We start from the raw sequence: 230686 nt of genomic DNA on the forward strand, positions 1-230686 counted from the left end.
CGGTGTTGCAGAAAGGGAGAATCAGGCTGAAACTGCATATCAGCCAGAATGTTCCCGGACAGGTTCTACAGCAGGCAGATGGCGAAGTGCTGGCTATCGACAAGCAGGAGATTGAAACGCAGGTCGAGGTAAAAAGCGGCGAGACGATTGCGCTTGGCGGGATTTTTTCACATAAGAATAAATCCGCAGCCGACAGCGTGCCGCTATTAGGCGACATTCCCTGGCTTGGCTCTCTTTTTCGCCATGATGGTAAAGAAGACGAACGGCGCGAATTAGTGGTCTTTATTACGCCCAGACTGGTTTCAACGGAATAACTTATGCATGAAAAGCCGTTGTTTTTGCACTGAACACGTTTCAGGGATTTGACGTGAGGGTGTATTTAGCATACAAGGAGTACCGATTTGAGCGTCGGTACTTTTCTTTACTTATGCGGCAGTGAATACGCTTTGCCTTTCCGGTGGTGAGCCATAGGCTTATTGGGTGTCATTTGACTGCGCGATACGTCGCCAGGTCTGATGTTTGCAGGGTAGCATGCCTGCCACGACCAGAAATGCGTTAGGTTTGGTGATTTATTCAGTTGCCAAACCCGCTTGAGTATTGAGATAATTTTCAGTCTGACTCTCGCAATATCTTATGAGGTTTCAGTTCATGTCCTGCTGCGCTGGGTGTCTGCGAAGCGGGTTTACCATTAACGAATAGTCTTAGTAGTACCGAAAAAATGGCAGAGAAACGCAATATCTTTCTGGTTGGGCCTATGGGTGCCGGAAAAAGCACTATTGGGCGCCAGTTAGCTCAACAACTCAATATGGAATTTTACGATTCTGATCAAGAGATTGAGAAACGAACCGGAGCTGATGTGGGCTGGGTCTTCGATGTAGAAGGTGAAGACGGCTTCCGTGATCGCGAAGAAAAAGTCATCAACGAGTTGACGGAAAAACAGGGTATTGTGCTGGCAACTGGCGGTGGCTCTGTAAAATCACGTGAAACACGTAACCGTCTTTCCGCGCGTGGCGTCGTGGTCTATCTTGAAACGACAATTGAAAAACAACTTGCACGTACTCAACGTGACAAGAAACGCCCGCTGCTGCAGGTAGAATCACCGCCTCGTGAAGTTCTGGAAGCGTTGGCTGACGAACGCAATCCTCTGTACGAAGAGATTGCTGACGTGACCATTCGCACCGACGATCAGAGCGCAAAAGTCGTAGCAAACCAGATTATTCATATGTTGGAAAGCAACTAATTCTGGCTGAATACACACTCGTCTGCGGGTACAAGTAACTAAGGTGGATGTCGCGTAATGGAGAGGATCACAGTCACTCTCGGGGAACGTAGTTACCCTATCACCATCGCGGCTGGTTTGTTCAATGAGCCAGCTTCATTCTTACCGCTGAAATCGGGCGATCAGGTTATGTTGGTGACCAACGAAACCCTGGCTCCCCTTTATCTCGATAAGGTTCGCGGCGTACTTGAACAGGCGGGTGTTAACGTTGATAGCGTTATCCTTCCCGATGGCGAGCAGTATAAAAGCCTGACGGTTCTGGATACGGTTTTCACCGCGTTACTGCAAAAACCGCACGGTCGTGATACCACGTTAGTTGCCCTTGGCGGCGGCGTGATTGGCGATCTGACCGGTTTTGCGGCAGCCAGCTATCAACGTGGTGTTCGTTTTATTCAAGTCCCGACAACTCTGTTGTCGCAGGTCGACTCCTCCGTTGGCGGCAAAACCGCCGTAAACCATCCCCTCGGTAAAAACATGATTGGCGCGTTTTACCAACCGGCATCCGTGGTGGTGGATCTCGATTGTCTGAAAACGCTTCCTGCGCGTGAGCTGGCATCGGGGCTGGCAGAAGTGATCAAATACGGCATCATTCTTGACGGTGAATTTTTCAGCTGGCTGGAAGACAATCTGGATGCGTTACTGCGTCTGGATGGTCCGGCAATGGCGTACTGTATCCGTCGTTGTTGTGAGCTGAAAGCAGAAGTTGTCGCAGCAGACGAGCGTGAAATGGGCTTACGTGCTTTACTGAATCTGGGACACACGTTTGGCCATGCGATCGAAGCTGAAATGGGTTATGGCAATTGGTTACATGGTGAAGCAGTCGCAGCAGGTATGGTAATGGCTGCCCGTACGTCAGAACGTTTGGGTCAGTTCACCTCCGCTGATACGCAGCGCATCATTACGCTGTTACAGCGAGCTGGCTTACCGGTGAATGGGCCGCGTGAAATGTCCACCGAGGCTTATCTGCCGCACATGCTGCGAGATAAAAAAGTGTTAGCGGGAGAGATTCGTTTGGTGCTTCCGCGAGCGATAGGGAAGAGTGAAGTGCGCGGCGGAGTGTCGCACGAGGTGGTTCTTAACGCTATTGCTGATTGCCAGCAGGCGTAACAACAAGAAAGGTCAGGCTTACGTTGCGAAACGTAGGTCTTTTAGCTTCAGGTTATGTGCAAAGTCGTAAGCATTAACCTTTGAGTGGGGTGTTAAATGGATGAATTCAAACCAGAAGACGAGCTGAAACCCGATCCCAGCGATCGTCGTACTGGTCGTTCTCGTCAATCGTCTGAACGCGATAATGAGCCGCAAATCAATTTTGATGATGTTGATCTGGATGCTGACGATCGCCGTCCTGCACGTGCACGCAAAGAGCGTGAAGAAGAGCAGGACATTGAAGAAGAGTATGAATCTGATGACGATGCCGTGGATGAAGAGCGTGTAGAACGTCGTCCGCGCAAGCGTAAGAAAGCCGCCAGCAAACCTGCCTCCCGCCAATACATGATGATGGGCGTGGGTGTTCTGGTACTGCTGCTGCTGATTATCGGCATTGGTTCTGCGCTGAAAGCCCCCTCATCTTCTTCCAATGAGCAGGCAGCATCTGGCGAGAAGAGCATCGATCTCTCTGGCAGCAATGCAACGGATCAGGCGAGTGCAACGACACCTGCAACGGGCGCTGAGCAGACCGCTGGCAATACCCAGCAGGATGTTTCCCTGCCACCGATTTCCTCTACCCCGACTCAAGGTCAGGCACCTGCGGCAACTGAAGGGCAGCAGCGTGTTGAAGTGCAGGGCGATTTGAACAACGCTCTGACGCAACCACAGGGTCAGGAACAGGTTAACAACGTTGTGGTTAACTCTACGCTGCCGACCGAACCTGCGACCGTTGCGCCGATGCGTAATGGTAATGCTGCGCGCCAGACTGCGAAAACGGAAACGACTGAGCGTCCTGCTGCTACGCGCCAGGAACGTAAACAGGCCGTAATTGAGCCGAAGAGCAAACCGCAAACTACGGTGAAAGCGACGCCGACAGAGCCGAAACCTGTTACCCAGGCAAAACCAACCGTAACTGCTACCGCGCCGACCACCACAACTAAAGCACCTGTGGTAACCGCTACGCCGAAAGCGACCGCTGAGCCGAAAGCAACTGCGACGCCAACGCAGACCGCAACGCCTGCGCCAACGGCGACAGCAACAACGACAACGCCTGTTGCTGGCGGAGCGAAAAGTGCAGGTAATGTTGGAGCGTTAAAATCTGCGCCGTCCAGCCATTACACGTTGCAGCTCAGCAGTTCTTCTAACTACGACAACCTGAACGGTTGGGCGAAGAAAGAAAACCTGAAGAACTACGTGGTGTACCAGACGACGCGTAACGGTCAACCGTGGTATGTTCTGGTGACAGGCGTGTATGCGTCTAAAGAAGATGCGAAACGTGCAGTGTCTACGTTACCCGCTGATATTCAGGCGAAAAACCCGTGGGCAAAACCGCTGCATCAGGTTCAGGCCGATTTGAAGTAAGATAGGATATGTTCTGCAATGGTTTGATGTTTCGCCCAATTGCGGGACAAAGACTAAAGCGCAGGATGCTGTCGGAGCTTTCTCCACAGCCGGAGAAGGTGTAATTAGTTAGTCAGCATGAAAAAAAATCGCGCTTTTTTGAAATGGGCAGGGGGGAAATACCCCCTGCTTGATGATATCAAACGGCATTTACCTCAGGGTGAGTGCCTGATTGAACCTTTCGTGGGTGCCGGGTCGGTGTTTCTCAACACCGACTTTTCTCGTTATATTCTTGCCGATATCAACAGCGACCTTATCAGTCTCTATAACATCGTGAAGACGCGTACCGATGAGTATGTGCAGGCTTCGCGTGAGCTGTTTATGCCTGAAACCAATCAGGCTGAGGTGTACTATCGGTTCCGAGAAGAATTTAATGCCAGCGAGGATCCGTTCCGCAGAGCAGTGCTGTTCTTGTATCTGAACCGCTTTGGTTACAACGGATTGTGCCGTTATAACCTGCGCGGCGAGTTTAACGTCCCGTTTGGGCGTTATAAAAAACCTTACTTCCCGGAAGCCGAGTTGTACCATTTTGCTGAGAAAGCGCAGAATGCGGAGTTCCATTGCCTTTCCTATGAAGAGTGCATGGACCGTGCGGATAGCAACTCTGTGGTCTATTGTGACCCGCCTTATGCACCACTTTCGGCGACGGCAAATTTCACTGCGTATCACACCAACAGCTTTAGCCCGAAAGAGCAAGCGCATTTGGCCGAGATGGCAGAAAAGCTGGTCAGTAAGCAGATCCCGGTGTTAATTTCGAACCACGATACGCCCGATACCCGTGAATGGTACCGAGCGGCGAAACATTTTCAGGTCAAAGTGCGGCGCAGCATAAGCAGCAATGGCGGCACGCGTAAAAAGGTGAACGAACTGCTGGCACTGTATAAACCAGGAGTTGTAACGCCTGCGAAGAAATAAATCTCAAGGAGAAGCGGATGAAACAGTATTTGATCGCCCCCTCAATTCTGTCGGCTGATTTTGCCCGCCTGGGTGAGGACACCGCGAGAGCGCTGACTGCCGGTGCCGATGTCGTGCACTTCGACGTCATGGACAATCACTACGTACCGAACCTGACCATCGGACCGATGGTACTGAAATCGCTGCGTAAATATGGCATCACCGCCCCGATTGATGTTCACCTGATGGTGAAACCGGTCGATCGGATTGTCCCGGACTTCGCCGCCGCTGGCGCCAGCATCATTACTTTTCATCCGGAAGCCTCCGAGCATGTCGATCGCACTTTACAGCTGATCAAAGAGCATGGCTGTAAAGCGGGCCTGGTATTCAACCCGGCAACACCACTGAGTTATCTGGACTACGTCATGGATAAGCTCGATGTGATCCTGCTAATGTCCGTTAACCCAGGCTTTGGCGGACAGTCCTTCATCCCACAAACGCTGGATAAGCTGCGCGAAGTGCGTCGTCGTATTGATGAATCTGGCTACGATATCCGCCTCGAAGTGGACGGTGGCGTCAAAGTGAATAACATTGGTGAAATTGCCGCAGCAGGCGCAGATATGTTTGTCGCAGGCTCCGCCATTTTCGACCAACCAGACTACAAAAAAGTCATTGATGAAATGCGCAATGAACTGGCGAAGGTAAGTCATGGATAAGTTTCAGGATATTCGGGGCGCTGCATTTGACCTCGACGGCACGCTGGTCGACAGCGCGCCGGGATTAGCCGCAGCGGTGGACATGGCGCTGTATGCGCTGGAACTGCCGGTTGCCGGAGAAGAACGCGTTATCACCTGGATTGGTAACGGTGCAGATGTACTGATGGAGCGCGCGCTGGCGTGGTCCCGTCAGGAGCGCGCAACATTACGTAAAACGATGGGTAAACCGCCCGTTGATGATGATATTCCCGCCGAGGAGCAGGTACGTATTTTGCGTAAGCTGTTCGACAGATACTACGGCGATGTCGCAGAAGAGGGGACATTCCTGTTCCCTGATGTTGCCGACACGCTGGGCGCACTACATGCGAAAGGATTGCCGCTGGGTCTGGTGACCAACAAACCGACCCCGTTTGTCGCGCCATTGCTCGAAGCATTAGATATCGCCAAGTACTTTAGCGTGGTCATCGGTGGTGACGACGTGCAGAATAAAAAACCGCATCCGGATCCGCTGCTGCTGGTGGCAAGTAAGCTTGGTATCAAGCCTGAGCAAATGCTCTTCGTAGGGGATTCACGCAATGATATTCAGGCGGCAAAAGCTGCTGGCTGTCCGTCCGTTGGCCTGACCTATGGCTACAACTACGGCGAGTCGATCGCGCTGAGCCAGCCCGACGTTATTTACGACCGTATTAATGAACTACTGCCCGCTCTCGGGCTTCCGCATAGCGAAAATCAGGAATCAAAAAATGACTAAGCCCATCGTTTTTAGTGGCGCACAGCCCTCAGGTGAATTGACCATTGGCAACTATATGGGTGCGCTGCGTCAGTGGGTGAGCATGCAGGATGACTACCATTGCATCTACTGCATCGTTGACCAACATGCCATCACCGTTCGTCAGGATGCTCAGCAGCTGCGTAAAGCAACGCTCGATACGCTGGCGCTGTATCTGGCATGCGGTATCGATCCTGAAAAAAGCACCATTTTCGTGCAGTCTCACGTACCGGAGCATGCACAGTTAGGTTGGGCGCTGAACTGCTACACCTACTTCGGCGAACTGAGCCGTATGACCCAGTTCAAAGACAAATCCGCGCGCTATGCGGAGAACATCAACGCCGGTCTGTTTGATTATCCGGTACTGATGGCGGCAGACATCCTGTTGTATCAGACCAACCAGGTACCGGTTGGCGAAGATCAGAAACAGCATCTGGAACTGAGCCGCGATATCGCCCAGCGCTTTAATGCCCTGTATGGCGACATCTTCAAAGTGCCTGAGCCGTTCATTCCTAAATCCGGCGCGCGCGTGATGTCGCTGCTGGAGCCGACGAAGAAAATGTCCAAGTCGGATGACAACCGTAACAACGTGATCGGTCTGCTGGAAGATCCGAAATCTGTGGTTAAGAAAATCAAACGTGCGATGACCGACTCTGAAGAGCCGCCAGTTGTACGCTACGACGTGCAGAACAAAGCGGGTGTTTCCAACCTGTTGGATATTCTCTCCGCCGTCACCGGTAAGAGCATTCCGGAGCTGGAACAGCACTTCGAAGGCAAAATGTATGGTCATCTGAAAGGTGAAGTCGCAGAGGCCGTTTCCGGTATGCTGACCGAGCTTCAGGAACGTTATCACCGTTTCCGTAACGATGAAGCTTTCCTGCAGAAAGTGATGAAAGACGGTGCAGAAAAAGCCAGCGCCCGCGCGTCTGTTACGCTGAAAGCCGTTTACGAAGCGATTGGTTTTGTCGCCAAGCCGTAATGCTCCCTGCGATACTGAAGAAACCGGGTTACGCCCGGTTTTTTTTCGCCTGCTCGTTTGTGAACCTCAAAAAATGTGAAGCGCCTCGCCGTTTGCATATTTCCTCATTGCGTTATATCTTCACTTTAATGAAGATATAAATATTCAATTTACTGAAAATATAAAATGCGTCGGACATTTATCAAGAAAGAGGGGGTTGTGCTGACAACCCTGGCCCGTTACCTGCTCGGTGAGAAGTGTGGTAACAGACTGAAAACTATTGATGAACTGGCAGCCGAGTGTCACTCATCGGTAGGGTTAACCCAGGCCGCGTTGAAAACGCTGGAATCCTCAGGGGCGATCCGTATTGAGCGTCGCGGACGTAACGGTAGCTATCTGGTGGAGATGGATAACCGTACGCTGCTAAAGCATGTAGATATTAATAACGTAGTTTGTGCGATGCCGCTGCCCTACACCCGTTTATATGAAGGGCTGGCGAGTGGGCTGAAGGCGCAGTTCGACGGGATCCCGTTTTATTACGCACACATGCGTGGGGCTGATATTCGCGTGGAATGCCTGCTAAACGGCGTCTACGACATGGCGGTGGTTTCTCGTCTGGCGGCGGAAAGTTACCTTGCCCAGGACAGATTGCGTATCACGTTGGCGCTGGGGCCGCATACCTACGTTGGCGAGCACCAGCTGATTTGTCGCAAGGGCGAATCTGCAACAGTAAAACGTGTCGGTCTGGATAACCGTTCGGCGGATCAGAAAATCATGACCGAGGCCTGTTTTGGCGACCGTGACGTTGAATTGATCGATATGCCCTATCACGAGAGTTTGCAGCGCATCGCGAAAGGGGATGTGGACGCGGTTATCTGGAACGTAGTTGCGGAGGCCGAGCTGGCAGTTTTGGGATTAGAAGCCACGCCGCTCACCAACGATCCGCGGTTTCTTCAGGCCACGGAGGCCGTGGTACTGACCCGGGCAGAGGATTATCCGATGCAACAGCTACTGCGGGCCGTTGTTAATAAAGAGGCGCTGCTTGCCCACCAGCAACGTGTGGCGAACGGTGAACAGGAACCCAGTTATTAAGTGAAGGCGAACGACATGGAAAACAGGCTTAACCTGCTGTGCGAAGCAGGCGTTATCGACAAGGATATTTGCAGCGGCATGCTGCAAGTAGTCAGGCGGTTGGATGAAGAGTGGTGTTTGCCGATTCAAAATGAGCAAGGAATCATGGCGATGACCCATATGGCGAGCGCGTTAATGCGTAGCCGCAAGGGCGAAGTGATTGAAGCACTGGATGGTGAGTTGTTAGAGGAGCTGACGCAATCTCATCTCTGGCCAACTATTTTGCTGGTACATCAGGCGTTGCTGAAAGAGTTCACGGTGACGCTGCACGCGAATGAAGAAGGCTACATGCTGGCGAACTTGTATGGATTGTGGATGGCTGCGAACGAAGGCGTCTAAAATCCATGGAGAATTAGCCTATTGCACCCTAAATATTCAAAAAAATGAATATTTAGCTGAAGGATTAGAAACGAGGCAGAGAAATGTTTATAGAGGCATTGAAACGCCAGAACCCCAAGCTTATCTCGGCAGCTATCGCGTTGTGGCAGCAGGGAAAGATCGCACCTGACAGTTGGGTTATTGATGTTGACCAGGTTATTGAGAATGGCAAACGTCTGCTGGATGTCGCGAGGCAACATGGCATCTCGCTATATCTGATGACCAAACAGGTAGGACGTAACCCGTGGCTGGCGGACAAGCTGTTGCAGCTTGGCTATGAAGGCATCGTGGTTGTCGATTACAAGGAGAGTCGTGTGATGCGTCGTGCCGGGTTACCGGTTGCGCACCAGGGACATCTGGTGCAGATCCCGTCGCGACTGGTCAATGATGCTGTGGCGCAGGGCACCGAGGTCATCACGTTGTTCTCGCTGGAGAAAGCGCGTGAAGTTTCAGCTGCAGCGGTGAAGGCCAGCTGTGAACAGAACGTGATGCTGAAAGTGTACGACAAGGATGATTTTCTCTATCCGGGGCAGGAAAGCGGATTTCCGCTGATGTATCTGACGGATGTGGTCAATGAAATTCGCAGGCTGCCGGGCTTACGCCTGAGCGGGTTGACCCATTTCCCCTGCCTGTTATGGGATGAAAACTCAGCGCAGACGATGCCGACGCCTAATCTGCACACGCTGGTGAATGCACGACGTCAGTTGGCGGAAGCCGGGATTGCCATTGAGCAACTTAACGCGCCGTCAGCCAGTAGCTGTTCGTCACTCCCTCTGCTGGCGGAATATGGCGTCACCCACGCCGAGCCGGGTCATGCACTGACAGGCACTATTCCTTCCAATCAAAAAGGCGACCAGCCGGAACGAATCGCGATGCTCTGGCTGAGCGAGGTATCGCACAATTTTCGCGGGGACAGTTATTGCTACGGTGGGGGTTATTACCGTCGCGGCCATGCGCAAAATGCGCTGGTCTTTACGCCAGAAAGTGACTCGCCGATCGCAGCGAAGCTAAAACCCGTAGATGACAGCAGTATTGACTACTACCTGCCTGTTGCCGGGGAGTTTCCGGTGAGCAGCGCGGTGATCTTCTGTTTTCGCACCCAGATCTTCGTGACGCGTAGCGACGTGGTGCTGGTGTCGGGTATTCAGCACGGTGCAGCTGAAATCGTCGCGCGTTACGACAGTCTCGGCAATATTCTGGAGGACTAATGGCCCGATTCGTGGTGTTAGTAATCGACAGTTTTGGCGTTGGTGCAATGAAAGACGTCACGCGGGTCAGGCCGCAGGATGCCGGAGCGAATACCTGTGGTCATATCCTGGGCGAACTCCCGCAGTTACGGCTGCCAACGCTTGAGAAGTTGGGGCTGATTAACGCTCTGGGCTTTGCGCCGGGCGTGATGAAACCTTCAGCATCTGCAGTCTGGGGCGTTGCAGAACTACAGCATGAAGGGGGAGATACCTTTATGGGCCATCAGGAGATTTTAGGCACGCGGCCTCAGGCTCCTCTGCGGATGCCATTTAGCGACGTCATCGATGGAGTTGAACAGGCGCTGAAAGCCGCGGGCTGGCATGTGGAACGCCGCGGCGACGACCTGGCGTTTCTTTGGGTCAACGATGCGGTTGCGGTGGGCGATAACCTCGAAGCGGATTTAGGTCAGGTCTACAACATTACCGCCAATCTTGCCGTTATCCCGTTTGATGAGGTGCTAAAGATAGGCCAGGTGGTGCGTGAGCAGGTTCAGGTTGGGCGCGTGATCGCGTTTGGCGGTCAGCTTGCAGACAGCCAGCGCATTCTGGATGCAGCCGAGACCAAAGAGGGACGCTTTATCGGTATTAACGCCCCACGCTCCGGCGCCTATGAAAATGGCTTCCAGGTCAGGCATATGGGTTTTGGTGTAGATGAGCAGGTACAGGTACCGCAAAAACTGCATGACGCCGGAATCCCTACCGTGCTGGTCGGTAAAGTGGCGGACATCGTTGGCAATCCGCACGGGCGCAGCTGGCAAAACCTGGTGGATAGCCAGCAGATCATGGATATCACGCTTAACGAATTTAACGCTGAGTCGACGGTATTTATCTGTACCAACATTCAGGAGACCGACCTCGCCGGACACGCGGAAGACGTGGCACGTTATGCGGAGCGGTTGCAGCTTGTCGATCTTAATCTTTCGCGCCTTCTGGCCGCTATGGATCCAAATGACTGCCTGGTGGTTATGGCCGATCACGGTAACGATCCGACCATTGGTCACAGCCATCATACCCGGGAAGTTGTGCCGGTATTGGTATATCAACAGGGGCTGGAGCCTGCGCAATTAGGCATCCGGGCGACGTTATCTGACGTTGGCGCTACGGTGTGTGAATTTTTCGGCGCGGCGGCACCACAAAATGGCTGTTCTTTTCTCTCGGCATTGCGCCTTACAGGAGACACTTTATGAACTTTGATCCGACGGGCTACACCTGGGTCCACGAACATCTGCATATCGATCTCTCCGGGTTCAAGAATAACCTCGACTGCCGGTTAGATCAGTACGATCTCATTTGTCAGGAAATGAAGGATCTCCGGGCGTTAGGCGTCAGCAACATTATTGAGATGACCAACCGCTATATGGGGCGTAGTCCGCAATTCATGCTCGACCTGATGTGCGAGACCGGAATCAACGTCGTGGCCTGCACAGGCTATTACCAGGATGCGTTCTTCCCTGAACATGTTGCGGCCCGCAGCGTGGAACAGCTCGCGCAGGAGATGGTCGATGAGATAGTCATCGGTATTGATGGTACTGAATTAAAGGCCGGAATTATCGCGGAAATCGGCTCCAGTGAAGGCGTGATTACGCCGCTTGAAGAGAAGGTGTTTATCGCCGCGGCGCGGGCACACATCGAAACCGGACGCCCCATCTCAACCCATACCTCTTTTAGCACGATGGGGGTGGAACAGCTGGTGTTGCTACAGGCGCACGGCGTTGACCTTTCCCGCGTAACCGTTGGTCACTGCGACCTGAAAGATAACCTCGACAATATCTTACGCATGATTGATCTCGGCGCGTATGTGCAATTCGATACCATCGGTAAAAACAACTATTACCCGGACGAGAAGCGCATTGGCATGCTGCATGAGCTACGTAATCGCGGGCTGCTTAATCGCGTGATGCTCTCCATGGATATTACCCGCCGCTCGCATTTAAAAGCCAATGGCGGCAATGGCTATGACTATCTGTTAACCACTTTTATCCCACAGTTGCGCCAGTCAGGATTCAGCCAGGCCGATGTGGACACGATGTTGCGTGATAACCCCTCACAATTTTTCCAATAAGGACAGAATCATGAAAAAGATTGGCGTTGCTGGCTTACAGCGTGAGCAGATTAAAAAGACCATCGAAACCGCAGCACCGGGCTGCTTTGAAGTCTCCATTCATAACGATATGGAAGCGGCGATGAAGGTGAAATCCGGACAACTGGATTACTACATCGGCGCTTGTAACACCGGCGCGGGTGCAGCGCTGTCGATTGCCATCGCGGTGATTGGCTACAACAAAAGCTGCACTATCGCCAAGCCGGGTATTAAGGCGAAAGACGAACATATCGCAAAAATGGTTGCGGAAGGGAAAGTGGCTTTTGGTCTCTCCGTCGAACATGTTGAACATGCGATTCCGATGCTGGTTAACCACCTGAAATAAAAGGCATGACTATGGATCTGTATATTCAGATTGTGGTGGTGGCCTGCCTGACCGGCATGACGTCACTTCTGGCACACCGCTCGGCGGCCGTCTTTCATGACGGCATCCGCCCGATTCTGCCGCAGCTGATCGAGGGGTACATGAATCGCCGTGAGGCGGGAAGTATCGCGTTTGGTCTCAGTATCGGCTTTGTGGCGTCGGTGGGGATCTCCTTTACCCTGAAAACCGGCTTGCTCAACGCCTGGTTGCTGTTCCTGCCGACGGATATTCTCGGCGTGCTGGCGATGAACAGCCTGCTGGCGTTCGGTCTGGGCGCTATCTGGGGCGTATTGATTCTGACCTGCCTGCTGCCGGTGAACCATTTGCTCACGGCGCTGCCGGTTGATGTTCTGGGTAGCCTCGGTGAACTGAGTTCTCCAGTGGTTTCCGCATTCGCACTCTTCCCGCTGGTGGCGATTTTCTACCAGTTTGGCTGGAAGCACAGCATTATCGCGGCGGTGGTAGTACTGATGACTCGCGTGGTGGTGGTGCGTTACTTCCCGCATCTGAACCCAGAATCGATTGAGATTTTTGTGGGGATGATGATGCTGCTGGCGATCGCCATTACGCATGATATTCGCCACCGCGGTGATGAGGAGATGGATGCCAGCGGGCTATCGGTCTTTGAAGAACGAACTTCGCGGATTATTAAAAACCTGCCGTATATTGCCATCGTCGGCGCGCTGATTGCCGCCGTTGCCAGTATGAAAATTTTTGCTGGCAGTGAGGTCTCAATTTTTACGCTGGAAAAAGCCTATTCGGCAGGGATTACGCCGGAGCAGTCGCAGACGCTGGTTAACCAGGCGGCGTTGGCGGAGTTTATGCGCGGGCTGGGCTTTGTACCGATGATTGCGACAACCGCACTGGCGACGGGCGTTTACGCGGTAGCGGGTTTCACCTTCGTTTATTCCGTTGGCTACCTGGCACCGAATCCGTGGATTGCGGCAATCCTTGGCGCTATCGTGATTTCAGCGGAAGTGCTGCTGCTGCGCTCTATTGGCAAATGGCTGGGGCGTTATCCATCAGTACGTAACGCATCGGACAATATTCGTAATGCGATGAATATGCTGATGGAAATGGCACTGTTGATCGGTTCGATTTTTGCCGCCATCAAGATGGCAGGCTACACCGGTTTCTCAATTGCGGTAGCGATCTACTTCCTCAATGAATCGATTGGACGTCCGGTACAGAAGATGGCTGCGCCGGTGGTGGCGGTGATGATCACCGGTATTGTACTGAATATTCTCTACTGGTTTGGTCTGTTTGTTCCGGCCTGAGGAGGCGTAAAACATGAAGACGTTTCCTCTGCAAAGCCTGACGCTCACGCAAGCACAGCAAAAGCAGTTTGCGCTGGTGGATACGATTTGCCGTCACTTTCCTGGCGCTGATTTTCTGGCCGGAGGTGATTTGGGATTGGCTCCGGGGCTAAATCAGCCTCGGGTGACGCAACGTGTGGAAAAGGTGCTGGCCGAGGCATTTCATGCTGAGGCCGCAGCGCTGGTTCAGGGGGCGGGCACCGGGGCTATTCGCGCCGGGCTGGCTGCGCTGCTCAAACCCGGCCAGCGTCTGCTGGTTCATGATGCGCCTGTGTATCCCACAACGCAGGTACTTATTGAGCAGATGGGTATTACCCTGGTCAGGGCGGATTTCAACTGCCTCCCGACAATCACGCAGGCGATTACGCAGCATCGTCCTGACGCCGCACTGGTGCAGCATACGCGTCAGCAACCGCAGGATCGTTACGTGTTAGCCGAGGTGTTGGTGGAAATAACAAAGTGCGGCGTGCCGACGTTAACCGACGATAACTACGCGGTGATGAAAGTTGACGGCATCGGCTGTGAATGTGGGGCGACGCTGTCTACCTTTTCCTGCTTCAAGCTCTTTGGTCCGGAGGGAGTAGGGGCGGTGGTCGGCAAGGCGGAGGCTATCGCTAAAATCCGTGCGACGCTTTATTCCGGTGGCAGCCAGATTCAGGGCGCGCAGGCGCTGGAGGTGCTCCGCGGCCTGGTTTTCGCTCCGGTGATGCATGCGGTACAGGCTGGCGTTTCCGAACGGTTGCTGACAATGCTCAATAGCGGAGTGCTGCCCGAGGTGAAAAAAGCCGTCATTGCCAATGCTCAGTCGAAGGTGCTGATCGTGGAGTTTCACCAGCCGATTGCCGCTCGTGTGCTGAAAGCGGCACAAGAGAGAGGTGCGCTGCCATACCCGGTGGGAGCAGAGTCGAAGTATGAGATCCCTCCACTGTTATATCGTCTTTCGGGGACGTTTCGCGAAGCAAATCCGTCGCTGGGCGATTATGCGATTCGAATCAATCCAAACCGAAGTGGAGAAGAAACGGTGCTGCGTATTTTACGCGAGAGTGTGAGTGCGATAACATGTGAATGAGCATCGAATCTATAAATGCAAAAAACCGGGATATTCCCGGTTTTTTGTATCTGCGCAATCGCTTTTATTACTGATTTGCAGCCGGACCACAGCCACCAATAATTTTAGAAATCGAAATTGCTGGATGCAGGAAGTAATCGTAGCTGCAGTTATTTTTTGTGTTTTCGATATGACCAGTACACGCGGTCAGCGTAGCCAGAACACCAGCAACTAAGGTGATTTTTGCAAATTTCAGCATGTCAAAATCCTTGTTAGATATCTATTTCTAAATGGATGAAGTCCATTTTTCGCCGGATAAGATATCAACTAACATAAACTTTAAGTAGTCCAGAAAAGGACATGTCGCTTTATATATAAAACATACGATTAGTGAATTTAATTTAAATAAAAAAGCCTGGTATTAATAAATAATACCAGGCTGCTAGGTTTAATTAATTAACGAAATGTTTTTCTGAAATTCAACATAAAGCCTTTATCGTTGATGTTGTCCTCTTTCCACTGGTAAGCGTCCAGATTCAGACTGGCGTCTTTGGCGCTGTATTTCACACCGACCGTCGCCAGACCGTTGATGCCTCCGCCTTTTTGGTCGTCGTCTACGCCAAAGGACTGGCCTGCGGCACCTTGCAGTGACGCAGTACGCTGGCTTTTGCTGTAGCTCAGGTTCGGACCGCCTTCCAGTGTGGCGCTGGCGCTCCAGCCATTTTCACCGGTATAGTCGAACTTCATTCCGACAATGGAATCTACGGCGGTTTCGCTGCCAGCGTTCATCGACAGGTTAAAGTCCCCCGCGCTACGCTCTTTGTAGCCGCCTTCCAGCGTATGACGGAATTTCACCCCGGCGTACGGCGTGACTTTCAACGTATCGTTGAGCATGGTGAAGGTTTTCGCCCCTTCGCTGCGGAACTCAAGATACTGCTGACGTGCGTTGGAATCCGCCACCTTGTTGGTGTCGCCATAAGAGACAGAACGGCTGCTGTCGAGATTGTGCACGTCATAACGCAGGTTGTTGTTCCACGCCAGACCTTCATTAAACGCCATGCTGTGCTTCAGACCAAAGAACTGGCTGTAGCCACCGGTCAGACCGTTATCGCCCGCGGTCTTCGAACCGTCACCGTCCAGACGTGCGATACCGTACTCCAGCGTCAGATTCTGGCTGGCGGTGAGATCCAACGACTGACGTAATGCCAGCATGTCGTACTGGGTATCGTTGCCCAATTCAGCGCGTGGGTCGCCTTTCGCTACGACGTTGAACGCCAGGCCATCTTTAATTTGCGGCGCGGCATCGGCCAGCATGGTAAAGCGGTTGCTTAGCACGCGGGCTTCACGGAACGCGGTGATAGCCTGACTGCCGCTTACCTGTTTCAGAGCGCTGTTCAGCTCAGCGGTGGTGCTTACGTTAAGGCTGGTGTACAGCTCGTTGTTGGTGTAACCGGCGTCGAGCGCCTGCGCCACGTCACTGACAGAACCATCGGTCGCCACATCGGCATAGGCGTTTTTGGTCATGGTGACGTCAACGTTGCCGTCGCTGTCCTGGCTACCCTGTGCGTTCCACACTACGCTGGTGGATGTGATGTTGTCCGCACCCTGGATATTGCTGCCGGTGAAGGCGTTATCCACCACCACGGTGGTCTCCGCCGTGCCGCTGGTAAAACCGGTATCCACCTTCACGTTGTCGCCAATCACCAGATTATTGGCTTTCAGCGTACCGGAACTGCCATCGACGTTGGTGCCGACAATATAGTTGGAGAGCTGCTGCGGCGCGTTTGGATCCGCTGGCGGCGTGGGGATGCTGCCCTCGGTTGGGGCGGTAGCCGCATCTGGGATAACGATGTCTGCCGTACCGTTGTGGTCATTCAGCGTACCGGTGGTGCCCGGAGCGTAGATGTCGCAGCCGCTGTCGCACAGCAGGTTGATTTCACCGTTGTTAATGATGGCTTTGGTCTGGCCGCCAAACGCATACGAGTCATCCGCGTAAACGTTGATCACGCCGTCTGCGGTGTTGTTAATGGTGGTGGCATTACCGTTGCCTTTGATGCCGATAAGCCCGGTGCCGTTGGTGCCGTCCTCCTTGCCCTGCTCGGTACCGACGTTGATGGTGCCGCTGTTGACCAGGTTGATTACATAGCTGCTGGTGCCGCCGCTAATCGCTACGGCGTTATCGCCCTGCACGTTGATAGTGCCCTGGTTGCCGAAGTTATAGCCGCGGCCCAGATTGATTAGCGGCGCATCCGGGTTAATACCGTTAATCACGCCGGTTTCGGTGTTCCAGATCCATTTGGGACTGTTGCTGCCGTTGACCGTGGTGATGGCGCTGTAACCGTTGGTGGCGGTAATGGTGCCGCTGTTCACCTGAGTCAGCGAATCGTTGGCGCGCGTCAGGTTGATGATAGTGTTCTCGCCGCCTTCCACCGCGCTGCCGCTGTTGGTAAGTGTTGCGCCCTCTTCGTTATAGAAATAGAAGCTGCCGCTGACCAACGATTTGCCATCTTCCGACACCGTCATATCGCCAGTATTGACGATTTCCTGCTGGTAGCTGGTGCCCGCGATGGAGCCGGTGAAATCGCCGTCATTATAAAAAGTGACGTCGCCGTTAAGGGTTAACAGATCGGTGGTGATGCTGCCGCCCGCTTCATTGAAGAGGCTGTGCCAGGTGGAAATAGCGTTCGCGTCCAGCGTCCCGTAGTTGGCCAGCGCGTTAGCCCCGCCGTTAATCGTCAGGGTACCGTTGACGGTGAGCGAGGCCCCCGTCTCGTTGTACAGCCAGCCCCCGTTAACGTCCACATCGCCGTTCAGCGTTTCATTGCCGTAGTTCGCCAGCGTGCCGTTGGTGAAGAAACCCGCATCAGAGGTCTGGGTGTCGCTGTCGCCGCTGCCGGGCAGGGACTGGATCCAGATTTTGTCCGTTGGCGTACTGCCCATATGGGAATCGGCGTCATCCATCGGGCTGCCGTTGAGATTGATGGCGCCGTTGTTGATGATGTAACTGGTACTGTCGCTCAGGAACGCCTGGCCGTAATCAGCATCAATATTGATGGTGCCAGTCGTGTCGTTAATCACGACGCCACCGTTGAGCGCCGCCATCCCGACCAGCTCGTTTGCCTGGCCGGTCACGCCCTCATCGGCGGTCAGGGTGATCACACCCTGGTTAATCGCGGTGCCGCCATTAAGCGCCATCATGCCGAACCCGGCGTTATTAACGGTAATGGTGCCGGTGTTGGTAGCGGTAGCGTCGCCATCGCCACCGTCGGTGGCGCCAGCCACCATTCCTGAGCTGGTGAGATAGAGCGATGATGGCTGCCAGTAACTGGTGCCAGTGATGTTGTTTTCATCGTCCAGCGTCGGGATAAAACCATCCAGGTAAATATCGCCCTCGTTTATCGCTGTTCCTCTGCTGGCGCTAACGCCATACACACCTGCGCCCTGCAAATGGATAGTTGCGCCTTCATCATTGATAACGCTGCCGTATCCAGAGGACAGCATGGCGTAAAAGGTGTGGGTGTACCATTTCAGTGGGTATACGCCTATACCGGAGATGTACGCTGGCGTTTGGTCAGAAATAACGGTGATATCCCCGCCAGCCTTGTTATGAACAACAGAGCCGTTACCGTTAGCCTGAGTAATACCTGTACGGTTATCGCTGCCGCTGACGTTATTGCCCGTTGCATAAATAAGGATATTGCCGTTGTTGCTGATTTCTGCGCCATCGTCAGCGCGCATGATGGTATATACGCCCTGACTGGTGATGCTGCCGTTGTTTTCAATCGATGAACTTTCCCCGTCGGCCATTAGCAAGGCATTTGAGGTGAAATTGATCGAATCCACATATTTGGCATTAATATCAATAACTGAGCTGTCATCCAGAACCAGTGTGCCGCCATTTTTGACCTGAGCCAGCACGACATCGCCACCGCTAAGAGTTGCTGTATCTACAGTGGAGTGACCGCTTAGCGTGGCTTCACTGTTCCCATTGATATCAATACCATGAATAAGCACAGTGTCAAAATCGCCATATTCGCTGTGAGTAACATTAATACCGCCATCGATCGCGACACTGTTCCCGTCACCCGTCACGTTTAAGCCAACAACGTTCAGATATTGTCCGCTGACAGCGGACTGATCGCTAACATCAATGTTAAGCCCGCCATCAAGCGAAATATTATTGTTGTCACCGCCGACAGTGACGCCGGTTAGTGTTGTATCGCTGGCTATCAGAGAGTCCTGTATATAGTCAGCACTCATATTGACATTACCAGTGATATTAACGGTGTTGCTATCGCCACTGATGTTTACACCCGTTGCGCCACGAAATACGCCATCGCTGTCCTGCGCTGAGGTAACGTTAATATCACCATCAAGCGTTGCCTGTGACGAATCGCTGCTCACCTGGGCGCCAGTACCATTCAGGCTGACGTCGATATTCCCTTTGTTGTAAAAGGTGTTTTGTTCGCCCGCGATGATAAATCCGACGGAGCTTTCATCACGCACGGTCGCGTGACCGGTGTTTTTGATTTCGTTACCCGTCCCGTCTGTGACGATGCCCGTCGCACCGTTGGTGACCAGCATGTCACCTGCCTGGGTCAGATTATTATCATTACCATCAATGACTGCGGCAGTAGAGCCCGCACCATCCACGGTGATATCACCCGTATTCGCGATTCGGGAATTATCGCCCGCAATGACGGTACCCGTTGCGCCCTGCGCAATGGTTTGATCTCCTTCGCCAATAACCAGCGCCTTATTACCTGCGATGTACAGTCCGGTAGACCCCGCGCCGGTGACCGCGGAGTCGCCGGTGTTATCAATCACCGCACCGTCACCGGTCATTTTGGCTCCGGTCGCGCCGTCGGTAACGTTTAGCTCACCATCGTTAGTAATACGCGTTTTGTCGCCGGTGATGCTGATACCGATAGAGCCTGCGCCGTTGACATCGGTGGTGCCGATATTATCGAAGGTGGCGCTGTTGCCGTTAATCAGGATGCCCGTTGCGCCGCCGGAAATATCCTGCTTCCCTTCGCTGTTAATGGTTGCGTTGTCGCCGTCAATATATAGCCCGGTAGAACCTGCACCGCTGGCGGTGGTATCGCCTTTGTTGTCGATGAGGACATCATCACCGGTAATCTTTGCCCCGGTAGCGCCGTCGGCCACATAGAGTTCGCCATCGTTAATAACGTGCGAGTTGTCGCCATTGACGATGGAGCCGGTTGAACCTTGACCGCTGATGTTAGAGGTGCCGGTATTCGCCACCGTGGTTTCGTTGCCATCGATCACCATGCCGGTGCCGCCACCTGTGACGTCAATGCCACCTGAAATCCGGGTGGTGGTGCCGTTACCTGAAATCAGCGCGCCGGTTGCGCCGTCGACGGTGCTTTGTCCTGAAATCGTATTGGTGGTGTTGTCACCGGTAATGACGATGCCGACCGCACCATCGCTGACGGAGGAATCACCGCTTAACGCGTTGTTTGTCCTATCGCCGGAGATGATGACCCCGGTTTTACCTTCACCACGGGTATCAACCCCGCGATCGGCAACGTGTGACTCGTCGTCGCCCGTTGCAACGGTGGTTTGATCATCGGCAACGATCAGGTATCCCTGGCTGTCATATTTCCAGTACAGATCGCTTCCTTGCACCGTACCTTCAATGACGGCGGCATTCTCGTCGGTTACTTTCCAGTCGGATACCAGCAGCGTTTTACCGTCTTGTAACGTGATCTGCCACCGATCGTCCTGTTCGACGTAATTCCACACGGCGCCGCCGAGGTCCGTGCCGCTATCCAGCTTGATGCCGTCAAATGTCAGTGTGTTCAGGCCTTTATCGATGGTGACGCCGTTACTGAAGGTAATAACAGAGGTATCATCAGGTGGTGTAGGTGTTACATCGCCGCCATCGTCGTCGGGAGGTGTGGGCGTTACATCGCCGCCATCGTCGTCGGGAGGTGTGGGAGTTACATCGCCGCCATCGTCGTCGGGAGGTGTGGGCGTTACATCGCCGCCATCGTCGTCAGGAGGTGTGGGCGTTACATCGCCGCCATCGTCGTCAGGAGGTGTGGGCGTTACATCGCCATTATCTGATGGGGTTGCCGGAGTATCATTATGGTGGGAATGGCCGCCGCCATTGTTATCGATACCTATCGCTACACCAGCTGTTAGCGCAGCGACACCACCCGCGACCCATCCCCAGTGATTGTCTTGTTCTGTATAATCTGCCAGGCAGCGTGCGGAGAGTTTGTCACGTTCGGCTTTTGATAATACGGATATATCAGTAGGGCAATCATTGTCATCGTCGCTGCTATCTGCGGCTATCGCCGGGAGATAGTAAGTTTGCAACGCAAGAGCAATACCCACAGCAATGAGTTTTTTCCTTTGCATAATCGACATCCTTAAATAAATACGCACAAAACATGCCATTGAAGGCATGAATTTATTTCGAGGTAATTTATTATTTTGCCACTGAATGACAGTGTTTCGTCAAATTACTCAATGGTCAGGTATTATTTAGGATGTGAATTTAATTTATGGGTTGTTCGGATATAAACAGGGTTTTTTACGTGTTTTTTATAAATAAGAGCGTAAATATATTTTGTTTATGAATGAATTTAGTCTTTCTTAATTCAGCTTTGAGAATAAATCATGAATAACAAACGAGAAAATAAATGCCCTGAGAGTCAGGGCATTTATTAGCATTCAATTAATGATTCGAGAACCAGTTCAACTTATCGCGAAGGCCTACCACACGACCAACAATAATTAGCGCTGGGCTTTCAACCTGTTGCGCCAACTCACCTAGCTGGGTCAGTCCCCCGTTGACGACACGCTGTTTCACGGAGGTACCGTTTTCTACCAGGGCGACGGGCATATCGGGCTGCATGCCAAATTCGATCAATTTTTCCTGGATCGTGGCCGCCTGGTTTAGCCCCATGTAGAACACCAGCGTTTGTTTCTCTGCTGCCAGGTTTTCCCAGTCCAGCTCTCCGCCGGTTTTCAGGTGTCCGGTAACCAGACGCACGCTCTGAGCGTAATCACGATGGGTCAGTGGAATGCCGGAATAGGCAGAACAACCGGAGGCTGCGGTAATACCCGGCACTACAGAGAATGGAATACCGGCATGGCACAGCGTTTCCAGCTCTTCGCCACCGCGGCCAAAGATGAACGGGTCGCCACCTTTCAGTCGTACCACGCGCTTGCCCTGTTGTGCTTCACGCAGCAGGATCTGGTTGATCTCTTCCTGCGGTACGCAGTGATAGCCTGCACGTTTACCAACGAATACCCGGTCTGCGTCGCGGCGTACAAGGTTCATGATATCGTCGGAAACCAGACGGTCATAGACCACAACATCCGCTTGCTGGATCTGCTGTAGCCCTTTCAGCGTCAGCAGGCCGGCATCGCCAGGACCGGCGCCAACCAGCACCACTTCACCACGGTGATCCAGCGGTTCGCTGAGCATTTGCTCAGTGGTTTCCTCGACGGCTTTCAGGTCATTGTTCGCCAACGACTGCGCCAGGCGGTCATTCACGAACAATTTTTCCCAGAAGCGGCGACGTTCACCCATGCTGGCAAACTGTTGCTTCACTCGGGAACGCAACTTGCCGGCATACTGCGCGACCTGGCCCAGATGCTGAGGCAGTACGGATTCAAGCCTTTCACGCAGCAGACGGGCAAGGACTGGCGATGTCCCGCCGGAGGAGACCGCCACCATCAGCGGTGAGCGGTCGATAATGGAGGGCATGATAAAACTGGCTGCTTTTGGCGCATCGACCACATTGCAGAAGATACGACGTGATTCTGCGGCGGTGCTGACGCTTTGGTTGACGGCATCGTCATCGGTGGCGGCAATAGCCAGCCAGCAGGTGTCGAGCAGGGACTCATCGAACGGTCCCTCCACCAGCGTCAGCATGCCTTCATCTGCCCATACGGTGAACTGTGGAATAAACGCCAGCGCATTAACCGTTAAACGGGCGCCCGCTTCCAGCAGTAACCGCGCTTTGCGTTCTGCGACATCACCACCGCCGACGATCAAGCAGTCGCGGTCACGTAGTTGACAAAATATAGGCAAATGATCCACGACATTACCCCTTAATTATTGGCAGCAGCCTCTGGCTGATTGATTTTTGCCGGAGCCGGACGCTCCGATTTTGGCGTAGCATACCAATAACCTAATCCCATGAATACGACACCGGACAAAGTATTACCGAGTGTCACCCACAGCAGGTTATGACCAATTCCTGACAGGGTATAGGCTTCGCTGTGATGGCCGAACCAGGAGAGGGCAAACAGCGTCATGTTGGCAACGGAGTGCTCGTAGCCGGAAGCGATAAACGCCAGCAGACACCACCAGATAGCGAGGAATTTTGCCGCGCCTTCGGTACGGATTGCCATCCAGATTGCCAGACAAACCAACCAGTTACACAGTGCGCCTTTAAAGAACAAAACCATCGCAGGCGCGGTCGTTTTCGCCAGAGCAACCGAATGGACGATGCTGGTATCGACCGGCAGCAGGCTACCGCCACCCCAACTGTAAAGCAGAGCGACAAACACGGAACCGACCAGGTTACCCAGCCAGGTTTTTGGCAGGATTGCCCACATCTGACCGTGGCTGATGGTGCCTGCTTTGACGCCGAGCGTCAGAAACATGGTGTGACCGGTAAACAGTTCCGAACCGGCAATAATGACCAGCGTTAAGGCGATACCAAAGGTTGCACCCATCACAAGAGGACGAACGGACGGGTCGAGCAGATTACCGAGGGTGAAAATAAGAATGATGCCGAGACCCACATAGGCTCCCGCCATTGCCGAACTGATCCAGAATCCGAGCGGGTTATTAGCCGACAGGCGTGCGATGCGCGCAGCGTTAGCCGCACACTTATTGATAGTGTCTGTGAACATGTGTTGATTATCCTTGAAGTACAAACAATAAAAAGAAATCGTAACCGTAGGCCGGATAAGGCATTTATGCCGCCATCCGGCAATGTGCTTGTGCAATTGCCTGATGGCGCTACGCTTATCAGGCCTACTAATAAAAGACCTACAAATACGTCAAAAAAGGGGAGGCGTTGCGCCTCCCAAAATTAATTAACCGCGCAGTTGCACCGTGCCGTCTTTCACTCGCGCTTCGTAATGTTTCACGGAGAACTGTTCGTCTTCCATGCACAGACCGTCGCTTAAGCGAAAACGCTGTTTTTTCAGCGGGCTGGCAACCCACAATTCGCCCTGATGTTCAGCAATCAGCCCACGAGAAAGCACGCTGGACTCAAAGAACGGGTCGATGTTGCTGATCGCAAACACCTGGTCGCTGTGATACGGGCGGAAAATCGCAACCTGCTCGTTACCTAACAGGGCGCAGACGCCTGTTGCAGGCAGAATGTCATCGATTTTGCAGATGTTTTTCCACTGGCTCATGCGTTTTCCTCCACTAGAGTCACCGGGATACGCTCATAAGGCGTGGCCGGACGATGTTGTTCACGTTCAGGCACAACCTGGACATTCGGATCGCGTTTTTCGCTGTTGATAAAGTGTTTGAAGCGAACCTGCGCGGATGGGGTGTTAACGGTTTCTGTCCACTCACACACCACTGCTTCACGCAGACGGGCCATCTCTTCTTCAAGATGCTGGTTCAGACCCAACTTGTCGTCGATGATGACGGACTTCAGATACTCAATACCGCCTTCCAGATTGTCTAACCACGGTGCGGTACGGGTCAGTTTGTCGGCAGTACGGATGTAGAACATCATGAAACGGTCAAGGTACTTGAGCAGCGTTTCGCGATCGATATCCGCTGCCAGCAGGTCTGCATGACGAGGTTTCATCCCGCCGTTACCGCAAACGTACAGGTTCCAGCCTTTCTCAGTGGCGATGATACCCACGTCTTTACCCTGAGCTTCCGCACATTCACGGGTACAGCCGGAGACGCCGAACTTCATTTTGTGCGGGGTACGAATGCCTTTGTAGCGATTTTCCAGCTCCACGCCGAAGCCCACGCTATCGCCGACGCCGTAACGGCACCAGGTGCTGCCTACGCAGGTTTTCGCCATACGCAGTGCTTTGGCATACGCGTGACCGGTTTCAAAACCGGCTTCAATCAACTGACGCCAGATTTCCGGCAGGTCATCTTTCTGCGCGCCGAACAAGCCGATACGCTGAGAACCGGTAATTTTGGTGTACAGGTTAAATTCACGCGCGATACGGCCCACAGCCACCAGGCCTTCAGGGGTAATTTCGCCACCCGCAGAGCGCGGGATCACGGAATAAGTACCGTCTTTCTGGATGTTCGCCAGGAAATTGTCGTTGGTGTCCTGCAACGGCGTGTGCTGCGGTTTGAGGATGTACTCATTCCAGCAGGAAGCCAGCAGGGAACCTACGGTAGGTTTACATACTTCACAGCCGTAACCTTTCCCGTGTTTTGCCAGCAGCTCTTCGAAGGTTTTGATGCCTTCTACGCGGATGAGATGGAACAGTTCCTGACGTGAGTACGGGAAGTGTTCACACAGGTTGTTGTTAACTTCGATACCCTGTTTCGCCAGTTCGGCGTTCAGAACCTGCGTTACCAGCGGGATACACCCGCCGCAGCCGGTCCCGGCTTTGGTTTCTGCTTTCAGCGCCGCAACGGTATGGCAGCCCTTGTTGATAGCGGCAACCAGCATGCCTTTGGTGACGTCAAAACAGGAGCAAATCTGCGCGCTGTCCGGCAGTTTATCGACACCGATAGACGGCTTACCGCTGCCCGCGTGTGCTGGCAGAATCAGTGAATCCGGATTTTCCGGCAGTTCGATGGCGTTCAGCACCAGTTGCAGCAGATTGCCGTAATCGCTGGTGTCGCCTACCAGAACCGCGCCGAGCAGGGTTTTGTTATCTTCGCTAACGATCAGGCGTTTGTAGACTTCTTTGCTTTCGTCGAGATAGACGTAGCTACGTGCGCCCGCCGTGCGCGCATGCGCGTCGCCAATACCGCCGACGTCAACGCCGAGCAGCTTCAGCTTGGCGCTCAGGTCCGCGCCTTCAAAGGCGTTTTCAGTTTCGAGAATATGGTCAACGGCAACCTGCGCCATTTTATAGCCTGGAGCGACCAGACCATACACGCGGTTGTTCCAGCTGGCGCATTCGCCGATGGCATAGATGTCCGGGTCAGATGTCTGGCAAGTGTCGTTAATGACGATCCCGCCGCGTGGCGCGACGTCCAGACCGCACTGGGTGGCCAGTTTGTCGCGTGGACGAATACCGGTAGAGAAGACGATGAAATCGACTTCCAGTTCGCTACCGTCGGCAAAACGCATGGTTTTGCGCGCTTCGGTGCCTTCCTGAACGATCTCTTTGGTGTTTTTGCTGGTGTGCACACGCACGCCCATGCTTTCAATTTTGCGACGTAACTGCTCGCCACCCATATGATCCAGCTGTTCAGCCATCAGCATTGGGGCGAATTCAATCACGTGGGTTTCAACGCCGAGGCTTTTCAGCGCACCGGCGGCTTCCAGGCCCAGCAGGCCACCGCCGACCACGGCACCGCGTTTGCTGCGGCGTGCGCAAGACTCAATGGCGTTGAGGTCTTCGATGGTACGGTAAACGAAGCAGTCCTGGGTTTCCGAACCTTTAATCGGTGGGATCCACGGGTAAGAGCCCGTCGCCATGATCAGCTTATCGTAGTAAACCGTACGACCTGCGCTGGAGTGGATCACCTTCTCCTGGCGGTTAATGGTAATTGCGCGCTCGCCCACTAACACCTTAACACCGTGCTTCTCGTAGAATCCTTCACGCACCAGAGAAAGCTCTTCGGCGGTGTGGTGGGAGAAGTAGGAAGACAGGTGTACGCGGTCGTACGCTTTGCGGGGTTCTTCACAGAAGACGGTAATATCAAAATTGGCAGCGTCGGATTTATCAAGAAGATCCTCAATAAAGCGATGGCCGACCATACCATTACCGATAATAGCGAGTCTGACTTTGCTCATTTTTGCCTCGATTTCTTTTCTATTACTGCCTACCTTAACGATTCAGCTACCGCGCTTATTGATACAAATCAAATTCGCCCTTATATACTCCTTAAGAGGTATATAACTGATTTGTCAGCATTTTTATAAGTGACGGAATTATTTGGGTTTTCGTGTTTGTATAAATAGCGTACAAATTAAGGGGTTTTTGTAAGAATTGGCCTACATGACCAATGAAAGAAGAGGAGGGTGAGAATGTGCCGGATGATGTGGATACCATCCGGCAGTGAGATTAATGCGCTGCTGGGGCGTTATGCTGGCGATGGCGCGTGACAAACCCAAGAATAAAGCACATCACGAATACAACCGCATACAAGCCGTTAGCTGTTTGCAATGCCGCCTGCGGGCCGCTGTGTGCCACGATAGGGCCGGTGACGACGAAAGTGAGCATGGTGCCGATGGTGCCGCAGGTCAGAACGAAGTTAACCAGTTTGGGTGAGGCGACCTTCGTCTGCTGGGATCCAAGGGTAATGATGGTGGTATAAATCGCACTGGAGAAGAAGCCCAGCGTCATAATAAACCACGGCATATGCTCTGGCGTACCGGTGATAAACAGATACATCAGGACGGTAGCCAGACCCGCCAGTACGGTCAAAATACGCTGCAAATCGAAGAAACGCAGAATAAAGCTAAATGCCCACATGCCAACCATGTAAGACATCCAGAAGTCGCTGACCAGTTTACCCGCATCGTTCAGGCTCATGCCCAGACTTTTGGCGTACTCCGGGACCCAGGAGATAAAACCCAGCTGACCAAGGATGTAGCACAGTGCAGCGATCGCCAGAAACAGCACGCCAATCCCCCATTTTTCTTTTACTACCGGCGCGTCTGACTGCTGAGCGTGTTTACCCAGTGCCGGGAATTCACAACCGAAGGTCAGCAGGAAAATGGCGACGTATACGAGGCCGATGCAGGCATAGACCCAATACCATTCGATGCTGCGCGCTAACAGGAACGCGGCAACCATTGGGAAAATCATACCGGCCATGCTGAAGAAGGAGTCAGTAAACAGCAGGCGGGAACCGCGCTGACGACCTTCATACATTTGAGTTACCAGGAACGTACCAATCGACATGGTGATACCGCTTACCAGGCCCAATACAAACATGGCGGCGGAGAACAAGGCCAGGCTATGGCTGAACATCAGTCCGGCAACGGCCAGTGCCATCAGGATAAAGCCGAAGCGCAACTGGGTTTTCAGTGGCACGATTTCCATTAACCATGCATTCAGAAAGATAGAGATCAGAATGCCGGCATTCAGGAAGGTGAAGGTGTTACTCATGCTGGAAACGGGCAAATGGAAGTAATCTGCGATGTTTCCCATCACCATCCCGGTGACAATTACCAACGCACCTGTCAGGGCGTAGGAGAGAAAGCTAATCCATGTGAGCTTGATGCGATTGCTGTTAGTCATGACTGGCCTGTATAGAAGTGTAAGGCGCATTGACTGCGCCGTGAGCGGGCAGATTTTAGGCGCTTTAGTGATGTATTTAAATATTTATCGGTAATAACTTGGTGCGTTACATTTTTCTATGTGATCTTGATCACATTGATACTTGCAGCCATGAGGTTACATTTGTTTCAGGTACGTAAAATTAAGTAAAGGGATGGCCTTGTCCTTGAAGGCTCTTTAGAATCAATTCACTTGCTTCATTTCTGCTCTTGTTAAGGAATTCTCATGCTCAAATCGACTCTGGCGGCTGTTGCAGCTGTTCTCGCTCTTTCTGCTCTCTCTCCCGCAGCACTGGCAGCAAAAGGTGATCCACATGTTCTGCTGACAACCTCTGCTGGTAACATTGAGCTGGAGCTGAACAGTCAGAAAGCCCCGGTTTCAGTGCAAAACTTTGTCGATTATGTCAACAGTGGTTTCTATAACAACACCACGTTCCACCGTGTGATCCCAGGCTTCATGGTGCAGGGCGGCGGTTTTACCGAGCAGATGCAGCAGAAGAAACCTAACCCGCCAATCAAGAATGAAGCCGATAACGGACTGCGTAACACTCGCGGCACGATTGCTATGGCGCGTACAGCGGATAAAGACAGCGCGACCAGCCAGTTCTTTATCAACATTGCAGATAACGCTTTCCTCGATCACGGCCAGCGCGACTTTGGCTACGCTGTTTTCGGTAAAGTTGTGAAAGGTATGGATGTCGCGGATAAGATCTCTCAGGTACAGACCCATGATGTCGGTCCATACCAGAATGTCCCGTCAAAACCGATTGTTATCCTTTCTGCTAAAGTCCTGCCGTAATCGTATCTTGCGCGGGTAGTTCTTGCCCGCGTTCACCCCTCTCTCTGCGTAACCCGAAATTGCTGCTTATACTTGTGGCAAGTGTCGGCTCATTCAGGGAGGTCACGTGAAAAAACTCACCGATAAACAAAAGTCCAGGCTGTGGGAACAACGGCGAAACGCCAATTTCCAGGCCAGCCGACGGCTGGAAGGCGTAGATATTCCACGGGTTACTCTGAGTGCTGAAGACGCCCTGGCGCGTCTTGAAGAGCTGAGGAGGCACTATGAGCGATAAATTCGGTGATGGTCGCGACCCGTATTTATATCCGGGCCTGAATGTCATGCGTAACCGTCTGGGGATTCATCAGGCGCAGCGTTTGGCGCAGGCTGCTTATGAACTGACAGCGCTGCGTGCGGCGACTATCGAATTGGGGCCGCTTAAACGGGGCTTACCGCACCTGTGCGCCATTCATCGCCAGCTGTATCGGGATATTTTTGACTGGGCGGGACACCTGCGTGAAGTCGATATTTACCAGGGCGATACTCGCTTTTGCCACTTCGCCTATATCGAGAAAGAGGGCAATGCGCTGATGCAGGACCTGGAAGAGGAGTCCTGGCTGGTGGGATTGCCGGAAGACAAGTTTGTCGATCGTCTTGCCCACTATTATTGCGAAATCAATGTGCTGCATCCGTTTCGCATTGGCAGTGGCCTGGCGCAGCGTATTTTCTTCGAACAGTTAGCGATTCATGCCGGGTATATGCTGAGCTGGGATGGCATTCCGGTTGAGGAGTGGAATCAGGCTAATCAGAGCGGGGCGATGGGTGACCTGTCTGCACTGCGGGCGATATTTCGTAAAGTGGTAAGCGAAGCCCCGGAAACTGAGTAGAATAGCGCGGTTCTTATGTACCGGAGCCGCCATGATCCTGCTTATTGATAACTATGATTCTTTTACCTGGAACCTGTACCAATACTTCTGCGAACTGGGCGCTGATGTCCTTGTCCGGCGCAACGACGAGCTGACGCTGGCGCAAATCGACGCGCTGAACCCGCAAAAAATCGTGATTTCCCCTGGGCCATGCACGCCGGATGACGCCGGTATCTCACTGGATGTTATTCGTCATTTCGCCGGTAAGCTCCCCTTGTTGGGTGTTTGTCTTGGCCACCAGGCGATGGCGCAGGCCTTTGGCGCGAGCGTAGTTCGGGCGGCTAAAGTGATGCACGGTAAAACCTCGCCGATTACCCATACCGGGCAGGGTGTTTTTCAGGGACTCGCTAACCCATTAACGGTGACGCGCTACCACTCTCTGGTGGTTGCCCCTGAGACGCTTCCCGAGTGCTTTGAGGTGACGGCCTGGAGTGAAACGCAGGAGATTATGGGCATTCGTCACCGCGAGTGGGATATGGAAGGGGTACAGTTTCACCCGGAGAGTATTCTCAGCGAACAGGGGCATCAGCTGCTGGCTAATTTTCTCAATCGCTGATTTGTAGTTGCTATTCAGTGATTTTTTATTCATATTTTGTGATTATAATTTCACTGGCGTTTCTGCTTAACAGGGTGGTAATGACATGGCAACTGAACAAACTGCAATTACGCGCGCGACATTCGATGAAGTGATTCTGCCGATTTATGCACCGGCTGAGTTTATCCCGGTAAAAGGAAAAGGGAGTCGAGTGTGGGATCAACAGGGCAAAGAGTATGTTGATTTCGCGGGCGGCATTGCAGTGACCGCGTTAGGGCATTGCCATCCGGCATTGGTTGAGGCGTTAAAAACCCAGGGCGAAACCCTGTGGCATACCAGCAACGTATTTACCAACGAACCGGCGTTGCGCTTAGGCCGTAAAATCATTGATGCGACCTTTGCCGAGCGCGTGCTGTTCATGAACTCCGGTACTGAAGCCAACGAAACCGCCTTTAAGCTGGCGCGCCATTATGCCTGCGTGCGTCATAGTCCGTTCAAAACCAAAATCATTGCCTTCCATAATGCGTTTCACGGCCGTTCGCTGTTTACCGTGTCCGTTGGTGGGCAGCCGAAATACTCCGACGGCTTTGGGCCAAAACCGGCGGATATCATCCATGTCCCGTTTAACGATCTGCATGCGGTCAAAGCGGTGATGGACGATCACACCTGCGCGGTGGTCGTTGAGCCTATTCAGGGAGAGGGTGGCGTCACTGCGGCTACGCCGGAATTCCTGCAAGGTTTGCGTGAACTTTGTGACCAGCACCAGGCGCTGTTGGTATTTGATGAAGTGCAGAGTGGAATGGGGCGTACCGGCGATTTGTTTGCCTATATGCACTACGGCGTGACGCCGGATATCCTCACCAGCGCGAAGGCGCTCGGTGGCGGCTTCCCGGTAAGCGCGGTGTTGACCACTCAGGAGATTGCCTCCGCGTTCCACGTGGGTTCGCACGGCTCCACTTACGGCGGTAACCCGCTGGCCTGCGCGGTAGCGGGGGCAGCGTTTGATATCATCAACACGCCGGACGTGCTGGGAGGGATTCAGGCCAGGCGTCAGGCGTTTGTCCAGCATTTGCACAAGATTGATCAACAGTTCGATATTTTCAGCGATATTCGCGGGATGGGGCTGCTGATTGGCGCTGAGCTGAAGCCGCAGTTTAAAGGCCGGGCGCGCGATTTCCTCTATGCCGCCGCGCACGAAGGGGTGATGGTGCTGAACGCCGGGCCGGACGTGATGCGTTTCGCACCGTCGCTGGTGGTGGAGCAGGCGGATATCGATGAAGGAATGCAACGTTTCGCGCAGGCGGTAGCGAAGGTGGTGGGCTGATTGCCGGATAGCGGCGCGAGCGCCTTATCCGGCCTACAGGGTAAGGTGTGATTCGTAGGCAGGATAAGCGTAGCGCATCCGGCAAATCTCTTAACCTTTCATGTCCCGTAGTCGGCGGCTCAGCCAGATCCCGTGGTGCGGTCGCTGACGCCATGCTACCGACGAAATGGTATGCATGGTGTTCAGATGCCCAAGAACCCGCTGCAGATGCTGCTCAAGGGTGCTTAACGGACCATGGGACAGCATCTCTGGCGCTTCGAGAATATTCACATCTCCCGAGCTTCCCGGCCCATCATATTCCAGCCGCTGCTGACAGCGCTGGAGCGCAATTTCACAGGACTCCAGATACCGCTGCGCCAAATCCGGCGTCAGCATCGTATGTTCCCTTGCCAGCGTGGTCATCGCGTTGATGTGTTCAACGATGAACTGGCTGTGCGTGACCCACAGTTTCATGTCTGCAAGGTAGTGCGAGTTAAATCCCGGCTCCTGCATTGCCTGGTTCAGCGAGTTGAACAGCGTGTTTTGCGTCTGGTTGACGCGCATGCGTTGATACGCCAGCGGCGTGGCCTGTGGATCGTTGCTGAGGATCAGACGAATTGCCTCCTGGTCGGCTTCTAACGCATCGTGGGCGTTCTTACGCAGCAGACCGCTCTGCCACTGTGGCCACAGCCAGAGCGTGCCGCCAAAGGCGATTAAGCAGCCAATGACCGTATCGACAAACCGCGGCACGATAAACTCTTCCCCGTTCAGCGTCAGCAGTTGCAGGGTGTATACCGCCGTTACCGTAAAACCGACGGTAGCCCAGCCGTAGTTTTTACGGATGATCAGATAGCTCACCAGGGTGATCAGCAGCATGGCCGCCAGCGTGAAACCTTCGGGAATATGAAAGTGCAACGTGACGCCGGCAATAACCAGTCCAACGAGCGTACCTACGGAACGGTGTAAGATGCGCACCCGGGTCGCCCCGTAGCCATTTTGCGTAACAAACAGGACTGTCATCAAAATCCAGTAAGGCTTTGGCAGGTGTAAAGCGCTGCCCATCAGGCTGGCGATACTCAACATAACGCTGATGCGTCCGGCATTGCGCAGCGCTGGGGATTTCAACGACAGGTAGTTTTTCAGGGCAGGGATCAGCGGCAACCGACGCTGCTTGTCAGCCATTAAGTCACGGGCATACAGCGGGCGCTGGGTCCGTAGCACGCGGGCAATACGGCTGAAGTGCCAGTAGCAAAATTGCCCCACCGGATTGTCCGGATGCTGCCTGGCGATTTTCTCCAGCGTGCCAATCTGCTTTTCCATCGAGAAACGGGTCGGCAAGCGGTGATACAAAATATCATCGGCCAGTACCCGAAGGCGTTCGGCGACGGTTCGCGCGTTCCAGCGAATTACCTGCTCCGCGTGGCTACGCTCAACCAGTTTTTGCACTTCTTCTGGCTGGTGGAGGCTAACGGAAATATGCTCCTGTAAATCCAGCGCCTCCTGAAAGGCACGCAGCAGGCGTTTGTATTCGTTGTTGTGATGTGCCGACAGCATATGCATTTGCTGATAGCACTGGGTAATCAGATCCACCGCCTTTTGTTGGCGAACCAGCAGGGGAGGCAGCGCTTTTTCTGGGTCGGCATGCTGGGTCAGCATGCTGTACTTGGCTTCACAGTAATCGGCTAATTCACGGTACAGCAAGCTGAGCGATTCGCGGAGCGGTTGCTCGCGCCACATCCAGAACCAGAACCAGTTGAACAGGCCATACCATAACGTGCCCAGCGCGTAGATCAGCAGCGGCTCCCAGACGGGCATATTCCCGGCCAGGCTGAGCGTGAAAATCGCCGCGATAAGCGAGGCTGGCAGTAATCGCGCATGCAAGGGGCTTAGCTCGGCGGTTACGCCAAGAATCAGCGTCAGGCCGGTGAGGATCAATGGTAGCGGTATAGTTTGCGCAAGCAGTAGCTGCATGATCAAGCTGCACCCGGCAAACAGCGATGCACCAATGACTAAGCGTTTGAAAAAGCGCTTGTGCGGGGTATCAAGACCGGCAATGTTGCAGCAGGCAGGGACGAGGGAAAAGAGAAGCCCCAAATGAAGCTGACCGATGATCAGACCAACAGCCACAGGTAAACATAGCACCAGCGTTTGTCGTAGTGCGTAGTTGATCTCTGGGTGGTATATCAGTCTTCGCCACATCGGAGTAAACAAAAGTGGCGCATTACTGGGTAACGCGCCACTTCGATGGGGTTAACGCGTGCCGTAGACGACGATGGTCTTACCGTGTGCGGAGATCAGGTTCTGATCTTCCAGCATCTTCAGAATACGACCGACGGTCTCACGGGAGCAGCCAACGATCTGGCCGATTTCCTGACGGGTGATTTTAATCTGCATGCCGTCCGGGTGGGTCATCGCATCAGGCTGTTTCGCCAGATTCAGCAGAGTCTGCGCGATACGACCGGTTACGTCGAGGAAGGCAAGGTTGCCCACTTTTTCAGACGTGACCTGCAGACGACGAGCCATCTGAGAAGACAGGCGCATCAGAATATCCGGGTTGACCTGGATTAATTGGCGAAATTTTTTGTAGGAAATTTCAGCGACTTCACATGCGGTTTTGGCACGTACCCAGGCGCTACGTTCCTGACCTTCTTCGAAGAGGCCTAATTCACCAATAAAATCGCCCTGATTCAGATAAGAAAGGATCATTTCTTTCCCTTCTTCATCTTTGATCAGCACTGCCACGGAGCCTTTAACGATGTAATACAACGTTTCCGCTTTTTCACCCTGGTGAATCAGCGTGCTCTTCGATGGGTACTTATGAATATGGCAATGAGACAAGAACCATTCGAGAGTCGGGTCTGTTTGCGGTTTGCCAAGCACCATGCGCGGTTATCCTCTGTTATAAGCTGTCTCCAGAGCCAGAAAACGACGCTGCCTCTGGGTTTGCAAAAATATGCTTCCCGCTACCTGGGAAAGGGGCTGTCAAAAATATACTGCAGCCTGTAATGTGATGTCCTCTGCATACATGCAGTACGTCAATGTATTACTGTAGCATCCCGTCTGTTTTAGCATAGCTTTCGCCGTGTGTCTCCTGGTGTCTCGCTTCAGCATGACGCAGGTCGCCTTCCGTTGCGAGAATTGTTATGTGCGCGTAATCTGTCAGGAAAATTGAAACATTGGAGTTACGAAATATGCAAGCGCGTGTAAAGTGGGTTGAGGGGTTAACCTTCCTCGGTGAGTCCGCCTCTGGCCACCAAATTTTGATGGACGGTAACTCCGGTGATAAAGCGCCGAGCCCGATGGAAATGGTATTAATGGCTGCCGGCGGTTGTAGCGCAATTGATGTGGTATCGATCCTGCAAAAGGGTCGTCAGGATGTGACCAACTGCGAAGTGAAACTGACTTCAGAGCGTCGTGATGAAGCGCCGCGCCTGTTTACCCACATCAACCTGCATTTCATCGTAACGGGTAACGATCTGAAAGATGCGTCAGTCTCCCGCGCCGTCGATCTTTCAGCGGAAAAATACTGCTCCGTGGCGTTGATGCTGGAAAAGGCAGTGAATATTACCCATTCCTATGAAGTGGTTGCTGCTGCGTGATGTCATGCCTGATGGCGTTTCACTTATCAGGCCTACAGGATATAAACACGTAGGCCGGATAAGGCATCAGCCGCCATCCGGCAAAAGACCACATCACTCTATCTTCTTACCTTCCATCAGTCGCTGTACCAGCGGCAGCATAATCAATTCCATCGCCAGACCCATCTTGCCGCCAGGTACGACTAACGTATTGATATGGGAAATGAATGATCCCTGCAACATGGCCAGTAACCACGGGAAGTCGATCCCTTCCAGGTTACGAAAATGAATCACGACAAAGCTTTCATCCAGTGATGGAATGCTCTTAGCGGCAAAGGGGTTGGAGGTATCGACGGTCGGTACGCGCTGGAAGTTAATATGTGTCCGGGAAAACTGCGGCGTGATGTAATTGATGTAATCGTCCATTGAACGCACCACCGAGTCCATCACCGCTTCACGCGAATGTCCACGCTCGCTGGTATCGCGGGTCAGCTTCTGGATCCATTCCAGGTTTACGATAGGTACCACGCCAACCAGCAGATCGACATGCCGGGCCACGTTTTGCTGCGGGGTGACAACACCGCCGTGCAGCCCTTCGTAGAACAGTACATCCGTCGGTTCAGGCAGCGGCTGCCAGGGCGTGAATGTCCCCGGAACCTGGTTCCATGGTACGGCCTCATCGTAAGTGTGCAGATATTTTCGCGACTGGCCTTTGCCCGTCTGACCGTATTCGATGAAGGTTTGTTCCAGCAAGCCGAAGTCATTAGCTTCGGGGCCAAAATAGCTGATATGCCGCCCGGCATCGCGCGCTTTGCGAATCGCCATGTCCATTTCTGGACGGGTATAGCGATGAAAACTGTCACCTTCCACCTCGGCGGCGCGCAGATTTAACTGCGCGAAAATTTTACGAAACGCGAGGCTGGTGGTGGTGGTCCCCGCGCCGCTGGATCCTGTTACCGCAATCACCGGATGTTTGGCAGACATAACAACTCCATGAAATGGTTGTAATTATAGTAAAGTCGGCCGGCGGCTACGGATTACTCGTGAATCTGCTTCCTCGGCATAATGTTGACCGTTTCATGCAGTTCAGACCACACCAGCACGGCTTCACCTGATTGTAGTTGGCGTTTGACGTCGGCGACTTTTTGTTCGAGCGAGCGTTCATGTTCACCATAATCGGTGCCTTCGCGCAAGACAAAGCTTTCAATCAAATTGTCCAGCGCGTCCGGGGAGATATCTTGCCAGGGGATAATCATGATGATGCCTCCAGATACGTTGTCAGCCAGTCCGGGATTCTTGATTCCAGCCACATCTCAGGACGGCGCACCGTGCCACCTATAAATCCGACGTGGCCGCCGTGTTCAGTAAGCTGGTACTCCACCTGTGAGGGCAGATTTTCCGGTTTCGGGATCACATGATGATCCATAAACGGATCGTCTTTCGCATGGATAATCAGCGTTGGTTTGGCGATCCGATTGAGCAACGGCATGGCGCTGCACTGGCGGTAATAGTCTATAGCATCGGCGAAACCGTGGATTTTGGCGGTGATTAGATCGTCAAAATCGCGAATGCGGCGCAAAGATTTCAACTGGGCCAGACTCACCGGCAACGAACCTGGATAAGCTTCAAGCTTCCGTGAGGCATTGGCTTTCAACAGATTGAGCAGGTAGCGCTGGTAGACCCGGGAGAAGCCCTTGTTCATATGGTAGCTACAGGCTTCCAGCACGAAAGGTGCAGAAACGATAACCGCCGCATCTATCGGAATATCGTTGCCTTCTTTTGCCAGCAGGCAAGCCAGCATGTTTCCACCGAGTGAATAACCTACCGCCGCGGTCGGTACGCGACCGAACTCACGCTCCAGCCAGTGTAAAAACCAGGTGCCATCTTCTGTTTCACCGGAGTGATAAATGCGGTTCAGACGATTGGGTTCGCCGCTGCAACCGCGAAAATGCATTACCACGCCCAGCCAGCCGCGCTTTTGCGCTGCTTCAATCAGGCCATGTGCGTAGGGGCTGTTCAGACTGCCTTCCAGACCGTGAAAAACCACCAGGCGCGGTTTGTGTTTCGCCTGTTGCGGATCTTCACTCCACGCCAGATCGACGAAATCACCGTCGGGCAATTCCAGACGCTGCCAGTGGGCGTCGAACTTCACCTTGCGGCGAATTAAACGCGGCAGCATCGTCTGCAGATGGCGGTTACTGATACCGCGCATCGGGCGGAATTCTCGCGAATCGTCGGTAGGTGGGGTCATTTCTGTGGACGTGATTTCAACCATAACACCGGAGCAATTAATAATCGGAAAGAATAACTATACCGCGCACAGCGCGTGCGGGTTAGCCAATATGTGATTTTGTCGCTAGTCAGTCAGCAGGTTACGCGAGAAAAGATGAAAATCGACGTTGGGTTTACGTCGCCACAGGCGGGCTTTACGCGTCCCTGTCGCCACGCTTTCTCCGGTATCTTCAAACATTCCTGACGCTTCAAAGCGACGAATCAGACTTTTACGCTGGATCGACTGACCGAGGATCACCTCGGTGGCTTCGAGCAGTTGCCCATGGGTAAATGTTTCCGGCAAGCAGTATACGGGCAGGAGCGAGTACATCGTTTTTTGCCGTAAGCGGTGTAGCGCCGCGGTAATGATTTTCTCGTGATCAAACGCGAGTGAATAGTTTTTCAGTTCATCAACCGGCACCCAACGGGCATTGCTGACGCTGGCGATATGGGGCGCGCAGTCTACCCAGGCGATTAGTGCAAACCAGGTGACCGTCAGGCTCCAGCCGCGCGGGTCACGATCAGGGCCAGAAAAGGTATCCAGTTGTTCCAGCCACGAAGGCGAAACGCCTGTTTTTTCGGTGAGTTTGCGCAGCGCGGTGGCGCGGGTTGAATCATCGTTTTCGATATCAATAAAGCCGCCGGGTAATCCCCAACGCCCTTTTTGCGGCTGGTTTGCCCGCTCGACCAGTAATACGCACAGCGCCTGCTGATGCAGGGTAAATAACACGCTATCTACCGTCACCAGAGGTGAAGGGAAGCGGCTGGCGTCGTACTGATTCAGGTAGTCGGCTTCGGTGGTCATAAGGTACTCACGATGATTTGTAACGCTGACAAGTGTACCAGCCCGACACCGGGGGGCAAGGTTCGTTTTTTCTCATTGCTTATCAGTGGATTAGCTCACGGCTTAAAAATAATTCATTTTATGCTTGCTTAATATGTGTCACAGGGACATTATTAATTGTGTCGAAGGGACACAATTAAGAGGTGAGCGCGATGAACATAAAATTGACACTAACTTTGGACGACCAGACCTATGCCGTTGCCAGCGGTGTTTTTCCTGATGGTGCTGTCTGGTTAAAAGTCACCGATGCGTTGCCAACCTTTGCTCGCCTGATGCGCATCCGTGCCACGGCTATGCGCGATATGAACGATTTTATGCTGCTGGCGCAACTGGTTGAGGCGGTACGTCATCAGACCGATGTACTGGTCAGCCATCTCGACCTTCCCTGGCTGCCGTGGGCGCGTCAGGACAGACATATGGTATCGGGTGACAGCTTTGCGCTGAAAGTCTTCGCCAGTCAGCTCAATACGTTGAAATTTGACAAGGTCAACGTGCTCGACCCGCACAGCGATGCGGCGGCGGCTGCAATCGACAACTTTGTGGCGATCCCCCAGGAGGTCTGCCTGATGCAAAGCGCGTCATTATCGCGGCTGTTTCAGCAAAACGCGCTGATGCTGGTTGCTCCCGATGCGGGATCGCTGAAGAAGATTGATGCCGTAGCCAGAGTGGCCGGTGTGGAGCAGTACGCCATCCTGAGCAAAAAACGTGATGTGGCAAGCGGCAGCCTGACGGGATTTGCGTTATTGGCCGGAGACGTCAGGGGTAGGGATCTGCTGATTGTTGACGATCTGTGTGACGCAGGCGGTACGTTTATAGGCTCTGCACAGGTGTTACGTGATGCTGGCGCCCGCAGTGTCAGTCTGTATGTCACCCACGGTATCTTTTCTAAGGGCGTTGATCACCTGTTTGCAAACGGTATTGACGCGATCTACACCACCACCTCTTTAGCTGCCCCAGCGTTGGTACATCCGCAGCTTGAGCTTATCGACATTGACGCGATTTACCGCGCCTGAGGGAGAGACTGATTATGAAAATGAACCCGATTCTGGCTATCGACGGCTACAAAGTTTCTCATCGCGTACAGTATCCGCAGGGTACCCATCGCGTGTATTCCAACTTTACCCCGCGCAGCGATCGCTTTTTCTCCTCGCCGTTGGCGGATGGCAAACTGGTATTCTTCGGCCTGCAGGGTTTTATGCAGTGGTTTTTAGTCGACCTGTTTAATGAGGCGTTCTTTGCCCGCCCGGAAGACGAGGTGGTCAGCGAATACAAACAGGTCATGGACAGCTATCTGGGCAAAGATGTGGTGGCGGTGGACCATATTCGTGCACTGCATCAGTTGGGCTATCTGCCGCTGCACATTAAGGCGCTGGATGAAGGCAGCAAAGTCCCGATGGCGGTACCGGTTTTAACTATCATCAACACCCAACCTGAGTTTTTCTGGCTGGTGAATTACCTGGAGACCGTGCTGTCGGCGGAGCTGTGGAAGGCGTCAACAAATGCCACGATAGCTCACCACTACCGCAAAATCTGCGCTCGCTGGGCAGAGCAAACCTGTAGCGACCTGACGCACCTTGACTTCCAGTGCCATGACTTTTCCTTTCGCGGTATGTCCGGATTACAGGACACCATGCAGGCGGGCAGTGGGCATTTGTTGAGCTTTAAAGGGACCGACAGTATTCCATCTCTGCTGTACGCCCGCGATTACTACACCGACGGCGAGCCCTATTTTATCGGCGCCAGCATTCCGGCTACCGAACACAGCGTGATGTGTATGGGTGAGCGCGAGCATGAGATTGAAACCTTCCGCCGCCTGATTGCCGATCTCTACCCGCAAGGATTTGTATCGATAGTCTCTGATACCTGGGACTACTGGCAGGTGCTGACGGAATATACCCGAGAACTGAAGAACATCATTCTGGCGCGTGAAGGTCGGGTGGTATTCCGTCCGGATAGCGGCAACCCGGTTGAGATCCTGTGTGGTACTGGTGCAGATGAGGATACCCGCAGCGATCGTACCGCTCAGGAGAAAGGGTCCGTGGAAGTGCTGTGGGAGATTTTTGGCGGCACGATTAACGCCAAAGGTTACAAGGTGCTCGACCCGCATGTCGGACTGATTTATGGCGACTCCATCACCCTTGAGCGAGCGAATGAGATCCTGCGTCGTCTGGAAGCGAAAGGATTTGCCAGTTCAAACGTCGTGTTTGGCGTTGGTTCTTTTACTTATCAATACAACACACGTGACACCTTTGGTTTTGCGATGAAAGCGACGTGGGGAGAAGTCGACGGCAAAGGCCGGACGATTTTTAAAGAACCGAAAACTGATAATGGTCTGAAACGTTCAGCCCGTGGTCTGCTTCGCGTCACACGTGATGAGCAAGGGGAACTGCGTCTGCATGACGAACAGACCTGGGAGCAAGAGCAGGAAGGGGAGCTGAAAACTCGTTTTCTCAACGGCAAGCTGTGTAACCGCGAGCATTTCGAAGAAATCCGCCAGCGTCTGGCGACACAGGGATAATTCAACAAAAATGCCGGATGAGACGTGTTGGCGTCGGATCCGGCAATGATGACTACTCGGCCAGCATCTGCTCAAGCTGTTCCTGAGCCTCCAGCCAGGCCATTTCACACTCTTCCAGCCCGGATTTCGCACTGGCCTGCTGCTGCAAACAGGCGGTAAGTTCGGCTTTGCGACTTTGGTCGTACAGTTCGCTGTCGCCGAGTTTTTCTTCCGCCTGCGCCAGCTGTGCGTGCAGTTTCTCCATCTCTTTTTCCAGACGGGTAATCTCTTTACGCAGCGGCTGCGTCAGGGAGCGCAGTTCCGCTTCGCGGCGCTTCTGGTCTTTACGCGCCTGGGCGCTGTTAACGCTCTCTTTCGCCGGTTCGTCGCCCTGGTTTTCCTGTTTCTGGACATCGCTCAGCCACTGCTGATAATCCTCCAGATCGCCATCAAACGGCTCGACTTTCTTGTCGTGTACCAGATAGAGGTCGTCGGTGGTGGAGCGGATCAGGTGACGGTCGTGCGAGACGACAACCAGCGCGCCTTCAAAATCGATCAGCGCCTCGGTCAGAGCCTGACGCATATCCAGGTCCAGGTGGTTGGTTGGTTCATCGAGCAGCAGCAGGTTAGGGCGCTGCCAGACGATCAACGCCAGTACCAGACGCGCTTTTTCGCCACCGGAGAAGCGGCGTGTCTCTTCGCTGACTTTATCGCCCTGGAAGCCGAATCCACCCAGGTAGTCACGCAGTTTCTGCTCCAGTTCCTGCGGTGCCATGCGTGCCAGATGCTGAATTGGTGATTCATCGGCGCGTAAAAACTCCAACTGGTGCTGCGCGAAGTAGCCCAGTTTGATGCCTTTCGCCAGGCCAATCTCACCGCTGATTGGGGCCAGTTCGCCGGCCAGCAGCTTAATCAGCGTCGATTTACCCGCGCCGTTGCGACCGAGCAGGCCGATGCGGGAACCCGGCACCAGATTCAGTTTGATCGAATCGAGAATGACTCGATCGCCGTAGCCAGCGCTAACCTTTTCCATCTTCAAGAGCGGGTTTGGCAAGCTTTCCGGCTCACGGAAGCTGAAGTGGAACGGGTTGTCCACGTGCGCTGGGGCAATCAGCTCCATACGTTCCAGCATTTTGATACGGCTCTGTGCCTGCTTCGCTTTCGTTGCTTTAGCGCGGAAACGATCGATATAGCTTTGCAGATGCGCCACGCGCTCCTGCTGGCTTTCGTACATTGCCTGTTGCTGTGCGAGGCGGGTTGCACGCTGGATTTCAAACGCGCTGTAGTTGCCGGTGTACTCGAACATGGTTTGCTGTTCGATATGAATAATTTTATCTACCACCGGATCGAGGAAGTCGCGATCGTGGGAGATCAAAATCAGCGTGCCCTGATAGCTTTTCAGCCATCTTTCCAGCCAGATCACCGCGTCGAGATCGAGGTGGTTGGTGGGTTCATCGAGCAGCAGTAGGTCTGAACGGCAAATCAGCGCCTGGGCCAGGTTGAGACGCATACGCCAGCCACCGGAGAAGTCGCTGACCGGGCGCTCAAGCTGTTCGTTGGAGAAGCCGAGGCCATGCAGCAGGCTGGCGGCGCGTGAGCGCACGGTCCAGGCGTCGATGGCATCCAGCTTGCCATGGACGGTGGCAATGGCATGTCCATCGTTACGTTCGTTGGCGTCGTTCAACTGCGCTTCCAGTTGACGATACTCGCGGTCGCCGTCAATGACGTACTCCAGCGCGGGCTGTGGCAACGCAGGCGTTTCCTGATTCACCCACGCGAGCTGCCAGTTTCCCGGATAGGTAAATCCTCCAGCGTCGGCGCTGAGTTCATTTTTCAGCAATGCCAGCAGGGTAGATTTACCGCAGCCATTTTTACCCACCAGGCCAACCTTCTGCCCTGGATTAATGGTGGCCGTGGCATTGTCCAGCAAGACGCGCACGCCGCGACGAATTTGTAACGATGAGAAAACAATCATAAGGCGCCGTATGTTCAGACTATGTTAATTTATCATTATGATAATGTAATGTGCGGGCCGTTTGCCGCACCGAGGCGCAATGGTAGCCCAAAACGTCGAAAATAGACAAAAGACAAAACCGGGAGGGGGATGATGTTCCAGCCAGCGAAAGTCTTGCTGCTGTATGCCCATCCGGAATCTCAGGACTCGGTCGCGAACCGTGTTCTGCTTAAACCGGCCATGCAGCTCAGCAATGTTACCGTGCACGACCTTTACGCGCACTATCCTGATTTTTTTATCGATATTCCGCATGAACAGGCGCTGCTGCGTGAGCATGATGTGATTGTTTTTCAGCACCCACTCTATACCTATAGCTGTCCGGCGCTGTTAAAGGAATGGCTTGACCGCGTACTGAGCCGCGGATTTGCCAGCGGTCCCGGAGGGAATCAACTGGCGGGAAAGTACTGGCGTAGCGTTATCACTACCGGAGAACCGGAAAGTGCCTACCGCTATGACGCGCTAAACCGTTATCCAATGAGCGATGTGCTGCGTCCTTTCGAGCTAACGGCCGGTATGTGCCGCATGCACTGGATGAGCCCAATTATCGTTTACTGGGCCAGACGGCAAACGAAGCAGGAGCTGGACAGCCATGCGAAAGCGTATGGTGACTGGCTGGCGAATCCGATCCCTGTGGGAGGCCGCTGATGGAAGGTTCTGATTTATTGACAGCGGGAGTGTTGTTCCTCTTCGCGGCGGTGGCTGCAGTTCCCCTGGCCTCAAAGCTGGGTATCGGTCCGGTGCTGGGTTACTTGCTGGCGGGTATTGCTATCGGCCCGTGGGGATTAGGGTTCATCAGCGATGTGGATGAAATCCTGCATTTTTCCGAGCTGGGCGTAGTCTTTCTAATGTTCATCATTGGGCTGGAACTTAATCCCGCCAAACTGTGGCAACTGCGGCGTTCAATTTTTGGCGTCGGTGCCGCGCAGGTGATGCTGAGCGCGGTGGTGCTGGCCGGATTATTGATGCTCACTGCGTTCTCCTGGCAGGCGGCAGTGGTTGGCGGCATTGGTCTGGCGATGTCATCTACCGCTATGGCGCTACAGTTGATGCGCGAAAAAGGCATGAACCGCAGTGAATCCGGACAACTGGGTTTTTCGGTACTGCTGTTTCAGGATCTGGCGGTGATCCCCGCGCTGGCGCTGGTTCCGCTGCTGGCGGGCTCTGCTGACGAACATTTTGACTGGATCAAAGTGGGAATGAAGGTGCTGGCCTTTGCCGGCATGCTGATTGGCGGTCGCTATTTGCTGCGTCCGGTTTTCCGCTTTATTGCGGATTCTGGCGTGCGGGAAGTGTTCACCGCTGCCACGCTGCTGTTGGTGCTGGGGTCTGCTCTATTTATGGATGCGCTGGGGCTGTCAATGGCGCTGGGAACGTTTATCGCGGGCGTGCTGCTGGCGGAAAGCGAATACCGACATGAGCTGGAAACGGCAATCGATCCGTTTAAAGGCCTGTTGCTCGGGCTGTTTTTTATCTCCGTTGGCATGTCGCTCAACCTCGGCGTGCTCTACACCCATATTCTGTGGGTGGCAGCGAGCGTGATCGTGCTGGTGGTCGTAAAAATGCTGGTGCTATATGTGCTGGCGCGTCTTAACGGCATGAGAAGCTCTGAACGGATGCAATTTGCCGGGGTTTTAAGTCAGGGTGGTGAATTCGCTTTCGTGCTGTTTTCAACGGCATCCTCGCAACGGCTGTTTCAGGGCGACCAAATGGCGTTGCTGCTGGTGACCGTCACACTGTCGATGATGACCACGCCGCTGGTGATGAAGTTGATTGATAAATGGCTCTCCCGCCAGTTTAACGGCACGGATGAGGAAGACGAAAAACCCTGGGTGGAAGATGATAAACCGCAGGTGATTGTGGTGGGGTTTGGGCGTTTTGGTCAGGTTATTGGTCGTCTGTTGATGGCCAATAAAATGCGCATTACCGTTTTGGAGCGGGATATCAGCGCGGTGAATCTGATGCGTAAATATGGCTATAAGGTTTATTACGGTGATGCCACGCAGGTGGAATTGTTGCGCTCCGCAGGGGCAGAGGCGGCGCAATCTATTGTTATTACCTGTAATGAGCCTGAAGACACCATGAAACTGGTGGAACTGTGCCAACAGTATTTTCCGCATTTGCATATTCTTGCGCGAGCGCGCGGACGTGTAGAGGCGCATGAGTTATTACAGGCTGGTGTGACGCAGTTTTCCCGCGAAACGTTCTCCAGTGCGCTGGAGTTGGGGCGTAAAACGCTGGTTACACTGGGAATGCATCCGCACCAGGCTCAGCGCGCTCAGCTACATTTTCGGCGGCTGGATATGCGCATGCTGCGGGAACTGATCCCCATGCATACAGATACGGTACAAATCTCTCGAGCCAGGGAAGCCCGGCGCGAGCTGGAGGAAATTTTCCAACGAGAGATGCAGCAAGAGCGACGTCAGCTGGATGGCTGGGATGAATTTGAGTAGAGGATAACCATGGCAATTCGTAAACGTTTTATCGCAGGTGCAAAATGTCCGTCCTGCCAGTCGCAGGATACGCTGGCGATGTGGCGCGAAAATAATATCGATATTGTTGAGTGTGTTAAGTGCGGTCATCAGATGCGGGAAGCCGATAAAGAGGCGCGCGAGCACGTTCGCAAAGAAGAGCAAGTGATCGGGATTTTTCATCCGGACTAGCGATATGGCGCAGCTTTTTTTAAGCTAGAGGGTACACGGGTGCAGAATTCCGCTACAATCTGCGCCACTATTCTTTCCATGCTCAGGAGATATCATGAAAGTAGCAAAGGACCTGGTGGTCAGCCTGGCCTATCAGGTACGTACAGAAGACGGTGTGTTGGTTGATGAGTCTCCGGTGAGTGCACCGCTGGACTACCTGCATGGTCACGGTTCCCTGATTTCTGGCCTGGAAACAGCGCTGGATGGTCACGAAGTTGGCGACAAATTCGATGTTGCTGTTGGCGCAAACGACGCATACGGTCAGTACGACGAAAACCTGGTGCAGCGCGTTCCTAAAGACGTCTTCATGGGCGTTGACGAACTGCAGGTTGGCATGCGTTTCCTGGCTGAAACTGACCAGGGTCCAGTACCGGTAGAAATTACCGAAGTGGAAGACGACCACGTTGTGGTTGACGGTAACCACATGCTGGCTGGCCAGAATCTGAAATTCAACGTAGAAGTTGTTGCTATCCGCGAAGCGACCGAAGAAGAACTGGCTCACGGCCACGTTCACGGTGCGCACGGTCACGACCACGATCATGACCACGGTCATGACGGTTGCTGCGGTGGTCACGGCCACGGTCACGACCATGGTCACGAGCACGGCGGCGAAGGCTGCTGCGGCGGTGGCGGTAAAGGTAACGGCGGCGGCTGCGGTTGCCACTGATCGGTATGATTGCCTGATGGCGCTACGCTTATCAGGCCTACCGTAGGCCGGATAAGACGTTTACGTCGTCATCCGGCACAAAAAAGCGGGGATATCCCCGCTTTTTTTACGTCTCAATAATGTGGCGGCGGGGTCTCTTCAGACTGCGACGCAATGTGGGACGGCTGCGTTGCTTTGAGCTTTTCCGTCAGCAGACGCAGATGGTCGCGCAGTTTGGCCATTTCCAGTTCATGCGCGGTCACCGTCAAGTTGAGCTCTTCAATGGTGATCTCCTGAAATGCCAGGCGACTTTCCAGTTCAGCCAGGCGAGTTTCCATTGTTGTATCCTGCATGATTCACCTCTTTCTTTTTTCTCCGGCAGATCGCGGACTGCGGCGAATTCTACTTAACTTTGCCTGTTTGCACAGCACTCAATCTTCGGTAACGAAACTAATTTAAACAAAAAGAGTCTGAAAAGTGGTGATAATAGGGCGTGCCTGTATGTTGATTTGTTCTGCAACGCTTTATAGTACATTTTTATGTTAGCTAACCCTGGGGTGAGATGCCCCGGCCCTGGAGATATGGATGAAATCACTGTTTAAAGTAACGCTGCTGGCGACCACAATGGCTGTTGCTCTGCATGCCCCGATCACCTTCGCTGCTGATGCTGCGAAACCAGCCGCTACTGCTGACAGCAAAGCAGCATTCAAGAATGACGACCAAAAAGCCGCTTACGCGCTGGGCGCGTCCCTGGGTCGTTATATGGAAAACTCTCTGAAAGAGCAGGAAAAACTGGGCATCAAACTGGATAAAGATCAGCTGATCGCTGGTGTTCAGGATGCGTTTGCAGACAAGAGCAAACTGTCTGACCAGGAAATCGAACAAACTCTGCAGGCGTTTGAAGCGCGCGTGAAGAGCTCCGCTCAGGCGAAAATGGAAAAAGACGCGGCTGACAACGAAGCCAAAGGTAAAGTTTACCGCGAGAAATTTGCTAAAGAGAAAGGCGTTAAAACCTCTTCTACTGGCCTGGTCTACAAAGTAGAGAAAGAAGGTACTGGCGCTGCACCGAAAGACAGCGATACCGTGGTAGTCAACTACAAAGGTACGCTGATCGATGGTAAAGAGTTTGATAACTCCTACACCCGTGGTGAGCCGCTGTCTTTCCGTCTTGACGGTGTCATCCCTGGCTGGACTGAAGGCCTGAAAAACATCAAGAAAGGCGGCAAAATCCAGCTGGTTATCCCACCGGATCTGGCTTACGGCAAAACCGGCGTCCCGGGTATTCCGGCCAACTCTACGCTGGTCTTTGATGTTGAACTGTTAGACATCAAACCGGCACCGAAAGCTGACGCGCAGCCAGATGCTGCACCGGCAGATAAAGCTGCAGACAGCAGCAAAAAATAAGCTAACAGAAACCAGCCGCCCACAGGGCGGCGGTTTTTTATTATCGACAGGATATAATTAATACTGGAAAGCGCCTTGTGCGCTGTATTACTTTAGATGCCCCTATAATAGTGATGAGCCTGCCCTGACAACATAACGACAGGCTCCTGAAAAGGAGTGCTTTTTTTCATGTCCAGGTCGCTTTTAACCAACGAAACCAGTGAGCTAGATTTGCTGGATCAACGTCCTTTCGATCAAACCGACTTCGATATCCTCAAATCCTACGAAGCGGTAGTGGACGGGTTGGCGATGCTCATTGGTTCCCATTGTGAAATCGTATTGCACTCTTTGCAGGATTTGAAATGCTCGGCCATCCGCATTGCTAACGGTGAACACACGGGCCGTAAAATTGGCTCACCGATTACCGACCTTGCGTTGCGTATGCTGCATGATATGACGGGTGCGGATAGCAGCGTGTCGAAGTGTTACTTCACACGTGCGAAAAGCGGTGTCTTGATGAAGTCGGTGACGATTGCCATTCGCAACCGTGAGCATCGCGTGATTGGTCTGCTGTGCATCAACATGAACCTTGATGTTCCTTTCTCGCAGATAATGAATACCTTTATACCACCGGAAACCCCGGAAGTGGGCTCTGCCGTCAACTTCGCTTCTTCGGTGGAAGATCTGGTTACCCAGACGCTGGAATTCACGATCGAAGAAGTGAATGCCGATCGCAATGTTTCCAACAACGCGAAGAACCGCCAGATCGTCCTGAATTTATATGAGAAAGGCATCTTCGATATTAAAGATGCCATCAACCAGGTCGCCGATCGGCTGAACATCTCCAAACATACGGTCTACCTCTATATTCGTCAGTTCAAAAGCGGCGATTTCCAGGGGCAAGACAAGTAATGCGTTTTGCCATCATGGTGACAGGGCCTGCTTATGGCACGCAGCAGGCGAGTAGCGCGTTGCAATTTGCACATGCGCTTCTCGAAGAAGGGCATGAGTTATGCAGCGTCTTTTTCTATCGAGAAGGTGTATATAACGCCAACTTACTGACTTCACCCGCCAGTGATGAATATGATCTGGTGCGGGCCTGGCAACAGCTGAACCAACAGCATGGTGTTACGCTGAATATCTGCGTGGCGGCGGCGTTGCGTCGCGGCGTTGTTGATGAAACTGAGGCAAAGCGTCTGGGACTGGCAGGGGCTAATTTACAATCAGGTTTTAACCTCAGCGGGCTTGGATCGCTGGCTGAGGCATCCCTGACCTGCGATCGCGTGGTGCAGTTCTGATGAAACGTGTTGCTTTTGTCTTTTCTACCGTGCCGCATGGCAGCGCATCTGGCCGTGAAGGATTAGATGCATTGCTAGCGACATCTGCATTAACGGAAGACCTCGGCGTGTTTTTTATCGGCGATGGCGTCTTTCAAATCCTCCAGGGACAACAACCGGATGCCGTGCTGGCGCGAGACTATATCGCAACCTTCAAGCTGTTAGGGTTGTACGATATCGATCAATGTTGGCTCTGCGCCGCTTCATTACGCGAGCGAGGCCTTCAGCAGGGTGTTAATTTTGTGGTCGATGCGACAGCGCTTGAACCGGAAGATTTACGCCGTGAGTTAGGCAACTTTGACGTCATTTTAAGGTTTTGAGACCCTCATGCTGCACACACTACATCGCTCCGCGTGGCTTACCGATTTCTCCTCTCTTCTTCGCCTGGTAGATAAAGACGATGAGCTTTTATTGCTCCAGGATGGCGTGACGGCGGCAATAGAAGGCAGCCGTTTCCTTGAAAGTCTGCAAAATGCCTCCATTAAGGTCTATGTACTGGAAGAAGACATTAAGGCTCGCGGTTTGAGTGGTCAAATTTCAGACAGTGTCGTCAGGGTTAGCTATACTGACTTCGTCAGACTTACGGTGAAGCATCCCAGCCAGATGTCCTGGTAATTGTGGGATCGTTGTATATTTCTTGACACCTTTTCGACACCGACCTAAAATTCTGCGTCCTCATATTGTATGAGGTCGTTTTATTACGTGTTTACGAAGCAAAAGCTAAAACCAGGAGCTATTTAATGGCAACAGTTAACCAGCTGGTACGCAAACCACGTGCACGCAAAGTTGCAAAAAGCAACGTGCCTGCGCTGGAAGCATGCCCGCAGAAACGTGGCGTATGTACTCGTGTATATACTACCACTCCTAAAAAACCGAACTCCGCACTGCGTAAAGTTTGCCGTGTTCGTCTGACTAACGGTTTTGAAGTGACTTCCTACATCGGTGGTGAAGGTCACAACCTGCAGGAGCACTCCGTGATCCTGATCCGTGGCGGTCGTGTAAAAGACCTCCCGGGTGTTCGTTACCACACCGTTCGTGGTGCGCTTGACTGCTCCGGCGTTAAAGACCGTAAGCAATCACGCTCCAAGTATGGCGTGAAACGTCCTAAGGCTTAATGGTTCTCCGTTAAGTAAGGCCAAACGTTTTATATTAATGTCAAACTAAACTCTTAGAGTTTTGGACAATCCTGAATTAACAACGGAGTATTTCCATGCCACGTCGTCGCGTCATTGGTCAGCGTAAAATTCTGCCGGATCCGAAGTTCGGATCAGAACTGCTGGCTAAATTTGTAAATATCCTGATGGTAGATGGTAAAAAATCTACTGCCGAAACTATCGTATACAGCGCGCTGGAGACCCTGGCTCAGCGTTCTGGTAAAAACGAACTGGAAGCTTTCGAAGTAGCTCTCGAAAACGTGCGCCCGACTGTCGAAGTTAAGTCTCGCCGCGTTGGTGGTTCTACTTATCAGGTACCAGTTGAAGTCCGTCCGGTCCGTCGTAATGCTCTGGCAATGCGTTGGATCGTTGAAGCTGCTCGTAAACGCGGTGATAAATCCATGGCTCTGCGCCTGGCGAACGAACTTTCTGATGCTGCAGAAAATAAAGGTACTGCAGTTAAGAAACGTGAAGACGTTCACCGTATGGCAGAAGCCAACAAGGCGTTCGCACACTACCGTTGGTAATCCCTTCGGAGTTTTAGTCACCAGGCGGGCGCTTCTAGTAAGCAGCCCGCTTTGGGCTACTTAAATTGAACGCCTAAAAGATAAACGAGGAATCAAATGGCTCGTACAACACCCATCGCGCGCTACCGTAACATCGGTATCAGTGCGCACATCGACGCCGGTAAAACCACTACTACCGAACGTATTCTGTTCTACACCGGTGTAAACCATAAAATCGGTGAAGTTCATGACGGCGCAGCCACCATGGACTGGATGGAGCAGGAGCAGGAACGTGGTATTACTATCACCTCCGCAGCGACTACTGCATTCTGGTCTGGTATGGCTAAGCAGTATGAACCGCATCGCGTAAACATCATCGACACCCCGGGGCACGTTGACTTCACTATCGAAGTAGAACGTTCCATGCGTGTGCTTGATGGTGCAGTAATGGTTTACTGCGCAGTTGGTGGTGTTCAGCCTCAGTCTGAAACCGTATGGCGTCAGGCAAACAAATATAAAGTTCCGCGCATTGCGTTCGTTAACAAAATGGACCGTATGGGTGCGAACTTCCTGAAAGTTGTTGGTCAGATCAAAACCCGTCTGGGCGCGAACCCTGTTCCGCTGCAGCTGGCAATTGGCGCTGAAGAAGCGTTCACCGGTGTTGTTGACCTGGTGAAAATGAAAGCCATCAACTGGAACGAAGAAGATGCAGGCGTAACCTTCACTTATGAAGATATCCCGGCTGACATGCAGGAACTGGCTGAAGAATGGCACCAGAACCTGATCGAGTCCGCTGCAGAAGCTTCAGAAGAGCTGATGGAGAAATACCTGGGTGGTGAAGAACTGACTGAAGAAGAGATCAAAAAAGCTCTGCGTCAGCGTGTTCTGAACAACGAAATCATCCTGGTAACCTGTGGTTCTGCGTTCAAGAACAAAGGTGTTCAGGCGATGCTGGATGCGGTAATTGATTACCTGCCATCCCCAGTAGACGTACCTGCGATCAACGGTATTCTGGACGACGGTAAAGATACTCCTGCTGAGCGTCATGCTAGCGATGACGAGCCGTTTGCTGCTCTGGCATTCAAAATCGCTACTGACCCGTTCGTGGGTAACCTGACCTTCTTCCGCGTGTACTCTGGTGTGGTTAACTCCGGTGACACCATCCTGAACTCCGTGAAAACTGCACGTGAACGTTTCGGCCGTATCGTACAGATGCACGCTAACAAACGTGAAGAGATCAAAGAAGTTCGCGCGGGCGATATCGCTGCTGCAATCGGTCTGAAAGACGTGACCACTGGTGACACTCTGTGTGACCCGGATCACCCGATCATTCTGGAACGTATGGAATTCCCTGAGCCGGTAATTTCCATCGCGGTAGAACCGAAAACCAAAGCTGACCAGGAAAAAATGGGTCTGGCTCTGGGCCGTCTGGCTAAAGAAGACCCGTCATTCCGCGTATGGACTGACGAAGAATCTAACCAGACCATTATCGCTGGTATGGGTGAGTTGCACCTCGACATCATCGTTGACCGTATGAAGCGTGAATTCAACGTTGAAGCGAACGTCGGTAAACCTCAGGTTGCTTACCGCGAAGCGATTCGCGCGAAAGTTACCGATATCGAAGGTAAACACGCTAAGCAGTCTGGTGGTCGCGGTCAGTACGGTCATGTTGTTATCGACATGTACCCGCTGGAGCCGGGTTCAAACCCGAAAGGCTACGAGTTCATCAACGACATCAAAGGTGGTGTAATTCCTGGCGAATACATCCCGGCCGTTGATAAAGGCATCCAGGAACAGCTGAAATCTGGCCCGCTGGCTGGTTACCCGGTTGTTGATCTGGGCGTGCGTCTGCACTTCGGTTCTTACCATGACGTTGACTCCTCTGAGCTGGCGTTTAAACTGGCCGCTTCTATCGCCTTCAAAGATGGCTTTAAGAAAGCGAAACCAGTTCTGCTTGAGCCTATCATGAAGGTTGAAGTAGAGACTCCGGAAGAGAACACCGGTGACGTAATCGGTGACTTGAGCCGCCGTCGTGGTATGCTTCGTGGTCAGGAATCCAACGTCACTGGCGTTGTTATCCATGCTGAAGTTCCGCTGTCTGAAATGTTCGGATATGCAACCCAGCTGCGTTCTCTGACCAAAGGCCGTGCTTCTTACTCCATGGAGTTCCTGAAGTACGACGATGCGCCGAACAACGTTGCTCAGGCCGTTATTGAAGCCCGTGGTAAATAATCCACAGGATTAAAACCTAAGTCCCGTGCTCTCTCCATAGGGGAGAGCACTATAGTAAGGAATATAGCCGTGTCTAAAGAAAAATTTGAACGTACAAAACCGCACGTTAACGTCGGCACCATCGGCCACGTTGACCACGGTAAAACTACCCTGACCGCTGCAATCACTACCGTACTGGCTAAAACCTACGGCGGTGCTGCTCGTGCATTCGACCAGATCGATAACGCGCCGGAAGAAAAAGCTCGTGGTATCACCATCAACACTTCTCACGTTGAATATGACACCCCGACTCGCCACTACGCACACGTAGACTGCCCGGGCCACGCCGACTATGTTAAAAACATGATCACCGGTGCTGCGCAGATGGACGGCGCGATCCTGGTTGTTGCTGCGACTGACGGCCCGATGCCGCAGACTCGTGAGCACATCCTGCTGGGTCGTCAGGTAGGCGTTCCGTACATCATCGTGTTCCTGAACAAATGCGACATGGTTGATGACGAAGAGCTGCTGGAACTGGTAGAAATGGAAGTTCGTGAACTTCTGTCTCAGTACGATTTCCCGGGCGACGACACTCCGATCGTTCGTGGTTCTGCTCTGAAAGCGCTGGAAGGCGAAGCAGAGTGGGAAGCGAAAATCATCGAACTGGCTGGCTTCCTGGATTCTTACATCCCAGAACCAGAGCGTGCGATTGACAAGCCGTTCCTGCTGCCTATCGAAGACGTATTCTCCATCTCCGGTCGTGGTACCGTTGTTACCGGTCGTGTAGAGCGCGGTATCATCAAAGTTGGTGAAGAAGTTGAAATCGTTGGTATCAAAGAGACTGCTAAGTCTACCTGTACTGGCGTTGAAATGTTCCGCAAACTGCTGGACGAAGGCCGTGCTGGTGAGAACGTTGGTGTTCTGCTGCGTGGTATCAAACGTGAAGAAATCGAACGTGGTCAGGTACTGGCTAAGCCGGGCTCTATCAAGCCGCACACCAAGTTCGAATCTGAAGTGTACATTCTGTCCAAAGACGAAGGCGGCCGTCATACTCCGTTCTTCAAAGGCTACCGTCCGCAGTTCTACTTCCGTACTACTGACGTGACTGGTACCATCGAACTGCCAGAAGGCGTAGAGATGGTAATGCCGGGCGACAACATCAAAATGGTTGTTACCCTGATCCACCCAATCGCGATGGACGACGGTCTGCGTTTCGCAATCCGTGAAGGCGGCCGTACTGTTGGTGCGGGCGTTGTTGCCAAAGTAATGAGCTAATTATTGATTAATTAGCTTTGAGCTTAAAAAGGGCGCTTCGGCGCCCTTTTTGCTATCTGCAATTTAGTCGTTGTCATATTTATTCGCATTTTTTATTCATTCTCCCGCCGCGTAAATCGCGTTGTGCTATTGTAATCATAACTATTCTCATTTACACTTTGCGCAGAAATTGAACGGGAGCGATCATGTACGTTTGTTTGTGTAATGCGATAAGTGATAAAAAAATACGTCAGGCTGTTCGCCAGTTTCATCCTCAGTCCTTTCAGCAATTACGTAAATTTATTCCTGTTGGAAATCAATGCGGTAAGTGCATTCGTGCTGCCCGCGAAGTCATGCAGGATGAATTAACGCAAATGCCAGAATTTAAAGAGATCGCCTAAGTCACACTCTTTTTTTTGACATCCCTGTAGCCCCATCTACGCTCTAAGAGTGGAAGCGGAGGGACTATAAATGAAAGGTGATGTTAAAATCATAAATTATCTCAATAAACTATTGGGAAATGAGCTTGTCGCGATCAACCAGTATTTTCTCCATGCTCGTATGTTTAAAAACTGGGGACTGACTCGCCTCAATGATGTTGAGTACCATGAATCTATCGATGAGATGAAACACGCTGATAAATATATCGAGCGTATTTTATTCTTAGAAGGGATCCCGAACTTGCAGGATCTTGGCAAGTTGGGTATTGGCGAAGACGTTGAAGAGATGCTGCAATCCGATCTTCGACTCGAACTCGATGGTGCTAAAGACTTACGTGAAGCCATTGCCTATGCCGATAGCGTTCATGATTATGTCAGCCGGGATATGATGATTGAGATCCTGACTGAAGAAGAAGGGCATATTGACTGGCTCGAAACCGAGCTGGACTTGATTGCAAAACTTGGCTTACAAAATTATCTGCAATCGCAAATTAAAGTCAGTGACTAACCGCCCTGTATCATACTTACCAGGCCAATAACAAAACCCGCAGCCGCCAGATATGGCCCAAATGGCAGCGGGTTTTTTAGTACCTGTTTCCCGTAACGGACGCAGTAAATCCCGGTGAGGCAACATGCCATACCCGCGGCAAGTAAAACCAAAAGTGGTAATGATTCCCAGCGATGCCATGCGCCTAGCGCGGCAAGAAATTTGACGTCGCCAAAGCCTAATCCTTCCTGTCGGCATATCAAACGATACCCCCAGTAGAACAAAGCAAATACCCCATAGCCCGCTACGGCCCCCCAAAGCGCGTCGGATAACTGTGCAGGTCTGCAGCATTGATGATAAATAAGACCGCCCCACAAAAGAGGGCAGGTAAATTTGTCGGGCAGCAACCCGGTACGTAGGTCATGGACTAAGAGCAACCCTGATAGCGAAACATAAATCAACAGAAAGGGGAGGTCGATGTACATGGGCAAGCCTTATCTGGTAAAGAGTTTACCTTCAGGTAAACCCGGCAGCCCTACAAGCTCGGGATGTGGGTTATGGATACTCTCTTCCACGGAAAACGCGTTGCACCGCAGGACATACAATCAGAGTGGAAGGAGCGCCGCATTTGTGAACGAGTGATTAATTTCTACGCGGCACTTGCTTAAGACTGAGATTTACGTATAATGCGCGGGCTTGTCTAATATTGACAGCGGTTCGATATGAGCCACCGGTACTGCGAAAGCAATACCAGACAATGTTCCCAATCGGGGAACTCTGTAAGAACGGTTACACTCTCCCATCAATCGTAATGGGTTTGAGGAGTAACTATTTCGTCTATAAAATAATTGGAGCTCTGGTCTCATGCAGAACCAAAGAATCCGTATCCGTTTGAAAGCGTTTGATCATCGTCTGATCGATCAATCAACCGCGGAAATCGTCGAGACTGCCAAGCGCACTGGTGCGCAGGTTCGTGGTCCGATCCCGCTGCCGACCCGCAAAGAGCGTTTCACCGTTCTGATCTCCCCGCACGTCAACAAAGACGCGCGTGATCAGTACGAGATCCGTACTCACAAGCGTCTGGTTGACATCGTTGAGCCAACTGAAAAAACCGTTGATGCTCTGATGCGTCTGGACCTGGCTGCCGGTGTAGACGTGCAGATCAGCCTGGGTTAATCAGGTCATCGAGCGATTGAGAGGTTGATACAATGATTGGTTTAGTCGGTAAAAAAGTGGGTATGACCCGCATCTTCACTGAAGATGGCGTATCTATCCCAGTAACCGTTATCGAAGTTGAAGCAAACCGCGTTACTCAGGTTAAAGATCTGGCTAACGATGGCTATCGCGCTGTTCAGGTTACCACCGGTGCTAAAAAAGCTAACCGCGTAACTAAGCCGGAAGCTGGCCACTTTGCTAAAGCTGGCGTAGAAGCTGGCCGCGGCCTGTGGGAATTCCGTCTGGCAGATGGTGAAGAATACACCGTTGGTCAGAACATTAGCGTTGAACTGTTTGCTGACGTTAAAAAAGTTGACGTAACCGGTACCTCTAAAGGTAAAGGTTTCGCTGGTACCGTTAAGCGCTGGAACTTCCGTACCCAGGACGCTACTCACGGTAACTCCTTGTCTCACCGCGTTCCGGGTTCTATCGGTCAAAACCAGACTCCGGGCAAAGTGTTCAAAGGCAAGAAAATGGCAGGTCAGCTGGGCAACGAACGTGTAACCGTTCAGAGCCTGGACGTAGTACGTGTTGACGCTGAGCGCAACCTGCTGCTGGTTAAAGGTGGTGTTCCGGGTGCGACCGGTTGCGACCTGATCGTTAAACCAGCTGTGAAGGCGTAAGGGGATAGCAATGGAATTAGTATTGAAAGACGCGCAGAGCGCGCTGACTGTTTCCGAAACTACCTTCGGTCGTGATTTCAACGAAGCGCTGGTTCACCAGGTTGTTGTTGCTTATGCAGCTGGTGCTCGTCAGGGTACTCGTGCTCAGAAGACTCGTGCTGAAGTAACTGGTTCAGGCAAAAAGCCGTGGCGCCAGAAAGGTACCGGCCGTGCGCGTTCAGGTTCTATCAAGAGCCCGATCTGGCGTTCAGGTGGCGTGACCTTCGCTGCTCGTCCACAGGACCACAGTCAAAAAGTTAACAAAAAGATGTACCGCGGCGCGCTGAAAAGCATTCTGTCCGAACTGGTACGTCAGGATCGTCTGATCGTTGTCGAATCATTCTCTGTAGAAGCGCCTAAAACTAAGCTGCTGGCACAGAAACTGAAAGACATGGCTCTGGAAGATGTGCTGATCATCACCGGTGAGCTGGACGAAAACCTGTTCCTGGCTGCGCGCAACCTGCACAAGGTTGACGTACGCGATGCAACTGGTATCGACCCGGTTAGCCTGATCGCCTTCGACAAAGTCGTAATGACTGCTGATGCTGTTAAGCAAGTTGAGGAGATGCTGGCATGATTCGTGAAGAACGTCTGCTGAAAGTGCTGCGCGCACCGCACGTTTCTGAAAAAGCGTCTACTGCGATGGAAAAAACTAACACCATCGTTCTCAAAGTTGCTAAAGACGCGACCAAAGCAGAAATCAAAGCTGCTGTGCAGAAACTGTTTGAAGTCGAAGTCGAAGTCGTTAACACCCTGGTAGTTAAAGGGAAAGTTAAACGTCACGGACAGCGTATCGGTCGTCGTAGCGACTGGAAAAAAGCTTACGTCACCCTGAAGGAAGGCCAGAATCTGGACTTCGTCGGCGGCGCTGAGTAAGTCGGAGGAGTAATACAATGGCAGTTGTTAAATGTAAACCGACATCTCCGGGTCGTCGCCACGTTGTTAAAGTGGTCAACCCAGAGCTGCACAAGGGCAAACCTTTTGCTCCGCTGGTTGAAAAAAACAGCAAATCCGGTGGTCGTAACAACAATGGCCGCATCACCACTCGTCACATCGGTGGTGGTCACAAGCAGGCTTATCGTATTGTTGACTTCAAACGCAACAAAGACGGTATCCCGGCAGTTGTTGAACGTCTTGAGTACGATCCGAACCGCTCCGCGAACATCGCGCTGGTTCTGTACAAAGACGGTGAACGCCGTTACATCCTGGCCCCTAAAGGCCTGAAAGCTGGCGACCAGATTCAGTCTGGCGTTGATGCTGCAATCAAAGCAGGTAACACCCTGCCGATGCGCAATATCCCGGTTGGTTCTACCGTTCATAACGTAGAAATGAAACCAGGTAAAGGCGGTCAGCTGGCACGTTCCGCTGGTACTTACGTTCAGATCGTTGCTCGTGATGGTGCTTATGTCACCCTGCGTCTGCGTTCTGGTGAAATGCGTAAAGTCGAAGCAGACTGCCGTGCAACTCTGGGCGAAGTTGGCAATGCTGAGCATATGCTGCGCGTTCTGGGTAAAGCAGGTGCTGCACGCTGGCGTGGTGTTCGTCCTACCGTTCGCGGTACTGCGATGAACCCAGTCGACCACCCACATGGTGGTGGTGAAGGTCGTAACTTTGGTAAGCACCCGGTAACTCCGTGGGGCGTTCAGACCAAAGGTAAGAAGACCCGCAGCAACAAGCGTACTGATAAATTCATCGTACGTCGCCGTAGCAAATAATTTTAGAGGATAAGCCATGCCACGTTCTCTCAAGAAAGGTCCTTTTATTGACCTGCACTTGCTGAAGAAGGTAGAGAAAGCGGTGGAAAGCGGAGACAAGAAGCCCCTGCGCACTTGGTCCCGTCGTTCAACGATCTTTCCTAACATGATCGGTTTGACCATCGCTGTCCATAATGGTCGTCAGCACGTTCCGGTATTTGTTTCCGACGAAATGGTCGGTCACAAACTGGGTGAATTCGCACCGACTCGTACTTATCGCGGCCACGCTGCTGATAAAAAAGCGAAGAAGAAATAAGGTAGGAGGAAGAGATGGAAACTTTAGCTCAACATCGCCATGCTCGTTCTTCTGCTCAGAAGGTTCGCCTTGTTGCAGACCTGATTCGCGGTAAGAAAGTGTCGCAGGCTCTGGATATTCTGACCTACACCAATAAGAAAGCGGCTGTACTGGTTAAGAAAGTCCTGGAATCTGCCATTGCTAACGCTGAACACAACGATGGCGCTGACATTGACGATCTGAAAGTTACGAAAATTTTCGTAGACGAAGGCCCGAGCATGAAGCGCATTATGCCGCGTGCAAAAGGTCGTGCAGATCGCATCCTGAAGCGCACCAGCCACATTACTGTGGTTGTGTCCGATCGCTGAGACTCTGGAGACTAGCAATGGGTCAGAAAGTACATCCTAATGGTATTCGCCTGGGTATTGTAAAACCATGGAACTCAACCTGGTTTGCGAACACCAAAGAATTCGCTGACAACCTGGACAGCGATTTTAAAGTACGTCAGTACCTGACTAAGGAACTGGCGAAAGCGTCTGTATCTCGTATCGTTATCGAGCGTCCGGCTAAGAGCATCCGTGTGACCATTCACACCGCTCGCCCGGGTATCGTTATCGGTAAGAAAGGCGAAGACGTAGAAAAACTGCGCAAAGTCGTAGCGGATATTGCTGGCGTTCCTGCTCAGATCAATATCGCCGAAGTGCGTAAGCCTGAACTGGACGCAAAATTGGTTGCTGACAGCATCACTTCTCAGCTGGAACGTCGTGTTATGTTCCGTCGTGCTATGAAGCGTGCTGTACAGAACGCAATGCGTCTGGGCGCTAAAGGTATCAAAGTTGAAGTTAGCGGCCGTCTGGGCGGCGCGGAAATCGCACGTACCGAATGGTACCGCGAAGGTCGCGTACCTCTGCACACTCTGCGTGCTGACATCGACTACAACACCTCTGAAGCGCACACCACTTACGGTGTAATCGGCGTTAAAGTGTGGATCTTCAAAGGCGAGATCCTGGGTGGTATGGCTGCTGTTGAACAACCGGAAAAACCGGCTGCGCAACCTAAAAAGCAGCAGCGTAAAGGCCGTAAATAAGGAGCGTCGCTGATGTTACAACCAAAGCGTACAAAATTCCGTAAAATGCACAAAGGCCGTAACCGCGGTCTGGCTGCTGGCGCGGATGTTAGCTTCGGCAGCTTCGGTCTGAAAGCTGTTGGCCGTGGTCGTCTGACTGCCCGTCAGATCGAAGCAGCACGTCGTGCTATGACCCGTGCAGTTAAGCGTCAAGGTAAGATCTGGATCCGTGTATTCCCGGACAAACCGATCACTGAAAAGCCGCTGGCAGTGCGTATGGGTAAAGGTAAAGGTAACGTGGAGTATTGGGTTGCCTTGATTCAGCCGGGTAAAGTCCTGTATGAAATGGACGGCGTACCGGAAGAGCTGGCCCGTGAAGCATTCAAGCTGGCAGCAGCGAAACTGCCGATTAAAACCACCTTTGTAACTAAGACGGTGATGTAATGAAAGCAAAAGAGCTGCGTGAGAAGAGTGTTGAAGAGCTGAACACCGAGCTGCTGAATCTGCTGCGTGAGCAGTTCAACCTGCGTATGCAGGCTGCAAGTGGCCAGCTGCAACAGTCTCACCTGTTGAAGCAAGTGCGTCGTGACGTCGCACGCGTTAAGACTTTACTGACTGAGAAGGCGGGTGCGTAATGACCGATAAAATCCGTACTCTGCAAGGTCGCGTTGTTAGCGATAAAATGGAGAAATCCATCGTTGTTGCTATCGAACGTTTTGTGAAACACCCGATCTACGGTAAATTCATTAAGCGTACGACCAAACTGCACGTACATGACGAGAACAACGAATGCGGTACTGGTGACGTGGTTGAAATCCGCGAATGCCGTCCGCTGTCCAAGACTAAGTCCTGGACGCTGGTTCGCGTTGTAGAGAAAGCCGTTCTGTAATACAGTAGGCATTCTCAACGAATAAACGGCTCAGCGATGAGCCGTTTATTTTTTCTACCCATATCGTTGAAGCGGTGTTATAATGCCGCGCCCCCGATATGGGGCTTTTTTAACGACCTGATTTTCGGGTCTCAGTAGTAGTTGACATTAGCGGAGCACTAAAATGATCCAAGAACAGACTATGCTGAACGTCGCCGACAACTCCGGTGCACGTCGCGTAATGTGTATCAAGGTTCTGGGTGGCTCGCACCGTCGCTACGCAGGCGTCGGCGATATCATCAAGATCACCATCAAGGAAGCAATTCCGCGTGGTAAGGTCAAAAAAGGTGATGTGCTGAAGGCGGTAGTGGTGCGCACCAAGAAGGGTGTTCGTCGCCCGGACGGTTCTGTCATTCGCTTCGATGGTAATGCATGCGTTATTTTAAACAATAACAGCGAGCAACCTATCGGTACGCGTATTTTTGGGCCGGTAACTCGTGAACTTCGTAACGAGAAGTTCATGAAAATTATCTCTCTGGCACCAGAAGTACTCTAAGGAGCGAATCATGGCAGCGAAGATCCGTCGTGATGACGAAGTTATCGTGTTAACCGGTAAAGATAAAGGTAAACGCGGTAAAGTTAAGAATGTCCTGTCTTCCGGCAAGGTCATTGTTGAAGGTATCAACCTGGTTAAGAAACATCAGAAGCCGGTTCCGGCCCTGAACCAACCAGGCGGCATCGTAGAGAAAGAAGCAGCTATTCAGATCTCTAACCTTGCTATCTTCAACGCGGCAACCGGCAAGGCTGACCGTGTAGGCTTTAGATTCGAAGACGGCAAAAAAGTCCGTTTCTTCAAATCTAACAGCGAAACTATCAAGTAATTTGGAGTAGTACGATGGCGAAACTGCATGATTACTACAAAGACGAAGTAGTCGCTAAACTCATGACTGAGTTTAACTACAATTCTGTCATGCAAGTCCCTCGGGTCGAGAAGATCACCCTGAACATGGGTGTTGGTGAAGCGATCGCTGACAAGAAACTGCTGGATAACGCAGCAGCTGACCTGACAGCAATCTCCGGTCAAAAACCGCTGATCACCAAAGCACGCAAATCAGTTGCAGGCTTCAAAATCCGTCAGGGCTATCCGATCGGCTGTAAAGTAACTCTGCGTGGCGAACGCATGTGGGAGTTCTTTGAGCGCCTGATCACTATTGCTGTTCCACGTATCCGTGACTTCCGTGGCTTGTCCGCTAAGTCTTTCGACGGTCGTGGTAACTACAGCATGGGTGTCCGTGAGCAGATCATCTTCCCAGAAATCGACTACGATAAAGTCGACCGCGTGCGTGGTTTGGATATTACCATTACCACTACTGCGAAATCTGATGAAGAAGGCCGTGCTCTGCTGGCTGCCTTTGACTTCCCGTTCCGCAAGTAAGGTAGGGTTACTGAATGGCTAAGCAATCAATGAAAGCACGCGAAGTAAAGCGCGTAGCTTTAGCTGATAAGTACTTCGCAAAACGCGCTGAACTGAAAGCTATTATCTCTGATGTGAACGCGACCGACGAAGATCGTTGGAACGCAGTTCTCAAGCTGCAGTCTCTGCCGCGTGATTCCAGCCCGTCCCGTCAGCGTAACCGCTGCCGTCAAACAGGTCGTCCGCATGGCTATGTGGGCAAGTTCGGGTTGAGCCGTATCAAACTGCGTGAAGCCGCCATGCGCGGTGAAGTACCAGGCTTGAAAAAGGCTAGCTGGTAATTACCAATTGAATCACGGGAGTAAAGACAGATGAGCATGCAAGATCCGATCGCGGATATGCTGACCCGTATCCGTAACGGTCAGGCCGCGAATAAAGCTGCGGTCACCATGCCTTCCTCCAAGCTGAAAGTGGCAATTGCCAACGTGCTGAAGGAAGAAGGTTTTATTGAAGATTTTAAAGTTGAAGGCGACACCAAGCCGGAACTGGAACTTACTCTCAAGTATTTCCAGGGTAAAGCTGTTGTAGAAAGCATTCAGCGTGTCAGTCGCCCAGGTCTGCGCATTTATAAGCGTAAAGACGAGCTGCCGAAAGTTATGGCTGGCATGGGTATCGCAGTTGTTTCTACCTCTAAAGGTGTTATGACTGATCGTGCAGCGCGCCAGGCTGGTCTTGGTGGCGAAATTATCTGCTACGTAGCCTAATCGGAGGAAAAAATGTCTCGTGTTGCTAAAGCACCGGTCGTTATTCCTGCCGGCGTTGATGTAAAAATCAACGGTCAGGTTATTACGATCAAAGGTAAAAACGGCGAGCTGACTCGTACTCTCAACGATGCTGTTGCAGTAAATCATGCAGATAATGCACTGACCTTCGGTCCGCGTGATGGTTACGCAGATGGATGGGCTCAGGCTGGTACCGCGCGTGCCCTGCTGAATGCAATGGTTGTCGGTGTTACCGAAGGCTTCACTAAGAAGCTTCAGCTGGTTGGTGTAGGTTATCGTGCAGCGGTTAAAGGGAATGTAGTAAACCTGGCTTTAGGTTTCTCTCACCCAGTTGACCATCAGCTGCCTGCGGGAATCACTGCAGAATGTCCGTCTCAGACTGAAATCGTGCTGAAAGGCGCTGATAAACAGCTGATCGGTCAGGTTGCAGCAGATCTGCGCGCCTACCGTCGTCCTGAGCCTTATAAAGGCAAGGGTGTTCGTTACGCCGACGAAGTCGTGCGTACCAAAGAGGCTAAGAAGAAGTAAGGTAACACTATGGATAAGAAATCTGCTCGTATCCGTCGTGCGACCCGCGCACGCCGCAAGCTCCAGGAGCTGGGTGCAACTCGCCTGGTGGTACATCGTACCCCGCGTCATATTTACGCACAGGTAATTGCACCGAACGGTTCTGAAGTTCTGGTAGCTGCTTCTACTGTAGAAAAAGCTATCGCTGAACAATTGAAGTACACCGGTAACAAAGACGCTGCTGCAGCTGTAGGTAAAGCTGTTGCTGAACGCGCTCTGGAAAAAGGCATCAAAGATGTTTCTTTTGACCGTTCCGGGTTCCAATATCATGGTCGTGTCCAGGCACTGGCAGATGCTGCCCGTGAAGCTGGCCTTCAGTTCTAAGGTAGAGGTGTAAGATGGCTCACATCGAAAAACAAGCTGGCGAACTGCAGGAAAAGCTGATCGCGGTTAACCGCGTATCTAAAACCGTTAAAGGTGGTCGTATTTTCTCCTTCACAGCTCTGACTGTAGTTGGTGATGGTAACGGTCGCGTTGGTTTTGGTTACGGTAAAGCGCGTGAAGTTCCAGCAGCGATCCAGAAAGCGATGGAAAAAGCCCGTCGCAATATGATTAACGTCGCGCTGAACCACGGCACCCTGCAGCACCCGGTTAAGGGTACTCACACGGGTTCTCGTGTATTCATGCAGCCGGCTTCCGAAGGTACCGGTATCATCGCCGGTGGTGCAATGCGCGCCGTTCTGGAAGTCGCTGGAGTTCGTAACGTTCTGGCTAAAGCGTATGGTTCCACTAACCCGATTAACGTGGTTCGTGCAACTATCGATGGCCTGGAAAATATGAAATCTCCGGAAATGGTCGCTGCCAAGCGTGGTAAATCCGTTGAAGAAATTCTGGGGAAATAAACCATGGCAAAGACTATTAAAATTACTCAAACCCGCAGTGCAATCGGTCGTCTGCCGAAACACAAGGCAACGCTGCTTGGCCTGGGTCTGCGTCGTATTGGTCACACCGTAGAGCGCGAGGATACTCCTGCTGTTCGTGGTATGGTCAACGCGGTTTCCTTCATGGTTAAAGTTGAGGAGTAAGAGATGCGTTTAAATACTCTGTCTCCGGCCGAAGGCTCTAAAAAAGCGGCTCGCCGCCTGGGTCGTGGTATCGGTTCTGGCCTCGGTAAAACCGGTGGTCGTGGTCACAAAGGTCAGAAGTCTCGTTCTGGCGGTGGCGTACGTCGCGGTTTCGAGGGTGGTCAGATGCCTCTGTACCGTCGTCTGCCGAAATTCGGCTTCACTTCACGTAAAGCAGCGATTACAGCCGAAGTTCGTCTGTCTGACCTGGCTAAAGTTGAAGGCGGTGTTGTAGACCTGAACACGCTGAAAGCAGCTAACATTATCGGTATCCAGATCGAGTTCGCGAAAGTGATCCTGGCTGGTGAAGTCACTACTCCGGTAACTGTTCGTGGCCTGCGTGTTACTAAAGGCGCTCGTGCTGCTATCGAAGCTGCTGGCGGTAAAATCGAGGAATAAGTAGCAGATGGCTAAACAACCGGGATTAGATTTTCAAAGTGCCAAAGGTGGCTTAGGCGAGCTGAAACGCAGACTGCTGTTTGTAATCGGCGCGCTGATTGTGTTCCGTATTGGCTCTTTCATTCCGATCCCTGGTATTGATGCCGCTGTACTTGCCAAACTGCTTGAGCAACAGCGAGGCACCATCATTGAAATGTTTAACATGTTCTCTGGTGGTGCTCTCAGCCGTGCTTCTATCTTTGCTCTGGGGATCATGCCGTATATTTCGGCGTCGATCATTATCCAGCTGCTGACGGTGGTTCATCCAACGCTGGCAGAAATTAAGAAAGAAGGGGAGTCTGGTCGTCGTAAGATCAGCCAGTACACCCGCTACGGTACTCTGGTGCTGGCAATATTCCAGTCGATCGGTATTGCTACCGGTCTGCCGAATATGCCTGGTATGCAGGGCCTGGTGATGAACCCAGGCTTTGCATTCTATTTCACCGCTGTTGTAAGTCTGGTTACAGGGACGATGTTCCTGATGTGGTTGGGCGAACAGATTACTGAACGTGGTATCGGCAACGGTATCTCAATCATTATCTTCGCCGGTATTGTCGCGGGACTCCCGCCAGCCATTGCCCATACTATCGAGCAAGCGCGTCAAGGCGACCTGCACTTCCTCGTGTTGCTGTTGGTTGCAGTATTAGTATTCGCAGTGACGTTCTTTGTTGTATTTGTTGAGCGTGGTCAACGCCGTATTGTGGTAAACTACGCGAAACGTCAGCAAGGTCGTCGTGTCTATGCTGCACAGAGCACACATTTACCGCTGAAAGTGAATATGGCGGGGGTAATCCCGGCAATCTTCGCTTCCAGTATTATTCTGTTCCCGGCGACCATCGCGTCATGGTTCGGGGGCGGGACTGGTTGGAACTGGCTGACAACAATTTCGCTGTATTTGCAGCCTGGGCAACCGCTTTATGTGTTACTCTATGCGTCTGCAATCATATTCTTCTGTTTCTTCTACACGGCGTTGGTTTTCAACCCGCGTGAAACAGCAGATAACCTGAAGAAGTCCGGTGCATTTGTACCAGGAATTCGTCCGGGAGAGCAAACGGCGAAGTATATCGATAAAGTAATGACCCGCCTGACTTTGGTTGGTGCGCTCTACATTACCTTTATCTGCCTGATCCCGGAGTTCATGCGTGATGCAATGAAAGTACCGTTCTACTTCGGTGGGACCTCACTGCTTATCGTTGTTGTCGTGATTATGGACTTTATGGCTCAAGTGCAAACTCTGATGATGTCAAGTCAGTACGAGTCTGCATTGAAGAAGGCGAATCTGAAAGGCTACGGCCGTTAACAGTCGCCCGAGAAGTTACGGAGAGTAAAAATGAAAGTTCGTGCTTCCGTCAAGAAATTATGCCGTAACTGCAAAATCGTTAAGCGTGATGGTGTCATCCGTGTGATTTGCAGTGCCGAGCCGAAGCATAAACAGCGCCAAGGCTGATTTATTCGCATATTTTTCTTGCAAAGTTGGGTTGAGCTGGCTAGATTAGCCAGCCAATCTTTTGTATGTCTGTGCGTTTCCATTTGAGTATCCTGAAAACGGGCTTTTCAGCATGGTGCGTACATATTAAATAGTAGGAGTGCATAGTGGCCCGTATAGCAGGCATTAACATTCCTGATCAGAAACATGCTGTGATCGCATTAACTTCGATCTACGGCGTCGGCAAGACCCGTTCTAAAGCCATTCTGGCTGCCGCGGGTATCGCTGAAGATGTTAAGATCAGTGAGCTGTCTGAAGAACAAATCGACACGCTGCGTGACGAAGTTGCCAAATTTGTCGTTGAAGGTGATCTGCGCCGTGAAGTTAGCATGAGCATCAAGCGCCTTATGGACCTTGGTTGCTATCGCGGTTTGCGTCATCGTCGTGGTCTCCCGGTTCGCGGTCAGCGTACCAAGACCAACGCACGTACCCGTAAGGGTCCGCGCAAACCGATCAAGAAATAATCGGGGTGATTGAATAATGGCAAAGGCACCAATTCGTGCACGTAAACGTGTAAGAAAACAAGTCTCTGACGGCGTGGCTCATATCCATGCTTCTTTTAACAACACCATCGTTACCATTACTGATCGTCAGGGTAACGCACTGGGTTGGGCAACAGCCGGTGGTTCCGGTTTCCGTGGTTCTCGCAAATCCACTCCGTTTGCAGCTCAGGTTGCAGCAGAGCGTTGCGCTGAAGCCGTAAAAGAATACGGTATCAAGAATCTGGAAGTTATGGTCAAAGGACCGGGTCCAGGTCGCGAATCTACTGTTCGTGCTCTGAACGCCGCTGGTTTCCGCATCACTAATATTACTGATGTGACTCCGATCCCTCATAACGGTTGTCGTCCGCCGAAAAAACGTCGCGTATAACGCTGTCGTTTCTAGGATTGTTGGAGAAAGAAAATGGCAAGATATTTGGGTCCTAAGCTCAAGCTGAGCCGTCGTGAGGGCACTGACTTATTCCTTAAGTCTGGCGTTCGCGCGATCGATACCAAGTGTAAAATTGAACAAGCTCCTGGCCAGCACGGTGCGCGTAAACCGCGTCTGTCTGACTATGGTGTGCAGTTGCGTGAAAAGCAAAAAGTTCGCCGTATCTACGGTGTGCTGGAGCGTCAGTTCCGTAACTACTACAAAGAAGCAGCACGTCTGAAAGGCAACACCGGTGAAAACCTGTTGGGTCTGCTGGAAGGTCGTCTGGACAACGTTGTATACCGTATGGGCTTCGGTGCCACTCGTGCAGAAGCACGTCAGCTGGTCAGCCATAAAGCAATTATGGTAAACGGTCGTGTTGTTAACATCGCTTCTTATCAGGTTAGTCCGAATGACGTTGTTAGCATTCGTGAGAAAGCGAAGAAGCAGTCTCGCGTGAAAGCCGCTCTGGAGCTGGCTGAGCAGCGTGAAAAGCCAACCTGGCTGGAAGTTGATGCTGGCAAGATGGAAGGTACGTTCAAGCGTAAGCCGGAGCGTTCTGATCTGTCTGCGGACATTAACGAACACCTGATCGTCGAGCTTTACTCCAAGTAAAGCTTAGTACCAAAGAGAGGACACAATGCAGGGTTCTGTGACAGAGTTTCTAAAACCGCGCCTGGTAGATATCGAGCAAGTGAGTTCGACGCACGCCAAGGTGACCCTTGAGCCTTTAGAGCGTGGCTTTGGCCATACTTTGGGTAACGCACTGCGCCGTATTCTGCTCTCATCGATGCCGGGTTGCGCGGTGACCGAGGTTGAGATTGATGGTGTACTACATGAGTACAGCACCAAAGAAGGCGTTCAGGAAGATATCCTGGAAATCCTGCTCAACCTGAAAGGGCTGGCGGTGAGAGTTCAGGGTAAAGATGACGTTATTCTTACCTTGAATAAATCTGGCATTGGCCCTGTGACTGCAGCCGACATTACCCATGATGGTGATGTCGAAATCGTCAAGCCACAGCACGTGATCTGCCACCTGACCGATGAGAATGCATCTATTAGCATGCGTATCAAAGTTCAGCGCGGTCGTGGTTATGTGCCGGCTTCTACCCGAATTCATTCGGAAGAAGATGAGCGCCCAATCGGCCGTCTGCTGGTCGACGCATGCTACAGCCCTGTAGAGCGTATTGCCTACAATGTTGAAGCAGCGCGTGTAGAACAGCGTACCGACCTGGACAAGCTGGTCATCGAAATGGAAACCAACGGCACAATCGATCCTGAAGAGGCGATTCGTCGTGCGGCAACCATTCTGGCTGAACAACTGGAAGCTTTCGTTGATTTACGTGATGTACGTCAGCCGGAAGTTAAAGAAGAGAAACCAGAATTCGATCCGATCCTGCTGCGCCCTGTTGACGATCTGGAATTGACTGTCCGCTCTGCTAACTGCCTCAAAGCAGAAGCTATCCACTATATCGGTGATCTGGTACAGCGTACTGAGGTTGAGCTTCTTAAGACGCCTAACCTTGGTAAAAAATCTCTTACCGAGATTAAAGACGTGCTGGCTTCCCGTGGACTGTCTCTGGGCATGCGCCTGGAAAACTGGCCACCGGCAAGCATCGCTGACGAGTAACCGGATCACAGGTTAAGGTTTTACTGAGAAGGATAAGGTCATGCGCCATCGTAAGAGTGGTCGTCAACTGAACCGCAACAGCAGCCATCGCCAGGCTATGTTCCGCAATATGGCAGGTTCACTGGTTCGTCATGAAATCATCAAGACGACTCTGCCGAAAGCGAAAGAGCTGCGTCGCGTAGTTGAGCCGCTGATTACTCTTGCCAAGACTGATAGCGTAGCTAATCGTCGTCTGGCATTCGCCCGTACTCGTGATAACGAGATCGTGGCAAAACTGTTTAACGAACTGGGCCCGCGTTTTGCGAGCCGCGCCGGTGGTTACACTCGCATTCTGAAGTGTGGTTTCCGTGCAGGCGACAACGCGCCGATGGCATACATCGAGCTGGTTGATCGTTCAGAGAAAACAGAAGCTGCTGCAGAGTAATCTGTAGTAACGTAAAAAAACCCGCCTCGGCGGGTTTTTTTATATCCGTCATATCCCCACTTATCTACAATATCTGTACTCTTTTTGTTCATCCCCTGGAGTGTTGTATGTGGTTACTTGACCAGTGGGCAGAGCGCCATATTATTGATGCACAGTCTAAAGGCGAGTTTGATGATTTACCGGGAACAGGCGAACCGCTGACTCTTGACGATGACTCCCATGTCCCGCCTGAACTCAGAGCCGGATACCGTTTATTAAAAAATGCAGGTTGCCTTCCTCCTGAGCTCGAGCAACGCAGAGAGGCAATACAGCTGCTTGAAATACTCGCGGGGATCCGCAAAGATGATCCTAGTTATCCGGAGGTGAGCCGAAGACTGTCGCTACTGGAACTTAAACTTCGGCAGGCTGGACTCAGCACCGAGTTTTTACGCGGTGACTACGCAGATAAGCTGCTAAAAAAGATCAACGACGAATAGCGGAGAGAGCATGTACCGAATTGGTGAAATAGCGAAACTGGCTGACGTTACGCCAGATACTATCCGCTACTATGAAAAGCAGCAGATGATGGAGCATGAAGTGCGTACTGAAGGCGGATTTCGCCTCTATACAGAAAGCGATCTTCAGCGCTTGAAGTTTATTCGTTATGCCCGGCAGCTTGGTTTCACTCTGGAGTCGATCCGTGAATTGCTTTCGATCCGGGTTGATCCCGAACACCATACCTGTCAGGAATCAAAAGGGATCGTCCAGGAAAGACTGCAAGAAGTCGAAGCCCGCATTGCTGAACTTCAGACGATGCAGCGGTCACTGCAGCGATTGAATGATGCATGCTGCGGCAAGGCACACAGCAGCGTGTACTGCTCTATTCTTGAAGCTCTTGAGCAAGGCGCCAGTGGAACAACATCAGGCTGTTGATTTCTTGAACTGCCAGGTCTACACTCGCGGCGTAAATTACTACAAACTGGAGATATTATGAGTCGTTATCAGCACACCAAAGGGCAGATAAAGGACAACGCCATTGAGGCGCTTCTGCATGACCCACTGTTCAGACAGCGCGTTGAGAAAAATAAGAAAGGGAAAGGAAGTTATCTGCGTAAAGGCAAACATGGCAATCGGGGTAATTGGGAGGCCAGTGGCAAGAAAGTAATTAACTTTTTTACCACTGGCCTTCTTGTTTCAGTGAGTGCTTAAGAGCGGTTATTCTGTTCTTTCAGCAGGTCACGAATTTCACTTAGCAATACTTCTTCTTTCGATGGAGCTGGCGGTGCTGCCGGCTCTTCCGCTTTTTTACGGTTCAGTTTGTTGATCAGTTTGATTGCCATAAAGATAGCAAACGCAACAATAATGAAATCGAATACATTCTGAATAAATACACCGTAATGCATGACCACGGCAGGGATGTCTCCCTGTGCATCACGTAGCGTTAAAGCAAACTGTTTAAAATCAATTCCACCAATTAACAGCCCCAGCGGCGGCATAATGATATCGGCAACCAGTGATGAAACAATCTTACCGAATGCCGCACCAATAATGACACCCACTGCCAAATCGACAACATTCCCGCGCATCGCGAATTCGCGAAACTCTTTAATAATGCTCATTTTATTCTCCCTATGCAGCTGACGTTTATAAGTTTAACAAATGTTTAGGCAATTTCCATTTATGTATTGCCGAAAGGAAAATTTATTAGACCATGAAAAATAAAGGGAAATAAAAAAGGCGCTGTATTAGCGCCCAAATTATTACAGGAAGAAAGGACTTGGCTGGAATAGTCGCTCGACGTCGGTAATAAACTTTTTATCTGTCAGGAACATAATTACGTGATCGCCCTGCTCAATGCGCAGGTTATCGTTGGCAATCATGACATCGTTACCACGTACAACGGCGCCAATAATGGTTCCGGGCGGAAGTTTAATTTCATCAATTGAACGCCCTACAACTCTCGACGTCGTTTCATCCCCGTGTGCGACGGCTTCAATGGCTTCCGCGACGCCACGGCGAAGTGAAGAAACGCCAACAATATCAGCTTTACGCACGTGGCTCAGCAGCGCGGAGATGGTCGCCTGCTGCGGTGAAATCGCAATATCGATCACGCTGCCTTGCACCAGATCGACGTATGCTCTGCGCTGGATCAACACCATTACTTTCTTGGCACCCATCCGTTTGGCAAGCATCGCCGACATGATATTTGCTTCATCATCGTTGGTCACTGCGATGAACAGATCGACCTGATCGATATGTTCTTCGGCCAGTAACTCTTGATCCGAAGCATCACCAAAAAAGACGATCGTATTTTGTAGTTTCTCTGCAAGTTCGGATGCGCGTTGTTGATTACGTTCGATCAGTTTGACGCTGTAATCTTTTTCCAGACGACGTGCCAGACCCGCACCGATATTACCACCACCCACTAACATAATGCGTTTGTACGGCTTTTCCAGACGCTGCAGTTCACTCATTACGGCGCGTATATGCTGTGATGCCGCAATAAAGAAGACTTCATCACCCGCTTCAACGATCGTAGAACCTTGCGGACGGATCGGTCGGTCATGACGGAAAATCGCCGCAACGCGGGTATCGATGTGCGGCATATGCTCGCGCATTGTTGACAGCGCATTACCGATAAGCGGCCCGCCGTAATAGGCTTTTACTACTGCCAGACTGACTTTACCTTCGGCAAAATTCACCACCTGCAATGCGCCCGGATATTCAATCAGGCGATAAATGCTATCGATAACCAGTTGCTCAGGCGCAATCAGGTGATCGATTGGCACCGCATCGGATTGGAACAGCTTGTCGGCATCGCGAACGTAATCTGGTGAACGAATACGGGCGATGCGATTAGGCGTATTAAACAGTGAATAAGCTACCTGGCAGGCAACCATATTTGTTTCATCTGAGCTGGTTACGGCAACCAGCATATCGGCATCGTCGGCACCGGCTTCACGTAATACGCGGGGATGCGAACCATGCCCTTGCACGACACGGAGATCAAACTTGTCCTGCAGGCTGCGCAGGCGTTCACCATTGGTATCGACTACCGTGATATCGTTGTTCTCTCCGACCAGGTTTTCAGCCAGCGTACCGCCAACTTGCCCTGCGCCCAGAATGATAATTTTCATCAGTCGCGACCCGTTATCTCATCACTTTTTGATTAGCTTAGCGTAAAAGAAGCCATCGCCATCTTCCGCACCCGGTAAATTCTGACGTCCGGGTTTTTCCGGCGTACCGGTTTCGCTTAATACCGCATCCGGTGTGCGTGCCAGGAAGGCGGCAATTTGCTGCTGGTTCTCTTCTGGCAGGATAGAACATGTTGCATACACTAGCGTGCCGCCAGATTTAAGATGTGACCAGGTCGCATTCAGGATCTCAGCCTGTAATTGGGCAAGTTCGGCAATATCCCGGTCGCGGCGCAGCCATTTGATATCCGGATGGCGACGGATCACCCCGGTAGCAGAACATGGAGCGTCCAGCAAAATACGGTCAAACTGTTGTTCACCGCACCACTGCTGTGGATAGCGGCCATCCCCCTGTTTTACGGTTGCCTTCATGCCCAGACGTTTCAGATTGTCGTAAACGCGCGATAAGCGTTTTTCATCCACATCGACGGCCATGACGTTAGCTAGCGGAGCAACTTCCAGAATGTGAGTGGTTTTACCGCCCGGCGCACAGCACAGGTCGAGGATCTGCTCACCGTCCTCCGGCAACAGATAATTTACGCATCCTTGAGCGGAAGCATCCTGAACGGTGACCCAACCTTCGTCAAAACCAGGGAGGGCGTGAACTGGAGCCGGTGTTTCCAGACGCACTGCATCCGGGTAGTCTGGATGCGGGAAACCTGTCAAACCCGCTTCGGTAAGCAGGTCTAGCCAGGCGTCGCGAGTATGGTGATTACGATTGACTCGTAGCCACATCGGCGGTCGCTGGTTATTGGCTTCAAGAATGGCTTCCCACTGCTGCGGATACGCACTCTTAATACGTTTCACCAGCCAGGAGGGGTGTAAGAAGCGCAAATCGCTTTGCGCAAACTCGGCCAGCAGTTCATCCTGACGGCGTTGAAACTGGCGCAGTACGCCGTTGATCAGCCCTTTCAGCTGTGGACGCTTAATAACGACCGCGCCTTCTACGGTCTCAGCCAACGCAGCGTGCGCTGGAATACGAGTATGCAACAGTTGATAGAAGCCCACCATGATCAGGTAGTGAACGGTGCGCTGTTTGCCCGTCATTGGACGTTCCATCAGTTGCTGGATCATCCACTCCAGTTGAGAGAGTGTACGCAATACGCCGAAGCAAAGTTCTTGTAACAGCGCTTTGTCTTTATCGGCAACTTTTTGCTGCATGGCGGGCAGCACGTTACTTAGTGATTGTCCTTTCTCGACAACCTGTTCGACGGCCTGGGCCGCCATACTGCGTAAATTAAGATGTTTTTTCATAAGCGCAAAAATAAAAATGCCCGGAGACACCGGGCTTAAAGAGATGAACCGTCAGGCCAGACGGTTTCCGGGCACGAACCACTCCCGGCGCGAATTAAGCAGATCCTGCGCGCTCATGGCTTTTTTACCGGCAGGCTGCAAAGAGATAAGATTCAGAATGCCGTCGCCTGTTGCGACCTGGATACCCTGCTTTGTCGCCTCTAAAATGGTGCCTGGCTCGGCCTGGGTGTTTACAGCAATAACCGAAGCTTGCCAGACTTTCACTGGCTGACCATCGATTTCAAGCCAGCTCATTGGCCATGGGTTAAAGGCGCGGATGCAGCGTTCCAATTGAACAGCCGAAAGCGACCAGTCGATACGGGCCTCTTCTTTGCTGAGTTTTTCTGCATGCGTAACCAGTGATTCGTCTTGTACCACCGGTTTTATTGTGCCGGCAGCCAGCTGTTTTAGCGTTTCAATCAGCCCCTGAGGCCCCAGTTCTGCCAGCTTGTCATATAACGAACCGCTGGTATCTTCTGCCGTAATTGGGCAGGACAGCTTCAGCAGCATATCACCGGTGTCGAGGCCAACATCCATCTGCATGATGGTAACACCGGTTTCGGCGTCGCCTGCCCACAGTGAGCGCTGGATCGGTGCTGCACCCCGCCAGCGCGGAAGCAGGGAACCGTGAACGTTGATACAACCCAGGCGCGGCATTTCCAGTACGGCTTTTGGCAGGATCAGGCCATATGCCACCACCACCATCACGTCTGCGTGTAAATCAGCAACCAGTTGCTGGTTTTCCTGAGGGCGAAGAGAGACGGGTTGAAAGACCGGTATCCCTTTTTCTTCTGCCAGCACTTTTACCGGGCTGGGCATCAGCTTTTTACCGCGTCCCGCCGGGCGGTCCGGTTGGGTAAACACGCCAACGACGTTATGTCCAGAAGACAGCAGCGCGTCGAGATGACGCGCTGCAAAGTCAGGTGTACCCGCAAAAATAATACGTAGTGAGTCTGACACGTTGATCCTTGTCCTTAAGCTCGGGCGTTCAGGCGGTCGAGTTTTTCAACTTTCTGACGAATGCGTTGTTGCTTCAACGGAGACAGATAATCGATAAATAGTTTACCGACCAGGTGATCCATTTCATGTTGAATGCAGATAGCGAGCAGGCCATCGGCTTCCAGTTCAAAAGATTTGCCGTCGCGATCGAGCGCACGAATTTTTACTTTCTCTGCACGCGGTACTAACGCACGCTGTTCAGGAATAGACAGACAGCCTTCTTCAATGCCGGTTTCGCCGTCTTTTTCCAGCAGTTCTGGGTTAATGAGTACCAACTGCTCATCGCGATTTTCAGAGACATCAATAACAATGATGCGCTGATGAATATCGACCTGTGTTGCTGCCAGACCGATACCTTCTTCGGCGTACATCGTTTCGAACATATCATCAACGATACGCTGAATTTCTGCATTCACTTCTTCAACCGGTTTTGCGACTTTGCGAAGGCGCTCGTCCGGAATATGTAACACTTGCAAAACTGACATAGTTATCCAGAGTTGAGTTCAGGAGTTGAAAAGATTATTACCTCTATTCTAGACAAAACCCCCTCTGATTGACAGCATCAGTGACCAATCGCAAAGATTGCCAGGACTGCTTGTGGCAGGGGAACAGGGATGACCCAAATCGAAATTTGGCTACGTTTAGCGCAAGTGAATGAACTGTATGGTGATGAGATAGTGCGCGTTGCTCACTGGCTCAATACTCAACCGTGCATTAACAACGCGGTACTCTTGCAGGCAGGATTCTCTCCACGCCAGGCAAGACGCTTTTTAACCTTTTCAGATCTGACGCTGGAAAAAACGCTGCGCTGGCTTGAACAGCCTAACCACCATTTTGTGGTTGCCGACAGCGAGCATTATCCGCCACAGCTCCGTGCGATTGAGGATTATCCTGGGGTGCTTTTTGTTGCAGGAGCTCCCGCATGCCTCCACTCATTTCAAGTTGCCGTTGTCGGTAGTCGACAACATTCATGGTATGGCGAACGCTGGGGACGGTTGTTTTGTGAAAAGCTTGCTGCATGTGGGGTGACGATCACCAGCGGTCTGGCCCGGGGGATTGATGGCGTGGCGCACAATGCTGCGATAAACCGACAAGGCTCAAGTATTGCGGTGCTGGGAAATGGACTTGAGACCATTCATCCACGACAGCATATCCGTCTTGCGGAGCGACTTATTGAGGCTGGGGGCGCACTGGTGTCTGAGTTCCCATTAGATATGCTCCCTTTGCCGCGCAATTTTCCCCGACGAAATCGTATTATCAGTGGTCTAAGTAAAGGTGTACTGGTTGTCGAAGCTGCACAGCGTAGCGGGTCGCTGGTTACTGCTCGCTGTGCAATTGAACAAGGGCGGGAGGTGTTTGCTTTACCTGGGCCGATTGGGAGCCCGGGAAGTGAAGGCCCGCATTGGCTTATTCAGCAGGGAGCCATGCTTGTGACGACACCAGAGGAAATTCTTGAAAATTTGCAATATGGGCTGCAATGGTTGCCAGATGAACCTGAAAAATCAATTTATTCGCCAGATCACGAAGAGGTGGCATTGCCATTTCCGGAGCTCCTGGCTAACGTAGGAGATGAGGTAACACCTGTTGACGTCGTCGCTGAACGTGCCGGCCAACCTGTGCCAGAGGTAGTGGCTCAACTGCTCGAACTGGAGTTAGCAGGGTGGATCGCAGCTGTACCCGGCGGCTATGTCCGATTGAGGAGGGCATGCCATGTTCGACGTACTAATGTATTTGTTTGAGACATATATCCATAACGAAGCTGAGCTGCGTGTGGATCAGGACAAACTGGAACGGGATCTTACCGACGCTGGTTTTGATCGTGAAGACATTTACAACGCGTTACTTTGGCTGGAGAAGCTTGCTGACTATCAGGATGGTCTTGCTGAACCTATGCAGCTGGCATCGGACCCTCTTTCTATACGTATTTATACTGCGGAAGAGTGCGATCGACTGGATGCAAGCTGTAGAGGATTCCTGCTATTCCTGGAGCAGATTCAGGTGCTAAACCTCGAAACGCGAGAAATGGTTATTGAGCGCGTACTCGCGCTAGATACGGCAGAGTTCGATCTGGAAGACCTGAAGTGGGTGATTCTGATGGTGCTATTCAACATTCCAGGTTGTGAAAATGCCTATCAGCAAATGGAAGAATTACTCTTTGAAGTGAATGAAGGTATGCTGCATTAATCAATCTTCATTCAGTATGAGTTGTTATGGCTAAATCAGCACTGTTCACGGTGCGTAAAAACGAGCCCTGCCCACAATGCGGGGCTGAACTGGTTATTCGTTCCGGGAAACACGGTCCGTTTCTCGGTTGTTCACACTATCCAGAATGCGATTACATCCGTCCGCTGAAATCTTCCGCGGACGGACATGTAGTCAAAGTTCTGGAGGGTAAGCTTTGTCCTGCATGTGGCGCTGAGCTGGTGCTGAGACAGGGACGATTCGGTATGTTTATTGGATGCAGTGACTATCCTGCGTGCGATCACACCGAGCTCATCGACAAGCCTGATGAAACAGCAATAGTCTGTCCTCAATGCCAGACTGGTCATCTTGTCCAGCGGCGTTCCCGTTATGGCAAAACCTTTTACTCCTGCGATCGCTATCCGGAGTGCCAGTTTGTCATTAACTTCAAACCGTTAGCCGGAGAATGTCCTGAGTGTCATTATCCGCTTCTCATCGAAAAGAAAACCGCGCAGGGTGTGAAGCATTTCTGTGCCAGTAAACAATGTGGAAAGCCGATTTCGGCGGAATAAAAAAGTGAATAATAGCCTGCCCACAGACGCTATCGCTGCGGCGATAGCGGTTCTGAAACAAGAAAAAGTCATCGCCTATCCAACTGAAGCTGTATTTGGTGTCGGCTGCGACCCCGATAGCGAAACGGCTGTAACCCGTTTGTTGGCGCTAAAACAACGTCCGGTCGATAAAGGGTTAATTTTAATCGCGTCAAACTTTGAACAACTTAAACCATATATCGACGATAGCATGCTCACCGATGCTCAACGTGACGCTGTTTTCGCCCGTTGGCCTGGTCCTGTTACCTTCGTTTTCCCAGCGCTTGCGACAACGCCACGCTGGTTGACCGGGCGCTTTGATTCTCTGGCTGTTCGCGTCACCGATCACCCGCTGGTGGTTGCGTTGTGCCAGGCTTATGGCAAACCGTTAGTTTCTACCAGTGCTAATTTGAGTGGCTTACCGCCTTGCAGAACGGTAGAGGAAGTTCGCGCACAGTTCGGTACAGACTTTCCCGTGGTTGAAGGGGAGACCGGGGGGCGTTTGAATCCTTCGGAGATCCGTGATGCTCTGACAGGTGAACAGTTTCGACAGGGGTAATATGAAAGAAGCCTATGCTGTTTTTGGTAATCCGATAGCGCACAGTAAATCGCCCTTTATTCATCAGCAATTTGCAGAGCAGCTGAAGATTGATCACTCCTATGGGCGTGTACTGGCGCCTATCAATGATTTTGTGAATACGCTGAACGCTTTTTTTGCTGAGGGCGGGAAGGGGGCAAATGTCACCGTGCCTTTTAAAGAAGAGGCATTTGCACGTGCCGATGAACTAACGGAGCGGGCATCGCTTGCTGGAGCCGTCAATACCCTTAAACGGCTGGAGGATGGACGTTTACTGGGAGACAACACGGATGGTATCGGCTTGTTGAGCGATCTTGAGCGTTTATCTTTTATTCGTCCCGGATCGCGAGTTCTGTTGATTGGTGCGGGTGGTGCATCCCGTGGAGTTTTATTACCTCTTCTTTCTATGGATTGTGCGGTGACTATTGTTAACCGTACCGCTTCGCGCGCTGAAGAACTGGCACAAATCTTCTCCCATACCGGCAGCGTACAGGCGGTAGGAATGGACGAGCTTGATAATTACAGTTTTGATCTAATTATTAACGCGACATCCAGCGGAATTAGCGGTGAGATACCGGCTATTCCGACATCTCTTATTCACCCATCTGTCTATTGTTATGACATGTTTTATCAGAAAGGAGATACACCGTTCCTCTCCTGGTGTGCCGAACATGGGGCGAAACAATATGCTGATGGCCTGGGTATGCTGGTGGGGCAAGCAGCGCACGCCGTTTTACTCTGGCATGGGGTTTTGCCGCAGATTGAACCCGTCATTAAAAGCATGCAGCAGGAATTGTCGGCATGAATCAGGCGATCCAGTTTCCCGATCGAGAAGAATGGCGCACGGATGTTAACGCCGTTGTGTTTCCGGCGATGGTTCATGGTATGCAGTTAACATGTGCCATCTCTGGAGAGATGCTGGCGTCCCGCTTTGGCGGCGACACGCCTGAACAGTGGTTGGAAATCTTTCAACAGCATCGCTGGGATCTGGAAGAAGAAGCTGAAGGATTGATCCAGGCCCAGCAGGAAGATGCTCAAGGTTGGGTTTGGTTACTCTGACTTAAATATTCATCTTTCCACTTAACATAGTTGTTAGCTGAATATTGTAAGCCTGCTTTCTCTTCATCGCTTAATGGACGGATTTGTTTAACCGGGCTTCCCAGGTACAGATACCCGCTTTCCAGGCGTTTGTTTTGGGGAACCAGGCTCCCAGCCCCAATCATAACGTCGTCTTCTACGACTACGCCATCCAGCAGAATCGAACCCATGCCGACTAATACTCGGTTGCCAATGATGCAGCCGTGTAGCATGACCTTGTGACCGACCGTCACATCCTCACCCACGATCAATGGATTACCCTGCGGATTAGAAGTGGACTTATGTGTGACATGGAGAACGCTGCCGTCCTGAATGTTTGTACGGGCACCAATTTGTACATAGTTAACGTCGCCACGAATGGCAACCAGTGGCCAAATTCCGACATCATCAGCCAAACGGGCATCACCAATGACGACACTGCTGGTGTCGATCATTACGCGATTTCCGATCTGTGGGAAAAGATCCTTATAAGGACGCAGTACATCAGACATGTTTACCTCAACGAAAATAGAGCAGTAATGAAGACTTTGGTTGGATTATTGAGACTGTGCAAGTGGTTTAGCTATCAAAAATCAGCCAAATTGCGCAGGAATGTAGCGAAAGGAGTGAAAAACAAGCATTCGGAAAAAAAGATCCAAAAAATACTTGTGCTAAAAAATGGGATCCCTATAATGCGCCTCCATCGACACGGCGGATGTGAATCACTTCACGCAAACAGCCGGTTCGGTTGAAGAGAAAAACCTGAAAATGAGGGTTGACTCTGAAAGAGGAAAGCGTAATATACGCCACCTCGCGACAGAGCGCTAAAGCGCGTCGCAACTGCTCTTTAACAATTTATCAGACAATCTGTGTGGGCACTCGAAGATACGGATTCTTAACGTCGCAAGACGAAAAATGAATACCAAGTCTCAACGAGTGAACACGTAATTCATTACGAAGTTTAATTCATTGAGCATCAAACTTTTAAATTGAAGAGTTTGATCATGGCTCAGATTGAACGCTGGCGGCAGGCCTAACACATGCAAGTCGAACGGTAGCACAGAGGAGCTTGCTCCTTGGGTGACGAGTGGCGGACGGGTGAGTAATGTCTGGGAAACTGCCCGATGGAGGGGGATAACTACTGGAAACGGTAGCTAATACCGCATAACGTCGCAAGACCAAAGAGGGGGACCTTCGGGCCTCTTGCCATCGGATGTGCCCAGATGGGATTAGCTAGTAGGTGGGGTAACGGCTCACCTAGGCGACGATCCCTAGCTGGTCTGAGAGGATGACCAGCCACACTGGAACTGAGACACGGTCCAGACTCCTACGGGAGGCAGCAGTGGGGAATATTGCACAATGGGCGCAAGCCTGATGCAGCCATGCCGCGTGTATGAAGAAGGCCTTCGGGTTGTAAAGTACTTTCAGCGAGGAGGAAGGCGTTGTGGTTAATAACCGCAGCGATTGACGTTACTCGCAGAAGAAGCACCGGCTAACTCCGTGCCAGCAGCCGCGGTAATACGGAGGGTGCAAGCGTTAATCGGAATTACTGGGCGTAAAGCGCACGCAGGCGGTCTGTCAAGTCGGATGTGAAATCCCCGGGCTCAACCTGGGAACTGCATCCGAAACTGGCAGGCTAGAGTCTTGTAGAGGGGGGTAGAATTCCAGGTGTAGCGGTGAAATGCGTAGAGATCTGGAGGAATACCGGTGGCGAAGGCGGCCCCCTGGACAAAGACTGACGCTCAGGTGCGAAAGCGTGGGGAGCAAACAGGATTAGATACCCTGGTAGTCCACGCCGTAAACGATGTCGACTTGGAGGTTGTGCCCTTGAGGCGTGGCTTCCGGAGCTAACGCGTTAAGTCGACCGCCTGGGGAGTACGGCCGCAAGGTTAAAACTCAAATGAATTGACGGGGGCCCGCACAAGCGGTGGAGCATGTGGTTTAATTCGATGCAACGCGAAGAACCTTACCTACTCTTGACATCCAGAGAACTTAGCAGAGATGCTTTGGTGCCTTCGGGAACTCTGAGACAGGTGCTGCATGGCTGTCGTCAGCTCGTGTTGTGAAATGTTGGGTTAAGTCCCGCAACGAGCGCAACCCTTATCCTTTGTTGCCAGCGGTTAGGCCGGGAACTCAAAGGAGACTGCCAGTGATAAACTGGAGGAAGGTGGGGATGACGTCAAGTCATCATGGCCCTTACGAGTAGGGCTACACACGTGCTACAATGGCATATACAAAGAGAAGCGACCTCGCGAGAGCAAGCGGACCTCATAAAGTATGTCGTAGTCCGGATTGGAGTCTGCAACTCGACTCCATGAAGTCGGAATCGCTAGTAATCGTGGATCAGAATGCCACGGTGAATACGTTCCCGGGCCTTGTACACACCGCCCGTCACACCATGGGAGTGGGTTGCAAAAGAAGTAGGTAGCTTAACCTTCGGGAGGGCGCTTACCACTTTGTGATTCATGACTGGGGTGAAGTCGTAACAAGGTAACCGTAGGGGAACCTGCGGTTGGATCACCTCCTTACCTTAAAGAACCGACCTTTGCAGTGCTCACACAGATTGTCTGATGAAAATTAGCAGTAAGAAAATCTCTGCAGGCTTGTAGCTCAGGTGGTTAGAGCGCACCCCTGATAAGGGTGAGGTCGGTGGTTCAAGTCCACTCAGGCCTACCAAATTCGCCTCCGTGCTGTGTTACGGCGATGCTCGCATACTTCAGTATGCTTCGCACCACCGCGCCTTGCCCGGAAACGAATTAGGGTACAGAGATTAGCATTCTACGATGGGGTTATAGCTCAGCTGGGAGAGCGCCTGCCTTGCACGCAGGAGGTCTGCGGTTCGATCCCGCATAGCTCCACCATCTCTTACTGCAAAAACACAAGAAAACTTCAGAGTGTACCTGAAAAGGTTCACTGCGAAGTTTTGCTCTTTAAAAATCTGGATCAAGCTGAAAATTGAAACGACACACTGTTTCATTTCTCCGTAATAAGAAATGAAAAATGGTGTGTTCGAGTCTCTCAAATTTTTGCAAGTCGATGATGAATCGAAAGAAACATCTTCGGGTTGTGAGGTTAAGCGACTAAGCGTACACGGTGGATGCCCTGGCAGTCAGAGGCGATGAAGGACGTGCTAATCTGCGATAAGCGTCGGTAAGGTGATATGAACCGTTATAACCGGCGATTTCCGAATGGGGAAACCCAGTGTGTTTCGACACACTATCATTACGTGAATACATAGCGTAATGAAGCGAACCGGGGGAACTGAAACATCTAAGTACCCCGAGGAAAAGAAATCAACCGAGATTCCCCCAGTAGCGGCGAGCGAACGGGGAGCAGCCCAGAGTCTGAATCAGCATGTGTGTTAGTGGAAGCGTCTGGAAAGTCGCACGATACAGGGTGAAAGTCCCGTACACAAAAGTGCATGTGTTGTGAACTCGAAGAGTAGGGCGGGACACGTGGTATCCTGTCTGAATATGGGGGGACCATCCTCCAAGGCTAAATACTCCTGACTGACCGATAGTGAACCAGTACCGTGAGGGAAAGGCGAAAAGAACCCCGGCGAGGGGAGTGAAAAAGAACCTGAAACCGTGTACGTACAAGCAGTGGGAGCACCCTTTGGGGTGTGACTGCGTACCTTTTGTATAATGGGTCAGCGACTTATATTCTGTAGCAAGGTTAACCGAATAGGGGAGCCGAAGGGAAACCGAGTCTTAACTGGGCGTTAAGTTGCAGGGTATAGACCCGAAACCCGGTGATCTAGCCATGGGCAGGTTGAAGGTTGGGTAACACTAACTGGAGGACCGAACCGACTAATGTTGAAAAATTAGCGGATGACTTGTGGCTGGGGGTGAAAGGCCAATCAAACCGGGAGATAGCTGGTTCTCCCCGAAAGCTATTTAGGTAGCGCCTCGTGAATTCATCTTCGGGGGTAGAGCACTGTTTCGGCTAGGGGGTCATCCCGACTTACCAACCCGATGCAAACTGCGAATACCGAAGAATGTTATCACGGGAGACACACGGCGGGTGCTAACGTCCGTCGTGAAGAGGGAAACAACCCAGACCGCCAGCTAAGGTCCCAAAGTCATGGTTAAGTGGGAAACGATGTGGGAAGGCACAGACAGCCAGGATGTTGGCTTAGAAGCAGCCATCATTTAAAGAAAGCGTAATAGCTCACTGGTCGAGTCGGCCTGCGCGGAAGATGTAACGGGGCTAAACCATGCACCGAAGCTGCGGCAGCGACACTATGTGTTGTTGGGTAGGGGAGCGTTCTGTAAGCCGTTGAAGGTGTATCGTGAGGTATGCTGGAGGTATCAGAAGTGCGAATGCTGACATAAGTAACGATAATGCGGGTGAAAAACCCGCACGCCGGAAGACCAAGGGTTCCTGTCCAACGTTAATCGGGGCAGGGTGAGTCGACCCCTAAGGCGAGGCCGAAAGGCGTAGTCGATGGGAAACAGGTTAATATTCCTGTACTTGGTGTTACTGCGAAGGGGGGACGGAGAAGGCTATGTTAGCCGGGCGACGGTTGTCCCGGTTTAAGCATGTAGGCGGAGGTTCCAGGTAAATCCGGTACCTTATTAACGCTGAGGTGTGATGACGAGGCACTACGGTGCTGAAGTAACAAATGCCCTGCTTCCAGGAAAAGCCTCTAAGCATCAGGTAACACGAAATCGTACCCCAAACCGACACAGGTGGTCAGGTAGAGAATACCAAGGCGCTTGAGAGAACTCGGGTGAAGGAACTAGGCAAAATGGTGCCGTAACTTCGGGAGAAGGCACGCTGATATGTAGGTGAAGTGGTTTACCCATGGAGCTGAAATCAGTCGAAGATACCAGCTGGCTGCAACTGTTTATTAAAAACACAGCACTGTGCAAACACGAAAGTGGACGTATACGGTGTGACGCCTGCCCGGTGCCGGAAGGTTAATTGATGGGGTTATCCGTAAGGAGAAGCTCTTGATCGAAGCCCCGGTAAACGGCGGCCGTAACTATAACGGTCCTAAGGTAGCGAAATTCCTTGTCGGGTAAGTTCCGACCTGCACGAATGGCGTAATGATGGCCAGGCTGTCTCCACCCGAGACTCAGTGAAATTGAACTCGCTGTGAAGATGCAGTGTACCCGCGGCAAGACGGAAAGACCCCGTGAACCTTTACTATAGCTTGACACTGAACACTGGTCCTTGATGTGTAGGATAGGTGGGAGGCTTTGAAGTGTGGACGCCAGTCTGCATGGAGCCATCCTTGAAATACCACCCTTTAATGGCTGGTGTTCTAACGTAGACCCGTAATCCGGGTTGCGGACAGTGTCTGGTGGGTAGTTTGACTGGGGCGGTCTCCTCCTAAAGAGTAACGGAGGAGCACGAAGGTTAGCTAATCCTGGTCGGACATCAGGAGGTTAGTGCAAAGGCATAAGCTAGCTTGACTGCGAGAGTGACGGCTCGAGCAGGTGCGAAAGCAGGTCTTAGTGATCCGGTGGTTCTGAATGGAAGGGCCATCGCTCAACGGATAAAAGGTACTCCGGGGATAACAGGCTGATACCGCCCAAGAGTTCATATCGACGGCGGTGTTTGGCACCTCGATGTCGGCTCATCACATCCTGGGGCTGAAGTAGGTCCCAAGGGTATGGCTGTTCGCCATTTAAAGTGGTACGCGAGCTGGGTTTAGAACGTCGTGAGACAGTTCGGTCCCTATCTGCCGTGGGCGCTGGAGAATTGAGGGGGGCTGCTCCTAGTACGAGAGGACCGGAGTGGACGCATCACTGGTGTTCGGGTTGTCATGCCAATGGCATTGCCCGGTAGCTAAATGCGGAAGAGATAAGTGCTGAAAGCATCTAAGCACGAAACTTGCCCCGAGATGAGTTCTCCCTGACCCTTTAAGGGTCCTGAAGGAACGTTGAAGACGACGACGTTGATAGGTCGGGTGTGTAAGTGTAGCGATACATTGAGCTAACCGATACTAATGAACCGTGAGGCTTAACCTTACAACGCCGAAGATGTTTTGGCGAAGAGAGATATTTTCAGCCTGATACAGATAACATCGACATGCCCAGGAGGTGTGTTGATAAACAGAATTTGCCTGGCGGCTGTAGCGCGGTGGTCCCACCTGACCCCATGCCGAACTCAGAAGTGAAACGCCGTAGCGCCGATGGTAGTGTGGGGTCTCCCCATGCGAGAGTAGGGAACTGCCAGGCATCAAATTTAGTGTGCTGATATGGCTCAGTTGGTAGAGCGCACCCTTGGTAAGGGTGAGGTCCCCAGTTCGACTCTGGGTATCAGCACCAGTTTTTCGGTTAAAGTTCGGCACTTAGAAAAGAATTTGTCTGGCGGCTGTAGCGCGGTGGTCCCACCTGACCCCATGCCGAACTCAGAAGTGAAACGCCGTAGCGCCGATGGTAGTGTGGGGTCTCCCCATGCGAGAGTAGGGAACTGCCAGACATCAAATAAAAGCGAAAGGCTCAGTCGAAAGACTGGGCCTTTTGTTTTATCTGCTGTTTGTCGGCGAGCGCTCTCTTGAGGAGGACAAATCCGCCGGGAGCGGATTTGAACGTTGCGCAGCAACGGCCCGGAGGGTGGCGGGCAGGACGCCCGCCATAAACTGCCAGACATCAAATAAGTGAAAAGGCCATCCGAAAGGATGGCCTTTTTGCATTTATACGCGGAAATCAACCGGAACTGTATCCGGCATATATATTTAATGAATAACCTGCGATAAAAACGCGCGAGTGCGTTCCGATTTGGGGTGAGCAAAAAACTCATCCGGTGGTGCCTGTTCCACAATCTCGCCAAGATCCATAAAGATCACCCGGTCAGCTACTGTGCGGGCAAAGCCCATTTCATGGGTTACACATAGCATGGTCATGCCCGATTGCGCCAGACCTATCATGGTATCCAGCACTTCTTTTACCATTTCAGGATCCAACGCTGATGTGGGTTCATCAAATAACATGATTTTGGGTTTCATACACAGCGAGCGTGCAATGGCCACGCGCTGTTGTTGTCCACCAGAGATTTGCCCGGGATATTTATGTGCATGTTCGGCAATGCGGACCCGCTCAAGGTAGTGCATTGCCAGTACTTCAGCCTCTTTTTTCGGCATCTTTTGCACCCAGATAGGCGCCAGCGTGCAGTTTTGCAAGACAGTTAAATGAGGAAAGAGATTAAAGTGCTGAAAGACCATGCCAACTTCTTGTCGGACGCGCTCAATATTGCGGATGTCTTCATTGAGCTCAATCCCATCCACTACTATGCGTCCTTGCTGATGTTCTTCCAGATGGTTAATACAGCGGATAGTTGTCGATTTACCCGAACCGGAAGGCCCGCATAATACGATGCGCTCTCCCTGTTTTACCTTCAGGTTGATGTTTTTCAGGACATGAAACTGTCCGTACCATTTGTTGACGTTTTCCAGCGTAATCATCGCGTCGGTAGACGGCATTAATAATTGGCTCATAAATTCCTCAGTGCGGTGTACGCCCGGTGTTAAAACGTTTTTCCAGATGTTGGCTGTAACGCGACATACTGAAACAGAAGATCCAGTAAATCAGTGCAGCGAAAACATATCCTTCTGTCGACATACCCAGCCACGCAGGGTCCACAGTTGCCTGCTGTACGCTACTGAAGAGATCAAACAGACCGATGATGATGACCAGGCTGGTATCCTTGAACAGGGCGATAATCGTGTTAACCAGACCCGGGATAACCAGCTTGAGGGCTTGCGGAAGAATGACCAGCCCCTGAGTTTTCCAGTACCCTAGCGCCAGTGATTCCGCGGCCTCATACTGACCTTTCGGTAGGGCCTGTAGCCCTCCGCGAACCACTTCTGCGACATAGGCCGACTGGAAAAGAATAACACCGACCAGCGCCCGGATAAGCTTGTCGATACTGGTTCCTTCGGACATAAACAAAGGAAGCATGACCGAGGACATAAACAGAACAGTAATCAACGGTACACCGCGCCAGAACTCAATGAAAATGACGGATAAAACCCGCACGACTGGCATATGGGAACGACGTCCCAACGCCAGTAAAATGCCCCATGGAAGCGCGCCTGCAATCCCCACGGATGCAATAATAAGCGTCAGTGTTAATCCGCCCCACTGCCGGGTTTCTACGCGTTCAAGTCCGAAAAAACCACCGTACATCAGCCACCAGACGACAATCGGATAAATGACTGCCCAGATAGCGATATAACGGCCACGGTGGGGAATGGTTTTCCAGAACATCGGAACAATAGAAGCCAGACCAATTATCAGGGCCAGATTTACGCGCCAACGCTGATCGTGTGGATAAAGCCCATACATGAATTGCCCGAAGCGTTCATGGATGAACACCCAGCAGGCTCCCGCTTTGGTACAGTCTGCCCGGGTAGAACCGATCCAGTTGGCCTGAAAGAATACCCAGTTCAACAGTGGCGGGAGAAATGACCAAATCAGCCATACGCATAGCAGGGTGAGCAGGCTATTTGACCAACTGGAGAACAGGTTTTTACGCACCCAGAGTAGACTGCGGCTTGCCGGATTGCTGCGCTGGCGCGAGGGGTGAGACAGCAGTGCTTTTGTCATCATGGCTCCTTAGCGCTCAATCAGTGCAATACGGCGGTTATAAATATTCATCAGCAAAGAAATACTCAGACTGATGATCAGGTATACCGACATGGTGATGGCGATCGTTTCAATGGCTTGCCCTGTTTGATTGAGTACCGTGCCGGCAAACAGTGAAACCATGTCCGGGTAGCCAATGGCGGCTGCAAGAGAAGAGTTCTTGACGATATTCAGGTACTGGCTGGTCAGTGGGGGAATGATGACGCGTAGCGCCTGTGGGATGATTACCTGGCGTAGCGTCACCGGATTTGGCAGACCCAGCGAGCGTGCGGCTTCATGTTGGCCGTAAGGAACGGCTTGAATGCCCGCCCGAATAATTTCTGCAATAAATGCCGAGGTATATACCGAAAGCGCCAGAGTTAGTGCCGCCAGTTCAGGAATAAGCACCATACCGCCACGGAAGTTAAAACCACGGAGCTCGGGAATATCCCAGTGAAGCGCAGCGCCAAACATCCACTGTGAAATCACCGGTAAAAGTACGATCAACGCCAGAGCTGTGGGCCAGGTCCGACGTAGCTGACCGGTTTTGGTCTGATGCATTCTGTTGAAGCGAAATAATCCGATGGTGACGACGATAGCGATAACGACAGCGGTGCAAAAGGCAAAAAAACCTTCTCCCATTTGCGGGGACGGAATATAGAGCCCCCGGTTACTCAGGAACATCAAATCCAGCGCGTTAACGGCCTGGCGTGGGCCGGGCAGATTACGTAATACGGCGAAATACCAGAAGAAGATCTGCAGCAGCGGCGGTATATTGCGGAACGTTTCGATGTAGATCGTCGAGAGCTTTCGCAATAACCAGTTATCTGACAGGCGTGCCAGCCCGAGAAAGAAACCGAGAATTGATGCGAAAACAATGCACAGTGCTGAAACTAACAGCGTATTGAGCAGGCCGACCACAAAGACACGACCATACGTATCGCCTTGCTCGTAATCGATCAGATGCTGGACAATGCCAAATCCGGCGCTGCGATCGAGAAAAGAAAACCCCGAGGTAATACCGCTATTGTTCAGGTTATTTATCGTGTTATGAATGAGATAGACCGCAATGCTGATAACCGCAATGACGGCGAGTATTTGAAATAACCAGGCGCGGACCGCAGGGTTAGAAAAGGATAACGATCCTTTTACGGTTGAGCGGCGATGGAACATAAGAAAACCTCAGTAACTATGACTCTGGGCTGAGCGCCGCAGTTGCGGCGCCCGTTACATCACTACGCATTAGCGCACCGGTGGTGCATACTGAATGCCACCGTTATTCCAGAGGTTGTTCTGTCCACGTTTGATCTTCAGCGGACTTTCCGATCCAACGTTACGTTCAAAGATCTCCGAATAGTTACCAACCTGCTTGATAATGTTGTAGGCCCATTTGTTATCAAGCTTCAGATCCTTGCCATAATCCCCTTCTTTACCCAACAGGTGTGCCATATCCGGTGTTGCTGGATTAGCCGCTTTTTCATCGACGTTTTTCGAGTTAACACCCATTTCTTCCGCATTTAGCATGGCGAACAGCGTCCAGCGAACAATGGAGAACCACTCATCGTCCCCGCGACGTACGACAGGTCCCAGCGGTTCTTTAGAAATAACTTCTGGCAGGACGATCCATTCCGCAGGATTGCTCAGCTTGATGCGTAGGGCATACAGCTGAGACTGGTCGGAAGCCAGCGTATCGCAACGTCCAGATTCCAGAGCTTTGGCTGATTCATCCGAACGGTCAAAGGTGACGGGGGTGTACTTCATCTTGTTGGCTTTAAAGTAGTCGGCCACGTTTAGTTCGGTATCGGTTCCCGCCTGAATACAGACCGTTGCACCATCCAGCTCTTTAGCGCTCTTCAGGCCTGCTTTATTGTGGGTAAGAAAACCAATGCCGTCGTAATACGTTACACCAGTGAAGGACATGCCCATACCGGCATCACGAGAAGAGGTCCACGTGGTATTACGAGAGAGCATGTCGACTTCACCAGACTGTAATGCGGTAAAGCGTTCCTTGGCGGTGAGCGGGGTATATTTTACTTTGCTATCATCGCCAAATACGGCGGAGGCAACGCCACGACATACATCAACATCAATACCCGAGAACTTGCCGCTTGCATCGGCGTAAGAAAAGCCAGGCAAGCCGTCGCTGATCCCACATTGCACAAACCCTTTTTTCTTTACGGCATCAAGTGTTGCGCCGGCATGTGCCTGATTTGCAACAGCAAGCAGCACACCGGCCGCAGCCAGGCTGGCGATTATCATCTTTTTCATAGAGCATCCTGTGTGGAGGAATTATTGTTATGGAAACGTTCTGAAAACGTCTTTTACCTGTCTGTGGCTTTGGCCATACTCTTTTAAGCAAAGGTAGTGCCAGTTTTTTGCGCCTGATTATTCGACGCAATATGCAGAGTGTAGACAGGAAAAAATAAATGCAGCGCCCTGAAGTGGTGCAAAATTGAAACGTAAGCCACATTTCGGCGCAAAAAATTTAAAAATCAGACAGGACGCGTGATAACGATTTCTGGCGTTAATATTAATGGCGTGAGAATAATGAAAAGAAAATGTGGTGTTACGAAAAACAGAAAAAATGCTAATTTCAAATCGCGGATGTGTGAGTGAAATCTATAATAATTTTATTACATGTCAGGTTCTATTAAGCAACGTTTTGTCTTATATGCAGATTTTATGCTTATTGCTAAAAGCGCGGTAATAACCGCGCTTTTAAGATGATTTATTTGGTCAGGGCGACAATCCCAAGCGTCAGTCCGGCAACGGCTGCAGCACCACCGGCGATGGCCCCGGCTGTTTCCCAGTTATCCTGGGTGGTGCCTTTCATACAGGTATTGGTATGAACCAGGCGTCCCTGATCGTCGTATACAGGTACGCAAGGAGAATCGTGTGCACAGCCAGCCAGGAATGCGGTAAGCAGTGCAACGGATATTAATCTTTTCATGGTGTTACCTCAAAAATAAGCGTTTCGCTAATAGAGCAAAGACAAACGCTAAGCCATCTGCGAACTCGGCGATTATTTTACCACTTCTTAAAAAAGGACTGACATGAGGAATAATCTCAATTCATGTGGATTGTAAAAATAATGGATAAAAAGAAAGGTCGCGGGCGCGTTTAAAGGAATGCTTTAAATGAAATAAATGGCTATCTTATTAATAAATAAAGAGGCGTAACATGGGTGAAAAAGGCGTCCGTAGACGCCTTTATTTTACAAATTAATCGTTGTGCCGACTAAAACGCCGTCTTACGACAACAAAGAAGACGGGGACGAAGAAGATAGCCAACAATGTTGCGGTCAGCATTCCTCCCATAACACCGGTACCGACCGCATTCTGCGCACCACTACCTGCACCGTGACTGATAACCAGAGGCATAACCCCCAGAATAAAGGCCAGGGATGTCATCAGGATAGGACGAAGACGCATGCGCGATGCCTCCAGCGTCGCTTCAATCAACCCCTTGCCTTCTTTATCCATCAGGTCTTTGGCAAACTCGACGATCAGGATGGCGTTCTTAGCCGAGAGGCCGATTGTGGTTAGTAAGCCAACCTGGAAATACACATCGTTATTCATCCCACGCAGTGATGCTGCTAACAATGCGCCCACAACACCGAGCGGTACAACCAGCATCACCGAGAAAGGAATAGACCAGCTTTCATACAATGCGGCAAGGCAAAGGAAAACAACGATTAGCGAGATGGCATACAGCGCAGGAGCCTGGTTACCCGACAGTCGTTCCTGATAGGACATCCCCGTCCAGTCATGACCAATACCGTTTGGCAGTTTTTCCGCCAGGCTTTCCATCAGCGCCATTGCTTCACCGGTACTTCTGCCAGGCGCAGCTTCTCCCAGCAGTTCCATAGAAGGCATACCGTTATAGCGCTCCAGACGCGGTGAGCCGTAGATCCAGTGTGCGGAACTGAACGTGGAGAACGGAACCATTTCGCCATTGGCGCTACGAACATACAGATTATTGATGTCCTCCGGTAACATACGGAACTTGGCATCGGCTTGTACGTACACTTTTTTCACGCGTCCACGGTCAATGAAGTCATTGACGTAATAGCCGCCCAGCGCAGCTGAGATAGTTTCGTTGATATCAGACAGTGAGACACCAAGCGCTTGCGCTTTCTCCTGATCGACATCCAGCTTGAACTGGGCGGTATCCTCGAGCCCGTTTGGACGCACACGAACCAGCAGGTCAGGGTGTTTGGCAACCATGCCCAGCAGTTGGTTACGCGCTTGCGTTAACGCAGCATGCCCCAACCCGCCCTGGTCAATCAGCTCGAAGTCGAAGCCGGTTGCGGTACCCAGTTCAACGATGGCTGGCATGTTGAAAGGGAACACCAGACCATCACGAATCTGACTAAACGCTCGGGTAGCGCGGGCGATAATTGATTCAACGTTATTTTCGTTACCGCTACGTTCTTCCCAGGGCTTGAGGCTGACGAACGCCATCCCTGAGTTTTGCCCCTGGCCGCTGAAGCTAAAGCCGTTAACCGTAAAGACGCTTTCGACGTTGGCTTTCTCGTTATTCAGGTAGTAGTGGGTGACCTGATCCAGCACTTTCTGGGTTCGCTCTTGCGTGGCGCCTGCAGGAAGTTGAATCATCGTCAGGAAGACGCCCTGATCTTCCTCTGGCAGGAAGGAGGTTGGCAGGCGCATAAACAGCACAGCCATCCCGATGACGATTATCAGGTAGACGACCAGGTAACGCCCAGTTTTACGCACAATACCGCTGACGCTATTGGTGTAGTGATTGACGCTGTGATCGAATTTGGCATTGAACCAGCCAAAGAAACCGCTTCTTTTCTCGTGATGTTCAGCTGATACGGGCTTCAGCAACGTTGCACAAAGTGCGGGAGTCAGGATCAGCGCGACCAGTACTGAAAGCGCCATGGCGGAAACGATGGTGATGGAAAACTGCCGATAGATAGCCCCGGTTGAACCGCCAAAGAAGGCCATCGGGATAAATACCGCAGACAGCACCATGGCAATACCAACCAGTGCTCCCTGTATTTGTGACATGGATTTTTCCGTCGCCTCTTTGGGCGGCAGATGATCCTCCATCATCACGCGTTCTACGTTTTCCACCACCACTATCGCATCATCGACCAATAGACCGATGGCGAGTACCATGCCGAACATCGTCAGGGTGTTTATTGAGTAGCCAAACGCAGCAAGCACGGCAAATGTGCCCAACAATACGACAGGTACGGCGATGGTTGGAATGAGCGTTGCCCGGATGTTTTGCAGGAACAAATACATGACCAGGAACACCAGCACGATCGCTTCAAACAACGTTTTTACCACTTCATGAATGGAGATGGTCACAAACGGCGTCGTGTCGTACGGGTAGACCACCTTCATTCCCTGTGGGAAGAATGGCTGCAGTTCAACCAGCTTGGCTTTAATCGCGTTAGCAGTATCCAGCGCGTTTGCCCCGGTTGCCAGCTTGATCCCAAGGCCGGATGCAGGCTTACCGTTAATACGCGCCACGACGTTGTAGTTTTCCCCGCCTAACTCGATACGCGCGACGTCTTTCAGGTGAACAACCGAGCCATCGCTGTTCACGCGTAACGTCACTTTGCCGAACTCTTCAGGGTCTTTCAGTCGCGTTTGCGCAATGATAGAGGCGTTCAGCTGCTGGTTAGGTAATGCAGGCGTCCCCCCTAACTGACCTGCGGCAATCTGATCGTTCTGTACCTTCAACTGATTGATCACATCAACCGGCGTGAGCTGATATTTGTTCAATAAGTTTGCATCCAGCCAGATGCGCATGGCGTACTGTGCACCAAACAGCTGCACGTCACCCACGCCATTCAGACGGCTGATTGAGTCTTTAACGTTCGAAGCGACGTAGTCGGAAATGTCATCCTGTGTGGTTTGTGGGTTGTCAGAAACAAAACCCGCAACCATCAAAAAGCTGCTGCTGGATTTCTCAACGCTGATCCCTTGCTGCTGAACTTCTTGCGGCAGTAACGGAGTGGCGAGCTGCAGTTTATTTTGCACCTGCACTTGCGCGATATCGGGATCGGTACCGGACTGGAAAGTCAGTGTAATAGTCACACTCCCGGCCGAGTCGCTGGTGGAGGACATATACATCAGGTTATCGATACCATTCATATTCTGTTCGATAACCTGTGTGACTGTATCCTGAACCGTCTGTGCATCTGCACCAGGGTAGGTGGCAGAAATGGCGACCGCAGGAGGCGCAATGGTCGGGTACTGTGCCACGGGCAGTTGCATGATTGCCAGAGCACCCGCCATCATCAGAATGATAGCCAATACCCAGGCAAAGATAGGACGCCTGATAAAAAAGTTAGCCATGTCCGGTTACCTTATTGGGCTTTCGTGGCAGGGGTTTCGGTATCGGCGGTTGCTTTAACCTGAACGCCTGGACGTGCTTTCTGTAAGCCGCTCACGATAACTTTGTCACCCGGTTGCAGGCCTTCGCTGATGAGCCACTTGTCACCAATAGCTTGTGCGGCAACGACTGCGCGAGACTCAACCTGACTCTTGTCGTTAACGACCATTACGGTGGCATCACCGCGAGGAGTACGCGTTACCCCCTGCTGCGGAACGAGAATGGCATTCGGCTGGACGCCTTCATCAATGCGTGCGCGCACAAACATGCCCGGCAACAGCGTGTGCTGTGGGTTAGGGAATACGGCTCTGAGGGTGATTGAGCCGGTGCTTTCATCAACCGTCACATCAGAAAACTGCAAAGAGCCTTTTAGCGGGTATGACTGACCATTTTCCATCACCAGTTCGACAGTACTGCTGGCGCTGTCTTTATGCAGACTCCCTTGTTCAACGGACTGTTTGAGGCGCATAAAGTCGTTACTGGACTGTGTCACGTCGACGTAAATGGGATCGAGCTGTTGAACGGTAGCAAGCTCTGTAGCCTGGCCATTCGTGACTAATGCACCTTCGGTGACGTTGGATTTACCGATGCGTCCGCTAATTGGCGATGTCACTTTGGTGTAGGCCAGATTGATACGCGCGCTTTCGACCGCCGCTTTTGCTGCGATCACGGAGGCATCGGCCTGACGAGCATCAGCAATTGCCTGATCGTACTCTTGCTGGCTGATGTACTTGGTGCCAACCAACGGCACATAGCGTTTCACCGTTAAATGCGCGATTGCAGCCGCCGCTTCACTCTTCGCCAGTTCACCTTTGGCGCTGTCATAGTCAGCCTGGTAAGTCGCTGGATCGATCTGATAAAGCGATTGACCGGCTTCAATATCGCTTCCCTCAGTGAAATTCCGTTTAAGTACAATTCCACTAACCTGAGGACGGACTTCTGCAATACGAAATGCTGTGGTGCGTCCGGGTAATTCGGTCGTCACGGCTAAAGGGGCCTTTTCGACGACATGGACAGTCACCTGCGGCTCTGCGGGATGTGCTTGTGTTTCTCCCTGATCGTTACAACCGGCGAGTAATGCAGCGGAGATGATGATGAATGAGGGCAGGAGTGAAAACCTGGCATTTTTCGTCATTTCTATTCCTTAAAAAACCGAACGCTCGTTATTAACCGAGTAACAATAGGGGTGATAACGCGCACAAGAAAAAATAATAGTTGGCTATCCTACAAATTATTAGCTTGCGATGTAAGCAATACTTATTTATGGGCGGGGTTCACGGCACATAAAAGCAAAAAAAGATTAATCAGCTACCGTTTCATTGTGATATTTATAGCAACACCATGATGCTGATAAATACATTTTGAAATGATCATCTGAATGGTGAATATATTTGTTTTTGTTATTTGTTTTATCTATTCGTGTGTAATGTCCGCAATTAAATACTTTAGACCTCGTCTAAATAAACGCTAAGTGATACATTTGTTCCAGATCGAAAATATTAGATAAGAAAGTTAATCATTCTCTACTCCAATCCAGATAGTCGGAATCATGGCCAGAAAAACGAAAGCGGATGCCCTCAAAACGCGACAGCACCTGATGGAAACGGCGATTGTACAGTTTGCCGCACGTGGCGTAGGTAATACGACGCTAAACGACATAGCGGATGCCGCCAATGTGACACGGGGTGCACTTTATTGGCATTTCGAAAATAAAACTCAATTGTTTAATGAGTTATGGTTACAACAACCTCCTTTACGCGATCTTATTCAGGACAAGCTAATTGGTCGTTGGGGTGTTAACCCTTTACAGCGACTGCGTGAAAAATTTGTGGTGGGATTACAATATATTGCGGAGAACCCTCGTCAGCAGGCATTAATGCAGATTTTATATCATAAATGCGAATTCCATAAAGATATGATATCAGAGCAGGCCATTCGCGATAAAATAGGTCTCAGCCACCAAAGTATTCGCGATTCTCTCCAACGATGCATAGATGAAAATTTGATTGCCACCAGCTTGGATTTAGACGTTATCATCATTATTTTGCATGGTAGCTTTAGCGGAATAATAAAAAACTGGTTAATGAATCCAGAGAGTTATGATCTGTATGGGCAAGCGCCAGCATTAGTTGATAATGTATTAAAAATGTTAAGCCCGGACGGCTGCGTAATGCAATTAATGCAGAGTGAAAACCAGGTTGGGTAGTCTAGCCGCCAGGGCCTGACGGCTGTCGACGGTGCTAGTCGAGGTCGACGCAGTTGACCAGCTTTAGGGGATTCACTGAGTTCATATTCCGGCACTTGTCGTGCTCTGTTGTCATCAGCTCTATCCATTGGATGAGCAGCGCATCAAAAAGAAAAACGAAGACCGCAAAAACAACCAGCCACCAATACTTGCGAATCATTCCTAAACCCTGTGTATTCATGCCCAAGCGTGCAGGGAATATACACGAAATTTTTAAGCTGAAAAGCAGACTTACAATGCCTTTACTTTGTTGAAAGAGCGCCACTCTTTGCCGTCAATCGACTCTTTTTAGACAGGTTTTTTGTCTTACGTTTTTTCACCTTGGCAAGCTCAATTTCTGAAAAATGAGAACCGATACTCAGTCTTCTGAGCCCCATTTTTACGTATTCAGTATTGATCTCAATCCCGACAAACTTGCGACCCAATTCCACGGCGGTAGCTCCGGTGGTGAAGCTGCCGGCAAACGGATCCAGTACCTTGTCATCTGGGTTCGAGGACGCCAGAATTATACGCTCCAGGAGGGCTTTGGGTTTCTGGGTGGGGTGGTTTTCGTATTCGTCCATCAGATAGCGTACGCGTGGGAACTCCCAGACATTGCCCGGCACTTTTTTCTGATTGTAGGGCTGCGGCGGGTTTTTTCTGTAGTCTATTAGCGCGCGTTTAGCGCCAGTTTTGGCTTCAACCAGAATATCGTCACGATTAAATGTGTAGTTTTTCTGATCTTTTACCATCATCAGGATCGGTTCATACATCGAACCAAAGTAATTTTTGGCCTGTACCCCCGAGCTATCATATGACCACACGATACGGCTCTTGATGGTAAAAAGCGGGCGGCATTTGAGGTCGATGTACGGCATGTTCTCCGTACTGTTCATGATGTACATGGTGCCGTGTGGTTTGAGGATGCGATGGCACTCGTCGATGCACTCAAACAACCACGCCAGAAAGGCCTCTTCGTCCCAGGATTCCACCATCCCGTCAAAGTCTTTCCCGATGTTATAAGGAGGGTCAGCAAAAATGAGTTCGACGCTTTCAGACGGCAGTTTTTTTAGTTCAGTTAGCGCGTCACCCAGGATTATCTTTTTAGATTCATCGCCAAAATAGACAGGTTCACATCTCGCGTTCATCGCCAAAGCCTCCCGTGTGACGTCAATAAAAAAGGCGCTTCCCCATGCCGAGTAGCGCCTTTTAAAACAAACATTTAACTGATTAGTATCAGTTCATGCCGTATTTTTTCAGTTTTTTACGCAGCGTACCACGGTTGATGCCCATCATCAGGGCAGCACGGGTCTGGTTACCGCGGGTGTATTGCATCACCATGTCCAACAGGGGCTGTTCTACTTCAGCCAGTACCAGCTCATAGAGATCATTCACATCCTGACCATTCAATTGAGCAAAATAGTTCTTCAGTGCCTGTTTAACCGAGTCACGCAGGGGCTTTTGAGTTACCTGGTCCTGAGAGTTAACGGTAGAAACGGTCAGTACGTCAGAATTTACGCGTTGTTCGAACATAGTTCTGTCAGCTCTTTATTTCTGTTTACGCAAAATTTTCGAAGTATGCCTCCAACGCCGCCAGCTGTTCGCTGGAATCTTCAATGGCGTTGAATGTGCGCCGAAACTGGTCATCCGGAGCGTGTTCCTGGAGATACCAGGATACGTGTTTACGCGCAATTCGGTACCCTTTTGCCTGACCATAAAAGTCGTGCAGTTCCCGAATATGCGCACAAAGCAAGCGCTTCACCTCTGCCAGAGGCAGCGGGGGCAGCAGCTCCCCAGTGTCCAGATAATGCTGGATTTCCCGAAAGATCCAGGGTCTTCCCTGAGCTGCACGTCCTATCATCAGGGCATCCGCCCCCGTATAGTCGAGTACAGCTCTGGCTTTATGCGGGTCAGTAATGTCGCCATTCGCGATAATCGGAATGGAAACTTTCTGCTTAACTGCCCGAATACTGTCGTACTCAGCATCTCCATTGAACAAACAGGCGCGGGTGCGTCCATGAATGGTCAGAGCCTGAATGCCACAGTCTTCAGCCAGTTGGGCAATCTCTACGCAGTTACGGTGTTCCGGAGCCCAGCCGGTGCGAATCTTGAGTGTGACAGGAACGTCCACTGCATTGACGACCTCGGTTAGTATCGATTTCACTAAATCCGGGTACTGCAAGAGGGCTGAACCTGCGAGCTTGCGATTCACTTTTTTAGCCGGACACCCCATATTGATATCAATAATCTGGGCGCCGCTTTCCACGTTAATACGTGCGGCATCGGCCATCTCAACAGGGTCGCTACCGGCAATTTGCACCGTGCGAATTCCTGGCTCATCAACGTGCACCATCCGTAAACGAGACTTGTCACTTTCCCAAACCTGCGGGTTAGAAGACATCATCTCGGATACTGTCAATCCTGCTCCCATCTCATAGCACAGCGTCCTGAATGGTCTGTCAGTGATGCCAGCCATAGGTGCTGCGATCAGGCGATTTCTGAGCTGGTATTGTCCGATGCGCATGAGTTAAGAAATGACCATACTGTGACTGCAAGGCGGCGTATATTACGCATTTTTCGCACGAGATGAAAGGCCAAACTTTGACCAATCCACTGAGGTGGATCAATGAATTGCCGTAAATGTGAACGCATGAAAATATTTAATCATATAAATCATCGCATTATAAAAATGTGTCGATTTTATATACACATATAATTTTGCGTAACTTCTCATTTTTTCTTCAGCTGCAGACGGTACTGACAAGATATTCTGCTGAATTAATCAGCAAATTACCTCGTCATTGTGTGATCGCTACCTCATTTTAGTACAGGATCTCGGTATCCCCAGAATAGCTGTCCGTAATCTTGCGTTCATTCAACGGCTGCAGCGGGCGATTATTTGCCGCCCCAACAATGTAGTGGAATTTATCCATCTGTTCGGCAGAAAGAGCAACAGGCGTTTTCAGGATAGTCCAGGTGACGCCTTCGGTGCAGGGAGGTGTTGTTAACGAACCACGGTAGCGCCAGTAGGTTTTATTGTCGGGTAAAAGCTGGTGGATATCGACCGGCGAGAAGACGGCCATGCTGCTGTCCTCCATGGTTGGAAAGGACTCCCACAAATTTTGAATCGCCTGGTTTGGCTCGCCGATGTCAAACATAACCGCCACGATAGCGATGTCTCCGGATTGATTTTTGTGGACCAGCTGCAGCTCCAGCGGATAGGTTTTACCGTTGAGGGTATGTTCGCTCGGGGCATGAAAATCAAATTGTTTTAAATAATAAAGCGTTTCATCAATTTCAATAGAATTAGATGTGTAGCTACTCATCGTTGCCTGCAACGTATGGTTAATGCTCCGAAATCTGGTTGGGCCATCGACGTACTGCATGTTCAGCGCGGGGAGACCGAGTTTACTGGTTGTGGTGGTCTGGATGTTTATGGGGGATTGGTTTATGCCTGTCTGGCACGTTGCATACGCTTTGCTGATTTCTCCCCACCGTGCGGGGCCGTTTTCTTCGGTATATCCCCATGGTACTGCCAGCGTGGTCAGTGGCATCATGCATGCTGCCAGCAAAGTTGTTGTAAAACAGTTGAAACGCATACGTTTACTCAACGAAAATCAATATAAAAAATAACAAAATCAATTGATTATTATATCGCTGAGGAAAGTGTCGGTATGCTGGTCAATTGTCTGAAAATGGCGTGGTCAGATAACCACGCCGGAAGGGATTATTTTTTCTGGCCGGTAATGCGGCACCACTCTTCTTTCTCGATAACCGGATCGAGCGTAAAGAGATCGGCATAGGCTTCACAGACGCTTTCCGCCTGGCTGGCAAGAATACCAGAAAGCCCCAGCAAACCGCCCTCAACGGGCAGTACGCTGATTAACGGAGCCAGTTCACGTAATGGGCCAGCAAGAATGTTGGCGACCACCACGTCGGCTTTCATCGCCTCTGGCTGGTCTTTCGGCAGATAAAGCTCCAGACGCTCAGAAACACCATTACGCTGGGCGTTATCACGGCTGGCCTGAATCGCTTGCGGATCGATATCCACGCCAATGGCTTTCGCCGCACCCAGCTTCAGTGCCGCAATGGCAAGAATGCCGGAGCCGCAGCCAAAGTCGATAACCGTTTTACCGTTAAGATCAAGACCGTCCAGCCATTGCAGGCACAGAGAGGTAGTGGGGTGCGTGCCTGTACCAAACGCCAGACCCGGGTCCAGCATCACGTTGACAGCATTCTCATCCGGGACATCGCGCCAGCTTGGGCAAATCCACAGACGCTCACCAAAGCGCATCGGGTGGAAGTTATCCATCCATTCGCGTTCCCAGTCTTTGTCTTCGAGCTGTTCGATTTTATGCGCGAAGCCTTCACCCAGCAGCGGATGCTGTTCCAGGATGGCAACCACTTCTTTCATGTCGGTTTCTGCATCGAACAAGCCGATAACGTCGGTATCACCCCACAGGCGAGTCTCGCCCGGCAGAGGTTCAAACACCGGCGTATCATGCGTATCCTGGAAAGTAATGGAAACGGAGCCCGCTTCCATCAGCGCATCGCTCAACTCTTCAGCGTTGGCACCGGTCGTGTTCAGTTTCAGTTGGATCCATGGCATGGCAAAACTCTTTATTTATCAGTAGTCAATATGGCGGCTTGCGGGACGACGGAACCGAAACAGTTGCCTATCAAGAAAGCCAGCAAGCTTATCAGTAACGAGGGCACGATTGGGTGGAAGCCCAGGAACTGAACGTTAAAGGTGGCGAGTAGAGCATAAAGCACGCCGCCGACAATCATCGCGCTCAATGCGCCTGACGCGTTTGCCCGTTCCCAATAGAGGCCTAGCACCAGAGGCCACAGGAAGACGGCTTCCAGCCCGCCAAACGCCAGCAGATTAAGCCAGATAATCATCTCTGGCGGTTTCCAGGCGGCCAGCAACAGTAACGCGCCCAGCAGCAGGGTAATCACTGCCGACATGCGTTTCAGCCGGGTTTCGTTTTCCAGCTGTTCCGGGCGAAGGTTCAGGTACAGATCCTTAATAATCGTAGCGGAGCTTTGCAGCAATTGGGCATTGATCGTCGACATAATCGCAGCCATAGGTGCGGCGAGGAAGATCCCGGCAGCGACCGGCGGCAGGACTTTGACCATCAGCGTAGGGATTACCAGATCCGGTACCGTCAGGTCAGGGATTACCGCCCGTCCCAGGGCGCCCGCCAGATGCATACCAAACATCAGAATCGCCACCACGATGGTGCCGATGATAATGCCGCGGTGTACCGCTTTACTGTCTTTATAAGAGATACAGCGCACCGCCGTATGCGGCAGGCCAATCACGCCAAAGCATACCAGCACCCAGAATGAGGTCATAAACGTGGGTGACAAAATGTCATCAGCGCCCTGCGGCGAGACCAGTTTAGGATCGATAGTCTGCAGGGTTACCACCGCATTGCTGAGGCCACCGGCAGCATGAACAACGCCGACCAGCAAAACGATAGTACCAATCAGCATCACCATGCCCTGCATGGTATCGTTCAGTACGCTGGCGCGAAAGCCGCCGAACGCCGTGTATAACGCGATGCTGACGCCAAAAATCAGCAGACCGGTTTCGTAGGGGATACCCGCTGCGGTTTCCAGCAAACGTGCGCCGCCAATAAACTGTACGGTCATTGCCCCGACAAACGCGACCAACAGGCTGAGGCTCGCCAGCCATACCAGCAGGCGGCTCTGGTAGCGCGCAAATAGCATATCGTTGAGGGTAACAGCATTATAACGGCGTGCCAGAATGGCGAATTTTTTACCAAGAATTCCCAATGAGAGCCATACGGCGGGCAACTGGATCATCGCTAGCAGCACCCATCCCAGTCCGTATTTGTAAGCGGCACCAGGACCGCCAATAAACGAGCTGGCGCTAATGTAGGTTGCCGTTAGCGTCATCGCTAACACGACACCGCCCATGGAACGGCTGCCGAGGAAATATTCATTCAGGAAGGTACCGGTCGATCTCTTGCGCATGGCATAAACTGAGAGACCGAAGACCACCAGAAGATAGGCGACCAGCGGTAAAATAACTTCAAGCTGCATCGTCATCCTCCAACGGAATGTCGCGATAGATAAACTTCACCATCGCCCAGCACAGCACGATAAAAACCAGCGGCGTTAGCAGGCAGGCCATTTCGAACCAGTGCGGTAAGCCAGTAAAACCCAGCGTTGAATCTGGTAAGTAAGCGGCCACTAACCATGTGACCAGATATAAAAGGGTTAGCCACAGCGCCCAGCGCGCCTCTTTATGGGCCTGAACAAAACGAGCGTCCATTTTTTGTCCCTTGTGGATAAAGAAAGCGGGGATTGTACCTTATGGCACGTGCGGGAGGGGAGAAAAACAAAAGGCCGGAATTTCCGGCCTTTTCGGTTAACGCACGCTTACTTTTCCTGAAGTCCGAGTTTTTTCTCCAGGTAGTGGATATTGGTTCCACCGTGCTGGAAGTGCTCGTCATTCATGATACGGATCTGCAGGTCAACGTTGGTTTTGATACCGTCGATGATCAGTTCCTGCAATGCGTTTTTCATACGGGCGATAGCGACGTCGCGGTTTTCGCCATAGCAGATCAGCTTACCGATCATTGAGTCATAGTACGGAGGTACGGTGTAGCCTGCGTAAATATGAGACTCCCAACGCACACCAAAGCCACCCGGCGCGTGGAAACGCGTGATTTTACCCGGGCTTGGCAGGAAGGTGTTCGGGTCTTCGGCGTTGATACGGCATTCTACCGCATGGCCTTTAACCACAACTTCGTCCTGCTTGATGGACAGCGGTTGGCCCGCTGCGATGCGCAGCTGCTCTTTGATCAGATCAACGCCGGTGATCATTTCGGTTACCGGGTGTTCAACCTGAATACGGGTGTTCATCTCAATAAAGTAGAACTCGCCGTTTTCGAACAGGAACTCGAAAGTACCCGCCCCGCGATAGCCGATATCAACACACGCTTTGGCGCAACGCTCGCCGATGTAGCGACGCAGTTCCGGGGTAATGCCTGGCGCTGGTGCTTCTTCGACAACTTTCTGGTGACGACGCTGCATGGAGCAGTCACGTTCTGCCAGATAAATTGCGTTACCCTGACCGTCAGCCAGCACCTGAATTTCAATGTGGCGTGGGTTTTCCAGGTATTTCTCCATGTAGACCATGTCGTTATTGAAAGCGGCTTTTGCTTCCGCTTTGGTCATGGAGATGGATTGTGCCAGTTCGGCATCGCTGCGCACGACGCGCATACCGCGACCGCCGCCGCCGCCGGAGGCTTTGATGATAACCGGGTAGCCGATGCGTTTAGCATGAGCGCGGTTAGCGTCCATGTCATCGCCCAGCGGACCGTCAGAGCCTGGGACTGTCGGTACGCCCGCTTTCTTCATCGCGGTGATTGCGGACACTTTGTCGCCCATCAGGCGGATGGTGTCGGCTTTCGGGCCGATGAAGATAAAGCCAGAACGCTCTACCTGCTCAGCAAAATTGGCGTTCTCAGAGAGGAAGCCATAGCCCGGGTGAATTGCCACCGCGCCGGTGATTTCAGCGGCGCTGATGATAGCCGGGATGTTCAGATAGCTTTTTACGGACGGAGCCGGGCCGATACAGACCGTCTCATCCGCCAGCAATACGTGTTTTAAATCGCGATCCGCACTTGAATGCACAGCGACAGTCTTGATGCCCAGTTCTTTACAGGCACGAAGAATACGCAGGGCAATCTCGCCGCGGTTGGCGATAACAATTTTATCCAACATGTTCGCCTCGTTATTCGATGACGACCAGCGGCTCGTCAAATTCTACCGGTTGACCACTTTCTACCAGGATCGCTTTAACTACGCCGGATTTGTCGGCTTCGATCTGGTTCATCATTTTCATGGCTTCAACGATGCACAGGGTATCGCCCGCATTCACTTTCTGTCCGATTTCGATGAACGCTTTAGCATCCGGGCTCGGGGTGCGGTAGAACGTACCAACCATTGGGGAGCGTACGATGTGACCACTGATTTCCGCTGCTGCCGGAGCTTCCATACTTGGAGAGGCAGTTTGTGCGACAGCGTTAGACAGAGCTGGTTGCTGCATCACTGGTGCAGCATAAGCCTGTTGCATCATCGGAAAACTTGCAGCTGGCGCCGCACGGCTGATGCGTACAGATTCTTCGCCTTCAGAAATTTCCAGTTCGGAGATGCCTGATTCTTCAACCAGCTCGATCAGTTTTTTAATCTTACGAATATCCATGAGTGGGTTCCGTACTCTTTGTTTAGTGAGATTGTGACAGGCGTTTTACCGCCGTCTGTATAGCATTTTTATAACAGTGAGTGACAAGATGCCACGCATCTCAGGCGCTGCACTGGGTGCTGCTGCCATTAAGTGAGATTGCCAGACTTGTTAGTCATTGTGCGGCTATCTTCTGCCATTTTCGGGTAAAAGACAAAATATACCTTCAATATGCGATTGTCACCCTTTCAGCGCCTTAAAAACGCTACCGGGGATAGCAAAGTCGCACATTATAACTATTTCGTAGCAATTGGCAGCTAAATACTGGTCTTATCAGGGAAGATAATCAACCGTTAACATGTAAAGAAAATCGGATCGTCCGTGTTTTGCAACGCACTGCACATATCGTGAAACTACCGCCACCACTGGCGAAACTTCTTGTAACGGCACGCTAATAGCACCGCAGCGAGCGCTGCATAAATAATCGGTTGAGGGGAGATAATTTTTACCGACCACAGATAATGTATGGGTGCCAGGATCGCCACAAGATAGACGAAGTTGTGCAAATACTGCCAGTTTTTACCCAGCTTTCGCTGCGCAGCCTGCGTGGATGTTAAGGTGAGGGCGAATAATATGACCCAACTGACAATGCCCAAGGTTAAATAAGGCCGCGTAATTAATTCCCGCCCTAACAACGCCAGATTATTAATGCCCAGTTCCAGTAACGCGTAGCTGGTTAAATGCAGTGTTGCCCATGCGAAACACCATAGCCCTAACAGGCGACGTGTGCGTATCAATAATGGCTGTTTAGCGTAGCGCGCGAGTGGAGAGACCAGCAAGGTTGCCAGCAAGAATTTCAGAGCTGTCCTACCAGTAAAGTGCTGGATATCTTTGACCGGATCCGCGCTCAGACCGCCGTGATTTATCGCCCAAAATAGCCAGATAAACGGCAAAAAACCGGCAAGATGCAGGCAAAATTTCAGCCCGGTAATGTGCTTTGCGGTCAGTCGCACTTAAAAATTCTCCTGCAAATTGAGTCCGCGATACAGTGACGCAACCTCTTCGGCATAGCCGTTAAACATCAGCGTGGGCTGACGCTGTACGTCCAGAATACCGCCAGCGCCAATAAAACGCTCAGTGGCCTGGGACCAGCGGGGATGATCGACATGCGGATTCACGTTGGCATAAAACCCGTATTCATTGGGCGCGGCCAGATTCCAGGTTGTCGGAGGGCGTTCGCGCGTGAGTTTGATACTCACAATCGACTTAATGCCTTTAAATCCATATTTCCACGGCACAATTAAGCGAATGGGCGCGCCATTTTGTGGCGGAAGGGCCTTACCATAAACCCCCACGGTAAGCAGAGTGAGTGGGTGCATCGCTTCATCCAGGCGCAACCCTTCAACATAGGGATACTTCAGCCCGCCGCCAATAAAGCGATCTTTTTGCCCTGGCATTTCTTCCGGTGCGTACAGCGTTTCGAACGCGACATACTTCGCATTGCTGGTGGGTTCCACCTGCGCCAACAGTTTATGTAACGGGAAACCAATCCACGGCACGACCATTGACCAGGCTTCCACGCAGCGCATGCGGTAAATCCGTTGCTCCAGCGGGAAACGGGTGGTCAAGGTATCGTGATCGAGAGTGAGTGGTTTGGCGACCTCACCACTGATTTTTAATGTCCACGGATCGGTTTTCAGGCTACCCGCGTTGGCTGCCGGATCCGCTTTGTCGAGACCGAATTCATAGAAGTTGTTGTAGCCAGAAACTTTATCCGCTGGGGTTAAAGGAAGCGAATTTTGCCAGGCGGCGGGCTTGCTGAAATCAAGCGGCTTTCCCGCAGGCGCGGGCGGGCGGTCATTACCCTTAAACCAACTCAGAAGGTCAGCCTGCGCAGAGTGGGGTAAAGACAACGCGGCTGCGCTGATCCCTAATGCTTTCAGTACATGGCGACGCTGCATAAAAAAAGCCGACTCGTCAGTGACGTCGGCTTCTGTAAATGGACGTAATTTCTTCATAACAGACTCCCGGCTTACGCGTCATAACTGACAGGGGACGCGTAGTTAATATGGCAGGGAGTCTGTAGATGTGCCGCGAAATTTCGTTAATTAAGTGTAAATTTCTGCGCCAGAGTCTGTTACTTCACCTTCACCAGCGTACGGCCTTGCACCTGGTTATTGATGATGGCATCGGCGAACTTCGGCGCATCCGCCAGCGTAATTTCCGTTGCAGCCTGAGCATAGAACGATTCCGGCAGATCCTTAACCAAACGCGCCCAGGCTTCTGCACGGCGTGCCGGCGGGGTCATCACCGAGTCCACTCCTTGCAAACGAACGTTACGCAGAATGAATGGCATCACCGTGGTTGGCAGAGCGAAACCGCCCGCCAGGCCGCAGGCGGCAACACAGCCGCCGTAGTTCATCTGCGCGAGGACTTTCGCCAGAACTTTGTCGCCAACGGTATCCACCGCGCCAGCCCACAGCTGTTTTTCCAGCGGGCGAGATTCAGCAAATTCATCGCGGCCAAGAATGCGGTTAGCGCCCAGGCTTTTCAGGTAGTCGTGGGTGCTTTCACGACCCGAAACCGCCGCAACCTGATAACCCAGCTTATGCAGTAACGCAACGGCCGTGCTGCCCACGCCTCCGCTGGCGCCAGTGACGACAATCTCACCGTCTTGCGGACGAATTCCTGCATCTTCAAGCGCCATGACGCAAAGCATGGCGGTAAAGCCAGCGGTACCGATGACCATGGCTTTACGTCCATCCAGCCCTTTTGGCAACGCAACCAGCCAGTCGCCTTTCACGCGTGCGCGTTCTGCCAGTCCACCCCAATGATTTTCACCTACGCCCCAACCGGTCAGTAAAACCTCCTGACCCGCATGAAAACGGGGATCTTCGCTTGCTCGCACGGTACCAGCGAAATCGATACCAGGAATCATCGGAAAATTACGAATGATTTTTCCCTTGCCGGTGATAGCCAGGGCGTCTTTATAGTTCAGGCTTGACCAGTGGACATCCACCGTCACATCGCCTTCCGGTAGCTGATTTTCGTCGAGGGGTTGAACGGATGCGAGGGTTTTTCCGTCCTGCTGTTCTAAGATCAAAGCCTGCATAACCTGTCCTCAATTCGTATAGTGGATTGGAAAATTAATAATGAAGACTATACTCGCTAATCAAAACATGATGCCGATTCTGCGCAATAAATTGCCAGATATACCTGATTTGGTAGTATGCCCTCACAGTTTGTATAAATTGGCGGATTTTGTGGTCAGTTTTGCATTTTAGAGTCGATTTATCACTTTCAGGCCTGTTTCATAACTGTCGGAGTTAACACAAGGATGCGATTAACGACGAAATTTTCAGCTTTTGTCACGCTGCTTACTGGGTTAACGATCTTCGTGACTCTGATCGGCTGTTCGCTGAGTTTCTACAACGCTATTCAATATAAGTTCACCACGCGCGTTCATGCGGTCGCGACGGCGATTGATACGCATCTGGTCTCCAGAGATGTCGTTGCGTTAACCCCGCAAATCGATGAACTGATGGTTTCTGTTGATATCGTGCGCATCGAACTGTTGCAGGGCGAAAACGTGGTGTATGACCACTCCCGGACCAGCAGCTACCGACCGGCAGGGACAAACAATCTCTACCGCGAGATTACCGTACCGTTGGTCAAGCATCCGGGTATGTCATTGCGTCTGGTTTATCAGGATCCGATGGGTAACTATTTCCATTCGCTACTGACCACCGCACCGCTCACGATAGCCATTGCTTTCATTATTCTGATGCTCTTTTTGTCTGTGCGCTGGCTTCAGCGCCAGCTTTCGGGTCAGGAGCTGCTGGAGATTCGTTCCACACGTATTCTGAACGGCGAACGTGGACCGAACGTGCGGGGAACGGTCTATGAATGGCCTGCGCGTACCAGCAGTGCGCTCGATATGCTGCTGACTGAAATTCAAAATGCCCGCGAGCAACGCAGCCGCCTGGATACGCTGATTCGTTCCTATGTCGCGCAGGATACAAAAACCGGGCTAAGCAACCGCTTGTTCTTTGATAACCAACTGGCCACGCTGCTGGAAGATCAGGAAAAAGTAGGCTCGCATGGCGTCGTGATGATGGTGCGCCTGCCGGACTTTACGCTGCTGCGCGATAGCTGGGGAATCACCCTCGCGGAAGAACAAATCTCGACGCTGATCAATTTGTTGTCGACTTTTATGACGCGGTATCCGGGCGCGTTGCTGGCGCGCTACCACCGTAGCGATTTTGCTATCCTGCTGCCGCACCGTACTCTAAAAGAGGCGGAAAGCATCGCCGGGCAATTATTAAAAGCGGTAGATGCACTTCCGGCTAATAAAATGATCGATCGTGCCGATATGGTTCATATTGGCATTTGCGTTTGCCGCAGCGGTCAGTCGCCGGAGCAAGTAATGGATCATGCCGAAGCCGCCACCCGGAATTCGGTATTGCAGGGCGGAAATAGCTGGTCGGTCTATGATGACTCGCTGCCGGAAAAAGGTCGGGGCAATGTACGCTGGCGAACGCTGATCGAACAGATGCTCAGCCGGGGTGGGCCAAGAATTTATCAAAAGCCTGCGGTAACGCGCGAAGGCCGGGTGCACCATCGGGAGTTGATGTGCCGTATTTTTGATGGCAACGAAGAGGTCATTTCGGCGGAATATATGCCGATGGTCCTGCAATTTGGTCTGGCAGAAGAATATGACCGTTTGCAGATAAGCCGTCTGATCCTGCTTTTGGGCTACTGGCCGCAGGAAAATCTGGCGATGCAGACAACGGTTGAATCGCTTATTCGTCCACGTTTTCAGCGCTGGCTGCGTGATACGCTGATGCAGTGCGAAAAATCATTACGCAAACGCATAATTATTGAACTTGCTGAGGCAGATGTCTGTCAACATATCAGCCGGTTACAGCCCGTTATCAGATTGATGAATGCGCTGGGCGTGCGTATTGCCGTTACGCAGGCGGGGTTAACGCTGGTGAGCACCAGTTGGATCAAAGAGCTTAACGTTGAGTTATTGAAGCTTCATCCAAGTCTGGTGAGGAACATTGATAAGCGAACGGAAAATCAGCTTCTGGTTCAAAGCCTGGTGGAGGCCTGTTCGGGAACACCCACGCAGGTTTACGCCACGGGCGTACGTTCGCGTAGTGAGTGGCATACGCTGACAGAACGCGGAGTTGCAGGTGGGCAAGGGGATTTTTTTGCCGCATCACAACCACTTGACACTAACGTGAAAAAATATTCGCAAAGATACTCGGTTTAACCTGCCGTTTAATTTGTTTTCACGTAGAATAACGCGCGCTGTGCCTTCTGGGGGTGTGCTTGCCTGCTCGCCAGGTTGTAACAGCAAACATGCAGGTGAATGACCTTTGACAGGTTGCAAACAAAAGCGAGGAGTGCTGCTGATTTATTCAGCCCTGATGGACTCAGGCCGGTTTTGTAACAAAGGAAACGAACTGCACTAATTTTCACCGTAGCAGATGATTTTTGCGCCTTGTCGCTGCTGCGTGTGGTTGGTAAAGTAAGCGGATTTTGTTTTCCGCCCCAGCTTTCAGGATTATCCCTTAGTATGTTGAAAAAATTTCGTGGCATGTTTTCCAATGACCTGTCCATTGACCTGGGTACCGCGAATACCCTTATTTATGTAAAAGGACAAGGCATCGTATTGAATGAGCCTTCTGTTGTGGCCATTCGTCAGGATCGTGCCGGTTCGCCGAAAAGCGTGGCTGCAGTAGGTCATGATGCGAAGCAGATGCTGGGTCGTACGCCGGGCAATATCGCTGCAATTCGCCCAATGAAAGACGGCGTTATCGCTGACTTCTTCGTGACTGAAAAAATGCTCCAGCACTTTATCAAGCAAGTGCACAGCAATAGCTTCATGCGCCCAAGCCCGCGCGTACTGGTGTGTGTACCGGTTGGAGCAACTCAGGTTGAACGCCGTGCGATCCGTGAATCCGCTCAGGGAGCAGGTGCTCGTGAAGTGTTCCTGATCGAAGAGCCGATGGCGGCCGCGATCGGTGCGGGTCTGCCAGTCTCTGAAGCAACCGGTTCAATGGTTGTTGATATCGGTGGTGGTACCACTGAAGTTGCCGTTATCTCCCTGAACGGCGTGGTTTACTCCTCTTCTGTCCGTATTGGCGGCGACCGCTTCGATGAAGCCATCATTAATTATGTTCGTCGTAACTACGGTTCACTGATCGGTGAAGCGACCGCAGAACGTATTAAACACGAGATCGGTTCCGCTTATCCGGGTGACGAAGTGCGCGAAATCGAAGTTCGCGGTCGTAACCTGGCTGAAGGCGTTCCGCGCGGCTTTACCCTGAACTCTAACGAGATTCTGGAAGCTCTGCAGGAACCACTGACCGGTATCGTAAGCGCAGTAATGGTTGCACTGGAACAGTGCCCGCCGGAACTGGCGTCTGACATCTCCGAACGCGGTATGGTGCTGACCGGTGGCGGTGCGCTGCTGCGTAACCTTGACCGTCTGTTAATGGAAGAAACCGGTATTCCAGTTGTTGTTGCTGAAGATCCGCTGACCTGCGTGGCGCGCGGCGGCGGCAAGGCGCTGGAAATGATCGACATGCACGGCGGCGACCTGTTCAGCGAAGAGTAATCGGATGCAGGTTGGGTAGCCCCCGCGGGTTGCCCTTCCGCTCTGATACGAGAATACGCATAGACTATGAAGCCAATTTTTAGCCGTGGCCCGTCGCTACAGATTCGCCTTATTCTGGCGGTGCTGGTGGCGCTCGGCGTTATTATTGCCGACAGCCGCCTGGGTACGTTTAGTCAAATCCGAACGTACATGGATACCGCCGTCAGTCCTTTCTACTTTATCTCAAATGGTCCTCGTGAATTACTCGACGGCGTGTCGCAAACGCTGGCTTCGCGTGACCAACTCGAACTTGAAAACCGGGCGTTGCGTCAGGAACTGCTGCTGAAAAACAGCGAACTGCTGATGCTGGGGCAATACAAACAGGAGAACGCGCGTTTGCGTGAGCTGCTGGGATCGCCATTGCGTCAGGACGAACAAAAGATGGTGACGCAGGTCATCTCAACGGTTAATGACCCTTACAGCGATCAGGTTGTGATCGACAAAGGGAGCGTTAACGGCGTCTACGAAGGCCAGCCGGTTATTAGCGACAAAGGCGTAGTAGGTCAGGTCGTGGCGGTGGCTAAATTGACCAGCCGCGTGCTGCTGATTTGCGATGCGACGCATGCGCTGCCCATTCAGGTACTGCGTAACGATATCCGCGTGATCGCTGCGGGTAACGGCTGCACCGACGATCTTCAGCTCGAACACCTGCCGGCTAACACCGACATTCGCGTTGGCGATGTGCTGGTCACCTCGGGCCTGGGTGGACGTTTCCCTGAAGGTTATCCGGTTGCTGTTGTTTCTTCCGTTAAGCTGGACACTCAGCGTGCTTATACCGTGATTCAGGCTCGCCCGACTGCGGGTCTGCAGCGTCTGCGCTATCTGCTGCTGTTGTGGGGTGCCGATCGTAATGGCGCAAACCCGATGACGCCGGAAGAAGTACACCGCGTTGCTAATGAACGTCTGATGCAGATGATGCCGCAAGTTCTGCCTGCACCAGATACCATGGGACCGCCTGCGCCAATGCCAGCACCTGCAACAGGCGTGGCTCCAGCGCCCGCAGATACCACGCCGCCACAACCTGCTCCGCGTAAGCCGGGAGGACAGTAAGTGGCAAGCTATCGTAGCCAGGGACGTTGGGTGATTTGGCTCTCGTTCCTTATTGCACTGTTGCTGCAAGTCATGCCCTGGCCGGATGACATTCTGGTTTTCCGGCCAAACTGGGTGCTGCTCATCTTATTGTATTGGATCCTGGCACTGCCGCATCGCGTAAATGTGGGCACGGGATTTGTGGTGGGTGCCATACTGGATCTCATCAGCGGCTCCACGCTTGGCGTGCGCGCATTATCGATGAGTATCATTGCTTATCTGGTCGCGTTGAAATTCCAGCTATTCCGAAACCTCGCGCTCTGGCAACAGGCGCTGGTGGTCATGTTGTTATCACTGGTCGTGGATATTATTGTTTTCTGGGCCGAGTTTTTAGTGATCAACGTCTCTTTCAGACCTGAAGTGTTCTGGAGTAGTGTAGTGAATGGTGTGCTTTGGCCATGGCTATTCTTACTGATGCGTAAAGTCCGTCAGCAGTTTGCGGTGCAATAAGGTTGATATGAATACTCTGTATCTTGCTTCAGGTTCTCCACGTCGTCAGGAGTTGCTCGCTCAGCTTGGTGTTACGTTTGAACGACTGGTCCCTGGGATTGAAGAACAGCGGCACCCGCAGGAAAGCGCGCAGCAGTACGTTTCCCGTCTGGCGCGCGAAAAAGCGCAGGCTGGCGTAGTGCTGGCACAGCGCGATTTGCCGGTATTGGGTGCGGATACCATCGTTATCCTTAATGGCGAAGTGTTGGAAAAACCGCACGACGCCGACCATGCCGCAGCAATGCTGCGCAAACTGTCGGGCAAAACGCATCAAGTTATGACGGCCGTGGCACTGGCCGATCGCCAGCACAGTCTGGACTGCCTGGTAGTGACGGAAGTGACATTCAGAGCACTAACCGATGAGGACATCGCGGGCTATGTTGCCAGCGGTGAACCAATGGATAAAGCAGGTGCATACGGTATTCAAGGGTTGGGTGGCTGTTTTGTCAGGAAGATAAATGGCAGCTATCACGCCGTAGTCGGCTTACCGCTGGTAGAAACGTATGAGTTGCTGACCAATTTTAACGCACTGCGTGAGAAAAGGGATAAACATGACGGCTGAATTGTTGGTAAACGTAACGCCATCGGAAACTCGGGTGGCTTACATCGATGGTGGTATTCTGCAGGAAATTCATATTGAACGTGAGGCGCGACGCGGAATCGTAGGCAATATCTACAAAGGTCGTGTAAGTCGTGTACTTCCGGGTATGCAGGCGGCTTTTGTAGATATTGGACTGGATAAAGCCGCATTTCTTCACGCTTCTGACATCATGCCGCACACCGAATGCGTGGCGGGTGAAGAACAAAAACAGTTCACCGTACGCGACATTTCTGAACTGGTGCGCCAGGGTCAGGATCTGATGGTACAGGTGGTAAAAGATCCGTTGGGAACTAAAGGCGCACGCCTGACGACGGACATCACGCTACCTTCCCGTTATCTCGTCTTTATGCCGGGTGCTTCGCACGTTGGCGTATCCCAACGTATCGAAAGCGAAACCGAACGCGAACGCCTGAAAAAAGTGGTGGCGGATTACTGCGATGAGCAGGGCGGCTTCATCATTCGCACGGCGGCGGAAGGCGTATGCGAAGAGGATCTGGCCTCGGATGCTGCCTACCTGAAGCGCGTCTGGACGAAAGTCATGGAGCGTAAAAAGCGCCCGCAAACGCGATACCAGATGTACGGTGAGTTGGCACTGGCACAGCGCGTGTTGCGTGACTTTGCCGATGCGCAGCTTGACCGCATCCGCGTCGACTCCCGTCTGACCTATGAGGCGTTACTGGAATTTACGGCGGAATATATCCCCGAGATGACCAGCAAGCTGGAACATTACAGCGGGCGACAGCCTATTTTTGATCTCTTTGACGTTGAGAATGAAATCCAGCGCGCGCTGGAACGCAAAGTTGAGCTGAAGTCCGGCGGTTATCTGATCATCGATCAAACCGAAGCGATGACCACCGTGGATATCAACACCGGCGCGTTTGTTGGGCATCGTAATCTCGACGACACTATCTTTAATACTAATATTGAAGCAACGCAGGCCATTGCTCGTCAGCTGCGTCTGCGTAACCTCGGCGGTATTATCATTATCGATTTTATCGACATGAATAATGAAGATCACCGTCGCCGGGTGCTGCACTCCCTGGAGCAGGCTCTGAGCAAGGATCGCGTAAAAACCAGCATTAACGGTTTTTCACAGCTGGGCCTGGTGGAGATGACGCGCAAACGCACACGTGAAAGCGTGGAACATGTACTGTGCAACGAGTGTCCGACCTGCCATGGGCGTGGTACGGTGAAAACGGTGGAAACCGTATGCTATGAAATCATGCGCGAAATCGTGCGCGTACACCATGCATATGACTCCGATCGTTTCCTGGTTTATGCCTCTCCGGCAGTGGCTGAAACCCTGAAAGGTGAAGAGTCACATGCGCTGGCGGAAGTTGAGATCTTTGTCGGCAAACAGGTCAAAGTACAAATCGAACCGCTGTATAACCAGGAGCAGTTCGACGTCGTCATGATGTAAATCGTGTAGTGGCACCCGCGCATGTAGGCCGGATAAGGCGCAAGCGCCGTTATCCGGCAATATTCACTCAAGGGGTGTGAGTCATATTTTTTGGTAGACAAGGAGAGGCGCGTGAGGCGATTGCCGGGGATTTTACTGCTCACTGGAGCCGCATTCGTTGTCATCGCAGCGCTGCTGGTCAGTGGACTGCGCCTTGCGTTACCTCATCTTGATAGCTGGCGTCCGGCCATTCTTGGCAAGATTGAATCCGCCACTGGTCTACCTGTTTCCGCCAGCCAGCTTTCTGCCAGCTGGCAAAATTTCGGTCCTACGCTTGAAGCGCGTAATATTCATGCGCAGCTGAAAGATGGGGGAGAATTTTCGGTAAAACGCGTCACGCTGGCGCTGGATGTCTGGCAAAGTTTGCTGCACATGCGCTGGCAGTTTCGCGATCTCACCTTCTGGCAACTGCAGTTGCGCACCAATACTCCTATCCAGCGCAGCGAAGGCGGAGATGGGATTGAAACCGGCCATCTCAGCGATCTCTTCCTGCGTCAGTTTGATCATTTCGATCTACGCGACAGCCATATCAGCTTTATAACCCTCTCAGGTCAACGTGCTGAACTGGCGATCCCACAGCTTACCTGGTTGAATGGTAAAAATCGGCATCGCGCCGAGGGTCAGGTCAGTCTCTCCAGCCTGACCGGACAGCACGGCATTATGCAGGTGCGTATGGATCTGCGTGATGACGAAGGGCTGTTGAATAACGGTCGAGTCTGGCTGCAGGCAGACGACATCGACGTCAAACCGTGGCTGGGCAAATGGATGCAGGATAATGTCGCGCTACAAACCGCGCGTTTTAGCCTGGAAGCATGGATGACGATCAGCAAAGGCGTCGTTTCTGGTGGTGATGTCTGGCTGAAAAAAGGCGGGGCAAGTTGGCTGGGTGAAAATCGTACGCACACGCTCTCCGTCGATAATCTGACGGCGCACATCAGCCGTGAAGAGCCGGGCTGGCAATTCTCTATTCCCGATACGCGTATCACCATGGATGATAAGCCCTGGCCGAGCGGGGCATTAACACTGGCCTGGATCCCCGAGCAGGAAGTCGGTGGCGAGAATAACAAACGCAGTGATGAGCTACGCATTCGCGCCAGTAATCTGGAACTGGCCGGGTTAGAAGGACTGCGTCCGATGGCGTCCCGGTTATCACCTGCGCTGGGTGATATCTGGCGGGCCACGCAACCCAGCGGCAAAATAGATGTGCTTGCGCTGGATATCCCGTTACAGGCGACAGAAAAAACCCGCTTCCTGTCCTCGTGGACCGATTTGGCCTGGAAACAGTGGAAGCTGCTGCCGGGGGCAGAACATTTCTCCGGTACGCTTGCGGGCAGCGTTGAAAATGGGGCGCTCACCGCCTCCATGAAACAAGCAAAAATGCCGTATGAAACCGTCTTCCGCGCGCCGCTGGAAATAGAGAACGGCGTGGCGACGCTAAGCTGGCTGAAGAATGATAAAGGCTTCCAGTTAGACGGGCGCAACATTGATGTTAAAGCGAAAGCGGTACATGCGCGCGGTGGTTTTCGCTATCTGCAACCGGCTGATGATGAGCCATGGTTGGGCATTCTGGCCGGTATCAGCACCGACGATGGCTCCCAGGCCTGGCGCTATTTCCCGGAAAACCTGATGGGTAAGGATCTGGTTGACTACCTCAGCGGCGCTATTCAGGGCGGCGAAGCGGATAACGCCACGCTGGTGTATGGCGGTAACCCGAATCTGTTCCCGTATCTGCACAATGAAGGGCAGTTTCAGGTCCTGGTGCCGCTACGCAATGCGAAATTTGCTTTCCAGCCCGACTGGCCTGCGCTAACCGATCTTAATATCGAACTAAACTTCATTAACGATGGCCTGTGGATGAAGACGGATAGCGTCAATCTAGGCGGCGTGAAGGCCAGTAACCTGACGGCTAATATTCCCGACTATGCAAAAGAAAAGCTGCTGATTGATGCCGATATCAACGGGCCAGGCAAGGCGGTTGGACCTTATTTTGATGAGACTCCGTTGAAGGATTCTCTCGGCGCCACGCTGGAACAGTTGCAAATTGACGGTGATGTGAATGCTCGCTTACATCTTGATATTCCGCTAGACGGCTCGCTGGTTACCGCCAAAGGCGACGTCAACCTGCGTAATAACAGCTTGTTTATTAAACCACTCGACAGCACGCTGAAGAATTTGAATGGTAAATTCAGCTTTATCAACGGCGATCTGAAGAGCGAGCCGATGACGGCGAACTGGTTTAATCAGCCGCTGAACGTCGACTTCTCCACCACCGAAGGGGCGAAAGCCTATCAGGTAGCCGTGAACCTGCAAGGCGACTGGCAGCCAACCCGCATGGGGATTTTACCGGCGCAGGTCAACGACGCCTTAAGCGGCAGCATGGCGTGGAATGGCAAAGTGGGTATCGATCTTCCGTATCATGCCGGGCCGACCTACGACATTGAGCTAAAGGGTGACCTGAAGAATGTAAGTAGTCACTTACCTGCTCCGCTGAATAAAGCGCCCGGTGAAGCGTTGCCGGTGAATGTTAAGGCCAACGGTAATCTGCGCAGCTTTGAACTGACCGGCAATGTTGGCAGTAAGAACCACTTTAACAGCCGCTGGTTGCTGAATCAGAAACTGACGCTTGACCGCGCTATCTGGACGTCGGAAAGCCGTACTGTGCCCGCGTTACCCGATCAGCAAGGCATTGAGCTTAATCTTCCCCCTATGGATGGCGCGCAATGGCTGGCGTTGTTCCAAAAAGGCGCAGCGGATAACGTTGGCACTAATGCCAACTTCCCACAACGCATCACCGTGCGTACGCCATCATTATCCCTGGGCGGTCAGCAGTGGAATAATTTGAGTATTGTGTCTGAGCCTGCGAGCAATGGCTCCATCGTGCAGGCGCAGGGTCGTGAAATTAATGCCACGCTGGCGATGCGCAATAATGCGCCATGGCTGGCCAATATTAAGTATCTTTATTACAACCCCAGCGCGGCGAAAGCGTCACCGGGCAACACATCAGCCTCGCCGTTTTCCGCCGTGGACAACTTCAGCTTCCGCGGCTGGCCGGACCTTCAGTTACGCTGTGCCGAGTGCTGGATGTGGGGACAGAAATATGGGCGCATTGATGCCGATGTAGCAATTAAAGGCGACACGCTAACGTTGAGCAACGGTCTGTTGGATACGGGCTTTGCCAGACTGACCACCGATGGCGTGTGGGTGAATGCGCCGGGCAAAGAGCGAACGTCACTGAAGGGTAAACTGAGCGGTAATAAAATTGACTCTGCGGCCAGTTTCTTTGGCGTATCGACCCCGATTCGTAATTCTTCGTTCAACGTGGAGTATGACCTGCACTGGCGTAACCCGCCATGGGATCCGGACGAAGCTTCGCTGAATGGGATTTTGCGTACCCGGTTGGGCAAAGGTGAGCTTACCGAACTCAGTACCGGGCATGCGGGGCAACTGTTGCGACTGCTGAGCTTTGATGCGTTGCTACGTAAACTGCGTTTTGATTTTAGCGATACCTTCAGTGAAGGTTTCTATTTCGACTCGATTCGCAGCACGGCGTGGATCAAAGATGGTGTGATGCATACCGACGACACGCTGGTGGATGGTCTGGAGGCAGACATTGCGATGAAAGGCTCAGTGAACCTGGTCCGTCGGGAGCTGGATATGGAAGCCATTGTCGCGCCTGAAATTTCTGCCACCGTAGGGGTTGCCGCTGCGTTTGCTGTCAACCCGATTGTCGGTGCGGCGGTGTTTGCTGCCAGTAAGGTTCTGGGACCATTATGGAGCAAAGTTTCGATTCTGCGCTATCGCATCACCGGTCCGGTCGATAAACCGCAGATTAACGAAGTTCTGCGTCAGCCGCGCAAAGAAAGCCAGCAATGATTTGACGGGGGCAAGTAATTGCCCCAATCTCAGTACATAGTATTGCCGGATGGAGCAGCGCTTATCCGGCCTACAGTAGCCTAACAACGTAGGCCGGATAAGGCGTTTTTGCCGCCATCCGGCAGAATTAAATGAGTAACCAAAACGATGAGTCTGAACCTGGTAAGTGAACAATTGCTAGCGGCGAATGGCCTGAAACATCAGGATCTGTTTGCCATTCTGGGCCAACTGGCCGAACGCCGTCTTGACTACGGCGATCTCTATTTTCAGTCGAGCTATCACGAATCCTGGGTTTTAGAAGACCGCATCATTAAAGACGGCTCTTACAATATCGATCAGGGTGTTGGCGTGCGCGCCATCAGCGGCGAAAAAACAGGGTTTGCCTATGCAGACCAGATCAGCCTGCTGGCGCTGGAGCAAAGTGCTCATGCTGCCCGTACTATCGTGCGTGACAGCGGTGACGGCAAAGTAAAAACGCTAGGAGCGGTTGAGCATCAGGCGCTTTACACTTCGGTTGATCCGTTACAGAGCATGAGCCGCGAAGAGAAACTGGATATTCTGCGTCGCGTTGATAGCGTGGCCCGTGCCGCCGACAAACGCGTCCAGGAAGTAACCGCCAGCCTGACCGGTGTTTATGAACTGATTCTGGTAGCAGCGACCGACGGTACGTTGGCCGCTGACGTTCGTCCGCTGGTACGCCTGTCCGTAAGCGTACAGGTCGAAGAGGACGGTAAGCGCGAGCGCGGTGCCAGCGGTGGTGGCGGTCGTTTTGGCTATGACTATTTCCTTGGCGACCTTGATGGTGAAGTCCGTGCTGACGCTTGGGCGAAAGAAGCCGTACGCATGGCGTTAGTTAATTTGTCCGCGGTAGCAGCGCCTGCTGGTACGCTGCCGGTAGTACTCGGCGCTGGCTGGCCTGGCGTTCTGCTGCATGAAGCGGTCGGTCATGGTCTGGAAGGTGACTTTAACCGCCGTGGTACCTCGGTATTCAGCGGTCACATGGGTGAGCTGGTGACGTCGGAACTGTGTACCGTTGTGGATGATGGCACAATGGCGGACCGTCGTGGCTCTGTGGCTATTGATGATGAAGGCACACCGGGTCAGTACAACGTGCTGATCGAAAACGGTATTCTGAAAGGCTACATGCAGGACAAACTGAACGCGCGCCTGATGGGCGTCGCGCCAACGGGTAACGGTCGCCGTGAATCTTACGCGCACCTGCCGATGCCACGTATGACCAACACCTACATGCTGCCGGGGAAATCCACGCCGCAGGAAATCATCGAATCCGTTGAATACGGTATTTATGCACCTAACTTCGGCGGCGGCCAGGTGGATATCACCTCCGGGAAATTTGTGTTCTCGACGTCTGAAGCGTATCTGATTGAAAACGGTAAAGTAACCAAACCGGTGAAAGGCGCGACGCTGATTGGGTCTGGTATCGAAGCGATGCAGCAGATTTCGATGGTAGGTAACGACCTGAAGCTGGATAACGGGGTTGGTGTGTGCGGTAAAGAAGGGCAGAGCCTGCCGGTGGGCGTGGGCCAGCCGACGCTGAAGGTGGATAACCTGACGGTAGGTGGTACTGCATAACATCATGATGTATGCCCGATAAGCACCAGCGCTATCGGGCATCTTTCCGGACGCGGCGTCAACGCCTTATCCGGCCAATACTCTTTTTATTTCTCTTTTCCCCGGCCGTACATCCCCTGAAAAAGCTGCGCTACATCGACAAAATACTCCGTCAGATAGTTAATCACCACCTGGACCTTGAGCGGCAGTTTGTCTTTTTCGGTATATAGCGCATAGACCGGACGCGGATCCGACTGGTAGCGGGGAAGGAGGATCTCCACTTCGCCACGATTGATCTCATTGATCACCCACATTAGCGGCACATAGGCAATGCCTGCACCCGCAGCCAGCCAGCGCACCAATGTCATCGGATCGTTAGTCACAAAACGACCCTCTGGGATCAGGCGGGTGGAAATTCCTTCCGGAGCGATAAGCTCGAATTCATTATCCGGGCGCACGCTGTATTCCAGCCACGAGTGGTTGCTGAGATCGGCGGGTTTCTCCGGGGCACCAAACTGTGCGAGATAGCTTTTAGCCGCGCAGACCACCATCGGCATGGCGCCCAGGCGACGCGAGAACAAACTGGAGTCCTGCAACGCACCGACGCGGATGACCACGTCCAGACCATCGGCGATTAAATCCGGTGCCGGGATGCCTGTTACCAGATTTACCGTCAGACCGGGGTATTCCTTCAGCATGGTCGCAGTCAATCCGGCGAGGACATTTTGTGCCATGGTTGAAGAACAACCAATGCGCAGCGTACCGATGGGCGTGTTGTTAAAGGCATAAAGCTGCTCGTGAACATCCTGCGCTTCGTGCAGCATTCTCCGGCAGCCCTGATAGTAAATTTTACCAGCTTCGGTCAGCCCAATGCTGCGTGTACTGCGGTTTAGCAGCTTAACCTGTAGCTCATCTTCCAGTTTGGAGACCGTCTGGCTTATCGATGAAACGCTCATTTGTAGCTGTCTTGCGGCGGCGGTGAAGGAGCCCAGTTCGACGACTTTGGCGAACACCGACATACGTTTTAATCGTTCCATTGTTCACTCTGGCTTAAAAGTGATTTAGATCACATAATATAGATAACAGCATAACAGTTACGTTAATATATTATTATTCAAATAACAGCTATGTCGCTCTCGCCTGGCTCATCCTTGCCCTTCTCTGCGGTGACATACGCTAGAAAATCTATCACCTGCACTCTCTTAAGTTACCAAGGTCAACATGAGTCTGTTTCCCGTTATCGTGGTGTTTGGTTTGTCCTTCCCACCGATTTTTTTCGAATTACTTTTGTCACTGGCGATTTTCTGGCTGGTGCGCCGGATGCTGGTTCCAACCGGCATCTATGATTTTGTCTGGCATCCGGCTCTGTTTAACACCGCGCTGTATTGCTGCCTGTTCTATTTAATAACGCGCCTGTTCGTTTGAGGTTGAAGTGAAAACACTAACAAAAAAACTCTCCCGTACGGCCACGACTCTCGTACTGGTCATTCTGGCCTTCATCGCTATTTTTCGCGCATGGGTGTATTACACCGAGTCGCCATGGACACGTGATGCGCGTTTCAGCGCGGAAGTTGTCGCTATTGCGCCGGATGTTGCGGGTCTTATTTCCAACGTTAACGTCCATGATAACCAACTGGTGAAAAAGGATCAGATTCTGTTCACCATCGATCAGCCACGCTACAAGAAAGCCCTTGAGCAGGCCGAAGCTGATGTTTCTTATTATCAGGTTCTGGCCCAGGAAAAACGCCAGGAGGCTGGACGTCGTAACCGCCTTGGCGTGCAGGCCATGTCTCGTGAAGAGATTGACCAGTCAAACAACGTCCTGCAAACCGTATTACACCAGCTTGCGAAAGCACAAGCGACCCGCGACCTGGCAAAATTAGATCTGGAACGTACCGTCATTCGCGCACCAGCAGACGGTTGGGTCACTAACCTGAACGTCTATAGCGGCGAATTTATTACGCGTGGTTCCACAGCGGTGGCACTGGTCAAACAGCATTCTTTCTATGTGCTGGCCTATATGGAAGAAACCAAACTGGAAGGCGTTCGCCCTGGTTATCGCGCTGAGATCACCCCGTTGGGCAGTAATAATGTCTTAAAAGGTACCGTTGATAGCGTGGCGGCGGGGGTAACAAATGCCAGCAGTACGCAGGATGCAAAAGGTATGGCGACCATTGATTCAAATCTGGAATGGGTGCGCCTGGCGCAGCGTGTACCGGTGCGAATCCGCCTTGATGAACAGCAGGGAACTCTGTGGCCTGCCGGGACAACGGCTACCGTTGTCATTACCGGTAAGCAGGACCGTGATGCAAGCCAGGAGTCCTTCTTCCGTAAAATGGCGCACCGCCTGCGCGAGTTTGGTTAATCGTGATGGGTATTTTCTCCATTGCCAACCAGCATATCCGCTTTGCGGTAAAACTGGCATGCGCGATTGTACTGGCGCTGTTCGTTGGTTTTCACTTCCAACTTGAGACTCCGCGTTGGGCGGTGCTGACTGCAGCTATTGTGGCGGCAGGCCCGGCCTTTGCTGCCGGTGGGGAACCCTATTCAGGGGCTATTCGCTATCGCGGCATGCTGCGTATTGTCGGGACATTTATCGGTTGTATTGCCGGACTGATCATTATCATCAGTATGATCCGCGCTCCGTTATTGATGATCCTGGTGTGCTGTATTTGGGCCGGTTTTTGTACCTGGATCTCGTCACTGGTGAAGATCGAGAACTCCTATGCCTGGGGGCTTTCGGGCTATACGGCGCTGATCATCGTCATTACCATTCAGGCTGAACCGCTGCTGACGCCACAGTTTGCACTCGAACGTTGCAGTGAAATTGTGATGGGGATTGTCTGCGCCATTGTGGCCGATCTGCTTTTTTCTCCCCGTTCGATAAAACAAGAGATTGATGTTGAGCTGGATAGCCTGCTGGTGGCGCAATATCAACTGATGCAGTTGTGCATTAAGCACGGCGACAGCGAGGTCGTGGATAAAGCTTGGGGCGATTTAGTCCGTCGAACGGCGGCGCTGGAGGGCATGCGCAGCAACCTCAATATGGAGTCTTCACGTTGGGTGCGTGCTAATCGCAGACTCAAAGCATTAAACACGCTGTCGCTCACGCTCATTACTCAGTCCTGTGAAACTTACCTTATTCAAAATACCCGCCCGGAACTTATCACCGACACCTTCCGCGAGTTGTTCGATACGCCGGTTGAAACGGTGCAGGATGTCCACAAACAGTTGAAGCGGATGCGTCGGGTTATTGTCTGGACTGGCGAACGTGAAACACCGGTAACGATTTATAGCTGGGCAGGTGCGGCGACGCGCTACCTGCTGCTCAAACGTGGTGTGGTGAGTAATACCAAGATTAGCGCTACGGAAGAAGAGATCCTGCAAGGTGAGCCGGTGGTGAAAGTGGAGTCTGCCGAGCGTCATCATGCGATGGTTAACTTCTGGCGTACCACGCTTTCTTGTGTGCTGGGGACCTTATTCTGGCTATGGACCGGATGGACTTCCGGCAGCGGTGCAATGGTGATGATTGCGGTCGTCACCTCGCTGGCAATGCGTTTGCCAAATCCTCGCATGGTGGCGATAGACTTTATCTATGGGACGTTGGCAGCGTTACCGCTCGGAGCGCTCTATTTCCTGGTGATTATCCCTAATACGCAACAAAGCATGCTGTTACTGTGCCTGAGCCTGGCGGTGCTGGGATTCTTTCTGGGGATTGAGGTACAGAAACGACGGTTGGGATCGATGGGGGCGCTGGCCAGCACCATTAATATCATTGTGCTGGATAACCCGATGACCTTCCACTTTAGCCAGTTCCTTGATAGTGCGCTGGGGCAGATTGTTGGCTGCGTGTTGGCGTTTATCGTCATTCTGCTGGTGCGTGATAACTCTCGTGACAGAACAGGCCGCGTATTGCTCAACCAGTTTGTTTCGGCGGCGGTTTCAGCAATGACCACCAATGTAGTCCGTCGTAAAGAAAATCATCTTCCGGCACTTTATCAGCAGCTGTTTTTACTGATGAACAAGTTTCCCGGCGATCTGGCGAAGTTTCGCCTGGCGCTGACGATGATTATCGCGCATCAGCGCCTGCGTGATGCACCGGTACCGGTAAACGAGGATCTATCCGCATTCCATCGTCAGCTTCGTCGTACTGCCGATCACGTAATTTCAGCAGGAAATGACGACAAGCGCCGACGCTACTTTAGCCAGTTACTGGAGGAGCTCGAGGTCTACCAGGAGAAATTAATCATCTGGCAAGCACCGCCGCAGGTGACCGAGCCGGTAAAACGACTCAGTGGGATGCTGCACAAATACCAGCATGCGCTGGTCAGTAATTAAGAGTTGAAAACCGACGCTAAAAGCGTCGGTTTTTTTATGGCTATACTTACCTGAAAATGCGAGAGACCCCTGGATATTGGCGGTCTGTAGAGTAGCTGGCGTCGGGATGGTGGCTATAGATGAACATCTATACATTTGATTTTGACGAGATAGAAGATCAGGGCGATTTCTACCGCGAGTTCACGCGCACATTCGGTCTGGCCCGGGAAAAGGTGGTTGATTTGGATTCTCTGTGGGAGGTGGTGATCGGGGAAGTCTTGCCGCTGCCGCTGGAGATTGAATTTGTCCATTTACCGGACAAGCTGCGCAGGCGATACGGCGCGTTGATTTTACTGTTCGATGAAGCGGAAGAAGAGCTGGAAGGGCAGTTGCGTTTTAACGTTCGTCACTCAATGTAAGACATAAAAAAGCCCCCGGCAGGCGGGGGCAAGTCGTCGGACTTAGACGACGAGGGTTTATTTGTAGAGTTCTGCAGTAGCGTGCCAGTGAGCACCTTCACGGAGTTCGGTGACGCGATAGCTGCTGGCGCCTGCTTTTTCAGCTTTAGCGGCGATGGCCTGACGCATGTCCATTGGTGAACTACCGATCTGAGAGACGGAGACGCTACCGATGGATTGCAGATTCTGTGCTTCTTGTGAGTTCACCTGAGTAACCGCGGCGCTTGCACCGAAGGAGAGAACAGAAAGAAGGCTTAAGGTTGCAATAGTAGTTTTGATTTTCATGATATTTACCTCGTCGAATTCTTTTATTGGGGGTCTGTGTTTCGTGACCCTTATCACAAAATCAAGTATACACTAATCACCCAATAAATTAATACCACGCTAATTGTTTCACTGGGTTTTGAGTGTTAAGAAAATGATTTTTTATAACTCAATGGAATTAAAAAGAGCATTTCAAACAGCTTATACAAAATAAATTTAATTAAATCATGTAGATGCTTGATTTTGCAAAATGTGCGTTTTTAAGGCTGCACATTCACCATGTGAATGTATTTTGATGGTTAAACGCACCATTTGTTAAATCAATAGCAGTGGAAAAGAGAAGGAGGGGGATGAAAAGAGAGTGTTTTCCCCCGCCGCGAGGCGACGGGGAGGCGGTATTACAGTTCTTGTTCGAACAGTTCCAGAATGGCTTCGTACAGATCTTTTACCGTAAAACCCTTAGCTGGGGTGGTGAAGATGGTATCGTCACCGGCAATCGTACCCAGGATACCTTCCGCTTTCCCCAATGAGTCAAGCAGACGTGCAATCAACTGAGCAGCGCCAGGGCTGGTATGAATAACCACGACCGCATCGTTATAGTCGATATCCAACACCAGATTTTTCAGCGGGCTGGAGGTCGTGGGTACGCCCAGCTCCGCCGGAAGACAGTACACCATTTCCATTTTCGCATTGCGGGTACGCACGGCGCCAAATTTGGTCAGCATGCGTGAAACCTTGGACTGATTGATATTATCAAAGCCCTGATCCTGCAACGCGAGGACGATTTCGCCTTGAGAGCTGAACTTTTCTTCTTTAAGCAGCGCTTTAAACGCCTTTACTAATTCTTCTTGTTTTGCCGAGCTTCGCATAAGTCACCCGTAATATGGCGGTAGAAACAACATTATTGTGCATACAGATGAATTTTTATGCAAACAGTCTGCCTTGTTCAAGGCTGAAATAATGTTATGAAAGAGCGGAATTTTATCAAATTTCGTTATCAAGAAACATGCCTGTGTCACGGCTCGCAAATAAGGTTAAAAGTAAATTAAATGTTATCAAATTGATGTTGTTTTGAGAGGCGGGTAGGGTATATTGTCAGCACCTGTTGGAAAGTTGCTCTACTGTGTGGGTGGTTTTGAATTACGTAACTTAGGTTTTATTTTACGTAAGTTAAATGCATAAAAGCCAAATTTGCGTGACTACGCATTCTTGACGCGTGGTTGTTGTATTCATTGGATTTGTGAATTAAGGTCGCCGCCGCGGAGCAATAGACATTTTGCTTATCAATATAATAAGGAGTTTAGGATGAAAGTTGCAGTCCTCGGCGCTGCTGGTGGTATCGGTCAGGCGCTAGCATTACTGTTAAAAACCCAACTGCCTTCAGGTTCAGAACTCTCCCTGTACGACATCGCTCCAGTAACACCTGGTGTGGCCGTTGATTTGAGCCATATCCCTACTGCTGTGAAAATCAAAGGCTTCAGCGGCGAAGATGCTACCCCTGCACTGGAAGGTGCTGATGTGGTACTGATCTCTGCGGGTGTCGCACGTAAACCGGGTATGGATCGTTCCGACCTGTTCAACGTCAACGCCGGAATCGTGAAGAACCTGGTGCAGCAAGTTGCTAAAACCTGCCCGAAAGCGTGTATCGGTATCATCACCAACCCGGTGAATACTACCGTTGCTATCGCTGCAGAAGTGCTGAAAAAAGCAGGCGTATACGATAAGAACAAACTGTTTGGCGTGACCACGCTGGACATCATCCGCTCCAACACCTTTGTTGCGGAACTGAAAGGCAAACAACCAGGCGACGTTGAAGTTCCGGTTATTGGCGGCCATTCTGGCGTGACCATCCTGCCACTGCTGTCACAAATTCCTGGCGTAAGCTTCACCGAACAAGAAGCAGCTGACCTGACTAAACGTATCCAGAATGCGGGTACTGAAGTTGTGGAAGCCAAAGCCGGTGGCGGTTCTGCAACCCTGTCTATGGGTCAGGCTGCTGCACGTTTCGGCCTGTCCCTGGTTCGCGCATTGAGCGGCGAAAAAGGTGTGGTTGAATGTGCTTACGTTGAAGGCGACGGCCAGTATGCTCGTTTCTTCTCTCAGCCGCTGCTGCTGGGTAAAAACGGCGTAGAAGAGCGTCAGTCTATCGGCAAGCTGAGCGCGTTTGAACAAAGCTCGCTGGAAGGCATGCTGGATACGCTGAAAAAAGATATTACTCTGGGCGAAGAGTTCGTTAAGTAACGCGAAGAAAGGCCTGCGTGTATTTGTAGGCCTGATAAGCGTAGCGCCATCAGGCATTACGTACTAACTCTCTACGATATCGCCTAATAAAAACCGGAGCCAACATGCTCCGGTTTTTTTATGGTCAGTAGGCCGCCAGACGTGACGTTAATTGGTGGCTGGGTATTCCTGGATCGTTACCTGCAGCGTCAACTGTTTGTCATCACGCATCACGACAACGGAGATAACTGAACCTGGTCGAATCTCTGCCACCTGGTCCATCGTTTCCAGCGCAGACACCGCCGGTTTGTTATTGACCGAGATAATCAGATCGTTAACCTGAATGCCCGCCTGCGCTGCCGGACCATCCGGGGAAACTTCGTTAACCACAATCCCCTGAATTTGATCCATCCCGCCGCCCTGAGCGTGCAGTGGTGCAATTTCGCGACCGCTGATACCGATGTAGCCACGAATCACGCGCCCGTCACGAATCAGCTTATCCATGATTTTAGTCGCCAACTGAAACGGAATGGCAAAACCGATCCCTTCCGGGGTTTCGCCATCGTTGCTCTTATCAAATGACAGCGTGTTAATCCCCATCAATTCACCCAGTGAGTTGACCAGCGCACCGCCGGAGTTTCCGTGGTTGATGGAAGCATCTGTTTGCAGGAAGTTTTGCCGTCCTGTCGGGTTCAGGCCAATTCGACCGGTGGCGCTGATGATCCCCTGAGTGATGGTTTGCCCAAGGTTGTACGGGTTACCGATGGCGAGTACTACGTCACCAATGTGCGGCACGCGTTTGTTATTAATTGGGATTGTTGGCAGCCCGCCAGTGGCGTTGATTTTCAGCACCGCAAGGTCGGTTAACGTATCAGACCCCACAAGCAGCGCTTCAAATACGCGGCCGTCCTGCAATGCGACGATGATTTGGTCGGCATCGTTAATGACGTGCTTATTGGTAATGATATAGCCGCGCTGATCCATGATAACGCCTGAGCCGAGCGTGCGGATCTCAAGCTGGTTGTGCGCGGTACTGTTCATACTGCGGTTATAAACGTTCACAACGGCAGGCGCTGCGCGGCGAACCGCCGAGTTATAGCTGGCAGGCGTTTCATCTGCACTGTCGAACTGCGGTGCGGTAAGCGTATTAATTTTTCGCAGAGAGGGCATCGCCGCCAGCAGAATGGCGCCGACGATTAAACCAATCGCGACCGAACGTAAAAGCTTCACAAACATGATGGCGGCGTCATTAATAAAGGGAACGGCAGCAGCATATCACGAGTTTGCCGGACATCACACGAGGGGCTGATGTCCGGTTGCATGCGTTAACGCAGGAGCAGGTAAATACTCTCGTTACCGCGCACCACCTGCAGAGCAATGATCGACGGTTTCGCTTCCAGTACTTTTCGCATTTCGGCGATTGAGTTTACGCGATCGCGGTTAACGCCAATGATAACGTCATCTTTATGCAGACCGGCCTGTGCGGCAGGGCTGCTTTTTTCTACGTTATCAATTCTGATGCCTTTGGTGCCGTCTTTTAACTGACCGTCGCTGAGCGTGGCCCCTTGCAACGCAGGCGCAATCATCTCTGCGCTGGCGGACGATGATGTGCTGGTATCGAGGGTGACTTCAACCTCGAGCGGTTTACCGTTACGCAGCAGGCCCAGTTTGACCTTGGTCCCTGGTTCAGTTGTCGCAATGCGTGAACGCAGTTCGGCGAAGCTGTTGAGCGGTTTACCGTTGAGGCTGGTAATGACGTCACCTGATTTCACCCCTGCTTTTGCGGAGCCGGAGTTAGGCAGAACCTCACTGACAAACGCGCCACGCTGTACGTCCAGTTTGAACGCTTTGGCGATATCCGAGGTCATTTCGGTGCCTTTGATACCCAACAGACCGCGTTTGATTTCACCAAACTGCATCAGCTGCTGTGCCAGCGTGCGCGCCATGTTGCTCGGGATTGCAAAACCAATCCCGATGCTGCCGCCGCCGGGGGCCAGAATCGCGGTGTTAATACCGATCAGCTCACCGTTCAGGTTGAGCAATGCGCCGCCGGAGTTACCGCGGTTGATAGAGGCGTCAGTCTGAATAAAGTTTTCCAGACCTTCCAGGTTCAACCCACTGCGACCCAAGGCAGATACAATGCCGGAGGTGGCTGTTTGACCCAAACCGAACGGGTTACCCACAGCCACCGCGAAATCACCCACGCGGAGTTTATCGGAGTCAGCAATGGCAATTTGCGTCAGGTTGCTGGGGTGCTGAATTTGTAGCAGTGCGATATCGCTCTGATCGTCGCTGCCGATAAGCTTAGCGTCGAACTCACGGCCATCATTAAGCTGAACGCTGATTTTTTGCGCCTGATTAATAACGTGGTTATTGGTCAGAACATAGCCTTTGGCTGCGTCAATGATGACCCCTGAGCCCAGCCCTTCAAAGGGTTGTGACGGTTGATCGGGAAGTTCATCACCAAAAAACTTTTTGAACTCTTCCGGGACTTTCTGCCCCTGAGTGGCAGTACCTTCAACCCTTACGCTCACCACTGCAGGTAACACTTTCTCCAGCATCGGAGCGAGGCTGGGAAGCGCAGCCTGACCGGGAACCTGGCCGGGGATAGACGCTGCGGCCGGGAATGGCGCCGAGAGAGTTAACCCGACACTTAACGCTAATGCACTCAACAGCTGGGTTTGTTTTTTCATGGATCCTGCTCTCGTACCTTGAGTAAACGGAAGATGATTCAAAACAGGTTGATGTTATTGAATTTTCGGTTAGGTCACAATGCGGCTAACGACTAAATAATAGCTGGGACAGGAAGAGAAGCGGAGGGCGCAATTGCTGCGCCCAATAAATTTCTTAACGATGTGCGGTTAGTCGCGCTTTGCGCCGCTACGCAGCAGGCCGGATGCCCCTTCAGAATAGTCACGTGGCATCTGAACCGGCGCCTGATCGTTGCCTGCTTCAGACTCTGCCAGACGGTTACGGAACGGGTTGTTTTCCGGCGACATACCCGGCAGCAGGTTGCTGGAGCTTTTCGCCATGTGCTGGTAAATCTGACGATAATCATCCGCCATGTTATCCAGCAATTCAGCGCTGCGGGCAAAGTGGCTCACCAGCTCTTCGCGGTACTCTTCCAGCTCAGCTTTATTTTTTTCCAGTTCGTACTGCAATGCCTGCTGTTGGCGTAATTTACGATTACCAAAACGCATGGCTACAGCACCAATAATGATACCGACGACTAACCCAATTAGCGCATATTCCCAGGTCATGAACATCTCCCGTTGTCTTGTGTTTCCGTAGGGTGTTGGCTTTAGGCTCCATGCCTGCGCCTGATTATGCCACTATAACCGCTAATCCCGTAGAAGTGGAATCCCGTGTTTATATCACGTAATGTAGAACGGCCTTTTTTTCGTCAACCGTGAGCGACGGCACATCGATTCTCAAGGAATAACAATAACATCATGCAAAGCCTTTCCCCGACATCGCGTTACCAGCAAGCCCTCAACGACGGCAGTCATCAACCCGACAACGTACAACTCGAAGCCGTGAATCGACTGGAAACAATTTTCCAGGCGCTTACAACGCTAGCACGTCCTGCGCCGCAGGAGAGTGGACTGATGGCGCGTTTTGGTAAATTGCTGGGCAAGCGTGAGTCACCGATCAACGCACCGGTGCGTGGTTTATATATGTGGGGCGGAGTTGGGCGCGGAAAAACCTGGCTGATGGATCTGTTTTACCATAGCCTGCCGGGCGAACGTAAACAGCGTTTGCACTTTCACCGTTTTATGCTGCGCGTGCATGAAGAGCTTACTGCCTTACAGGGGCAGAGCGATCCGCTGGAAATCATCGCCGACCGCTTTAAGGCCGAAACGGACGTGCTGTGCTTCGACGAATTTTTTGTTTCTGATATCACCGATGCCATGCTGCTTGGCGGCCTGATGAAGGCGCTGTTTGCCCGCGGTATTACGCTGGTGGCGACCTCCAATATTCCGCCAGATGAGCTGTATCGCAACGGTTTGCAACGCACGCGTTTTCTTCCTGCCATTGATGCCATCAAACAGCATTGTGACATCATGAATGTCGATGCCGGCGTCGATTATCGTCTGCGTACCTTAACGCAGGCGCATTTGTGGTTGTCGCCATTGAATGAGGAAACCCGCCAGCAGATGGATAAGCTTTGGCTGGCATTAGCGGGAACCAAAGGTGAACATGCGCCAACGCTGGAGATCAATCATCGTCCGATGCAGACGCTGGCCGTCGAAAACCAAACGCTGGCGGTGTCGTTTACCACGCTCTGCGTCGATGCCCGGAGTCAGCATGACTATATTGCGCTGTCGCGTCTGTTTCACACGGTGCTGTTGTCTGATGTGCCGGTCATGACCCCGCTGATGGAGAGTGAAGCGCGACGCTTTATCGCATTGGTGGATGAGTTCTACGAACGCCACGTCAAGTTGGTGGTCAGTGCGGCATCACCCCTCTATGAAATTTATCAGGGCGAGCGTCTGAAGTTTGAATTTCAGCGTTGTTTGTCGCGTTTGCAGGAGATGCAAAGCGAAGAGTATCTGAAGCGGGAACATTTAGCCGGTTAAACCTGCAGCAAATCACATAAAGGGGTCGATCTTTGACCCTGACTTCTCTATAATCTTGCGACCCCACGTTACGAGAGAGTTTTTTTCCCAAAACTTTCTATGCGCCGGCATAGGCTATTCGAAGGGGTAGGTTTGCTGGACAATGTCGTGTGAACCTCAACTGACAAAACGTTTGGGTGTTCACCAACGTGTAACTTATTTATTTGGGTAAGCTTTTAATGAAAACTTTTACAGCTAAACCAGAAACCGTAAAACGCGACTGGTATGTTGTTGACGCGACCGGTAAAACTCTGGGCCGTCTGGCTTCCGAACTGGCTCTGCGCCTGCGCGGTAAGCACAAAGCGGAATACACTCCGCACGTAGATACCGGTGATTACATCATCGTTCTGAACGCTGACAAAGTTGCTGTAACCGGCAACAAGCGTACTGACAAAGTGTACTATCACCACACCGGCCACATCGGTGGTATCAAACAAGCGACCTTTGAAGAGATGATTGCTCGCCGTCCTGAGCGTGTGCTTGAAATCGCGGTTAAAGGCATGCTGCCAAAAGGCCCGCTGGGTCGTGCTATGTTCCGTAAACTGAAAGTTTACGCTGGCAACGAGCACAACCACGCGGCACAGCAACCGCAAGTTCTTGACATCTAATCGGGATTATAGGCAATGGCTGAAAATCAATACTACGGCACTGGTCGCCGCAAAAGTTCCGCAGCTCGCGTTTTCATCAAACCGGGCAGTGGTAAAATCGTAATCAACCAACGTTCTCTGGAACAGTACTTCGGTCGTGAAACTGCCCGCATGGTAGTTCGTCAGCCGCTGGAACTGGTCGACATGGTTGAGAAACTGGATCTGTACATCACTGTTAAAGGTGGTGGTATCTCTGGTCAGGCTGGTGCGATCCGTCACGGTATCACCCGCGCTCTGATGGAGTACGACGAATCCCTGCGTGGCGAACTGCGTAAAGCTGGCTTCGTTACCCGTGATGCTCGTCAGGTTGAACGTAAGAAAGTCGGTCTGCGTAAAGCACGTCGTCGTCCTCAGTTCTCCAAACGTTAATTGTACTCTGCTTCGGCAGACGACAATTTGCGAAAAAACCCGCTTCGGCGGGTTTTTTTATCGTTATTTCTCGCCTCAGATCCACGGTAATCCGCTGATTGCCACCTCTTTTTCCCCATTTCAAGAATCGACTCACCACAAAGGTCACAAAATCTGGTAAACTATCATCCAATTTTCTGCCCAAATGTCCGGTATCGTTCATTTTTTGTTTGTATTTTGAACAGTAATGACTTTCCCGAGTCTGGGTGACATCACTTCTGGCCGGCCACTGAGTGGCTGGTAGCAGTAAAAATTCTGAATATACCTGGAGGTTTTCATGGCTGTCGCTGCCAACAAACGTTCGGTAATGACGCTGTTTTCTGGTCCTACTGACATCTATAGCCATCAGGTCCGCATTGTGCTGGCTGAGAAAGGTGTTAGTTTCGAGATTGAGCATGTGGAGAAGGACAATCCACCTCAGGATCTGATCGACCTCAACCCGAATCAGAGCGTACCGACACTGGTGGATCGTGAGCTGACCCTGTGGGAATCTCGCATCATTATGGAATACCTGGATGAGCGCTTCCCGCATCCGCCGCTTATGCCGGTTTACCCGGTTGCGCGTGGTGAAAGCCGCCTGTACATGCAGCGTATTGAAAAAGACTGGTACACGCTGATGAACGTCATCGTGAACGGTTCTGCATCTGAAGCCGAAGTCGCGCGTAAGCGTCTGCGCGAAGAACTGCTGGCAATCGCGCCAGTATTTGGCCAGAAACCTTACTTCCTGAGCGATGAGTTCAGCCTGGTAGACTGCTACCTGGCGCCGCTGCTGTGGCGTTTACCGCAGTTGGGTATTGAATTCAACGGTGCAGGTTCGAAAGAACTGAAAGGGTACATGACTCGCGTCTTCGAACGAGACTCTTTCCTGGCTTCTCTGACTGAGCCTGAACGTGAAATGCGTCTGGGCCGGGGTTAACCTGTATGGATTTGCCACAGCTAACACCACGCCGTCCGTATCTGCTGCGCGCGTTCTATGAGTGGTTGCTGGACAACCAGCTCACGCCGCATCTGGTGGTGGATGTGACGCTCCAGGACGTGCAGGTTCCAATGGAATATGCGCGTGACGGGCAAATTGTTCTGAATATTGCACCGCGTGCGGTGGGCAACCTGGAACTGGCTAACGATGAAGTGCGCTTTAACGCGCGCTTCGGTGGTGTGCCGCGTCAGGTGTCTGTGCCGTTGGCTGCCGTTCTGGCAATTTATGCACGTGAAAATGGCGCCGGTACGATGTTCGAACCGGAAGCCGCCTACGACGAAGATGTTGCCAGCTTAAATGATGACGACAACGACGCGTCTGGTTTTGAGAGTGAAACGGTCATGTCGGTCATTGATGGCGATAAACCTGATAATGGCGACGACAACGATCCGGATGATACTCCGCCACCGCCTCGCGGTGGGCGTCCAGCGCTGCGCGTAGTGAAATAAATAGTGAAATAAGAAAACAGGCCCTTTCGGGCCTGTTCTGTTTTCTGGCTCTACAATCAATAGAACAGCGCGATGGTGACTATCATATTCACCACAAATCCTACGGCCATCGGGATTGCTGTACGTTTTACCACTTCAAAGGGCGATACGCCGGCAATACCTGAAGTCACGACGATCACTGCGGTAATAGGTGACACCGCGCGGGCAAGCGTAGTGGCAAAATGCATCGGCATAATCATTACTACGGCAGGAATATGCAGCCCGGCGGCAATATCCGGAATGAGGCTGGCAAAAGACATAAACGGCGCGTTGCCTGACCCCATGACGATTGCGCAGGCGGCGATGACAACCGCCATGATGATCATCACGCCGATACCGCCAAGACCGGAATGCTCTGCGCCTTTTATTACGGCATCGACAGTCCCGATAGTCGTCAACCCTTTCGCAAAGATTTCACCGGCGACCACCAGGGTGACAACGTTGGCAAACTGCGTCCCCATGCCGTCAAAAAAAGCCTGCACATCATCCATCGTTTCGCGCAGATTATGTTTATGCAGGAATTCAACAAACATAGTCAGCGTCATGCTCATTAACATCACCACCACCAGATTCAACTCAGCTTTCATTAGCCCCATTTGTGCAAGGGCAAGCGAGCCCAGCATCAGGATCAGCGGCATCACCGGCAAAATGGCGTAATAGAGCGGGGGTACGTTTTCCAGTGTCTTTTGTTCCGCAAATCCGTTACTTTCCGGTGCGGCTTTTTTATCAAATTGACGCTGAACGAAAAAATGCGCAATGGCGACGGCGACAATGACACACGACGCGACGGGCAACTGGTATTGAAAGAAATAGGTGGCGATTTTCATGCCCGCGACCTGCGCGGCAAAAATAGAGTTGGTTTCCAGAATGCCCCATTCAATCGACATCGAAGTGGCAATGACCGCAACAGCGGATAAACGGCTCACGCCAAGACTAACCAGCGTTGGGAACAGCGTCACCATCAGCAACATACCTAACCCGGATGCGCTGGTAATGAACTGCGCCATGATCTGACCAATCACATAGGTGGCGGCAAGAACTACATAGGGGGAACGGATTAGCTTGAGCGGGCGACTTAACAGGCTAACCATCGCTCTGCTGGCCCCCATTCTGTCCATATAACGGGCATAACCGCCCACTGCCATGATTGATAACCCCAGTCCGGCCGCGCGGTTGGAGAGCATACGCAAAATTTCGTTGTAAATATCGACCAGTATATAGCCACTGCTTTTGTCGTCAGCGACCAACGCGCCGTAGCCCAGCCAGACGCCGCAGATCATCAGGAAGATCCCGGCGGCGGCCAACACGACCTGCGGTTTGTAGTTTTTGAGGATCAGGTAACCCATCGTTAATAAAACGATGACAGAGATAATGATGCCGAACATTGTTTCACTCCATGTCAGAGAAGAAGATAAATCCGGTAATAACGCTACTGTCAAAACGGATGTTATATTTTTCTGGGCATTTTTTATGGAGTGAATATCTTATTTTTAATTCGATGGTGTAATTATTTATCGTTATAAAATAGATGGTTATGATAAATTATCACGTTCATATTCATAATTTTCATGAAGGTTTTTAACTCGATTCAATTAAAATGAGGCAGAAGATACTCGCTTAAAATAATATTGCTGTTACGTATATTATCAATAGGCCAGCCGGATCAGATCGTCCATCATTTCACCCTGCTTTCGATCCTGTGTTAGGATAAACCCGCTGTTGTTTGTCACCACGACTTAGCTGAATGGACCCTATGAACGCATTTGATTCGCAAGCTGAAGACTCTCCATCCACCATTGGCCGCAGCTTACGCAGCCGCCCGCTGGCGCGTAAAAAACTGTCTGAAATGGTTGAAGAAGAACTGGAGCAGATGATTCGTCGTCGGGAGTTTGGCGAGGGCGAACAGTTGCCGTCTGAGCGGGAGCTGATGGCCTTCTTTAACGTGGGCCGTCCTTCTGTACGAGAAGCGCTGGCCGCGTTAAAACGCAAAGGTCTGGTACAAATCAACAACGGCGAGCGCGCCCGCGTTTCGCGTCCTTCAGCTGATACCATCATCAGCGAGCTGTCTGGTATGGCGAAAGATTTCCTCGCACATCCCGGCGGCATTGCCCACTTCGAGCAGTTGCGACTGTTCTTTGAATCCAGCCTGGTACGATACGCCGCCGAACATGCGACAGATGAGCAAATCGACAGACTGGCTAAAGCACTGGAGATCAACAGCCAGTCGCTCGATGACAATACGTTGTTCATCCGCTCGGACGTTGATTTTCACCGTGTACTGGCTGAGATCCCGGGCAATCCTATCTTTATGGCTATCCATGTTGCGCTGTTAGACTGGCTGATTGCCGCCCGTCCGACCGTCGCCGATCAAGAGTTGTATGAGCACAACAACGTGAGTTATCAGCAGCATATCGCGATTGTCGACGCAATTCGCCAGCGAGATCCTGAAGAAGCTGACCGCGCACTGCAAGAACACCTCAATAGCGTTTCCGCGACCTGGAACGCCTTCAGCAAAAGTAAAAAGTTGCGTAAGTGATCGCGATCCCGACGATCGTTTAAACACAAAATCATTCAAGTTGCATCAAGGCGGCAAGAGAGCGAGTTCCCTGGAGCATAGATAACTATGTGACAGGGGTGAGCGAACGCAGCTAACGCAGAGGCGGCTCGAAGGATGAAGTGTTTAGTGAAGTAGATCGCACTATAAGCGTTCTGTATTGTATTGCTGCTTATTTGATCTGGTATAACAGGTATAAAGGTATGTAGTCAGATAACACTAATCATCGTCAGAGGTCGTTATGGCAAGAGATTTAAAAGGCGTAATGCCAGCGTTGTTAACCCCATTCGATAACCAACAGAGACTGGACATCGAGAGTCTGCGCCGCCTGGTGCGTTTCAACATTGGTCAGGGTGTCGATGGGCTCTATGTCGGTGGCTCAACGGGTGAGGCCTTTGTCCAAAACCGCGTTGAAAGAGAGCAGGTGCTGGAAATTGTGGCCGAAGAAGCGAAAGGCAAGGTGACGCTGATCGCTCATGTTGGCACGGTGAGCACCGAAGAAAGCCAACAGCTGGCGAGCGCCGCGCATCGTTACGGCTTTGATGCAGTTTCGGCCGTCACGCCGTTTTACTATCCGTTCAGCTTTGAAGAGCATTGCGACCACTACCGCGCAATTATTGATTCAGCTAATGGATTGCCGATGGTGGTCTATAACATCCCGGCGCTGAGCGGCGTAAAACTGACGCTGGATCAGATCAACACGCTGGTGACGCTACCTGGCGTTGGCGCGCTGAAACAAACTTCCGGCGATCTCTATCAGATGGAACAGATCCGCCGCGCTCATCCCGATCTGGTGCTTTATAACGGTTATGACGAGATCTTTGCTTCTGGTTTGCTGGCGGGTGCAGATGGCGGTATCGGTAGCACTTACAACATCATGGGGTGGCGCTATCAGGGAATTGTGAAAGCGCTCAAAGAAGGCGACATCCGCACGGCGCAAAAGCTGCAAACTGAGTGCAATAAGGTTATCGATCTGCTCATTAAGGTTGGCGTGTTCCGCGGCCTGAAAACGGTACTGCACTATATGGATGTGGTTTCTGTCCCACTGTGCCGTAAACCCTTTGCCCCGGTAGATGAACAATATCTGCCGGAACTGAAAGCGCTGGCAAACCAACTGCTGGCGGAAAAGGCGTAATCACGGGTCGCCGGGGGCGTTTCGCTTGCCCGGCCTGGATTTTCGACCGTAGGCCGGGTAAGGCAAAGCCACCACCCGGCACAACAACAAAAATCGTCGGGAGAGTAAAATGAGTACTTCTACCCAAAGCATCCCGTGGTATCGCCATCTCAATCGGGCACAATGGCGGGCATTTTCCGCCGCCTGGCTGGGATATTTGCTTGATGGTTTCGATTTTGTGTTAATCGCCCTGGTGCTGACAGAAGTGCAGGGCGAATTCGGACTGACGACGGTGCAGGCTGCCAGCCTGATCTCGGCCGCCTTTATCTCCCGTTGGTTTGGCGGATTAATGTTGGGGGCCATGGGCGATCGTTACGGACGCCGCCTGGCGATGGTCACCAGCATCATTCTGTTCTCCGTGGGGACGCTGGCCTGCGGCTTTGCGCCGGGCTACACCACCATGTTTATCGCCCGACTGGTTATCGGTATGGGGATGGCCGGTGAGTATGGTTCCAGCGCAACCTATGTTATTGAAAGTTGGCCTAAACATCTGCGAAACAAAGCCAGTGGTTTCCTGATTTCCGGCTTTTCCGTTGGTGCCGTGATCGCCGCCCAGGTCTACAGTCTGGTGGTCCCGGTCTGGGGATGGCGCGCGCTGTTCTTCATCGGCATCCTGCCAATTATCTTCGCCCTCTGGCTGCGTAAAAATATTCCGGAAGCGGAAGACTGGAAAGAAAAACACGAAGGCAAAGCGCCAGTGCGCACGATGGTGGACATTCTCTACCGGGGCGAGCATCGGGTAATTAATATTCTGATGACGCTCGCCGCTGCAACTGCGCTGTGGTTCTGCTTTGCTGGCAACCTGCAAAATGCGGCTATCGTGGCGGTCCTGGGACTGATATGCGCCTTTATCTTCATTAGCTTTATGGTGCAAAGCAGCGGGAAACGCTGGCCGACGGGCGTGATGCTGATGGTGGTCGTGCTATTTGCCTTCCTGTACTCGTGGCCGATTCAGGCGCTGTTGCCAACCTATCTGAAAACGGAACTGCTGTACGATCCTTCCACGGTGGCCAGAGTGCTCTTCTTTAGTGGCTTTGGTGCGGCGGTCGGTTGTTGCGTCGGCGGTTTTCTTGGTGACTGGCTGGGCACGCGTAAAGCCTATGTCTGCAGTCTGCTGGCCTCGCAGTTGCTGATTATTCCGGTGTTTGCAATAGGCGGTTCAAACGTCTGGGTACTGGGTTTGCTGCTGTTTTTCCAACAAATGCTCGGCCAGGGGATCTCCGGGATCTTACCAAAACTGATTGGCGGCTATTTCGATACCGATCAGCGTGCGGCGGGATTGGGCTTCACCTATAACGTGGGCGCACTGGGCGGGGCTTTGGCACCGATCATCGGCGCGCTGATTGCCCAACGTCTTGATCTGGGTACCGCGCTGGGATCGCTCTCTTTCGGCCTGACATTTGTGGTGATCCTGCTGATTGGTCTCGATATGCCGTCCCGCGTACAGCGCTGGCTGCGTCCTGAAGCGTTACGTACGCATGACGCCATCGATGGTCGACCGTTTAGCGGGGCCGTGCCGTTCGGCGGTGACAAAAGCACCATGGTGAAATCCAAAAGTTAATCCAATTGCCCGGTGCTGAACCGGGCAATAGCCGTAAGGGAAGAATATGTCGTTCTTTGAGCTACAGAGCGCCACTACGATGCATGAGGCGGCGTCATGACCACACTGGCGATTGATATTGGCGGCACCAAATTGGCTGCCGCGCTGGTAGCGAACAATCAGCAAGTCCGCGAGCGGCGTGAACTGCCGACGCCTGCCAGTAAAACGCCGCAAGCGCTGCGCGCCGCGTTACAAACACTGGTTGCACCGCTACAGGGGCGTGCTAATCGGGTGGCGATCGCCTCGACGGGGATTATCCGTGAGGGGGCTTTACTGGCGCTGAATCCGCATAACCTCGGCGGGTTGATGCATTTTCCGCTGACACAAACGCTGGAGCAAATCACCGACCTGCCGACGCTGGCCGTCAATGACGCACAGGCAGCGGCGTGGGCTGAGTACCATGCGCTTGGTGGTGAGTACCGCGATCTGGTGTTTATTACCGTCTCCACAGGCGTGGGCGGGGGAATCGTCAGCGGTGGGAAACTGCTGACCGGAGTCGGCGGTCTGGCTGGGCATCTGGGACATACGCTGGCCGATCCTCATGGACCCATGTGCGGCTGCGGGCGTGTGGGCTGCGTTGAGGCGATCGCATCCGGTCGTGGAATAGCGGCGGCTGCCGAAGGCGCGCTTGCCGGATGCGACGCCAAAACTATTTTTAGCCGTGCCGGGCAGGGGGATGAGCAGGCAAGCCGGTTGATCCATCGCTCGGCGCGTACTTTGGCAAGGCTTGTTGCCGATGTGAAGGCCACGACCGATTGCCAGTGCGTGGTCATTGGCGGCAGCGTTGGGCTGGCTGAAGGGTATCTGGCGCTGGTGGAACATTATCTGGCACAAGAGCCTTTGGCCTATCACGTGGAATTGCTGGCGGCGCATTACCGTCATGACGCTGGATTACTGGGGGCCGCGCTGTTGGCCCAGGGAGAATGATGATGATATCAGATGCGTTGAATTCACTGCCTTCTGCCGGATTACATCCGGTCTTGCAGCAGGCGTTAACGCTTGCCATTGCGGCGAATCCGCAGGAGAAGACGCCTGGGCGCTACACGTTGCAGGGCGAGAATATTTTTATGAATGTCATGCAATTTACAACGCAGAGCCCAGAGCATAAGAAAGCGGAGCTGCATCAGCAGTACATTGATATTCAGATGCTGTTGTCCGGCGAAGAACGGATTCTGTTCGGGATGACCGATTCTGCTCGTCACTGTGAAGAGATGCACATCGAGGATGATTATCAGCTGTGCAGCCAGATTGCCGATGAACAGGCTATGGTACTGAAGCCGGGAAAATTTGTGATTTTTATGCCGGGCGAGCCGCATAAACCGGGTTGTGTGGTGCAGGCCCCGATGGACATCAAAAAAGTGGTGATCAAAGTCCGCGCCAGCTTATTACAAGCTTGAGAGTGAGAGACTGTGTCGGATGGCAAGGCTTACGCCATCCGACATGGAATGTAACGACCTAGCGCTTAAACGTCACCGTTTCTGGCTGCGTCAGATGCAGTGTGGTTTGGCTTGGGACCGTCTCGGCAATGACTCGACCATGACGAATGGAATAACGGGCAGGCGTCTGGCGACGAACCGCGTCAAACCCATTTTCTGCAGGCAAAATCACCAGATTCGCAGAATTCCCCACGTTCAGACCGTAGTCCTGCAGGTGCAGGGTTTTCGCGCTGTGGCTGGTGACCAGGTTCAACCCATCGTTAATTTGTCCGTATCCCATCAGTTGGCACACGTGTAATCCCATATGCAGCACCTGCAGCATATTCGCAGTGCCCAGCGGGTACCACGGATCGAAGACGTCATCATGACCGAAGCAGACGTTGATCTCCGCTTCCAGCATCTCTTTGACGCGCGTAACACCACGACGCTTAGGATAAGTGTCAAAGCGCCCTTGCAGGTGAATATTCACCAGTGGATTTGCGACAAAGTTAATGCCGGACATTTTCAACAGACGGAAAAGACGGGAAGCATACGCGCCGTTGTAGGAATGCATCGCCGTGGTATGGCTGGCGGTCACGCGCTCGCCCATATTGTAGCGATGTGCCAGTGCCGCAACGGTTTCAACAAAGCGGGATTGCTCATCATCGATTTCGTCACAGTGCACGTCGATAAGTTTGTCGTATTTTTGCGCCAGAGCGAAAATCTTATGCAGCGACTCTACGCCATATTCACGCGTGAATTCAAAGTGCGGGATCGCGCCAATGACGTCGGCGCCCAGACGCACGGCTTCCTCCAGGAGCGCTTCACCATTGGGATAAGAAAGAATGCCTTCTTGCGGGAACGCGACAATCTGTAGCTCTACCCACGGAGCGACTTCTTGCTTCACCTCCAGCATGGCTTTTAGCGCCGTCAACGTAGGGTCGGAAACGTCAACGTGAGTACGGACATACTGGATGCCGTTGGCCATCTGCCACTTCAGGGTCTGCATGGCGCGCGCTTTGACGTCTTCGTGAGTGAGCATTGCCTTACGTTCAGCCCAGCGTTCAATGCCCTCAAACAACGTACCAGACTGATTCCAGCTCGGCTCGCCCGCGGTTTGTGTAGTGTCCAGATGGATATGTGGCTCAACGAACGGTGGGATAGCCAGACCGCCTTCAGCATCAAGCACTTCACCCTGTGGTAACGTCGCTGCGTCTTGAGGCTCAATACGGCTAAAGCGCCCGTTTTCAATCGTGATTTGCCATAATCCTTCACGTCCCTGTAAACGCGCCTGATGAATGGTGATGTTATTATTCTGCATGGCTGACCTCCGGGGATTTAGCAAGGCTGCGATTGAAAAGTGGATTCAGCAGGATATAGCTGAATACGCCGCCAAGTACGGCATTGACGGGCACGATGCCGGGAATATAGTGACCTGCGGCAATGCCCAGTGCAACGGACAGGATCGCTATCCAGTTTACGGAAATAAATTGCGCTTTGCTGAAGTCGGCATAGCGGCGATGGTTCAGCAGATAGTCGGCGATGATCACCCCGCCAATCGGGGGAATCGCTGCCGACAGAAATGTCAGCCAGCCGACAAAGTTATTGTAAAGCCACAGTGCGCACAGTGTGCCAATAATACCGTTAGCCACTGACAGCGTACGGCTGGAAAGGCCGGTAATATTGGCAAATCCCAGGCCCGATGCGTACAGCGCATTATCGTTGGTGGTCCAGATATTCAGGCCGAGAACGATGATCGCGGGCAGCAGCAGTCCCTGGGCAATCATCACGTCAGAGATATCCGCCTGTCCAACCGCAGCCGCGCCCGCAGCGCCGAAGATGAACATAAGCGAATTGCCAAGGAAAAACGCCACCATGGCGATCAGCACCGCGCCTTTGGCGTTGCGGCCAAAACGGACGAAGTCAGCGGTTAACGTCCCTGCGCTGACAAACGAGCCGACTACCAGCGCCAGTGCGGTGGAGAAATCCAGCGGCGTTTGCGGCACTATCGCTTTTAAATGCTCCAAACCGCCGACATCGCTCACTGCCAGCCAGACGGAGTAGCTGCCAAGTACGACGATGGCAGGCACGGCGATGATAGATAAAACGGTCAGCGCTGAGATGCCAAAAAAGATGGTCAGGGTCATCAACAGACCGGAAATCGCAATCAGGATATTGACGTCAATTCCCGTCGCTTTGCCAACCGGGATAGCAAACATGGCCACACCAACGCCAAACCAGCCTACCTGTGTGCCGCCTAACAGCAGAGAGGGAAGCCATGAACCTTTCACACCAAATGAGTAACGCGCCAGAAGGTGGGTTGAGAGCCCTGTTTTTGCGCCGATAAAACCGAGAAATGCAGTGTAAATACCGAGGAGAAGATTACCGAAGAGAACTGCCAGGAAGAAATCATTATAAGAAAGACCGGTACCGAGTGTGCCACCGGTCCACATACTGGCGGAAAAGAATGTGAGTCCCAACATGACAAATGTTAGTGGAACTACGCCTTTTCGCGCCGCCAGAGGGACGGGGCCCTGGCTATAATTGTTGTCTTGCGACACAACGCCTCCATGAATTTTGCCCAAAAAATCCGCCGCATAATATACAGTTCTCAACGTAAAGCAAACGTTTTCGTCTGATTTTTACATGGTTATTATTCATGATGTCGATCTGTTTGGGGTGTTAAGGTTATTTGCCCTGTTTACTAAACGTGTTGTCAGACTGGCTTAATCGGCAGGTTTGGCGGTATTGCGGCAGGAATTTGGCATCTCACCCACCAGGGCAGATGAGATGCCTTAAGAGGCTGTATTACACTTCCAGGTAGTTCAGGATACCGTCTGCCGCTTTACGACCTTCGGCAATCGCGGTGACCACCAGATCCGAACCGCGCACGATGTCGCCACCGGCGAAGATTTTCGGGTTGCTGGTCTGGAAGGCGTTGTCGCTGCGCTCTGGAGCAATAATGCGGCCCTGAGAATCCAGTTCGACGCTGTGTTTTGCCAGCCACTCCATACTGTGCGGACGGAAGCCAAACGCCAGTACCACCGCATCTGCCGGAACAACGTGTTCAGAACCGGCAACGATCTCCGCACGGCGACGGCCCTTCGCATCCGGTTCACCCATTTCGGTACGCGCCATTTTCACACCGCATACCTTACCGTTGGCATTCACTTCCACGCCTAAAGGCTGGACGTTGAACTGGAATTCGACGCCTTCTTCACGCGCATTTTTCACTTCGCGTTTGGAACCCGGCATGTTCTCTTCGTCACGACGATAAGCGCAGATGACATGTGCTGCGTTCTGGCGAACCGAGGTCCGCACGCAGTCCATCGCGGTATCGCCACCGCCGAGAACGACGACGCGTTTGCCTTCCATGCTGATGTACGGCTCGTCGCTGCTTTCGCCAAAGCCCATCAACTGTTTGGTATTGGCGATCAGGAACGGCAGGGCATCAAACACACCGGAAGCGTCTTCGTTTTCCAGCCCACCGCGCATCGACTGATAGGTACCTACGCCAAGGAACACGGCGTCATAATCTTTCAGCAGATCGTCAAGCTGTACATCGCGGCCCACTTCCACGTTCAATTTGAACTCAATGCCCATACCGGTGAAGATTTCACGACGGCGGGTCATGACCTCTTTCTCCAGTTTGAAGGCCGGGATACCGAAGGTCAGCAGACCGCCGATTTCCGGGTGGCGGTCAAATACCACCGCCTTCACGCCGTTACGGGTCAGCACATCAGCACAGGCCAGGCCTGCCGGACCGGCACCGATGATCGCCACGCGCTTGTCGGTTTGACGCACGCCGGTCATATCCGGGCGCCAGCCCATTTCGAATGCTTTATCGTTGATATAGCGCTCGATGTTACCGATAGTCACTGCGCCGAACTCATCGTTCAGCGTACAGGATCCTTCACACAGACGATCCTGCGGGCACACGCGGCCACAGACTTCCGGCAGAGTGTTGGTCTGGTGCGACAGTTCTGCTGCTTCAAAAATACGCCCCTCGTTCGCCAGTTTCAGCCAGTTCGGGATGTAGTTATGCACCGGGCACTTCCACTCGCAGTACGGGTTACCGCAGGACAGGCAGCGGTCTGCCTGTGCTTTGGCCTGACCTTCGGAAAACGGCTCGTAGATCTCGATAAACTCGATCTTACGGATCTTCAGCGGCTTCTTAGGTGGATCAACGCGCTGCAGGTCGATAAATTGGTATACGTTCTGACTCATTGCTGCTACCCCTTACTGCGCCTGCACACGCAGCTCTGCTGCGCTACGACTACGGTGACCCAACAGTGCTTTCACATCACTGGATTTTGGTTTTACCAGCGCGAATTTCGCCGAGAATGCTGGCCAGTTAGCCAGGATCTCTTCGCCGTGTGAAGAGCCGGTATGCTGTACGTGCTCGGTAATCAAACCGCGCAGGTGTTCCTCGTGGATAGCCAGCGAGTCCACGCTCAGCACTTCTACCAGTTCCGGGTTCACGCGTTTGCGGAACTCACCGTCTTCATCGAGCACGTAGGCGAATCCGCCCGTCATACCCGCTCCGAAGTTGACGCCCGTTTTTCCGAGAATACAGACGATGCCGCCGGTCATATATTCGCAGCCGTTGTCGCCAATACCTTCAACCACGGTGATTGCGCCGGAGTTACGTACTGCAAAGCGCTCACCCGCACGACCCGCGGCAAACAGGCGGCCACCGGTGGCACCATACAGACAGGTGTTACCAATGATGCTCGCCTCATGGCTACGGAAAGCAGAGCCAACCGGAGGACGCACTGCAAGCAGACCGCCCGCCATACCTTTACCGACATAGTCGTTGGCATCACCGGTCAGATACAACTCCACGCCGCCCGCGTTCCACACGCCGAAGCTCTGGCCTGCGGTACCGCTGAAGTGCGCTTTGATTGGGTCAGACGCCAGCCCCTGATCGCCATGCGTTTGCGCGATATAGCCCGACAGCGACGCGCCAACAGAACGGTCGGTGTTGCGGATATCGAACCAGAAGGTTTTGCTCTGGCGCTCGTCGACAAACGGTTTCGCTTGCTGTAACAACTGAGCGTTCAGCACGCCGTTATCAAACGGCGGGTTGTTCTCGGTGCAATGCAGCGCTTTACCCGGATGCGGTTCGGCGGTTTCCAGCAGACGAGACAGTTCCAGTTTCTGTTGCTTGGCGGTAAACCCTTCCAGCTCTTTGAGCAGGTCGGTACGACCAATCAGATCCACCAGACGCTTCACACCCAGTTGCGCCATCAGCTCACGGACTTCGCGGGCGATAAATTCAAAGTAGTTAGTCACTTTGAACGGCAGGCCGTGATAGTGGTTCTTACGCAGTTTGTCATCCTGAGTCGCCACGCCGGTTGCGCAGTTGTTCAGGTGGCAAATACGCAGGTATTTACAGCCCAGCGCCACCATTGGACCGGTACCGAAGCCGAAGCTTTCCGCACCCAGAATCGCCGCTTTAATGATATCGACACCGGTTTTCAGACCGCCATCAACCTGCAGACGAATCTTGTGACGCAGACCGTTAGCGACCAGCGCCTGCTGGGTTTCCACCAGACCGAGTTCCCACGGGCAGCCCGCATATTTCACCGAGGAGAGCGGGCTTGCGCCGGTACCGCCATCGTAGCCAGCAATGGTGATCAGATCCGCATAGGCTTTCGCCACGCCTGTGGCGATGGTGCCAACGCCTGGTTCGGAAACCAGCTTCACGGAGATCATCGCTTTCGGGTTGACCTGTTTGAGGTCGAAAATCAGCTGCGCTAAGTCTTCGATAGAGTAAATATCGTGGTGCGGCGGCGGGGAGATCAGCGTCACGCCCGGCACCGAATAGCGCAGTTTGGCGATGTACGGGGTGACTTTATCACCCGGTAACTGACCGCCTTCGCCAGGTTTCGCGCCCTGAGCGACTTTAATCTGGATGACATCGGCGTTGACCAGATACGCCGGGGTTACGCCAAAGCGACCGGAAGCAACCTGCTTAATGCGCGACACTTTATTGGTGCCATAGCGCGCCGGGTCTTCACCGCCTTCACCGGAGTTCGAGTTGCCGCCGATGCTGTTCATGGCTTCGGCCAGCGCTTCGTGTGCTTCGGGGCTTAATGCGCCGATGGACATAGCTGCGGTATCGAAGCGTTTAAACAGTTCGGTTGCGGGTTCTACTTCGCTAATGCTTACGGCTTCATCGCCAGGCGTAATCGCCAGCAGATCGCGCAGCGTGGCCGCCGGACGCTCATTGACCAGCTTGGCATATTCCTGATAGTCGCTGTACTCGCCGCTTTGTACCGCCTGTTGCAGCGTGCGCACCACGTCCGGGTTGTAGGCATGGTATTCGCCGCCGTGGACGTATTTGAGCAAACCGCCCTGGCTGATAGGTTTACGTGCCAGCCATGCATGTTTGGAGAGGTTTAGCAGATCCTGCTGGAAGTCGCTAAACCCTGCGCCGCTAATACGGCTGACCACGCCCTGGAAGCACAGCGCCACGACATCATCGTGCAGACCAACCGCTTCAAACAGCTTCGAGCAGCGGTAAGAGGCGATGGTCGAAATGCCCATTTTGGACATGATTTTGTACAGACCTTTGTTGATGCCGTTACGGTAGTTCAGCATCACGGTCCGGTAATCTTTGGCAATCGCCTGAGTGTCGATCAGCCGTCCCAGCGTTTCATACGCGAGATACGGGTAAATGGCCGTCGCGCCAAAGCCGAGCAGGACAGCAAAATGGTGCGGGTCGCGGGCGCTGGCGGTTTCAACGATGATGTTGGCGTCGCAACGCAGGCTTTGTTCTACAAGGCGCGTTTGCACTGCGCCCACGGCCATCGGTGCCGGAACCGGCAGGCGGTTTTTCGCGATGTTACGGTCAGAGAGCACCAGCAGCACCGTACCGTTACGCACCATCTGTTCCGCCTTATCGCACAATGCTTTGACGGTCTCTTCGAGGGTGGTTTCGGTCACATCGAAGGTGATATCCAGGCGGTCGGCGCGGTAATGCTCCTCTTTCATGGTGGTGAGCTGGGTGAAATCGGAGTACAGCAGGATCGGCGATTTAAAGCTCAGGCGGTGTGCCTGACCTTCGGCTTCGCAGAAGACGTTCATCTCACGACCGATGCTGGTGGCCAGCGACATAACGTGCGCTTCACGCAGCGGGTCGATCGGCGGGTTAGTCACCTGCGCGAACTGCTGGCGGAAGTAGTCATAAATGATGCGCGGCTGGCTGGACAGCACGGCAAACGGGGTATCATCACCCATTGAACCGACCGCTTCCTGACCATTTTCGCCGAGCACGCGGATCACGGAATCCAGCTCTTCGGCGCTGTAGTTAAACTGTTTCTGATAGCTGGCGAGCGTGTCATCGTCCAGTTCGCGGCTGCCGACCTGATCGTCTGCGAGGTCTTCGAACGGCACCAGACGGCGGACGTTCTTCTCCATCCACTCTTTGTACGGATGGCGGCTTTTCAGATCGTCATCGGTTTCGGCGGAGTGCAGAATGCGCCCGCTGCGGGTATCGATAACCATCAGCTCGCCAGGGCCGACGCGACCTTTCTCAACCACTTCATCCGGCTGATAATCCCAGATCCCGACTTCAGAAGCGCAGGTAATCAGCTTGTCTTTGGTGATTACGTAGCGCGCCGGACGCAGGCCGTTACGGTCAAGGTTACAGGCGGCAAAGCGGCCGTCGGACATAACAATGCCCGCCGGGCCATCCCACGGCTCCATGTGCATGGAGTTAAAGTCAAAGAACGCGCGCAGCTCCGGGTCCATATCCGGGTTGTTCTGCCAGGCCGGCGGCACCAGTAAACGCATGGCGCGAATAATGTCCATCCCGCCAGCCAGCAGCAGTTCCAGCATGTTATCCATTGAGCTGGAGTCGGAGCCGGTTTCGTTAACGAACGGTGCGGCGTCGTGCAGGTCAGGGATCAGCGGTGTCTGGAATTTATAGGTACGTGCGCGTGCCCACTGGCGGTTGCCGGTGATGGTGTTGATTTCACCGTTATGCGCCAGGTAGCGGAACGGTTGGGCCAGCGGCCAGCGCGGTACAGTATTGGTGGAGAAGCGCTGGTGGAACAGGCAGATGGCCGATTCCAGACGCAGGTCCGCCAGGTCCAGGTAAAAGCGCGGCAGATCCGCCGGCATACACAGACCTTTATAGATATTGACCAGGTTCGACAAGCTACACACGTAGAAGTCTTTATCGTCCTGGAGGCGTTTTTCGATGCGACGGCGCGCGATGAACAGGCGGCGCTCCATATCACGCGGACGCCAGCCCGCAGGGGCGTTGACAAAAATTTGCTCGATACGAGGCAGGGAGGAGAGGGCGATTTCACCGAGAACACCTTCGTTGGTCGGCACGTCGCGCCAGCCGACAATCGACAGGGTCTCCTGCTGTAATTCTTCTTCGACAATGCGACGAGAAGCTGCAGCCAGTTCAGCGTCTTTATTTAAAAAGATCATGCCGACGGCATAGTTTTTAGCTAAACGCCAGCCGCGCTCTTGCGCCACGATGCGGAAAAAGCGGTCAGGTTTTTGTAACAGCAAACCGCAACCATCGCCGGTTTTACCATCGGCTAGAATTGCGCCACGGTGCTGCATGCGGGCCAGTGCGTGTATGGCGGTACGCACTACCTTGTGGCTAGGTTCGCCTTCTATGTGGGCGATCAGGCCGAAACCACAGTTATCCCTCTCAAGGGATTTATCGTACAACATATCAGTGAACCTCCCCAGGCTCTGCGGGATTCCCATCTGGACCGTTGCGCACGGGCACACCAAGAGCATGGCGACGGGGTTTGCGTGTCATACGCTTACCTCGCATTCGCCCTCTTTATCCTTTTCGCATAGGTCAAACAAGTTTGAGGACTTGCTTCAGAGGGAATCTCAATTACTGCATAAATATGATGAGCAGGCTGCTCATCCAGAAAGCTTCCAGCGGATTTCCACGTTATCGGGAATCCACACACAGGTCAAATGGCAATCTTATTTATGCAAAAATGTGCTATAGGGCGATTAACCTTATGAATATGTTGAAATTTAAGGCTTTTTTACATTGATTTAACGCAAGGGGGATGGGGAGCGAAGTGTGATCTGTCTCACTGTCAGAAAGGCTGTATATCCCCCGTCCTCCCTTTGTTTATCGCTATGCTTGGCATTTTATGCTGGTTTTTAGAGTTTTGGCGTCTTAAAGATACTGTTTTTATGCTGAGAGTATAAGAAGATAAAAAAAACAGTCGGATATAAGGAAAAGTAATTTCATTTTGAATGAATGAAATTTCGATTATTTTGATTTGTTATGCAATGAATAAAGGCACGCCAGGGCGATTGATCCAGGTCATCGCCGACTGGGGCAAAAAATGGCAGGCTTTGGCCTCTTTTCAAGGCGCGGTCTACCAGATTATGCAGTTACAGAAATTAGTCAATATGTTTGGTGGGGATCTTTCTCGCCGTTACGGGCAAAAGGTTCATAAACTCACGCTTCACGGCGGCTTTAGCTGTCCAAATCGTGATGGCACCATCGGACGTGGCGGGTGTACTTTCTGCAATGTTGCCTCGTTTGCCGATGAAGCACAGCAGCACCATTCTATTGCCGAGCAGCTTGAGCATCAGGCGCATCTGGTCAATCGCGCGAAACGCTATCTGGCCTATTTCCAGGCCTATACCAGCACCTTTGCTGAAGTGCAGGTGCTGCGTTCGATGTATCAGCAGGCGGTTAGCCAGGCCAGTATCGTCGGGTTATGCGTTGGGACGCGCCCCGACTGCGTGCCGGATGCGGTACTCGATCTGCTTTGCGAGTATAAAGACCTCGGCTATGAGGTATGGCTGGAACTCGGTTTGCAAACCGCGCATGACAAAACCCTGCATCGTATTAACCGTGGCCATGATTTTGCCTGCTACCAACGCACTACGCGACTGGCACGCGAGCGTGGGCTGAAAGTGTGCTCGCACCTGATTGTCGGTCTGCCGGGAGAAGGGCAGGCAGAATGCCTGCAAACCATGGAACGTGTAGTGGAGGCGGGTGTTGACGGTATTAAGCTGCACCCGCTGCATATTGTGAAAGGCAGTACGATGGCGAAAGCCTGGGAAGCCGGGCGGCTGAACGGAATTGAACTGGACGACTATACGGTTACCGCCGGGGAGATGATCCGTCATACGCCGCCAGAGGTGATTTATCATCGAATTTCCGCCAGCGCGCGCCGCCCAACGCTGCTGGCACCGCTATGGTGTGAAAACCGCTGGACCGGCATGGTCGAACTGGATAAGTACCTTAACAAGTACGGTGTGCAAGGCTCGGCGCTCGGTACGCCATGGGTGCAGCCTGAGAACTAACTCTCCGTAGGCCGGATAAGGCAAAGCCGACATCCGGAAATCTGCGCCTGCTTGCCTGATGGCGCTTTGCTTATCAGGCCTACGATGGCCTCTCCGCGGTCATTTCACCGATAACCTCCGCATTTCTTGCACAATCTTCAACGTCACGCTGAGAATTGAGTATTATTGTGCCAAGTTGTCGTGAAGGAACCCTCTATGAAGCAAATCCGTATGCTGGCGCAATATTACGTCGACCTGATGATGAAGTTAGGTCTGGTGCGCTTTTCGCTGCTGTTGGCGCTGGCTCTGGTCGTGTTGGCAATTGTGGTGCAGATGGCTGTCACCATGGTGCTGCATGGCCAGGTAGAAAGCATTGATGTCATCCGTTCTATCTTTTTTGGTCTGTTAATTACCCCCTGGGCCGTCTATTTCTTGTCTGTGGTGGTGGAGCAACTTGAGGAGTCCCGGCAACGCCTGTCACGACTGGTACAAAAGCTGGAAGAGATGCGCGAGCGAGATCTCAAGCTCAATGTGCAGTTGAAAGATAATATTGCCCAGCTCAATCAGGAAATTGTTGAGCGTGAAAAAGCCGAAGCAGAGCGCCAGGAAACATTCGAGCAACTGAAGGTTGAAATCAAAGAGCGCGAAGAGGCGCAGATCCAGCTTGAGCAACAGTCTTCCTTTTTACGCTCTTTCCTTGATGCCTCGCCGGATCTGGTTTTTTATCGCAATGAAGATAAGGAGTTTTCCGGCTGTAACCGTGCCATGGAGCTGCTGACCGGCAAAAGCGAAAAGCAGCTGGTGAACTTAAAACCGGCTGACGTTTACTCTCCTGAAGCGGCTGAAAAGGTGATTGAGACCGACGAGAAGGTGTTCCGCCATAATGTTTCGCTCACCTACGAACAGTGGCTGGACTACCCGGACGGGCGCAAAGCCTGCTTTGAAATTCGCAAAGTGCCTTACTATGACCGCGTAGGTAAGCGACATGGTCTGATGGGCTTTGGGCGCGATATTACCGAGCGTAAGCGTTATCAGGATGCGCTTGAGCGCGCCAGCCGCGATAAGACCACCTTTATTTCTACCATCAGCCACGAGTTGCGCACCCCGCTTAACGGCATTGTCGGCTTAAGCCGGATCCTGCTGGATACGGATCTTACCGCGGAGCAGGAAAAATACCTGAAAACAATCCACGTCTCTGCTGTGACGCTGGGGAATATTTTCAACGACATTATCGACATGGATAAGATGGAGCGACGTAAAGTCCAGCTCGATAACCAGCCGATCGATTTCACCAGTTTTATGGCGGATCTGGAAAACCTCTCTGGCCTACAGGCGCAGCAAAAGGGGCTGCGTTTTGTGCTTGAGCCGACGTTACCGCTGCCGCATAAGGTCATTACCGACGGAACGCGTCTGCGTCAGATCCTGTGGAATCTGATCAGCAACGCCGTGAAGTTTACCCAGCAGGGGCAGGTGACCGTGCGGGCGCGCTATGACCAGGGGAATATGCTGCATTTCGAAGTTGAAGATTCCGGCATCGGCATTCCGCAGGATGAGCAGGATAAAATCTTCGCTATGTATTATCAGGTGAAGGACAGCAACGGCGGTAAACCGGCAACGGGGACAGGGATTGGTTTGGCCGTGTCGAAGCGTCTGGCGAAAAACATGGGCGGTGATATTACGGTTTCCAGCCAGGCAGGAAAAGGGTCCATCTTTACGCTAACCGTGCATGCCCCCGCGGTAGCGGAAGAGATTGAAGATGCTTTTGAAGACGATGAAATGCCGCTGCCAGCCCTGAATGTGCTGCTGGTAGAAGACATTGAGCTGAACGTTATTGTTGCGCGCTCCGTGCTGGAAAAATTAGGCAACAGCGTGGATGTCGCGATGACCGGGAAAGCCGCGCTGGAAATGTTTACGCCGGGTGAATATGACCTGGTGCTGCTGGATATTCAGCTACCGGATATGACCGGTCTGGATATCTCGCGGGAGCTCACGCAAAAATACGCCCGTGAAGATCTGCCACCGCTGGTTGCACTCACCGCCAACGTACTGAAAGATAAAAAAGAGTATCTGGACGCAGGCATGGACGACGTGCTGAGTAAGCCGCTGTCGGTTCCGGCGCTAACCGCCATGATCAAAAAATACTGGGATACCCGAAACGAAGAGGAGAGCACTGTGACATCTGAAGAAAGCAGTAAATCGCAAGCGCTGTTAGATATTCCTATGTTGGAACAATACCTCGAGCTGGTGGGACCGAAGTTAATTACCGACGGGCTGGCGGTGTTTGAGAAGATGATGCCGGGATATTTGAGCGTGCTGGAGTCCAACCTGACGGCACGGGATAAAAAAGGTGTTGTTGAGGAAGGCCATAAAATTAAAGGCGCAGCAGGTTCAGTGGGGCTGCGTCACCTGCAACAGCTAGGTCAGCAAATCCAGTCGCCGGATCTTCCTGCTTGGGAAGATAACGTTGCTGAATGGATTGAAGAGATGAAGCAGGAGTGGCAGCACGACGTGGCAGTATTAAAAGCCTGGGTGGCGAGCGTGGAAAAAAAATGACCCCGGCTTGACCGGGGTGCGCGAATACTGCGCCAACACCAGGGAAATCGTGGCTGCGCCGTAAATTATTATCATTGTTTACAAGGGCGCAGCCCTAATTTTCAGGCCGCACGCAGTTAAGATAGCAAATCTTAAATAATTTGTTACATGAATCAGTTAAATGTGTGAAGCGTAGCATTTAAATCATAATAACTAATATGTTTCAGCCAGTTGAGAAAGGAGTATTGCGATGAAAAAAGTGGGTGTAGTGCTCAGCGGATGCGGCGTGTATGACGGTGCAGAGATCCATGAAACTGTTCTCACGCTTCTGGCCATTGCCCGCAACGGCGCTCAGGCTGTCTGTTTCGCACCAGATAAACAACAAGCGGATGTGATTAATCATCTGACCGGCGAGCCGATGCTGGAAACTCGCAATGTGCTGATTGAAGCCGCGCGTATCACACGTGGCGATATTCGCCCACTTGCGCAGGCAGTCTCATCGGAACTGGATGCGTTGATCGTGCCGGGTGGGTTTGGTGCGGCCAAAAATCTGAGCAATTTTGCCAGTCAGGGCAGCGAATGCCGGGTTGACAGCGATTTAGCCGCGCTGGCGGTGGCCATGCATCAGGCGGGTAAGCCGTTGGGGTTTATGTGCATTGCGCCTGCCATGTTACCTAAAATTTTTGACTTCCCGCTGCGTCTGACCATCGGCACTGATATCGACACGGCAGAGGTGCTGGAAGAAATGGGCGCTGAGCATGTGCCTTGTCCGGTTGATGACATTGTCGTCGATGAAGACAACAAAATCGTCACCACGCCTGCCTATATGCTGGCGCAGGACATCGCTCAGGCTGCGAGTGGCATCGATAAACTGGTATCGCGTGTGCTGGTGCTGACTGAATGAGAAAAGGAGTAACCGCCTTTCTGCGACGTATTTTTCTGCGGGTGGTGGTTGTCCTCGCCGTATTCTGGGGCGGGGGCATCGCACTTTTCAGCGTGATGCCTGTGCCTTTCTCGGCGGTAATGGTCGAGCGACAGCTGGGCGCATGGCTGTCCGGTGATTTCGGCTATGTGGCGCACTCGGACTGGGTGAGCATGGATGAGATCTCACCGTGGATGGGACTGGCGGTGATTGCTGCAGAGGACCAGAAGTTTCCAGACCACTGGGGGTTTGACGTCACCGCCATAGAGAAAGCGCTGGCGCACAATGAACGCAATGAAAACCGCATTCGCGGGGCGTCGACGTTATCGCAACAGACGGCGAAAAACCTCTTTTTGTGGGATGGACGTAGCTGGGTGCGTAAAGGTCTCGAAGCCGGGCTAACGCTGGGTATGGAAACCGTCTGGAGTAAGAAACGTATTCTGACCGTCTATTTGAATATCGCCGAGTTTGGCGATGGGATATTTGGCGTGGAGGCGGCGGCGCAACGGTATTTTCATAAACCGGCCAGTCGGTTGAGCCTGTCTGAAGCGGCCTTGCTGGCGGCAGTATTGCCCAATCCTTTGCGTTTTAAGGCGAATGCGCCTTCTGGTTATGTGCGTAACCGCCAGGCCTGGATTATGCGCCAAATGCGCCAGTTAGGTGGTGAGTCGTTTATGCGGGAAAATAAGCTGTATTAGCGTAGTTATTGCCGGATGCGGCGTAAACGCCTTATCCGGCCTACTGGCTACGTTCTGTGTACTCGATTAATCTTCATCAAACCCTGAATTAAACAGGGCAATCACTGCGGCCAGGGCTTCTACTTCCTGTGGTCCCGTGGCTTCGACTTCTATCTGACGCCCTTTGGCTGAATCCAGCATCAGCAGAGCGATAACGCTGTTGGCCTCGGCTTCCGTTCCTTCATCATTACGCAGCAAAACTTCTGCTTCGAAACCCTGCATCAATTCAAACAGTTTCATCGCTGGGCGGGCATGCATGCCCAGCTTATTGGTGATTTCAACGGTTTGCTTCACGGTCATGATTTACGTTTTTCCAGCGTACGATGGCGTGACTGCACGTTTTTACCGCGTGAGCGGAAGTAGTCTGCCAGTTGCTCTGCAATATACACCGAACGGTGTTTCCCGCCGGTACAGCCGATGGCTACGGTAAGGTAGCTACGGTTGTTGGTCTCCAGCATGGGTAACCATAGCTCAAGATAGCTGCGAGTCTGGTAGATAAAATTGTGTACTTCTGTGTGCCTGTCGAGGAATGCGGCGACAGGGCGGTCAAGACCGGTCATTGGGCGCAGCTTCGGATCCCAGTGTGGGTTAGGCAGGAAGCGCACGTCAAAGACGTAATCCGCATCAATCGGGATACCGTGTTTGAAACCAAAGGATTCGAATACCATCGTCAATTCACGTTCACGTTTACCCAGCAGTCGGGTACGTAACATTTCTGCCAGTTCGTGTACGGACATTTCGGAGGTATCAACGATCAGGTCAGCGCGAGAGCGTAGAGGCTCCAGCAAATCGCTTTCCTTATCGATAGCGCTTTCCAGAGACAAGTTCTTGCTGGAGAGCGGGTGTAAACGGCGCGTGTCGCTGTAGCGACGAATCAACGTGTTACGGTCTGCATCAAGGAACAGCAGCTGTGGTGAGAAACCCTCGGGCAGATTATTCATTGCCTGCTCGAAAATTTCCGGGGACTCAGGCATGTTGCGCACATCAATGCTGACGGCCGCAGAAATCTGGCGATCGGCCAGTGTACGAGCCAGATCGGGCAACAGCACTACGGGAAGGTTATCCACGCAGTAAAAACCCATATCTTCCAGCGCACGCAGGGCGACAGATTTACCTGACCCTGAACGGCCGCTGACGATCATCAGTACCATGTACTGTTTCTCCTCACAACGACAAAAAAGGATGCCATTGGGTTGTTATGCTTCATCCTGTCCACCTTCGGTGTCCGTGATGATTTGATACAACTCCTGGTCACTCTGCGCGGCGCGCAGACGACGACAGATGGTTTTATCTGCCAGACGTTTTGCGACCAGTGACAACGTATGCAAATGCGTCTTGGTTTGGTCTGCCGGGACCAGCAGGGCGAAAAGCAGATCGACAGGTTGATTATCAATGGCGTCGAAGGCGATGGGTGTTTCGAGTTGAACAAACACACCAACCGCGCGCATCGTGTCTTCTTCCAGCTTTCCGTGCGGGATAGCAATACCATTACCGATGCCGGTACTGCCCATTTTTTCACGCGTCAGAATGGCTTCAAATACCACCTGAGCAGGCAAGCTAAGCTGTTTTGCTGCAAGTTCGCTGATGATTTCCAGTGCGCGCTTCTTGCTTTGGCAGTGAACGCCTGCGCGTGTACATTCCTGGTTAAGAACAGTGCTCAGTTGTAGAGTCGTATCGTTATTTGTCATAATTTCACCTAAGCGCTAACTGTACAAATGGCCCGTTGTGCTACACAACAGGCCGTCCTGCACCCGCTAACTGCCCGGACAAGTTAGTGCTGTTTCAGTTTATCTTTATGTTTTGTTAACTGCCGAGCCAGTTTATCAATTAAACCGTCAATGGCGGCGTACATATCCTGACCTTCCGCGCTGGCATGAATTTCGCCACCGTTCACATGCAGTGTTGCATCCGAGATATGTGTAACCTTCTCCACTTTCAACACAATATAGACCTGATTAATCCGGTCGAAATATTGTTCGAGCTTGGCAAATTTTGTATTCACAAAATCGCGCAGGGCTTCGGTGATTTCGACGTTGTTTCCAGTGATGTTGAGCTGCATAGTGTCTTCCTTATCGGTTGGGTCACACCAGCTGTTTGCGCTGGTTAGACGGCGGAATGGATAAAGACTCTCGGTACTTCGCAACGGTGCGGCGTGCCACCATGATACCCTGTTCTGACAGCATAGAGGTTAACTTGCTGTCACTCAGCGGTTTCGCGGGGTTTTCCGCAGCAATTAATTTCTTCACCAGCGCACGGATAGCTGTGGATGAGGCTTCACCTCCGCCTTCAGTGTTAACGTGACTGGAAAAGAAATACTTCAATTCAAAAATGCCGCGCGGACTGTGCAGATACTTTTGCGTGGTCACACGGGAAATGGTCGATTCGTGCATCTCGACGGCCTGGGCGATATCCGCCAGCACCATCGGTTTCATAAACTCTTCGCCTTGCTCAAAGAAAGCTTGCTGCTGCTCAACGATGCAGCGGCTGACGCGCAGCAACGTATCATTGCGGCTTTCCAGGCTTTTAATCAGCCACTTCGCATCTTGCAGATTGCTACGAATAAACTGGCTGTCGGCATCGTTGCGCGCGCTATTGCACATGGCGGCGTAGTGCTGGTTAATCTGTAAGCGCGGAATGCTGTCGCCGTTGAGTTCGACCACCCAGCGATCGTTATGCTTACGCACCAGCACATCCGGAATGACGTACTCCGGCTCACCGGTCTGGATCGATTGCCCTGGGCGGGGATCAAGCGACTGGATGAGGTTGACGGCTTCTTTCAGCACGTCTTCTTTCAGCCGGGTCACGCGCATCAGGGTGCGGAAGTCATGGTTGGCTAACAGATCGAGGTGATCGCTGATGATCAGACGCGCTTCTTCCAGCCACGGCGTGGCTTTATCAAACTGCGAAAGTTGGATCAGTAAGCAGTCACGGAGATCTTTGGCGGCCACGCCAACGGGATCAAAGCGCTGAACGCGTTTAAGCACGGCTTCGATTTCGTCCATACCGACGTCGTCATCGCCCATGCTTTCGAGAATATCGTCCAGGGTCACGGTGAGATAACCGGTTTCGTCTACCGCATCCACAATGGATGTCGCAATGGCGCGATCGGTATCCGAGAACGGGGTCAGTCCCACTTGCCACATCAGGTAATCCTGTAGTGATTGCGTGGTCTCACCCTGATACACAGGCAGTTCGTCGTCGATGTAATCTCCGCTGGTGCCCGAAGGCGTCCCGGCGGTGTAAATTTCATCCCAACTGGCGTCAAGCGGTAACTCCTCAGGCATCTCTTTTTGTTCGAGTGCATCTGCGGTGTCGAGGGTTTCGCTGTCCTGTTTTTCCTGGGTATCAATTTCGTCGTGAAGATCGGTTTGCTCGAGCAGTGGGTTACTTTCCAGCGCTTGCTGAAGTTCTTGCTGAAGTTCCAGCGTGGACAGCTGCAACAGACGGATAGCCTGTTGTAGCTGAGGCGTCATCGCCAGTTGTTGGCTAAGCCTGAGTTGCAAACCTTGCTTCATGTTCAGAGTTGTTTTCTCCTGCAGTGACGTGAAGTCTTCTACCCTATCAGAGTCTGAAGTCTTCCCCAAGGTATACGCGCTTAACGTGCTCATCCTGCAGTATTTCTGTTGGCGTGCCGTGCGCGATCAGGTGTCCCTGACTTACGATATAGGCGCGCTCACACACTGCCAGCGTTTCGCGGACGTTGTGGTCGGTAATCAGCACGCCAAGGCCGCTGTCGCGAAGGTGTTCGATGATCCGTTTAATATCAATAACAGAAATCGGGTCAACACCGGCAAACGGTTCATCCAGCAGGATAAATTTCGGATTAGCGGCCAGTGCGCGAGCGATCTCCACGCGGCGTCGTTCACCACCGGAGAGCGACTGACCTAAGCTGTCGCGCAGGTGCTCGATGTGGAATTCTTCCATCAGCTCGTTGGCCCGATCTTCCCGCTGCTCGCTGGTCAGATCGTCACGAATTTGCAGTACCGCCATCAGGTTATCAAACACGCTCAGGCGACGGAAAATCGATGCTTCCTGCGGTAAGTAGCCGATGCCGCGACGCGCGCGCGCATGCAGAGGCAGCAGACTGATGTCTTCGTCATCAATGATAATGTTACCCGCATCGCGCGGGACAATGCCGACTACCATGTAAAAGGTTGTTGTCTTGCCTGCACCGTTAGGACCGAGCAGACCGACGATCTCCCCGGAGTTGACGGTCAGACTGACATCTTCAACCACACGACGGCCTTTATAGGCTTTTGCAAGGTTCTTTGCAGTTAATGTTGCCATAACGAATCAGTTACCTTTTTTCTCTGCCGGAGCCTTGTTTTTGTCCTGCAACTGCGACGGAACCAGAACGGTGGTGACGCGTTTGCCTTTATCGCTGAAGGCCTGCATTTTCTGCTCTTTTACCAGATAGGTGATCTTATCGCCTGTGATGTTGCTATCAAGCTGTTCCAGGTAAGCCTTACCGGTGAGAACGACGAAGTCTTTCGCCAGTTCATAGTGCATGTGTGAGGCGCGGCCTTTCACTGGCTTACCGTTGTCCTGCATCTGGTAAAACGTGGCCGGATCACCGTAACCATCAATCACTTCTTTACCGTCTTCACCGCCCGGGCGGGTCACAACGACTTTATCGGCGTTAATTTTGATGGTGCCCTGGGTCACAATCACGTTGCCAGTAAACGTCACCACGTTGCCCTGCATATCCAGGGACTGCTGGTCCGATTCAATGTGAATCGGCTGCTCGGTATCGCCGGTGACAGCAAATGCCGGAATGCTGGCGGCCAGAAGTGAGCTGGCAAGTACAAGATTAAGGCTGAGTTTGTTTGTTTTGGATTTCATATGAGGTTCTAACCTTTTCAATCAGCTCGGCGTTCTTGCTGCGTAAGTTGCCGCGCATCTTCAGTCCGCTGGAGTTAAATGTTGTGCCATACAACGTCACCAGATCATCGGAAGTGACGTCTTGTGTCACCAGGTTAATCTGCGCGTTATCGGTCGTAATTCTGCGTAGTTGAGAGTCAGGCACCAGGGCGTTAACCTCAACATGGCCGTACAGATACAGCATCCGATCGTTGGTCAATTTGGCTTTATCGGCCTTGATCGTCCAGGTCGGTACTTTATCCTTATCAAACGTGGTTAATACCGGTTGAGTAAACCACGAAACCGCTTGTTCCGAATAATATTCAACGTGTTGTGCGATCAAGTGATAGCTCAGCGCGCCTTCCGGACTATACACGACGGTATCAGTATGTTCGCTCTTATAGGTTGGTTCGTTGTTATTGACGACGACCTGAGCGGTGTCATCTTTGTCTGCCAGATTAATACCAATCATCACAAGGACAGCCAGCGACAGTAGAATGATAACCCAACGTCTGGTTTTGCTCATATCGATTGCCCTTTGGCCTCGTCCAGTTTGCCCTGCGCCAGGAGTAATAAATCGCAGACTTCACGCACAGCGCCACGTCCACCATCAATGCGGGTGACATAATCGGCTCGCGGGATCAGCAAAGGGTGGGCATCTGCCACCGCGACGCTCAATCCTACTTTAGCCATCACCGGCCAGTCGATCAGGTCATCGCCAACGTAGGCGACATTCTCCGGCGCGATCGACAGTTTGCTAAGGAGATCGCCAAAGGCAACCAGTTTGTCTGACTGCCCCTGATACAGGTGGGTGATCCCCAAAGTGGCACAGCGATCTTCTACAAGTTTAGCCTTTCGTCCGGTAATAATGGCAACCTCAATACCGGAAGTGAGCGCACAGCGAATTCCGTAACCATCACGGACGTTAAAAGCCTTCAGCTCTTCACCGTTGTTGCCCATATAAATCAGACCATCAGACAGTACGCCATCCACATCCAGGATCAGCAAACGGATGTTTTCTGCCCGGGTGATAACGTCTGCGCTGACGGGTCCATAACAGGTCGCAAGCGACGCACCTGCTTTACTCATTTTCGTTATCCTTGAGTTTCTTACACTACACCTGCACGCAGCAGATCATGCATATGTAACACACCGAGTAACTGGTCGCCATCAGCAACCATTACCGAGGTGATATGGCGGGACTGCATTAAGTTCAGGGCATCGACGGCAAGAATACCCGGACGCACGCGAATGCCTCCAGGGGTCATCACATCGGCAATGCCTAACTGGCGTACATCAACGCCCATATCGAAGACACGACGTAAATCGCCATCGGTGAAAATACCGTCAATCTTCATGGCATCATCGCAAATGACGGTCATGCCGAGATTTTTACGCGTGATCTCAATTAAGGCGTCACGCAGGCTGGCGTTTTTGCTCACATGCGGGATCTCGTCGCCCGTATGCATAATATCGTTAACGCGCAGTAAAAGCTTACGGCCCAGTGCGCCACCGGGATGAGACAACGCAAAATCTTCCGCGGTAAAGCCGCGCGCTTTTAATAATGCCACCGCTAGGGCATCGCCCATCACCAGTGTTGCTGTCGTACTGCTGGTCGGCGCCAGGCCTAACGGACAAGCTTCCTTGGGCACTTTAACACACAGATGCACATCTGCCGCACGCGCCATACTGCTTTCAGGACGACCGGTCATGCAGATAAGCGGTACATGAAGACGTTTTAATACCGGGATCAGCGCCGCTATCTCATTGGATTCACCGGAGTTAGAGATGGCAATGACCACATCCTGCGGCGAGACCATACCCAGATCGCCATGTGCGGCTTCGCCTGGGTGTACAAAAAATGAGGGGGTGCCGGTGCTGGCAAATGTGGCTGCCATTTTCCGCCCGATATGGCCGGATTTCCCCATTCCCATCACCACCACTTTGCCCGGGCAGCTGAATATTTTCTCGCATGCGAGGGTAAAATTTTGGTTGATGTACTGATCAAGCTCCGCCAGGCCTTCACGTTCAATTGCCAGGACTTCCTTGCCTGCTTGCTGAAAGTCAAAACCCGGTTGCAACTCTAAGTGCGACATAATGCGTTTCCAGTTATCCAACGAGAAGTGGCGATAACCAATACAGCATCGCCAGCCATATGATAAAACCGCCGGTCAGCAGCGCACCTGCGCCGCGACCAATCTGGCGCGGACGTCGCCAGCAGAGTAGTGCAAAAATCACGCTCACCAGCAGCATGACGCTATAGTCACGGGTGAAGGCCATTGGATTGACTTCACCTGGCGTAATCAACGCCGGTAGCCCGAGGACGATAACGATATTAAAAATGTTTGCGCCGATAATGTTACCGACGGCAATATCGTTTTCACCTTTACGCAGACCTGCAATCGCTGTTGCCAGCTCCGGCAGGCTGGTACCAATGGCGACCACTGTCAGCCCGATAGTAAGTTCGCTCATGGCGAAATAGTTCGCCAGCACGGTAGCGTTATCCACCACCATACGTGTTGCCATTGGCATGATAATCAGCGCAATGCCCAACCACAAAAATGCGACCGGTAATCCGCCTTCGCGCGGCAGCTCAGCTATCTGCTCACGCGTCAGGCTGTCATTGCCTTGTCGCTCGGCCAGACGGGCGATTTTAACAATGAATAGCAGCCATAGCACGGCCAGAAGCAGAAGAAAGAAACCGTCGCTGCGGCTTAACTGCCCGTCATACAGGACGGATGCAGCTAAAATACTTACCAGCAACATTAGCGGTAATTCACGACGCAGAACATCAGAATGCACGGTAAAAGGATGAATCAGCGCCGACAGGCCTAAAATAAGCAGAATGTTGGTGATGTTAGAACCTATGGCGGTCCCGACAGCCAGATCGAGTTGCCCATTCATCGATGCGGCAACGGAGACAATGATCTCGGGTAACGACGTACCCATGCTGACCACGGTCATTCCGATGATAATGGGAGGAATACCGAAATTTCGACATAAAATGGATGCGGCAAATACCAGACGGTCGGCACCGTAGACCACCAGAAGTAAACCAATTATTAACAGCGCCGTCGCTAAAAGCATCTAAAGTCCTTTCTTCAGGTATACTCGCCGGTCCACTTGAAGGATCTTCTGGAAGCCGTAACGAAGTCTTAATTTTGACTTTATGCGGCTAAAAAGTAAAACAAATGCCAGCTTTCGCTAACCAGGACAGGCAATAATCTGTAAATATGTTGAGTTCATGGCTAAATTGAGCGCCAAACTCTTCGATCAACGAGGCAATAGTAAAGGATGAATCAATGGGGCAGTCTGTGGCGAATCTAGTCGATATGCGCGATGTCAGCTTTTCCCGGGGTGACCGCTGCATCTTTGATAATATTTCCCTGACGGTACCGCGCGGTAAGGTGACGGCGATCATGGGGCCATCAGGCATCGGCAAAACGACGCTGTTGCGTCTGATTGGCGGACAGATCCCCCCGGATAAGGGCGAGATCCTGTTTGACGGTGAGAACGTCCCGGCCATGTCCCGTTCGCGTTTATTTACCGTGCGTAAGCGCATGAGTATGCTGTTTCAGTCTGGTGCGCTATTTACCGACATGAATGTGTTTGACAACGTCGCGTACCCTCTGCGCGAGCATACGACGTTGCCAGCGCCGTTGCTGAAGAGCACGGTGATGATGAAGCTCGAGGCCGTCGGCCTGCGGGGTGCGGCCAAATTAATGCCTTCTGAATTATCCGGTGGGATGGCGCGTCGCGCCGCGTTAGCACGTGCTATCGCGCTGGAGCCAGACCTCATCATGTTTGATGAGCCGTTCGTCGGCCAGGATCCCATCACCATGGGCGTTCTGGTGAAGCTGATTTCAGAACTGAACAGCGCGCTGGGCGTCACCTGTGTGGTGGTATCCCATGATGTGCCTGAGGTACTGAGTATTGCGGATTACGCCTATATAATGGCGGACAAAAAAATAGTGGCCTACGGTAGTGCTCAGGCACTACAAGAAAATGCCGATCCGCGCGTACGCCAGTTCCTTGACGGCATTGCCGATGGACCGGTTCCGTTCCGTTACCCGGCGGGCGACTACCACATCGATTTACTCAAAACAGGGAGTTAAGCCACCCATGTTGTTAAATGCGCTGGCATCACTCGGACATCGGGGAATAAAAACCCTCAGGACGTTCGGGCGAGCCGGATTAATGTTGTTCAATGCGGTTGTCGGCAAGCCGGAGTTTCGCAAACATGCGCCGCTGCTGATACGCCAGCTCTATAATGTCGGTGTCTTATCGATGCTGATCATTATTGTTTCTGGCGTGTTCATCGGTATGGTGCTGGGGTTGCAGGGATACCTGGTGCTGACCACCTACAGCGCGGAAACCAGCCTCGGTATGCTGGTGGCACTGTCATTGTTACGTGAGTTGGGACCGGTTGTTGCGGCGCTGCTGTTTGCCGGGCGGGCCGGGTCGGCCTTAACCGCAGAAATTGGCCTGATGCGGGCGACCGAACAGCTTTCCAGTCTGGAGATGATGGCCGTCGATCCACTGCGCCGGGTGATTTCCCCACGTTTTTGGGCTGGCGTCATTTCATTGCCGCTGCTGACGATTATTTTTGTCGCAGTGGGTATCTGGGGTGGTTCACTGGTTGGCGTAAGCTGGAAGGGTATTGATGCAGGCTTCTTCTGGTCGGCTATGCAAAATGCCGTCGACTGGCGTCTGGACCTGGTTAACTGTCTGATTAAGAGCGTGGTGTTCGCCATTACGGTCACCTGGATTGCATTGTTCAATGGTTATGATGCGATCCCGACCTCTGCCGGGATTAGCCGGGCAACGACACGCACCGTTGTGCACGCCTCTCTTGCCGTTCTGGGGCTGGATTTTGTGCTGACCGCACTGATGTTTGGGAATTGAGTTCATGCAAACGAAAAAAAATGAAATTTGGGTCGGGTTATTCCTGCTGGTTGCGCTGCTGGCAGCGCTGTTTGTTTGCCTGAAGGCGGCGAACGTTACCTCAATGCGTACTGAGCCGACTTACACGATTTATGCGACCTTTGATAATATCGGCGGCCTGAGAGAGCGTTCTCCGGTGCGGATTGGCGGGGTGGTAGTTGGACGCGTATCGGACATCTCGTTAGATCCGAAAACGTACCTGCCGCGCGTGACGCTGGAAATCGAATCGCGTTTTAACCATATTCCTGACACCAGTTCTCTGAGCATCCGTACTTCCGGTCTGCTGGGCGAACAGTATCTGGCATTGAACGTGGGTTTTGAAGATCCTGAGCTGGGAACGTCTATCCTCAAAGATGGCGGTACGATTCAGGACACGAAATCCGCGATGGTGCTGGAAGATATGATTGGTCAGTTCCTTTACAACAGCAACAGTAAAGGTGATGACAATAAGAATTCTGGCGATGCGCCAGCCGCAACTGACGGCAATAATGAAGCCACTACGCCTGCGGGCGCAACGAAATAATCTCAGGAGAATCGACGTATGTTTAAACGATTGATGATGGTGGCTATGCTGGTGATTGCCCCGCTTAGCGCAGCAACTGCAGCCGACCAAACGAACCCGTACAAACAGATGAATGAGGCGGCGCAGAAGACATTTGACCGTCTGAAGAATGAACAACCTAAAATCCGCGCAAACCCGGATTACCTGCGCCAGGTTGTCGATCAGGAACTGTTGCCATACGTGCAGGTTAAATATGCGGGTGCGCTGGTACTGGGTCGCTACTACAAAGATGCGACCCCTGCTCAGCGTGAAGCCTATTTTGCCGCATTTCGTGAATATCTGAAGCAGGCCTACGGCCAGGCTCTGGCGATGTACCATGGCCAGACTTATGAAATTGCACCAGAGCAACCGCTGGGTGATGCGACCATCGTGCCTATCCGCGTAACCATCATCGATCCAAACGGTCGTCCTCCGGTACGTTTGGATTTCCAGTGGCGTAAAAACTCCCAGACCGGTAACTGGCAGGCTTATGACATGATTGCTGAAGGCGTAAGTATGATCACCACCAAACAAAATGAGTGGAGCGATCTGCTGCGTACCAAAGGTATTGATGGCCTGACGGCGCAGCTGAAATCTATTGCTCAGCAGAAAATCACTCTGGAAGAGAAAAAATAATGACGCAGTCACTCACCTGGACGCGTGAAGGCGACAAGCTGGTGCTGGTGGGGGAGCTGGATCAGGACGTGTTAAACCCATTATGGGATGCGCGAATTGAGGCGATGAAAGGGGTATCCTGCATCGACCTGAACCAGGTATCCCGGGTAGATACCGGCGGTCTGGCGTTACTGTTGCATCTGATTAATCAGGGCAAGCAGCAGGGAAACAGCGTTTCACTCACTGGTGTTAACGATAAAGTGTACACGCTGGCGCAGCTTTACAATCTGCCTGACGACGTCCTTCCGCGTTAATTTTTCCAAGCCGGATAAGGTCTTGTGCCGCTATCCGGCAAAACCCCTGAGGGGGATCTGCCACTAAAGCCTTGTCTGATTTATCAGCGAGGCTTTTTGCTTATTTATGACAGCGCCACTTTGCTCTAAGATGTTGGGCTGTTTTCACTATCTGACGAATGAAGAGCCCATGGAAAATAATGAAATTCAGAGCGTGCTGATGAATGCACTCTCCCTCCAGGAAGTCCACGTTTCTGGCGACGGCAGTCACTTTCAGGTTATTGCCGTGGGTGAGATGTTTGAAGGCATGAGCCGGGTCAAGAAGCAGCAATCGGTCTATGGCCCGTTGATGGAGTACATTGCGGACAACCGCATTCATGCCGTGTCGATTAAGGCGTTTACCCCAGCGGAATGGGCGCGCGATCGCAAACTTAACGGTTTTTGAGCTACGGGTGATGTGCCGGTAGCGAAGATAAATTCTTAACAGAGAACAGAATAATGGATAAATTTCGTGTTCAGGGGCCAACTAAGCTCCAGGGCGAAGTCACAATTTCAGGCGCTAAAAACGCCGCACTGCCGATCCTGTTTGCGGCGCTGCTGGCTGAAGAACCTGTAGAGATCCAAAACGTCCCGAAACTGAAGGACGTTGACACATCAATGAAGCTGCTGAGCCAGCTGGGTGCGAAAGTTGAGCGTAATGGTTCTGTGCACATCGATGCGCGTGATGTGAACGTCTTCTGTGCGCCGTACGATCTGGTGAAAACCATGCGTGCATCCATTTGGGCGCTCGGGCCGCTGGTTGCCCGCTTTGGTCAGGGTCAGGTTTCACTGCCTGGCGGCTGCACTATCGGCGCACGTCCGGTTGACCTGCACATTACCGGCCTGGAGCAGTTAGGCGCGACTATTAAGCTGGAAGAAGGCTATGTGAAGGCGTCCGTTGATGGCCGTCTGAAAGGCGCGCATATCGTCATGGACAAAGTGAGCGTCGGCGCGACGGTCACCATCATGTGCGCAGCAACGCTTGCCGAAGGCACCACCATCATCGAAAACGCTGCGCGCGAGCCGGAGATTGTGGATACCGCGAACTTCCTGATTGCGCTGGGCGCGAAGATCACGGGTCAGGGCACCGATCGTATTACCATCGAAGGCGTTGAGCGTCTTGGCGGTGGTGTTTATCGCGTTCTGCCAGATCGTATCGAAACCGGTACCTTCCTGGTGGCGGCGGCAATTTCTCGCGGCAAAATTATCTGCCGTAATGCACAGCCGGACACGCTGGATGCCGTTCTGGCGAAGCTGCGTGATGCGGGTGCGGATATTGAAGTGGGTGATGATTGGATCAGCCTTGATATGCACGGTAAACGTCCGAAAGCGGTCAATGTGCGTACTGCACCGCATCCGGCGTTCCCTACCGACATGCAGGCCCAGTTTACATTGCTGAACCTGGTGGCAGAAGGGACCGGCTTCATCACGGAAACTGTGTTTGAGAACCGCTTTATGCACGTGCCTGAGCTGAGCCGTATGGGCGCTCACGCAGAAATCGAAAGCAATACCGTGATTTGCCACGGCGTGGAAACGCTCTCTGGCGCACAGGTTATGGCGACCGATCTGCGCGCATCTGCAAGCCTGGTGCTGGCAGGGTGTATTGCTGAAGGTACGACGGTAGTCGACCGTATTTATCACATCGATCGCGGCTATGAGCGCATCGAAGATAAACTGCGTGCGCTGGGCGCAAACATTGAGCGCGTGAAAGGCGAGTAATCGTCAACGTCTCTTGTAACCCCCAGTTCAGTTGGCCGGGGGTTACAGCTCAATGTTCATTCCGGATTCTTTTTCTCTCTGCGACTCCTCATCATCCGCGTTCTGTCGATGAACTCATGCGTTTTGGCATCGTGATAGCGTGACGGCCAAATCACCCAGGGGTCAGTTCCCAGTGCCCGGGCGATAATCAACTCACCTTTTGGCCATGGTCTCGTTAACGCATTGGCCAGCGTTGATGAACTCAATCCATTTTTACGTGATTCAGCGGCCATTGAGGTCCCTTTCTTGCGCAGTCCGGCGATGATGTCAGCCGGATGCCAGTCAATCAGCTTGCTTTCCATCAATTCATCTCTCCTTTGGTTAACGGCTTACGGTTTCACGATCGGTTGTGCCGACACTATAACGCCCGAAGAACGAATGTTCTAAAATGTTCATGTAAAGTGTGTGTATATTCAGAATATACCAAGGTTCTGCGTGATTATCTGGAAGGGAAAAATGATTACTGGAACTTATAAGAAAATCCCGTGCAGGGCACGGGATGAGGGAAGATGCTGTAGGGAATTAACGGTCGCGCTGCACGGCGATATGTGCCAGACCAATCAGCGCTTCTCTCCACGGCGTATCGGGCAGCACCTGAAGCGCAGCGATGGCTTTATCAGCCTCTTCTTCTGCCCGCTGACGGGTCCATTCCAGAGACCCACAGGCGTTCATCGCTTCCAGAACCGGCTCCAGAAGGTGACGACCATTACCTTGCTCAATGGCCTGGCGGATCATTAGCGCTTGTTCTGGGGTGCCGTGGCGCATGGCATGCAACAGTGGCAGCGTTGGTTTACCCTCGTTGAGGTCATCACCGACGTTTTTACCCAGCTGCTCGCCATCTGCGCTGTAATCCAGCAAATCGTCAATTAACTGGAAAGCGGTACCGAGATAACGGCCATAATCCTGCAACCCTTTTTCTTGTTCTTCGCTACAGCCAGCCAGAATACCTGAACATTGGGCTGCCGCTTCAAACAAACGCGCGGTCTTACTGTAGATGACGCGCATATAGTTTTCTTCGGTGATGTCCGGGTCGTTGACGTTCATCAACTGCAAGACTTCACCTTCGGCGATGACGTTGACTGCTTTCGACATGACTTCCAGCACTTTCAACGAGCCAAGGCTGGTCATCATCTGAAATGCACGGGTATAGATAAAATCGCCAACCAGCACGCTGGCCGCATTACCAAACGCCGCATTTGCCGTAGCTTTCCCACGGCGCATGTCTGACTCATCCACAACATCGTCGTGCAGCAGGGTCGCTGTGTGGATAAACTCGATGAGGGCCGCAATCGTAACGTGCGCATTTTCCTGGTAACCAACGGCCCGCGCGGCGAGGACGGCGATCATTGGGCGAATGCGTTTTCCGCCGCCGCTAACGATGTAGTACCCCAGTTGATTGATCAACTGAACGTCGGAATTGAGCTGTTCAAGGATTGTCGCATTGACCCCCGCCATATCTTGCGCGGTTAACTCATTGATTTTTTCTAAATTCATCGCAAAAGCCGGGCTTCTCGCCCCGATTACCTTACTGTGTGGGAAGGTAACGTCGGGTTTAGGGTTATAAATATATGCTGATTGTACTGAAAAAACGCCGTAGATAAACGTTACCGTACGTGTTGTGTTTTTTTTCTTCATGTATTGACGGTAGCACTTGTCAAAGGCTCGCGTTTTGCGTAATATTCGCGCCCTATTGTGAATATTTATAGCGCACTCTGAATCATCAAAAAGGTGTGCGCGGAAGCGGAGTTTTTTATGTACGCGGTTTTCCAAAGTGGTGGTAAACAACACCGAGTAAGCGAAGGTCAGACCGTTCGCCTGGAAAAGCTGGACATCGCAACTGGCGAATCTGTTGAATTCGCAGAAGTTCTGATGATCGCAAACGGTGAAGAAGTCAAAATCGGCGTTCCTTTCGTTGATGGCGGCGTTATCAAAGCTGAAGTCGTTGCTCACGGTCGTGGCGAGAAAGTTAAAATTGTTAAGTTTCGTCGTCGTAAACACTACCGTAAGCAGCAGGGCCATCGTCAGTGGTTCACTGATGTGAAAATCACTGGCATCAGCGCTTAAGTTAAGGGGAGCAGATTAAATGGCACATAAAAAGGCTGGCGGCTCGACTCGTAACGGTCGCGATTCAGAAGCTAAACGTCTGGGCGTAAAACGCTTCGGCGGTGAAACAGTTCTGGCTGGTAGCATCATCGTTCGTCAACGTGGTACTAAATTCCACGCTGGCTCCAACGTTGGTTGCGGCAAAGACCACACTCTGTTTGCTAAAGCAGACGGTAAAGTGAAATTTGAAGTGAAAGGCCCGAAAAACCGTAAATTCATCAGCATCGTTGCTGAATAAGTTTTTCGCGTCCCGGTAACGGATAAAAGCCCCGCAACACGTTGCGGGGCTTTTTACATTCGACGGCCGGTAAATACGCTCGTCGCGCCGTGACAACCCGGAAACGAGCCCTTGCAGGGAATACGGCATGAAGCAGCAGGCAGGCATTGGTATTCTGTTAGCACTCACAACGGCGGTATGTTGGGGCGCTTTGCCAATAGCAATGAAGCAAGTGCTGGAGGTGATGGAGCCTCCTACCGTGGTGTTCTACCGTTTTTTAATGGCAAGCGTTGGCCTTGGCGCTATTCTTGCGGTTAAAAAAAAGCTCCCTCCGTTGCGTATTTTTCGCAAAGCGCGTTGGCTGGTGTTGCTGGCTATCGCAACCGGTGGGCTGTTCGGTAACTTCATTCTGTTTAGTTCATCCTTGCAGTATTTGAGCCCAACGGCTTCGCAGGTTATCGGTCAGCTGTCACCGGTTGGTATGATGATCGCCAGCGTCTTTATCCTGAAAGAAAAGATGCGCGGCACGCAGGTGATTGGCGCCATTATGCTTCTGAGCGGCCTGGTCCTGTTTTTTAATACCAGTCTGATCGAAATTTTTACCCGACTCACCGATTACACCTGGGGCGTTATCTTTGGTGTCGGTGCGGCGATGGTCTGGGTGAGCTATGGGGTCGCGCAAAAGGTGTTATTGCGCCGCCTGGCATCACCGCAGATCCTGTTTTTACTGTACACTTTATGTACGATTGCGTTGTTGCCGCTGGCTAAACCCGGTGTCATCACGCAGCTCAGCGACTGGCAGCTGGCATGCCTGATATTCTGCGGCCTGAATACGCTGGTAGGATATGGCGCTCTCGCGGAAGCAATGGCGCGTTGGCAGGCGGCGCAGGTGAGCGCTCTTATCACGCTCACACCGCTGTTTACGTTGTTATTTTCAGATTTATTATCACTGGCCTGGCCCGATTTCTTCGCCAGACCGATGCTAAACCTATTAGGTTATCTCGGTGCGTTTATCGTGGTTGCGGGCGCGATGTATTCCGCCATTGGTCATCGAATTTGGGGCGGTTTACGTAAGCATGAAACGGTGGTTTCGCAACCCCGCTCAGGCGAATGATTTACGGAGAGTAAAATGAAGTTTGTTGATGAAGCATCGATTCTGGTCGTTGCAGGTGATGGCGGTAATGGTTGCGTCAGCTTCCGCCGCGAAAAGTACATCCCAAAAGGCGGTCCGGACGGTGGTGATGGTGGTGACGGTGGTGACGTTTGGCTGGAAGCCGACGAAAACCTGAACACGCTGATCGATTACCGTTTTGAAAAATCATTCCGTGCGGAACGTGGTCAGAATGGCGCGAGCCGTGATTGCACCGGTAAGCGTGGCAAAGACGTTACCATTAAAGTACCTGTTGGTACGCGTGTTATCGATCAGGGCACGGGCGAAACCATGGGCGACATGACCAAACACGGTCAGCGTCTGATGGTCGCTAAAGGTGGCTGGCACGGTCTGGGCAATACCCGTTTCAAATCCTCGGTTAACCGTACTCCGCGTCAGAAAACAATGGGTACGCCGGGTGATAAGCGCGATCTGATGCTGGAGCTGATGCTGCTGGCGGACGTGGGTATGCTGGGCATGCCAAACGCTGGGAAATCGACGTTTATCCGTGCGGTGTCCGCGGCGAAGCCGAAAGTCGCTGATTATCCGTTTACCACCCTGGTGCCGAGCTTGGGCGTGGTGCGTATGGACAACGAAAAGAGCTTCGTGGTTGCCGACATTCCGGGACTGATTGAAGGCGCGGCTGAAGGCGCAGGCCTGGGCATCCGCTTCCTGAAACACCTGGAACGTTGCCGTGTACTGCTTCACCTCATCGATATCGATCCGATTGATGGCTCTGATCCAGTTGAAAACGCACGTATCATTATTGGCGAACTGGAAAAATACAGTCAGGATCTGGCATCTAAACCGCGCTGGTTAGTGTTCAACAAAATTGATTTGATGGACAAGGCTGAAGCGGAAGAGAAAGCGAAAGCTATCGCCGAAGCGTTGGGTTGGGAAGGTAAATATTACCTGATCTCTGCCGCCAGCCAACTGGGCGTGAAAGATCTCTGCTGGGATGTGATGACCTTTATCATCGAGAACCCGATTGTTCAGGCTGAAGAAGCGAAACAGCCAGAGAAAGTTGAGTTCATGTGGGATGATTATCACCGCCAGCAGCTCGCTGAAGTCGAAGACGAAGCGGAAGATGACTGGGATGACGATTGGGACGAAGACGACGAAGAAGGCGTTGAGTTCATCTACAAGCGTTAATCGCATTAAAAACCCCGGCCATGTTGCCGGGGTTTTTGTTTCCAGGTCTCACTGTAGGCCGGATAAGGCACGTTAATGCCGCCATCCGGCAATCAAATTACCCATTTAGTTGTTCTGATAAATATCCTTGTACAACCGGCTCTCGAAGCGCACCAACGGAATACGGCGATTACGCTGGTCAGCTGGCTCTACCGCATAACCAGATAAATACTGCACGAATGCCATGCGTTGGCCGCTTGCCGTGGTGATGAAACCTGCGAGGTTATAAACCCCCTGCAGCGAGCCTGTCTTCGCCGATACTTTGCCATCCACACCAGCCTGATGCAGACCCGCACGGTATTGCAGAGAGCCGTCGTGGCCCGCCAGCGGCAGCATAGTGATAAAGTTCAGCTCGTTATCGTGTTGAGCGATATATTGCAGCACCTGCATCATGGTCGCTGGGGCAATCAGGTTATGGCGGGAGAGGCCAGAACCGTCGGCAATAATAGTGTTGCCGATATCGACGCCTGCCTGCTGACGCAAAATCTGGCGCACGGCGTCAGAACCCGCCCGCCAGGTGCCCGGCACGTTAAATCGGGCATGACCAATCATACGGAAAACGGTATCGGCAATCATGTTGTCCGATTTTTTCAGCATAATCTTAAGCAGGTCGTGCAGCGGTGCCGACTGCTTACTGACCACCACCGTTCCTGGTTCGTTGACCAACGTCTGGCGCAGCAGTGTACCGCTGTAGGTGATACCTGCTTGTTTTAGCTCATCTTTGATAATTGCCCCGGCATAGCTGGCACCGTCCTGAATGGCGAACGCCAGCGGCAGCGGATCGGCACGTTGTGGCAGGCATCCAGTCAACGTATAGCGGTTGAGATCACCGGGAACCACATCCAGTTCACAATATTGCGCTTCCGCAGAACCTCGGGCGAGAGTTCGCACCTGACTGAACATGGTGACCGGGTAATAAGATGCCACGCGAATAAAGGCGAGATCGTTGGGTTTTTGCGCGCTGTAGAGTGAAACCGAGAAACAGTTTCTATCGACAATAGCCGCTGCGGGCGGTGCGCTAAAACACTGCGTCATGTCGTTCCAGGGCCAGCCGGGCGCTTTATCATGACTGGCAAAAATAGATGTGTCGATCAGGACATTCCCGGCAATTTGCGTCACACCTGATTTTTTCAGGGTTGCCACCATATTGCGAATATCCTGGCGTTTTAGCGTCGGATCGGCACCAAATCGTGCCACTAAGTCACCTTTCAATACGCCGCCTTCCACGCTGCCTTTGGTCTCGAGCGTGGTGGTAAAACGAAAGTCAGGCCCGAGCTGAATCAATGCCGCCAGCGCGGTGATTACTTTCTGGGTACTGGCGGGCAGCGCCATCTGCTGGCTATGAAAATCAATCGCGGGTGCAGGTGCGCCAACCTTCTGTACCATAAGGGCGAGGTTGGCCCCGGCAGGGAGCTGATTGATATACTCGTCGACGTTCGCAGCCTGAACGCTGAACGCTATACTGGCAGTCAATCCGATGGTAAATCTGGAAAATCGCATAATCTCGCGCTAACAACCTGGAAACAGGCCGTCATACTACGGCGCAACGCCCCAAAAAGTAAACGATGACCCATAAGGAACTCCAGGGTAAAATGATCATCAAATAGAGAATTGTAGCTGACCTGGGACCTTGAGCCCCGGGTCGGTATTTTTTTGCTTCTGACTCTGGCATGACACACGCCAGGGTGGGCTTAGCAGCCGGGGTGAGAGCAACTACCCCCTACAGGAATGTTCAAGAGGTATAACAAATGCAAGCTATCCCGATGACCTTACGTGGTGCTGAAAAACTGCGCGAAGAGCTGGATTTTCTGAAATCTGTGCGCCGTCCTGAAATTATTGCCGCTATCGCTGAAGCGCGTGAGCACGGTGACCTGAAAGAGAACGCGGAGTATCACGCGGCGCGCGAACAGCAGGGTTTCTGCGAAGGACGCATTAAAGATATCGAAGCTAAACTGTCCAACGCGCAGGTAATCGACGTTACTAAAATGCCGAACAATGGCCGCGTTGTTTTCGGTGCGACGGTTACCGTTCTGAATCTCGATAACGATGAAGAGCAGACCTGGCGTATTGTCGGCGATGATGAAGCCGATTTTAAACAGAACCTGATTTCAGTGAACTCGCCTATCGCTCGTGGCCTGATCGGTAAAGAGCAGGATGACGTCGTAGTTATCAAAACGCCGGGCGGCGAAGTGGAATATGAAGTGACGAAGGTAGAATACCTGTAATTCGCATCTTGGTTAAGATGTTGATACATTGTAAAGAAAGGAAAAAGGCCGCATAGCGGCCTTTTATCAACGAAGAGAGCGTGGCATTTTGCTCTCCTGCTAGCGGAAAACCCCGCGTTTTACACAAACTTCGTGTGCAACTTTGGGATATTCTTAGCGTGGCAGCGAGATTTTACGTTCTTTAGTCGGGCGATACAGTACCAGCGTTTTGCCGATGACCTGTACATTGCAGGCGCCGGTTTCGCGTACGATAGCTTCCACGATCAAGGTTTTAGTATCGCGATCTTCCGAGGCGATTTTCACCTTGATAAGTTCATGGTGCTCTAACGCTTGTTCAATCTCGGCCAGTACCCCTTCGGTCAAACCATTATTGCCAAGCATAACTACAGGCTTGAGCGGATGTGCCAGACCTTTCAGGTGCTGTTTTTGTTTAGTACTCAGATTCATCGTATATTTTTGCTTACGTTGGGATTGAAAACGGGTCATTCTACCGCCATCTCCCATATATCACCAAATAGCTGTGTAGAAATTTACACCATTGGTTACGATGAACTGCCCTTTGGGAATGTGAAATGACAGGTAAAAAGCGTTCTGCCAGCTCGAGTCGCTGGCTTCAGGAACACTTTAGCGATAAATATGTTCAACAGGCGCAGAAAAAGGGGTTACGTTCCCGTGCCTGGTTTAAACTTGATGAAATACAGCAAAGTGACAAAATTTTTAAACCGGGGATGACGATAGTTGATCTCGGTGCTGCACCCGGTGGCTGGTCGCAATATGCAGTTACGCAGATCGGCAACACCGGCCGCATTATCGCTTGCGATCTTTTACCTATGGATCCAATCGTTGGTGTGGACTTCCTTCAGGGCGACTTTCGTGATGAATTAGTCCTGAAAGCGTTACTTGAACGCGTAGGTGACAGTAAAGTACAAGTTGTCATGTCTGATATGGCGCCAAATATGTGTGGAACACCGGCGGTGGATATTCCCCGGGCCATGTATCTGGTAGAGCTGGCGCTTGGAATGGCTCGTGATGTATTAGCGCCAGGTGGTAGTTTTGTAGTGAAGGTGTTCCAGGGCGAAGGCTTCGATGAGTATCTAAGAGAGATTCGCTCCCTGTTTACGAAGGTCAAAGTTCGTAAGCCGGACTCTTCTCGCGCCCGTTCGCGTGAAGTGTATATTGTAGCGACCGGGCGTAAACCATAACCGGCAGATTTCAAACGAAAGTTTGAAAGAAACTGGATATAGAGTATCCTGACGCTGTTTTTAACACAGTTGTAATATGAGGTTAATCCCTTGAGTGACATGGCGAAAAACCTAATTCTCTGGCTGGTCATTGCCGTTGTGCTGATGTCAGTATTCCAGAGCTTTGGGCCCAGCGAGTCTAATGGCCGTAAGGTTGATTACTCTACCTTCCTGCAAGAGGTCAATCAGGACCAGGTTCGTGAAGCGAAGATCAACGGACGTGAGATTAACGTTACCAAGAAAGATAGTAACCGTTACACGACCTACATCCCGGTTAACGATCCGAAGCTGCTTGATAACCTGCTGACCAAAAACGTCAAGGTTGTTGGCGAACCACCTGAAGAGCCGAGCCTGCTGGCTTCTATCTTCATTTCCTGGTTCCCAATGCTGCTGCTGATTGGTGTCTGGATCTTCTTCATGCGTCAGATGCAGGGCGGTGGTGGCAAAGGTGCCATGTCGTTCGGCAAGAGCAAAGCGCGCATGCTGACGGAAGATCAGATCAAAACGACTTTTGCTGACGTTGCGGGTTGTGACGAAGCAAAAGAAGAAGTCGCTGAGCTGGTTGAGTATCTGCGCGAACCGAGCCGTTTCCAGAAACTGGGCGGTAAAATCCCGAAAGGCGTCCTGATGGTCGGTCCTCCGGGTACGGGTAAAACCCTGTTGGCGAAGGCTATCGCAGGTGAAGCGAAGGTTCCATTCTTCACAATTTCCGGTTCTGATTTCGTGGAAATGTTCGTGGGTGTCGGTGCATCTCGTGTGCGTGACATGTTCGAACAAGCCAAGAAAGCGGCACCGTGCATCATCTTCATCGATGAAATCGATGCCGTAGGCCGCCAGCGTGGCGCAGGTCTGGGCGGTGGTCACGATGAACGTGAACAGACGCTGAACCAGATGCTGGTTGAGATGGACGGCTTCGAAGGTAACGAAGGTATTATCGTTATCGCAGCAACTAACCGTCCAGACGTTCTTGACCCTGCGCTGCTGCGTCCAGGCCGTTTCGACCGTCAGGTTGTGGTTGGTCTGCCAGACGTTCGCGGTCGTGAACAGATCCTGAAAGTGCATATGCGTCGCGTACCGCTGTCTCCGGATATCGATGCGGCAATCATTGCACGTGGTACGCCTGGCTTCTCCGGTGCGGACCTCGCGAACCTGGTGAACGAAGCGGCGCTGTTTGCTGCTCGTGGCAACAAGCGCGTAGTGTCGATGGTTGAGTTCGAAAAAGCGAAAGACAAAATCATGATGGGTGCGGAACGTCGCTCCATGGTGATGACGGAAGCGCAGAAAGAATCTACCGCGTATCACGAAGCTGGCCACGCGATTATCGGTCGCCTGGTACCGGAACACGATCCGGTGCACAAAGTAACGATTATCCCGCGCGGTCGTGCGCTGGGTGTGACCTTCTTCCTGCCTGAAGGCGACGCAATCAGCGCCAGCCGTCAGAAACTGGAAAGTCAGATCTCCACACTGTACGGTGGCCGTCTGGCGGAAGAGATCATCTACGGTGCTGAACATGTTTCTACCGGTGCGTCGAACGACATTAAAGTCGCGACTAACCTGGCGCGTAACATGGTTACTCAGTGGGGCTTCTCCGATAAACTCGGTCCGTTGCTGTACGCTGAAGAAGAAGGCGAAGTGTTCCTGGGACGTTCTGTGGCGAAAGCGAAACACATGTCCGATGAAACCGCTCGCATTATCGATCAGGAAGTTAAGCTGCTGATTGAGCGTAACTATGACCGTGCACGTCGTTTGCTGAACGAAAACATGGACATTCTGCACTCGATGAAAGATGCGCTCATGAAATATGAGACCATCGATGCGCCGCAGATTGACGATCTGATGGCTCGCCGCGACGTGCGTCCGCCAGCGGGTTGGGAAGAACCGGGTTCTTCTAACAACAACTCTGGCAGCACCGGCAAGCCGAGTGCACCGCGTCCGGTTGATGAACCGCGTGCGCCGGACTCTGGCACTATGTCAGAGCAACTGGGCGACAAATAAGTTATCGTTGATGATGACCGTGTTTTGATTGAAAACCCTGGGGCTTGCTCCGGGGTTTTTCTTATCTGCATATTCAAGATTTTACCAGGGATAAAACTATGAAACTCTTTGCTCAGGGTTCTTCACTGGATCTCAGCCATCCGCACGTCATGGGGATTTTGAACGTCACGCCAGACTCATTTTCCGATGGTGGAGCGCACAACTCTCTGGTTGAGGCGGTAAAACACGCAAACCTGATGATTAACGCCGGGGCGACTATCATTGATGTGGGCGGTGAGTCCACGCGTCCGGGCGCGGCTGATGTGAGTGTGGAAGAAGAGTTGCAGCGAGTGATCCCAGTGGTCGAGGCGATTGCCCAGCGTTTTGAAGTGTGGATTTCGGTCGATACCTCAAAACCCGAAGTGATTCGCGAATGCGCCAGAGTTGGCGCGCATATCATCAATGATATTCGCTCACTCTCGGAGCCTGGAGCGCTGGAAGCCGCAGCGGAGACCGGATTACCGGTTTGCCTGATGCATATGCAGGGGCAGCCGAAAACCATGCAGGAAGCGCCAAAGTATGAGGATGTTTTTGCTGAGGTAAACCATTACTTTGTTGAGCAAATAGCACGTTGCGAGCGGGCTGGAATCACAAAAGATAAATTGTTGCTCGACCCCGGATTCGGATTCGGTAAAAATCTCACTCACAACTACATATTACTGGCACGTTTGTCTGAGTTTCATCATTTTAATCTGCCATTGCTGGTTGGGATGTCACGAAAATCAATGGTTGGCCAGTTACTGAATGTGGGGCCATCTGAACGCCTGAGCGGTAGCCTTGCGTGCGCGGTGATTGCCGCAATGCAGGGGGCGCAGATCGTTCGTGTCCATGACGTCAAAGAAACCGTAGAAGCGATGCGTGTGGTGGAAGCCACATTGTCTGCAAAGGAAAAAAAACGCTATGAGTAATCGTAAATATTTTGGCACTGATGGGATCCGCGGTCGCGTAGGCGATGCCCCAATTACTCCTGACTTTGTGCTCAAGCTGGGCTGGGCTGCAGGGAAAGTGCTTGCTCGTCATGGTTCACGTAAAATTATTATCGGTAAAGATACGCGTATTTCCGGCTATATGCTGGAGTCTGCGCTGGAAGCGGGCCTGGCTGCCGCCGGACTCTCAGCCTCATTCACAGGGCCAATGCCAACACCCGCCGTTGCGTATCTGACGCGCGCCTTCCGTGCTGAGGCCGGGATTGTTATCTCCGCTTCTCACAACCCGTACTATGACAACGGGATTAAATTCTTCTCTACCGACGGGACTAAACTGCCGGATGCAGTGGAAGAAGCCATTGAAGCCGAGATGGAAAAAGCGATCACCTGCGTGGATTCCGCTGAACTGGGTAAAGCCACGCGTATCGTTGATGCTGCCGGTCGCTATATCGAGTTTTGCAAAGGCACCTTCCCGAACGAACTGAGTCTGAATGAGCTTAAAATTGTGGTGGATTGCGCTAACGGTGCGACGTACCACATTGCGCCAAATGTACTGCGTGAACTGGGTGCAAACGTGATTGCCATTGGCTGTGAGCCAAACGGTGTGAATATCAATGAAGAAGTCGGCGCCACCGACGTCCGTGCCCTGCAGGCGCGCGTGATTGCGGAAAAAGCCGATCTGGGTATTGCACTGGATGGCGATGGCGACCGCGTCATTATGGTTGATCACGAAGGTAATAAGGTCGATGGCGATCAGATCATGTACATCATCGCCCGTGAAGCCCTGCGTCAGGGTCAGCTGCGCGGTGGCGCGGTAGGTACGCTGATGAGCAACATGGGCCTCGAGCTGGCGCTAAAACAGCTGGGTATTCCGTTTGCCCGTGCAAAAGTTGGCGACCGTTATGTGCTGGAAAAAATGCAGGAAAAAGGCTGGCGTATCGGTGCCGAAAACTCAGGTCATGTGATCCTGCTGGACAAAACCACTACTGGTGACGGTATCGTGGCGGGTCTGCAGGTGCTGGCGGCGATGGTACGCAACCATATGAGCCTGCACGACCTGTGCAGCGGCATGAAAATGTTCCCACAGCTGCTGGTTAACGTACGATACACAGCAGGTAGCGGCGATCCACTGGAACATGAAAACGTGAAAGCGGTGATGGCGGAAGTGGAAGCGGCGCTGGGTAACCGTGGACGCGTCCTGCTGCGTAAGTCTGGTACCGAACCGTTAATTCGTGTGATGGTTGAAGGTGAAGACGAAGCGCAGGTGACTGAATTCGCCCACCGTATTGCCGATGCTGTGAAAGCGGCCTAATTCCGAAGAAAGTGAAAGCCGGAGTCTGAGACTCCGGCTTTTTTTTACTGTACGGCAAGCTGCTGTTTACGTCGGCGCTGCCAGAAGTAACCACCGACCATCAGTAGCACAAGGACTGCCAGCCACGGCAGAACCGCCAGCAGATGTCCAGACCGGGCAAAGGTTAGCGCAATCATCAGTAGCCAACCGCCCAGCATCGGAATCGCGGTACGCTTAACAATATCCACAGGCGAGACGCCTGCAATTCCCGCGATAGCAATGATGACGCCAGCAATAGGCGATAACGTACGACCAATACCCGCCGAGATCTGGATAGGCAACATCATGACAGCGATATCGCTACCGATATGACGGCTGATGTCCGGCACCATGGGTGCGAAGGAGAAAAATGCCGCATTCCCGGAGCCCATCAGCGCTGAAATTGCGAAGGTGATCAGGGTCATCAGCAGGATAATAGAGGCGGCGCTGAGGCCAAATTCACCGGAAAGTGACAACAGTGCGTCAACGGCACCAATGGCTTTCAGTCCGGCGGAAAAGACTTCACCGGCGATAATCAGCGTCACGACGGTGGCAAAAACGCTGCCCATGCTGTCAAAAACCTTTTGTACGCCAGCCATCACCTCACGCGCCTTGCGATGACGGCAGTACTCACAAACCAGCGTAATAGCGAGGCTTATCAGTACAGCGGTATCCAGCGTGATCTTGAGAGAGCTGAATACTAAATCGCTGCACACCAGCATCAATACCAGCGGCAGCATGGGCAGAAACAGCCAGGCGATAGGTGCGTCGGCTTCATCAGTCGCCGTTAATGTCTGCATTTGCTGGGCTGCATTGTCGCCACTTTCCCGACGGTCAAAAAAGCGTTGCACAACAATATGCAGTAGGGCGATGAAAAGAATGACGGGCACAACGATCGGCAACTGATCCTGCACGAAATAGTTCACGACCTCGATGCCTGCAGTTTTGGCGGCGAGAACAGAGTTGCCGGAACCGGGGCCAAACTCAACCGCACAGGTACTGGCGATAACGGCGGCAACCGCGGCGCGGCTACAGCCAAGACGGGTAAGCAGCGGGTAAAGCGTCGCCATCAACAGCAGACCCAATCCGGTGGCGCTGCTGATAAACAGCGACAGGAATTGACCCAATAGCAGTGCCAGCCCCAGCAGCAGATAAGGCGAGTTCAGCCGTTGCAAAGGACGAGACGTCACCCGAACCAGTACCTGGCTTGCGCCAATGGCTGACATGTAGGTGGCAAAACCACCAATCAGCATAATTTGCAGTCCGAGGCCGCCGAGACGCACGCTCAGGGTATCGCGAATAAACTCAAAGGCGTCAAAGGGGCCAAATCCGGTGCTCTTTTTCACCAGGCCACTGAGTGAGGTCATTCCGCTAAAATGCGCGATAAGCAACAGCACAATCCCGGTCAATAACAGTACCGACTGGGGGTGATATTTTTTGAGGATCAGACGTCCGGCAAAAATGATGGCGATTAGCGCCAGTAGCAATGACATTCTTGCCCCCTTACTCGAAGTTGCCGGTAACCAGGCACTCGCCATCCCGCAGCAACGGTTTACCCGCGGCAAACAGATGGGCCAGCGAGAGGTCATCATTGAGTACACAGATATCAGCACGTTCTCCGGCGCAGAGCACGCCCCCGGAAATACCCAGCGAGCGCGCAACGTTTGCCGTCAGCATCGCGATGGCCTGTGACACCGGAATCCCGACATCAATCAGGCGAGGAAGCAGGTTAAGATTGCCTGCGACCGGTGCCGCGCTTAAACCTTCAACGATACCCTGAGCGTTAAAGCGCGGAACGCTGCCATTACCGTCAGAACTGATCGTGATGCGATCCGCCGGAACCTGCGCTTCCAGGGCGTGGAGGATCGCCTGTTCCTGAGGTGTAAAGCGGCTGCCGCCAGACGTAACGTCGATATGGCCGCCGCGATGGGCGAAAGCAATCGCCTGTTCGAACAAGGGTTCAGTTCTCGCAACATGCGTCGGTGAAATATGGTGAATCGGAATACCCGCATCACACAGCTCAATAAGTTGCGACATCCCTTCCGGCAGATTCCCCAGGTGCACATGCAGCAAGCCCTTTTTCCCAGCCAGCAGGGAAGCGACGCGAATATCGCTCACTATCCTCAGCAACTCCTGGAAAGAGGGGTAAGAACCGCGGTGATCGGCGAGGGCGATTTTTACACCAAGAATTGCCGGAATGAAGGCCATATCATCGCGGATGGATCGCGTAATAGTTGGGCTGGGAACGGCGTAGGCTCCCGTGTGCATAAACGCGCGTAATCCCTCAAGGTTGAGTGACTGCATTTTAGCGTAGAGATCTTTGGGCGAACGGGAAATGGCATCGGTGCCTAACACGCCAACCACCGTGGTAATACCCGCCTGAATCAGATCGCGCAGCTTGACGGCGGGCGTCCGACTGGCAAATCCGGCTTCACCACCGCCACCGGTAAGATGAACATGCTGATCGATGATACCAGGGATAACCCATTTACCCCGACAATCGATGACCTCGTTGATGCCATCAAACAATGAAATATCTTTTTCTACCGCCACAATTCGGTCGGCATGAATGAGCAGGGAGCAGAGGCCTAAATCCTCAGGAGAAAAAACACGGGCATTGGTCAATAAAGTAAACATAGCGGTCCTGTCAAACGTCGAGGGTGAGAGTCGGCAGGTGAAACGAAATATTGTTGTTATGATGCCCACCATAAAGCCATTACTATAACTATGACTATTACCGATTTGTTATTGGAGGATGCGGTTATGGTATGGCGGAGAGCACAACGTGGATTGTAAGTGGCTGGAAGATTTTCTGGCCTTGAGCCAGCATGGAAACTACTCTCAGGCCGCGGCGCAGCGGCATATTACTCAACCTGCGCTGAGTCGGCGTATAAAGGCCCTGGAAGAGGTGCTGGGCGTACCTTTGTTTGACCGGACAACGACCCCCGTCACGTTGACGCGCTATGGTGAACGCTTTGAACCTTATGCCCGGCACGTTCTCAGCACGTTAAGAGAGGCAAGCCATGAGCTGTCGGCGATGACGCCAGCAACGGATAACACGCTGGTGATGGTTAGCCTGCATACGCTGTCGGTGAATATCCTGCCGGATATGATCAACTACCTGCGACAGAGTGAGCCGCAGTTAAACTTTACGGTAAACGCCAGTATCCAGGGGATAGACAACCACTTCAATGCCCTGATGAACCGGCAAATTGATTTACTGGTAACCTACGATTTACCGTCTGCCCAGCCGGGGCTGGAGATCGCCGGAGGGTTAAAACGTTCCCTATGGCGGTATGAGCGATTTATACCGGTTATTTCAGCCCAGTTGGCTGATGCGCTTAATGATCCGCATGCTCCGATTCCGTGGCTATGCTACAGCGACTACACCTTTGTCAGACGTATTATTGAGTCGGCAGAACAACGCGTCCGCCCACGGCTAAAAAAAGTATTTGAGAGTGGTTTAAGCGAAACGATACGAGAAATGGTACTGCGCCATATGGGAATGGCCTGGTTACCTGAATCGATGGTTGCGGAAGAGTTGGTGAATCAGCAAATTATTCACTGCTGGCCAGAAAATACAGACCTGATTTGTGAAATCCCCGTTGTGGTATGGGCGAATCTTGAAGATCAACGTGCCGTTATGCAGAGATGCTGGGAGAAGTTGCTGCGTTTTTGATTGATGTGGCGATTTTTTCCGCAGTTGATACAATGCTAACAAATTGCCCTTGCGAAGGTTATTCGCTTTGGTTAGTATTCACACCCGCTTCAGTGGGAAACAGTAAACATTCCCGCTTTAATGGTCGAAGCATTGTACGCGGCAACTCCGCAAGGAACAGGTTGATTATGCACGAAGCTCTTTTAGTAGTTTTCCTTATTGTGGCAATTGGTCTGGTAGGCTTGATCATGCTGCAGCAAGGCAAAGGCGCTGATATGGGAGCCTCTTTTGGCGCAGGCGCTTCTGGTACTCTGTTTGGTTCAAGTGGTTCTGGTAACTTCATGACCCGTATGACAGCTGTATTGGGAACCTTGTTCTTCATCATCAGTCTGGTGCTGGGTAACATGAACAGCAATAAGACCAATAAAGGAAGTGAGTGGGAAAATCTGAGCGCACCGGCGAAAACCGAGCAAACTCAGCCAGCTGCTCCGGCTCAGCCGACCAGCGATATCCCACGCTAAGTATTCTGTACCGAGGTGGTGGAATTGGTAGACACGCTACCTTGAGGTGGTAGTGCCCTAACGGGCTTGTGGGTTCGAGTCCCATCCTCGGTACCAAATTCCAAAAAAAAGACGCTGCAAAGCGTCTTTTTTTTCGTCTGTTATTTATGACTGTCCTGTATAAGGTGTCCGTAGGCATGATAAGCGTAGCGCCATCAGGTGTTGTAATAATGTCGGATGGCGGCGTAAACGCCTTATCCGACCTACACCGCGCATAAAAAAGGCCGCTTTCGCGGCCTTAAGATAGTGAATCTTTACTTCGCCTTATTTTCCAGATTCTCAACCTGCGGCAGGCCGGTTGCGGAAGAGGCGGTCAGCAGGCCAGACTGCGCATAGCCGAACAGCTTCTCGCGGGTATCGGTGATATCCAGATTACGCATGGTCAACTGACCGATACGGTCGTCCGGAGAGAATACGGAGTCGCCTTTTTCCATCGTCAGACGTTCTGGTTTGTACGTCAGATTGTCAGACACGGTGTTGAGGATTGAGTAGTCATTACCGCGACGCAGTTCCAGCGTCACTTCACCGGTAATCTGGCTGGCAACCCAACGTTGCAGACCGTCACGCAGCATCAGCGCCTGAGAGTCGAACCAGCGGCCCTGATACAGCAGACGACCCAGCTGGCGACCGTGCGCGTGATACTGCTCGATGGTATCCTCGTTGTGAATACCGGTCAGCAGACGCTCGTAGGCGATATGCAGCAATGCCATCCCCGGGGCTTCGTAGATGCCACGGCTCTTCGCTTCAATGATACGGTTTTCAATCTGATCGCTCATACCCAGACCGTGACGGCCGCCGATACGGTTGGCTTCCAGCATCATCTCAACGTCGTCGCTGAAGGTTTTACCGTTCAGAGCAACCGGATGACCCTGTTCAAAACGCACGGTCACTTCTTCTGCCGGGATCTTCACGCTCTCATCCCAGAACTTCACGCCCATAATCGGGTTAACGATTTTGACGCTGGAGTTCAGGAATTCCAGATCTTTTGCTTCGTGAGTCGCGCCGAGCATATTGGAGTCTGTTGAGTACGCTTTCTCAACGGACATCTTGTAGTCGAAACCACAGGCAATCATAAATTCGGACATCTCATGGCGACCGCCGAGTTCATCGATAAAATCGGTATCCAGCCATGGTTTGTAAATCTGCAGTTCGGCGTTGGTCAGCAGACCGTAACGATAGAAACGTTCAATATCGTTACCTTTATAGGTGCTACCGTCACCCCAGATATTTACGCCATCTTCTTTCATGGCGGCAACCAGCATGGTGCCGGTCACGGCACGGCCCAGCGGGGTGGTATTGAAATAGGTCAGTCCGCCGGTGGTGTTGTGGAATGCACCGCACTGAATGGCAGCGATCCCTTCGGCAACCAGCTGCTTACGGCAATCTACCAGGCGAGCATTCTCAGCACCATATTCCATTGCACGGCGAGGAATGGCGTCATAGTCATCCTCATCCGGCTGGCCCAAATTCGCAGTATATGCATATGGGACAGCCCCTTTTTGTCGCATCCACAGCAGTGCTGCGCTGGTGTCCAGGCCGCCGGAAAAAGCGATACCAATACGTTGACCTACCGGGAGATGCTTGAGAATCGTCGTCATAAAATAAAACCCTGCTTGATAGACTGGTGAAGAGGTCGGCTTATTATACTAATTGCATTTTTATGCAAAATAAATGAGTTTTCATTTAATCATCTTTTCTGGATGACAGGAAGAGTTTAGTGATAATTTCGTTAAATAACGGCGTGGGCGGCATATTTATCTTGCTGGACTAGCGCTGGGCAGCATTCATTGATTTGCATAGTCGTAACAAGGTTGACATAACGCATAGTGAATCAATATACTGTGCGCAGATTTTACGTCCCGTCTCGGTACCAAATCCCAGCAGTATTTGCATTTTTTACCCAAAACGAGTAAAATTTGCCACGTTTCAGGCGCGGGGTGGAGCAGCCTGGTAGCTCGTCGGGCTCATAACCCGAAGGTCGTCGGTTCAAATCCGGCCCCCGCAACCACTTTCCCTTAGAGTTCTTTTTCAAATATACTGTGAAGACTTAGGCCTTCGTAGCTGGATTTGAAAAAAATTCTTTCGGAAGGTTCTCCGAACCGCAGGTGCGGTTATAGGGTTCAGTTATCTAAAGCCCCGATTTATCGGGGTTTTTTGTTATCTGACTACAGAATAACTGGGCTTTAGGCCCTTTTTTTATGTCTTGGGGGTGGGCTTGTCCACATTAGAGCAAAAATTAACAGAGATGATTACAGCGCCAGTTGAAGCCCTGGGCTACGAACTGGTCGGCATCGAATTTATTCGTGGTCGCACATCCACACTGCGCATCTATATTGATAGTGAAGATGGCATCAATGTTGATGATTGTGCTGATGTGAGCCATCAGGTAAGCGCCGTGATGGATGTCGAAGACCCAATCACCGTTGCCTATAACCTGGAAGTCTCCTCTCCGGGTCTCGACCGTCCTCTGTTCACAGCTGAACACTACGTGCGTTTCCTGGGTGAAGAAGTCACGCTGGTTCTTCGTATGGCGGTACAAAACCGTCGTAAATGGCAGGGCGTTATCAAAGCGGTGGACGGTGAGATGATCACGGTCACAGTCGAAGGCAAAGATGAAGTGTTCGCGCTGAGTAATATCCAGAAGGCGAACCTGGTTCCCCACTTTTAACAGTCTGGATTGAGGTGAAAAGCCCGCGATGAACAAAGAAATTTTGGCTGTTGTTGAAGCCGTATCCAACGAAAAAGCGCTGCCACGCGAGAAAATTTTTGAAGCGCTGGAAAGTGCGCTGGCTACAGCAACAAAGAAAAAATATGAGCAAGAGATCGACGTTCGCGTAGAAATCGATCGTAAAAGCGGTGATTTCGATACCTTCCGTCGTTGGGTAATCGTAGAAGAAGTTACTCAGCCGACCAAAGAAATTACGCTGGAAGCGGCACGCTTCGAAGACGAAAGTCTGAACGTGGGCGAATATGTTGAAGATCAGATTGAATCTGTCACCTTTGACCGTATCACTACCCAGACCGCGAAGCAGGTTATCGTACAGAAAGTACGTGAAGCTGAACGCGCAATGGTTGTTGATCAGTTCCGCGAACATGAAGGCGAAATCGTCACCGGTGTGGTGAAGAAAGTAAACCGCGACAACATTTCACTGGATCTGGGCAGCAATGCTGAAGCTGTGATCCTGCGTGAAGACATGCTGCCGCGTGAAAACTTCCGCCCTGGTGACCGTATTCGTGGTGTTCTGTACTCAGTTCGCCCGGAAGCGCGCGGTGCACAGCTGTTCGTAACCCGTTCCAAGCCGGAAATGCTGATTGAGCTGTTCCGCATTGAAGTGCCGGAAATCGGCGAAGAAGTTATCGAAATTAAAGCGGCTGCTCGCGATCCGGGATCGCGTGCGAAAATCGCCGTTAAGACCAACGACAAGCGTATTGATCCGGTCGGCGCCTGTGTTGGTATGCGCGGTGCGCGCGTTCAGGCGGTTTCTACCGAACTGGGCGGCGAGCGTATCGATATCGTCCTGTGGGATGATAACCCGGCGCAGTTCGTGATTAACGCAATGGCACCAGCAGACGTCGCTTCTATCGTGGTGGATGAAGACAAACACACCATGGATATCGCGGTTGAAGCCGGTAACCTGGCTCAGGCGATTGGACGTAATGGTCAGAACGTCCGCCTGGCTTCACAACTGAGCGGTTGGGAACTCAACGTGATGACCGTTGATGACCTGCAAGCGAAGCATCAGGCTGAAGCACATGCAGCCATCGATACCTTCACCAAATATCTCGATATCGATGAAGATTTCGCGACCGTTCTGGTGGAAGAAGGTTTTGCGACGCTGGAAGAACTGGCCTACGTGCCAATGAAAGAACTGCTGGAAATTGACGGCCTGGATGAACAGACCGTTGAAGCGCTGCGCGAGCGTGCTAAAAACGCACTGACCACTCTGGCACTGGCCCAGGAAGAAAGCCTCGGTGATAACAAACCGGCTGACGATCTGCTGAATCTGGAAGGATTGGATCGTGAGATGGCCTTCAAACTGGCGGCCCGTGGTGTTTGTACGCTGGAAGATCTCGCTGAACAGGGCATTGATGATCTGGCTGATATCGAAGGGTTGACCGACGAAAAAGCCGGTGAGCTGATTATGGCTGCCCGTAATATTTGCTGGTTCGGCGACGAAGCGTAATAAACTGTAGCAGGAAGGAACAGTATGACAGATGTAACCGTAAAAACGCTGGCTGCAGAGATACAGACTTCCGTAGATCGCCTGGTACAGCAATTTGCTGATGCCGGTATCCCGAAGTCTGCTGACGACTCTGTGTCCGCACAAGAGAAACAAACCTTACTGGCGCATTTGAACCGTGAAAACGGCTCAGCGCCGGATAAGTTGACATTGCAGCGTAAAACGCGCAGTACTCTCAATATTCCAGGTACCGGTGGAAAAAGCAAATCGGTACAAATCGAAGTCCGCAAGACACGCACCTTTGTGAAACGCGATCCGCAAGAGGCTGAACGCCTTGCCGCGGAAGAGCAGGCGCAGCGTGAAGCGGAAGAGCAAGCCCGTCGTGAGGCAGAAGAAGCTGCCAAACGCGAGGCGCAACAAAAAGCCGAACGTGAGGCCGCAGAACAAGCTAAGCGTGAAGCCGCTGATAAAGCGAAACGTGAAGCTGCGGAAAAAGACAAAGTGAGCAATCAACAGACCGACGATATGACTAAAACCGCCCAGGCCGAAAAAGCCCGCCGTGAAAATGAAGCCGCAGAACTGAAGCGTAAAGCGGAAGAAGAAGCACGTCGCAAGCTTGAAGAAGAAGCGCGCCGCGTAGCGGAAGAAGCTCGCCGTATGGCGGAAGAAAACGAGAAAAATGGTGTGAATAACGCTGAACCTGTCGAAGACACCAGTGATTATCACGTCACCACCTCTCAGCATGCTCGCCAGGCTGAAGACGAGAACGATCGTGAAGTTGAAGGCGGTCGTGGTCGTACTCGCAGCACTAAAGCTGCGCGTCCGGCGAAGAAAGGTAACAAACACGCTGAATCTAAAGCTGACCGTGAAGAAGCACGTGCAGCGGTTCGCGGCGGTAAAGGCGGTAAGCAGCGTAAAGGTTCCGCTCTGCAGCAGGGCTTCCAGAAGCCAGCTCAGGCCGTTAACCGTGACGTTGTGATCGGCGAAACCATCACCGTTGGCGATCTGGCGAACAAGATGGCGGTCAAAGGTTCTCAGGTCATCAAAGCAATGATGAAACTGGGCGCAATGGCGACCATCAACCAGGTCATCGACCAGGAAACCGCACAGCTGGTTGCCGAAGAGATGGGCCACAAAGTTATCCTGCGTCGTGAAAACGAGCTGGAAGAAGCAGTAATGAGCGACCGTGACACCGGCGCTGCGGCTGAACCGCGCGCACCGGTAGTGACCATCATGGGTCACGTTGACCACGGTAAAACGTCTCTGCTGGACTACATTCGTTCAACGAAAGTGGCCTCTGGCGAAGCGGGCGGCATTACTCAGCACATCGGTGCGTACCACGTTGAAACTGACAACGGTATGATCACCTTCCTGGACACCCCGGGTCACGCCGCGTTTACCTCCATGCGTGCTCGTGGTGCTCAGGCAACGGATATCGTTGTTCTGGTTGTTGCAGCAGACGACGGCGTGATGCCGCAGACTATCGAAGCTATCCAGCACGCGAAAGCGGCAGGTGTGCCGGTAGTTGTTGCAGTCAACAAAATCGATAAACCGGAAGCGGATCCAGATCGCGTTAAAAACGAACTGTCCCAGTACGGCATCATGCCGGAAGAGTGGGGCGGCGAGAGCCAGTTCGTTCACGTTTCTGCGAAAGCGGGTACCGGTATCGACGAACTGCTGGATGCTATCCTGCTGCAAGCCGAAGTACTGGAACTGAAAGCTGTGCGTAAAGGTATGGCGAGCGGTGCGGTTATCGAATCCTTCCTGGATAAAGGTCGTGGCCCGGTTGCTACCGTCCTGGTTCGCGAAGGTACCCTGAACAAGGGCGATATCGTTCTGTGTGGTTTCGAATACGGCCGCGTTCGTGCGATGCGTAACGAACTGGGTCAGGAAGTACTGGAAGCGGGTCCGTCCATTCCGGTGGAAATCCTCGGTCTGTCCGGTGTTCCGGCTGCGGGTGACGAAGTTACTGTTGTTCGTGACGAGAAGAAAGCGCGTGAAGTTGCACTGTACCGTCAGGGCAAATTCCGTGAAGTTAAACTGGCTCGTCAGCAGAAATCTAAACTTGAGAACATGTTCGCCAACATGACCGAAGGCGAAGTTCACGAAGTGAACATCGTGCTGAAGGCTGACGTACAGGGTTCTGTAGAAGCGATTTCCGACTCTTTACTGAAACTGTCTACCGACGAAGTAAAAGTGAAGATCATCGGTTCTGGCGTAGGTGGTATCACCGAAACCGACGCGACCCTGGCTGCGGCATCCAACGCGATTCTGGTTGGCTTCAACGTACGTGCTGATGCCTCTGCACGTAAAGTTATCGAATCAGAAAGTCTGGATCTGCGTTACTACTCCGTCATCTATCATCTGATCGACGAAGTGAAAGCAGCGATGAGCGGCATGCTGTCTCCGGAACTGAAACAGCAGATCATTGGTCTGGCTGAAGTTCGTGATGTGTTCAAATCACCGAAATTCGGCGCTATCGCAGGCTGTATGGTTACCGAAGGCACGATTAAACGTCACAACCCAATCCGCGTACTGCGCGACAACGTGGTTATCTATGAAGGCGAGCTGGAATCCCTGCGCCGCTTCAAAGATGACGTTAACGAAGTCCGTAACGGTATGGAATGTGGTATCGGCGTTAAGAACTACAACGACGTTCGCGTTGGCGATATGATCGAAGTGTTCGAGATCATCGAGATCAAACGTACAATTGCTTAAGGTTGTTCGGGTGTAGGCCGGATAAGGCGTTTACGCCGACATCCGGCAATGTAATGCCTGATGGCGCTACGCTTATCAGGCCTACAGCCTAATCACCGAATTATTTTCAAAAGGGGCTGAATGCCCCTTTTTTGTCTGGAGAATTTATTATGGCGAAAGAATTTGGTCGCCCGCAGCGTGTCGCGCAGGAGATGCAGAAAGAAATCGCACTCATCCTGCAACGCGAAATCAAAGACCCGCGTGTTGGTATGATGACCACCGTATCGGGTGTTGAGATGTCCCGTGATCTGGCATATGCCAAAGTATTCGTGACTTTCCTCAACGATCAGGACGAAGCTGCCGTGAAAAACGGCATTAAGGCACTGCAGGAAGCCTCTGGTTTTATCCGCTCTCTGCTGGGTAAAGCAATGCGTCTGCGTATCGTGCCTGAGCTGACCTTCTTCTACGACAACTCGTTGGTTGAAGGGATGCGCATGTCCAACCTGGTGACCAGCGTGGTGAAACATGACGATGAGCGTCGTGTGAACCCAGCGGACGACAGCAAGGAGGACTGATGAGTCGTCCTCGTCGTCGTGGTCGCGATATTCACGGTGTCCTGCTGCTGGATAAGCCGCAGGGCATGTCCAGCAATGACGTGCTGCAAAAAGTAAAGCGCATCTACAATGCCAACCGCGCGGGACATACCGGCGCGTTGGATCCGCTGGCGACAGGTATGCTGCCTATCTGCCTTGGTGAAGCGACAAAGTTTTCACAGTATTTGCTGGATTCTGACAAACGCTATCGCGTGGTTGCCCGTCTGGGCCAGCGTACTGACACTTCCGATGCCGATGGGCAGATCGTGCAGGAGCGTCCGGTAACCTTCACCGCAGAACAACTGGAGAGCGCGCTGGAGACTTTCCGCGGCGATATCGAGCAGATTCCATCGATGTATTCGGCGCTGAAGTATCAGGGTAAGAAGCTGTACGAATATGCGCGTCAGGGCATTGAAGTGCCGCGTGAAGCGCGCCCGATTACCGTCTATGAGCTGCTGTTTATCCGTCACGAGGGTAACGAACTGGAGCTGGAAGTTCACTGCTCCAAAGGCACCTATATTCGTACCATCGTTGACGATCTCGGTGAGAAGCTGGGCTGCGGCGCGCACGTAACGTATCTGCGTCGTCTGACGGTCAGCAAGTATCCGGTGGATCGTATGGTCACGCTGGAACACCTGCGTGAGCTGGTCGAACAGGCAGAACAGCAGAACATTCCGGCGGCTCAACTGCTTGATCCTTTGCTGATGCCAATGGACAGTCCGGCATCGGACTATCCTGTTGTTAATTTGCCTTTAACATCGTCGGTTTACTTTAAAAATGGTAATCCGGTACGGACGACAGGCGCCCCGCTGGAAGGGCTGGTACGCGTGACGGAAGGCGATGACGGCAAGTTTATTGGCATGGGGGAGATGGACGATGAAGGTCGTGTCGCCCCTCGCCGCCTGGTGGTTGAGTATCCTGCATAGTGCTCTCTGTCTTGCGATAAAAGGGCGCTGCGAGTAGAATACTGCCGCTTAACGTCGCGTAAATTGTTTAACAATCTGCGTGGCGTACACTGGGATAGCTGAATTAGAGATCGGCATCCTTTCATTCTTATCACTTTGGAGTTTTAAAATGTCTCTAAGTACTGAAGCTACCGCTAAAATCGTTTCTGAGTTTGGTCGTGATGCAAACGACACCGGTTCTACCGATGTTCAGGTTGCTCTGTTGACTGCACAGATTAACCACCTGCAGGGCCACTTTGCAGAGCACAAAAAAGATCACCACAGCCGTCGTGGTCTGCTGCGCATGGTTTCTCAGCGTCGTAAACTGCTCGACTACCTGAAACGTAAAGATGTTGCACGTTACACCGCGCTGATCGAGCGTCTGGGCCTGCGTCGCTAATTCTTTCGAGTTTCAGAAAGAGGGGGCCTTCATGGCCCCTTTTTTCCAGCAGATGGCAGCAATTCGCTGGAAACTAATGTATTGTTGCTATGAATGATCTTCCGTTGCAGAGGTTCGCGCGGCTAATGAGAGGCTTTACTCATGCTTATGGGTTAGGGTTGTCATTAGTCGCGAGGATGCGCAGAAGATCGGGTATTAACGATGGCGCAAAAATGTGCCGTCAAAAAATAGAGAAAGGATATTATTTTGCTTAATCCGATCGTTCGTAAATTCCAGTACGGTCAGCATACCGTTACGCTGGAAACCGGCATGATGGCGCGTCAGGCGACCGCCGCTGTTATGGTTAGCATGGATGACACCGCGGTATTCGTTACCGTTGTTGGCCAGAAAAAAGCGAAACCAGGCCAGGACTTTTTCCCGCTGACCGTTAACTATCAGGAGCGTACTTACGCTGCTGGCCGTATCCCGGGTAGCTTCTTCCGTCGTGAAGGCCGTCCGAGCGAAGGCGAAACCCTGATCGCGCGTCTGATTGACCGTCCGGTTCGCCCGCTGTTCCCGGAAGGCTTCGTTAACGAAGTTCAGGTTATCGCGACCGTTGTTTCCGTTAACCCGCAGGTTAACCCGGACATCGTGGCAATGATTGGTGCATCTGCTGCGCTGACTCTGTCTGGTATCCCATTCAACGGCCCGATCGGTGCTGCACGTGTTGGTTACATCAATGACCAGTACGTACTGAACCCGACTCAGGACGAACTGAAAGAAAGCAAGCTGGACCTGGTTGTTGCAGGTACTGAAGCAGCCGTACTGATGGTTGAATCCGAAGCTGAACTGCTGAGCGAAGACCAGATGCTGGGCGCTGTTGTGTTCGGTCACGAACAGCAGCAGGTTGTGATTCAGGCGATCAACGAGCTGGCGAAAGAAGCTGGCAAACCGCGTTGGGACTGGCAGCCAGAAGCCGTCAACGAAGCGCTGAACGCACGCGTTGCCGCACTGGCAGAAGCTCGCTTGAGCGATGCTTACCGTATCACTGACAAACAAGAGCGTTATGCTCAGGTTGACGTGATCAAGTCTGAAACCATCGCGACTCTGGTGGCTGAAGACGAAACCCTGGACGCTAACGAACTGGGTGAAATCCTGCACGCTATCGAGAAAAACGTTGTTCGCAGCCGCGTACTGGCAGGCGAGCCGCGCATCGATGGCCGTGAAAAAGACATGATTCGTGGCCTGGACGTGCGTACTGGCGTTCTGCCGCGTACCCACGGTTCCGCACTGTTCACCCGTGGCGAAACTCAGGCGCTGGTTACTGCGACCCTGGGCACTACTCGTGATGCGCAGAACCTCGACGAACTGATGGGCGAGCGTACTGACAACTTCCTGTTCCACTACAACTTCCCTCCGTACTGCGTAGGTGAAACCGGTATGGTCGGTTCTCCGAAGCGTCGTGAGATTGGTCACGGCCGTCTGGCGAAGCGTGGCGTACTGGCAGTAATGCCGGAACTGGATAAATTCCCGTACACCGTACGTGTGGTTTCTGAAATCACCGAATCTAACGGTTCTTCTTCCATGGCTTCCGTATGTGGCGCTTCCCTGGCGCTGATGGACGCAGGCGTGCCGATCAAAGCAGCCGTTGCGGGTATCGCGATGGGTCTGGTGAAAGAAGGTGACAACTTTGTTGTTCTGTCTGACATCCTGGGCGACGAAGACCACCTGGGCGATATGGACTTCAAAGTGGCGGGTTCCCGCGACGGTATCTCTGCACTGCAGATGGATATCAAAATTGAAGGTATCACCAAAGAGATCATGCAGGTTGCTCTGAACCAGGCTAAAGGTGCGCGTCTGCACATCCTGGGTGTGATGGAACAAGCGATCAACGCTCCGCGTGGCGATATTTCTCAGTTCGCTCCGCGTATCCACACTATCAAGATCAGCCCGGACAAGATCAAAGACGTTATCGGTAAAGGCGGTTCTGTTATCCGTGCTCTGACCGAAGAAACCGGCACCACCATTGAAATCGAAGATGATGGCACCGTGAAGATTGCTGCGACCGACGGTGAGAAAGCGAAATATGCTATCCGTCGTATCGAAGAGATCACCGCAGAGATCGAAGTAGGCCGTATCTACAATGGTAAAGTGACCCGTATCGTTGACTTTGGCGCATTCGTTGCCATCGGTGGCGGTAAAGAAGGTCTGGTACACATCTCTCAGATCGCTGATAAGCGCGTTGAGAAAGTGACCGACTACCTGCAGATGGGCCAGGAAGTACCGGTCAAAGTTCTGGAAGTTGATCGCCAGGGCCGTGTACGTCTGAGCATTAAAGAAGCAACTGAGCAGTCTCAGCCTGCAGGCGAACCGGAAGCTCCGGCAAGCCAGGGCGAGTAAGGTTGCCATTGCCCTCCGTGAAAGCGGAGGGCCTTTAACCCGGCAGGATGCCTTGTTAGCAACCGGGGAACCTGGACGTTCATTCAATCGTTGTCTTCGGGAGTGGGAAATGAAGCCTTTTTTGCGCTGGTGTTTCGTTGCGACAGCACTCACGCTGGCTGGATGCAGTAATTCCGCCTGGCGAAAGAGTGAAGTCCTCGCAGTACCATTGCAACCGACTTTGCAGCAGGAAGTGATTCTGGCACGTATGGAACAAATTCTTGCCAGTCGGGCTTTAACCGATGACGAACGCGCACAGCTTTTATATGAGCGCGGAGTGTTGTATGATAGTCTCGGTCTGAGGGCACTGGCGCGAAATGATTTTTCACAAGCGCTGGCAATCCGACCAGATATGCCTGAAGTATTCAATTACTTAGGTATATATTTAACGCAGGCAGGCAATTTTGATGCTGCCTATGAAGCGTTTGATTCTGTACTTGAGCTTGATCCAACTTACAACTACGCGCACTTAAATCGCGGTATCGCATTGTATTACGGCGGTCGCGACAAGTTAGCGCAAGATGATCTGCTAGCGTTTTATCAAGACGATCCCAATGATCCTTTCCGTAGTCTGTGGCTTTATCTTGCCGAGCAGAAGCTCGATGAGAAGCAGGCTAAAGAAGCGTTGAAGCAACGCTTTGAGAAATCGGATAAAGAGCAATGGGGATGGAACATTGTCGAGTTCTACCTGGGCAACATTAGCGAAGCAACGCTGATGGAACGCCTGAAGGCGGACGCAACGGATAACACCTCGCTCGCTGAGCATCTCAGTGAAACCAACTTCTATTTAGGTAAGTACTACCTAAGTCTGGGGGATTTGGACAACGCTACGGCATTGTTCAAACTGGCGGTGGCTAACAACGTTCATAACTTTGTTGAGCACCGATACGCATTGTTGGAATTATCGCTCCTGGGCCAGGACCAAGATGACCTGGCAGAATCGGACCAGCAATAGCTGACGTACACATCAGCCCGTAATCTTTTTTGATTGCCATCACCTTCACGGGTGAGGGCGTTGTTGTTCGTTAATACACCTACTTTGAGCCGGTTCACACTTTTCAATGAAAATTGCAGATCAATTTCATGATGAGTTATGTAGACTGGCCGCCATTAATTTTGAGGCACACGTACTACATGGCTGAATTCGAAACCACTTTTGCAGATCTGGGCCTGAAGGCTCCTATCCTTGAAGCCCTTAACGATCTGGGTTACGAAAAACCATCTCCAATCCAGGCAGAGTGCATTCCGCATCTGCTGGGCGGCCGCGATGTTCTGGGTATGGCCCAGACAGGTAGCGGCAAAACTGCAGCGTTCTCTTTACCGCTGCTCAACAATCTTGATCCTGAGCTGAAGGCACCTCAGATTCTGGTGCTGGCACCGACCCGCGAACTGGCGGTTCAGGTAGCAGAAGCCATGACGGATTTCTCTAAACACATGCGCGGCGTGAACGTGGTTGCCCTGTACGGCGGTCAGCGTTATGACGTGCAATTACGTGCCCTGCGTCAGGGGCCACAGATCGTCGTCGGTACGCCGGGTCGTCTGCTGGATCACCTGAAGCGCGGTACTCTGGACCTCTCCAAACTGAGCGGTCTGGTACTGGACGAAGCTGACGAAATGCTGCGTATGGGCTTCATCGAAGACGTTGAAACCATCATGGCGCAGATCCCGGAAGGTCATCAGACCGCTCTGTTCTCTGCAACCATGCCGGAAGCGATTCGTCGTATTACCCGCCGCTTTATGAAAGAGCCGCAGGAAGTACGTATTCAGTCCAGCGTTACTACCCGTCCTGACATCAGCCAGAGCTACTGGACTGTGTGGGGCATGCGTAAAAATGAAGCGCTGGTGCGTTTCCTGGAAGCAGAAGACTTTGATGCGGCGATTATTTTCGTACGTACCAAAAATGCGACCCTGGAAGTAGCAGAAGCGCTGGAGCGTAGCGGTTATAGCAGCGCTGCACTGAACGGCGACATGAACCAGTCCCTGCGTGAGCAGACTCTGGAGCGTCTGAAAGATGGCCGTCTGGATATTCTGATTGCAACCGACGTTGCGGCCCGTGGCCTGGACGTTGAGCGTATCAGCCTGGTTGTTAACTACGACATCCCGATGGATTCCGAGTCTTACGTTCACCGTATCGGCCGTACCGGTCGTGCGGGTCGTGCGGGTCGTGCGCTGCTGTTCGTTGAGAACCGCGAGCGTCGTCTGCTGCGTAACATCGAACGCACCATGAAGCTGACTATTCCGGAAGTAGAACTGCCGAACGCAGATCTGCTGGGCAAACGCCGTCTGGAAAAATTCGCCGCTAAAGTACAGCAGCAGCTGGAAAGCAGCGATCTGGATCAGTACCGTGCTCTGCTGGCGAAAATGCAGCCGGAAGAAGAGCTGGATATCGAAACGCTGGCAGCTGCACTGCTGAAAATGGCTCAGGGCGAACGTCCTCTGATCCTGCCGCCAGATGCGCCGATGCGTCCGAAACGCGAATTCCGCGACCGTGATGACCGTGGTCCGCGTGACCGTAACGATCGTGGCCCTCGTGACCGTAATGACCGTGGTGGTGAAGACCGTCCGCGTCGTGAACGTCGTGACGTTGGTGACATGCAGCTGTACCGCATTGAAGTGGGCCGTGATGACGGTGTTGAAGTTCGTCATATCGTTGGTGCGATTGCTAACGAAGGTGATATCAGCAGCCGTTACATCGGTAACATCAAGCTGTTTGCTTCCCACTCCACCATCGAACTGCCGAAAGGTATGCCGGGCGACGTACTGCAGCACTTTACCCGTACTCGCATCCTGAACAAGCCGATGAACATGCAGCTGGTTGGCGATGCAGTTCCGCACACCGGTGGTGAGCGTCGTGGCGGTGGCCGTTTCAGCGGTGAGCGTCGTGAAGGCGGTCGCGGTGAAGGTCGTAACTTTAGCGGCGAACGTCGTGAAGGCGGTCGTGGCGATGGTCGTCGTTTCAGCGGCGAACGTCGTGAAGGCAACCGTGGTCCGCGTCGTGACGATTCTTCTGCTCCGCGTCGTGATGACTCTGCTGGTCGTCGTCGTTTCGGCGGTGATGCATAAGCCTTTTAGCTTTATAGCTGTAAAGTAAAATATACGGCCCCGATCTCAACAATCGGGGCTTTTTTTATTTCAATTGTACTCGCGTACTGGTACAGTGAAGCACATTGAGATGTAGTCACAATATAAATGACTGGAGAGATGGCTAAATGGCAACACTAACCACCACCCAAACGTCACCTTCGCTGCTCGGCGGCGTGGTGATCATCGGCGGCACCATTATTGGCGCGGGGATGTTTTCTCTGCCAGTGGTCATGTCCGGGGCGTGGTTCTTCTGGTCAATGGCGGCGCTGATCTTTACCTGGTTCTGTATGCTGCACTCCGGGCTGATGATCCTTGAAGCTAACCTCAATTACCGCATTGGCTCCAGCTTCGACACCATTACCAAAGATCTGCTGGGCAAAGGCTGGAACGTGGTGAACGGCATCTCGATTGCTTTTGTTCTCTATATTCTGACCTACGCGTATATCTCGGCGAGCGGGTCGATCCTGCATCACACCTTCTCCGAGATGTCGTTGAACGTTCCGGCGCGTGCGGCAGGTCTTGGCTTTGCGTTACTGGTGGCGTTTGTGGTGTGGTTAAGTACCAAAGCGGTGAGCCGCATGACGGCAATTGTGCTGGGCGCGAAGGTGATTACCTTTTTCCTGACCTTCGGCAGCTTATTGGGACACGTTCAGCCCACAACGTTGTTTAACGTGGCGGAAAGCAATGCTTCGTATACGCCGTACCTGCTGATGACGCTGCCGTTCTGTTTGGCCTCATTCGGCTATCACGGCAACGTCCCGAGCCTGATGAAGTACTACGGCAAAGATCCGAAGACCATCGTTAAGTGTCTGGTGTACGGCACGCTGCTGGCGCTGGTGCTGTATAGCGTATGGTTGCTGGGGACGATGGGTAATATTCCGCGTCCGGAGTTTATCGGTATTGCGCAGCAGGGTGGTAACATTGATGTGCTGGTACAGGCGCTGAGCGGTGTACTAAACAGCCGCAGTCTGGATCTGCTGCTGGTGGTGTTCTCCAACTTTGCGGTGGCGAGTTCATTCCTCGGCGTTACGCTCGGTCTGTTTGACTATCTGGCGGATCTGTTTGGCTTTGATGACTCGGCAATGGGACGTTTCAAAACGGCATTGCTGACATTTGTCCCGCCAATTATCGGTGGCTTGCTGTGGCCGAACGGTTTCCTGTACGCCATTGGCTATGCAGGACTCGCGGCAACCATCTGGGCCGCCATTGTTCCGGCGCTGCTGGCACGTAAATCCCGCGAGCGTTTCGGTAGCCCGAAATTCCGTGTCTGGGGCGGCAAGCCGATGATTGCGCTGATCCTGGTATTCGGTATCGGCAACGCGGTTATCCATATTCTGTCGAGCGTGAATCTGTTGCCTGTATACCAGTAGAACAATTGCCCGGTGGCGCTACGCTTACCGGGCCCACAGAGATTGAGTAGGCCGGATAAGGCGCAGCCGCCATCCGGCACAAATAGTACTACCCCAATAATTCCTGCTTCACATCCATCGCCAAATCAAACGAATGTAGACGTGCCTGATGATCAAAAATCTGGCCGTTAACCATAATCTCATCAGCCTGGGTTTCACGCAAAATGGCGTCGAGACCATGCCGCACTTTTGCCTTATCACCGACCAGCGACATGCTCAGCGCCTGTTGTACGCCGTACTGCTCAGAAGCGGACCACAGCTGATGCATATTCTCTACCGGCGGCGGTAGCTGGCCGGTTTCGCCACGACGCAGCTTCACAAATGCCTGCTGCATGGAGGTGAAAAGATACTCGGCGTCGCGATTGCTGTCGGCGGCAATAATGTTGATGCACACCATCGCATACGGTTTTGCCAGCCGCGCTGAGGGTTTGAATTGGCTGCGATACAGATGCAGCGCCTGATGCAGCATATCCGGGGCAAAGTGCGAGGCGAAGGCAAACGGCAGACCAAGCTGGGCCGCCAGTTGTGCACTGTACAGGCTGGAGCCTAATAACCAGACCGGGATCTGCTCGCCGTAGCCGGGAACCGGGCGTACATGGGGATTAGGATCGCGGGCGTCGAACCAGTCCACCAGTTCAGCGACGTCGCGTGGGAAGTTATCGATATCACCGCTCATATGGCGGCGCAGTGCGCGCATGGTTGGTTGATCGCTGCCCGGTGCGCGACCAAGCCCGAGATCGATTCGTCCCGGATATAGCGTGTTCAGGGTACCGAACTGCTCGGCGATCACCAGCGGCGAATGGTTAGGCAGCATCACGCCGCCAGACCCGAGATGCAGCGTAGTGGTATTGGCAGCCAGAAAACCAATCAGCACTGAGGTTGCTGCGCTGGCGATGCCGGTCATGTTGTGATGTTCCGCCAGCCAATAGCGGTGGTAGCCGCGCTTTTCAGCCAGTTGAGCGAGATCAAGCGAGTGTGTGAAGGCCTCTTTTGCCGAGGATCCTTCAGGGATCGGCGCCAGATCCAGCACCGAGAACGGAATAGTTTTGTCAGTCATAACGGCTCACTTTGTTACCGGTTAATCTTTTAATACTGCATTAAAGATTAGCGAATGTTGTTAACAAAGTGAGCTTTATACGGCGGGCACCGAATATAACATGCCCGATGGCGCTGCGCTCATCGGGCCTACGGGATCGCTATTTGTAGGCCCGATAAGGCATTTATGCCGCATCCGGCTAGGCCTGCAGCTCCAGTCCAGCCAGTCGCTTCCAGTAGCCGTTACAGTCACTGTGGGCGGCAAGCGGTAATGGGGCACTGCCATTTTCATTGGCGCGGAAGGCGTCGAGCATGGCGAATGTTTCAGTGCCTGAAGGGGACAGACGCACAATATCAACCAGCCCCTGCATCGATGTCAGTTCGTTGCCGAGGTTGTAAACATAGCCGCTCATGGTCTGGATCCCGTTGAGGACAAAGACCTGCTGATTCTCCTGCGACAGCACATCGCGCCCGTTCGGGTATTTGATGCAGCAGGTTTCACACTCGTCTTTTGGACGGTCTTCAGAGCGTGCGGTAAAGCAGCGGGCAGAGTACGCCAGCGGCAGATGCCCGTAGCTCAGCACCTCAACTTCAAACTGATTGCGAATACCCAGCTCATCACACTGGTTGAGCAAGTTTGCCAGCCAGTCGCGGGAAAGCTCTACCGGCATACACCAGCGCACCATGCCTTGTTTGAGCAGAATACGCAGGGTAACCGCGTTGTAGCAGTTGAGCGCATGCCCGGCGACAAACGGCAGCTTACGCTCGGCGCACATGTTTACTACGCCGAGATCGCTGGCTTCCAGCAGGAAGTCACCGTTTTCGACATAGCGCTTCAGCTCTCCCAGTTCAGAAGAGGCCTGTACCAGCGCCAGTGTTGACAGCACAACCTGTTTACCGCTGCCAGCGAGCGATTTCGCCATATCGAGCCAGTCGCCCACTTTGGTGGCACGGCGTTTACTGCATACCGCTTCACCAAGATAGATAACGTCGGCCTGGCTTACGGCAGCCTGCTGATAAAAATCTTCCAGCGTTTCTTTCGGCCAGTACCACAGCACCGGCCCTAAGGAATATTTCATTGCTTCTCTCACTGCCATTTACGGTGATACGCGCCAAGCGTGGTCTGTGTGCCTTCGGACATAGAACCGAGCGTTTCCATCCACGCGGCCTGCGGGACGTAGTTTTGCGGGTCGGCCATACAGCGGTCGATCGCCTGACGCCACACTTTCGCCACCTGGCTGACATAGGCCGGACTACGCTGACGACCTTCGATTTTCACCGAGGCAATATTGGCTGCCAGCAGTTCCGGCAGCAGCTCCAGCGTGTTCAGGCTGGTGGGTTCTTCCAGCGCATGATAACGCTCGCCGTCAACCAGATAGCGGCCTTTGCATAGCGTCGGATAACCGGCGTTTTCCCCCTCCTGATAGCGGTCGATCAGCACTTCATTAAGACGGGATTCCAGCCCCTGTTGGGTCTGTTGCCAGCGGACAAAACGGGCAGGTGAGCAGGCACCAACCGTGTTTGGCGATTCACCCGTCAGATAGGACGAAAGATAGCAACGGCCTTCCGCCATAATGCACAGGCTACCGAAGGCGAACACTTCCAGGGGAACAGGTGTGACGCGAGCAAGCTGTTTCACCTGATGAATAGATAGCACGCGCGGCAGCACCACGCGGGCGACGTCAAAGTTGCGATGATAGAAATTAATTGCCTCTTCATTGGTTGCAGATGCCTGAACAGAGACATGGCGCTCAATATGCGGGTAGCGCTCTGCGGCATACTCAAGCATGGCGAGGTCGGCAAGGATCAGCGCGTCTGCACCCAGTTGCGCTGCCATATCAACGGCACGTTGCCAGCGCGCGTAACCATCCGGGTGCGCAAAGGTGTTAATCGCAATGTGCAGCTTACGGCGGTGCTGATGGACAAAACTCACCGCTTCCTGCAATTTTTTCTCGGTAAAATTAAGGCCGGCGAAATGACGGGCGTTGGTATCATCTTTCAGCCCGATGTAGACAGCATCAGCGCCGTTCTCGATGGCCGCCTTAAGCGCCGGTAGGTTTCCGGCAGGGCAGAGCAGCTCCATAATTTATCCTGAACGTTGCGCCGTGATGGGCGCAGAAATGTTAACGAATGGGGATTTTAGTTAACCTTGCTGAGACAATTTTTGATTTGAGGCAGTTAAAGTCGTATTGGTGACACCAATAAAGAGGTAACAATTTCGCATCGAATTGTTGATTTATGCCGCTATGTCGTTTATTTGATATGGCAAAATAGCAGGACTATTGAAACAGGGAGTAAAGCTCGTGTTGGATAAACTGCGTTCACGCTTAGTACAATTTGGTCCTTCTCTGATGAGTGTACCAGTTAAACTGACGCCCTTTGCGCTGAAGCGCCAGGTTCTGGAGCAGGTCCTGAGCTGGCAGTTTAGTCAGGCGCTGGCCGATGGGGAGCTGGAGTTTCTCGAAGGTCGCTGGCTGAGCATTCATGTGCGTGACATTGACCTCAAATGGTATACCTCTGTTGAGAACGATAAACTTATCGTCAGCCAGAATGCAGATGCGGATGTGAGTTTTAGCGCCGATGCCAGCGATCTGCTGATGATCGTGGCCCGCAAGCAGGATCCGGATACGCTTTTCTTCCAGCGTCGTCTGGTGATTGAAGGTGATACAGAATTAGGGCTATACGTAAAAAATCTGATGGATGCCATCGAACTGGAGCAGATGCCTAAAGCGTTGCGCGTCATGCTGATGCAGTTGGCGGATTTTGTTGAGGCGGGGATGAAAACGTCGCCAGAAACCAAACAGACCTCGGTAGGTGAGCCATGCTGATTCGAGTTGAAATTCCCATTGATGCCCCTGGTATTGATGCGCTGCTGCGCCGTTCATTTGAGAGCGATGCGGAAGCGAAATTAGTGCACGACCTGCGTGAAGATGGTTTCTTAACGCTGGGTCTGGTTGCTACCGATGACGAAGGTCAGGTAGTGGGTTACGTCGCGTTCAGCCCAGTCGATGTTCAGGGTGAAGATCTGCAATGGGTCGGCATGGCGCCGCTCGCGGTGGATGAAAACTACCGGGGGCAGGGCCTGGCGCGTCAGCTGGTCTATGAAGGACTCGATTCACTGAACGAGTTTGGCTACGCCGCGGTGGTTACGCTGGGGGATCCGGCCCTGTACAGCCGCTTTGGCTTTGAGCTGGCAGCCCATCATGACCTGCGTTGCCGCTGGCCGGGCACCGAAAGCGCGTTCCAGGTTCATCGCCTGGCGGACGATGCGCTGGATGGCGTGACGGGTCTTGTGGAATACCACGACCACTTCAATCGCTTTTAAGCTTCCGGGGTTTGCAGGCTGCTTAATAGCGCCTCAAACCCTTCGCCTTCGACAAGGCGCTCTTTCTGCCGCTTGGTGAGCTGTTTAACGCGATACTCTATGCGCAGGGCCAGCGAACGGTCGCCGACCTGCGCCGCAAATGCCAACGTGAGTTCCCCCTTTCCGCGTAGCGCCTTCGCGCCATTCCCACTTTGATGCTGCTTATAGCGGCGCTGCACATCGGTGGTTATTCCGGTGTATAAGGCGTTGTCAGCGGTACGGATCAGGTACAGATACCAGGGTGTCATTGTTACCATCGACGTGATAATTTTCAGGCCTACAGTATAAAAGAGAACAGAAATGGAAACACTGACTGCGGTGTCTCGCTGGCTGGCAAAACAGCACGTCGTGACCTGGTGCGTACACCATGAAGGTGAATTATGGTGCGCCAATGCGTTTTACCTGTTTGATGCGCAGAAGATGGTGTTCTATGTGCTGACCGAAGAGAAAACGCGGCATGCACAGATGTCCGGACCACGCGCGCCGATTGCCGGTACAGTAAACGGTCAGCCTAAAACCGTCGCCCTGATTCGTGGCGTACAGTTTAAAGGGGAAATCCGGCGTCTTGAAGGGCAGGAGAGCGAAGACGCGCGTAAAGTCTACAACCGTCGTTTCCCCGTTGCCAGAATGCTGCCAGCGCCCGTATGGGAGATTCGACTGGATGAAGTTAAATTTACGGACAACACGCTGGGCTTCGGTAAAAAGATGCACTGGCTGCGTGATCTATAGTTAGAAGAGTGATTGAAGACCCTGGGAAGATAAGCGATGAGTCAGGTGTTAATAACGGGAGCCACGGGGCTGGTGGGCGGACATTTGCTGCGTATGCTGCTCAATGAACCGCGGGTCAATGCCATCACGGCACCAACGCGTCGACCGCTGGCAGATACGGTTGGTATCTATAACCCCCATGATCCGCAGCTAACCGATGCTTTGGCACAGGTCACCGATCCGGTCGATATTGTCTTTTGTTGTTTGGGGACTACCCGGCGTGAAGCCGGCAGCAAAGAGGCGTTTATCCATGCTGACTACACGCTGGTGGTAGATACGGCCCTGACGGGACGTAGGTTAGGCGCCCAGCATATGCTGGTGGTGAGTTCGATGGGCGCCAATGCGAATTCACCGTTTTTTTATAATCGGGTGAAAGGTGAAATGGAGCAGGCGCTGATCGCGCAGGATTGGCCACGGCTGACGATTGTCCGGCCTTCAATGCTACTGGGGGATAGGGACAAACAGCGGACGAATGAGATGTTTTTAGCGCCGTTGTTCAGGCTGCTACCGGGTAACTGGAAGTCGATTGAAGCGCGCGATGTTGCGCGGGCAATGCTGGCAGAAGCGTTGGCACCTGGGCATGAAGGGGTTTCGATCCTGACCTCTTCCGAGCTACGCGAAAGGGCTAAATAAAAAAATGCCGAATGGCGCTGACGCTTATCCGGCCTACAAACGATTACGTTCTGTAGGCCGGATAAGATGCCATCTACAGGCGTGTTACTTAATAAACGTAAAGGCTGTCGTGACGCGTTTCACGCCGCTTACCCGGCTGGCGATATCCGCCGCTGCCTTCGCTTCACGCTCGGTCACCAGACCTAACAGGAACACTTCTCCGTTCTCAGTCGTTACTTTCACATTAGAGGATTTCACCTGATCGCTGGTAAGTAACTGGGAACGTACTTTGGTGGTTATCCAGGTATCGTTGGACGCATCGCCCAGACCGATTGGCTGGCCCTGACGGATCTCATTAAAGACCTCAGTCGTACCTTCTACGCCCATCGCAATCTGTTTTGCACGTGCAGACAGTTCGCTATTCGGCGACTGGCCGACCAGCAGCACTTTACCCTGATATGCGCTCACGTTGATTCGCGCTTCTTTCTTGATCTGGGCATCTTTCGACAACGCCGTATTGACGCGTAATTCCAGGGTACTGTCATCAACCTGGGTGCCGACACTACGAGGATCCGTCGCGGCTTTAGTCCCGACAGCTGCAGTTCCAACAACGGCGGCAGCGACACAGCCTTGCAGCAGCAGTGCAGCGATAATCACAGCAAGCGGCGAAAATGCCTTCATGTGTACTCCTTAATCATCCTGGTGAGGGAAAAGCGTGTTATCGATAAGATCGCAAAGGCAGTTGACCGTCAGCATGTGCATTTCCTGAACGCGGGCGCTGTGGTGTGAGGGTATACGGATTTCAACATCCTGTGGCCCCAGTAATCCGGCCAGTTCCCCTCCGTCATACCCGGTCAGCGCGACGATTGTCATGTCGCGTGTCACGGCGGCTTCAACGGCTTTTACGATATCGCGGCTATTACCACGCGTAGAGATTGCCAGCAGAACATCACCTGCATGTCCCAGCGCACGGACTTGTTTTGCATAAACTTCGTCGTGCAGGCGATCGTTGGCAATCGCAGTTAAGACCACATTATCAGTGTTTAGTGCAATCGCAGGTAAACTTGGGCGTTCTGTTTCAAAACGATTGATCATGCTGGCAGCAAAATGCTGTGCGTTGGCAGCGGACGTCCCATTACCACAACAGAGAATTTTGTTGCCATTGAGCAGGGACTGAACCAGCGTCATGGCGGCACGGGAGATTGCATCCGGAAGTGCTTCAGCCGCAGCTATCTGAGTTTGAATGCTTTCTGTAAAGCAGACTTTAATTCTATCTAACACGCTAATCCTTAAGAACCAGGCTCTGAATCTTCAACTATGAGCGGTCGTTGAACGCGTCCTTAAACCACTCAACATCATTTCCGGTGAAGGCTAACACATCGAACCGGCAATCCACAGTATCAAAACTCCCATTATGGCGCGCAAGCCACAAGCGGGCGGTCTGTAATAATTTGTGTTGTTTGCTCCGGGTCACACTCGCCGCCGCACCGCCGAACTGTGCTGAGCGTCGGTAGCGAACCTCAACAAATACGGTGGTGTTGCCTTCACGCATTATCAGGTCGATTTCGCCACCACGTTCACGCACGTTGGCGGCGATAAAATGCAGTCCCTTGCTCAGCAGCCAGTCACGCGCGGTGGATTCCCACGCGTCACCGGTCTGTTTACTCGTTAACTGGCGGGGACGACTTGTCCTTGCTGGTATTTGAGCCATGATAACTTCCTGTTAATCACACAATCCTGCGTTGCGGTTAAGGCCCCGGTATTACCGTTAATTTCGAAACCCTGCACCTGACGCATTTGCGAGAAGTGGTTGGCAAGCGACCAGGCATCGACACCCATGGCATACATACGCGCCAGCGAGTAGTCGTTACGAACCGCGCCAAGCGCCTGCTGCATAAGAGGTGCGTTAGCGCCTGCCAGCATCGGAATTTCGCTGTACTGCAAGCCTTCCATCTCCAGACGGAAATCCGGGCCGGCAGTGCCCTGCGCACTACGAGAGCTGGCGTACAGCGTTGCTCCGCTCTGGCTGCCGTTGCGCATGGCGATCATCGGCTTAATAAATGCAATTTCTTCCGGCGTCGCCAGAATATACACGGCATCAACACGACCGCTGCCGCCGGTGATTTGCGCATCGGTAGGTGCTGCCGGGATGGTCAGACCGCCAATCGTTACGCCGGGTTGGGCTGGCACAGAGGAGGCCACAGGGCTGCCTGTCAGGGAAATCCCTGAGCCGCCGTTGACACCCATTTTAAGTTCAGCGGTGGAGCCGAACTTCTGCTGCAATACCACGCCGCCACCCAGTTTTTGCCATTCCTGTGCAAAGGCGTTGGCAACGCGATCGCCTAATGAACTCCGTGGAATCAACAACAGCGGCGTCTGTTTTCCTTGATCGCGGATGTGGCGCGCGGCGTCGCGCGCTTCATCTTCTGGCGACAGGGCGAAGTAGCAGACATTCGGCAGATTTTTCACCGACTCCGGCTGGTTAAGCGCCAGGACGTTCAATGGCGTGTTGCTTTTCATCAGCTCTTCAACATTGTTCTTCAACAGTGGGCCAACCACGATGCTGGCGCCATCCTGCTGAACCTGAGTCAGGATCTGGTTCAGCGGCTGTGATGAAGTGTCGTAGATTTTCAGCTCAGCGGATGGATTCGCCGGTGCGCTGGCTGTTGTTGGCTGAGCGGGTGCTGTGGGCTGCACAGCAGGTGTTTCTGGTTGAGCCGGCGTCTCGTTGGTCAGATCGCTTACTGACGCCTGAGACGGGCTGGCAACGCCGTCAGTCGTTTGCGGCTGTTCTGTGGTGGTCGCGGCAGCTGGAACTGCGGCAGGTGCGACAGCAACAGGGGCTGCGACAGGTTGAGTGCCCATGTTTTTCGCAGCTTCAAAGCCTTGCTGAATAGTCCGGCCAAATACAGCGGCCTGACCGTTCAGTGGTAACAGCAGGGCGATTTTGCTGGTGGAGGCGGGCTTAAAGCTCTGCACGTTAACCAACTGTGTTGGTAACAGTTTTGCCCCTGGGTTTTGCGGATAACGTTTCTGCCAGTCCGCAATACCGGCTTTCATCATGTCCGGATCGTTACGGTTATCGAACCAGACGCGCTGGAGATCCAGCCAGCCTTGCAGCACGTTTTCATCAGCATTGATGACCAGCGCCTGCGCTTGCTCCTGGGTCATGGACGACAGCGCCTGCCAGGTGGCGTCCATATTTTTCTGCTTAGCATTCGCGGCCAGCAGCGGTTCCTGGGCGATCAGGGCGCGCAGCAGCGTCAGAGACGGGCGACCCTGGTTGACGTCGATTTGCGCCTGCCAGTAGCGTGCCTGTTGGTTTTGATCAAAATCGGCGGGAGTTAACTTATCCAGCAGGGCCTGTGCGCCAGCGACATCTTTCTGCGCGAGCTTAATCTCGACGGCCAGCAGTGACTGCTCACGCTGCTGGGTATCGCTTAGCTTCTGCGGTAGCTGGTTAAACAGTTCGATAGCCTGCTGGCTCTTGCCTTCTTTCAGCAGTGCACGAATGGCGAGTAATTGCCAGTTGGTCTTGCTATCATCAGAGCTTTGCTGCATTTGTTGCAGATAAAAGCCGGAATCAGCCTGCGCAGTGCCCTGCATATGGGCTGCACTCTGGTCTGGCGCCTGGGTGCCACAGCCTGCGAAAATCAGTGCTGCCAGAATGACTGGTAGCGCGCGTGCGGCTTTCAAACGAGAAAATGTTGAGGGTACCATACTGTATCCAGTGATATTTTTTTACTCAATGCTCAATATTAAATCGGCAATACGGACGACACAATGAAACAACACGAATCGGCGGATAATTCTCAAGGCCAACTCTTTATTGTACCTACTCCTATAGGAAATTTGGCTGATATTACCCAACGAGCGCTCGAAGTTTTACAAGCCGTTGATTTGATTGCCGCTGAAGACACTCGTCATACAGGATTATTGTTACAACACTTCGCGATTAACGCGCGTCTGTTCGCGCTACATGACCACAACGAGCAGCAAAAGGCCGAAACGCTGGTCGCGAAGCTCAAGGAAGGACAAAACATTGCGCTGGTTTCCGATGCCGGAACGCCGCTGATTAACGATCCTGGCTACCATCTGGTGCGTACCTGTCGTGAAGCGGGGATCCGCGTTGTTCCCCTGCCAGGTCCTTGTGCGGCGATTGCTGCCCTGAGCGCTGCAGGTCTGCCTTCAGACCGTTTTTGCTATGAAGGATTTCTGCCTGCCAAATCGAAAGGGCGTCGTGATGCGATGAAAGCCATTGAGGCCGAGCCACGTACGCTTATTTTTTATGAATCTACCCACCGCTTGCTGGATAGCCTGGAGGACATGGTTGCCGTGTGGGGCGAATCCCGTTACGTGGTGCTGGCGCGTGAGCTGACCAAAACCTGGGAAACTATTCACGGTGCACCGGTCGGTGAACTGCTGGCGTGGGTCAAGGAAGATGAAAACCGTCGCAAAGGCGAAATGGTGCTGATTGTCGAAGGGCATAAAGCGCAAGAAGATGACCTCCCGGCTGATGCGCTGCGTACGCTGGCCTTATTGCAGGCAGAACTGCCGCTGAAAAAGGCCGCCGCGCTGGCCGCTGAAATCCATGGCGTGAAAAAGAATGCGTTGTATAAGTACGCGCTGGAACAGCAGGGAGAGTAACAGTGAGCACCTACCAACCACCTTTCGTGGTCACCCCATTGATCCTCAACCAGGTTATTGAAATTGGTGAGTTGATGGGGCATTGGGCTGCGATGGCAGGTAGGGCATCTCCTCTTTTGCGTAAAGAGAATCGTATTCGCACGATTCAGGCCTCTTTAGCGATTGAGCATAATTCGTTGACGACGGAACAAGTCACCGCGCTGATGGAGGGCAAACGTATTCTGGCGCCTGCTAAAGACATACAGGAAGTTAGAAATGCGATTCTGGCCTATGAAAAAATGTCGGAATGGAAAAGTGGAAAATTATCCGACCTTTTACAGGCACATCGGGTTCTTATGCTCGGTCTGGTCGATAATCCAGGCCAGTTACGTACCGGAAATGTTGGTGTTTACAGGGAAAAACAGCTTATTCACATGGCTCCACCAGCCTCACAAATTTTACGTTTGATGAATGATTTACTGGGCTGGTTAAAAACGACAGAGCTCCACCCACTGATTGCTGGTGCCGTTTTCCATTATGAGTTTGAATTTATTCATCCTTTTGCCGATGGTAATGGGCGGATGGGACGGCTGTGGCAGACATTAATCCTTCGTGAGTGGCGATCGGAATTGGCGTGGTTACCAGTAGAGACACTGATCCACTACCAACAGGACCGCTATTATCAGGTGTTAGGGCTTTGCGATCGGCAAAGTAGCTGCACGCCATTCATAGAATTTATCCTGGAAAACATCATCTCTGCTTTGCAGGAGGGATTGGGAAAACCATCAGCCCTGTCGGAAGAAATGTCGGAAGAAATGTCGGAAGAAATGTCGGAAGAAATGTCGGCTGATTTACTGGATATAGAAAAACGCATTCTACAAATATTGTCGAATCAGCCGAGCAGATCCGCCAAAAGCATCGCTAATGAGTGTGAAATCTCAGCCCGGACCGTAGAACGCTATCTGAAAGCGTTGCAGCTAAAAGGTAAACTGCAACGCGTTGGCGCGACAAAAGGGGGCATGTGGCGGGTAATTTAAACGACCAGCAGTTCAACGCCTGTTTTGGCCAGCGCTGATTTATCCTGTTTGCTGATACTGTCGTCGGTTATTACGCAGTTAATCTTTTCCATTGGCAGCACCTGATTAAAACCACGTCGATTAAATTTTGTCGCGTCCAGTACGGCAATGACCTTATGTGCTGCCGCTGCCATCACGCTACTAATCGAATAACCTTCGTTGAAGGTCGTAATACCGTTAGTAGCATCAATCCCGTCAGCGCCCACGAACATCAGGTCAGCGCTTATTCCTTGTAGGGAACGTTCAGCGATAGTGCCATGCATTGAATGCGTTTTGTGGCGCACAGTGCCGCCGCAGACGACCAGCGTAATGTCTTTGTTTTCCGATAACGTGAACGCGGCAGGCAGGCTATTGGTAATAACGGTGATATTACTTTTTCGGTTTAGCGCTTCAGCAATCAATAAGGTGGTGCTTCCGCTATCCAGAATTACGGTCATTCCTTCCTCAACCATTGCCGTTGCGGCTTGGGCAATCCGTTTTTTGGGATCGCTGGCAAGCTGATACCGATCTTCTAATAACACTTCCTGATTGTCACCTTCAGCCAGATGGCTTCCTGGTTTTGCCGCACCGCCGTGAAAACGGGTGACCAGACCCTTCTCTTCTAATAACCGTAGGTCGGCGCGAATGGTTACTTCAGAAATACCAAAGGTATTCGAAAGGTCCATTACCAGTACGCTGCCTTGCGTGTTAATCAGGTCGACAATTTTATTCCTTCTCTCAAATGAGTTCATATTGATTTGCCTGATAATTTAATTATCACTAGTTTAATCGAAGGATTGCGAAAGGTGAACGCTAAATTTCGAAAGTAAATGTGAGCCAGCGCAGGTTGCTGGCTCATGGGTTCAGGATAGTTTGAGTAGAATTTTTCCTTGCATCGGCGCGCCGTGGAGTGACTTGACGGCGCTGGCAAAGCTTTCGGCATTTCCAGTGTGAGCAATTAATGGCTCAAGCTGTAAGCGTTTTTCCGTCAATAAACGGGCAGCGGTTTCCCACTCTTCTCCAGGCCATGGGCTGGAATAGTTCATCCAACTGCCAAGAATGGTTAATTCTTTACGTAATATTTGCCCAAAGACACCTGAAGCAAGTGTCAGATCGTGATGCAACGTGCCGACTAACGCTAGTTGAGCACGAGGGCCTGCAATCTCAATCGATAGCGTCACAGTTTGCGGGGTTCCCGCTGTTTCCAGCACGAGTTGGTCAAACTGAGTATTCTCCAGGCCCGCGAGGATCTCAGCCGCACTCATCTCCCGACTATTAAACACATGGGTTGCCCCCAGTTCTTTTGCTAATGCCAGCTTTTGCGGGTTGATATCAATCGCCGTGATACTTTTTGCACCGAGTTCACGGGCACATTGCATTGCCAGCAAACCGATAGTACCAGCACCAACGATAATCACATTTTTGCCTTCGCATCCCTGAGCCAGATGAAAAGCATGCAGACCGACGGTAATCGGTTCAATGAATGCGCCATCATCAATCGGCATATCTGAAGGCAGGCGGAACAGGTTGGCGCGTTTTACAACCACATATTCCGCGTTGCCGCCTTCGCTTCGTGAACCGACAAACTGATATTGCTTACATAACGAGAAGTATCCGCGCTCGCACTGAGGGCAGTGAAAGCAAGGGAGTAGTGGTACGCAGGCAACGGCATCTCCGGGTTGGAGGTCGGTTACGCCTGTGCCGTAGGACTCAACATAACCACTGAACTCATGTCCAAGCGTTATCGGATAATAGTGAGCGCCATGATTAAAGATACGAGGAATGTCCGAGCCGCAAAGTCCTGAACTGACCACTTTGACCAGTACATCTTCATCAGTTTGCAGTTGCGGAATGGGGCGTTCTTCAACGCGTACGTCGCCCTCAGCGTGAATGACCACTGATTTCATAAGTGTCTCCAGAAATGTGAAGGGGAGCAAATGCTCCCCAGAAATTAAGATGCGGTCTGGCTTTCCGTTATGGCTGCCGCTTTTTCAGCCGCCACGAAATTACGTGCCCGACGCCAGGTCAGCAGTACACCCAACAGGTAAATCGCAGCGATAATGATGAAGCCCACCACGTTCTGCCAGGTAAAGAGCTGAATCAACAGCCAGGTGATTGGGGAGCCGCCCTGGTCCATTGATGCAACCATGCCACCGGCTTTCAGTGCGCCTGCATTGGCGGCTAGCTGGGTATGTAGACCAATAGTTTGCGTGGCTATCCACAGGGTGATACCCATGATGATGACGCCGGAGATCAGCGTACGGAACAAGTTCCCCTGATGAACGGCTACCGCCATGGCGACAAAGAAACCAATGGTCGCGAGATCGCCGAATGGCAGTACCTGATTACCTGGTACCAGGACGGCAATCAGAATGGTCAGCGGAATAAAGATCAGGCTGGCGGAAACCACCGACGTATGGCCGAGCAGTAGTGCAGGATCCAGACCGATTAGGAACTCCTGTCCGCCAAATTTCGCCTGCAGGCGTTTACGGGCATGTTTCGCAATGGGAGTTAAACCATCCATAATAGGTTTAATAACGCGAGGCATGAGCAACATAACGGCGGCCGTTTTCACCGCTAGTTGTAGAACTGCTTTGACGTCATATCCTGCCAGCATGCCGATCACTAAACCCATCACAAAACCGACGGTTACAGGTTCGCCGAAGGGTCCGAAGCGTTTTTGGACATCATCCGCGCTGAAATGAATGCGGTTCAGTCCGGGAATTTTTTCAATGATCGTATCAACCAGGACAGCTATCGGGCCCAGGTATGCCGAGGAACCGTGTGGAATGGCAATGCCTTCCAGGCCAAAAAAGTCGCGCGTGTCTTTGGCAAACCAGTCACCCAGTTTATAGACGAATGCGGCATGAACAACCACGCCGAGAATGCCCAGCCAGTATGACCCAGTCGCCAGATGCAACATGGCACCGGTAAACGTCATATGCCAGATATTCCAGATATCGACGTTCACCACACGGGTCATGCGGGTAACCAGCATCAGGATATTCACTCCAATGGCGACTGGAATCGCAATTAACGCAATTTGCGAAGCCCAGGTCATTGGTGATGAGCCAGGCCAACCGACATCGATGACATGCAGGTTGATTTGAAATTGTTCTGCCATTGCTTTTGCGGCAGGGCCAATAGAGTCCAGCATCAGGCCGATCACCAGACCGATACCGACGAAGCCAATCCCGATATGCAAACCTGATTTAAAACAATCCCCGAGCTTCATTCCCAGCAATTTTGAGAAGATGATGATCACTAACGGCAGCATAACCGTTGGACCTAAGTCGAGGATATAACGCATTATTTCGCTAAACATGGCGTTACCCCACGAGGATAGTCAGTATTTTTTGCTGTAATGCTTCGATACCCACACCTGAAACAAAAGGCATGCCGTGGACCACTGGGATATCGCCAAACGTACGGTCAACGCGGGCGGTGGTACAGATAAGATCCGCTCCATCCATATAGGTTTCGATTTCTGTTACCCGACATTGAACCAGGTCGAGTTGGATATTGTTGGCTTCACAGAGTTCTTTAATTTCTTCCGCTGCCATTGTTGAAGTTGCTACAGCACCGCCACAAGCTACAATTACTTTACGTTTCATAGGGTATTCCTTTTATTATCAGTTTCTTATCAAGCCTGAGCGCAAGGCTCAGACTCAAGGATTTTTTCGCGAAAGAGCATGGCCAGTTCTGCATCGGGCGCATCCAGCAATGCTTCAATGGTGTTCGGGTTTTGTAGCTCACTAAATAAACGACGCAGGAGCTTCAGTTGCGCCGTCGGATTCTCAACGATTAAGGCGATTATTAAAGAGACGGCTATCTCTTCGTCATCATCCGCTTGTTGAAAGTTGACCGGTGTATCCGGGCGAATCAGATAGATAGCAGGAGACTTAGCATGAACAGCTTCACAATGCGGAATCGCAACGGCATGACGTTCCAGCGCTATTCCGGTTGGAAAAGTGGCTTCACGCTCGATCAGGGCCTGCGGATAGCTTTCATGGACGACCCCTTTGGCCAGCATCTCCTCCCCAATATGCGTCAGCGCATGCTGACACGAGCTAAAGTTAATTCCTGTTCGGACAAAAAGTTGGCTCATATATTCTCCAGATTTTAGGCAATTGCTGGTTCGCAACCAAAGCGATAGGCGCGCAGAACGTCCTGAATTTTGTCGATAATCAGATTATGTGGTGTGGCGGTTAACGTCCCTTCAGTCAGGCGCTCAAATTGCACGGGCATAAACTGGCTAATGAGCCCCAGTGGTAAAGCGACGTCATTAAGGTTGGTAATTAATTTCTCTACACTTTGGCGAATGCGGGGATGCGGCCAGTAGTAACGAATGCGGTCGGAGAGGCTGAAGTGAATATCAACCATCGCCTGACTCCAGGTTGGGCGATAGTATTTTTTCCAGTAGTCCGGTTCATTCAGCATAACTTCGTCAATCACTTCCATTACCCGGCTTCGCTGTTCAGGCGATACCAGCTCATTTTCCATTTGCGCCAGGGCAAAAATCGCTTCACGCAGGGCAAAGGTGAGTGCTGGACCTACTTTCAATATTGCGTAGTGATCGCGTACCAGCGCACGGTATGCCTGGCGGGTTTGATAATCTGTTGAATGCGCTTCGTAGACCATAGGGGTCTCTTTTATCCAGGCGGAAAGCGCTTTTGCAGCTTGTGGTTGATAGTGAATGATTTGAGTGTGGTCGAACTCGACGCCGGGCTGGACCACAATGGCGATGACACGAGTTAACGCTTCTTCAAGTCCTAATGCACGGAAGGCAACCTGATGGGTTTCCAGCGTCCGGGCGGCATCTTCTTCGCGCGTGACATGAACGGTACCAATGGTGCTGGCTTCTCCACCTGGTACGGGAACTTCTGTACCAATAACGTACGTCAGTTGGCGTTTCTGTTCTTCGGTTGCAGTTGATTCCGCAGCCTGGCAAAGTACGGCTGCTCGCTGGGCAACAACCATTGGGTCCAGTGGTGTCGGGTCGTCAGCGCATGACATTGAAGCGTCAAGGTGGATTTTGCTGAACCCTGCGGCAACGTAAGCCTTAATTAAGGCAACGGATTTCTCCATCGCTTCTGCCGCTGCTTCATTTTGCCAGCAGTTAGGGCCGAGGTGATCGCCACCCAAGATCAGTCTTTCGCGAGGGAAACCAATCTCTTGTGCGATGCCATAGACAAAGTCTCGGAAATCGGCGGGTTTCATCCCGGTATAACCACCAAACTGATTAACCTGGTTAGACGTTGCTTCGATCAGAACTTTACTGTCTGTATTGAGATCAAAACGTAATGCGGATTCAATGACCAGCGGATGGGCTGAACAAACAGAACAAATACCTATATGCTCACCTGCTTTATGACGAGAGATTATTTCTTTCACTTCTATCTCCGATATCTTTTGTTTATCTTCATAATATTTTTGGATTGAAGGCAAAGGGTAAAAGCGGCTTTCGTGATCCAGCTTTAAAACAGACCTTTGTCAGAATCCGTACAAATCAAATGAATCAATAAGTTACAGTTTTCCTTCACAACCGCAGTCAGCAATGACTTTACGCACTACCTCTTTCATGGCGGCTTTCGCAGGCATCATGTAATGCCGTGGGTCGTTTGCATCGGTATGTGCGCTCAGGTAAGTTTTGAGTGCGCCAGAAAAGGCGATTTTAAGTTCGGTAGCGACGTTCACTTTGCAGACCCCTAAGGAGATTGCGCGCTTAATATCATGTGTAGGCAGGCCAGATGCGCCATGTAAAACCAGTGGGATATCAACGTGCTGACGAATCTCGGCTAGTCGCTCGAAATCCAGTTTAGGTTCAGCGTTATACAGACCATGAGCTGTGCCAATCGCGACAGCCAGTGAGTCGATACCCGTTTTTTCCAGGAACTCCCGAGCCTGTTCTGGGTGGGTATATAGCGCGTCTTTTCCGTCCACGATCAGGTCATCTTCCTGTCCGCCTAACCGTCCCAGCTCAGCTTCAACGCTAACGTCATAGCGGTGGCAGTAATTAGTAACGTGTTTAACTAACGCAATGTTGTCGGCAAATGGCAGATGAGAACCATCAATCATGACAGAGCGAATACCTGTAGCGACTTTCGCTTCAATATCGGTGGTGCTTTCATGGTGATCGAGATGGATGGCGAGAGGATGGTTCCAGCTTCTTGCCAGTTCACTGGCGATTGCAACGATGTTACCGACCCCAGCATAACTAAAAGTGCCTGGCGTGCCGGCGACGATCAACGGAGAACGTAGTTCGGCTGCTGTTTCCACGACGACCTGTAAGGTCTCCAGATTGTGGATGTTAAATGCTGGTACGGCATAGCCTTCTTGCTGCGCCTTCTTCAGCATCATTTTGCTTGAGATGATAAACATACTTCCTCCGAAGTCTTTCGATTTCTTTCTTCGAAATAAAGTATAGGGTTTCGTAACGTTTTTTTGTGATTTTGATCTGATAAATGAAAGTTTCGAAATAAAAAGAAGGATTGCGAAAGGTAGGGCTGGTAATTGGTATGAATCCGCGTCTTAGGAACAAAGACGCGGATAGGTCGGACAGGCATTAACTAAACAAGCGCGATAACCAACTTCGTTTCTGATTAACTGCTTCAGGCGGTGGCGTCACGGGTACCGAAACCATCTCACCTAATCCTTCTCTAATACTTTGTCCGATTTCCCGCAGTGCCTGGCAGGCATCTGAACCTTGAGCAGTGAATCGCATACGATGACCATTTTTGGCTCCTAATGAGACCACTTTCATCAGATTTTTGCCATCAATTGGCCCAGTGCCATTATCAAGATTTTCAATCGTGATGTGGCTGGTAAACTGCTTAATAAACTTTACCAACACCGCGCTTGGCCTGGCGTGCAGCCCGTGTGGGTTTTGAATGACAAAGATGGCCTGCTCACCTTCCAACCGCGCTTCCGGCTGAGCCTGATGTGTATCCCTTCCCGTCAGAATGGCTAACACCTCGGCTGGCGTTTCGGCACGTTGCAACGCCAGTGGAACGCTGTCATCACTTAATACGCGGGTTAATTGACGCAAGATCTCGAGATGTTCATTAGAGCGCGCCGCAATACCGGTGACCATATGCGCCACGTTCTCGTCATCCCATGCGACACCCTGACGAAATACAATAATCTTGACACCAGTATCCAGGACGGCATCACGTGTTTCTGGTGTTCCGTGGGGGATGGCAATACCGTTCCCAAGATACGTTGAGATCTGTGCTTCACGATCCCGCATACCTTGTAAATATTCCGGCGTAGTATTTCCGGCTGCAACCAGTTGCTCTGAGACGCGCTGGAGTGCAGTAGTTTTATCGACTCGCTCGTCACTGATGAAAATATCCTGTTCACAAAGTTGCATTCTGACCCCCCGTCTGAATGGTGCTGCTGTCTGAACTTACTGGCTGTTTGCGATTGAGCCACAGTCTCCACGAGCCGAGCATGATGGCACCGCATGCGGAGCCTGCCAAAATGCACAATACCCAGGCAATAGGCTTACTGACTAATGGCAGGATCAGGAATCCGCCGTGTGGTGCGGGAACCTGAATATGCAAGCTGTAGCTGAGAACGGCTGAAATACTTGACGCGATCATCATCATCGGGATCACGCGTAGAGGATCTTTTGCGGCAAAAGGAATTGCTCCTTCGGTGATGTGTGTGCACCCCAGGATATAGTTCACCATACCGGCGGCACGCTCTTCTTCGCTAAAACCTTTCGGGAAGAAAGTCGTTGCCAGTGCGATTACCAGCGGAGGGGTGATACAGGCAGCGGAAACGCCCGCCATAAAGAAGTAATTCCCCTGACCGAGTAGCAGAGTGCCGGTAACGTAGGCAGCTTTGTTGACCGGGCCACCAAAGTCGAACGAGCACATGGCACCGACGACAATCCCGAGCAGGATTGGATTGGCTTCCTGTAATGATGCAAGCCAGTTCATCATACCGTTATTGATGGCGGCAACGGGCTGTCCGAGCAGCGCCATCAGGATACCAATCGCCAGAACGCCAATTAGCGGCATGATAAAAATGGATTTCAGTCCTTCATACTGGCGAGGTAAACCGTCAAGCCGATTTTTTACCCACAGCATGAGATAGCCTGCGGCAAACCCCGCAATGATACCGCCGAGAAAACCAGCTCCCGTTGCGTTGGCCAACAATCCGCCGACAAAGCCCGCCACCATGCCAGGTCTGCCAGAAATGGAGTAAGCAATATAAGCCGTGAAGACGGGCACCATAATGGAAAAAGCTTGCTGTCCAATCTTCATCAGCATCGCGGCAATGGCGTTATATTCCGGTGATTTAGGGTCGGCGGAATAAATACCCCATAAAAAAGAAACAGCAATTAGTATCCCGCCAGCAACCACAAATGGCAGCATGTTCGAAACACCACTCATAAGGTGTTTGTAAATCTGACGACCAAAAGATTCCTTTTCAATATTATTCTGTGAAACGGTTTGGGTTCCTTTACGAATAGGCGCTTGTCCATTGATTACCTTATTAATCAGTTCGGCTGGGTGATGAATTGCTTCTTTGACCGGAACTTCGATCACCGGTAAGCCGTTGAAACGATCGGGAGATACATCTTTATCGGCTGCAATAATTACTCCCGCGATGCCAATAAGATCAGTGGGTGTAATAACATTTTCGACACCGCTGGCACCATTTGTTTCCACCTTTATTTCGACAGACATTTTTTTAGCTGCATGTTTTAAAGCTTCTTCAGCCATAAAAGTATGCGCGATACCGGTAGGGCAACCGGTAACTGCAATGATCTTTTTCATAAGCAGACCTTTAGTTTATTTTTGTTTACAGCTTTCGGACCTGGATTTGAGGAAGTAATGTATTAATAGCCGCAAGTTGGCCGAGTCCGGCTGAGCTTGCGACATCTGCACCCGTTGCGCTGGCAAGTGCCAGAGCATATTCCACTTCACCCGTGGTTAACCAATGGCTCAGGAATGCAGCAAGTGACGCATCTCCCGCACAAGCTGAGCTCACCAGTTCAATAGTGGGGGCGGTGCAAAACCAACTATCAATACCGTTTGAGAAGTACATGCCTTTGGCTCCAAGCGTCAGTAAAACATTCTGTGCGCCGAGGGAGTGCAGCTCTGCAAAGGCATCTTGTGCCTGAGAATCATCGGTTACGGTTAAACCGAAAATAGCCTTTATCTCTTCATCGTTTGGTTTAATTAATAACGGATTAAACTCCAGTAACTGACGTAATGATGAATGGCTAATATCCAGGATTACCGCGATTTCTTTTTGCTGACAAATCTGCATGATTTCAGCATAAAAATTACTCTCGACTCCCTGAGGTAAGCTGCCACTAATTACCAGATACTCAGCATCGGGTAACCGTGATATTTCATTCAATACTTGTTGTTTACAATCATCAGGAATAAATGAGCCGGGATTGACCAGTTTGTACTCCTGGTGACCATCGTTGATGAAAATGTTAATCCTTGTTGGCTCATTCACCCACGCAGGAGAAACGCATATTTTATTTTTACGTAACTCCTCCACAATATAACGACCCGTGAATCCACCAAAAATACCGAGTATATGAGCAGGCTGTTGGAAATGATTCAGTACCAGAGCGACGTTGACGCCTTTTCCGTTTGGGCAATATTCCGTATGGTGCGTACGATTCACAATATTTGGCAGTAAAGGATCGCTAAATATATTCATATCAATCGCGGTATTGAGCGTTAACGTATAGATCACAGATATTCCCTCACAACTGTCCTTCGCAACCACAGACGTGGATCACTTTGCGTACGACTTCTTTCATTGCCTGTTTTGCAGGCTGCATATAGTGACGCGGATCGTTGGCGTTCGGGTTTTGCGCAAAGTACTGTTTTAGCGCATCAGAAAAAGCGATTTTCAACTCTGTCGCGACGTTTACTTTGCATACTCCCAGACTAATGGCTTTGCGGATATCGCTTTCTGGCAGGCCGGAGGCACCGTGCAATACAAGGGGGATATCGACCTGTGCGCGGATTTCTGCCAGGCGGTCAAAGTCCAGTTTTGGCTCCGCGGCGTACAGTCCGTGCGCGGTGCCGATGGCAACGGCCAGAGAGTCAATTCCAGTCCGCATAACAAATTCGCGCGCCTGTTGTGGGTTGGTATACAACGCATCTTTGCTGTCCACGATCAGATCGTCTTCCACACCGCCCAGACGTCCCAACTCTGCTTCTACACTTGTATCGTAGCGATGGCAAAAATCGACCACTTTCTTCACCAGTGCCACGTTTTCTTCAAATTGAAAATGGGAACCATCAATCATCACGGAACGCACTCCCGCTAGCACCTTACTTTCAATATCACCCGTTGATTCATGGTGATCGAGGTGAATAGCCAGAGGGAGATTGTGCTCTCGAGCCAGATCGCCTGCGATCGCCACGATATTTCCGGTCCCGGCATAACTGAAAGTTCCAGGCGTACCCGCCACGATCAACGGCGAACGCATTTCTGCCGCAGTTTCGACAACGACCTGTAGGGTTTCCAGGTTATGGATATTAAAAGCCGGTACCGCGTAGCCATCGCATTGCGCTTTCTGAAGCATATTTTTGCTGGAAATAATGAACATGGATTTCTCTCTATAGTTTGCTTTCAAAATTAAAATTATTTCTTTCTTTGAGTATTCGTTTTGAAAGCAATGTAACGATCATTTGTCGTTATGAATGTGATCAGCTACACAAAACCGCAATGGTTTTTATAAAATGAAAGTTAAGCATTGACTGTTTGTTTTCTTTTGTAAATTAATGATGGAAAGTAAGAGGCTTCTAATTTATTGATATTAATGAGATGTTTTGAGTTTTCTGCATCTTTGTGAACGACGCGTAATTGACATCACTCAGAGGAAATTTAAAAATGAAAGTTAAAGAGCGGAAGAGATTTCCGACATGTCATAAAAAAAGGGTATGTTGTGGCAAAACCATCTACCAGCCTGCTAAAGAGGCGTCTGGACATTGCCGAAATCGTTCGCAAGAACGGTGAAATCAAAGTGGACGATCTGGCAGAAATGTTAGCGGTTTCAGGGGTGACAATCCGTAATGATCTCAATTATCTGGAGCAGCAGGGTTACCTGAAACGATCTTTTGGCGGGGCGATTTACACCGCACAGCCGGTTAGGGCATCTGTCACTCAGGATATGAGTCGGATGCAGGAGTCGGATCGTAGCGCTGAGCTTGAGCTGGCAAAGCAGGTTGCTCGCCTGGTTGCTGATGAAGATTCGCTTTTCCTCGGGGCGGGAGTGGTTCCGCGTAAAACAATCCCCTTTCTTGGTGAATCTCGTGAGTTGTGCCTGGCGTTCAATGATCTCGGCCATGTGGCTACTGCACGGGATTATATCGACGGCGAGATTGTGTTGCTGGGCGGCACTCTGGACCGTAGCGGACAGAGACTGGAAGGAGAAATTGCTATTCAATCGATCCAACGTTTTCAGCCAACGTGTAGCGTAGTGATGATTGAGCACGTCAGCGAAGATGGGATTCTGAATGTAGCCAGTGAAAGCGCCGCAGTAATACTGGCGGAATCACTCAGACTCAGCCAGCGATGCGTGGCGGTCATCGCACAGCGTCCTGATTATGGTGAAGCGAGATATCCGGTAGGTAATTTGAGCGTACTTAGTGCGGTGGTGACCCCGCAGATTGTTGCCGCAGAGTATCATTCTCGTTTTACCGCCGTTGGATTGACCAATAGCTACACCAACAATGAATGTCTGACCTGGATAAATCCCACCCTGCATCCGGCAAGGTGAAGGACAACGCATGAAAATGACTATTGCGACACTTGGTGAATTACTCGTCGAATTTTTGGCGAAAAAAGAGAATCAGGGTTTTTCGTCCCCAGGCGAATTTTGGGGACCGTATCCCAGTGGGGCTCCAGCTATCTTTGCCGATCAGGTTGCTAAGCTGGGCTTTCAGTCTTTGCTGTTTAGTTGCGTTGGCAATGATGCCTTTGGGGAGATGAATATCGCCCGGCTGAGACGAGACGGCGTGAATGTTAAGGGCATTTCCGTTCTTCCTAACGCCACCACGGGCAGTGCGTTTGTAAGCTACCGCACTCAGGCACACCGCGATTTTATCTTCAATTTGCCCAACAGTGCTTGTGGGCTGCTAAGCGCTGAGCATCTTGATGGAGCACTGCTTGAACAATGCAATCACTTCCACATTATGGGTTCTTCATTGTTTTCTTTTCGGCTGATTGATGCCGTGCGTAAAGCTGTCAGTATTGTTAAAGAGAAAGGAGGGACTATCTCGTTCGATCCAAACATTCGTAAAGAGATGCTGAATATTCGTGAGATGTCACAGGCCTTTGAATACATCCTGGATTACACCGATTTTTTCCTGCCAAGTGATGGTGAACTGGACTATTTTGGCTTGAGCAAGTCACGCGATGAGGCTCAGATCGTTGAAAATCTGCTTGATCGGGGAATTAAACATATTGTGATTAAACGCGGTCCTCGCGGTGCCAGTTATTATTCTCAGAACGAGCAGCATCACGTAGTGGGTTATCCGGTTGATGTTGTCGATCCTACTGGTGCTGGTGATTGCTTTGGTGCAACGTTTGTCAGCCTGTATCTTGCTGGATATTCTGTTCCTGAGGCGTTGGCCCATGCTAATGCGGCAGGCTCGTTGGCAATATCGACACGTGGACCAATGGAAGGTACGTCAACGTTAGCGCAGATTAAGGCGCTGATGGGGTGAAATACCAGATGACGATGACATCGTCTGGTATTTCACTGATTGGGATAATCAGGTCACTGGCGCCGGGTTAAACACCGCCAGCTGGTTATGCAGTCCCCACTGGTCCGAGAAGGTTTTCTTACGCCCGCTGGCGACGTCGAGAATAAATTCGAACAGTTTCAGACCCACATCTTCAATGGTTTCTTCTCCGGTGGCGATGGTGCCCGCGTTAATGTCCATCAGGTCAAACCAACGGTTGGCCAGCTCGGTGCGTGTCGCCATTTTAATCACCGGCACGGCCATCAGACCATACGGCGTACCGCGACCGGTGGTGAACACCTGCACGGTGATCCCGGAAGCGACCTGCTGTGTACCGCAAACAAAATCACTGGCGGGGGTTGCAGCGTAAATCAGGCCACGTTTGGTTGGACGCTGACCTGGCGACAATACTTCGACAATCGCGCTCTTGCCAGACTTGGCAATCGAACCCAGCGCCTTTTCCACCACGTTTGCCAGACCGCCTTTCTTATTGCCCGGAGAAGGGTTGGCACTGCGATCCGTTTTGCCCATATCAAGGTAGTTATCGTACCAGGCCATCTCTTCGAGCAGGCGTTTACCTACTTCTTCGTTAATCGCACGTGGGGTCAGAAGGTGGATGGCATCGCGCACTTCGGTTACTTCAGAGAACATTACGGTCGCGCCGCAGCGTACTAACAGGTCGGAGGCATAACCCACCGCCGGGTTGGCCGTCACGCCGGAGAACGCATCGCTACCGCCGCACTGCATGCCTACCACCAGTTCTGAAGCCGGGCAGGTTTCACGTTGGCGCTGATTGAGTTTTGCCAGATGACGTTCGGCCACCTGCAGAATATCGGTGACCATCGATTGAAAGCCGACGTGCTTTTCATCCTGCAGGCTGACGATACTGGCGCTGTCGACCGGAATACTTTTCACATCGTGCGTGCCCTCCAGCAGCCGCTCTGGCTGCAGTTTTTCGCAACCGAGGCCGATGACCATCACTTCACCGCCAAAATTCGGGTTAAGCGCAATATTGTGAATGGTGCGAATCGGCACGATGGCGGCTGGAGCATTGATCGCCACGCCGCAGCCATACAGATGATTGAGCCCCACCACACCGTCAACGTTCGGGTATTTAGGCAGCAGATCGCGCTCAATGATTTTCACCACATAATCCACCACGCCCGCTACGCAGTGCACGCTGGTGGAGATACCGAGTAGATTTTTGGTACCTACGCTACCGTCAGCATTGCGGTAACCTTCGAAGGTATAGCCCTCTAGCGGTGGCAGCGGCTCTGGCACTTTAGTTGCCAGCGGCAGCGTCTCCAGCGGCGGGGCTTTGGGCAGCTCAACCATTGATTCATCAATCCAGCTGCCGCGTGGGATATCGCGAACGGCATAGCCTATCACTTCGCCATAACGCACGATTTCGCCATGAACAGGAATATCCAATAGCGCCACTTTATGACCCTGGGGAATATGTTCAATGAGTTCCAGTCCGTCCGGAAAACGCGTTCCGGCTTTCAGACCATTGTCATTGACAATTATCGCCACATTATCTGTTTCGTGAACTTTAATATAAAACGCCGTTGGCGATTCTTGTCTGATTTCGATGTCGGCCATTGTCCAGTATTCTCCAACAAGGTGGTGATAATAGTGTGGATATTTATATTTTGAATCTAATTTTAAGTAATAAAGATTCGGTATCGTGAAATAAGAATGTCAGGAGTTTAACGTGAAGAATGTGACGATGATCACTTAAACTCAGCAAGGCCGGGTCACCAGTGGTAGCAATACGTAAATGTGTGCATTAGCGCCCATGCTTGTGTGCATATGCCCAAAACATTAATTTAATAACGTGTATTTAATGAGCACTTGCACAATGATTAACGTTGTGCTGATGATTATACTAAATCACGGTTTCATAACGTCTGATAAATTATTATCTATTTTTATTATCGGTAATTTATCACGAGAAATACCCACAAAATAATAATAAAAACCTTTTATGTGCCCGAGGTAAATAGAATGATATTGGATACAGTTGTCGAGAAAAAGAAAGGTACGCACACCCGTTATTTAATATTGCTGATAATATTTATTGTTACAGCCGTTAACTATGCGGACCGTGCGACGCTGTCTATTGCCGGAACTGAAGTGGCGAAAGAGTTACATCTCAGCGCCATCTCAATGGGTTACATTTTCTCCGCCTTCGGCTGGGCTTACCTGTTGATGCAAATCCCCGGCGGCTGGCTGCTGGATAAATTCGGCTCGAAGAAAGTCTACACCTACAGTTTGTTCTTCTGGTCACTGTTTACCTTCCTGCAGGGCTTTGTGGACATGTTCCCGCTGGCCTGGGCGGGTATTTCAATGTTCATCATGCGCTTTATGCTGGGCTTCTCGGAAGCGCCATCCTTCCCGGCTAATGCCCGTATCGTGGCGGCCTGGTTCCCAACGAAAGAGCGTGGCACGGCATCCGCGATTTTTAACTCCGCACAGTATTTCTCCCTGGCGCTGTTTTCCCCGCTGCTCGGCTGGCTGACCTTCGCCTGGGGCTGGGAGCACGTCTTTACCGTGATGGGCGTGATTGGTTTTGTGCTTACCGGACTGTGGGTAAAGTTTATTCATAACCCAACCGATCACCCGCGCATGTCGCAAGAAGAGTTGAAGTTTATCTCTGAAAACGGCGCGGTCGTGGATATGGACCATAAAAAGCCGGGCGATGTGAAGTCAGGTGGTCCTAAACTGCATTATATCAGGCAGTTGCTCACGAACCGTATGATGCTTGGTGTGTTCTTTGGCCAGTATTTTATCAATACAATTACCTGGTTTTTTCTCACCTGGTTCCCGATTTACCTGGTTCAGGAAAAAGGTATGTCGATTCTGAAAGTGGGCCTGGTGGCTTCGATTCCGGCACTGTGCGGGTTTTTCGGTGGCGTGCTCGGCGGCGTGTTCTCTGATTATCTGATTAAACGTGGTTTCAGCATTACCCTGGCGCGTAAGCTGCCGATAGTGCTCGGCATGTTGCTCGCATCGACCATTATTCTGTGTAACTACACCGATAATACCGCTCTTGTGGTGGCGCTGATGGCGCTGGCGTTCTTTGGTAAAGGTTTCGGCGCACTGGGTTGGCCGGTGATTTCCGATACCGCGCCGAAAGAGATTGTCGGTCTGTGCGGTGGGGTATTTAACGTATTTGGCAACGTGGCTTCCATCGTCACCCCGCTGGTGATTGGGTATCTGGTGAGCGAGCTGCACTCATTTAATGCTGCGCTGATGTTTGTAGGGTGCTCGGCGCTGATGGCAATGGTTTGCTACCTGTTTATTGTCGGTGACATTAAACGTATGGAATTGCAGAAATAAACAAAGGTATAGGCGATGAATAACACGATTTTCCCGAATAAGTTTAAAGCGGCCCTCGCGGCGCAACAAATTCAGATTGGCTGCTGGTCTGCATTGGCCAGCCCAATCAGTACCGAAGTTTTAGGTCTGGCAGGGTTTGACTGGCTGGTACTGGATGGCGAACATGCGCCGAATGATATCTCGACGTTTATTCCGCAATTGATGGCGCTGAAAGGCAGCGACAGCGCGGCGGTAGTGCGTGTACCAACCAACGAACCGGTGATTATCAAGCGCCTGCTGGATATCGGGTTTTACAACTTCCTGATCCCGTTCGTTGAGACGGAAGAAGAAGCGGTTAACGCTGTGGCGTCGACCCGCTATCCGCCGGAAGGTATTCGCGGCGTGTCCGTATCCCATCGCGCCAATATGTTTGGCACCGTACCGGACTACTTTGCGCAGTCGAATAAGAACATCACCATCATCGTGCAGATCGAAAGTCAGCAGGGCGTTGATAACGTTGACGCAATCGCGGCGACAGAAGGCGTTGACGGTGTCTTCGTTGGACCAAGCGATCTGGCTGCGGCGCTAGGTCACCTCGGCAATGCGTCACATCCTGATGTGCAGAAAGCTATCCAGCACATTTTTGCCCGCGCGAAAGCACACGGCAAACCAAGCGGCATTCTGGCCCCGGTAGAGGCGGATGCGCGTCGTTATCTGGAGTGGGGCGCGACGTTTGTTGCCGTTGGCAGCGACCTTGGCGTGTTCCGTTCAGCCACGCAGAAACTGGCTGATTCTTTTAAGAAATAACCACCATCGACAGTAGAGAGAGATAAAGACATGACAATGAAAGTTGGTTTTATTGGCCTCGGTATTATGGGTAAACCAATGAGTAAAAACCTCCTCAAGGCAGGTTACTCGCTGGTGGTTGCTGACCGTAACCCGGAATCTATTGCGGAAGTGATTGCCGCAGGCGCTGAAACTGCCGCCACGGCGAAAGATATCGCTGAGCAGTGTGATGTGATCATCACCATGCTGCCGAACTCTCCGCATGTTAAGGAAGTAGCACTGGGTGAAGGCGGCATTATTGAAGGGGCGAAACCGGGCACAGTGCTTATCGACATGAGCTCCATTGCACCGTTGGCCAGCCGTGAAATTAGCGACGCGCTGAAAGCGAAAGGCGTGGATATGCTGGATGCGCCGGTCAGCGGCGGCGAGCCAAAAGCGATTGACGGCACGTTGTCGGTGATGGTCGGCGGTGATAAAGCGATTTTTGACAAGTATTACGATTTGCTGAAAGCGATGGCCGGATCCGTGGTACATACCGGTGAAATTGGCGCGGGTAACGTCACCAAGCTGGCGAACCAGGTGATTGTGGCGCTGAACATTGCCGCGATGTCTGAAGCGCTGACGCTGGCGACCAAAGCGGGTGTGAATCCGGATCTGGTGTATCAGGCGATTCGTGGCGGGCTGGCGGGAAGCACCGTTCTGGACGCAAAAGCGCCGATGGTGATGGACCGTAACTTTAAGCCGGGT

At 52.1% G+C, this 230686-nt stretch carries 235 protein-coding genes, 5 tRNA genes, 4 rRNA genes and 1 pseudogene (2 of these 245 cut by a window edge); 153 read left to right on the forward strand and 92 right to left on the reverse strand.

Features of this window, described 5'->3' with window-relative positions; all coding sequences use genetic code 11:
- The 16 genes from hofQ to JQN59_RS01640 form a co-directional block, all read left to right on the forward strand.
- Window positions 1-314: the 3' portion of a DNA uptake porin HofQ gene (gene hofQ / locus JQN59_RS01565; RefSeq protein WP_149607332.1), read on the forward strand. 934 nt of this gene lie to the left of the window's left edge; the window shows 314 of its 1248 coding nt (coding positions 935-1248); its start codon lies off the left edge, out of view; it ends in the stop codon at window positions 312-314.
- A gap of 404 nt (window positions 315-718) precedes the next feature.
- Window positions 719-1240, forward strand: coding sequence for a shikimate kinase AroK (gene aroK / locus JQN59_RS01570; protein WP_003023552.1), 522 nt, complete (start codon window positions 719-721; stop codon window positions 1238-1240).
- 57 nt (window positions 1241-1297) lie between these two features.
- Window positions 1298-2386 carry a 3-dehydroquinate synthase gene (gene aroB, locus JQN59_RS01575; RefSeq protein WP_003827681.1) on the forward strand — a complete coding sequence of 363 codons (1089 nt, stop codon included), beginning with the start codon at window positions 1298-1300 and terminating at the stop codon, window positions 2384-2386.
- A gap of 96 nt (window positions 2387-2482) precedes the next feature.
- On the forward strand, window positions 2483-3787 hold the full coding sequence (damX, locus tag JQN59_RS01580; RefSeq protein ID WP_149607331.1) for a cell division protein DamX: 1305 nt from the start codon (window positions 2483-2485) through the stop codon (window positions 3785-3787).
- Window positions 3788-3904: 117 nt separating this feature from the next.
- Complete coding sequence (gene dam, locus JQN59_RS01585) at window positions 3905-4741, forward strand: adenine-specific DNA-methyltransferase (protein ID WP_048215408.1); 837 nt, start codon at window positions 3905-3907, stop codon at window positions 4739-4741.
- A 17-nt stretch (window positions 4742-4758) separates the two neighbouring features.
- Window positions 4759-5436, forward strand: coding sequence for a ribulose-phosphate 3-epimerase (gene rpe / locus JQN59_RS01590; RefSeq protein WP_003023561.1), 678 nt, complete (start codon window positions 4759-4761; stop codon window positions 5434-5436).
- A complete protein-coding gene (gene gph / locus JQN59_RS01595; RefSeq protein WP_003837920.1) occupies window positions 5429-6187 on the forward strand; it encodes a phosphoglycolate phosphatase in 759 nt (252 codons plus the stop codon). The genes rpe and gph overlap by 8 nt, the downstream gene beginning before the upstream one ends.
- Complete coding sequence (gene trpS, locus JQN59_RS01600; RefSeq protein WP_148361397.1) at window positions 6180-7184, forward strand: tryptophan--tRNA ligase; 1005 nt, start codon at window positions 6180-6182, stop codon at window positions 7182-7184. Before gph ends, trpS begins: the two co-directional genes overlap by 8 nt.
- Window positions 7185-7349: 165 nt before the next feature.
- A complete protein-coding gene (gene yhfZ / locus JQN59_RS01605; protein WP_008786319.1) occupies window positions 7350-8255 on the forward strand; it encodes a GntR family transcriptional regulator YhfZ in 906 nt (301 codons plus the stop codon).
- Window positions 8256-8270: 15 nt separating this feature from the next.
- Complete coding sequence (locus JQN59_RS01610; protein WP_048215411.1) at window positions 8271-8633, forward strand: hypothetical protein; 363 nt, start codon at window positions 8271-8273, stop codon at window positions 8631-8633.
- An 83-nt stretch (window positions 8634-8716) separates the two neighbouring features.
- A complete protein-coding gene (locus JQN59_RS01615; RefSeq protein WP_048227400.1) occupies window positions 8717-9880 on the forward strand; it encodes a YhfX family PLP-dependent enzyme in 1164 nt (387 codons plus the stop codon).
- Entirely contained in the window at window positions 9880-11106 is a 1227-nt protein-coding gene (locus JQN59_RS01620; protein ID WP_048227399.1) for a phosphopentomutase, read from the forward strand. The genes JQN59_RS01615 and JQN59_RS01620 overlap by 1 nt, the downstream gene beginning before the upstream one ends.
- The gene (locus tag JQN59_RS01625; RefSeq protein WP_204528158.1) at window positions 11103-11981 is read left to right on the forward strand and encodes a phosphotriesterase-related protein; all 879 of its coding nucleotides are present in this window, start codon (window positions 11103-11105) and stop codon (window positions 11979-11981) included. The genes JQN59_RS01620 and JQN59_RS01625 overlap by 4 nt, the downstream gene beginning before the upstream one ends.
- A gap of 10 nt (window positions 11982-11991) precedes the next feature.
- Window positions 11992-12345, forward strand: coding sequence for a DUF2620 domain-containing protein (locus tag JQN59_RS01630; protein WP_003023576.1), 354 nt, complete (start codon window positions 11992-11994; stop codon window positions 12343-12345).
- An 11-nt stretch (window positions 12346-12356) separates the two neighbouring features.
- Window positions 12357-13661 carry a YhfT family protein gene (locus JQN59_RS01635; protein WP_008786313.1) on the forward strand — a complete coding sequence of 435 codons (1305 nt, stop codon included), beginning with the start codon at window positions 12357-12359 and terminating at the stop codon, window positions 13659-13661.
- A gap of 13 nt (window positions 13662-13674) precedes the next feature.
- Window positions 13675-14769 (forward strand): aminotransferase class I/II-fold pyridoxal phosphate-dependent enzyme, encoded by a 1095-nt coding sequence (locus JQN59_RS01640; protein ID WP_149607330.1) that lies wholly within the window; start codon window positions 13675-13677, stop codon window positions 14767-14769.
- A 67-nt stretch (window positions 14770-14836) separates the two neighbouring features.
- Here the strand turns inward: JQN59_RS01640 and JQN59_RS01645 are convergent, their stop codons facing one another.
- From JQN59_RS01645 to tsgA, 7 genes are all read right to left on the reverse strand, one after another.
- The gene (locus JQN59_RS01645) at window positions 14837-15007 is read right to left on the reverse strand and encodes a YhfL family protein (RefSeq protein ID WP_003827690.1); all 171 of its coding nucleotides are present in this window, start codon (window positions 15005-15007) and stop codon (window positions 14837-14839) included.
- 197 nt (window positions 15008-15204) lie between these two features.
- Window positions 15205-21135, reverse strand: coding sequence for an autotransporter adhesin BigA (gene bigA / locus JQN59_RS01650; protein WP_442781400.1), 5931 nt, complete (start codon window positions 21133-21135; stop codon window positions 15205-15207).
- A gap of 319 nt (window positions 21136-21454) precedes the next feature.
- Window positions 21455-22828, reverse strand: a complete 1374-nt coding sequence (gene cysG / locus JQN59_RS01655; RefSeq protein WP_149607329.1) for a siroheme synthase CysG — start codon at window positions 22826-22828, stop codon at window positions 21455-21457.
- Between the two features lie 11 nt (window positions 22829-22839).
- Window positions 22840-23649, reverse strand: coding sequence for a nitrite transporter NirC (nirC, locus tag JQN59_RS01660; protein ID WP_008786308.1), 810 nt, complete (start codon window positions 23647-23649; stop codon window positions 22840-22842).
- Between the two features lie 186 nt (window positions 23650-23835).
- Window positions 23836-24162, reverse strand: a complete 327-nt coding sequence (nirD, locus tag JQN59_RS01665; protein WP_003023590.1) for a nitrite reductase small subunit NirD — start codon at window positions 24160-24162, stop codon at window positions 23836-23838.
- Complete coding sequence (gene nirB / locus JQN59_RS01670) at window positions 24159-26702, reverse strand: NADPH-nitrite reductase large subunit (RefSeq protein ID WP_149607328.1); 2544 nt, start codon at window positions 26700-26702, stop codon at window positions 24159-24161. The genes nirD and nirB overlap by 4 nt, the downstream gene beginning before the upstream one ends.
- A 271-nt stretch (window positions 26703-26973) precedes the next feature.
- Window positions 26974-28155, reverse strand: a complete 1182-nt coding sequence (gene tsgA, locus JQN59_RS01675) for an MFS transporter TsgA (protein WP_149607327.1) — start codon at window positions 28153-28155, stop codon at window positions 26974-26976.
- Between the two features lie 264 nt (window positions 28156-28419).
- Between tsgA and ppiA the strand changes: the two genes are divergently transcribed.
- The 5 genes from ppiA to argD all read left to right on the forward strand — a co-directional run bounded on the left by ppiA (window position 28420) and on the right by argD (window position 31756).
- Window positions 28420-28992, forward strand: a complete 573-nt coding sequence (ppiA, locus tag JQN59_RS01680) for a peptidylprolyl isomerase A (RefSeq protein WP_003023595.1) — start codon at window positions 28420-28422, stop codon at window positions 28990-28992.
- A 106-nt stretch (window positions 28993-29098) separates the two neighbouring features.
- On the forward strand, window positions 29099-29266 hold the full coding sequence (locus JQN59_RS01685) for a YhfG family protein (protein WP_003827708.1): 168 nt from the start codon (window positions 29099-29101) through the stop codon (window positions 29264-29266).
- Window positions 29256-29858, forward strand: a complete 603-nt coding sequence (locus JQN59_RS01690; RefSeq protein WP_048215420.1) for a putative adenosine monophosphate-protein transferase Fic — start codon at window positions 29256-29258, stop codon at window positions 29856-29858. Before JQN59_RS01685 ends, JQN59_RS01690 begins: the two co-directional genes overlap by 11 nt.
- 31 nt (window positions 29859-29889) lie before the next feature.
- Window positions 29890-30453: an aminodeoxychorismate synthase component 2 gene (pabA, locus tag JQN59_RS01695; RefSeq protein WP_048236932.1), complete on the forward strand. Its 564-nt coding sequence runs from the start codon at window positions 29890-29892 to the stop codon at window positions 30451-30453.
- Window positions 30454-30538: 85 nt separating this feature from the next.
- Window positions 30539-31756, forward strand: coding sequence for a bifunctional acetylornithine/succinyldiaminopimelate transaminase (argD, locus tag JQN59_RS01700; RefSeq protein ID WP_008786303.1), 1218 nt, complete (start codon window positions 30539-30541; stop codon window positions 31754-31756).
- 90 nt (window positions 31757-31846) lie between these two features.
- Here the strand turns inward: argD and JQN59_RS01705 are convergent, their stop codons facing one another.
- Both JQN59_RS01705 and crp read right to left on the reverse strand, forming a co-directional pair.
- On the reverse strand, window positions 31847-33934 hold the full coding sequence (locus JQN59_RS01705) for a YccS/YhfK family putative transporter (RefSeq protein ID WP_008786302.1): 2088 nt from the start codon (window positions 33932-33934) through the stop codon (window positions 31847-31849).
- 51 nt (window positions 33935-33985) lie between these two features.
- Window positions 33986-34618 carry a cAMP-activated global transcriptional regulator CRP gene (gene crp, locus JQN59_RS01710; protein ID WP_000242758.1) on the reverse strand — a complete coding sequence of 211 codons (633 nt, stop codon included), beginning with the start codon at window positions 34616-34618 and terminating at the stop codon, window positions 33986-33988.
- Window positions 34619-34926: 308 nt separating this feature from the next.
- Between crp and JQN59_RS01715 the strand changes: the two genes are divergently transcribed.
- On the forward strand, window positions 34927-35334 hold the full coding sequence (locus tag JQN59_RS01715; RefSeq protein WP_003827750.1) for an OsmC family protein: 408 nt from the start codon (window positions 34927-34929) through the stop codon (window positions 35332-35334).
- Window positions 35335-35427: 93 nt separating this feature from the next.
- Here JQN59_RS01715 and JQN59_RS01720 read toward each other — a convergent pair whose 3' ends face one another.
- The 4 genes and pseudogenes from JQN59_RS01720 to JQN59_RS01735 form a co-directional block, all read right to left on the reverse strand.
- Window positions 35428-36297 carry a phosphoribulokinase gene (locus JQN59_RS01720; RefSeq protein ID WP_003827751.1) on the reverse strand — a complete coding sequence of 290 codons (870 nt, stop codon included), beginning with the start codon at window positions 36295-36297 and terminating at the stop codon, window positions 35428-35430.
- A 53-nt stretch (window positions 36298-36350) separates the two neighbouring features.
- Window positions 36351-36569: a YheU family protein gene (locus JQN59_RS01725; RefSeq protein WP_003023615.1), complete on the reverse strand. Its 219-nt coding sequence runs from the start codon at window positions 36567-36569 to the stop codon at window positions 36351-36353.
- Window positions 36566-37634, reverse strand: a pseudogene (locus JQN59_RS01730) (hydrolase). The gene JQN59_RS01725 and the pseudogene JQN59_RS01730 overlap by 4 nt, the downstream one beginning before the upstream one ends.
- A 35-nt stretch (window positions 37635-37669) precedes the next feature.
- Window positions 37670-38389, reverse strand: coding sequence for an NUDIX domain-containing protein (locus JQN59_RS01735; protein ID WP_008786298.1), 720 nt, complete (start codon window positions 38387-38389; stop codon window positions 37670-37672).
- Between the two features lie 191 nt (window positions 38390-38580).
- Between JQN59_RS01735 and prs the strand changes: the two genes are divergently transcribed.
- Window positions 38581-39441, forward strand: a complete 861-nt coding sequence (gene prs / locus JQN59_RS01740) for a ribose-phosphate diphosphokinase (protein WP_008786297.1) — start codon at window positions 38581-38583, stop codon at window positions 39439-39441.
- 14 nt (window positions 39442-39455) lie between these two features.
- A complete protein-coding gene (locus JQN59_RS01745; protein WP_149607325.1) occupies window positions 39456-40946 on the forward strand; it encodes a nicotinate phosphoribosyltransferase in 1491 nt (496 codons plus the stop codon).
- 52 nt (window positions 40947-40998) lie between these two features.
- Here JQN59_RS01745 and JQN59_RS01750 read toward each other — a convergent pair whose 3' ends face one another.
- Complete coding sequence (locus JQN59_RS01750; RefSeq protein WP_003827754.1) at window positions 40999-42900, reverse strand: ABC transporter ATP-binding protein; 1902 nt, start codon at window positions 42898-42900, stop codon at window positions 40999-41001.
- Window positions 42901-43032: 132 nt separating this feature from the next.
- Here JQN59_RS01750 and kefG point away from each other — a divergent pair, with 132 nt between their 5' ends.
- The 4 genes from kefG to slyD all read left to right on the forward strand — a co-directional run bounded on the left by kefG (window position 43033) and on the right by slyD (window position 46305).
- Complete coding sequence (gene kefG / locus JQN59_RS01755) at window positions 43033-43584, forward strand: glutathione-regulated potassium-efflux system ancillary protein KefG (RefSeq protein WP_003023629.1); 552 nt, start codon at window positions 43033-43035, stop codon at window positions 43582-43584.
- The gene (gene kefB, locus JQN59_RS01760; protein ID WP_003827759.1) at window positions 43584-45389 is read left to right on the forward strand and encodes a glutathione-regulated potassium-efflux system protein KefB; all 1806 of its coding nucleotides are present in this window, start codon (window positions 43584-43586) and stop codon (window positions 45387-45389) included. The genes kefG and kefB overlap by 1 nt, the downstream gene beginning before the upstream one ends.
- A gap of 9 nt (window positions 45390-45398) precedes the next feature.
- Window positions 45399-45599, forward strand: a complete 201-nt coding sequence (locus JQN59_RS01765; protein ID WP_003023632.1) for a YheV family putative zinc ribbon protein — start codon at window positions 45399-45401, stop codon at window positions 45597-45599.
- A 94-nt stretch (window positions 45600-45693) separates the two neighbouring features.
- The gene (slyD, locus tag JQN59_RS01770; RefSeq protein WP_008786294.1) at window positions 45694-46305 is read left to right on the forward strand and encodes a peptidylprolyl isomerase; all 612 of its coding nucleotides are present in this window, start codon (window positions 45694-45696) and stop codon (window positions 46303-46305) included.
- 113 nt (window positions 46306-46418) lie between these two features.
- Here slyD and JQN59_RS01775 read toward each other — a convergent pair whose 3' ends face one another.
- Complete coding sequence (locus tag JQN59_RS01775) at window positions 46419-46637, reverse strand: protein SlyX (RefSeq protein ID WP_149607324.1); 219 nt, start codon at window positions 46635-46637, stop codon at window positions 46419-46421.
- 232 nt (window positions 46638-46869) lie between these two features.
- Here JQN59_RS01775 and fkpA point away from each other — a divergent pair, with 232 nt between their 5' ends.
- The 11 genes from fkpA (at window position 46870) to bfr (ending at window position 55077) form a co-directional block, all read left to right on the forward strand.
- Entirely contained in the window at window positions 46870-47688 is an 819-nt protein-coding gene (gene fkpA / locus JQN59_RS01780; RefSeq protein WP_003827768.1) for an FKBP-type peptidyl-prolyl cis-trans isomerase, read from the forward strand.
- Window positions 47689-47856: 168 nt separating this feature from the next.
- Complete coding sequence (locus tag JQN59_RS01785) at window positions 47857-48579, forward strand: helix-turn-helix transcriptional regulator (protein WP_003023643.1); 723 nt, start codon at window positions 47857-47859, stop codon at window positions 48577-48579.
- Window positions 48579-48965 carry a sulfurtransferase complex subunit TusD gene (tusD, locus tag JQN59_RS01790; protein WP_008786293.1) on the forward strand — a complete coding sequence of 129 codons (387 nt, stop codon included), beginning with the start codon at window positions 48579-48581 and terminating at the stop codon, window positions 48963-48965. The genes JQN59_RS01785 and tusD overlap by 1 nt, the downstream gene beginning before the upstream one ends.
- Window positions 48965-49324 carry a sulfurtransferase complex subunit TusC gene (gene tusC, locus JQN59_RS01795; protein ID WP_003827771.1) on the forward strand — a complete coding sequence of 120 codons (360 nt, stop codon included), beginning with the start codon at window positions 48965-48967 and terminating at the stop codon, window positions 49322-49324. Before tusD ends, tusC begins: the two co-directional genes overlap by 1 nt.
- A 7-nt stretch (window positions 49325-49331) precedes the next feature.
- Window positions 49332-49619, forward strand: a complete 288-nt coding sequence (gene tusB / locus JQN59_RS01800; protein WP_008786292.1) for a sulfurtransferase complex subunit TusB — start codon at window positions 49332-49334, stop codon at window positions 49617-49619.
- Window positions 49620-49744: 125 nt separating this feature from the next.
- On the forward strand, window positions 49745-50119 hold the full coding sequence (rpsL, locus tag JQN59_RS01805) for a 30S ribosomal protein S12 (RefSeq protein WP_003023654.1): 375 nt from the start codon (window positions 49745-49747) through the stop codon (window positions 50117-50119).
- Window positions 50120-50214: 95 nt separating this feature from the next.
- Window positions 50215-50685 carry a 30S ribosomal protein S7 gene (gene rpsG, locus JQN59_RS01810; protein WP_003023657.1) on the forward strand — a complete coding sequence of 157 codons (471 nt, stop codon included), beginning with the start codon at window positions 50215-50217 and terminating at the stop codon, window positions 50683-50685.
- Between the two features lie 96 nt (window positions 50686-50781).
- On the forward strand, window positions 50782-52896 hold the full coding sequence (gene fusA / locus JQN59_RS01815) for an elongation factor G (protein WP_003023659.1): 2115 nt from the start codon (window positions 50782-50784) through the stop codon (window positions 52894-52896).
- Window positions 52897-52965: 69 nt separating this feature from the next.
- Entirely contained in the window at window positions 52966-54150 is a 1185-nt protein-coding gene (gene tuf / locus JQN59_RS01820) for an elongation factor Tu (RefSeq protein WP_003031109.1), read from the forward strand.
- A gap of 185 nt (window positions 54151-54335) precedes the next feature.
- On the forward strand, window positions 54336-54530 hold the full coding sequence (gene bfd, locus JQN59_RS01825; protein ID WP_003031111.1) for a bacterioferritin-associated ferredoxin: 195 nt from the start codon (window positions 54336-54338) through the stop codon (window positions 54528-54530).
- Between the two features lie 70 nt (window positions 54531-54600).
- Window positions 54601-55077, forward strand: a complete 477-nt coding sequence (gene bfr, locus JQN59_RS01830; protein WP_003827773.1) for a bacterioferritin — start codon at window positions 54601-54603, stop codon at window positions 55075-55077.
- Here the strand turns inward: bfr and JQN59_RS01835 are convergent.
- Window positions 55074-55541, reverse strand: coding sequence for a prepilin peptidase (locus JQN59_RS01835; RefSeq protein WP_048227387.1), 468 nt, complete (start codon window positions 55539-55541; stop codon window positions 55074-55076). The genes bfr and JQN59_RS01835 overlap by 4 nt on opposite strands.
- Window positions 55542-55920: 379 nt before the next feature.
- Between JQN59_RS01835 and rpsJ the strand changes: the two genes are divergently transcribed.
- The 31 genes from rpsJ to arfA all read left to right on the forward strand — a co-directional run bounded on the left by rpsJ (window position 55921) and on the right by arfA (window position 70758).
- Complete coding sequence (rpsJ, locus tag JQN59_RS01840) at window positions 55921-56232, forward strand: 30S ribosomal protein S10 (RefSeq protein WP_001181005.1); 312 nt, start codon at window positions 55921-55923, stop codon at window positions 56230-56232.
- Between the two features lie 32 nt (window positions 56233-56264).
- Window positions 56265-56894, forward strand: coding sequence for a 50S ribosomal protein L3 (rplC, locus tag JQN59_RS01845; protein ID WP_003031117.1), 630 nt, complete (start codon window positions 56265-56267; stop codon window positions 56892-56894).
- Window positions 56895-56904: 10 nt separating this feature from the next.
- Window positions 56905-57510, forward strand: coding sequence for a 50S ribosomal protein L4 (gene rplD, locus JQN59_RS01850; RefSeq protein ID WP_003031119.1), 606 nt, complete (start codon window positions 56905-56907; stop codon window positions 57508-57510).
- Window positions 57507-57809: a 50S ribosomal protein L23 gene (gene rplW / locus JQN59_RS01855; RefSeq protein WP_000617546.1), complete on the forward strand. Its 303-nt coding sequence runs from the start codon at window positions 57507-57509 to the stop codon at window positions 57807-57809. The genes rplD and rplW overlap by 4 nt, the downstream gene beginning before the upstream one ends.
- Window positions 57810-57826: 17 nt before the next feature.
- Window positions 57827-58648, forward strand: a complete 822-nt coding sequence (rplB, locus tag JQN59_RS01860) for a 50S ribosomal protein L2 (RefSeq protein WP_000301869.1) — start codon at window positions 57827-57829, stop codon at window positions 58646-58648.
- A gap of 16 nt (window positions 58649-58664) precedes the next feature.
- A complete protein-coding gene (rpsS, locus tag JQN59_RS01865; protein ID WP_001138115.1) occupies window positions 58665-58943 on the forward strand; it encodes a 30S ribosomal protein S19 in 279 nt (92 codons plus the stop codon).
- Window positions 58944-58957: 14 nt separating this feature from the next.
- Entirely contained in the window at window positions 58958-59290 is a 333-nt protein-coding gene (rplV, locus tag JQN59_RS01870) for a 50S ribosomal protein L22 (RefSeq protein ID WP_000448832.1), read from the forward strand.
- A 17-nt stretch (window positions 59291-59307) separates the two neighbouring features.
- Window positions 59308-60009 carry a 30S ribosomal protein S3 gene (rpsC, locus tag JQN59_RS01875; RefSeq protein WP_000529945.1) on the forward strand — a complete coding sequence of 234 codons (702 nt, stop codon included), beginning with the start codon at window positions 59308-59310 and terminating at the stop codon, window positions 60007-60009.
- Window positions 60010-60021: 12 nt separating this feature from the next.
- The gene (gene rplP / locus JQN59_RS01880; RefSeq protein WP_000941208.1) at window positions 60022-60432 is read left to right on the forward strand and encodes a 50S ribosomal protein L16; all 411 of its coding nucleotides are present in this window, start codon (window positions 60022-60024) and stop codon (window positions 60430-60432) included.
- Entirely contained in the window at window positions 60432-60623 is a 192-nt protein-coding gene (gene rpmC / locus JQN59_RS01885) for a 50S ribosomal protein L29 (RefSeq protein ID WP_000644742.1), read from the forward strand. Before rplP ends, rpmC begins: the two co-directional genes overlap by 1 nt.
- Entirely contained in the window at window positions 60623-60877 is a 255-nt protein-coding gene (gene rpsQ / locus JQN59_RS01890; protein ID WP_003031120.1) for a 30S ribosomal protein S17, read from the forward strand. Before rpmC ends, rpsQ begins: the two co-directional genes overlap by 1 nt.
- 163 nt (window positions 60878-61040) lie before the next feature.
- Complete coding sequence (gene rplN, locus JQN59_RS01895; protein ID WP_000613954.1) at window positions 61041-61412, forward strand: 50S ribosomal protein L14; 372 nt, start codon at window positions 61041-61043, stop codon at window positions 61410-61412.
- Window positions 61413-61422: 10 nt separating this feature from the next.
- Window positions 61423-61737 carry a 50S ribosomal protein L24 gene (gene rplX, locus JQN59_RS01900; protein WP_003031122.1) on the forward strand — a complete coding sequence of 105 codons (315 nt, stop codon included), beginning with the start codon at window positions 61423-61425 and terminating at the stop codon, window positions 61735-61737.
- Window positions 61738-61751: 14 nt separating this feature from the next.
- The gene (rplE, locus tag JQN59_RS01905; protein WP_003031123.1) at window positions 61752-62291 is read left to right on the forward strand and encodes a 50S ribosomal protein L5; all 540 of its coding nucleotides are present in this window, start codon (window positions 61752-61754) and stop codon (window positions 62289-62291) included.
- A 14-nt stretch (window positions 62292-62305) separates the two neighbouring features.
- Complete coding sequence (rpsN, locus tag JQN59_RS01910; RefSeq protein WP_003031125.1) at window positions 62306-62611, forward strand: 30S ribosomal protein S14; 306 nt, start codon at window positions 62306-62308, stop codon at window positions 62609-62611.
- Window positions 62612-62641: 30 nt separating this feature from the next.
- Window positions 62642-63034: a 30S ribosomal protein S8 gene (gene rpsH / locus JQN59_RS01915; protein WP_003031127.1), complete on the forward strand. Its 393-nt coding sequence runs from the start codon at window positions 62642-62644 to the stop codon at window positions 63032-63034.
- 12 nt (window positions 63035-63046) lie between these two features.
- A complete protein-coding gene (gene rplF / locus JQN59_RS01920; protein ID WP_003031129.1) occupies window positions 63047-63580 on the forward strand; it encodes a 50S ribosomal protein L6 in 534 nt (177 codons plus the stop codon).
- A 9-nt stretch (window positions 63581-63589) separates the two neighbouring features.
- Window positions 63590-63943, forward strand: coding sequence for a 50S ribosomal protein L18 (rplR, locus tag JQN59_RS01925; protein ID WP_000358960.1), 354 nt, complete (start codon window positions 63590-63592; stop codon window positions 63941-63943).
- Between the two features lie 14 nt (window positions 63944-63957).
- The gene (gene rpsE, locus JQN59_RS01930) at window positions 63958-64461 is read left to right on the forward strand and encodes a 30S ribosomal protein S5 (protein WP_003031131.1); all 504 of its coding nucleotides are present in this window, start codon (window positions 63958-63960) and stop codon (window positions 64459-64461) included.
- Window positions 64462-64464: 3 nt separating this feature from the next.
- Window positions 64465-64644, forward strand: a complete 180-nt coding sequence (gene rpmD, locus JQN59_RS01935) for a 50S ribosomal protein L30 (protein WP_001140434.1) — start codon at window positions 64465-64467, stop codon at window positions 64642-64644.
- Window positions 64645-64647: 3 nt separating this feature from the next.
- Window positions 64648-65082, forward strand: coding sequence for a 50S ribosomal protein L15 (rplO, locus tag JQN59_RS01940; RefSeq protein ID WP_003031132.1), 435 nt, complete (start codon window positions 64648-64650; stop codon window positions 65080-65082).
- Between the two features lie 7 nt (window positions 65083-65089).
- Window positions 65090-66421 carry a preprotein translocase subunit SecY gene (gene secY, locus JQN59_RS01945; protein WP_001118864.1) on the forward strand — a complete coding sequence of 444 codons (1332 nt, stop codon included), beginning with the start codon at window positions 65090-65092 and terminating at the stop codon, window positions 66419-66421.
- Window positions 66422-66451: 30 nt separating this feature from the next.
- Window positions 66452-66568 (forward strand): 50S ribosomal protein L36, encoded by a 117-nt coding sequence (gene rpmJ, locus JQN59_RS01950; protein WP_000868187.1) that lies wholly within the window; start codon window positions 66452-66454, stop codon window positions 66566-66568.
- Between the two features lie 146 nt (window positions 66569-66714).
- Window positions 66715-67071 carry a 30S ribosomal protein S13 gene (gene rpsM, locus JQN59_RS01955; protein WP_003031135.1) on the forward strand — a complete coding sequence of 119 codons (357 nt, stop codon included), beginning with the start codon at window positions 66715-66717 and terminating at the stop codon, window positions 67069-67071.
- Window positions 67072-67087: 16 nt separating this feature from the next.
- A complete protein-coding gene (rpsK, locus tag JQN59_RS01960; RefSeq protein WP_003031137.1) occupies window positions 67088-67477 on the forward strand; it encodes a 30S ribosomal protein S11 in 390 nt (129 codons plus the stop codon).
- 33 nt (window positions 67478-67510) lie between these two features.
- The gene (gene rpsD, locus JQN59_RS01965; RefSeq protein WP_003031138.1) at window positions 67511-68131 is read left to right on the forward strand and encodes a 30S ribosomal protein S4; all 621 of its coding nucleotides are present in this window, start codon (window positions 67511-67513) and stop codon (window positions 68129-68131) included.
- Window positions 68132-68156: 25 nt separating this feature from the next.
- Window positions 68157-69146 carry a DNA-directed RNA polymerase subunit alpha gene (locus tag JQN59_RS01970; RefSeq protein WP_003031139.1) on the forward strand — a complete coding sequence of 330 codons (990 nt, stop codon included), beginning with the start codon at window positions 68157-68159 and terminating at the stop codon, window positions 69144-69146.
- A 40-nt stretch (window positions 69147-69186) separates the two neighbouring features.
- Window positions 69187-69570, forward strand: a complete 384-nt coding sequence (gene rplQ, locus JQN59_RS01975; RefSeq protein WP_001216370.1) for a 50S ribosomal protein L17 — start codon at window positions 69187-69189, stop codon at window positions 69568-69570.
- A 107-nt stretch (window positions 69571-69677) separates the two neighbouring features.
- A complete protein-coding gene (locus JQN59_RS01980; protein ID WP_003845236.1) occupies window positions 69678-70046 on the forward strand; it encodes a DUF1992 domain-containing protein in 369 nt (122 codons plus the stop codon).
- 10 nt (window positions 70047-70056) lie between these two features.
- Complete coding sequence (gene zntR, locus JQN59_RS01985) at window positions 70057-70482, forward strand: Zn(2+)-responsive transcriptional regulator (RefSeq protein ID WP_003031145.1); 426 nt, start codon at window positions 70057-70059, stop codon at window positions 70480-70482.
- Window positions 70483-70539: 57 nt separating this feature from the next.
- Entirely contained in the window at window positions 70540-70758 is a 219-nt protein-coding gene (gene arfA / locus JQN59_RS01990) for an alternative ribosome-rescue factor ArfA (protein ID WP_003828276.1), read from the forward strand.
- Here arfA and mscL read toward each other — a convergent pair.
- The 5 genes from mscL to def form a co-directional block, all read right to left on the reverse strand.
- On the reverse strand, window positions 70755-71168 hold the full coding sequence (mscL, locus tag JQN59_RS01995; RefSeq protein ID WP_003031152.1) for a large-conductance mechanosensitive channel protein MscL: 414 nt from the start codon (window positions 71166-71168) through the stop codon (window positions 70755-70757). The two genes, arfA and mscL, sit on opposite strands and share 4 nt — an antisense overlap.
- A gap of 141 nt (window positions 71169-71309) precedes the next feature.
- Window positions 71310-72686 (reverse strand): Trk system potassium transporter TrkA, encoded by a 1377-nt coding sequence (gene trkA / locus JQN59_RS02000; RefSeq protein WP_003031153.1) that lies wholly within the window; start codon window positions 72684-72686, stop codon window positions 71310-71312.
- Window positions 72687-72707: 21 nt separating this feature from the next.
- The gene (gene rsmB / locus JQN59_RS02005; RefSeq protein ID WP_032945172.1) at window positions 72708-73997 is read right to left on the reverse strand and encodes a 16S rRNA (cytosine(967)-C(5))-methyltransferase RsmB; all 1290 of its coding nucleotides are present in this window, start codon (window positions 73995-73997) and stop codon (window positions 72708-72710) included.
- A 51-nt stretch (window positions 73998-74048) separates the two neighbouring features.
- Window positions 74049-74996 (reverse strand): methionyl-tRNA formyltransferase, encoded by a 948-nt coding sequence (gene fmt, locus JQN59_RS02010; protein ID WP_048215427.1) that lies wholly within the window; start codon window positions 74994-74996, stop codon window positions 74049-74051.
- A gap of 14 nt (window positions 74997-75010) precedes the next feature.
- On the reverse strand, window positions 75011-75520 hold the full coding sequence (gene def, locus JQN59_RS02015; RefSeq protein WP_003828283.1) for a peptide deformylase: 510 nt from the start codon (window positions 75518-75520) through the stop codon (window positions 75011-75013).
- A gap of 129 nt (window positions 75521-75649) precedes the next feature.
- Between def and dprA the strand changes: the two genes are divergently transcribed.
- Genes dprA through JQN59_RS02045 form a run of 6 tightly spaced genes read left to right on the forward strand, consistent with a single transcriptional unit; the run spans window position 75650 to window position 79442 of the window.
- Window positions 75650-76774 carry a DNA-protecting protein DprA gene (gene dprA, locus JQN59_RS02020; protein ID WP_149607928.1) on the forward strand — a complete coding sequence of 375 codons (1125 nt, stop codon included), beginning with the start codon at window positions 75650-75652 and terminating at the stop codon, window positions 76772-76774.
- The gene (gene smg / locus JQN59_RS02025) at window positions 76746-77219 is read left to right on the forward strand and encodes a DUF494 family protein Smg (protein ID WP_003031162.1); all 474 of its coding nucleotides are present in this window, start codon (window positions 76746-76748) and stop codon (window positions 77217-77219) included. Before dprA ends, smg begins: the two co-directional genes overlap by 29 nt.
- A 26-nt stretch (window positions 77220-77245) precedes the next feature.
- Window positions 77246-77788, forward strand: a complete 543-nt coding sequence (locus JQN59_RS02030; protein WP_008786284.1) for a DNA topoisomerase family protein — start codon at window positions 77246-77248, stop codon at window positions 77786-77788.
- Between the two features lie 4 nt (window positions 77789-77792).
- Window positions 77793-78365, forward strand: coding sequence for an L-threonylcarbamoyladenylate synthase type 1 TsaC (tsaC, locus tag JQN59_RS02035; RefSeq protein WP_008786283.1), 573 nt, complete (start codon window positions 77793-77795; stop codon window positions 78363-78365).
- A gap of 1 nt (window position 78366) precedes the next feature.
- Window positions 78367-79188: a shikimate dehydrogenase gene (gene aroE / locus JQN59_RS02040; RefSeq protein ID WP_048215430.1), complete on the forward strand. Its 822-nt coding sequence runs from the start codon at window positions 78367-78369 to the stop codon at window positions 79186-79188.
- Complete coding sequence (locus JQN59_RS02045) at window positions 79185-79442, forward strand: DUF1488 domain-containing protein (protein WP_008786281.1); 258 nt, start codon at window positions 79185-79187, stop codon at window positions 79440-79442. Before aroE ends, JQN59_RS02045 begins: the two co-directional genes overlap by 4 nt.
- On the opposite strand, the gene JQN59_RS02050 is transcribed toward JQN59_RS02045, so the two are convergent.
- Entirely contained in the window at window positions 79418-79972 is a 555-nt protein-coding gene (locus JQN59_RS02050) for a gamma carbonic anhydrase family protein (RefSeq protein ID WP_048215431.1), read from the reverse strand. The two genes, JQN59_RS02045 and JQN59_RS02050, sit on opposite strands and share 25 nt — an antisense overlap.
- A 474-nt stretch (window positions 79973-80446) precedes the next feature.
- Between JQN59_RS02050 and JQN59_RS02055 the strand changes: the two genes are divergently transcribed.
- The 7 genes from JQN59_RS02055 (at window position 80447) to rrf (JQN59_RS02085) (ending at window position 85892) form a co-directional block, all read left to right on the forward strand.
- Window positions 80447-81988 (forward strand): 16S ribosomal RNA (locus tag JQN59_RS02055).
- A 71-nt stretch (window positions 81989-82059) separates the two neighbouring features.
- Window positions 82060-82136: transfer RNA gene (locus JQN59_RS02060), tRNA-Ile, on the forward strand.
- A 109-nt stretch (window positions 82137-82245) separates the two neighbouring features.
- Window positions 82246-82321, forward strand: a tRNA-Ala gene (locus JQN59_RS02065).
- Between the two features lie 209 nt (window positions 82322-82530).
- Window positions 82531-85438: ribosomal RNA gene (locus tag JQN59_RS02070) — 23S ribosomal RNA — on the forward strand.
- 94 nt (window positions 85439-85532) lie between these two features.
- Window positions 85533-85648 (forward strand): 5S ribosomal RNA (rrf, locus tag JQN59_RS02075).
- 14 nt (window positions 85649-85662) lie between these two features.
- A tRNA-Thr gene (locus JQN59_RS02080) sits at window positions 85663-85738 on the forward strand.
- 38 nt (window positions 85739-85776) lie between these two features.
- Window positions 85777-85892 (forward strand): 5S ribosomal RNA (gene rrf, locus JQN59_RS02085).
- The 16S, 23S and 5S rRNA genes sit together here with 3 tRNA genes alongside, the layout of an rRNA operon.
- A 256-nt stretch (window positions 85893-86148) precedes the next feature.
- On the opposite strand, the gene JQN59_RS02090 is transcribed toward rrf (JQN59_RS02085), so the two are convergent.
- The 7 genes from JQN59_RS02090 to JQN59_RS02120 all read right to left on the reverse strand — a co-directional run bounded on the left by JQN59_RS02090 (window position 86149) and on the right by JQN59_RS02120 (window position 95543).
- Window positions 86149-86907: an amino acid ABC transporter ATP-binding protein gene (locus tag JQN59_RS02090; protein WP_003025300.1), complete on the reverse strand. Its 759-nt coding sequence runs from the start codon at window positions 86905-86907 to the stop codon at window positions 86149-86151.
- Between the two features lie 7 nt (window positions 86908-86914).
- A complete protein-coding gene (locus JQN59_RS02095) occupies window positions 86915-88018 on the reverse strand; it encodes an amino acid ABC transporter permease (RefSeq protein WP_149607292.1) in 1104 nt (367 codons plus the stop codon).
- A gap of 9 nt (window positions 88019-88027) precedes the next feature.
- Complete coding sequence (locus JQN59_RS02100; RefSeq protein ID WP_048215433.1) at window positions 88028-89209, reverse strand: amino acid ABC transporter permease; 1182 nt, start codon at window positions 89207-89209, stop codon at window positions 88028-88030.
- A gap of 69 nt (window positions 89210-89278) precedes the next feature.
- Window positions 89279-90304, reverse strand: a complete 1026-nt coding sequence (locus JQN59_RS02105; protein WP_008785976.1) for an amino acid ABC transporter substrate-binding protein — start codon at window positions 90302-90304, stop codon at window positions 89279-89281.
- A gap of 460 nt (window positions 90305-90764) precedes the next feature.
- Window positions 90765-90986: a lipoprotein gene (locus tag JQN59_RS02110; RefSeq protein WP_003025292.1), complete on the reverse strand. Its 222-nt coding sequence runs from the start codon at window positions 90984-90986 to the stop codon at window positions 90765-90767.
- A 271-nt stretch (window positions 90987-91257) separates the two neighbouring features.
- On the reverse strand, window positions 91258-94371 hold the full coding sequence (locus tag JQN59_RS02115; protein ID WP_008785975.1) for an efflux RND transporter permease subunit: 3114 nt from the start codon (window positions 94369-94371) through the stop codon (window positions 91258-91260).
- Between the two features lie 11 nt (window positions 94372-94382).
- Window positions 94383-95543: an efflux RND transporter periplasmic adaptor subunit gene (locus JQN59_RS02120; protein WP_032945162.1), complete on the reverse strand. Its 1161-nt coding sequence runs from the start codon at window positions 95541-95543 to the stop codon at window positions 94383-94385.
- 414 nt (window positions 95544-95957) lie between these two features.
- On the opposite strand from JQN59_RS02120, the gene envR reads away from it, so the two are divergent.
- On the forward strand, window positions 95958-96614 hold the full coding sequence (gene envR / locus JQN59_RS02125) for an acrEF/envCD operon transcriptional regulator (protein ID WP_149607293.1): 657 nt from the start codon (window positions 95958-95960) through the stop codon (window positions 96612-96614).
- A 34-nt stretch (window positions 96615-96648) separates the two neighbouring features.
- Here the strand turns inward: envR and JQN59_RS02130 are convergent, their stop codons facing one another.
- From JQN59_RS02130 to acuI, 13 genes are all read right to left on the reverse strand, one after another.
- Window positions 96649-96813: a DUF2556 family protein gene (locus tag JQN59_RS02130; RefSeq protein WP_048215436.1), complete on the reverse strand. Its 165-nt coding sequence runs from the start codon at window positions 96811-96813 to the stop codon at window positions 96649-96651.
- An 82-nt stretch (window positions 96814-96895) separates the two neighbouring features.
- Window positions 96896-97780 (reverse strand): adenine-specific DNA-methyltransferase, encoded by an 885-nt coding sequence (yhdJ, locus tag JQN59_RS02135; RefSeq protein ID WP_048215437.1) that lies wholly within the window; start codon window positions 97778-97780, stop codon window positions 96896-96898.
- An 88-nt stretch (window positions 97781-97868) separates the two neighbouring features.
- Window positions 97869-98165 (reverse strand): DNA-binding transcriptional regulator Fis, encoded by a 297-nt coding sequence (gene fis, locus JQN59_RS02140; protein WP_000462905.1) that lies wholly within the window; start codon window positions 98163-98165, stop codon window positions 97869-97871.
- A gap of 25 nt (window positions 98166-98190) precedes the next feature.
- Complete coding sequence (gene dusB / locus JQN59_RS02145) at window positions 98191-99156, reverse strand: tRNA dihydrouridine synthase DusB (RefSeq protein WP_008785970.1); 966 nt, start codon at window positions 99154-99156, stop codon at window positions 98191-98193.
- Window positions 99157-99454: 298 nt separating this feature from the next.
- Window positions 99455-100189, reverse strand: a complete 735-nt coding sequence (locus JQN59_RS02150; RefSeq protein ID WP_239484209.1) for a carbonic anhydrase — start codon at window positions 100187-100189, stop codon at window positions 99455-99457.
- 170 nt (window positions 100190-100359) lie between these two features.
- Window positions 100360-101241 carry a 50S ribosomal protein L11 methyltransferase gene (prmA, locus tag JQN59_RS02155; RefSeq protein WP_003025221.1) on the reverse strand — a complete coding sequence of 294 codons (882 nt, stop codon included), beginning with the start codon at window positions 101239-101241 and terminating at the stop codon, window positions 100360-100362.
- Between the two features lie 11 nt (window positions 101242-101252).
- The gene (gene panF, locus JQN59_RS02160; protein ID WP_149607295.1) at window positions 101253-102704 is read right to left on the reverse strand and encodes a sodium/pantothenate symporter; all 1452 of its coding nucleotides are present in this window, start codon (window positions 102702-102704) and stop codon (window positions 101253-101255) included.
- Window positions 102694-102936 carry a YhdT family protein gene (locus JQN59_RS02165; protein WP_003828839.1) on the reverse strand — a complete coding sequence of 81 codons (243 nt, stop codon included), beginning with the start codon at window positions 102934-102936 and terminating at the stop codon, window positions 102694-102696. The genes panF and JQN59_RS02165 overlap by 11 nt, the downstream gene beginning before the upstream one ends.
- Before the next feature lie 107 nt (window positions 102937-103043).
- On the reverse strand, window positions 103044-104393 hold the full coding sequence (accC, locus tag JQN59_RS02170; RefSeq protein ID WP_003828838.1) for an acetyl-CoA carboxylase biotin carboxylase subunit: 1350 nt from the start codon (window positions 104391-104393) through the stop codon (window positions 103044-103046).
- Between the two features lie 10 nt (window positions 104394-104403).
- On the reverse strand, window positions 104404-104874 hold the full coding sequence (gene accB / locus JQN59_RS02175) for an acetyl-CoA carboxylase biotin carboxyl carrier protein (RefSeq protein ID WP_003025210.1): 471 nt from the start codon (window positions 104872-104874) through the stop codon (window positions 104404-104406).
- 392 nt (window positions 104875-105266) lie between these two features.
- Window positions 105267-105866 (reverse strand): protein-methionine-sulfoxide reductase heme-binding subunit MsrQ, encoded by a 600-nt coding sequence (gene msrQ / locus JQN59_RS02180; RefSeq protein WP_048215440.1) that lies wholly within the window; start codon window positions 105864-105866, stop codon window positions 105267-105269.
- On the reverse strand, window positions 105867-106871 hold the full coding sequence (msrP, locus tag JQN59_RS02185; protein ID WP_057067970.1) for a protein-methionine-sulfoxide reductase catalytic subunit MsrP: 1005 nt from the start codon (window positions 106869-106871) through the stop codon (window positions 105867-105869).
- Window positions 106872-106990: 119 nt separating this feature from the next.
- Window positions 106991-107965, reverse strand: coding sequence for an acrylyl-CoA reductase (NADPH) (acuI, locus tag JQN59_RS02190; RefSeq protein WP_003828832.1), 975 nt, complete (start codon window positions 107963-107965; stop codon window positions 106991-106993).
- A gap of 225 nt (window positions 107966-108190) precedes the next feature.
- Here acuI and csrD point away from each other — a divergent pair, with 225 nt between their 5' ends.
- Complete coding sequence (gene csrD, locus JQN59_RS02195) at window positions 108191-110131, forward strand: RNase E specificity factor CsrD (RefSeq protein WP_048215442.1); 1941 nt, start codon at window positions 108191-108193, stop codon at window positions 110129-110131.
- An 8-nt stretch (window positions 110132-110139) separates the two neighbouring features.
- On the opposite strand, the gene JQN59_RS02200 is transcribed toward csrD, so the two are convergent.
- Window positions 110140-110460: a hypothetical protein gene (locus JQN59_RS02200; RefSeq protein ID WP_153752135.1), complete on the reverse strand. Its 321-nt coding sequence runs from the start codon at window positions 110458-110460 to the stop codon at window positions 110140-110142.
- On the opposite strand from JQN59_RS02200, the gene mreB reads away from it, so the two are divergent.
- The 7 genes from mreB (at window position 110438) to tldD (ending at window position 120624) form a co-directional block, all read left to right on the forward strand.
- Entirely contained in the window at window positions 110438-111481 is a 1044-nt protein-coding gene (mreB, locus tag JQN59_RS02205) for a rod shape-determining protein MreB (protein ID WP_000913396.1), read from the forward strand. The two genes, JQN59_RS02200 and mreB, sit on opposite strands and share 23 nt — an antisense overlap.
- A gap of 66 nt (window positions 111482-111547) precedes the next feature.
- The gene (mreC, locus tag JQN59_RS02210) at window positions 111548-112570 is read left to right on the forward strand and encodes a rod shape-determining protein MreC (RefSeq protein WP_003828827.1); all 1023 of its coding nucleotides are present in this window, start codon (window positions 111548-111550) and stop codon (window positions 112568-112570) included.
- The gene (gene mreD / locus JQN59_RS02215; RefSeq protein ID WP_003025196.1) at window positions 112571-113059 is read left to right on the forward strand and encodes a rod shape-determining protein MreD; all 489 of its coding nucleotides are present in this window, start codon (window positions 112571-112573) and stop codon (window positions 113057-113059) included. It begins immediately after the preceding gene.
- 7 nt (window positions 113060-113066) lie between these two features.
- Window positions 113067-113660, forward strand: a complete 594-nt coding sequence (locus JQN59_RS02220) for a Maf family protein (protein ID WP_057067977.1) — start codon at window positions 113067-113069, stop codon at window positions 113658-113660.
- Window positions 113650-115119, forward strand: a complete 1470-nt coding sequence (gene rng / locus JQN59_RS02225) for a ribonuclease G (RefSeq protein ID WP_003025190.1) — start codon at window positions 113650-113652, stop codon at window positions 115117-115119. Before JQN59_RS02220 ends, rng begins: the two co-directional genes overlap by 11 nt.
- 111 nt (window positions 115120-115230) lie before the next feature.
- Window positions 115231-119031: an AsmA2 domain-containing protein YhdP gene (gene yhdP / locus JQN59_RS02230; RefSeq protein WP_149607296.1), complete on the forward strand. Its 3801-nt coding sequence runs from the start codon at window positions 115231-115233 to the stop codon at window positions 119029-119031.
- A 147-nt stretch (window positions 119032-119178) separates the two neighbouring features.
- Window positions 119179-120624, forward strand: a complete 1446-nt coding sequence (gene tldD / locus JQN59_RS02235; protein ID WP_149607297.1) for a metalloprotease TldD — start codon at window positions 119179-119181, stop codon at window positions 120622-120624.
- An 86-nt stretch (window positions 120625-120710) separates the two neighbouring features.
- Here the strand turns inward: tldD and aaeR are convergent, their stop codons facing one another.
- Entirely contained in the window at window positions 120711-121640 is a 930-nt protein-coding gene (aaeR, locus tag JQN59_RS02240) for an HTH-type transcriptional activator AaeR (protein WP_008785957.1), read from the reverse strand.
- A 184-nt stretch (window positions 121641-121824) separates the two neighbouring features.
- On the opposite strand from aaeR, the gene aaeX reads away from it, so the two are divergent.
- The 4 genes from aaeX (at window position 121825) to JQN59_RS02260 (ending at window position 125339) form a co-directional block, all read left to right on the forward strand.
- Entirely contained in the window at window positions 121825-122028 is a 204-nt protein-coding gene (aaeX, locus tag JQN59_RS02245) for a p-hydroxybenzoic acid efflux pump operon protein AaeX (RefSeq protein ID WP_003828816.1), read from the forward strand.
- Between the two features lie 7 nt (window positions 122029-122035).
- The gene (gene aaeA / locus JQN59_RS02250; protein ID WP_003828814.1) at window positions 122036-122968 is read left to right on the forward strand and encodes a p-hydroxybenzoic acid efflux pump subunit AaeA; all 933 of its coding nucleotides are present in this window, start codon (window positions 122036-122038) and stop codon (window positions 122966-122968) included.
- Between the two features lie 5 nt (window positions 122969-122973).
- Window positions 122974-124941: a p-hydroxybenzoic acid efflux pump subunit AaeB gene (gene aaeB, locus JQN59_RS02255; protein WP_048225741.1), complete on the forward strand. Its 1968-nt coding sequence runs from the start codon at window positions 122974-122976 to the stop codon at window positions 124939-124941.
- A 119-nt stretch (window positions 124942-125060) separates the two neighbouring features.
- Window positions 125061-125339 (forward strand): barstar family protein, encoded by a 279-nt coding sequence (locus JQN59_RS02260; RefSeq protein WP_003025168.1) that lies wholly within the window; start codon window positions 125061-125063, stop codon window positions 125337-125339.
- 57 nt (window positions 125340-125396) lie between these two features.
- On the opposite strand, the gene yhcN is transcribed toward JQN59_RS02260, so the two are convergent.
- Window positions 125397-125663: a peroxide/acid stress response protein YhcN gene (gene yhcN, locus JQN59_RS02265; protein WP_003828812.1), complete on the reverse strand. Its 267-nt coding sequence runs from the start codon at window positions 125661-125663 to the stop codon at window positions 125397-125399.
- Between the two features lie 377 nt (window positions 125664-126040).
- Window positions 126041-126511, reverse strand: coding sequence for a transcriptional regulator ArgR (gene argR, locus JQN59_RS02270; protein WP_003025162.1), 471 nt, complete (start codon window positions 126509-126511; stop codon window positions 126041-126043).
- Between the two features lie 436 nt (window positions 126512-126947).
- Between argR and mdh the strand changes: the two genes are divergently transcribed.
- Window positions 126948-127883 (forward strand): malate dehydrogenase, encoded by a 936-nt coding sequence (gene mdh, locus JQN59_RS02275; RefSeq protein WP_008785953.1) that lies wholly within the window; start codon window positions 126948-126950, stop codon window positions 127881-127883.
- A 147-nt stretch (window positions 127884-128030) separates the two neighbouring features.
- Here the strand turns inward: mdh and degS are convergent, their stop codons facing one another.
- The 3 genes from degS to zapG form a co-directional block, all read right to left on the reverse strand.
- Window positions 128031-129098: an outer membrane-stress sensor serine endopeptidase DegS gene (gene degS / locus JQN59_RS02280; RefSeq protein ID WP_032945146.1), complete on the reverse strand. Its 1068-nt coding sequence runs from the start codon at window positions 129096-129098 to the stop codon at window positions 128031-128033.
- Between the two features lie 89 nt (window positions 129099-129187).
- Window positions 129188-130555, reverse strand: coding sequence for a serine endoprotease DegQ (gene degQ, locus JQN59_RS02285; RefSeq protein WP_008785951.1), 1368 nt, complete (start codon window positions 130553-130555; stop codon window positions 129188-129190).
- Window positions 130556-130723: 168 nt separating this feature from the next.
- Complete coding sequence (gene zapG / locus JQN59_RS02290) at window positions 130724-131122, reverse strand: Z-ring associated protein ZapG (protein ID WP_003025147.1); 399 nt, start codon at window positions 131120-131122, stop codon at window positions 130724-130726.
- Window positions 131123-131314: 192 nt separating this feature from the next.
- Between zapG and zapE the strand changes: the two genes are divergently transcribed.
- From zapE to sspB, 5 genes are all read left to right on the forward strand, one after another.
- Complete coding sequence (gene zapE, locus JQN59_RS02295; RefSeq protein ID WP_149607298.1) at window positions 131315-132442, forward strand: cell division protein ZapE; 1128 nt, start codon at window positions 131315-131317, stop codon at window positions 132440-132442.
- Window positions 132443-132660: 218 nt separating this feature from the next.
- On the forward strand, window positions 132661-133089 hold the full coding sequence (rplM, locus tag JQN59_RS02300) for a 50S ribosomal protein L13 (RefSeq protein ID WP_003025141.1): 429 nt from the start codon (window positions 132661-132663) through the stop codon (window positions 133087-133089).
- Window positions 133090-133104: 15 nt separating this feature from the next.
- A complete protein-coding gene (gene rpsI / locus JQN59_RS02305) occupies window positions 133105-133497 on the forward strand; it encodes a 30S ribosomal protein S9 (RefSeq protein ID WP_003025138.1) in 393 nt (130 codons plus the stop codon).
- A 316-nt stretch (window positions 133498-133813) separates the two neighbouring features.
- The gene (sspA, locus tag JQN59_RS02310) at window positions 133814-134452 is read left to right on the forward strand and encodes a stringent starvation protein SspA (protein WP_003025132.1); all 639 of its coding nucleotides are present in this window, start codon (window positions 133814-133816) and stop codon (window positions 134450-134452) included.
- Window positions 134453-134457: 5 nt separating this feature from the next.
- A complete protein-coding gene (gene sspB, locus JQN59_RS02315) occupies window positions 134458-134961 on the forward strand; it encodes a ClpXP protease specificity-enhancing factor (RefSeq protein ID WP_003025130.1) in 504 nt (167 codons plus the stop codon).
- A 56-nt stretch (window positions 134962-135017) separates the two neighbouring features.
- Here sspB and dcuC (JQN59_RS02320) read toward each other — a convergent pair whose 3' ends face one another.
- Entirely contained in the window at window positions 135018-136385 is a 1368-nt protein-coding gene (dcuC, locus tag JQN59_RS02320) for an anaerobic C4-dicarboxylate transporter DcuC (RefSeq protein ID WP_149607299.1), read from the reverse strand.
- Window positions 136386-136744: 359 nt separating this feature from the next.
- On the opposite strand from dcuC (JQN59_RS02320), the gene nanR reads away from it, so the two are divergent.
- The 5 genes from nanR (at window position 136745) to nanQ (ending at window position 141725) form a co-directional block, all read left to right on the forward strand.
- Complete coding sequence (gene nanR / locus JQN59_RS02325) at window positions 136745-137536, forward strand: transcriptional regulator NanR (protein WP_149607300.1); 792 nt, start codon at window positions 136745-136747, stop codon at window positions 137534-137536.
- Window positions 137537-137795: 259 nt separating this feature from the next.
- Window positions 137796-138689, forward strand: coding sequence for an N-acetylneuraminate lyase (nanA, locus tag JQN59_RS02330; RefSeq protein WP_048215450.1), 894 nt, complete (start codon window positions 137796-137798; stop codon window positions 138687-138689).
- A gap of 109 nt (window positions 138690-138798) precedes the next feature.
- Window positions 138799-140289 carry a sialic acid transporter NanT gene (gene nanT / locus JQN59_RS02335; protein WP_048215451.1) on the forward strand — a complete coding sequence of 497 codons (1491 nt, stop codon included), beginning with the start codon at window positions 138799-138801 and terminating at the stop codon, window positions 140287-140289.
- Window positions 140290-140385: 96 nt separating this feature from the next.
- The gene (gene nanK, locus JQN59_RS02340) at window positions 140386-141255 is read left to right on the forward strand and encodes an N-acetylmannosamine kinase (RefSeq protein ID WP_149607301.1); all 870 of its coding nucleotides are present in this window, start codon (window positions 140386-140388) and stop codon (window positions 141253-141255) included.
- A 2-nt stretch (window positions 141256-141257) separates the two neighbouring features.
- A complete protein-coding gene (nanQ, locus tag JQN59_RS02345; protein ID WP_048216381.1) occupies window positions 141258-141725 on the forward strand; it encodes an N-acetylneuraminate anomerase in 468 nt (155 codons plus the stop codon).
- Between the two features lie 58 nt (window positions 141726-141783).
- Here the strand turns inward: nanQ and JQN59_RS02350 are convergent, their stop codons facing one another.
- The 4 genes from JQN59_RS02350 to gltB form a co-directional block, all read right to left on the reverse strand.
- Window positions 141784-143064, reverse strand: coding sequence for a cytosine deaminase (locus JQN59_RS02350; protein ID WP_008785942.1), 1281 nt, complete (start codon window positions 143062-143064; stop codon window positions 141784-141786).
- Window positions 143054-144304 carry a cytosine permease gene (codB, locus tag JQN59_RS02355; protein WP_048225726.1) on the reverse strand — a complete coding sequence of 417 codons (1251 nt, stop codon included), beginning with the start codon at window positions 144302-144304 and terminating at the stop codon, window positions 143054-143056. Before codB ends, JQN59_RS02350 begins: the two co-directional genes overlap by 11 nt.
- A 247-nt stretch (window positions 144305-144551) precedes the next feature.
- Entirely contained in the window at window positions 144552-145970 is a 1419-nt protein-coding gene (locus tag JQN59_RS02360; protein WP_008785940.1) for a glutamate synthase small subunit, read from the reverse strand.
- A gap of 12 nt (window positions 145971-145982) precedes the next feature.
- The gene (gltB, locus tag JQN59_RS02365; protein ID WP_123969743.1) at window positions 145983-150443 is read right to left on the reverse strand and encodes a glutamate synthase large subunit; all 4461 of its coding nucleotides are present in this window, start codon (window positions 150441-150443) and stop codon (window positions 145983-145985) included.
- A 684-nt stretch (window positions 150444-151127) separates the two neighbouring features.
- On the opposite strand from gltB, the gene JQN59_RS02370 reads away from it, so the two are divergent.
- The 4 genes from JQN59_RS02370 to mtgA all read left to right on the forward strand — a co-directional run bounded on the left by JQN59_RS02370 (window position 151128) and on the right by mtgA (window position 156188).
- On the forward strand, window positions 151128-152057 hold the full coding sequence (locus JQN59_RS02370; RefSeq protein WP_149607323.1) for a TIGR01212 family radical SAM protein: 930 nt from the start codon (window positions 151128-151130) through the stop codon (window positions 152055-152057).
- A 195-nt stretch (window positions 152058-152252) separates the two neighbouring features.
- On the forward strand, window positions 152253-154589 hold the full coding sequence (gene arcB, locus JQN59_RS02375; protein ID WP_020996355.1) for an aerobic respiration two-component sensor histidine kinase ArcB: 2337 nt from the start codon (window positions 152253-152255) through the stop codon (window positions 154587-154589).
- Between the two features lie 229 nt (window positions 154590-154818).
- On the forward strand, window positions 154819-155472 hold the full coding sequence (gene elbB, locus JQN59_RS02380; protein WP_003828774.1) for an isoprenoid biosynthesis glyoxalase ElbB: 654 nt from the start codon (window positions 154819-154821) through the stop codon (window positions 155470-155472).
- Window positions 155469-156188 carry a monofunctional biosynthetic peptidoglycan transglycosylase gene (mtgA, locus tag JQN59_RS02385; RefSeq protein WP_003828772.1) on the forward strand — a complete coding sequence of 240 codons (720 nt, stop codon included), beginning with the start codon at window positions 155469-155471 and terminating at the stop codon, window positions 156186-156188. The genes elbB and mtgA overlap by 4 nt, the downstream gene beginning before the upstream one ends.
- Window positions 156189-156254: 66 nt before the next feature.
- Here mtgA and npr read toward each other — a convergent pair whose 3' ends face one another.
- The 11 genes from npr to JQN59_RS02440 all read right to left on the reverse strand — a co-directional run bounded on the left by npr (window position 156255) and on the right by JQN59_RS02440 (window position 164174).
- Window positions 156255-156527 carry a PTS phosphocarrier protein NPr gene (gene npr / locus JQN59_RS02390; RefSeq protein ID WP_003828770.1) on the reverse strand — a complete coding sequence of 91 codons (273 nt, stop codon included), beginning with the start codon at window positions 156525-156527 and terminating at the stop codon, window positions 156255-156257.
- Window positions 156524-157378, reverse strand: a complete 855-nt coding sequence (gene rapZ, locus JQN59_RS02395; protein WP_003025085.1) for an RNase adapter RapZ — start codon at window positions 157376-157378, stop codon at window positions 156524-156526. Before rapZ ends, npr begins: the two co-directional genes overlap by 4 nt.
- Before the next feature lie 45 nt (window positions 157379-157423).
- Complete coding sequence (gene ptsN / locus JQN59_RS02400; protein ID WP_032945121.1) at window positions 157424-157915, reverse strand: PTS IIA-like nitrogen regulatory protein PtsN; 492 nt, start codon at window positions 157913-157915, stop codon at window positions 157424-157426.
- 83 nt (window positions 157916-157998) lie between these two features.
- Window positions 157999-158286 (reverse strand): ribosome hibernation promoting factor, encoded by a 288-nt coding sequence (gene hpf / locus JQN59_RS02405; RefSeq protein WP_003025078.1) that lies wholly within the window; start codon window positions 158284-158286, stop codon window positions 157999-158001.
- A 22-nt stretch (window positions 158287-158308) separates the two neighbouring features.
- A complete protein-coding gene (gene rpoN, locus JQN59_RS02410; protein ID WP_149607302.1) occupies window positions 158309-159742 on the reverse strand; it encodes an RNA polymerase factor sigma-54 in 1434 nt (477 codons plus the stop codon).
- Window positions 159743-159788: 46 nt separating this feature from the next.
- Complete coding sequence (gene lptB / locus JQN59_RS02415) at window positions 159789-160514, reverse strand: LPS export ABC transporter ATP-binding protein (protein ID WP_003828761.1); 726 nt, start codon at window positions 160512-160514, stop codon at window positions 159789-159791.
- 6 nt (window positions 160515-160520) lie between these two features.
- Entirely contained in the window at window positions 160521-161069 is a 549-nt protein-coding gene (gene lptA, locus JQN59_RS02420) for a lipopolysaccharide ABC transporter substrate-binding protein LptA (protein ID WP_042311295.1), read from the reverse strand.
- Window positions 161038-161613, reverse strand: a complete 576-nt coding sequence (lptC, locus tag JQN59_RS02425; protein ID WP_003828757.1) for an LPS export ABC transporter periplasmic protein LptC — start codon at window positions 161611-161613, stop codon at window positions 161038-161040. Before lptC ends, lptA begins: the two co-directional genes overlap by 32 nt.
- Window positions 161610-162176, reverse strand: coding sequence for a 3-deoxy-manno-octulosonate-8-phosphatase KdsC (gene kdsC, locus JQN59_RS02430; protein WP_103014946.1), 567 nt, complete (start codon window positions 162174-162176; stop codon window positions 161610-161612). The genes lptC and kdsC overlap by 4 nt, the downstream gene beginning before the upstream one ends.
- Window positions 162177-162196: 20 nt before the next feature.
- Window positions 162197-163183 (reverse strand): arabinose-5-phosphate isomerase KdsD, encoded by a 987-nt coding sequence (gene kdsD, locus JQN59_RS02435; RefSeq protein WP_048215459.1) that lies wholly within the window; start codon window positions 163181-163183, stop codon window positions 162197-162199.
- Window positions 163184-163196: 13 nt separating this feature from the next.
- A complete protein-coding gene (locus JQN59_RS02440; RefSeq protein ID WP_003828751.1) occupies window positions 163197-164174 on the reverse strand; it encodes a calcium/sodium antiporter in 978 nt (325 codons plus the stop codon).
- 215 nt (window positions 164175-164389) lie between these two features.
- Between JQN59_RS02440 and mlaF the strand changes: the two genes are divergently transcribed.
- From mlaF to murA, 7 genes are all read left to right on the forward strand, one after another.
- Window positions 164390-165202 (forward strand): phospholipid ABC transporter ATP-binding protein MlaF, encoded by an 813-nt coding sequence (gene mlaF / locus JQN59_RS02445; RefSeq protein WP_003828749.1) that lies wholly within the window; start codon window positions 164390-164392, stop codon window positions 165200-165202.
- A gap of 7 nt (window positions 165203-165209) precedes the next feature.
- The gene (mlaE, locus tag JQN59_RS02450) at window positions 165210-165992 is read left to right on the forward strand and encodes a lipid asymmetry maintenance ABC transporter permease subunit MlaE (protein ID WP_003025053.1); all 783 of its coding nucleotides are present in this window, start codon (window positions 165210-165212) and stop codon (window positions 165990-165992) included.
- A 4-nt stretch (window positions 165993-165996) separates the two neighbouring features.
- Entirely contained in the window at window positions 165997-166554 is a 558-nt protein-coding gene (gene mlaD, locus JQN59_RS02455) for an outer membrane lipid asymmetry maintenance protein MlaD (RefSeq protein ID WP_003828747.1), read from the forward strand.
- 18 nt (window positions 166555-166572) lie between these two features.
- Window positions 166573-167208 (forward strand): phospholipid-binding protein MlaC, encoded by a 636-nt coding sequence (gene mlaC / locus JQN59_RS02460; protein WP_008785928.1) that lies wholly within the window; start codon window positions 166573-166575, stop codon window positions 167206-167208.
- Complete coding sequence (gene mlaB / locus JQN59_RS02465) at window positions 167208-167501, forward strand: lipid asymmetry maintenance protein MlaB (RefSeq protein ID WP_003025045.1); 294 nt, start codon at window positions 167208-167210, stop codon at window positions 167499-167501. The genes mlaC and mlaB overlap by 1 nt, the downstream gene beginning before the upstream one ends.
- Before the next feature lie 169 nt (window positions 167502-167670).
- Window positions 167671-167925, forward strand: coding sequence for a BolA family iron metabolism protein IbaG (ibaG, locus tag JQN59_RS02470; protein ID WP_003025040.1), 255 nt, complete (start codon window positions 167671-167673; stop codon window positions 167923-167925).
- A gap of 53 nt (window positions 167926-167978) precedes the next feature.
- Entirely contained in the window at window positions 167979-169238 is a 1260-nt protein-coding gene (gene murA / locus JQN59_RS02475) for a UDP-N-acetylglucosamine 1-carboxyvinyltransferase (protein ID WP_003839949.1), read from the forward strand.
- Window positions 169239-169294: 56 nt separating this feature from the next.
- On the opposite strand, the gene sfsB is transcribed toward murA, so the two are convergent.
- Both sfsB and ispB read right to left on the reverse strand, forming a co-directional pair.
- The gene (sfsB, locus tag JQN59_RS02480; RefSeq protein ID WP_003025035.1) at window positions 169295-169579 is read right to left on the reverse strand and encodes a DNA-binding transcriptional regulator SfsB; all 285 of its coding nucleotides are present in this window, start codon (window positions 169577-169579) and stop codon (window positions 169295-169297) included.
- A 220-nt stretch (window positions 169580-169799) separates the two neighbouring features.
- On the reverse strand, window positions 169800-170771 hold the full coding sequence (gene ispB / locus JQN59_RS02485) for an octaprenyl diphosphate synthase (protein ID WP_003839953.1): 972 nt from the start codon (window positions 170769-170771) through the stop codon (window positions 169800-169802).
- 258 nt (window positions 170772-171029) lie between these two features.
- Between ispB and rplU the strand changes: the two genes are divergently transcribed.
- The 4 genes from rplU to cgtA all read left to right on the forward strand — a co-directional run bounded on the left by rplU (window position 171030) and on the right by cgtA (window position 173899).
- On the forward strand, window positions 171030-171341 hold the full coding sequence (gene rplU / locus JQN59_RS02490; protein ID WP_003025032.1) for a 50S ribosomal protein L21: 312 nt from the start codon (window positions 171030-171032) through the stop codon (window positions 171339-171341).
- Window positions 171342-171360: 19 nt separating this feature from the next.
- Window positions 171361-171618 (forward strand): 50S ribosomal protein L27, encoded by a 258-nt coding sequence (gene rpmA / locus JQN59_RS02495; RefSeq protein ID WP_003025030.1) that lies wholly within the window; start codon window positions 171361-171363, stop codon window positions 171616-171618.
- A 127-nt stretch (window positions 171619-171745) separates the two neighbouring features.
- Window positions 171746-172711, forward strand: coding sequence for a DMT family transporter (locus tag JQN59_RS02500; protein WP_008785922.1), 966 nt, complete (start codon window positions 171746-171748; stop codon window positions 172709-172711).
- Window positions 172712-172726: 15 nt separating this feature from the next.
- A complete protein-coding gene (gene cgtA / locus JQN59_RS02505; protein WP_003828732.1) occupies window positions 172727-173899 on the forward strand; it encodes an Obg family GTPase CgtA in 1173 nt (390 codons plus the stop codon).
- Between the two features lie 105 nt (window positions 173900-174004).
- On the opposite strand, the gene dacB is transcribed toward cgtA, so the two are convergent.
- The gene (gene dacB / locus JQN59_RS02510) at window positions 174005-175438 is read right to left on the reverse strand and encodes a serine-type D-Ala-D-Ala carboxypeptidase (RefSeq protein ID WP_103014948.1); all 1434 of its coding nucleotides are present in this window, start codon (window positions 175436-175438) and stop codon (window positions 174005-174007) included.
- A gap of 248 nt (window positions 175439-175686) precedes the next feature.
- On the opposite strand from dacB, the gene greA reads away from it, so the two are divergent.
- The gene (greA, locus tag JQN59_RS02515) at window positions 175687-176163 is read left to right on the forward strand and encodes a transcription elongation factor GreA (RefSeq protein WP_003025019.1); all 477 of its coding nucleotides are present in this window, start codon (window positions 175687-175689) and stop codon (window positions 176161-176163) included.
- A 153-nt stretch (window positions 176164-176316) separates the two neighbouring features.
- Here the strand turns inward: greA and yhbY are convergent, their stop codons facing one another.
- The gene (gene yhbY / locus JQN59_RS02520; RefSeq protein ID WP_003025016.1) at window positions 176317-176610 is read right to left on the reverse strand and encodes a ribosome assembly RNA-binding protein YhbY; all 294 of its coding nucleotides are present in this window, start codon (window positions 176608-176610) and stop codon (window positions 176317-176319) included.
- 125 nt (window positions 176611-176735) lie between these two features.
- On the opposite strand from yhbY, the gene rlmE reads away from it, so the two are divergent.
- The 4 genes from rlmE to glmM all read left to right on the forward strand — a co-directional run bounded on the left by rlmE (window position 176736) and on the right by glmM (window position 181676).
- On the forward strand, window positions 176736-177365 hold the full coding sequence (rlmE, locus tag JQN59_RS02525) for a 23S rRNA (uridine(2552)-2'-O)-methyltransferase RlmE (RefSeq protein ID WP_003025015.1): 630 nt from the start codon (window positions 176736-176738) through the stop codon (window positions 177363-177365).
- Between the two features lie 99 nt (window positions 177366-177464).
- On the forward strand, window positions 177465-179399 hold the full coding sequence (ftsH, locus tag JQN59_RS02530) for an ATP-dependent zinc metalloprotease FtsH (protein WP_003025013.1): 1935 nt from the start codon (window positions 177465-177467) through the stop codon (window positions 179397-179399).
- 98 nt (window positions 179400-179497) lie between these two features.
- Window positions 179498-180346 (forward strand): dihydropteroate synthase, encoded by an 849-nt coding sequence (gene folP / locus JQN59_RS02535; protein ID WP_149607303.1) that lies wholly within the window; start codon window positions 179498-179500, stop codon window positions 180344-180346.
- Window positions 180339-181676 (forward strand): phosphoglucosamine mutase, encoded by a 1338-nt coding sequence (gene glmM, locus JQN59_RS02540; protein WP_008785919.1) that lies wholly within the window; start codon window positions 180339-180341, stop codon window positions 181674-181676. The genes folP and glmM overlap by 8 nt, the downstream gene beginning before the upstream one ends.
- A 44-nt stretch (window positions 181677-181720) precedes the next feature.
- Here glmM and dcuC (JQN59_RS02545) read toward each other — a convergent pair whose 3' ends face one another.
- Window positions 181721-183187, reverse strand: a complete 1467-nt coding sequence (dcuC, locus tag JQN59_RS02545) for a C4-dicarboxylate transporter DcuC (protein ID WP_048215463.1) — start codon at window positions 183185-183187, stop codon at window positions 181721-181723.
- A 10-nt stretch (window positions 183188-183197) separates the two neighbouring features.
- Window positions 183198-184331 (reverse strand): beta-aspartyl-peptidase, encoded by a 1134-nt coding sequence (gene iadA, locus JQN59_RS02550; protein WP_103014949.1) that lies wholly within the window; start codon window positions 184329-184331, stop codon window positions 183198-183200.
- A 148-nt stretch (window positions 184332-184479) separates the two neighbouring features.
- On the opposite strand from iadA, the gene JQN59_RS02555 reads away from it, so the two are divergent.
- From JQN59_RS02555 to JQN59_RS02565, 3 genes are all read left to right on the forward strand, one after another.
- Entirely contained in the window at window positions 184480-185373 is an 894-nt protein-coding gene (locus JQN59_RS02555; RefSeq protein ID WP_103014950.1) for a LysR family transcriptional regulator, read from the forward strand.
- A 167-nt stretch (window positions 185374-185540) separates the two neighbouring features.
- On the forward strand, window positions 185541-185873 hold the full coding sequence (gene secG, locus JQN59_RS02560; RefSeq protein WP_003025000.1) for a preprotein translocase subunit SecG: 333 nt from the start codon (window positions 185541-185543) through the stop codon (window positions 185871-185873).
- Between the two features lie 9 nt (window positions 185874-185882).
- Window positions 185883-185969, forward strand: a tRNA-Leu gene (locus JQN59_RS02565).
- Window positions 185970-186166: 197 nt separating this feature from the next.
- Here the strand turns inward: JQN59_RS02565 and argG are convergent.
- Window positions 186167-187510: an argininosuccinate synthase gene (gene argG / locus JQN59_RS02570; protein WP_005131837.1), complete on the reverse strand. Its 1344-nt coding sequence runs from the start codon at window positions 187508-187510 to the stop codon at window positions 186167-186169.
- A gap of 333 nt (window positions 187511-187843) precedes the next feature.
- On the opposite strand from argG, the gene JQN59_RS02575 reads away from it, so the two are divergent.
- The 12 genes from JQN59_RS02575 to mtr all read left to right on the forward strand — a co-directional run bounded on the left by JQN59_RS02575 (window position 187844) and on the right by mtr (window position 201599).
- Window positions 187844-187920 (forward strand) — tRNA-Met (locus JQN59_RS02575).
- 207 nt (window positions 187921-188127) lie between these two features.
- Complete coding sequence (gene rimP, locus JQN59_RS02580) at window positions 188128-188580, forward strand: ribosome maturation factor RimP (RefSeq protein ID WP_003024996.1); 453 nt, start codon at window positions 188128-188130, stop codon at window positions 188578-188580.
- Window positions 188581-188608: 28 nt separating this feature from the next.
- A complete protein-coding gene (nusA, locus tag JQN59_RS02585; RefSeq protein WP_003024992.1) occupies window positions 188609-190096 on the forward strand; it encodes a transcription termination factor NusA in 1488 nt (495 codons plus the stop codon).
- Window positions 190097-190120: 24 nt separating this feature from the next.
- Window positions 190121-192811, forward strand: coding sequence for a translation initiation factor IF-2 (gene infB, locus JQN59_RS02590; RefSeq protein ID WP_003828710.1), 2691 nt, complete (start codon window positions 190121-190123; stop codon window positions 192809-192811).
- 149 nt (window positions 192812-192960) lie between these two features.
- Window positions 192961-193365 carry a 30S ribosome-binding factor RbfA gene (rbfA, locus tag JQN59_RS02595; RefSeq protein ID WP_003024988.1) on the forward strand — a complete coding sequence of 135 codons (405 nt, stop codon included), beginning with the start codon at window positions 192961-192963 and terminating at the stop codon, window positions 193363-193365.
- Window positions 193365-194309 (forward strand): tRNA pseudouridine(55) synthase TruB, encoded by a 945-nt coding sequence (gene truB, locus JQN59_RS02600; RefSeq protein ID WP_149607304.1) that lies wholly within the window; start codon window positions 193365-193367, stop codon window positions 194307-194309. Before rbfA ends, truB begins: the two co-directional genes overlap by 1 nt.
- Before the next feature lie 148 nt (window positions 194310-194457).
- Window positions 194458-194727 (forward strand): 30S ribosomal protein S15, encoded by a 270-nt coding sequence (rpsO, locus tag JQN59_RS02605; RefSeq protein WP_000059465.1) that lies wholly within the window; start codon window positions 194458-194460, stop codon window positions 194725-194727.
- Window positions 194728-194973: 246 nt separating this feature from the next.
- Entirely contained in the window at window positions 194974-197106 is a 2133-nt protein-coding gene (gene pnp / locus JQN59_RS02610) for a polyribonucleotide nucleotidyltransferase (protein ID WP_008785911.1), read from the forward strand.
- 109 nt (window positions 197107-197215) lie between these two features.
- Window positions 197216-198100, forward strand: coding sequence for a lipoprotein NlpI (gene nlpI, locus JQN59_RS02615; protein WP_003024982.1), 885 nt, complete (start codon window positions 197216-197218; stop codon window positions 198098-198100).
- A 106-nt stretch (window positions 198101-198206) separates the two neighbouring features.
- Window positions 198207-198287 (forward strand): protein YrbN, encoded by an 81-nt coding sequence (gene yrbN, locus JQN59_RS02620; RefSeq protein ID WP_010723222.1) that lies wholly within the window; start codon window positions 198207-198209, stop codon window positions 198285-198287.
- Window positions 198280-200208: a DEAD/DEAH family ATP-dependent RNA helicase gene (locus tag JQN59_RS02625; protein ID WP_003828643.1), complete on the forward strand. Its 1929-nt coding sequence runs from the start codon at window positions 198280-198282 to the stop codon at window positions 200206-200208. The genes yrbN and JQN59_RS02625 overlap by 8 nt, the downstream gene beginning before the upstream one ends.
- A 146-nt stretch (window positions 200209-200354) precedes the next feature.
- Window positions 200355-201599, forward strand: coding sequence for a tryptophan permease (mtr, locus tag JQN59_RS02630; RefSeq protein ID WP_032945098.1), 1245 nt, complete (start codon window positions 200355-200357; stop codon window positions 201597-201599).
- 88 nt (window positions 201600-201687) lie between these two features.
- On the opposite strand, the gene JQN59_RS02635 is transcribed toward mtr, so the two are convergent.
- From JQN59_RS02635 to ubiU, 3 genes are all read right to left on the reverse strand, one after another.
- The gene (locus JQN59_RS02635) at window positions 201688-202695 is read right to left on the reverse strand and encodes a luciferase-like monooxygenase (protein WP_149607305.1); all 1008 of its coding nucleotides are present in this window, start codon (window positions 202693-202695) and stop codon (window positions 201688-201690) included.
- A gap of 178 nt (window positions 202696-202873) precedes the next feature.
- Window positions 202874-203752 carry a U32 family peptidase gene (locus JQN59_RS02640; RefSeq protein WP_020996351.1) on the reverse strand — a complete coding sequence of 293 codons (879 nt, stop codon included), beginning with the start codon at window positions 203750-203752 and terminating at the stop codon, window positions 202874-202876.
- A gap of 8 nt (window positions 203753-203760) precedes the next feature.
- A complete protein-coding gene (gene ubiU / locus JQN59_RS02645) occupies window positions 203761-204756 on the reverse strand; it encodes a ubiquinone anaerobic biosynthesis protein UbiU (RefSeq protein ID WP_149607306.1) in 996 nt (331 codons plus the stop codon).
- A 220-nt stretch (window positions 204757-204976) separates the two neighbouring features.
- Between ubiU and ubiT the strand changes: the two genes are divergently transcribed.
- Window positions 204977-205501, forward strand: a complete 525-nt coding sequence (gene ubiT / locus JQN59_RS02650) for a ubiquinone anaerobic biosynthesis accessory factor UbiT (protein WP_003828637.1) — start codon at window positions 204977-204979, stop codon at window positions 205499-205501.
- Window positions 205495-205998: a GNAT family N-acetyltransferase gene (locus JQN59_RS02655; protein WP_008785907.1), complete on the forward strand. Its 504-nt coding sequence runs from the start codon at window positions 205495-205497 to the stop codon at window positions 205996-205998. Before ubiT ends, JQN59_RS02655 begins: the two co-directional genes overlap by 7 nt.
- Here the strand turns inward: JQN59_RS02655 and JQN59_RS02660 are convergent.
- A complete protein-coding gene (locus JQN59_RS02660; RefSeq protein ID WP_048215469.1) occupies window positions 205995-206285 on the reverse strand; it encodes a GIY-YIG nuclease family protein in 291 nt (96 codons plus the stop codon). The genes JQN59_RS02655 and JQN59_RS02660 overlap by 4 nt on opposite strands.
- A gap of 52 nt (window positions 206286-206337) precedes the next feature.
- Between JQN59_RS02660 and JQN59_RS02665 the strand changes: the two genes are divergently transcribed.
- Both JQN59_RS02665 and JQN59_RS02670 read left to right on the forward strand, forming a co-directional pair.
- Window positions 206338-206766 carry a YhbP family protein gene (locus tag JQN59_RS02665; protein WP_149607307.1) on the forward strand — a complete coding sequence of 143 codons (429 nt, stop codon included), beginning with the start codon at window positions 206338-206340 and terminating at the stop codon, window positions 206764-206766.
- Window positions 206767-206802: 36 nt separating this feature from the next.
- Entirely contained in the window at window positions 206803-207438 is a 636-nt protein-coding gene (locus JQN59_RS02670) for an NAD(P)H-binding protein (RefSeq protein WP_149607308.1), read from the forward strand.
- Window positions 207439-207522: 84 nt separating this feature from the next.
- On the opposite strand, the gene dolP is transcribed toward JQN59_RS02670, so the two are convergent.
- Genes dolP through JQN59_RS02690 form a run of 4 tightly spaced genes read right to left on the reverse strand, consistent with a single transcriptional unit; the run spans window position 207523 to window position 211137 of the window.
- On the reverse strand, window positions 207523-208098 hold the full coding sequence (gene dolP, locus JQN59_RS02675; RefSeq protein ID WP_008785904.1) for a division/outer membrane stress-associated lipid-binding lipoprotein: 576 nt from the start codon (window positions 208096-208098) through the stop codon (window positions 207523-207525).
- Window positions 208099-208107: 9 nt separating this feature from the next.
- A complete protein-coding gene (diaA, locus tag JQN59_RS02680) occupies window positions 208108-208698 on the reverse strand; it encodes a DnaA initiator-associating protein DiaA (RefSeq protein WP_003024948.1) in 591 nt (196 codons plus the stop codon).
- 34 nt (window positions 208699-208732) lie between these two features.
- Window positions 208733-209128 carry a YraN family protein gene (locus JQN59_RS02685; protein WP_003828625.1) on the reverse strand — a complete coding sequence of 132 codons (396 nt, stop codon included), beginning with the start codon at window positions 209126-209128 and terminating at the stop codon, window positions 208733-208735.
- Complete coding sequence (locus tag JQN59_RS02690; RefSeq protein WP_149607309.1) at window positions 209086-211137, reverse strand: penicillin-binding protein activator; 2052 nt, start codon at window positions 211135-211137, stop codon at window positions 209086-209088. Before JQN59_RS02690 ends, JQN59_RS02685 begins: the two co-directional genes overlap by 43 nt.
- A 63-nt stretch (window positions 211138-211200) precedes the next feature.
- Here JQN59_RS02690 and rsmI point away from each other — a divergent pair, with 63 nt between their 5' ends.
- Both rsmI and JQN59_RS02700 read left to right on the forward strand, forming a co-directional pair.
- A complete protein-coding gene (gene rsmI, locus JQN59_RS02695; protein WP_016154652.1) occupies window positions 211201-212064 on the forward strand; it encodes a 16S rRNA (cytidine(1402)-2'-O)-methyltransferase in 864 nt (287 codons plus the stop codon).
- A 2-nt stretch (window positions 212065-212066) separates the two neighbouring features.
- Window positions 212067-213080 (forward strand): Fic family protein, encoded by a 1014-nt coding sequence (locus tag JQN59_RS02700; RefSeq protein ID WP_149607310.1) that lies wholly within the window; start codon window positions 212067-212069, stop codon window positions 213078-213080.
- Here JQN59_RS02700 and JQN59_RS02705 read toward each other — a convergent pair.
- The 11 genes from JQN59_RS02705 to JQN59_RS02755 all read right to left on the reverse strand — a co-directional run bounded on the left by JQN59_RS02705 (window position 213077) and on the right by JQN59_RS02755 (window position 223692).
- Entirely contained in the window at window positions 213077-213850 is a 774-nt protein-coding gene (locus JQN59_RS02705) for a DeoR/GlpR family DNA-binding transcription regulator (protein WP_003828620.1), read from the reverse strand. The two genes, JQN59_RS02700 and JQN59_RS02705, sit on opposite strands and share 4 nt — an antisense overlap.
- 111 nt (window positions 213851-213961) lie before the next feature.
- A complete protein-coding gene (gene gatD, locus JQN59_RS02710) occupies window positions 213962-215005 on the reverse strand; it encodes a galactitol-1-phosphate 5-dehydrogenase (RefSeq protein WP_149607311.1) in 1044 nt (347 codons plus the stop codon).
- 44 nt (window positions 215006-215049) lie between these two features.
- On the reverse strand, window positions 215050-216423 hold the full coding sequence (locus JQN59_RS02715; protein ID WP_003828618.1) for a galactitol-specific PTS transporter subunit IIC: 1374 nt from the start codon (window positions 216421-216423) through the stop codon (window positions 215050-215052).
- Window positions 216424-216427: 4 nt separating this feature from the next.
- A complete protein-coding gene (gatB, locus tag JQN59_RS02720) occupies window positions 216428-216712 on the reverse strand; it encodes a PTS galactitol transporter subunit IIB (RefSeq protein WP_003828616.1) in 285 nt (94 codons plus the stop codon).
- Window positions 216713-216741: 29 nt separating this feature from the next.
- Complete coding sequence (gatA, locus tag JQN59_RS02725; RefSeq protein ID WP_149607312.1) at window positions 216742-217206, reverse strand: PTS galactitol transporter subunit IIA; 465 nt, start codon at window positions 217204-217206, stop codon at window positions 216742-216744.
- A gap of 14 nt (window positions 217207-217220) precedes the next feature.
- Complete coding sequence (gene gatZ / locus JQN59_RS02730) at window positions 217221-218492, reverse strand: tagatose-bisphosphate aldolase subunit GatZ (RefSeq protein ID WP_149607313.1); 1272 nt, start codon at window positions 218490-218492, stop codon at window positions 217221-217223.
- Between the two features lie 132 nt (window positions 218493-218624).
- Window positions 218625-219479 carry a tagatose bisphosphate family class II aldolase gene (locus tag JQN59_RS02735; protein WP_149607314.1) on the reverse strand — a complete coding sequence of 285 codons (855 nt, stop codon included), beginning with the start codon at window positions 219477-219479 and terminating at the stop codon, window positions 218625-218627.
- Between the two features lie 184 nt (window positions 219480-219663).
- Complete coding sequence (locus tag JQN59_RS02740; protein WP_149607316.1) at window positions 219664-220470, reverse strand: HPr family phosphocarrier protein; 807 nt, start codon at window positions 220468-220470, stop codon at window positions 219664-219666.
- On the reverse strand, window positions 220457-221887 hold the full coding sequence (locus JQN59_RS02745) for a PTS fructose transporter subunit IIC (protein WP_149607317.1): 1431 nt from the start codon (window positions 221885-221887) through the stop codon (window positions 220457-220459). Before JQN59_RS02745 ends, JQN59_RS02740 begins: the two co-directional genes overlap by 14 nt.
- Before the next feature lie 25 nt (window positions 221888-221912).
- The gene (pfkB, locus tag JQN59_RS02750; RefSeq protein ID WP_149607318.1) at window positions 221913-222827 is read right to left on the reverse strand and encodes a 1-phosphofructokinase; all 915 of its coding nucleotides are present in this window, start codon (window positions 222825-222827) and stop codon (window positions 221913-221915) included.
- Window positions 222828-222837: 10 nt separating this feature from the next.
- Window positions 222838-223692, reverse strand: coding sequence for a tagatose bisphosphate family class II aldolase (locus tag JQN59_RS02755; RefSeq protein ID WP_149607319.1), 855 nt, complete (start codon window positions 223690-223692; stop codon window positions 222838-222840).
- 339 nt (window positions 223693-224031) lie between these two features.
- Here JQN59_RS02755 and JQN59_RS02760 point away from each other — a divergent pair, with 339 nt between their 5' ends.
- A complete protein-coding gene (locus JQN59_RS02760; RefSeq protein WP_149607320.1) occupies window positions 224032-224865 on the forward strand; it encodes a DeoR/GlpR family DNA-binding transcription regulator in 834 nt (277 codons plus the stop codon).
- Between the two features lie 10 nt (window positions 224866-224875).
- On the forward strand, window positions 224876-225814 hold the full coding sequence (locus tag JQN59_RS02765; protein WP_149607321.1) for a sugar kinase: 939 nt from the start codon (window positions 224876-224878) through the stop codon (window positions 225812-225814).
- A 48-nt stretch (window positions 225815-225862) separates the two neighbouring features.
- Here the strand turns inward: JQN59_RS02765 and garD are convergent, their stop codons facing one another.
- On the reverse strand, window positions 225863-227434 hold the full coding sequence (garD, locus tag JQN59_RS02770; RefSeq protein ID WP_057067637.1) for a galactarate dehydratase: 1572 nt from the start codon (window positions 227432-227434) through the stop codon (window positions 225863-225865).
- 405 nt (window positions 227435-227839) lie between these two features.
- Here garD and garP point away from each other — a divergent pair, with 405 nt between their 5' ends.
- The 3 genes in view from garP to garR are tightly spaced (at most 30 nt apart) and all read left to right on the forward strand, a layout consistent with a single transcriptional unit that may run on beyond the window.
- Window positions 227840-229174, forward strand: coding sequence for a galactarate/glucarate/glycerate transporter GarP (gene garP / locus JQN59_RS02775; RefSeq protein WP_071445992.1), 1335 nt, complete (start codon window positions 227840-227842; stop codon window positions 229172-229174).
- 15 nt (window positions 229175-229189) lie between these two features.
- Window positions 229190-229960 (forward strand): 2-dehydro-3-deoxyglucarate aldolase, encoded by a 771-nt coding sequence (garL, locus tag JQN59_RS02780; RefSeq protein WP_008785889.1) that lies wholly within the window; start codon window positions 229190-229192, stop codon window positions 229958-229960.
- Between the two features lie 30 nt (window positions 229961-229990).
- Window positions 229991-230686 carry the 5' portion of a 2-hydroxy-3-oxopropionate reductase gene (garR, locus tag JQN59_RS02785; protein ID WP_003828600.1) on the forward strand. 195 nt of this gene lie beyond the right edge of the window, so the window shows 696 of its 891 coding nt (coding positions 1-696); it begins with the start codon at window positions 229991-229993; the stop codon falls past the right edge of the window.

This window comes from Citrobacter sp. B72 (assembly GCF_016894305.1).
GTDB lineage: Bacteria > Pseudomonadota > Gammaproteobacteria > Enterobacterales > Enterobacteriaceae > Citrobacter > Citrobacter portucalensis.

Coding starts and splice junctions, on each gene's coding strand:
- rplM (WP_003025141.1), top strand. CDS start 132,661: ATGAAAACTTTTACAGCTAAACCAGAAACCGTAAAACGCGACTGGTAT.
- rpmD (WP_001140434.1), top strand. CDS start 64,465: ATGGCAAAGACTATTAAAATTACTCAAACCCGCAGTGCAATCGGTCGT.
- JQN59_RS02050 (WP_048215431.1), bottom strand. CDS start 79,972: ATGTCTGATGTACTGCGTCCTTATAAGGATCTTTTCCCACAGATCGGA.
- rpsK (WP_003031137.1), top strand. CDS start 67,088: ATGGCAAAGGCACCAATTCGTGCACGTAAACGTGTAAGAAAACAAGTC.
- rng (WP_003025190.1), top strand. CDS start 113,650: ATGACGGCTGAATTGTTGGTAAACGTAACGCCATCGGAAACTCGGGTG.
- rplD (WP_003031119.1), top strand. CDS start 56,905: ATGGAATTAGTATTGAAAGACGCGCAGAGCGCGCTGACTGTTTCCGAA.
- rpe (WP_003023561.1), top strand. CDS start 4,759: ATGAAACAGTATTTGATCGCCCCCTCAATTCTGTCGGCTGATTTTGCC.
- JQN59_RS02200 (WP_153752135.1), bottom strand. CDS start 110,460: ATGCCACGAAATTTTTTCAACATACTAAGGGATAATCCTGAAAGCTGG.
- JQN59_RS01630 (WP_003023576.1), top strand. CDS start 11,992: ATGAAAAAGATTGGCGTTGCTGGCTTACAGCGTGAGCAGATTAAAAAG.
- rpoN (WP_149607302.1), bottom strand. CDS start 159,742: ATGAAGCAAGGTTTGCAACTCAGGCTTAGCCAACAACTGGCGATGACG.
- pabA (WP_048236932.1), top strand. CDS start 29,890: ATGATCCTGCTTATTGATAACTATGATTCTTTTACCTGGAACCTGTAC.
- hpf (WP_003025078.1), bottom strand. CDS start 158,286: ATGCAGCTCAACATCACTGGAAACAACGTCGAAATCACCGAAGCCCTG.
- JQN59_RS02660 (WP_048215469.1), bottom strand. CDS start 206,285: ATGACACCCTGGTATCTGTACCTGATCCGTACCGCTGACAACGCCTTA.
- JQN59_RS02715 (WP_003828618.1), bottom strand. CDS start 216,423: ATGTTTAGCGAAATAATGCGTTATATCCTCGACTTAGGTCCAACGGTT.
- ubiU (WP_149607306.1), bottom strand. CDS start 204,756: ATGGAGCTGCTCTGCCCTGCCGGAAACCTACCGGCGCTTAAGGCGGCC.
- rlmE (WP_003025015.1), top strand. CDS start 176,736: ATGACAGGTAAAAAGCGTTCTGCCAGCTCGAGTCGCTGGCTTCAGGAA.
- argD (WP_008786303.1), top strand. CDS start 30,539: ATGGCAACTGAACAAACTGCAATTACGCGCGCGACATTCGATGAAGTG.
- zapG (WP_003025147.1), bottom strand. CDS start 131,122: ATGACCTGGGAATATGCGCTAATTGGGTTAGTCGTCGGTATCATTATT.
- nanA (WP_048215450.1), top strand. CDS start 137,796: ATGGCAAGAGATTTAAAAGGCGTAATGCCAGCGTTGTTAACCCCATTC.
- JQN59_RS02640 (WP_020996351.1), bottom strand. CDS start 203,752: ATGAAATATTCCTTAGGGCCGGTGCTGTGGTACTGGCCGAAAGAAACG.
- envR (WP_149607293.1), top strand. CDS start 95,958: ATGGCCAGAAAAACGAAAGCGGATGCCCTCAAAACGCGACAGCACCTG.
- greA (WP_003025019.1), top strand. CDS start 175,687: ATGCAAGCTATCCCGATGACCTTACGTGGTGCTGAAAAACTGCGCGAA.
- rplB (WP_000301869.1), top strand. CDS start 57,827: ATGGCAGTTGTTAAATGTAAACCGACATCTCCGGGTCGTCGCCACGTT.
- rpsH (WP_003031127.1), top strand. CDS start 62,642: ATGAGCATGCAAGATCCGATCGCGGATATGCTGACCCGTATCCGTAAC.
- JQN59_RS02765 (WP_149607321.1), top strand. CDS start 224,876: ATGAAAATGACTATTGCGACACTTGGTGAATTACTCGTCGAATTTTTG.
- mlaD (WP_003828747.1), top strand. CDS start 165,997: ATGCAAACGAAAAAAAATGAAATTTGGGTCGGGTTATTCCTGCTGGTT.
- yhfZ (WP_008786319.1), top strand. CDS start 7,350: ATGCGTCGGACATTTATCAAGAAAGAGGGGGTTGTGCTGACAACCCTG.
- rbfA (WP_003024988.1), top strand. CDS start 192,961: ATGGCGAAAGAATTTGGTCGCCCGCAGCGTGTCGCGCAGGAGATGCAG.
- argG (WP_005131837.1), bottom strand. CDS start 187,510: ATGACGACGATTCTCAAGCATCTCCCGGTAGGTCAACGTATTGGTATC.
- yhdJ (WP_048215437.1), bottom strand. CDS start 97,780: ATGAACGCGAGATGTGAACCTGTCTATTTTGGCGATGAATCTAAAAAG.
- JQN59_RS02755 (WP_149607319.1), bottom strand. CDS start 223,692: ATGTTCATTATTTCCAGCAAAAATATGCTTCAGAAAGCGCAATGCGAT.
- aroB (WP_003827681.1), top strand. CDS start 1,298: ATGGAGAGGATCACAGTCACTCTCGGGGAACGTAGTTACCCTATCACC.
- rplF (WP_003031129.1), top strand. CDS start 63,047: ATGTCTCGTGTTGCTAAAGCACCGGTCGTTATTCCTGCCGGCGTTGAT.
- degS (WP_032945146.1), bottom strand. CDS start 129,098: ATGTTTGTGAAGCTTTTACGTTCGGTCGCGATTGGTTTAATCGTCGGC.
- nirC (WP_008786308.1), bottom strand. CDS start 23,649: ATGTTCACAGACACTATCAATAAGTGTGCGGCTAACGCTGCGCGCATC.
- rsmI (WP_016154652.1), top strand. CDS start 211,201: ATGAAACAACACGAATCGGCGGATAATTCTCAAGGCCAACTCTTTATT.
- crp (WP_000242758.1), bottom strand. CDS start 34,618: ATGGTGCTTGGCAAACCGCAAACAGACCCGACTCTCGAATGGTTCTTG.
- mlaC (WP_008785928.1), top strand. CDS start 166,573: ATGTTTAAACGATTGATGATGGTGGCTATGCTGGTGATTGCCCCGCTT.
- accC (WP_003828838.1), bottom strand. CDS start 104,393: ATGTTGGATAAAATTGTTATCGCCAACCGCGGCGAGATTGCCCTGCGT.
- tusB (WP_008786292.1), top strand. CDS start 49,332: ATGCTGCACACACTACATCGCTCCGCGTGGCTTACCGATTTCTCCTCT.
- rpmC (WP_000644742.1), top strand. CDS start 60,432: ATGAAAGCAAAAGAGCTGCGTGAGAAGAGTGTTGAAGAGCTGAACACC.
- JQN59_RS01750 (WP_003827754.1), bottom strand. CDS start 42,900: ATGATTGTTTTCTCATCGTTACAAATTCGTCGCGGCGTGCGCGTCTTG.
- mreB (WP_000913396.1), top strand. CDS start 110,438: ATGTTGAAAAAATTTCGTGGCATGTTTTCCAATGACCTGTCCATTGAC.
- JQN59_RS02260 (WP_003025168.1), top strand. CDS start 125,061: ATGAACATCTATACATTTGATTTTGACGAGATAGAAGATCAGGGCGAT.
- glmM (WP_008785919.1), top strand. CDS start 180,339: ATGAGTAATCGTAAATATTTTGGCACTGATGGGATCCGCGGTCGCGTA.
- JQN59_RS01645 (WP_003827690.1), bottom strand. CDS start 15,007: ATGCTGAAATTTGCAAAAATCACCTTAGTTGCTGGTGTTCTGGCTACG.
- kdsC (WP_103014946.1), bottom strand. CDS start 162,176: ATGAGTAAAGCAGGTGCGTCGCTTGCGACCTGTTATGGACCCGTCAGC.
- mscL (WP_003031152.1), bottom strand. CDS start 71,168: ATGAGCATTATTAAAGAGTTTCGCGAATTCGCGATGCGCGGGAATGTT.
- JQN59_RS01610 (WP_048215411.1), top strand. CDS start 8,271: ATGGAAAACAGGCTTAACCTGCTGTGCGAAGCAGGCGTTATCGACAAG.
- rplQ (WP_001216370.1), top strand. CDS start 69,187: ATGCGCCATCGTAAGAGTGGTCGTCAACTGAACCGCAACAGCAGCCAT.
- nlpI (WP_003024982.1), top strand. CDS start 197,216: ATGAAGCCTTTTTTGCGCTGGTGTTTCGTTGCGACAGCACTCACGCTG.
- panF (WP_149607295.1), bottom strand. CDS start 102,704: ATGCAGCTTGAAGTTATTTTACCGCTGGTCGCCTATCTTCTGGTGGTC.
- tusC (WP_003827771.1), top strand. CDS start 48,965: ATGAAACGTGTTGCTTTTGTCTTTTCTACCGTGCCGCATGGCAGCGCA.
- rplO (WP_003031132.1), top strand. CDS start 64,648: ATGCGTTTAAATACTCTGTCTCCGGCCGAAGGCTCTAAAAAAGCGGCT.
- JQN59_RS02745 (WP_149607317.1), bottom strand. CDS start 221,887: ATGAAAAAGATCATTGCAGTTACCGGTTGCCCTACCGGTATCGCGCAT.
- ptsN (WP_032945121.1), bottom strand. CDS start 157,915: ATGACAAATAACGATACGACTCTACAACTGAGCACTGTTCTTAACCAG.
- rplP (WP_000941208.1), top strand. CDS start 60,022: ATGTTACAACCAAAGCGTACAAAATTCCGTAAAATGCACAAAGGCCGT.
- dcuC (WP_048215463.1), bottom strand. CDS start 183,187: ATGTCATTGCTACTGGCGCTAATCGCCATCATTTTTGCCGGACGTCTG.
- lptB (WP_003828761.1), bottom strand. CDS start 160,514: ATGGCAACATTAACTGCAAAGAACCTTGCAAAAGCCTATAAAGGCCGT.
- garP (WP_071445992.1), top strand. CDS start 227,840: ATGATATTGGATACAGTTGTCGAGAAAAAGAAAGGTACGCACACCCGT.
- infB (WP_003828710.1), top strand. CDS start 190,121: ATGACAGATGTAACCGTAAAAACGCTGGCTGCAGAGATACAGACTTCC.
- rpsJ (WP_001181005.1), top strand. CDS start 55,921: ATGCAGAACCAAAGAATCCGTATCCGTTTGAAAGCGTTTGATCATCGT.
- aaeB (WP_048225741.1), top strand. CDS start 122,974: ATGGGTATTTTCTCCATTGCCAACCAGCATATCCGCTTTGCGGTAAAA.
- iadA (WP_103014949.1), bottom strand. CDS start 184,331: ATGTTTACTTTATTGACCAATGCCCGTGTTTTTTCTCCTGAGGATTTA.
- gatB (WP_003828616.1), bottom strand. CDS start 216,712: ATGAAACGTAAAGTAATTGTAGCTTGTGGCGGTGCTGTAGCAACTTCA.
- JQN59_RS02740 (WP_149607316.1), bottom strand. CDS start 220,470: ATGCAACTTTGTGAACAGGATATTTTCATCAGTGACGAGCGAGTCGAT.
- nanT (WP_048215451.1), top strand. CDS start 138,799: ATGAGTACTTCTACCCAAAGCATCCCGTGGTATCGCCATCTCAATCGG.
- JQN59_RS01785 (WP_003023643.1), top strand. CDS start 47,857: ATGTCCAGGTCGCTTTTAACCAACGAAACCAGTGAGCTAGATTTGCTG.
- garL (WP_008785889.1), top strand. CDS start 229,190: ATGAATAACACGATTTTCCCGAATAAGTTTAAAGCGGCCCTCGCGGCG.
- sfsB (WP_003025035.1), bottom strand. CDS start 169,579: ATGGAAAGCAAGCTGATTGACTGGCATCCGGCTGACATCATCGCCGGA.
- dolP (WP_008785904.1), bottom strand. CDS start 208,098: ATGAAGGCATTTTCGCCGCTTGCTGTGATTATCGCTGCACTGCTGCTG.
- rpmJ (WP_000868187.1), top strand. CDS start 66,452: ATGAAAGTTCGTGCTTCCGTCAAGAAATTATGCCGTAACTGCAAAATC.
- sspB (WP_003025130.1), top strand. CDS start 134,458: ATGGATTTGCCACAGCTAACACCACGCCGTCCGTATCTGCTGCGCGCG.
- aaeX (WP_003828816.1), top strand. CDS start 121,825: ATGAGTCTGTTTCCCGTTATCGTGGTGTTTGGTTTGTCCTTCCCACCG.
- aroK (WP_003023552.1), top strand. CDS start 719: ATGGCAGAGAAACGCAATATCTTTCTGGTTGGGCCTATGGGTGCCGGA.
- JQN59_RS02440 (WP_003828751.1), bottom strand. CDS start 164,174: ATGCTTTTAGCGACGGCGCTGTTAATAATTGGTTTACTTCTGGTGGTC.
- arfA (WP_003828276.1), top strand. CDS start 70,540: ATGAGTCGTTATCAGCACACCAAAGGGCAGATAAAGGACAACGCCATT.
- mlaE (WP_003025053.1), top strand. CDS start 165,210: ATGTTGTTAAATGCGCTGGCATCACTCGGACATCGGGGAATAAAAACC.
- JQN59_RS02635 (WP_149607305.1), bottom strand. CDS start 202,695: ATGACTGACAAAACTATTCCGTTCTCGGTGCTGGATCTGGCGCCGATC.
- slyD (WP_008786294.1), top strand. CDS start 45,694: ATGAAAGTAGCAAAGGACCTGGTGGTCAGCCTGGCCTATCAGGTACGT.
- JQN59_RS01625 (WP_204528158.1), top strand. CDS start 11,103: ATGAACTTTGATCCGACGGGCTACACCTGGGTCCACGAACATCTGCAT.
- rplR (WP_000358960.1), top strand. CDS start 63,590: ATGGATAAGAAATCTGCTCGTATCCGTCGTGCGACCCGCGCACGCCGC.
- JQN59_RS02165 (WP_003828839.1), bottom strand. CDS start 102,936: ATGGACGCTCGTTTTGTTCAGGCCCATAAAGAGGCGCGCTGGGCGCTG.
- JQN59_RS02500 (WP_008785922.1), top strand. CDS start 171,746: ATGAAGCAGCAGGCAGGCATTGGTATTCTGTTAGCACTCACAACGGCG.
- mtr (WP_032945098.1), top strand. CDS start 200,355: ATGGCAACACTAACCACCACCCAAACGTCACCTTCGCTGCTCGGCGGC.
- trpS (WP_148361397.1), top strand. CDS start 6,180: ATGACTAAGCCCATCGTTTTTAGTGGCGCACAGCCCTCAGGTGAATTG.
- JQN59_RS02350 (WP_008785942.1), bottom strand. CDS start 143,064: ATGCAGAATAATAACATCACCATTCATCAGGCGCGTTTACAGGGACGT.
- damX (WP_149607331.1), top strand. CDS start 2,483: ATGGATGAATTCAAACCAGAAGACGAGCTGAAACCCGATCCCAGCGAT.
- mdh (WP_008785953.1), top strand. CDS start 126,948: ATGAAAGTTGCAGTCCTCGGCGCTGCTGGTGGTATCGGTCAGGCGCTA.
- JQN59_RS01720 (WP_003827751.1), bottom strand. CDS start 36,297: ATGTCTGCCAAACATCCGGTGATTGCGGTAACAGGATCCAGCGGCGCG.
- JQN59_RS01715 (WP_003827750.1), top strand. CDS start 34,927: ATGCAAGCGCGTGTAAAGTGGGTTGAGGGGTTAACCTTCCTCGGTGAG.
- nusA (WP_003024992.1), top strand. CDS start 188,609: ATGAACAAAGAAATTTTGGCTGTTGTTGAAGCCGTATCCAACGAAAAA.
- rpsD (WP_003031138.1), top strand. CDS start 67,511: ATGGCAAGATATTTGGGTCCTAAGCTCAAGCTGAGCCGTCGTGAGGGC.
- ftsH (WP_003025013.1), top strand. CDS start 177,465: ATGGCGAAAAACCTAATTCTCTGGCTGGTCATTGCCGTTGTGCTGATG.
- JQN59_RS02115 (WP_008785975.1), bottom strand. CDS start 94,371: ATGGCTAACTTTTTTATCAGGCGTCCTATCTTTGCCTGGGTATTGGCT.
- lptC (WP_003828757.1), bottom strand. CDS start 161,613: ATGAGCAAAACCAGACGTTGGGTTATCATTCTACTGTCGCTGGCTGTC.
- npr (WP_003828770.1), bottom strand. CDS start 156,527: ATGACCGTGAAGCAAACCGTTGAAATCACCAATAAGCTGGGCATGCAT.
- aroE (WP_048215430.1), top strand. CDS start 78,367: ATGAAAGAAGCCTATGCTGTTTTTGGTAATCCGATAGCGCACAGTAAA.
- JQN59_RS01775 (WP_149607324.1), bottom strand. CDS start 46,637: ATGCAGGATACAACAATGGAAACTCGCCTGGCTGAACTGGAAAGTCGC.
- JQN59_RS02360 (WP_008785940.1), bottom strand. CDS start 145,970: ATGAGTCAGAACGTATACCAATTTATCGACCTGCAGCGCGTTGATCCA.
- gatA (WP_149607312.1), bottom strand. CDS start 217,206: ATGAGCCAACTTTTTGTCCGAACAGGAATTAACTTTAGCTCGTGTCAG.
- rpsI (WP_003025138.1), top strand. CDS start 133,105: ATGGCTGAAAATCAATACTACGGCACTGGTCGCCGCAAAAGTTCCGCA.
- rplW (WP_000617546.1), top strand. CDS start 57,507: ATGATTCGTGAAGAACGTCTGCTGAAAGTGCTGCGCGCACCGCACGTT.
- kdsD (WP_048215459.1), bottom strand. CDS start 163,183: ATGTCGCACTTAGAGTTGCAACCGGGTTTTGACTTTCAGCAAGCAGGC.
- argR (WP_003025162.1), bottom strand. CDS start 126,511: ATGCGAAGCTCGGCAAAACAAGAAGAATTAGTAAAGGCGTTTAAAGCG.
- nanQ (WP_048216381.1), top strand. CDS start 141,258: ATGATATCAGATGCGTTGAATTCACTGCCTTCTGCCGGATTACATCCG.
- nanR (WP_149607300.1), top strand. CDS start 136,745: ATGGACCCTATGAACGCATTTGATTCGCAAGCTGAAGACTCTCCATCC.
- trkA (WP_003031153.1), bottom strand. CDS start 72,686: ATGAAAATTATCATTCTGGGCGCAGGGCAAGTTGGCGGTACGCTGGCT.
- gph (WP_003837920.1), top strand. CDS start 5,429: ATGGATAAGTTTCAGGATATTCGGGGCGCTGCATTTGACCTCGACGGC.
- rpsO (WP_000059465.1), top strand. CDS start 194,458: ATGTCTCTAAGTACTGAAGCTACCGCTAAAATCGTTTCTGAGTTTGGT.
- JQN59_RS01640 (WP_149607330.1), top strand. CDS start 13,675: ATGAAGACGTTTCCTCTGCAAAGCCTGACGCTCACGCAAGCACAGCAA.
- JQN59_RS01705 (WP_008786302.1), bottom strand. CDS start 33,934: ATGTGGCGAAGACTGATATACCACCCAGAGATCAACTACGCACTACGA.
- JQN59_RS02625 (WP_003828643.1), top strand. CDS start 198,280: ATGGCTGAATTCGAAACCACTTTTGCAGATCTGGGCCTGAAGGCTCCT.
- csrD (WP_048215442.1), top strand. CDS start 108,191: ATGCGATTAACGACGAAATTTTCAGCTTTTGTCACGCTGCTTACTGGG.
- mtgA (WP_003828772.1), top strand. CDS start 155,469: ATGAGAAAAGGAGTAACCGCCTTTCTGCGACGTATTTTTCTGCGGGTG.
- rpsG (WP_003023657.1), top strand. CDS start 50,215: ATGCCACGTCGTCGCGTCATTGGTCAGCGTAAAATTCTGCCGGATCCG.
- rplN (WP_000613954.1), top strand. CDS start 61,041: ATGATCCAAGAACAGACTATGCTGAACGTCGCCGACAACTCCGGTGCA.
- JQN59_RS01765 (WP_003023632.1), top strand. CDS start 45,399: ATGGCAATTCGTAAACGTTTTATCGCAGGTGCAAAATGTCCGTCCTGC.
- JQN59_RS02120 (WP_032945162.1), bottom strand. CDS start 95,543: ATGACGAAAAATGCCAGGTTTTCACTCCTGCCCTCATTCATCATCATC.
- rpsQ (WP_003031120.1), top strand. CDS start 60,623: ATGACCGATAAAATCCGTACTCTGCAAGGTCGCGTTGTTAGCGATAAA.
- rpsE (WP_003031131.1), top strand. CDS start 63,958: ATGGCTCACATCGAAAAACAAGCTGGCGAACTGCAGGAAAAGCTGATC.
- JQN59_RS02030 (WP_008786284.1), top strand. CDS start 77,246: ATGGCTAAATCAGCACTGTTCACGGTGCGTAAAAACGAGCCCTGCCCA.
- JQN59_RS02705 (WP_003828620.1), bottom strand. CDS start 213,850: ATGAACTCATTTGAGAGAAGGAATAAAATTGTCGACCTGATTAACACG.
- folP (WP_149607303.1), top strand. CDS start 179,498: ATGAAACTCTTTGCTCAGGGTTCTTCACTGGATCTCAGCCATCCGCAC.
- JQN59_RS01615 (WP_048227400.1), top strand. CDS start 8,717: ATGTTTATAGAGGCATTGAAACGCCAGAACCCCAAGCTTATCTCGGCA.
- dam (WP_048215408.1), top strand. CDS start 3,905: ATGAAAAAAAATCGCGCTTTTTTGAAATGGGCAGGGGGGAAATACCCC.
- JQN59_RS01725 (WP_003023615.1), bottom strand. CDS start 36,569: ATGATTATCCCCTGGCAAGATATCTCCCCGGACGCGCTGGACAATTTG.
- dacB (WP_103014948.1), bottom strand. CDS start 175,438: ATGCGATTTTCCAGATTTACCATCGGATTGACTGCCAGTATAGCGTTC.
- tusD (WP_008786293.1), top strand. CDS start 48,579: ATGCGTTTTGCCATCATGGTGACAGGGCCTGCTTATGGCACGCAGCAG.
- mreC (WP_003828827.1), top strand. CDS start 111,548: ATGAAGCCAATTTTTAGCCGTGGCCCGTCGCTACAGATTCGCCTTATT.
- elbB (WP_003828774.1), top strand. CDS start 154,819: ATGAAAAAAGTGGGTGTAGTGCTCAGCGGATGCGGCGTGTATGACGGT.
- JQN59_RS01745 (WP_149607325.1), top strand. CDS start 39,456: ATGAAAATGAACCCGATTCTGGCTATCGACGGCTACAAAGTTTCTCAT.
- nirD (WP_003023590.1), bottom strand. CDS start 24,162: ATGAGCCAGTGGAAAAACATCTGCAAAATCGATGACATTCTGCCTGCA.
- JQN59_RS02670 (WP_149607308.1), top strand. CDS start 206,803: ATGAGTCAGGTGTTAATAACGGGAGCCACGGGGCTGGTGGGCGGACAT.
- rpsC (WP_000529945.1), top strand. CDS start 59,308: ATGGGTCAGAAAGTACATCCTAATGGTATTCGCCTGGGTATTGTAAAA.
- msrP (WP_057067970.1), bottom strand. CDS start 106,871: ATGAAGAAATTACGTCCATTTACAGAAGCCGACGTCACTGACGAGTCG.
- cgtA (WP_003828732.1), top strand. CDS start 172,727: ATGAAGTTTGTTGATGAAGCATCGATTCTGGTCGTTGCAGGTGATGGC.
- JQN59_RS02220 (WP_057067977.1), top strand. CDS start 113,067: ATGAATACTCTGTATCTTGCTTCAGGTTCTCCACGTCGTCAGGAGTTG.
- rpsL (WP_003023654.1), top strand. CDS start 49,745: ATGGCAACAGTTAACCAGCTGGTACGCAAACCACGTGCACGCAAAGTT.
- rpmA (WP_003025030.1), top strand. CDS start 171,361: ATGGCACATAAAAAGGCTGGCGGCTCGACTCGTAACGGTCGCGATTCA.
- JQN59_RS02690 (WP_149607309.1), bottom strand. CDS start 211,137: ATGGTACCCTCAACATTTTCTCGTTTGAAAGCCGCACGCGCGCTACCA.
- bfd (WP_003031111.1), top strand. CDS start 54,336: ATGTACGTTTGTTTGTGTAATGCGATAAGTGATAAAAAAATACGTCAG.
- accB (WP_003025210.1), bottom strand. CDS start 104,874: ATGGATATTCGTAAGATTAAAAAACTGATCGAGCTGGTTGAAGAATCA.
- ppiA (WP_003023595.1), top strand. CDS start 28,420: ATGCTCAAATCGACTCTGGCGGCTGTTGCAGCTGTTCTCGCTCTTTCT.
- kefG (WP_003023629.1), top strand. CDS start 43,033: ATGTTCCAGCCAGCGAAAGTCTTGCTGCTGTATGCCCATCCGGAATCT.
- nirB (WP_149607328.1), bottom strand. CDS start 26,702: ATGAGCAAAGTCAGACTCGCTATTATCGGTAATGGTATGGTCGGCCAT.
- JQN59_RS01690 (WP_048215420.1), top strand. CDS start 29,256: ATGAGCGATAAATTCGGTGATGGTCGCGACCCGTATTTATATCCGGGC.
- JQN59_RS01970 (WP_003031139.1), top strand. CDS start 68,157: ATGCAGGGTTCTGTGACAGAGTTTCTAAAACCGCGCCTGGTAGATATC.
- prmA (WP_003025221.1), bottom strand. CDS start 101,241: ATGCCATGGATCCAACTGAAACTGAACACGACCGGTGCCAACGCTGAA.
- tsgA (WP_149607327.1), bottom strand. CDS start 28,155: ATGACTAACAGCAATCGCATCAAGCTCACATGGATTAGCTTTCTCTCC.
- JQN59_RS02100 (WP_048215433.1), bottom strand. CDS start 89,209: ATGTTCCATCGCCGCTCAACCGTAAAAGGATCGTTATCCTTTTCTAAC.
- secY (WP_001118864.1), top strand. CDS start 65,090: ATGGCTAAACAACCGGGATTAGATTTTCAAAGTGCCAAAGGTGGCTTA.
- prs (WP_008786297.1), top strand. CDS start 38,581: ATGAACATAAAATTGACACTAACTTTGGACGACCAGACCTATGCCGTT.
- JQN59_RS02045 (WP_008786281.1), top strand. CDS start 79,185: ATGAATCAGGCGATCCAGTTTCCCGATCGAGAAGAATGGCGCACGGAT.
- dcuC (WP_149607299.1), bottom strand. CDS start 136,385: ATGTTCGGCATCATTATCTCTGTCATCGTTTTATTAACGATGGGTTAC.
- yhbY (WP_003025016.1), bottom strand. CDS start 176,610: ATGAATCTGAGTACTAAACAAAAACAGCACCTGAAAGGTCTGGCACAT.
- JQN59_RS02095 (WP_149607292.1), bottom strand. CDS start 88,018: ATGACAAAAGCACTGCTGTCTCACCCCTCGCGCCAGCGCAGCAATCCG.
- rplE (WP_003031123.1), top strand. CDS start 61,752: ATGGCGAAACTGCATGATTACTACAAAGACGAAGTAGTCGCTAAACTC.
- garD (WP_057067637.1), bottom strand. CDS start 227,434: ATGGCCGACATCGAAATCAGACAAGAATCGCCAACGGCGTTTTATATT.
- acuI (WP_003828832.1), bottom strand. CDS start 107,965: ATGCAGGCTTTGATCTTAGAACAGCAGGACGGAAAAACCCTCGCATCC.
- JQN59_RS02110 (WP_003025292.1), bottom strand. CDS start 90,986: ATGAAAAGATTAATATCCGTTGCACTGCTTACCGCATTCCTGGCTGGC.
- murA (WP_003839949.1), top strand. CDS start 167,979: ATGGATAAATTTCGTGTTCAGGGGCCAACTAAGCTCCAGGGCGAAGTC.
- rpsN (WP_003031125.1), top strand. CDS start 62,306: ATGGCTAAGCAATCAATGAAAGCACGCGAAGTAAAGCGCGTAGCTTTA.
- yrbN (WP_010723222.1), top strand. CDS start 198,207: ATGAAAATTGCAGATCAATTTCATGATGAGTTATGTAGACTGGCCGCC.
- rapZ (WP_003025085.1), bottom strand. CDS start 157,378: ATGGTACTGATGATCGTCAGCGGCCGTTCAGGGTCAGGTAAATCTGTC.
- fis (WP_000462905.1), bottom strand. CDS start 98,165: ATGTTCGAACAACGCGTAAATTCTGACGTACTGACCGTTTCTACCGTT.
- JQN59_RS02150 (WP_239484209.1), bottom strand. CDS start 100,189: ATGATGCCACTGACCACGCTGGCAGTACCATGGGGATATACCGAAGAA.
- dusB (WP_008785970.1), bottom strand. CDS start 99,156: ATGCGCATCGGACAATACCAGCTCAGAAATCGCCTGATCGCAGCACCT.
- rplX (WP_003031122.1), top strand. CDS start 61,423: ATGGCAGCGAAGATCCGTCGTGATGACGAAGTTATCGTGTTAACCGGT.
- rplV (WP_000448832.1), top strand. CDS start 58,958: ATGGAAACTTTAGCTCAACATCGCCATGCTCGTTCTTCTGCTCAGAAG.
- arcB (WP_020996355.1), top strand. CDS start 152,253: ATGAAGCAAATCCGTATGCTGGCGCAATATTACGTCGACCTGATGATG.
- sspA (WP_003025132.1), top strand. CDS start 133,814: ATGGCTGTCGCTGCCAACAAACGTTCGGTAATGACGCTGTTTTCTGGT.
- ispB (WP_003839953.1), bottom strand. CDS start 170,771: ATGAATTTAGAAAAAATCAATGAGTTAACCGCGCAAGATATGGCGGGG.
- zapE (WP_149607298.1), top strand. CDS start 131,315: ATGCAAAGCCTTTCCCCGACATCGCGTTACCAGCAAGCCCTCAACGAC.
- JQN59_RS02090 (WP_003025300.1), bottom strand. CDS start 86,907: ATGAGCCAATTATTAATGCCGTCTACCGACGCGATGATTACGCTGGAA.
- tldD (WP_149607297.1), top strand. CDS start 119,179: ATGAGTCTGAACCTGGTAAGTGAACAATTGCTAGCGGCGAATGGCCTG.
- dprA (WP_149607928.1), top strand. CDS start 75,650: ATGACCCAAATCGAAATTTGGCTACGTTTAGCGCAAGTGAATGAACTG.
- JQN59_RS02370 (WP_149607323.1), top strand. CDS start 151,128: ATGCAGTTACAGAAATTAGTCAATATGTTTGGTGGGGATCTTTCTCGC.
- JQN59_RS01980 (WP_003845236.1), top strand. CDS start 69,678: ATGTGGTTACTTGACCAGTGGGCAGAGCGCCATATTATTGATGCACAG.
- JQN59_RS02105 (WP_008785976.1), bottom strand. CDS start 90,304: ATGAAAAAGATGATAATCGCCAGCCTGGCTGCGGCCGGTGTGCTGCTT.
- JQN59_RS02665 (WP_149607307.1), top strand. CDS start 206,338: ATGGAAACACTGACTGCGGTGTCTCGCTGGCTGGCAAAACAGCACGTC.
- lptA (WP_042311295.1), bottom strand. CDS start 161,069: ATGAAATCCAAAACAAACAAACTCAGCCTTAATCTTGTACTTGCCAGC.
- JQN59_RS01620 (WP_048227399.1), top strand. CDS start 9,880: ATGGCCCGATTCGTGGTGTTAGTAATCGACAGTTTTGGCGTTGGTGCA.
- mlaB (WP_003025045.1), top strand. CDS start 167,208: ATGACGCAGTCACTCACCTGGACGCGTGAAGGCGACAAGCTGGTGCTG.
- yhcN (WP_003828812.1), bottom strand. CDS start 125,663: ATGAAAATCAAAACTACTATTGCAACCTTAAGCCTTCTTTCTGTTCTC.
- mlaF (WP_003828749.1), top strand. CDS start 164,390: ATGGGGCAGTCTGTGGCGAATCTAGTCGATATGCGCGATGTCAGCTTT.
- ibaG (WP_003025040.1), top strand. CDS start 167,671: ATGGAAAATAATGAAATTCAGAGCGTGCTGATGAATGCACTCTCCCTC.
- truB (WP_149607304.1), top strand. CDS start 193,365: ATGAGTCGTCCTCGTCGTCGTGGTCGCGATATTCACGGTGTCCTGCTG.
- secG (WP_003025000.1), top strand. CDS start 185,541: ATGCACGAAGCTCTTTTAGTAGTTTTCCTTATTGTGGCAATTGGTCTG.
- rplU (WP_003025032.1), top strand. CDS start 171,030: ATGTACGCGGTTTTCCAAAGTGGTGGTAAACAACACCGAGTAAGCGAA.
- JQN59_RS02685 (WP_003828625.1), bottom strand. CDS start 209,128: ATGGCTCAAATACCAGCAAGGACAAGTCGTCCCCGCCAGTTAACGAGT.
- aaeR (WP_008785957.1), bottom strand. CDS start 121,640: ATGGAACGATTAAAACGTATGTCGGTGTTCGCCAAAGTCGTCGAACTG.
- JQN59_RS02655 (WP_008785907.1), top strand. CDS start 205,495: ATGCTGATTCGAGTTGAAATTCCCATTGATGCCCCTGGTATTGATGCG.
- zntR (WP_003031145.1), top strand. CDS start 70,057: ATGTACCGAATTGGTGAAATAGCGAAACTGGCTGACGTTACGCCAGAT.
- bigA (WP_442781400.1), bottom strand. CDS start 21,135: ATGCAAAGGAAAAAACTCATTGCTGTGGGTATTGCTCTTGCGTTGCAA.
- degQ (WP_008785951.1), bottom strand. CDS start 130,555: ATGAAAAAACAAACCCAGCTGTTGAGTGCATTAGCGTTAAGTGTCGGG.
- gltB (WP_123969743.1), bottom strand. CDS start 150,443: ATGTTGTACGATAAATCCCTTGAGAGGGATAACTGTGGTTTCGGCCTG.
- JQN59_RS02130 (WP_048215436.1), bottom strand. CDS start 96,813: ATGATTCGCAAGTATTGGTGGCTGGTTGTTTTTGCGGTCTTCGTTTTT.
- bfr (WP_003827773.1), top strand. CDS start 54,601: ATGAAAGGTGATGTTAAAATCATAAATTATCTCAATAAACTATTGGGA.
- nanK (WP_149607301.1), top strand. CDS start 140,386: ATGACCACACTGGCGATTGATATTGGCGGCACCAAATTGGCTGCCGCG.
- JQN59_RS01835 (WP_048227387.1), bottom strand. CDS start 55,541: ATGTACATCGACCTCCCCTTTCTGTTGATTTATGTTTCGCTATCAGGG.
- smg (WP_003031162.1), top strand. CDS start 76,746: ATGTTCGACGTACTAATGTATTTGTTTGAGACATATATCCATAACGAA.
- kefB (WP_003827759.1), top strand. CDS start 43,584: ATGGAAGGTTCTGATTTATTGACAGCGGGAGTGTTGTTCCTCTTCGCG.
- JQN59_RS01735 (WP_008786298.1), bottom strand. CDS start 38,389: ATGACCACCGAAGCCGACTACCTGAATCAGTACGACGCCAGCCGCTTC.
- JQN59_RS01635 (WP_008786313.1), top strand. CDS start 12,357: ATGGATCTGTATATTCAGATTGTGGTGGTGGCCTGCCTGACCGGCATG.
- gatD (WP_149607311.1), bottom strand. CDS start 215,005: ATGAAATCAGTGGTCATTCACGCTGAGGGCGACGTACGCGTTGAAGAA.
- fkpA (WP_003827768.1), top strand. CDS start 46,870: ATGAAATCACTGTTTAAAGTAACGCTGCTGGCGACCACAATGGCTGTT.
- fusA (WP_003023659.1), top strand. CDS start 50,782: ATGGCTCGTACAACACCCATCGCGCGCTACCGTAACATCGGTATCAGT.
- JQN59_RS02735 (WP_149607314.1), bottom strand. CDS start 219,479: ATGTTTATCATCTCAAGCAAAATGATGCTGAAGAAGGCGCAGCAAGAA.
- rpsS (WP_001138115.1), top strand. CDS start 58,665: ATGCCACGTTCTCTCAAGAAAGGTCCTTTTATTGACCTGCACTTGCTG.
- rplC (WP_003031117.1), top strand. CDS start 56,265: ATGATTGGTTTAGTCGGTAAAAAAGTGGGTATGACCCGCATCTTCACT.
- rsmB (WP_032945172.1), bottom strand. CDS start 73,997: ATGAAAAAACATCTTAATTTACGCAGTATGGCGGCCCAGGCCGTCGAA.
- def (WP_003828283.1), bottom strand. CDS start 75,520: ATGTCAGTTTTGCAAGTGTTACATATTCCGGACGAGCGCCTTCGCAAA.